This is a genomic window from Microcoleus sp. T3_B1, from assembly GCF_036700445.1.
Lineage (GTDB): Bacteria > Cyanobacteriota > Cyanobacteriia > Cyanobacteriales > Microcoleaceae > Microcoleus.
In genome coordinates this window covers 1-230686 of the sequence record NZ_JAUBOX010000001.1, presented here as the reverse complement: position 1 = coordinate 230686, position 230686 = coordinate 1, and the positions used below count along the sequence as shown (strand labels likewise).

Genomic DNA, 230686 nt, shown 5'->3' with positions numbered 1-230686 from the left:
CAGCCTCCACATCCTCCGTCCCACACTGACGACAACTACGATCGCCGATACTGGACACTGGCTGATGCTGGATGCGCCAGAAGCCTTTGCTAGGGAACTTGATATCTGTTTGGAAGGTGTTTAATATATAGCCTTTCTCAGTAGCATGAGGTGTTCTTGGGCATTGGGCATTGGGCATTGGGCATTGGGCATTGGGCATTAGGCATTGGGCATTGGGCATTGGAAGAGTACCTTACTTTCCTGAGAACCGCTATAGATTTCGACAAAATCTGTTAGTTTTACCACAATTCATCGAGAGTTAAGTTGTGGGGGTTTTTGAGGATGAAGGCGTTGTTGTCTTTGATTAAGTCACCGCTACAGAGAATCGGTAAGCGTTCTTGATAAGCTTTAATCGCCAGGATATAATCTTTGTCTGCAAGTGAAGTTTGAATTTTTTGCAATTTGGCAACTACAAGGCCGATGAGAGTAATTTCACCACTTAATTTTTGGGTATTTGGGGTGTGAATTTGCATAACAATTCCCTGAATTATCGTGTTGGGAATGCGGGTAAGCAGTTCGCTTAAAATTTCAATCTGAGGGCGATTTTCTGCGTTTTCTAGGGTTTGAATTGCTTGGCTGATACGCGCTCCATAATCTCGGAGATTTTGCCGATTAGGTAGCAATATTTCTAATTCTTCTCCGTCGGCTGTTGGTTTGTGCCAAAGTGTGGCATTATCTAAGAAAGGTTGGTCTTGATGCCAGCCGTGAGTTTGTAAGTAATTTCTCAGTTGATTTAGCTCGATGGTTTCGAGAGTTTGGCGATCTTTTACGGTGAATTTCATGGTTGGACTCCTTGGCTCATTCCCTCCATAATTGACTGAAGGGCGGCGACTGTGTGGTGAATTGAAATGTTGAGATGACTGGAAGCTACTTGTCAATAAAATATTATCGCGAACATTTTAATCAATCCCTCTTTAAAAATGTTTTTTTGTAAAAGGTGAGGGTTAGTAACTATAAGTTCATTCACAAGCATAATTTACTACTTCGTCCCTGTACGAATCATCTTGAAACCATACACATAAATATCAGGAAACCCGTAACGGTTTTCTTTATGGCGCCATTTAGCCAGACCAATTTCAGTTAAAAAACTGGCAAATTCATCAAAATCAGGATATCTTTCCTGTGCGCTTTTCTCCCATGCGTACTCAAGTAGTTGTCTGCTAGGTAAAGCGGGAATACCTTCTAAAGCTTCAAAAAATTGACATAAGTCAGGATATTCTTGTTTAATTGCATCACAACGTTCATCTGATGCCTTTTCTAAACCAATTTCCAGAGATGCTCCCCGAAGTAAACGATCACTAGGAGCCTTAACTGATGTTTGTCCCTTGTAAGTTAGCTCATGCTCTTTTGCTCCTTGAAGCAAGGCACTTAAGCTGCGGGGAAAGGCAGTACCATTTAAGTCTGATAAACGTTCGTAAACCCATCTATAAACATATTTAGCTTTTTTTCCTGTTCTTCGACGTATTCCCCACAATAAGTCTAGGGCGCGGTTTAAGGTTTCTTCATTAGCATTATCAATATTTTCAACAGGTGAAGAACGATCTACTAAATCTTTAAAATCTCGTGCTTGCGTGGCTTGGCGAAGGGCTAACCGCAAGAAATCTACCCTTGTCCACTTCAAAAAGAGATCGCGTCCATTGAAGTGACTTTTATTGTCAAAGTTCAAACGATTCCAAATGTCTTCTCGCAGAAATATTTTAAAGCGAATAGATGTTAAGCGACGGGCATCACAAGCTTGAATAAGTTGAAATAAACCACTTAAAGCTTGCTGTCTAACTCCCTCTCTTTCGGGGAAGTCTTCATCTAAATCGTCGTATAAAAGCCAAAGTGTTTGATTTTTCTCCCGTTGCTGTTCGTTCAGAATATCTAAGACATCCGGCAAAACAAGTATCAACTGTGAATCAGTTGATAATTCAATTAAGGCTTTAGTATGTTCAGCCTTCCAGTTTTCTTCCGGCAGTCCCTTCAATATGTTGCGTAGACTTTCAAATTTAGGTTTTTGACTCCCTTTCTCCGGCAGTTTTAAATAATTTTCTTGATCTACTCGAAATATCAGGTATGCTCGCCAAAATGCCTCCCAAGTTCCCTCATTATCTTTTAAATTTCGCTGGATAATTTGAAATTCGCTGCGTGTTGGGCGACTGGTCTGGGATGCACCATGACCGGAGAGGAAGATTACAGAATCTAATCGGCCACGAGCTAGCTGTCGAGCCTTATCCTCATGTTCTAATAAAAGTAAATAAAGAGCCGTTTTCCCAGTTCCTTTTCTACCTCGAATGAGGCAAGTTGTTTCGTCTAAAAATTTGTCAAAATTAGGAGTTTTCTGAAATAGACCCAGAAGATTTGAGCTGGGATCAGCAGCATTTAAGGCTGGGAATTGAAGGCTTTCAATAATTTTCCAGCGTTGTTCTGTATCTGTTGCTGCTAGAATTTCCTGTGAGCGAATTTGAATAGTTTCTTCATCTATTAAGTTAGCAATTCGATTGTAGTAATCCAACAAACCTGTTACAGGATGATTATCGGCTAGAGCAATTGATGGCAGGTAAGGAACAATTAATGGTTCTGCTATTTCAGATTGAGACTCATCTGAGTCATCACCATTTTCATTCAGTTCATCTTGATCTATTTCGCCCTCAATGACTTTGCGTAAAAGCTGCCAAACCTCTGTAACTTTAGCCGTTCCACTATTGCTGATATCAGGAACAGGTGAAAACACAAAGTTGATTGATAGCTTGCCAAAAGAATTGAGTGATTTTAGGAGAAGATCAATCCCTTGCCGATTTTGCTCGTTCGGAAACAAAAAAATAATTGCCTCATCAGCAGCTTGAAGTAGAGATAAAGCACCCCATTCATTAATTCCGGTACGCGAATCTACTAAAATAACGTCTGGTTTTAACTGCTCTTGAATTTCTCGACTAAAAATAGACCAGAGAGTTTCACCATTATCAAGAATAGTAGTTGCTCGAAGATCATCAACTTTAGAAATGTAATCAAGACTTAAAGAACCCGCAGGAACAATGAAGAGTCTTCCTGTAGCATCCGGTATTGTAACTTCGCCAAATATCTTGGTGATTAAAACATTTGGTTCTAACTCTTCCGGTAGATAGGATCGTTCATAAAAATAATCTACAATACCGAATTCAGGTAGTGGTTTTAAGCTAAAAGCTGTACTTAAACCTGGTGCTTCTAAATCTAAGTCAACAGCCACAACTTTTCGACCGCGCATAGCCAAAATCCAAGCCACATGGGTTAAGGCAGTGGTTCTACCGACTCCTCCCTTAAAAGAGTAGAATGTTATTGTTCGAGGAATGCGGGGTTCAGGTTGAGGGGATTGAGATTGATTTTGAGGATTTGCCGCCCACAAAGCTAAATCTTGCCAAGTTTGTACTGAACTTCCATTTGTAAGCTGGGGGGCTGACAAATCCAAAGATCTTGCTTCTTCTACTGTATATAAAGAAATAAAACCTGGGGATATTTTAAATTTATGAAGGATGCGATACACTTGCTCTTTTCGCTGTGGGAAAGATAATTCTTTAAAGCGATCACTTATAATCGTTAAATTCAGAAGTCCAGAAGTTGAAATATTTATGTCAGTCCATTCCTGCGGAGTCTGTACATAAATGTCCGTAAGCTCCCGTTTAAGTGATACTTGCCAAGTTTCCTGCATATCTGTGTCCTCAAAGTTTAGTAGCTTGCGTCTGTAACCAACCTATGAGACTATTATATGCTGATAGCCACTGCTTATAGTTTGGCTCATCCGATTGACTACTAGAGTAGCGCATATCTATAAAATGTTGATTGTTGGGATTTTCAACTGTGTTAAGCCATTTCATTACTTGTGGAAACTTTTGCACTCTATCATGAAGCTTATTATGCCGCTTCAAAGCATCTTGAAAACTATGTCCCGGATTAGTAATTGTGTGTTTAGGATTGTTAGAATCAGTTTTCCATTCTCGCTTTGCACTTTTGGGCAGGGAAGCTAAAATCATCGCTTTTAGTAAACATTCTATGGTAATGCCTCCGAAGTGCATGGCGGCTACTTTTCTGTCGGAGTGACAAAGTTTTTCAGTATCCATATGACGTTCTAAAAAAGCAGCTTGGTAATCTTCCATGTTTGCGAAAGGTTTGGTGAACTTGGTAGCTGTAACAAATAAATATCGCCTTTATTAGATGATTACCTAGATATTGAGCCAGCGACATAAAAAGTCAAGTTGGCTACTTCATTGGGTCAATTATATCATTTTTAGGATGACAAGTTGAGCGAATAAAAAAATAATTATTATTTAAACAAAGGTCAGATGGAGCTGGCAAAATATCGTTGATATGGCTTGATGTTTTCATTGTTTCGTCAGTAGGGACTTGCAGTATTTACAGTCAGGGAATTAGATAATACAGTATAACTAATTTCTGGATTAGTCTGATACTTTCCTCCGCAATGTCTGCGATCGCCCCAAAAACGTCCCAATCAGCTTTCGGCAGGACGATAGCAAGAGTACAGCAACCGGGTGCAGCAGACCCCTCCTTCGCCGTCAAATGCAGCATCTTCTCGTCCAAACCCTCCTCCTCCTCCTCCAATGCCTCCGCCTCCGCCCCCACATACCTCTCAGGAGTTAAAACATAACACTTACCGTTTTGCTTTTTTCTTGCCTTTTGACTCCGCACCAGTGTTACAACTCTTCTGGAAAGTACATTTGCAGCAAATCTGCCCCGCCCTAACCCAACCAACCTAACTTCTCCAGAAATTAGGTAAAAAGCACCTAAAGTATGATGCGAAACTCGGGCAATACTCTTATTCTATAAATTCATCGGGCATTAAACCGATATCCACAACCGCTAAGATTTATTGCCAAAAATTAAATCTTTCCGGCGAAAAGTTGCTATTTAATGAATAAGACTTTACAATCCAGCAAGGTAAATGAAACTCTCAATGAGCAGTGCTGCAAGCACTAACCCGAAATGGGTCGCAAGTGCCAAAAAGCAGCAAAAGCTACATTTTTTAACTCTTTCAACAGCAAAGCATTGGCAAAAAAACCAGGGATCGACGGTTGGCATCTTGGAACGAATGCTTTGCTCGCAATACTACAAATGTATCAAAACTTGTCTGCCAAATTTAGCCCTAACCGATGCCTAGCTGTAACTCTTGCTGCGTAAGGTTTCAGTTTCTAATTAGGCTGGTTTTATTGTCTTTAACTACTTGAGGATTCGATCGCATGATTTCGTCTACAACTCAATCCGATGTGCTGCCTTTGCCTTCGCCAACCGTAACGGCTGCAACCCAAACCAGTGTGGCTGCAGCAACTGGGGTGTGCGTGACGGTTCACGGTCACTTTTACCAGCCACCCCGGGAAAACCCTTACCTGGACGCGATCGAACGCCAAGCCAGCGCCTCTCCCGCCCACGACTGGAACGAACGCATTGACATCGAGTGCTACCGCCCGAACGCCTTTGCCCGCATACTTAACGATCGCGGCGAAGTCACGGGGATCGTCAACAACTACGAGTATATGAGCTTCAACATCGGGCCCACCCTGATGAGCTGGCTCGAACGCTACGACGCGGAAGTCTACCAGCGGATTCTGGAGGCCGATCGCAAAAGCTGTCAGCGTCTCAACGGTCACGGCAACGCGATCGCCCAAGTCTACAATCACATCATCATGCCGCTGGCTAACGAGCGAGACAAATACACCCAAATTCGCTGGGGGATCGCAGATTTTCGCTCCCGGTTCAATCGCGATCCCGAAGGAATGTGGCTCGCCGAAACCGCCGTAGACTACGCCACCCTCGAAGTTTTAGTCGCTGAAGGCATCCGCTTCATTGTCTTAGCCCCCTCCCAAGCCGAACGCTGCCGCCCGCTAATCGGGCAAAACCACGAAGGGGAACATGGGCAAAATTCCGAATGGCACGAAGTCGGCGGGGGTCAAATCGATCCGACACGCCCGTACCGCTGCTATTTGAAGCCGGAAATGCGATTGATGGCTGACCACCAACTCTCGCCACTGAGCACTCACCATTTTGGCCGCAGGCACTTCCAAAATTCCGAAGCCCCACCTGCCAACACTCCCTACATCGATATCTTTTTCTACGATGGCCCGATCTCGCGGGATATGGGCTTCAACGACGTTCTCAGCAGCAGCCACCACTTGGTGGGGCGCTTGGGTCAAGCAGTACGGGGAGACCACCGACCGGCTCAATTAATCTGCGTGGCGACGGACGGCGAAACTTTCGGCCACCACAAACACAGTACGGAAAAATGCCTCGCTTACGCCTTCACAGAAGAGTTTCCCCGTCGAGGCTGGACGGTGACGAATTTTGCTCATTATTTAAGTCAAAATCCGAGCGCTTGGGAAGTGGAACTCAAACCGGTGACGGCCTGGAGTTGTTCTCACGGGGTCGATCGCTGGCAAGATGATTGCGGCTGCGGTGGTGGTGGCGAGTGGAACCAAAAATGGCGCCGCCCTCTGCGGGATACTCTCAATTGGCTGCGCGATCGACTGATTCCGATTTACGAAGAAGCAGGGCGCAAGCTGTTGAGCGATCCCTGGAAAGCTAGAGATGAATATATTGAGGTCATCCGGGATCGATCGCCCGCTAACGTTGACAGTTTCCTCCAACGCCATCAAGTGCGCCCCCTCGATGCCGGAGAACAGGTGGATGCCCTGCGACTGCTGGAAATGCAGCGCCACACCCTGTTAATGTTCACTAGCTGCGGCTGGTTTTTTGAAGAAATCTCGCGGCCCGAAGGCGTGCAAATTCTGCGCTACGCGGCCCGGGCGCTGGAATTGGCGGGCGAAGTTACCGGCGTGCAGCTAGAAAAGGATTTTGTCGCTCAACTAGCCCTCGTACCCAGCAACGTTGACTATTTCCAAACAGGGGCCGAAGTTTACCGCAAACTTGTGGTGACAGCCCAAATTAGTCTCAGACAAGTGGCAGCCCACTACGCGATCAGTTCTCTGTTTGCCAAATATCCCCGCGAACAGCGAGTTTACTGCTATCAGGCCCTGCAGGAAGATTTCCAAATTCAGCGCATGGGCTCGATGACTCTGGCTGTGGGTCAATTGCAGTTAACCTCGGAAATTACGCGGGAAACAGAGGTTTATGTGTTTGCTGCGTTCCACCTCGGCGGCTGGGACTTCCACTGCTGCATTCAGCCTTTTGGCAGCCGCCGATCTTACACTATGCTGAAAGAGCGGTTGTTTGGGGTTATGCAAGAAGCTTCGGCGGCCCACGCCATTCTGGAAATGGTGCGGCTGTTTGGGGATCAGTCCTTTAGCTTGCGGGATTTATTCGCTGAGGAACGCCACCGGATCGTGCAGTTGCTGAGTCAGGAAAATTTGACTCGGTTGGATCAGCTTTACACTCAGGTTTACCGCGAAAATTACGGGGTGATGATGGCTTTCCACCGAGACGAGTTGCCGGTGCCGGTAGAGTTGCAGGTGGCTGCTGAGGTGGCTTTGGGACATCGCTGTTTGACGGCGGCTAAGGCCCTGGAAGTGGAAACGGAGGATGTGGAACCGTTGCTGGCCGAAATTGAGGCGATCGCCACTGAAAGCGGCCATCTCCGCTGTCGGTTGAACGTTCCCGAAGTCAAGGAAATTTTGGAAAAGATGGTTTGGCGATCGCTAGACAGGCTGCTGCAAGCAGGATCGGGCGCGGAGGATCGCTCGCCTGTCAAGTTAGAAGCTGATATCCGCACGATCGAGCGTTTGATTGCGGTGGGCGATCGGCTGAGTTTGGGTTTGTGTCTGGATCGATCGCAGGAACTGTATTTCGATTCTCTGTACAGTCAAATTGTGCCTCTGTGTTTGGGCTGGCTGCAACTGCAAGATGCCTCCGAGGGCGAGAGTGTTGTCGCTGCCGTTGCCTTGGGGATTGCAGGTTCCGGCGCCGGCTGGGACTTGTCTTCAATCCGGCAGTTGCTGGAGTTGGGTCAAACCTTGGCTGTTGATGTTGAGTGTTGGTTAAATCAGTTAAGTAAATAGTTTCTCGATTAGCCAAGGAAATCAATTCCCGCGCTTGAGAATCTGCCCGATCGGGGTTTAAATCCCGATCGGGCCTACGGGTTCAACCGAGAATCATCAACATTTCGGCTGACGTGGATCGTGGCTGGGGATCGAAGCAGCGACAGGGAACCGCCAACTTTGTTTAAGTTTTCGCTCTACTTGTGGGAAGATAAGAAGACTGGCGGCAAAGCGTACAAGTGTTAAGCACCAGTAGGCTTTGCAGAGTTTTGAAGAGAGAACACTAAATATAAGTCTGTCAGTAACTCAGGGCTAAAGCCACTGAGCTTGTAAGAGGAATCAAGCAAGCTGTATTGACCAGCCTAAGTCTTCACTGACTACGTTATTGGGGTCATAACACCGGAAAATGCGACGCTAGTTTTCCGCTCTGTTGTTTACAGTTAAACAGTCTTAAAGTCACTCTCGACAGTGCTGTAAGCGTGACAAGCCCCGATAACCTTGGCGAAGCGAACATTACCCCGAAAAGGAGATTGAGGCAACCATACCTCACCGGAGAGGCAACCATACCTCTCCAACCCCGCAAGGGGATTCAAGGCGGTTGAAACCGCCGAGTCGTTTCCCTCTCAGGGCTGAAGCCACTGAGTTTCCCATATACCGAATGTTTCTTATGAAAGTTGGCGATCGCGTTTGCATTAAAAACTCTGTTGTTGTCTACCACCACCCTGAAAATCGCAGTCAACCATTTGATATTAAGGGTATGGAAGGAGAAGTCGTGGCGATCGTTCACGAATGGCACGGCAGACCTGTCAGTGCCAATTGGCCGGTTCTAGTTCAGTTTGACAAAAAATTTCGAGCTCACTTCAAAGAGGATGAGGTCGAATTGATATCTTCGGAAGTCTAGCTGTCTCAAAAGTTGAAGCCGGAGCCCAAAGACAATATCAAATCCCGTCAGTCGATTTTAGATTTTAGATTTTAGATTTACTCCACAGATGAATCTGGAACCTTGAACTAGGATATAAAATTTTGGGCGGCTAACGACTCCTGTCGGAAAGCAATTATCCGTTTTTGGGCGAGGGTCATATAACTGTTGTAGAGTTTGTAGTGAGGAGTTCAGTTTTTTCTGTGGGTGTTAGTCGATCGGCGCGGCTAAAGTCCTTACTACAAACCATCTTTTTTATTTAACGCTTAATTTTTCGACCGTCCGCGGCTGAACCAACCTAAAATATTCCAATCTCCCTGCATTTTCTGCAATTCCTGCTGATGCTGCTTGGCTGTAGCGTAATACCACTGGCAGTGAAGTTCTAGTTCTTGACGGTACTTAATTTCGTCGTAAAACTCGCGGACAATTTGGTGTCTCTGAAAAATTTCGGCCGCGGGAGTCGGTTCTGGGGCAATGTTTTGCAACTCGTGGGGCAGCATGATTGTTTGGGGGCGACGGTGGCTAATATTTGCTGTAATGACTTTAAGCTAACACACTCAATCAATTTTGGATTTTAGATTTTAGATTTTAGATTTTAGATCGTATCCGTTTGATTGGGAATCTTATCTGATGAAGTTTTGTAGGGGCCGCTTCGCCCAGATATTTGATAAGTATAGACAAATTATACAGCATATTCCATGTATGTGCGGTACACACAATCTTGTAGTAAGCATCGGTGCGTCGCCACCAACAATCTGCAAGTTCCATTTAAAAGGTCGCAGCGACGCACCCTACATATTAAAATCACACAATATAAATTTAGCGGCTACTGTACTTCATCAACCTGGAATATGCTGTATAAACCCGCCCCGCCCCTATAATTGGGATGCAACCGGATTTGATATTAGCTTAAATTCTTCAATCTAAAATCCAAAATCCCAAATATAAAATTCTGTTAAAGCCATCCCCGCAGACGATAAACGATTAAGCCGATGTATTCTTTCAAGGCTTTAGTTGACTGGTTTAACTGATAGGTGTCCGGCAATAAATCCAAGGCGACTGATTGCCAATTGCTTTGGGATGCTGCGATATCCTGCTGCGTTATCTGAAAGTCTGTTGGTGCGGCAATTGCTTTTATTCCCTGACGCTGGAAAATTAACAGCGATCGAGTCATGTGCATCGCCGATGTCACTAGCAAAACCTGCCCTTTTATGCCTTTACCATCTAAAATTTTCCGCACGTTGACCGCATTTTGATAGGTGTTGTGTGAATCGGGGTCTTGCAGAATTGCTGATGCCGGTACACCCATTGTTTGGGCAATTTCTGCCATGTCTGCCGATTCGGGAGGCCCGCCACCTTTCCAATCTACTCTACCGCCGCTGAGAATTAGCAGGGAAGCTTTGCCTTGTTTGTAAAGTCGGGAACCATAGATTATGCGATCGCCCGCTTCCGCTAATTCTACCCAAGGACGGGGAGGTAAAGCTGCTTTGACACCGCCGCCCAAGACGATAATCGCTTCAGCTTGGGGGAGTTCGGCGGTTGGTAAGTTTTGCCATTCGAGCGATCGAACTAACGATTTTGAAACCCAACCGCTACTTCCGAGCAGTAAAATAATTAGAGCCGCAGCAATTGGCGCCGCCGCCCATTTCGGACGCTTCCAAAGTGTTATTAAAGCCGCCATCATTAACAGGCAACTCAACCCCAAAGGATAAATAAACAGTGGCAGGAGTTTCGATAGAAATACAAACATTCAATTGGGAATTTGGCATGGGGAAATTGTACGATCGTGTAGCCGAAGTATTGGGTATTGGGACGAAGGGCATTAGTGAATGTTAACTAATGACTAATGACTAATGACTGTTGACTGTTGACTGTTGACTGTTGACTGTTGACTAATGACTAATGACTAATGACTAATGACTAATGACTAATGACTAATGACTAATGACTAATGACTAAAGCTAGCGACGATCCTCTGGCCCGGACAACCAGTCTAACAATGTAGGAGCTTCACGCCTAGAGGTTTTGCTATATAGTTTGCTCTCCCTTTCCACTACTTCTTTATTGAGGATAGCATCCGAGGTTTTCTCCTTGGAACTTAAATTCGGGTTGAGTAGTAATTCGTTGTGCCACCAAGCGACAATTAAACCTGCTGCCACGCCACCAATGACACCAAGGCCAAGACTCAGGGGTAGCGTACATCCTACTAAGCGAAACCCAACGGTAAACAACACAAACCATATCAGCGCGGGGCTAAACCCCTTGGAGTCTCCGGTAAATTTTGGCATAAGCTGCAAGTTATGTTTGTAATAACAAAGAAAGATATTTACAATATTAGCAGACAATCAAATTGGCAAGGGCGATCGATCTGCAACTACTCCCCACAAATCAAGTTTAATTGTACCTCTAAGTCTTGCGCGGTATCTACAATGTTTACAGAAATTTGCTCTAATTCTGTACAAGGTTCAAAAGATGCTTCCTGCGAACTCAATAGTTCTGCTGTCGCGTCGGCAATATCGCCCCTGCGCTGTTGCAGTCGTTCTCGCAATACTTCAATTGGTGCGGTGCAGTAAATGATTTGCAGGGGTAAGCCGTGGGATTGAGCCTGATTAATCGCATCCGTTCTCCAGTTTTGGCGATCGAACTTTGCATCTAAAATCACATCCCAACCTCGCTCAGCCAAAATTATCCCCAACTCTAACAATCTACCATAAGTCTGTGCCGTCATTTCATCCGAGTACAAATCTTGCCCGCCACGTTCATTTAAAGGAATTCCGCCTAAATGTTTGCGAACCGCATCGGATCGAATGTGAATTGCCCCAGTGCGGCGAGCCAAATATCGAGCCGCTGTACTCTTGCCAGAACCAGACAAACCAGACATCAAAGTTAACTTTCCCCGGTGCGGTTTTGTGTATTGCCAAGCCAATTTATAGTAATGAGCCGCAGTCTGTGAAATCTCTGCTTTTTGGTCTGTTGAAATAGCGGAATCGTCCAACATTAACGAAGTTACTTTTGCTCTAACATAAGCTTGACGGCTCAAATACAAAGGCAACAGTTGCAGTCCTTCCCAATCCCCTGTTTGTTCGATGTAAGTATTGAGAAAAGCATTGCCTAAGTCTCTGCGCCCCCGCGATTCCAAATCCATTACTGTAAAAGCGACATCGTACATGACATCAACAAAGCGAAAAGGCTCGTTAAATTCAATGCAGTCGAACAGCAAGATTTTATCTGGCCAGAATGCTATATTCCGCAAGTGCAAATCTCCGTGGCACTCGCGAATTTTATTATTGCCAATCCGGCGATTAAATAATTCTTGATTTTTTTCAAAAAACGCATCTGTATAATCTTTAGTTTCCTGAAAATGTGCCTGAGTCTGCGGCCCGCCAATATATTTTTCCGAAATCCGGTAATTATTGTTTATTGCTGTACGAATCTGACTGACTTCGCCAAATGTGCGAATGTAGCTATTACTAATTGCCGTGCTGTGAAACTTGGCCACTTCCCGCCCTAAGTCTGCCATAATTTGCTCGGTCAACAGTCCGCGTTCCAACAAACTGAGCAACAGCGAATCTTGAGGAAATTCTCGCATTTTCAGCACGTATTCTACAGCAATTTTGGCGGAATTAATAGCAGGTAAGCTGCTGCCTAATTGAAACGAATTCCCAATTTTAACAATTGGCAAAACTTCTAGATAAATTTCCGGTGCAGTGCGTCGGTTCAGCAGCAATTCTTCGTTGCTGAAATGCTGCCGTTTCTCCAAAGTTGAATAGTCCAAAAAGCCAAAATTAACTGGTTTCTTGATTTTGTAAGTATAATCTCCTGTCAGCAAAACAAAGGAAGCGTGAGTCTGAATTAGCTGCACTGGTTCTGTCACCCCGTGCGGGTAAAACCCGGGCTGCAACATTTGCTGAATCAGAGGTGGGAGACAAGTCATAGCGATTTTAGATTTTGGATTTTAGATTTTAGATTGGGGATTTTGGATTGTGAATTTTAGATTTTAAGTTGGGGACTTTAGATTGGGAGTGGGGATGTTGACTTTAATCAGATTTATTATAGAGTTGATAGTTAGTGTAAAAAAAAGCAGCGATGACAGAAAATAATCAAGAATCTGGTTCGGTGGATGTGTTTGGCGTGGGAAATGCCCTTGTAGACATCCTAGCATTGGTGGAAGATGAATTTGTACTCGGCCACGGGCTGAATCGCGGCGGGATGACGCTGATGAATTCAGAAACGCAGGGGGGGATTTTGCACGATTTAGAGCACAATTCGCTGCAAATGCGATCGGGGGGTTCGGCGGCAAATACGATGATTGGTTTGGCTCAAAGCGGCGGTAAAGCGTATTATTCGGGGAAGGTTGCTAAGGATACTAACGGCGAATTTTATCGGCAAGATTTGCTGGCGGCGGGGATTGATTTTAACGTGCATCCTGCTGAGTCGTCGCAGGAGCCCACTGGTACTTGTGTTGTGCTGACTACGCCGGATGCGGAACGCACTATGTGTACTAATTTGGGGGTTTCTACTACTCTGGCTGCGACTGATATTGATGTCGATCGACTGGCTCACTGCAAGTACAGTTATGTTGAGGGCTATCTTTGGGATGCTCCCGATCCGAGAAAGGCTAGCATTGAGACGATGGAACAGTCTAAGCGTCTGGGTGTGAAGGTGGCTTTTACTTTTTCGGATGGCTTTTTAGTCGATCGATTTGCTGATGATTTTCACAAGGTGGTTTCGGAATATTGCGATGTAATTTTTTGCAATGCTGATGAAGTTCGGAGCTTTTTTAAGGAGGAATCTTTGGAAGAGTGCGCTCGGAAAATGAGCGAGATTTCGGATTTGGCTTTTATCACTAATGGGGATAAAGGCTGCATGGTGGTGGAGAACAAACAGATTGTTGATGTGGCTGGATTTCCGGTAAAGGCGATCGATACTGTGGGTGCTGGGGATGCTTTTGCGGGGGGTGTTTTGTTTGGAATTACTAACGGTTTAAGTTCTACACAAGCCGCTCGTTGGGGCAATTTCTTGGCTTCTAGGGTGGTGCAGATTCATGGGCCTCGGCTTGAGGGTTCTCAGGCTCATCTTTTGAGTGAGGTGATTTCTGCTTAGGAATTGAAAGGGGCGATCGCACTTTTTGTGTTAAGGGCGATCGCTCTTTTTTTAACCACAAATAGAGGTTGGCTGAGTGCGTGGATTGAGTGATTTTGAGATAATTTGTCTTCCACTTTTAGCCTGCTTTTTCTGCCAATCTGCAAACATAGCATCCAAGTCGTAATTGAATGACTTAGCGTGTTGTTCGCGAATTTGGTGAATTTTCTCCACGATCTCATCTTGCCACATAAATTCAACCTCCTAGTAGTTCGTAAGGCGTACAAATGATCGGTAATTGGTATCCCAAATCCAAACTAATTTCTGCAAGTTTTCTCTGAATTTGAGCGTTAGCGATATGCTTACAGTTCCATGTTAGCAGGTAATCTAAATCGTAAACGGTAGCTGCCGCAATATGAACCGCATCAGCAGCAGCTTTAGGCGGAAGATTGCTTCGTGTGAGAAATTGTCCTGCTAAGTCTCGTACAGCTTGATTGAGTTCCAGCAATGGAAAGTCGCGAAGTATCTCCAAACGTTGAGTCGCAATCTCTGAGTCACCTTCTGCTATTTCGTCCAAAACAACTTGTGAGATGTAGAGCCTGAAGTTGCTTCGCCGAAATTCCCACCAATCTCGTGTTACCTCAATGTTTGCAGCTATAATCAGGTTTTTGGTGGCTCTAGCGGTGAGGTAGCCCAAGATACTGGTTTCGATGTAGACTGTTTCACTCATACGTAATGGATGATCGCAAATTTCATGTTAACCATACCATGTTGTTTGTCTATTCCGATTTTAAGGGCGATTCCCTTCGGGATAGCTTCGCACGCGCGTACTTTTTGGATTAAGGGCGATCGCTCTTTTTGAACCCCAGATGAAAACTGACACGAAAAAGCCGATCGCTATTGCTTAAATAAAATTTAACGACAGTTTATTTCTCACCAGATTATGACTATCATTGAACAGATTTACGCGATCGTCAAAACCCTTCCCGAAAACCAAGCTAGCGAAATTCTCACTTTCGCTGAGTTTATTCGTGCCAAGTACCTGAATGAGAACCAATCCACCGACACAGTAGATTCTTTAACTCCTTGGACAGAATTGGTTTATTCCCTAGCTGGAACATGGGCAGAAGACTTTCCTACTCTGGAAGACATTCGTGCGGAGTCGGGGGAAGACATCTTGCGGGAGAGCTTTTAGATGTACATTTTGGATACGAATACATTAATTTACTATTTCAAAGGACAAGGAGAAGTTGCCCAAAACATTCTGCCATAGTAAAAACAGCTTTATGGTGGAAAGTAGCGATAAATATCTTTCCGGTGAAGCACCCTGGCAAAAGTAACAGTTTCGCCATCAAAATAAAAACCTATTCGATAGTCTCCAACCCGAAGCCGATACGCATTATCATCACCTTTCAATTTTTTTAAGTTAACAATTGTTTGTAAATCATTACTATTGGGAATTTCCGCAAAAGCAAAATCCTTGATTTGCTCAAACACAGGCGTACTTTTAAGAGCTTTTAAATCTTTCAAAAAACTGGGTAGATATTCGACTTTCATTCACTTTCCAGTTCTGCAAGTGCTTGCTCTAAATTTAACGGGTTTTCATTTTTTACTTCGCGCATAGCCTGGAGAAGTCCTTTATCTTCGATCGCTTCTAGGAAATACTGATAGTCGGTATAATCTAGAATAACTTGACTAATGTTGCCTTCGGCATCGAATATCAATTCTTTAGCCAGTGGATAGTCTTCTATTTTCATACACTTTTATGGTGAGATGAGTTATGAGGGAATGATGCTTCTATTTTAACAGCGATATCTCAGAACCCGATGAAGTGCGATCGGGTATGTTGGTTATTGGGTCTAATAAAATTTGTCCGGCTTCGTTGACGAGAACGCGATACTCTGTTGACTTGGGTTCGAGGTTTAAACTGATGCGTCCTTGTGAATCTGAGCTGATTAAGTTTTTCCGAATCCAAAACATATCTTTCAGCTATTATAAAGTTGGGTAAAACTCGGTTGGTTGAGTTTTACTTAATTATAACAAATTAGATGTTGTTTGTCTATTCGGATTTTAAGGGCGATCGCACTTTTTGTCGTAAGGGCGATTCCCTTCGGGATAGCTTCGCTTCACGCTCTTTTTTGAACCACAGACGAGCGCTGGTTTTTGTCAATTTTGCAGAATGTATTGACTGATAATATTTTTGAGTTCTTGAGGAGCTTCTTTGGCAATCGCCGCTCCTAAATCGGGACGCACAACCCACCACCAAACCAGTTGTTCTAAACGATCGGGAGGATTTTCATTAGGACACAATTCGATCGTACTTTCATTGACACCAATAATGTTAGCACAAAGGTCATTAGCAATGCTAACACGAGCGTCTAGATTTTCAAACTGTACGATGTCTTGCCAGCTAATTTCATTGGGAATAGAATTGAGGATTGATTGGATATCTAGAGTCAGCATTAAACTGTTCCTCCGAAAGCTATAATAACTCTAATGCCAAAGTCTTGTTGTTCTGCAAAAGATTGAGTGCTGAGCCACCCTCTCACGGTTAGAGTATTCGTACCTGTTAATTAAGGTTGGACGGAGTTGTAGAAATTGGTAATTTCCTGATGAATTGACCCAGTACCGTGTTCTAGCCGGACGAGATTGCCTGTATTGTGTATTGCTTCTGCCCCGAATCTCTGTAAATTTGATGTTGTTTGCCCAACTATATGATGCCACGCTAACCCCGCTCCTGCCACCCCGATCGTTCTTTTAAATTCACCCAAAGTTTGAAAGCCTTGTCCGGGTGTTATGGGTGAGATGACAGTCCTTGATTCTAGTTCTCTAGCTAGTCGTCTCGCTATTTCTCGTCGAGTTTCGTCGGTCATTTATGCGAGTTAGCTTTCACTGCTGTGATTTAATTTTACGATGGTTTATCACGCTTAAATCCCGATCGGCATATTCAGAAAAGTCACCCAAATCATGTACTTCACCTTTAGCTGCTTGCGCGAGGCCGCACTTAACGGCGGCTAATGCTTGGGGGTTTTGCCACAACCACTGTTCGCGATCGGGTATGTTGGTTATTGGGTCTAATAAAATTTGTCCGGCTTCGTTGACGAGAACGCGATACTCTGTTGACTTGGGTTCGAGGTTTAAACTGAGGTGTCCTTGTGGATCTGTGCTGATTAAGTTTTTCAGAATCCAAAACATATCTTTCAGCTATTATAAAGTTGGGTAAAACTCGGTTGGTTGAGTTTTACTCAATTATAACAAATTAGATGTTGTTTGTCTATTCTGATTTTAAGGGCGATTCCCTTCGGGATAGCTTCGCACGCGCGTACTTTTTGTGTTAAGGGCGATCGCTCTTTTTAGCAACCGCAGATGAACGGGAATGGATGGGGAAGGAAGAAAGGACGATCGCTATTATTAAAAATTCCAAGCGAGCGTGTAAAAATCTCTGTTTTGGCTATAATAGTATTATTTTTGAATCATACCTAATAAAAAATCATGACAACAACAGTAAGCGTAGAACACATTGAAAGAACACCGGGAGTACGAGGCGGGAAACCCCGGATTGCTGGGACGAGAATCGCCGTACAAGATGTGATGGTGATGCACCTAAAAATGGGTTATTCTCTTTTAGAAATTGCCACTAAGTACGATCTGCTGGTAGCAGCCGTTTATGACGCTATGGCTTATTATTACGATCATCGCCAAGCAATTGATAGAGAAATGGCAGAAGATGATGCTTTTGTGGATGAATTTATGCGTCAAAATCCAGGTAGGTTACAAACAAAAATCAAGGAATTAAAAGGTGAGTCTGCGAATTAGGTTTCATTTAGATGAGCATATCGATCGGGACATTGCTAGGGCGTTACGTCTCTATGGTATTGATGTGACGACAACGGTTGAAGCAGGATTAAGGACTAAGATAGATGAGCAGCAGTGGTTGTTTATTCAACAACAGCAGCGAGTGCTTGTCACTCAGGATCGAGATTTTCTAGTTATGGCTGGTATGAGCAAGGATCATCCTGGTGTGGCTTATTTTAAACAGGGGAGTCGTTCGATCGGACAAGTAATAGAAACTTTGATTTTGCTATATGAAATTTACACACCGGAAGATATGGTCGGAATGGTAGAGTATTTGTGAGGGCGAAGGGCGATCGCTCTTTTTTGAACCGAAGATGAAGGCGGATGGATGGGGAGGGATTAAGGGCGATCGCCGCCGCCCGTCGCCGACTTAGACCCCTGTAGAATGAGCCATAATAGACAAAGCCGCAACCCTTGTAGCCCGATCGATTAACCAGCAACCATTAGAGAGTTTGATTTATGCTAATTCAGAAAATCGTTCAAGAATTACAAGACATCCCCGAAGACAAACTCGCAGAAATCTATGATTTGATTCACTATTTTCGCCTCGGATTAGGACGGGAACAGCCACAGCCCCGCACCCCTGGTTTACTGACGGGAGAACTCGGTGATGCTTTTTTTGAACCCCTACCAGAAGAGGAACTGGAAAAATGGGAATAAGCTACCTTATCGACACCCATATCCTGCTGTGGTGGCTCTTTGATGACCCCAAACTCAATGCCCAATGCCGCGAGATCGTTCGCAACCCCGATTTTAATATCATTGTTAGCACTGTTTCCGCTTGGGAAATAGCCACCAAATATCGCATCGGTAAACTTCCCGAAGCCAAACAGATTGTGGAGGAATATTCGCAAATCCTCCACCGAGCCAAATTTATCGAACTAGCTATAACTTCAGCTCATGCCCTGCGCGCTGGCCGCCTGCCCATTGCCCACCGCGACCCCTTTAACCGGATGATTATGGCACAAGCTGAACTCGAAAATTTGCCGGTTATTACCTACGACACAGCCTTTCACACGGGGCTAATTCAAGTTATCCCCACCGTCGAATCAAGAGCATGAGTATGTGAAGGGCGATTCCCTACGGGATAGCTTCGCTTCACGCACTTTTTGGATTAAGGGCGATCGTACTTTTTAGCACCGCAGATGAACGGGGATGAACGGGGAGGGATAAAGGGCGATCGGCTCTTAAATTCACGGAGATGCTGGTGAAGCCGGAGATGCGGATTGTTCTTGGTTTAATTGCTCCTGTGTTACACAACACTCAGGAGAAACCTCAATGGAAAGATTTTCTCCACCCCGATTTATTTCAAGATTTATAGTAGAGAATAACAATGAATATCTAATTTTAGATTGAGCATCAGAAACATTGCTAACAGTTGTTCCATTTACACTACGAATAATATCCCCAGCTCGCAGGTCTGCTTTAGCTGCTGGTGAATCCTTATTAACTTCTTTGATTAGAACATCTGTTTTTTGGGAAGAGGAAGATTCCATTTTAATTCCTATAATCGGATAACCCTTAAAGTTAGCAAGTACGGGAGATTCAACTATCGAATTATCGGAATTTACTGAAATATTACGAAAGGTAGGGGGTTTATTTGCTTCTACAACACGAATCAAAATGTTATCAGTTACATAAGTATCGTTAGGTTTATTAGTATCCACATCAGTAGGATTTTCACCCACTATCACTAGCCCTTTAGATGATTGCCTAAGTCTCATTGTTTGCCAAATCTTGTAACTGCCACCTTGAGGATTATTAGGCGCATTAACTACCATAATTCCTGAATCCCCACTCATGGATAGAACAGCCTGATGCTGATTCACGCCAGCAGCAAACTCTAACTCCCAAACCCCATTTGTGCTAGGATATGTTCCTGATGAAGCTGGAGTGAGTTCTCCAAAAATGCTACTTACTGTAGAAGTTTCAGGAGTTGGCGTAACTTCAGGAGTTGAGGTAGGTGGTGGAGAATCTGTAGGTTTCACAGATTCTTGTACACTTCCAGTCGAGGTATCTGCAGACGTAGGTGCGCTGTTTTGGGGTTCAGGAACCAGTAAAAAAATTCCTTTAGATACTAAAACTGCAATTGCCATTACAACTATGGGTTTCCATGAAATTGAGCTGGACTGACCCCGACCATTCACAACGTAACATCTAGCTATAATGTCGTGAAGAGCTTGTTTTTCTTGTGTGTATGCAGCCATTGAGTAGCCAATAATAGCAACTAATAGCCCTATGATAAACAGGGCTAAAATTAAATATCCATAAAGAGATGTATCTTGGGCTGTACTGGGGATCATAGCCGCTACAAAAAAAGCCCCTATCCAAAATAAAAAACCAATTGACTTAGCGAAGTATCTGCCTGTGGCTTTGCCAAAGGAAATCTTATTTCCCTGAATATTGGTAACGATAATACCTACAACCCTTTTCCCAAAAGTTCCCTGCATTGAACAACTTTCGAGTACAGCATAGTACACCCAAGATATTATCGTTATCAATATCAAATACATACCTAGCTTGATATCTGGAGTTGTTAATTCTGCTGGCGATCGACCAACAATTATGAAGCCGACAATATTAAGAATAATCCCATCTATTAAGGACGCCACAAATCTTTTATCAATTCCTGCGTAGCCTGTTGTTCTAGTCATTTTATTGTTTCCTAACCACTAAACAGCCAGATATTCGATCGTGAAGAGTTCTTCTTTTGTGAGTAAATCCACCCATCAAAAAACCAATAAATACAAGCAGGTAAGACAGCAGTTTACTGCTATGCCTTTTTATTGCTTGTTCAAAAGTAATCTTATTTCCACTTAAATCTGTAACAATAATTTCCACTGCCATTTTGCCAAGGGTTGCTTGCATGGGAGAACTTTCCATGACTGGACAGTACAGAAAACCAAGTACGGCATACCAGAAAATCAAACCCCATAAAGTAGCAGTGCCACCAAACATTACTGCATTAATAGGAAGACTGCCCAAAGCCAAAATAGATATGTCAATTAAATAGGCTACCAGTCTGCGTCCAAAGTCGGCTGGTTGTAATAGGGGTGGCGGTGGCTGTTGGTATGGTGTTTGTTGATAAGGTGACTGTTGATATGATGGTTGTTGATATGGTGGTTGTTGTTGGTATGAAGGTGGTTGTTGGTATGGTGGTTGTGAGACAGGTATGGTTTGTAGTATATTATGAACAGCTTGCAGTGCTTCCGAAGCAGATTGATAACGTTGTTGATGCCGAAAACGTACCATTGTTTCTAATACATTAGCCAAATTATTGCTAACTTGTACTCTGTTTCGCCAGATAACTTCCGAAGTATTAATATCTGTAGCAAGTTGCAGTGGAGATACACCTGTGAGAGCTTCAATCGCAATCATTCCTACTGCGTAAATGTCGCTGCAAAATAAAGGTTGCCCACTTAACTGTTCCACAGGCATATAACCGGGCGTACCAACTACAGAATTTTGAACTACGTTTCCTTGGGTGTTAAATACTTTGCTAGTAACTTCTTTTACTGCTCCAAAGTCGATGAGTACAATCTTTTTATCAGACTGTCTGGCGATCAAGTTTTCAGGCTTAATATCACGGTGAATTACTTTTTTTTGATGCACAAACTCTAAAACTTCTAAAATGTCTCTCAACAAGTAAGTGACCGCGTGTTCACTCCATTGAATACCCGTATAGATGCTTTTACGAAGATCGTTGCCCTTTACAAATTCTTGGACTAGAAAAAATTCTTGATTTTCTAGGAAGTAAGCTAAAAGCCTGGGAATTTGGTCGTGTTGTCCTAATGTTTTCAGTATTCTAGCTTCTTGTTCAAATTTTTGCTGTGCCCACTGCAACACAGACTGCTTCTGGGGCTTGAGCCTCTTAACAACGCAGACTTCATTAAAATTGTTGGTATCCTCAGCTAAATATGTTTCGCCAAAACCACCCTCTTTTAGTTCGTTTGTGATGTGATAGCGTCCACTCTGAAGTTTTGTTCCAACTAGATTTTTTCCAAACATAAAAGTTTTAGGACTTTTGCTAGGAAGTGCTTGCACAAGCCCCTAGTGCTAGCTTTGACGGGAGCTTGGAGGTTTTTGAATTTGATTCTTACCGAAATCCAGACTCATCTTTTAAGGGTAATTCAAAATCCCCACTCTGCGCCAACTCAATGGCTCAGCATTTGGCTCAATGCCCAAGGCTCATTTGGCTCATTTGGCTCATCTTTCGGCTCTCCGATGTGAGCTATAATCGAATTGGGGTAAAGTTATGGTATAGGAGTAGCAATGGCAGGCTTGCTCAGAGCATCCGAAGAAGGGCTAAAAATCATTGACATGGTAAGACGCAATCTCGGATGGAATAAAGCAGATGAGCTCTGGTGTCAGGCTGCTCTCACTTCAAAAGCAACTTTAAAGCGATTTTGGACGCAGCAACCAATTAGACGAGAGACTTTTATACACATTTGCAAAGCTGTAGGTGTGAAAAACTGGCAAGACATTGTTGCGCGAGAAATTCAGGAACCAGAATTATTATCAGCCCCGATCGCAGATATCCCCCTAGACAACCAAAACGATCGCACTTTCCCCCTCCCAGAAAACTTACCCCCCGTCCGAAATTGGGTACAGCGCACCAAAGAAATCGACACCTTAAAAACCCTAATTGTTGAACCCCATCTTGTAGGGGCGGTGCCCCCGTGCCCGCCCTGGGGGGTTCCCATCGCCATCTCAATTGTCGGCTTACCGGGCATCGGAAAAACCACCCTCATCAGCCAACTAATTCGCCAACTCCACACCGAAAAAACCCCCTTCGCCTGCGCCGCTTGGCAATCCTTGCAATCGGCAACAGGCAAAGCACCCGCCTTCGATCGCACAATTGACTCCCTGCTATTCACCCTATCCAACGGCGACATTACCGCAGCCGTCAATCCTCAAAATGACTATTTCAAAAAAACCGAAAATCTGCTCAAAATCCTCAGAGAAAAACCTTGCTTACTCGTTTTCGATCGCGCCGACACACTTTTGAAAGCAGGAGAGGCAAAAGCGGCTGGTTATTTCGCAGACGATGGTGCAGAATATGCTTGGTTATTCAAACAACTATTAGAAACAGAACATCAAAGCAAAATCATTTTCACCAGTCGCGAAAGCTTAGCTGAATTGCCGTCAACAGTCACCCGCGAAATCCAGCTAAACGGATTGGATCGAGATGCCGCAGTTGCCCTATTGCAATCTTTTAATCTGACTGCGAATGCAGAGGAATTAGCCGAAATGTGCGATCGCTATTCAGGACATCCCAAAGCCTTACAACTCGTCGCAGCCTTGATTCGAGATGATACCGAGTTTCAGGGAAATGTCGGGATTTTTCTGCACCAGAGAGACTGGTTGCTGATTCGAGATATTGAAAGAGCGATCGATGAAATGATAGCGCGTCTGGGCGACGGCGAGCAAACTTGTCTCAGCCGAATTTCTGTCTATCAAACCTCAGAATATCCGCTATCTTTTGCAGGGATTAGCGCTCAAATGCCAGAAGTTAGCAAGTATGAACTTAAAGAAAATATTATTCAGGCACTCAAACGCCGACAATTGCTATATTACGATCGCCACCTCAAATCCTATCACTTGCATCCGCTACTCCGAGAAAAGGGCGAGTACCTGCTAAGTCAAAATCCTGAAAATCTCCGTACCGCCCACAGCCAAGCCTATAATTATTATATCAGCATTCCCCTCAAACCAAAATCGGAATGGCAAGATATCGAGGATATTAAGCCCCTAATCAGAGCGCACTATCATGCTTCTCAAGCACAAGATTTAGATGCAGCAAATGCGATTATTTCTGAAGTATATGAGTATTTGCGGCAGTGGAATTGTGCAGAGTTAGTATGTGCAAATCTACCGTTGCCATTGTTAACGGAAGTAAAAAACATAACTCTGTAGGGGCTGGTTCACCGACAATAATTGCCAAAAACCCACAATCTTATAAACCCGCCCCCGCGCCACCATCAATCCCAATCTACCTCTTTTAAGATAACTATAAAAACCTGGAGGGCGGGTTTATTTAACCTGTCTGCACCGTTAAATCTGTTGGTGAACCCGCCCCTACAGGATGTATGAAAATGGCGCAGAAGGTGAGATTAAACTGATATATTGCACCATTTTCAATAACTCTGTAGGGGCGGGTTCACCGACAATAATTGCCCAAAACCCACAATTTCATAAACCCGCCCCCACACCACCATCAATCCCAATCTACCTCTTTCAAAATAACTATAAAAACCTGGAGAGGGCGGGTTTATTTAACCTGTCTGCACCGTTAAATCTGTTGGTGAACCCGCCCCTACAGGAGCCATGACAATGGCGCAGAATGTGAGATTAAACTGATATCTTTCACTATTATTAATAACTTTGTAGGGGCGGGTTCACCGACAATAATTGCCCAAAACCCACAATCTCGTAAACCCGCCCCCGCGCCACCATCAATCCCAATCTACCTCTTTTAAGATACTTCAACCACTAGAATAAATCCCTCTTTCTTGCAGTTGCTGCATAAAAAAATCTTCCAAACTAGGCTTAGCCAAATTCATCCCAATTAGCTGCCCTCCCGTACCGCTCAGACTAGAAATAAACTCCTTCGGAGTGCCCTGCAAATGGCCGTACCACAAATCATCATCAACTTCCATATCCGGTATCCATTTTTTCAGGATATTCAAGTGTCCGCCCCTACCTTCAACCCGGTAAGTTTCAGTATTGCCGAGGAGTTCGTCGATCGCACCAATGCAAATTAACTCACCCTTCGCCAAAATTGCCACTCGATCGCAAATCTTCTCCACATCAGACAATATATGCGAATTAAAAAAAATCGTTTTTCCTTGATTTTTCAGCGATAAAATTATCTCCCGCATCTGATAGCGCCCCATCGGATCTAAACCCGACATCGGCTCATCTAAAAATACCACATCGGGATTGTTAATCAAAGCTTGAGCCATGCCGATCCGTTGCAGCATTCCCTTAGAATACTGGCGCAACTGTTTTTTAATTGCCGCCGATTGAGATAGCCCAACTAAATCTAGCAAATTCGGAATTCGCTGCCGCTGAATCGAGGGGGGAATTTGAAATAACCCCGCCGCAAATTGCAAGAATTCCCAGCCCGTGAGATAATCGTAAAAATAGGGATTTTCTGGCAAATAGCCGACTCGCTGCTTCACAGTGCGATCGCCCAAAGGCTTCCCCAACAGCAGCGCCCGGCCAGAAGTGGGGCGCACTATACCCAGCAAAGTTTTCAGCAGCGTAGTTTTCCCCGCTCCATTTTGCCCTAATAACCCAAAAGTTTCCCCCTCAGAGACAGTCAGAGTGCAATTTTTGAGCGATTCAATTTTTTCATTCATCCAGAAGCCGGTACGGTAGAACTTCCCCAGATTAAATGTTTCCACCACTGGGGTAGCTCTGGGCATCTCTATGGGATTTGGCGCATCTACAAGAGGTTCCATTTTTGTCACAGAAATAACTAGCACCTGATTATATTCTATTGCACAAGTTAAGTAATAATTGCTATTTTTAATGTTAAACTAATATTAGCTGTAGTTAAAATTTGCTAAATATGGATCGTTCAAAAATTATTGCTATTATCACTGGGGTGATTTCTATAGTTTTAGCAGTTGCCTACCTGCTGCTCGTCACCCTCCTTGACTTCCGAGGCGAAATGCTGCCCGCACCTCAAAGTCAGTTGCCAGTCTCCATGCCACTTCAGCAATTAGGCACTACTAACCCGACTTTGCGACTACATTAGTTATTGGTTATTGGTTATTGGTTATTAATCCTTGCAATAACAACCAACAACTAACAACCAACAACTGCCAACTAACTAATAGACATGAATTGCTTTCATCATGTGATATGCAACTAGCAACTGCGTCAAAGCTAGCGGGTAACTTTGCAAAACTTCGCCCGTTGTGCCGATAAGTTTGCCAATTTCCGGGTTGCCTTGGGCGGAGCAAAATCCCCGCAGGTGTGGCAACTCGCTACACAACATCATTTCCAGTTCGTTTACTTGCTCGCTGGTAGCGTGGGAGTCTACTTCCAAAACGTCAACAGGTTTGCCCATATCCCGATCGAGTCCCAAGCGAATTGCAGGTTTAAAACTCTCGCTGCCTCGACCTAAAATTTCAGTAAAATCAGGGTGAGGAATTGTAGGTCTGAGCACTAAACGGACGCTCAAATTCGATTCATTGTCCGCTTCGGGCGGGTAAAAACTAACTACAACATCGGCCGATTTGCGCTGAGGACGAATGAAGTCTTCAGAGTCCGGTTCCCGTTTTTTTATTTCTGCAAGCACCTGTTCTTCAGTATAACCGCGCTTCATGACATCGCGCTTAACTTTCCACTGACTTCGCAACTCTTCGGGAGGAGCAAGATACACTTTTACGTCGTAAGAATCGCGGATTGTTCGGGTTGCGTAACCCAGCAAACCTTCAACTATGACAAATTTGCTGGGCTTGATGTATTCCGGTGGGTCGAATGTACCTGTGGTGTGGTTGTAGATGGGTTTGAGAATTGCTTGTCCGGTACGCAGCAGGCTGAGATGCTGCTGCATGATGTCGAGGTAATTGCAGTCGGGATGCAATGCTGTGATTCCGATTTCTGCCCGCTGCTTTCTGTCGTAGCGATGATAGTCGTCAGTGCAAATCACAGTGACATTTTCTGGCCCCAATACTTGGGCAATTCCCCGCGTCAGGGTGGTTTTGCCCGCTGCGCTGTCTCCGACAATACCGAGAATAATTGGTCGATCGCTCATTGTTTTTACCCGGACGCACAATAGCAAATTTTGTTGTCAATCTTACATCTTATCAAAGTTGTGTTCGATCCGATCGCTCGGTTCGACCGAAAGCATCCAGGATACAAGCCCCCGGATTCATCTGTGGAGAAATAAAAAACCTGTATCCGATAAAGGAGCCCCCGAATTTATCCGTGGGGTCAATGCTTCAAATCTAAAATCTACAATCTAAAATCTAAAATCGATTGACTTGATCCCCCCCGGAGTCTCCCCAATCTGTAAAATTATTGTTATATTTCTTAATATAATGCGGCACCGGAGACTCAGGGAGCATCTGATTAAAAAATCACGCCCATTTCTCAACCGCCCAAGATGTCGATCGTACTTTTGAATCCAACTCTTGTCAGAATTTCGCGCAAATTATCCCTGCAAAGTGTCCGGGTAGTCTCTTTTGTCTTTTGTAGTGCAAATTGCAGCGGTGGGGCTTGTGGGATATTTTTGGTTTCAAAACCAGCCAGCAAGCAGTGCATCAATTCGCCAGTCCATCAATCGACGCCCAGGGCGATCGAATTTATCCGCAATATGAAGTTTTAGCCCCAGCTTTCGCTGTTTTGACAAATTAGTATAATAAATGTGAGTTCAGGAGGCAATCATGCCCTCAGAAACCTGTTTTTTTTCCTTTTGCTTGCCTTCGGCAATGCGTTTTTCTGTGAAAAAAAATAGGTTTGGACGCACCCGTGCGTAATTTATAAATTTAAACAAATCTTAATTTTATTAAGCTTAACTAAGCCCGGAGCAAGCCGATGAATCAACCATATTCAGAAAAATTAAAGGGCCGTGTTTTAATTGTGGATGACAGTCTTAACAACTTATTGTTACTGGAGCTGATCTTATCCAGGAAAGGCTATAAAGTAGAAGCTGCATCTAGCGGTCAACTGGCACTCGATGCTGTGGATTTGGCTCAGCCTGACTTGATTTTGCTGGATATTATGATGCCCGATATGGATGGCTATGAAGTTTGCAGTCGCTTGAAAGCGAGCGATCGCACTTCTGGCATTCCCATTATTTTTCTGAGTGCTGTGGTACAAGCTTCTGAGAAGGTGAAAGCCTTTAAGGCTGGCGGGGCGGACTACATTACTAAACCTTTTCAAACCGTAGAGGTGGTAGCTAGGGTAGAAAATCAATTGCGGCTGCGGGAACTAGAGTTGCAACTGAGGGATAAAAATCTGATGTTGCAGCAGGAAATCGCCTATCGGGAACAGGCAGAAATGGAAACGCGGCTGCTGTTGGAAACAACCAAGTCTCAGAAAGAAAAAATTGAAGAATTGCTATTAAATATTTTGCCGAAACCGATTGCAGAGCGCTTGCAGGATGGGCAAAGCATAATTGCTGACAGCTTTTCGGATGTCAGTGTTTTATTCGCCGATTTGGTGGGATTTACGAATTTTGCATCTCAAAGAAGTGCGGCCGAAACTGTGAAAGTTCTCAATCAAATTTTTAGTCAATTTGATGAGTTATCGTTACGGCACGGTTTGGAGAAAATCAAAACTATGGGTGACGCTTACATGGTAGTTGGCGGTTTGCCCGAACCGCAGGAAAATCACGCTTCTGCCATTGCCCAAATGGCACTAGATATGCAAGCTGCTGTCGCTAGCTTCAATGTCCAAAACAATCAAAACTTTAGTCTCCGCATTGGGATAAATATTGGTGGGGTAGTGGCGGGAGTCATTGGTTTAACTAAATTTAGTTACGATTTGTGGGGGGATACAGTAAATGTTGCTCAGCGGATGGAATCAAGCGGTATTCCGGGGGAAATTCAGGTGACTTCTGCAGTTTACGATCGTTTAAAAGATAAATTTTTGTTTAAAAAGCGCGGTGCTGTTGAGATTAAAGGTAAAGGAGAAATGATGGTTTATTTGTTGGTGGGGCGAAATTAGTCAGTTGACAGTTGACAGTTGGTAGGGGCGGTGCCCCTGTGCCCGCCCTCTTAGTTGACAGTTGACAGTTGACAATGCCCAATTCCCAATTCCCCATTCCCAATTCCCCATTCCCAATTACCACTCATCGTTGCGTTTGTTGCTGTAAGTTTCCCAATCGTCTTGTTGCGGCGGCTGATACAAGGATTCTGGTTCTATTTCTGGTTCCAATTCCGCTGACATTTCTAATTCGGGTTCCGATTCCTGCTGATAAATGTTCAGAGGTTCGACAACGCGGGCGATCGCATCTTTGACAAATGCTTTGACAAACTCGTCTTTCCGATTTAACTGAAACTGCCTTTGCACGACTTCGGCAATGCCACCATCGCCCCAATCTTGGTCATGGCGGAAATATTCAATAAAACTTTTACCGGCAATTCTGGTTAAATAAGCCGCACTGACTGCTTGAATTGCTTTGCCAAGTACAAACCCGGCTACGCTTAACTGCAGCGCCCTTGACACTACTTGAATTACGCCTTCAACTATTCCCAAACTTGCTAGGGTTTTTGCTAGAGACAAGGCCAGTTCTTTCGCGCGATCGATGTTTAATTCGCAGCCGTAAATCTTAGCAATTTCTACTACCATTTGAGCGTTAACTGCTGCTGTCGCTAACAAATCCACAACTGGCAAAGGCGTTACAGCAATTACTCCGGCTCCGATCCACTGAAAGCGCTCTACTGCTTTATCAGCTTGCCGCCTTCTTTGAGCATCAATTAACTTGCGCGCTTGGTCTCCCAAGTGCTGAGATTGCAGCAAAATATTGTCCGCAATTAAGTCTTCGCCTTCGGCTCGCAAAATCGCAGCGACGCGCCGAATTAATGGCATAATATCCGGGTCTGGCTGAAAAATTGTGCCGTCTTCTAGTACAACTTTTTGCGGATTGGCGCTAATTGCTACTACATCCATTGCTGATACAAAACCTTTGACTCGCTGCCGCAGTCGATCGAGAATTTCATCTCTGTCGGTGTCGGGATAAAGGTCAACTTTATTAAAAACCACGATCGACCTTTTGCCAATTTCCGCCAAAGTCCGCAGCGGTTCGTACTCGGATTTGCGTAAATCGCCGTCCAAAACAAATAAGATCAAATCTGCCCTCGCCGCCAACTGCCTCGCCAATTCCTCTCTGTAAGTTCCCGCAACTCCCGCTTCCAAGATGCCTGGGGTATCGGTAATTGCTAATTCTCGATCGATTCCTTTCAATTTCAGAGTGTAAGTTTCCCCAACTTCGGTAGTTCCCATCGGCGCGCCCACCTGTCCCGCCATCCGCCCCACCAGCGCATTCACAGCGGAAGTTTTGCCCGCAGAACCGGTGCCGAAAACCACTACTCGAACGCTGCCACGAGCCATGCTAGCTTCAATTTCGCGGGCTCTCAACAGCAAAGCTTGCCGCGCTACTTCATCTTGAATGCGATCGACTTGTTGCCTGATTGCTTTGAGATTTTCCGAAGCTGCTTCACTTTTCACAACAGGAATCTTCGGAGTAATCGGCCGTTTTCCCTTAACTTTCTGAGGGCGTTGCAGCAGCCTAAAATAGTAAACCAGCGCAAAAATTAGCGTTCCCAAAAGTACAATTATCAGGAAAATTAGCAAATTAGCCAGCAGCGGAGAAGCAGACCACGCAACTTGACTGTAAAGCCCTGTTAAGGAACTCACCAGCCCAATAATCAGCCCCAGGGTGAGGCAGAAAGCAGCAATTAAGGTTAACAGGCGCGGCAAAGGCATGAGGGGAGTGGCAAATAAAAGGGTTATGCTGTAAACTACCCGACACTCATGCTTTGCATAGAGTGCGGGCTTTCAGTAGCCCTCAAGACAACTTCCTGCAAAGAGCAGGACATTATCTCGGAACCTCCGGGCAGGTTTACGATCTGCCCCAATGTAGCAATATTTCTTGCTCCATTCACATCGGCATCGCCAATCCATCCGCATCGCTCATTCAGGCACTCAAACCGCTTACCTTGGCGATTGCCAATCACCTTGCAACAGTGACAAGTTTTGGAGGTATAGCGCGGATCAACCAGTCTTACATCAACGCCAAATTTCACGCCTTTATAGGTCAGGAATTGGCGCAACTGGTAGAACGCCCAACTATTGCTGCGTCTCCGTTCTGTTTTAGACCGTGGCAGTTCATTGGTACGCTCTCTGATTCCGGTCAAGTCTTCCAGGGTAATAGCCTGATTTGATGTCTTGGCTTGCTGGATCAGTCGATAGCTGATGGTATGGTTCAGCCATGTCTGGAATCTCCGTTCTCGTCCACTCAACCGTTGCAAAATCTGTCTCGCCCTTCTACGAGTAGACCTTGTGCCTTTGGACGCTTGACGCTGTAACGAAGCCCGTACACGGCTATATCTGTCTCTGGCTTGTGTTACCTGTTTGCCACTGAATTTCTCTCCAGCAGATGTACAAGCAATGTCTGTGCGTCCCAAATCAACACCCAAGACATCATCAGTCTTTTGTTTCTCTGGTGGCTCAGACTCAAGCTGAATGTTCAGATAAAAGCTACCATCGTTGCGCTTTACCAAAGTTGCCGTTTTGGGGTCTTGTCCTTGCAGCAAGTGTTTTTGGTAATTACCAATGTGCAGCTTAAACTTTTCTCTGCCCTTGAGCATGGTCAAGCTGACCAACCAATCCGATTCGCCTCTATGTGAAAGTTCTCGCGTCGTAAGTGGCAGAAGTGGGGGCAAACTTCTTAACGGGCTTACCCTTTTGCTTTGCCGTTTTGCGATTAGCGCAAACTCTACGAATTGCGTGAATCGTCATTTGAGCAGACAGCCCAGAATGCGATCGCGCTTCCTTGTAAATCAAGGACTGAACAGCAATCTGATTCGTCAGCTTTTCGGGTGTATGGGTGTTCACGTACTCACAGCATTTTGCAAAGGCAGTCAGTACCGCATTCAGCTTTTCAACCTGCTGCTGCGATACTTCCAATTTGCAAGAGAGTGTAAGAACTTGGGACATTTTCAATGTGTGAAGTTTTGCTGTTGTTATTGTAGCGTATTGGCAGCTTTCGGGGTTAAGAACTGCTCGATAATCTCTACCCATACCTGGACATTACTACCATTTTTGTTCAGATATCAGACATAACTGTAACCATCTTTGCGATGGATGGCTTTACAGTAATCGAGCCTTACTGAAAACCGTTTTTTGTTGATAATGAACTCACCTCTTCCATCCGACATAGGGCAGACTCTAGTTGTAAATGTTCCTTGATACTTACCTTTCGGCACATCGGCTCGAACAATATCGCCAGTACAAAAGCCAAAAATTGGACGCAGCGGGCGATGCTTGACTGGATAGCCATATTTATCCGTTTGGCAGCGCTGCCTTCCACCAAAACCAGTTGCAGTGACATTGAGAATGCGCTCTGTTAAGACTTGCAGCGTTTGGGTGATACCCACACAAGCTGCATCCAGCCAGTGAGTTTTTTGCAATCCCAACCGAGTCCTGTTGTATTTGGTTTGTCCTCCTGTACCTGTTGTGACTGGCAAACCTGTTTTTTTGAGTTGATTAAACAATGCCCATCGGGTAGCATTAACGGCTGCTGCATCCAAACAAGGTCGCTTGGCTTGACCTAAGATCCGCTTTAGTAAATCGGGCTTTTTTGAGAGAAACTGCTCAATTAATTTGGTTCCTTTCTTGATGTTGCATTTCTCACAAGCTAAGCACAGATTAGAGATACGGTTGCTACCTCCTTTCGCTCTAGGGTGAATATGCTCGATCTGTAAAGGAACATTTTCAATCCCGCAATAAGCACAGTTTCTTTGCCACTTTTCTAATAAATACTCGCGGCTCTCGTACCCAAACAAAGTGCCTTGTTGGTATTCGCACCCGCTAATCTCTGGATTTTCTAGCGCTTGCGTGTCAAACTTAACTAACTCCTGTCTGATTTCACCAATAGGAGCAAATTTACACAGACGCTTGACCCAAGTTTCTGTGGTTAAAACCCGATGCCTTAAACTTGGTGCTAGCCACCCTTGAGGGCGCGAACGGTTCAGAAAACGCGGCTGGCGGTAGCGTGTATTGCGGTTTCTCCGACCTCTCCGTAAAGACCTACGAGAGTCAAGAGCTAGTTTAATTTGTTGCCCGCGATGCTTCAATTCCATCCCCCAAATAACCTCATCCCGGTCGGTTACAAGAGCAAATCCCGTAACTTTTGAACCCGGATCGATTTTGAGAGTAAGAGGATGAACAACTGGAATATCGATAGCTCGTTTCAGAATTAGAGTAAAGGGATATCTGCGAAAAACAGCAGCTTTACCCTGCTCTAATAATTTCCTTGCCTGTACTGGATGAATTGGATTCATCGGTGTTTTTTGAGCGTCAATGAGAAAAACGTAGTTTGACATCTTCTGTCATCCAATTAAGTAATGTTTGCCTCGGTAATGTTGAGAGGGCTTGTTCGGAACTAGGCACGGGCTTATAAACCTTTCACCACGACTTTTTAACCTAGTTCGACAGGGCAGAAAACTGGCGTTTATTTTCTGGTGTCATGACCCTCCCAACGTAGGCTTCGGAAAGCCTTAACCTGCACGTTCGTTACTCGGGGTAGAAGTTTCTACTTCTGTCCAGATTTGGGTAGGTTTTTACGAACGGTTTTAGTGGTAGCGGGTGCAGATAAAGTGCGATCGCCCTCTTGCTGCAATTGTAGCTTGCACCAGAACTAAGTAAGTCGCTGGGAAAATTCGCCCGTATGTAACAAAAGATTAAGTAGGGTGATTCGAGTTAAATTTAATAGGTTGTGTAAGGTTGTGTACGGTTTTTTCTTTACCTTCCACCCCATGAATTACCGCAGAAGCAAGCTCTAATTCCGAGTCAAATATTTGTCCTGCTCGTTCATCTTTTTTGATGTGTTGCCATTCCCAGGCAAAGCAAATTTATTCCTTCTCATATCAATTCCGGCTGCGCCGGAATGATATCAAATCCGGTTGATCGACCGCGATTTTCGTAGGGGCGGGTTCACCAACAATACTTGCCAAGAATTGACAATCTCAAAAACCCGCCCCGACCGGGATATTATGGTTAATCAATCGGACATGATATGATATCAAATCCGCCCTTCATCGTCGGGCGTAAAGTCGAATCCCGATGCCAACAAATAATTCGCGCAATTTTCATTTTTTTGACTCACCGTCAACAGTCAACCGTCAACAGTCAACCGTCAACAGTCAACAGTCAACAATGATTCCGGTTGCACCGGAATCGATTGCTATTTGCCGACAATCGGCAGAGTGAGATGTACCGTTGTTTCCTTTTTATAGATGCTGGTAATTGAGAACTCTCCTCCTGCCAGTTCGACAATTTTCTGGACAATTTTTAAGCCGATACCGGTACCCTGCTGCTCATAGCTCTTGCGCTCAAACTGCATGAAGGCACCAATTTTAGCAATTTGCTCTTCTGTCATGCCCTGCCCGGAGTCATGTACAGATAAATGCAGCATCTCCCCTAGGACTTGACTACTAACTTTAATGGTTGTCTCTGGTGAGGAGAATTTCAGTGCATTATCAATTAATTCATGGAGAATCGTTGATAGATATCGCTCTGATAGAGCGATCTCCGCTTCCTCAAGAGTGAACAACATATCGTTGCTACGATTGACGCTCTGAGCCTGGTATTTCAACTCGGCTTCAATGGCGGAAGCTGAAAATAGAGTTTGGGCAGATTCGATCTTGTGCTGGCGACTTGCGGATAGTTCTAATTCTAAATAAATCAGGAATTTTTTCGTTAATTTTTCTAGGCGACGGCCAGATTCATCGGCCCACCCTAACATCTCACGGATTTCGGCGATATCCATGTCTTCGATATCGTCCTTGAGCAACCCGATCGTGGCTAAGATGCCATTGAGGGGCGTATTCAGTTCGTGGGATAGACTAGAAGCTAAGTTCCCACGCAGCTCATTGAGGGTGCTTTCCAAGGCATTGATGGTATTTTCTTGGATGTGGTATAAGTTCTGGATATTATCATACTGTTGCTTGATTCTGAGCATGGAATGCACGCGAGCACGCATTTCAATAGCATTTACAGGTTTACTGATGAAGTCGTCGGCTCCGGCAGTTAGACAGTTGGCAAGGTCTGACTTTCTGTTTAATGCTGTCACCATAATGATGGGAACGGCTTGCCATTTTGGCATGGCTTTGATTTGCCGGCAAATCTCGATGCCGTCTATTCCCGGCATCATCACATCCAGCAAAATAAGAGCCGGATCAAATATATCGAGGGATGCGATCGCTTCTTGCCCGCTGGCAGCATAATGCAATTGATAATCCTGCTCTGATAACAGGGTTTCAATCACATCAAAGTTATCCGGCTCATCATCAACAATTAAGATAGAGAATTGAGACATAATTTTAACGACTCCAATAATGTAGAAAGTTTTATGAGTTCAGGTGATACCCGTCAGCTAGGCTGCCAAAGTGATTTCAAAAATGGCACCTTTTGGTTGGTTGCTTCTCACACCAATTTCGCCCCCATGTGCCTCAACGACCATTTTGCAGAAAGCTAAACCCAACCCTATTTGAGAGACCTCCGACATCAGATTTCCAATCTCGTATTTCTCAAAAATCTTGTGTCGCAATGTATCAGGAACACCCGGTCCAGAGTCGATAACCTGGATTTTTGCATGGCCAGATGTGAGGAATTCTACATTCACTATGATTTGACTATTGCGTGGGGAAAACTTAATGGCATTCGAGAGGAGATTATCCAGCGCTCGATGTATCAGGGTGGCATCAACCGAGACTTTCCTACTGGTTTCTTCAGGTAACTGAGCGACCAGCAACTGATTTTTTTTAGCAGCGATTACTTCAAAGTTTGATATGGCAGACTCTATGATATCGCACAAATAAACCTCTGCGTAATTGAGACGATTTTCACCTGCTTCGAGTAAAGCCATTTGCAATAAATCATCAATTAATAGCTGTATAGCTTGTGCTGATGAGTAAAGTCGCTCCAGTTGGGTTTGTTGTTGTTCTCTAGGATACTCTATGCTTTTTAGGAGTTCCAAGCCAAGCAAGATACCAGCCAGGGGATTGCGTAAATCGTGGACTACCATTTTAACCATATCTTCCCGCAATTTTAGTAAGCTTTGCAGGTCGTCATACTGGTGCTTAATTCGCAGCATGGAGTGAACTCTGGCACGCAGTTCAAGAGCAGTTACAGGTTTACTAATGAAGTCGTCAGCGCCGGCAGTGAGACAACGGGCAAGGTCTGATTTTGAGTTTAATGCTGTCACCATAATGATGGGAACGGCTTGCCATTTTGACATGGCTTTGATTTGCCGACAAACTTCGATGCCATCTATTCCTGGCATCATCACATCCAGCAAAATAAGAGCGGGTTCAAAGATGTCGAGGGATGCGATCGCTTCTTGCCCGCTGGCAGCGTAATGCAATTGATAGTCTTGCTCACTCAAGAGGGTTTCAATTACATCAAAATTATTGGGTTCGTCGTCAATGATTAAAACGGATGGTCTATTCACGGGTTATCCTTACTTAGAAGCTAAAAGTTGTTGAATAGTGCTTGCCAATTGCTTCAGCTTGACGGGTTTGGTGAGGTAATCATTGGCTCCGGCGGCAAGGCAACGATCGCGATCGCCCGTCATGGCTAAGGCAGTTAGGGCAACGATCGGCAGATCAACTAAGTTTGGATCGCAGCGAATCTGCTGCATAGCTTCTAGACCATCCATACCAGGCATTTGAATGTCCATCAGAATTAGATTGGGGTTTTCCGACTTGGCCAGGGCGATCGCCTCCTCTCCATTCTTAGCCAAGAGAATGCGATAGCCTTTAGCTTTCAGGTAGCTCGAAATCGTAGTGATATTGGCTTCATTGTCTTCCGCCAGCAAGATTAAGGGAGAGCCTCCCTGCTGTTGGGGCCCGCTGGGTTCGATGCGGGGCTCTGTCTGGGATTCCAGGGCAACAGAGGAGGGCGCACCAGTAGGGGCAGTGCCCCCGTGCCTGCCCTCCAATTCGATGCCCCCGTGCCTGCCCTCCAATTCGATGCCCCCGTGCCTGCCCTCCAATTCGATGCCCCCGTGCCTGCCCTCGAGTTCGATCGTGAAGCAACTTCCTACACCCACCTCGCTGGTGAGCAACACCTGCCCGCCGTGGAGTTCGACAATGCGTTTCACCAGGGCAAGCCCCAAGCCTGTCCCCTGATATTGACGATTCAGGGCGCCATCGATTTGGATAAAGGGCTGAAACAGTTTGTTGATATGTTCTGGGGCAATACCAATACCTGTATCGATGACGGCAATTCGCAGAGTCTCTTTGACCAAAAAATGGGGTGGGGAATCGGCAGAATCTGGGTCGGCCCGGCGCTGTTGACGGCTGACTTCTAGGGTGATGCGTCCTCCGCTAGGAGTGAATTTTACCGCGTTGTTGAGCAGGTTGATCAAGACTTGGCGCATCCGCCGTTCATCCATCAATAAGTCGGGCAGATTGAGTGGCACTTTAATCTCTAGTTGGATGCGTTTTTGCAGGGCTTGTTGTTTAATAAATGGCAGACTGGATTGACAGAGATGATTGATTGAAACTGGGGTGCAATCGAGCTCCATTTGACCGGATTCAATTTTGGCGACATCCAAAATGTCGTTGATTAACTCTAGCAAGTGAGAGCTACTGCGCTCAATGGTTTGTAAAGCTTTGATTTGTTGTTGGTTGACGATGCCAAATACTTGCTCTTGTAGCCCCTCGCTCATGCCCAGAATGGCGTTAAGGGGCGTGCGGAGTTCGTGGCTCATGTTGGCAAGAAATTCGTCTTTGAGACGGGTAGCACGGGCCAGTTCTTCGTTAGAGGCTCCCAGTTGTTGGTTGCGCTCGGTGAGTTGCTGCTGGGCTTGTTGCCGTTCGGTGAGTTGTTGCTGCAACTGCTCAAATAGGCTAGCTTGTTGAACCGCGATCGCCAACTGGTTAGCAATTTGTTGCAGGAGTTGTGCTTCCGACTCTTGCCAGACTCGCTTTTCTCGGCAAGCATGGACAACTAAAACCCCCCAGAGCTTGTTGGTTTGCCCGGGGGCAACCCCTCTATGGCTTTCGCTGCTTCGGACTTCTTGCAGGATAGGTGCAACCATTTTGGACTTGACTTGACCAACGCTTGCGTATTCCACCAAGCAATTAGTCCCCATATCGGTGATTATATCGGGGACGATACGGGGATTGCCCTGGCAATAGTGGTTGAGGATTTCTTGAGACCACAGTTGGTCGTCCCAGTAAAGGTTTTTGAGCGCGGGAAACTCGGTCAACACAGATTCTTCAACTATTTGACTTCTGCCATTGTCAAATAGCCGGATTACGATGATTCGATCGCCTTGCAAGATTTCTTTGACTTGCTGTGTCACAGTCGCCAAAATTTCGTTAATATCCAACGATTCGCGAATTTGCTGGGCGATCGCTCCCAAAGTTCGCTGCCGTTGCAGTTGTAAAGCGATCGCCTTTTCTGTTTCCTTGCGGATAGCCAGCTCTGATTGTACCTGTTCGTAGAGGTAAGATTGCTGAATGGCGATCGCTAATTGATTAGCAATTTGTTTAAGTAAATTGATTTCCCACTCTTGCCATTGGCGCGGACGATCGCATTGATGAACAATCAGCAATCCCCAGAGGATTTGATTCTGAATAATTGGAACTACGAGTTTGGCTCTGACCTGGATTTCTGCGAGGAATTCAACCAAGCAGGGTAAGATTGACTCGTTTTCATCTTCCCTATCGTTGAGGGCATAAACTTTTCCTTGGATATAGCGATCGTAGTTCTCTTCGGGGAAAACCTCTTCAGGGAAGAGGATATCCAAGAGCTTAGACGTATTTGGCGAAACAGATTCAGCAATGGCAGCCCCCGTCCCTTCAGGATAAACCCGATAAACCAGGGTTCGGTCTGATTGCAATACCTGATGGATTTCCTCAACAGTGCTATTGAGAATCTCCTCCAGATGCAGAGACGATCGCATCCGTTTAGTAATCGCTCCCAGCAAACGCTCCTGTTTTGCTTGTTGTTGCAATCTCAGTTCGGATTCTTTGCGATGGGTGATATCCTGAAACGTGCCTACCAGACCAATAATATTACCTGAGCAGTCTCGCAGGGGAGCCTTGTGGGTTTCGAGAAATATTGGTTTACCATTGGGTAGGGTTAGCGTTTCTTCGATCCCTAATATAGCTTCACCCGTTTCGATTAACCGCCGATCCATCGCACAATAACCGTTCGCCTCGACTTCTGCGTGGCAAATATCTAAATCTGTTTTACCTATACTTTCAGTCGTAGATGGCAAGCCTAGAGTTTTGGCAAACTGCTGATTGCATCCTAAAAAAACAGACTCTCGATTCTTCCAAAACACCGAAAGCGGGATGGTATCGAGTACCGTTTGCAGAAACTGCTGAGATTCCTGCAAAGCCTTCTGGGCCTGTTTGCGATCGGTGATGTCTACTAATACACAAATAGTTTGATCGTCTGAGTCTGGGAGGAGTGCGGCTCCCATCAGGACAGAAATCCGGCTGCCATCCTTACGGTAGTATTCCTTTTCCCAGGGCTCGCTCGTGCCATCCTGCATCACGCGCTCCATCGCTACAACATCAGCGTGGACATATTCGGGGGGGGTCATGGCATCCCAATGAATTAGCCCCGCATTTAGTTCCTCCCTCGTGTAGCCAACCATCTGTAAGAAGCGATCGTTGGCATCGATAATGTTCCCCTGAAAATCGGCAAATATCATGCCGCTCACACTGGACTCAAACACCCGGCGGAAGCGGATTTCACTGCTTTCCCTGGCGAGTTCAGCTTGTTTGCGATCGCTGATATCCGATAAAATTCCCTGGATGCTAATCAATTCCCCTTCAGCATTTATAACGGGTGTGGGACTGCTTCTCACCCAGACATAATTGCCATCTCGGTGGCGAACTCGGAACTCATAATCACTTGACTTTTTACCACATTTGAGATTCTCCCGATAATATGTAACCAGCAAAGAGCGATCGTCTGGATGCACCAGATGTAGAAACGACTCACCAATCCATGCACGCTCATCCCAGCCAAACATGGTCGTGAATTGCGGTGACACATAAGTGAGTATGCCATCGGGTTCACATGACCAGATCAAATCATTAGCCCCTTCTACCAGCCGCCGGAATTTAGCTTCACTCTCTGCTAATTCGGCTTCGATCTGTTTGCGATCGCTGATATCCCGGCATACACAAATCAATAATCCATCGTCTGTGAGGGTGAGGGATAGCCCTTCGGCAAAGGTAGAGCCATCTTTGCGGGTGGCGATCGCCTCTCCCTCCCAAGCACGATCGCGCATCAGCACCGGAAAGACTTCCCGATCAAACCGTTCTAACTCCTGTTGGGAATACAAAAGTTTCCAGGTTTTGCCCAGCAGTTCTTGGGGATGTTCGTAGCCAAACAGTGTTAGATGGGCTTGATTCACATAGAGGTAGGTCTCTCCTTGGATAATCGCAATGCCGTCGATCGCCGCCTCAATTGCCGCCAGTTGTCTTTTTAGGGTTTCTTGGGTTTGTTTGAGATCGCTAATATCTGCAAAATAGCCAATAATCTCGGTTGGCTTGCCTTGTTCATCTCGCACCAGGCGCAGCTCATCCCGTAGCCAAACGTAGTGACCATCGCGATGCAAAAATCGATATTCATGCTGATGAGTGTTGTGTTCAAAGAGAGCGGATATATGTGCAAAAACCCTAGGGGCATCTTCTGGGTGAATATGGTTAGCCCAGAAGCCAGATTCCGATAAAAATTCTTCTGGTTTGTAGCCCAAAATGGCTTCGATATTTTTGCTCATGAAGGTTGCTCCATAGTCCCCATAGGGCTTACAGCTATAGATCATGGCGGGACTGGAGGCTAGAAGAAATTCGAGGCGTTCTTTCAACAGGCGATTTTCTCGCTCTGTCTGTTGACGCTCAGTAATGTCTTGGATCAGGCCAAGCACATAGAGATGTTTATCATCCATCGATAGGATAGAGGTGGAAATGGAGATAGTACGGCACTGTCCATCTTGGCGCCGGATTTCCCTTTCCAGAGCGATTAAGTTGCCCCTTTGTCGCATCTTTTTCAGGTCGGCAATCGTCTGTTTTTGAGATTCTTGATTATCCAGGTACAAGCTGTGATACCACCCCAGACGGTTAATTTCTTCTAAGGTGTAACCCGTAATCGCTTGCATTTGCTGATTCCAGACTGTGAAGCACAGAAAGGGAAACTCCTCAACTTCATAGAAAACGCACAGCCCTTCTGTCATGTTTTCTACAATTTGTTGACGGAAAGTATTTTCCTGCCGAAGCGTTGCTTCGGCCAACTTGCGATCGGTAATGTCGAAGCGAATGGCTAGATACTGAAAAGGTCGCCCGCCTTCGTCCAAAAAGGGGACAATGGTGCTGGCAACCCAGTACAGGCTACCGTTTTTTGCCTGGTTGCAAATTTCACCGCGCCAAACATGACCGCTAGCAATGGTCTGCCACAGGTCTTGGAAAAACGCAGGGGGATGATAGCCAGAGTTGACTAGGCGATGGGTTTTGCCCATGAGTTCATCGCGGGAGTAGCCAGAGACTACACAGAAGCGATCGTTGACGTAGGATATCACCCCTTCGCGATCGGTGATGACCACGATGGCAGACTGATCCAAGGCCTGTTTAAAGGCTGATAATTCTTGAATTAACTGCTGTCGTTCGAGTTCAGCTTGTTTGCGATCGCTAATATCAAAGTTGAGCCCAATCATGCTCTGGGGATTGCCTTGGGCATCTCGCACGACGACAGCATAGGCTTTAATAAAGTGGAGGCTGCCATCGGGATGCAACACTCGAAACTCGGTATCAAATTCTGCCTCTCCTAAGACGGCTTGCTGGAGCAATGTTTCGGTGGCGGTGCGGTCTTCGGGATGTAGCCGGCTTGCCCAAATGTCGTAAACCACAAGGGAATCAGATTGTTTTGTGACACCGTACAGTTCGTACATCCGCTCATCCCACAAGACGGTGTTGTGTACAAGATCGAAGTCCCAACAGCCGAGCGCCCCTGATTTGAGGGCCAAAGCGAGGCGATCCGATACTTTCTGTAGTTCTGCTTCTGCACGTTTGCGATCGCTAATATCTTTGGCGATACCTAAAAAGCCGATAATTTGCTGATTGACATCCTTGAGGGCGCTGATGGATAGCGACACAGGAAATCGAGAGCCATCTTTGCGGATATAGCTCCACTCTTCTTCGCTGAGAACACCTTGGCGTGCTTTGGCAACAAAAACTTCAAAGCCGGGGGGAATATTTTGCCCTAGTTCGGCAGAGAGTGATGCTGCCCGGTCAATTACCTCATTTGCATCGTGGATGAGTTCGGGCGTACCTTTGCCGACCACTTCTGCTGCACTGTAACCGAGCATCCTTTCGGCTCCAGCATTAAAGGTCTGGATGATGCCTGTTGGGTTAGTGGAGATGATGGAGTAATCAGCACCATCGAGGATGGCGCGTTGCAGGCTGTTGACTTGCCAAAGCTCTTGGGTGCGTTCTTCGACTTTGGCTTCTAGCTGTTGGTTTAGTTGGTACAGTTGTCGCTCGGCCTGTTTGCGATCCGTAACGTCTCGAATCATAAACAAGGCTTCATCTTCGCCGCTCTTGACAATTCTGACCTCTTCATATTGCAGGCGCGGGCCAATGTGCACCTGCTGTTCATAAACTTGCAGTTCTCCTGTGCGTAAGGCTTGCTCTAGGTGGTGTAGATGTCGGGTCGCAATTTCTCCTGAAATAAGATCCACCATCGCCACACCAGGCCTATCGAAATCTGTACCCAGGAAGTCGAGCGGACGATGGGCTGTCACCCTCCCCCGATAAATACCATCGGCACCCATGCGAAACATGAAGTCTGGAACTGCTGCTAATATGGCTCGGCTCTGGGCTTCGCTCTGGATCAGGGCGGTTTCGGCAAGTTTGCGATCGCTAATGTCTGTAATAGCGCCTACATAGCCAACTACTTGCCCGTCTGCATCCAGTTCGGCAACGGACTGCCCATATACCCAAGCCACAGCACCGTCGGGACGTTGAAAGCGATATTCGAGCCCGAAAGGGCGATTTTCTTGGACAGATTTTTGCCATTCGACCGCGATCGAGTCGCGATCTTCGGGGTGCAGCCCTTGTCGCCATCCTTCCCCGATGGCGGCCTTTGGGCTGAGTCCGGTGATCAGACACCAGCGATCGTTAACATAGATGCAGTTGCCCCCAGGATCGGTGCGGAAAATCCCCACTGGTGCGACTTCCACGAGGGTGGCGTAGCGTTCTTCGCTCTCTTGCAGGAAGGCTTCTGTTCGTTTGCGATCGCTAATGTCGGTAATGGTGCCTATAGAGCCGCTCCGATGTCCATTGGCATCGAGTTCGGCGACGCACTGCCCATAAACCCACCTTACTTCACCGTCGGGACGTTGAAAGCGATATTCGAGTTCAAAAGAGTCGTTACCTTGGATGAATTGCTCCCATTGGGCAATGATCCAATCGCGATCGTCGGGGTGCACTCCTCGTTGCCATCCCTGTCCGATAGTGGCTCCTGGTGTGAGTCCGCTGATCTGAAAGTAGCGATCGTTGACATAGGTGCATAGCCCCTCCGCATCGGTGCGAAAAATCCCCACCGGAGCGGCTGCGGCAAGGGCGGCGTAGCGTTCTTCGCTCTCGATCAGGGTGGCTTCGATCCGCTGTCGCTTTACCAGTTCCTTCTGCAATTTTTGGTGGATCGTGGCTTGCCCAATGGCGATCGCCAGATGCACTGATAAGGCTTGTACCAGTTCGACTTCTTCCGGTTGCCAGGCGCGGGCGTGCTGGCTTTCGCTGGCATTGAGCAAGCCCCATAACTCATCGCCACACAGTAGCGGCACCAAAAGTTTGGCTTTTGTCTGGAGGCGGCTCAGCATCTGCCGATGACAGTCTGATATGTTGGCTGTGGAGATATCTGGTACGACGCGAACATATCCCTGACGATAAATCTCAGGATTGTCTTGCTTATAGCAGGTCTCATTGACCCGTTCGCCCAACAGAGACAGGGACGAGTCGGTGGATTCTGCCACGACAATGATTTCCCTATTGGCTTCAAACCGCCAAATATTGACGCGAGCGCAGCCCAGCACTTGCCGCACCTGCTGCACAGTCGTATCCAAAATCGTTTGCAGGCTTAGGGACGAGCGAATTTGGGAGGCCAAGTCTGCGAGTAATTTCTCTCGTTGTACCTTGGTGTTGAGAGCGGCTGTCCGAGTTTCCACCTGTTGCTCGAGCTCAAGGTTGCGATTTGCCAGCAGCGCCACCTTTTCCGCCTCTAGGCGCACCACCTTCTCTTCCCACTTCTGGACCAGCTTGTATAGCTCCAGCGGGTTGAGGGCTTGCAGCAAACTGGTCTGGGTGACAATACCCAGTAACTCCCCTTGTTCCCCTGTCACCGCCAACCGACGGATCGATCGCTGCTCCATGATCTGCTGCACAGTCAAGAGCGACTCTTCTGGCTTGACCTTAAAAATCGGTGTACTCATCACCGCCTCAGCCCGACAGGTTTCCATGTTCAAGCCCAAGGCCTGAAATTGCACAATATCCCGCTCGGTGAGAATCCCCACTGGCATTTGTAGCGGTTCAGTAGAGATTCCGCCTGGGTGTACAATCATCACGGAACTGACGCGATGCTCTGCCATAAGTTGGGCGATCGCCAGTAGGGAACAATCTGGCGCAGCACAAATCACTTCGCGGGTCATCACTTCTGCTACCATACGCAACCGCAGCAGGTCGAGCGGTCGAGATATTTGGCGCAGACTTTCGTGAGTCACTAGGCCCACTAGGCGATCGAACTCGTCCAGGATGGGCAAATGGCGAATGTGGTGCTGCTGGAGCAGATTAATCGCCAAAAATAAATCGGTGAAGGCGGACTCGCGGAGGGTGACGACGCGGTGTGCCATCACCTCCCGGAGCGCCAAATTCTCCAAGGAACGCTGCTGGGCACTCAGCCGCACCACGTCTCGCTCGGTCAGTACGCCGATTAATTGCTCGTTTTCCACTACCAACACGCAGCTCGATCGCGCCTCTAAGTGGAGGTCTTCGAGTTGACCATCCGCCGTTCTAGCGGTGTTGCAGAGCGATCGCACGCCGCTCATTTGGGCGATCGCATCCATCACCGTCGTATCGGGCGAAACCACCAAGGGCTCCCGGATGATGGCAGTCCTGAGTTCTATTGGAGTGAGAGCCGTAGTACGACTGAACATGGGTTTATAGGGTTTTATTGCTGATTATTTTGTTAAACTCTTCGCCTTAAACACGTGAGCTGATAGCGTAGCGTGGGGCGAGCCCTAGTACGGAGAAGAGTTACTTAGCTGCACGACATTCTCTAAATATTATATTTACTTACAGTTCGCTTTTGCCGGAAATGACTTAGGGAAATTCTGTAACTCTCAGGTAACGCTCTTTCATCATTTTCATGAGATGATAAAAACAGGAAGTGCCCTCAACCCTTTACTGGACTAAGTGAAAGCTCGGAGAACGCGCCGTAACGATAAAATTTGTTGACAATTGACGATTACTGTGAATTATACAGAGCATACAGAACACTCTTCCCCGAAGTGAGAATTTATGAGGCGTTTAATTACTTTCCTGTGGGGATTTTCTGATATTAAGCGTAAAAAACTACCAGCAATATCTCGTGTGGTGGGATTAAGCAATGAACAAAAACTCTTGCATTTTGTAAGCGAATTACTTGACAAGTATAAGGATTGAGAGATGCTAGGTTAAACCTTATTCTACAAGAACTACCCGAACGATATCTTTTTATAATTATTGTTGAAAAACTAGCTGATTAAAATAAATGGAATACAAGCGATGAGCTCAAACCCTGTCACAAATCAAATAGAGTTCAAGTAAGTCGGCGTGAAGAAAACGAACTCTGTTAAAAAAACAAGTGAATACAGACAATGTTTCTACTGAAGCAACTCAATAGATGGGCGCTATATTAACAGAAACCCGGTTTTTCAACACCAGTGCCTCCTGGAATCTCCGAAAGTAGAAACGAGAAACCGGGTTTCTTAGGCAAGGTAAGAGCGTCCTAATTTACAAAAATTATTACATTAAATATCAATGCGGTACTCTCAAATCAGCAGCGAGTTAAGTTAGACTGAATTGTCAGTGCGTGAATTATTCACAGGTTAGCATCTATGCAGCTCAAACCTCTAAATCAGCCTTCACAAGAACTCTCTACCTCTTGCGAGCATAAAATCAAAGAGACTCAACCACCAAAGCCCAATTATTTCGCTCACATAGCCCGTTCCTTCCGCAACCTCAGTATTCACGACAAAATCTGCCGTGGGTACGCACTGGCTCTTTGTGTTGCGATTGGGGGAACGGCTGTCGGGATGTTGGTGGGCACTCATTACTATCGAATAACTAATAATCAAGTACACATCGATCGAGAAAGTCAGCTTTTAAATAAGTTGCAGGTGGCTTTACTGCGAACGCAAAATAGCCAAGAATGGCTGATTTACGGGCTAGATAATCCCCAAACATTTGACCGTAAATACCAACAGTTACAAAACAATATTTCCACTTTAAAAGTGTTGTTTTCAGAATTTAAAAAGCCTAACAATCTAGAACAGATTGAAGGAATAGAAAAAATTAGAAAAACTGGGGATTCGCTACTAGCCAATTATATTTCTCCACTAGAAATAGTTAATAATAAAATTAGTAAGTTGCCAAACAACCCCGCTCAACAAAGTATTAAACGTAAGTTGCTGTTGAATTTCGAGCGAGATAAAATTGGGTTGCAACTAGATAGGGCGGTTAATGATATAGCAGCAATTATCGATCGCGCCCAAGTGCAAGAAGATGCAGGGCGGAAGGATGTGCTGCGAGCGCAGGCGCTGCGGGTGCAAATAATTTTGGGTAGCATGGCACTGTCGATCGTCGTTGCAGCAGTGCTGGCGGGCTTCACCAGTCGGGCGATCGCCAAACCCCTCGCCGCTGTAACTAAAATCGCTCAGCAAGTGACTGAAGAATCTAATTTTCAGTTGCAAGTACCAGTTACCAGCACCGATGAAGTAGGAGTATTGGCAGCTTCGCTGAATCAACTGATTCAGAAAGTAAATCAGTTGCTAGAAGAATTGAAATCTGAACAACAAAGCAAGATACTTCAAAATGAGAAAATGGCAACTTTGGGGCGGATGTTAGCCGGCGTTGCTCACGAAGTTAACAACCCAATCAATTTTATCTATGCCAATATCGATCCTGCCAGAAATTATGTTGAAGATATTTTAGATTTGCTCAAAACTTACGAAACCGAAATTTCCAACCCCCCTGCCGCTGTGCTGGCGAAAGGCGAAGAAATAGACATCGATTTTCTCAAAGAAGATTTGATCAAAATATTGGACTCAATGCAAGTAGGCGCTGAAAGAGCCAAAGCTATTATCTTAAGTTTGAAAGATTTTTCTCGCCTCGATGAGGCAGCCCCTCATCCCGTCGATTTGCACGCCTGCATAGACAGCAGTTTGCTGATTCTCAACAGCCGCATCAAACAGGGCATTGAAGTGGTGCGACATTACGGCAATATTCCGACTGTGGAAGGCTATATGGGTTTGCTTTACCAGGTATTTGTGAATCTTCTCAACAATGCACTAGATGCTGTGGAAGAGAAAGCAAAAATTGAGAAATCCAGCTCTGAGAAGGCGAAAAAACGATCGGCTTCGGAGTCACTCCAGGAAGCACCGAGTTTTTCGCCGAGGATTGTGATTGCTACAGAATACTTGGACGACGACTCAGTGATAGTGCGAATTTCTGATAACGGTACGGGAATAGCACCAGAGAGCCAAGAAAAAATGTTTGAAACATTCTTTACTACTAAACCGAGAGGTGTAGGTACGGGTTTGGGATTGGCAATTGGTCGCGAAATTATCGTTAAGAAACACGGGGGGACAATTAACTTTTGGTCGGAGGTGGGAAGGGGGACGGAATTTGCGATCGCCCTGCCGATTAAGCATGAGGATTTAATGCAAAATACGCTCTTACAATCTCCAGTTGCTCGTGAATATAATTCCCAAGGCAACGAGAAAGTGCCAACCCAGCCCAAAAAAAGAGGAACTGTAAAAACTTAAAAATTATATCATTTCCGGTTACACTCCTTATGATGTTGACTGTTGACGCCGTGAACAGTGAACAGTCAACCGTCAACAGTGAACAGTGAACTCGAATTTACTATTCCGATGCTAACGGATTTGATATTATTCGTTTTTATCCCTGTTTCAAAAAAGAATGCAACTGCAAGCAAGCTCCGCAATCGGATGTCAGAATTCATTCCCCATCTAAAATCTAAAATCTAAAATGGTATGAGATTGCTTACTGACCGAAAGCATCCAGGATACAATCCCCCGGATTCATCCGTGGAGAAATAAAAAACCTGTATCCGATGAAACTTGCCCCCCGAATTTATTCGTGGGGTCAATGCTTCAATTCTTTAATCTAAAATCTAAAATCTAAAATCTAAAATCTAAAATCGATTGACTGGCTGTCGCTACCCCACTAAATGAGTGATAATACCAAAATAAAAACTATTTTCCATAATCTTGAAAAACAGGATTTGCTATAATTTAAAGTTGAGCAATCACTGTACGGAGCGAAAATTATGGGACTATTTGACCAAATTTTGAGCGCGATCGACAATCCCAACCAACAAGCAAACCCCAATCAGTTGGGCAACATTCTCGGTGCGGTAGAACAGTTGAGCAGCAACCAGGGCGTCAATACGGGCACCACTCAGCTAGCAATGTCGGTTTTGGGCGGATACGTGCGATCGGCATTGCAAAACGTGCGATCGCAGTCGGGAGACGCACAAGCTCAACAAGTTGTCAACCAATTTAGCGGCACAAATCCCAATCCGCAAGCGGTACAGAGTTTGTTCGGCGCAGGCCAACTGACGCAGATAGTGAACGATATCGCCCACAGAACCGGTTTGAATAACGCCACAGTGCAGGCGATGATACCTGTTTTGGTGCCCCTGGTGCTGAATTTGCTAAAAACCGGCAGCAATGCCCAAAACCCAGCCCAAGGCAGCAATCCCGTTTTGAATACGTTTTTAGATTCAGATGGAGACGGCGACGTAGATATTACTGACGCCATGTCGATGGCAGGCCGCTTTTTGAATCAGCGCAGTTAATTGTTGATGGTTGACAAAACATAACACCCAAATCCCCGACTTCTTGAAGAAATCGGGGATTTAAAGGAATAAGGAAGAAGCAATCAAATCAATGGTTTCAGCAATTAAAAACATCCTAATTACCAAGAAGGTTGCTATATACCAATTTTATAAATTGATTAAATCCGTTCCTTCTCGTCACCTTATGGTATTGTTAGTGTGAGGATACAGTTTGCGGGGATTTTCCAAGGTTGACATACCAGTTCGGTTTTGGCGGCGCATCATTGACTTTTTCTATGTGAGCGCGAACCGAAATATTTTCGTAGTCTCGAATACTACCCGCTCCCATGCCTAACAAGCTTTCATTCCCAAACAAATCCCACAGAAACAGATGTTGCTCGTCTGTAAGTGGAATATCTTCAAGTCGAGCCATATAAAATACTGCCAAAACATCAATCTCCTCCCGTTTGGCACTCCACTGGTACATCAAATCGAATGGGATATTGGCTTCAGTTATGCAACCAATCGCCTTATCTGGGGTCATTTCTCGTTTGTACACTAGGTTTAGGCACAGTGCCAGTATCCAGTGGTCTTTTGGCAGCGAACGTAGTCTGTATTGTTGTTTATTCATCAGTTTTATCCTCTTCACAAGTCCAGTAAATTCCGAGTGTACAATCACTGTGATGTTGTGCTCGGCGTTCGTATTTGTCGCAGCGCTCTTGAGCTTTATAAAACTGTTCTATAAAGGTTTTGCCAGGGACATAAAACGGTCTGTCTGGATTGGCTGCAAGTAATTTTTCGTAATCTTCCCAACTTAAATCTGGATCTTCTGGATCTCTGATCATTTATTTTTCATGTGAGTTACCAAAAACTAAATCATATCGTATTTTGTAGGAAACAACCACCTTTACGGTAAGCACAACCTAAAAACATAATACGCATATCCCCGACTTCTTTAAGAAGTCGGGGATATCACAAGAATTATCAACCCAAACCCAAATCAGTAACAGCACCGATACTGCTAGAAGAAACCAACTTAGCATATTTAGCCAAAACGCCCCTAGTATAGCGAGGTTTAGGAGGCTGCCAAAGAGCCCGCCGCTGCTCCAATTCTGCATCAGAAACATTGAGCTGCAACAAGCGATTTTGAGCATCAATCGTAATCGAATCGCCCTCTTTTACCAAAGCAATTGTCCCGCCAACTTGTGCTTCTGGTGCAACGTGACCGACAACCATGCCGTAAGTTCCGCCAGAGAAGCGGCCGTCAGTAATTAACCCGACAGAATCGCCTAAACCAGCGCCAATAATTGCCGAAGTTGGTGCTAACATTTCGCGCATTCCCGGCCCGCCTTTGGGCCCTTCGTAGCGGATGATAATCACATCTCCGGCTTGAATTTTGCCCGCTAGAATTGCATCCAAACAATCTTCTTCAGATTCAAATACGCGCGCTGGGCCGGTAATTTGTGGTTTTTTAACGCCGGTAATTTTAGCAACGGCTCCTTCTGTTGCCAGATTTCCCCTGAGAATTGCTAAATGTCCTTGGGCGTAAAGCGGGTTGTTCCAAGGGCGGATGACATCTTGGTCGGTGCGGGGTTCGGCTGGAATATCTGCTAACACTTCGGCAACAGTTTGACCGGTAATTGTCAGCGCGTCTCCGTGCAGCAAACCCTGTTCTAGCAGCATTTTCATTACTTGAGGAATGCCGCCGGCTTTGTGCAAATCGGTTGCTACGTATTTGCCGCTGGGTTTGAGGTCGCACAGCACTGGTACTTTTGCTCGAATAGTTTCAAAATCGTCGAGGGACAACTCAACGCCGATCGCATTGGAAATGGCTAATAAATGCAGCACAGCGTTGGTTGAACCGCCCACTGCCATGATGACCGCGATCGCATTTTCAAAGGCCGCTCGTGTCAAAATTTGGCTCGGTAACAACTGTTTGCGGACAGCTTCCACCAGCACTTTTGCTGATTCGGCAGCGCTGTCAGCTTTTTCGGCATCCTCAGCAGCCATTGTCGAAGAATAAGGCAAACTCATGCCCATCACTTCAAAAGCGCTAGACATCGTATTTGCTGTGAACATTCCGCCACAGGAACCCGCACCCGGACAAGCTTTTTGTTCGACTGCATTGAGTTCTGTTTCGTCAATTTTGCCCGCGCTGAATTGGCCGACGGCTTCAAAAGCGCTGACAACGGTTAAATCCTGTCCGTTGTGGTGTCCGGGTTTGATCGTGCCGCCGTAAACAAAAATAGCAGGAATGTTCATGCGGGCGATCGCAATCATCGCCCCCGGCATATTTTTATCGCAACCGCCGACAGCCAGCACCCCGTCCATACTTTGGCCGTTGCAAACTGTTTCTATCGAATCCGCAATCACATCTCTCGACACCAGAGAATATTTCATCCCTTGAGTTCCCATCGAGATCCCGTCGCTGATAGTAATCGTACCGAACATCTGCGGCATGGCGCCGGCTTCCCTTGCACCCGCAATAGCCCGCAAAGCGAGCTCGTTCAATCCCATATTGCAGGGCGTAATCGTGCTGTACCCGTTGGCAATCCCCACAATCGGCTTAGTGAAATCGCCGTCACCAAAACCGACTGCCCGCAGCATTGCTCGGTTGGGCGCGCGCTGCACGCCTCCAGTCACAGCTTGGCTTCTCAAATTTTCAGGCATTTTAAAATTTCCTTTGTCAGTTGTCTGTTGTCTGTTTTTCTTTGCTGCTGGCTGTTGACTGCCCAGTGCCGAGAGTTTTACGCTATTTTAATTTTCTCAGAAGCGTTGATATTTTTGACACTCCCCACGGCCGGGGCCGGGGGATTCTTCAAGACGAAGTTGAAAGGGACAGGCAAAAGTCCCCCTAGACGCTCAAAACAACTACCAGCACCAGCGGTGTTGCAATTGCGCTTACTTTCAAATTTTTTTCGCTTTCTGAGTCCACCACAAAAGCCAGATAGGTACGCTCCTCACTCTGCCATTATTTGCCCTTTAAGTATTCCGCATCAAAGGCGGATATCTCCGTTGCCGGGATTCCTCCGTACTAGAATGATTCCTCACGTAGATGGTTGTTCTTACTTGCTACTCAAATTATATCAAACACTGAAGGCGGTTGAAACCGCTACCGACTTATCCCCACGGCCCGGGCCGGGGGCTTGCGTCTCGTTCTTCGGTCAGGCCCTTTAAGAGGGAGTGGCACAGCAGTGCCCGGAAAGCAATGCAAAGATTCTACAGATACTACAGCGTGCAGAGTGAATACCGTGGTTATCTGGGATGATGTGGTAAAACCCATCACTCTAACGTTTAAAAAAAATTGCGAGGCGAATGACATGGAGGCCGATCGAATTCTGAGGCAATATGCGGCCGGAGAAAGAAATTTTCGAGAAATTAACCTCGCCGGGGCCGACTTAAAAGGGGTAAACCTCAGCGAGGCTAACTTTACCAGATCGAATTTCCAAGACGCAAACCTCAAAGGCGCTAACCTGACGGGAGCGAACTTGCGCGAGGTGAAATTGGCAGGGGTGGACTTGACGGAAGCCAACCTCAGCGAAGCAAATCTCATCGGTACCGATTTGAGCGGCGCCAATCTCAGCGGGGCTAACCTGATGGGAGCCAACCTGCGCGGCTCAATGGCGAGAGAAGTCAACATGACCAAGGCTAATTTGACGGAAGCTAACTTGACCGAAGCCAACTTTACCCAAGCGAATTTGTTTGCGGCCAACTTAACCGACGCTAGCATGATTCGTATTAATTTGATGAAGGCAAATTTGAGTTGGTCAACTCTCAAGGCGGTAAACCTGACAAATGCCATCCTCAGCGAGTCGCTTTTAGAAAGAGCTAATCTGACTCAGGCAATTCTCAGCGGGGCGATGGTGAGCGGGGCCAACTTGGCTGGTGCAGACTTGCGCCAAGTAACGATGGTTGGAGCTAATCTCACCGACGCTAATCTGAGCAATGCTAATTTGAGAGTTGCTAATGTGAGTTGGTCAACGCTGGCAAGAGCTAATTTGAGCGGTGCTAATTTGTACCGGGCAAAGCTGTGCTGGTCTAATTTCAGCGGGGCTGTTTTGGTGGAAGCGGTTTTGATTGATGCTAATCTCAATCGAACTAACTTCCGCGATGCAGATTTGAGGCGGGCAATTATGCCAGACGGCACGACTAATGATTCTTAAAATTTGATTGGTGATTGGTGATTGTTGACTGTTCACTGTTGACTGTTCACTGTTGACTGTTCACTGTTCACTAATGACTACTGACTACTGACTACTGACTACTGACTACTGACTACTGACTAATGACTACTGACTACTGACTACTGACTACTGACTAATGAGTATCACTGAATTATTGATGTTGGGTGCGGCGGGAATTTTTGCGGGAATTCTAGCTGGATTTTTGGGTATCGGCGGCGGTACGGTGCTCGTGCCTTTATTGGTGGCTCTCAATTACGCTCCGGTGCAAGCGGTTGCTACTAGCGGTTTGTCGATCGTCATTACAGCTATTTCTGGCAGCATCCAGAATTGGCGCATGGGCTACCTCAGCTTGAGCCAAGTCGCCGGCATCGGATTTCCTGCCGTCATTACAGCACAAATCGGTGTTTATTGGGCGACGATATTTCCGCCTTACTTGGTGCTAGTTACTTTTGGGCTGTTGCTGTGGCTGAATATTTATTTGATTGAAGTTCGCAAGCGCCTGACAGCTAAGAAGAAAGCGGAACTAGAACAAGGGGAACTGGGAGGACAAGCGGGACAAGGAGAAAATGCTCAATTACCAATTACCAATCACGAATTACCCAATAATTCAAATATTATATTCCATCCAACTTTTGCTAAAATTGCTACTGGCAGTGCGGCGGGTTTATTAGCGGGTTTGTTCGGCGTAGGTGGCGGCGTGATTATGGTTCCCCTGCAAATTTTGCTGTTAGGAGAAAGCATTAAAACCGCAATTCAAACCAGCTTGGGCGTCATCGTCATCACGGCAATTTCTGCGACGGCGGGACACGCGGCGCGCGGGAATGTTTTGTGGGTTGTGGGGTTAATTCTTGGCGGCGGCGGTTTGTTGGGCGCGCAGGTGAGTACGCGGTTTTTGCCGAGATTGCCCGATCGTATTGTTAGTTTAGCTTTTCGATCGCTCTTGGCAGTGTTATCGATTTATGTTTTCTGGCAAGCTTGGCAAAAATTTATTAACGGGTAATTGGTAATTGAGGCAGAGCCTCCGGGTATGTATTCCCAGGCAGAGCCTGGGAACAAGGTTAAGGCTACAATGACAGTTGACAGTTGAAGTTGACAGTTGACAGTTGACTACTAACTAATGACTACTGACTACTGACTACTGACTACTGACTACTGACTACTGACTCAGTTTCTTCACGGCACGAGTCAGACGCTGCAAATAAGGCTTGACAATTTCTTGATTTTGTCTCTGCAACTCGGACACTTGCTGCTGCAAATTCTGAATCTCGGTTTGCAGCATCCCTGTGTCTATTGTGGGTCGATCGAGCAAGTCCTGCAATTGCTTGAGAGAACCTTGGATTTGATCCAAGTCTACTTCGTTCGATCGCTCCTGTAACTGAGCCGTAATAGTTTTAACTTCAGTTAACTGTTCGCCCATCAATAAAAATCGGACGTTGACATTTTCCCAATCATGCTCTCTGAGGGCGCTATTTTCCAAAATGCGGAGTTTTTGCTGCAAATCTGACAGTTGCGTGTGGAAATCCTGAGAATCTGCAGGCAGCGCCTGGGCTTGGCGTTCGAGGGAGGCTACGGCAGCTTGTACCTCGGCGATGACGCCGGATTCCAAGCCCAGGAGTTTTTGCTGCAAGTCGGAGACGGCGGTGTAGAGTTCCGCAGGTTCTCCAGGTAGTATCTGAACTTGCTGCGAGCGAGGTTCTACGGAGGCCTGTACCTCCGCGATCGCAGAATTTGCCTTTTGTTGCATTTGTTGCTCGAAACGCTGGCGATTGGCGAGATTTATGGAGAGTGCTGCGGTTAAGGGGGCGGCAGCGTAGACAATTTGGCCCGACAATCCTGCAGCAATTGTGCCAATAGCTGAACCAGCAACAGAGGCGTATTCTACCAATTCTAGCCAGTCCGGCTGGTTCGGGGTACTTCTGGAAGCTGGGAATGATGCTTTTTCAATCTTCTGCATAGCCTTTTAATCGTAGTCGGATAGATGGCGATACCGACATGATAAAAGCGATCGGCAAATAAATCAGGGCTAGTGGTCAAAATTTCCTGATTGTGGTATTTTTATTGACCGAAAGCATCCAGGATACAAGCCCCCGACTTGATCCGTGGGGTCAATGCTTCAATTCTAAAATCTAAAATCTAAAATCGATTGACCGAAAGCATCGAGGATACCCGCCACGTGATTCATCCGTCCAGAAATAAAAAACCTGTATCCGATAAAGGAGCCCCCGAATTTCTCTCGCGCAAGTCAATGCTTCAATTCTTTAATCTAAAATCTAAAATCTAAAATCTAAAATCGATTGACCTTCTGCGTTTAAAACGGTCAGTCTCAGGTAAAATTCAGGATTAAGTCGATCGCTCAACAGTTAACCAATAAGCGTTCACCGCCGTCTGTCAGGAGTATACAGAAAATGGGTCTTAAGATTATTGAAAGCTACGATAGCAGTTTTGTCCTCGAACCCGATGCTAAAACTGCACTGTTCGGTTTATTAACCGGTGAAAGCTTTGTCAAACAAGTAGCGCTACAATTGCAATGCTCCCGCATTGAGTTTGCCGAGTTACTTTTCCAGCCAGTCCCTTACAGCAGCGAGACGCCCAAGGGAATGCCTGCGGAATTTGAAAAGTATCATCAATCGACCGATTTTGCGATCGTCAACGTCCCGCCTAATTTCATGTTCCAAGCCAAAATATTTAAACCCAGTCGCCTCTGTGCCGTTTATCGAGTTTTCAAGAGTTAGGTAAAGGCTGGTTAATCTGTGGTTTAATCTAAAATCTAAAATCTAAAATCTAAAATCTAAAATCGGATGACAGAAGACATTCAATCTCTCGCCAGCTTAGAATTCATTCCCTACATAGACTCCGAGGGGAAATTGCCCGATTTTGTACAGGGAAAAATCGGCGTTTACGCGATTTTTGACAGCGATAAAGTGCTGCAATTTGTCGGCTATTCTCGCGACATTTACCTCAGCCTTAAACAGCATTTGGTACGCCAAACCCAATATTGCTACTGGCTGAAAGTCCAAACTATTGACAAGCCCAGCCGCACTATCCTAGAAAGCATTAGAGAAAGTTGGATTGCCGAAAACGGTTCCCAACCCCAGGGTAACGGTGCCGATGCGGCCAAGTGGAACGATCCCATCGACACCAAAACAGTGATGACTGCCCAAGAAACGGCAAATTATGAAGGTATCTTCGCCGATGAAATTGCCAAAGATAAATTGTTGAAAAATGTCGCGCGGCGCGTGGAAAATGAAATTTTCGCGCTGCTGAAAGCTCGCGGCGTAACTGAAGAAATCCGGTTTAATCCCAAGCTGAAAACGAGCGGATTGTTGGATTTAAAGTAAATACGCTCTCTGGTCAATTCCCCACAATCAGCCCCGGTTTGTAATGAGGACTTCTATCAAATCCCGTAGCATGGTAATTAATATTACCCACAGCTTTCGAGACGGCGCCGCGCCCATTAGTCTCAACTTAAGATTTTAGTCCGCCAGTCCTCCCGCTCACCCGGCAGTCCGCCAGGGAATGAATTCCCTGTCTAATAGCAAAAGTCCTCTAAAAGAGGACTAATAAATTATTCAGTCCTCTTTTAGAGGACTTTCGCTTTGAGGCAGGGGTTTCAACCCCTGACGGACTGACGGATTATCGGTTTTACCTTAAACAGATGCTTGCGTACAATCTATCTGATATATCCTCTGGGTCTGTTAAATTTTAACATTTTAAAAGTTATTAAAATTTAACAGATATCGGAATCTGCACAATTAACTTGGTTCCTCGGCCCGGAGCTGAAATACAACTGATTTGACCTCGATGTTTTTCCACTACAATATCGTGACTGATTGCCAACCCTAATCCAATACCACGGCCTACAGGCTTCGTTGTAAAAAATGGGTCAAATATCTGGTGGCGCACTTCCTCACTCATCCCACAACCGTTATCGGCAATGTGAATAACAACGGATTTATAATTGTGAATGGCTAATTTTGAATCTTGATTGTGCAGGGCCGCTTCTGACTCACAACTTAGTGAAGTGCTGATGAGAATTTTTCGGGGAGACGGTTGAGTTTCCAGGGCATCAATAGCATTACTTAGCAGGTTCATGAACACCTGATTTAACTCACTGGCGTAACAGGTGACTCTTGGCAGTTGGCTGTAGTCTTTAATGACCTCTATCTCACCAGCTTTGTTTGTTCCCTTCAGCCGGTGCTGCAAAATAACTAAAGTATTGTCAATGCCTTCATGGATATCCACTGGCTTGTACTTTTGTTCGCCAAGGCGGGTGAATTTCCGCAAAGACATCACAATTTCGCTAATCCGAGAAGCACCCTCTGTCATCGAATTCAGCAGTTTTGGATAATCCTCTGCGATGAATTCGGGTTGAATCTCGTCCAATTCGCCGATAATTTCTGCAACGGGGTGGGGGTAGTAATGTCGGTACAATTCGACGAGGCGAAGCAAATCTCGTGTATAGTCCGCCGCGAGAGCAATATTACCGTAGATAAAGCTGACGGGATTGTTGATTTCGTGAGCAATTCCAGCAGCTAGCTGACCTAAAGAAGCCATTTTTTCCTTCTGTATTAACTGAGCTTGAGTTTTCTTTAGTTCAGTTACGGTTTGTTCGAGTTGGTTGGCGTAGGATTGTGTTTGCTGGAACAACTGCCGCTGCACGAGTTGGTTTGAGACGCGGGCGAGAACTTCTTGTTCGTGAAACGGTTTTGTGATATAATCTATACCACCAACTTCAAAGGCTTTGACTTTATCTAATACTTCATTCAAAGCACTGATAAAAATAATTGGAATGTCCTTGGTTTTGGGAGAATTTTTCAAGGCTTGGCAGACTTGGTAGCCGTCCATACCGGGCATCATGATGTCGAGCAAAATTAAGTCAGGAGGAGTTAACTCGATCGACCGTAGCGCTAGTTGGCCGTCGGGTGCGGTGCGTGTTTTGTACCCTTGCTGCGAGAGTATTTGAGCTAAAAGTTGCAAATTAGTCGGAATATCATCAACAATTAAAATATTCCCTTTTAAGACGGGAGTTGGTTCGTAATTCATATCTAGTTTGGTTAAATAACCTTTATAGGTTTGTAGTATCCCAGGTTTATGAAGTAGGGACACCGCACCGTGCCCATAGGTGTTAACTTAAGCTTTTTGTCCGCCAGTCCTTCCGCCTACCCGGCAGTCCTTAGCGGGAATGAATTCCACGGGGCTTATAGCGAAAGTCCTCTCAAAGACGACTAATGAGTTTAAAAATTCTTCTTCTAAGTCCTCATAGCGAAGACTTTCGCTTTGAGGCAGGAGTTTCAATCCCTGTGGGACTATTGGTTTTACCTTAAATGGACACCAATGGGCACGGTGCGGTGTCCCTACGGGGGGATAGATATATAAGATATATCTGGGGTGTACTTCATAAACCTGCTATCTGCTGTAATATCATTTCTCTTTCGTTTCGGGATGGATGAAAGCTAGTATTTGATTGAACTGAAACTCGTTAGCCAATGCGGCTAGGGCGCTAGCTAAAGCGTCATTGCGATCGCGAATTTGCTCAATTTGGATCAGAATTAACTCTAAATCGCACTCAATTGTGGCTTTCTCTAAAGCTGCCAGCCAATCTGCGGGTAAAGCTGCCAGAGTCTCTGGAGTCGGAGGCTCGATTTGAGTTGACTCGGGAACACTCTCCGGTTCATCGTAAATGTAACGCACTCCCAGATGTTTGTGGAGGGTGGCAAAAATTTCTGTATCTCGAAAGGGTTTGTGAATAAAGTCATCGCAATCATCTGAGACAGTAACGGTTTGCGCTTCCTCGGCGTTACCGGCACTCACGGCAATAATTGCCGTAGCTTGACCTTTAAGGGTGGCTTTAATGCGTTTGGTAGCTTCATGTCCATCCATCACGGGCATCCACATATCCATAAAAATTAAGTGTGGCTCAAAACTCGACCACATTTCAATAGCTTCCATGCCATTGGTGGCTTCTTCGAGTTCAAAGTTAAAGCCAGCGAGGAGTTTGATCAGCAGTTGGCGGTTGTCGGCTCGATCGTCCACAATCAAAATACGATAGCGTGGCTGATTGCGTTCGAGGGCTATCACCCGACGCGGTGGCTGTACGGGTTGAGTCGCCGGGGCATCAACGGCGCTGACGGGGATATCAAACGCGAAGGTGGTGCCGCGTCCAACTTCACTGCGTACAGTAATCACGCCGCCCATCAGCTTGACAAACTGTTGGCTGATAGCCAGCCCCAAGCCTGTTCCTTGCTGAGATTTTGTTCCTGTTTTGGTTTGCACAAAGGCTTGAAAAAGCTTATCTAACTCATCAGCAGCTATGCCGGCACCCGTGTCTTCTATTTCAAAATGTAATTGGTAATTACTGATTGGTAAATCCTGATTTCCACGGTCTATAAATGCACTTACTCTTAACCAAATTACTCCTTGTTTAGTAAACTTAATGGCGTTAGAAAGCAGATTAATTAAAACTTGGCGCAACTTCATTTGATCTGTTTGCACGTACTCAGGAGTTTCGCTAGAGCAGTCAAATATTAACTGCAATTGTCGCTCCTTTGCCTGGAGCTGAAACATCTCTGCTAGATCGTTCAACAGGCTGCTTAATTGAAATTTTGTTGGGTTGATTGTAATGCGTCCCGCCTCTATTTTGGCTAAATCTAATATTTGATTGATCAGAGCTAGCAAGTGTTCTCCGCTGCGGTTGATGATACGGATATTTTCCTGTTGTTCGCGAGTGAGGTTGGTAGAGCGCTGCATCAATTGGGAGAATCCCAGAATTGCGTTTAGCGGGGTGCGAAGTTCGTGGCTCATATTTGCCAGGAAAGTGCTTTTGGCAAGGTTGGCGGCTTCTGCAGCCCAGGCAGCTTGTTGAAGCTGTACTGCTTGCTGTTGAGTGGCTTCGAGCAATTGAGCTTGTTGTAAGGCGACTCCTAGTTGAGTGCTAATTTGCAGCCCAATATTGATTTCTGCTTCGCGCCAACTGCGGGGTGCAGAATTTTGATAGCTGGCGAGCAAACCCCAAAGTTTACTGCCGCAAAATATGGGAAAAATAACGTAGGCTCTAGCTTGAAATTGCTCTAACAGTTCTAGGTAACAAGGACTCAACCCAGCGGTGTATATGTCTTCAATTATGCGGTAAGGAACGCCTCTAGCATACATACCACCTTGATTTCTTTGTAGATAGGTATCCAGCACTGGTTCACCGGAGGCTTGCATAGTTTTCACGGTACAGCGAGAGTCTTCGACGAGATTGTTTGGCACATTAAAATCGTCGGGTTGTTGCATCAGAGATATCCAGCCCGCAGCCATTGACTCGGCAACAAATTCCCCACTCCAATCAGGATTAAAGCGATAGATACCGACTCGATCGCATTTTAGGGTTTGTCGCAGTTCAAATGTTGTGGTTTTGAATATTGTGTCAATATCTAAGGATTGACGGATGCGATCGATCGATCGGGCGATGGCTTGTTCTCCCTGGGCGCTTTCTCGCAAAGCTGACTCGGCTTGTTTGCGATCGCTAATATCCAAAACAGTGCCCAACAAACGGAGCAACTGCCCTTTTTCATCATAAACCGGTTTCCCTCGAACTTCAATGTAACCGATCGAGCCATCTCTTCGGATTAGCCGCAGATCAATTTCAAAGCTTTGCCCCGACATAGCTCGATCGCGCACCATTGTCAGATAGCGCGATCGATCTTCTGGATGAAAGCGCTCGATTAATTGTTCGTTTGGCAGCGGTTTTTGAGTCGGATCGAGCTCATAAATGCGATAGACTTCTTCACTCCAAGTGGTTGTGGCTGTGGCGATATCGTATTCCCAACTGCCAATACGGGCAATTTTTTGGGCTTCCAGCAATCGGGATTCCGCCAACTGGCGATCGCTAATGTCGCGCGCTACCCAAACCGCAGAGATATCCGACAGTGGCGAAATTTTAGCAGCAAACCAAACTTCTTGGTTATTAATCGGCAGACTGTAATCAAAACTAATAGTTTGTTGGGTTTCCAATGCCTGTCGAACTTGAGCAAAATAAATCTCCTCCCTTGGCTCATGAAAAAATTGTTCGATGATGGAGTCGATCTGATTCGTCTGATAGTTGTATTGAAAAATTCCCTTGGTGGGTATAATTTGGATAGTTTCTTCTTGAATATCAAAAATCAATACAATATCTGTAATTGACTCAAATATTTTCACAACTTGCTCAGTAGAAGTGGAAAGTTTTTGTTCGAGCAATTTGCGCTCGGCAATTTCAGATTGTAATAGTTCGTTGGCACGAGCTAAGGCGCAGGTACGTTCGACCACTTCGGCTTCTAAAGTGCGATTGTAGTCAGTTAAGATTTTTTCAGCTTGTTTGCGCTGTACGATGTTAGAAAAAGCAGTGATGGCATAAATAATGTTTCTGCCTTCGTCGAAAATTGGTGTGGCGCGCACCTCAAAAGGAATAAATTTCCCATCTCGATAAAGTTCTACATCTTCAAGGAATACCGTTTCCCCGCGCAGTGCTCGGAATGCGGGCAGTTCTTCAGTGGGATAAAGCTGGTTTTGGCGGTAGATTTGATAAACTTCTACTGCTTCTTCTAAAGTCGAATCGGGAATAGTTTCTACGCCCAGCCAATGCTTGGCAGTTTCGTTGAAGTACACGACTTTACCGGAGGCCTCGTGGATAGATACTCCCGCAGGTATGGCTTCGAGAAATTGCTTGAGTTGGCTCTCTCTTTGCGCTAAAGCTTCATTTAAAGATTTTTGGTCTGCAAAAGCCTGTTGCAGTTGCGCTGCCATAAAATTGAAGGAATTGGCGAGTTCTCCCACTTCATCGAAGCGTCTAATTTCTAAAGGTTGATCCCATTTTCCTGTGGCAACATTTTTGGCAGCGGTATTCAAACGCATAATTGGCTTTGTTACCCAACGGGAAGTCAAAAATCCGATCGCGATCGCCAGCGGCAGTGTACCCGTCAATAACCAGAATGTATTGCGCGTATTTGCTTGAATGCGAGCCATGAAATCAGACTCTGGCACCACCACCACAATCAACCAATCAAAGCCACGGAAATCTCGATAGGGAGTGACGCGGACAAACTGCCTATCGCCCTTGTTCGCCAAGGTAAATCGCTGCGTTGTTTGCAGCGTGCGGAAGTTGCCAAATCGGTTGGCGAGTTGTCGAGCAATATCTCGCGTTGGGGCATCCTTGCTGTTAGTGGCTAGCAATGGCGTCGGTTGCTTTTTTGTTGGCGTCACCAAGGGTTTTTCTAGTGTGGATGTGGCAATCAGATTGCCCGATCGATCCATAATAAAAGTTTGTCCTGAAGCCGAGAATTGCAGCCTAGCCAGAAAGGTATTGATTGCCGAGGGCCCATTATTATCGGTGAGGCGATCGCGGGTACGTTCTCCTACTTGTTCGATTAACTGATGCGCTACATCCTCGACTGATTCCTGACCACTTTTGAAAGAAAGATAGCCCACTAGCCCAACTACACTTACCGTTTGCAAAACAAACGGCACAATCAGAACCGTTCGCAGTGGCAGCTTGCTGAAAAATTTGGCGGTTAGGCGGTTGAAGGGATACATGGGCATGGGTGTGAACCAATTGTGCTGGCGATCGTATTTTAACTGCTATAGTCTGCCTTTACCCCCGGCAATTGGCGCGCCCTACAGGCTCTGAAATGTTCCTCCGGGTTCAATATAGCCAACTATCAGCGAAGATTGGGCCCTGCTGTCAAAATTTGCTTCTGTCAGTTCTGTTTCTAGCTGTTTGGCATTTGATTCATTTTTACTTACAAAAACTGTGATAACTTTTCTAATTTCTTTGTGTCTCTCGGCAATCATGTCGTTAATTAAAAGCTCTATAAATGGCTTATTGGTTGGCAGAGAACTGCCCATATTTTGAATTTTAACTTCTGTTTGATTTCCCTCTGAATCTGTCAAAGCCCAGCTAGAGTAGCTTTCGGGAAGTTTATTAATAGTTTGATTCGGGTGCTGGAAGTGCAACCATTTAACAACTGCTGCCTCTGTTACGGCTACAGATTCATGCAGCCGATCGACAAAAGCATAGAAAGCCTCATTATCTTCTCGGTGAGCAAGTACGTAAGCTCGCAATTCCTTTCTGCTCATAGTTTGAAAATTAGGTCGGTTCATCAGAGGATCTCCATTGCCCGTTAGGATAAATCTCTATTTCGATAGTTTCACCAGCCAAAATGTAGACGTTATTTGTGCGTTCATCGAGCCGCACTATGTAGATAGGCTGATACATATTTGTTAACTCGTAGCAAACTACAAAGCATTTGAGTAACTGCGCTGCTGTAGGAATAATCTTTGCTCCTTCACTCTCACACTCTTTGTTGTTTAGTATACAGCAGTCAGAGTTTGCAGTATCTCGCGGATCGCCCTAATGCAAATTTGTTAACTTGGCTAAAACGGTGGCGAAGAGAGCGGGTTCGATCGGCTGTGTTAAGTGTTCGTTGTAACTCACATCTTGCACCATTCTCAATTACTTGTCTAGGAACAGGCAAGATGCCTGTTCCACAAGAAAACTCATTCTTTGTGGAACGGGCATCTTGCCCGTTCTTGACAATGGTGCAAGATGTGAGTTGTAACTGACATCTTGCACCATTCTCAATTACTTGTTTAGGAACAGGCAAGATGCCTGTTCCACAAGAAAATCTACTCTTTGTGGAACGGGCATCTTGCCTGTTCTTGAGAATGGTGCAAGATGTGAGTTGTAACCAGCGGCGATCGCCCGATCGCGATCTTCTTCGCTAGCATAAGCTGTCAGCGCCACGGCCGGCAAGCGCTTGATTTTGTCGGATGCGGACGATCGCACTTTGCGGATCGGCGAGTAGCCGTCCTCAACGGCCATAGCGATATCACTAACTAAAATATCCGGCGGCGACTCATCTCAAGTGCCCCTTCTTACTCCGAGGCTGTTTGAATGGCAGTGTCACCGTAAATGTCGCACCCTGGTCTTTACCGGGACTTTCCGCAGTCACAGTGCCCCCGTGGAGTTGCACCAAGTGCTGGACGATCGCCAATCCCAGTCCCAAACCGCTCTCAGCCTTCGTTTTCGAGGCGTCTGCTTGTCGGAAGCGATCGAACACGTAGGGCAGAAAATCAGCAGAAATGCCCTTTCCGGTATCGCTGACAGTAATTTGCACGTAATTGGGTGATGAGGAATCGCTAACAGCTACCGCAGATAAGCGCAGTTGCACAGTTCCCCCCGAAGGCGTAAACTTGACGGCGTTAATCAGCAAATTCCACACTACCTGCTGCAACCTCTGGGCGTCGCCCCACATCAAGCCGACTGCGGGGTCAAGTTCTAACGAAATGGTGACAGACTTGGTTTCGGCTGCCAAACGAACTGAATTATGAGCCGCCTCGATCGTCCTTACCATGTAGAACCAGCCGGGTTTCAGGGCCAGCTTGCCTTGAATAATCCGGGAAACGTCGAGTAAATCTTCCACTAGCTGGATCTGCACCTTCGACTGACGCTCGATGGCTTCCAAACCGCAAGCTAATTTATCTTGGTTGTAAGGGTGGGCGCGCAGGATCTGTGCCCACCCCAGAATCACATTTAAAGGCGTTCGCAATTCGTGGGAAAGAGAGTCTAGAAACTCGTCTTTCCGGCGGCTGATAGCTTCTGCTTCCGCCCGCGCAGTCTGTTCGCGATCGAGCAACTGAGCGCGTTGGGCTTCGACTTGCTTGCGATCGCTGATGTCGGCGATGATCGACATACAGTTGATATTGCCGTTGCTGTCGCGGACTGGAGTTGCCCACAAACTGATGTCGATCGAGCTGCCGTCTTTCTTTTGGCGCTGGGTTTCCATGTCGGCGATCGCCTTTCCTTTGCGAATTTTTTTCAAATTAGCCGTGAATTCCTCCCGCTTGTCTGCGGGAACGCAGGGCACAAATTGACCTACCGCTTCTGATTCATGCCAGCCAAAAATCCTCTCGGCGGCTGGGTTCCACATTTTCACAGTCCCGTCGTCGCAGTCCAAAACGGTAATTGCTAGGGGACAAGCCTCAATCAAGGCTTCTAAAGTTTGATGGATGTGCGATCGCGCTGCTTCTGCTTCTTTGCGATCGCTGATATCGACGTTCACCCCGATCATCCGCAAAGGCAAACCCCGATCGTCCGGAAACATCTTAGCCCTGCAAGCAATCCAGCCCACGCTTTTGTCCGGGCGGCAGATGCGGAACTCTATGTTTAATTCCTCCCCGGAAGCCCCCGCAGCTTGCACCTGCTGTTCGGTAACAGCGCGATCGTCTGGATGCACCATTTGGGCCCAACTTTCATAGCTGTCGATACCGTCGGCCGGCAGCCCGTACAAAGCCTCTAATTCCGGTGTAGACGCGATCTCGTTGGTTTGGACGTTCCATTCAAAAGTTCCGATTTTGCCTGCTTGCTGAGCGATTTGCAGCCGTTCTTGATTGTGTTTGAGTTCTGCTTCCACCCGCGATATCTCGGTCAAGTCGATGTAGAATGCGACGATCGTCTCTGGTTCGCGATCGTCCGGGCACAGAGTGGTTCCGCCCATCAGAATCGGCACGCGGCTGCCATCTTTGCGGATGTACTCTTTCTTGAAAGGAGTTGCGACTCCCTTATCCCGCAGTTCTTGGGCTGCTAAGGCGTCGAGGTGCAGGTATTCGGGGGGGGTCATTCTGTCCCACCGCATTTGACCGGAGAGCCAGTCTGAGCGGGTGTAGCCGACCATGTTGAGCAGGGATTGGTTGGCGTAGGCGATGCGGCCGCTAAAATCGCCGATCGCGACTCCGAAAATATTTGACTCCAACAGCCGCCGGAATATGGCTTCGCTTTGCTGTATTACTCGTTTTGCTTGGTTGCGATCGGTGATTTCGGCTACCACGGTGCTGACTCCCAGCAGTGTTCCAGATTCATCGATCACTGGGTAAAAGCTGATTTGCCAATCCCGCAAAACTCCCGGCTGTTGCTTGGTTTCAGCCTTAACTTCCAAGTCGAGCACGGGGGTTTGCGTCGCCAGCACTTGGCGGTAAATCCGCTCTACCATATCGGCCATTTCGGGAATTACTTCTCTAGCGGTGCGCCCGATGTGATCTGCGATCGATCGGCCGTTGATCGCAGCGAGGCATTCGTTGAGGCGGATGTAGCGCAAATTGGTATCGACAAAGCACAGCCCGACTGGTGTGGTGTTGTAAACTAAGTCGAGTTCTGCTAGTTGGCGGCGAATGCGTATTTCGTTTTCTCGAAGTTGGTTTTGGGCTTGTTTGCGATCGGTGATATCGAGTACGAAGAATGCTCCTTTGTCTTGGCATCCTTGGAAGTTTCCGCCGCCGACTAAAACGGGGAAGCGCGTGCCGTCTTTGCGGAGATATTCTTTTTCAAAAGGCGCGCAACTTCCTGATGCTTCGACTTGCGCGAGGGCGACGCGATCGAGTTCTAGATATTCCGGCGCGGTGAGTTCGAGCCAGCGGATATTTCCCGAAACTAAGTCTTCCCTCGTATATCCGATCATTTCCAGCAAGGCGTCGTTAGCGTCAGTAACTTCGCCGTTGGCCTCCCAGAAACCGATGCCGATCATGTTAGATTCTACCACACTGCGGAAGCGCATTTCGCTTTCCCGCAAAGCTAATTCTGTTTGTTTTGCTGCGGTAATATCTGTGATAATTAGGCCGGCTCCGATTATTTCTCCCCTTTCATTTTTCACTGGGTAGTAGTTGGCTAGCCAGTAACCGAAATATCCCGGTTTCCCATCAGGTTCGCCGCTCATTTCTAAGTTTAAAACAGGCTGGCCCGTTTCTAAAACTTGCTGAATTATCGGCGCAAATTTGGCTGCATGTTCTGGCAACAATTGGCGGAAGTCTTGGCCGAGATGCTGTTCTATCGGCAAACCGTTGAGTTCTGCTAATACTTGATTGATACGGATGAAGCGCATTTCGCGATCCATAAAGCAAATCGCTAGGGGAGATGCTTCTAATAGCGAGTCAATTAAGGCGAAGGATTGCGATGTTTGAGATAGTGCTTGTTGCGCTTCAGTGTAAAGTCTGGCGTTGTCGAGGGCGATCGCCACGCGGTATGCTAAATCTTCTAGTATTGCCAAGTCTTCTGCACTGTACCGGCGGCCCAACTTTGAGGTAAAGCAAGTGATGGAACCCATTACCCGCCCGCGAGCTCTCAGCGGTACGCAAGCGTGAGATCCGATATTGAGCGAGCGCAATTTTTCCTTTTCTGCTGCATTTTCGGCGAGTGCTGCTAAAATTTCCTCATCCACTTCGGCAATTAATTCGGATTTTCCGCTGCGGATTACCACGGGATAGCCGTTAACAGCATTGTCGGCGATCGAACTTCGGATGCTGAAGTTATTAATAGTCTCAACCATAGAGGGTTCTGCGTGAGCCACAGCGACTAGACGCACTTTTGACCCCGTTTCGGTCAAATGAATGCAGCACCCGTCGGCGATCGAATTTACTGCTAATTCTGCTACCTTTTGCAGCACCGTTTCCCCGTCAAACGCATCAGCCAGCATTTTGCTGACTTCAGCTAAAAATGCCGAGCGCTGCTGTTCTCTTTCCGCTTTTTCCCTTGCTGTTTGCTCGATTGTTAACTGCAATCTTTGAGTTTCGGCAAGTTTTATTTCTGTGATATCGCGGGCGACAATTAAGGCTGATTCTGGTACGCCATTTTTGTCAAATTCTGGAACTACGCGGGATTGATAACTTCGGATGCCGTTGATTGATAAAGCCTGAAATTCGATAATTTCTTCTTGACCTGTTTCTAACACTTTGTGCAGGGTTTCATCCCACATCTGGCACTGTTCCGGCGGTATTCCTATTTCTTGACTGGTTTTACCGAGGAAGAATGAAATTGGTTTTCCTTGGCTTCTTTCAACTGCTTGATTGACATAAATATAACGCAGATTTTTGTCAGTGCGGATAATGATATCTGGCGTATTTTCTAGCAGCGTTCTCAGTTGCTGTTCGCTGTTTGCCAAAGCTGCTTGCGCTTGTTGTCTTTCCGTGACATCTCTCACCGTGCCCACATATCCGATGAGTTCGCCGGAGTCGGAAAACATCGGCGATGAACAAACGTTAATCCAGCGCACAATCCCTTCTGGTGTTTGCAGGCGATACTCGATCGCATATTCCCCACCTTGCCGAGTATAATCCAGCCATCGGCTCAATACGCGATCGCAGTCTTCCGGGTGAATGCACTTCTCCCAACCGTCTCCTAAAAGTTCTGTCAAACTCAAGCCGCAAATAGCCTGACAGCGTGGGTTTGCATAGGTGTAGCGCCCCTCAAAATCTGCCATAAAAATGCCAACCGGCGAACAGGAACTTAAACAGCGAAATCGTTCTTCTTGAGCTTGCAGCGCTTCTTTAGCTACTGTCAGTTCTGCTGTCCGCTGTTTGACGCGGCTTTCTAGTTTGGTGTAGGATAAAGCCAGGGCTATTTCTGCTTCTTGGCGATCGGTAATATCAATGCCTGTTCCTATCACATATTCTACCAAACCATCGCTATTGGTCGTCACAGTATTCGACCAAGAAATTAAGCGCTTAGAGCCGTTTTTAGTGCGCCAATAGTTTTGATATTCGCTGTTAAAATGTTCGACTTTTAGCTGGGTAAAAATTGTTTTAACTGGATCTATTTCTTCGGGAATTAAGAACAAATCCCAAACATATTTATTAATTACTTCTGCTGTCGAGTAGCCTGTAGTTTTTTCGCAAGCTTGGTTAAAGCGGACAATCCGTCCTTGGCTGTCGAGAACTACAATCAAGCAAGCTGTCGTGTCAATTACTTGGTAAATAATATTACGTTCTATTTCTAATTCTTGTTCGGCGGACTTTAAGCCAGCATACCAAGCGATAATCATTGCAGCAGCCAAAAGTAAGATTGCAGAACCTGCCTGGAAGGAAAACAGTAACAGAGTTGTCAGCAGTAAAGCCGTGCCGGCACTAAATGTAGCAATACTGTAAGATTTAATGGGTAAGGGCAAGACCTCAAACTGGCTCATTTTTGTTGACCTGTAGCGATGGCGCGATCGCACTATTGCTTATGTCGATGAAACAACCTTGTTAAAACTTAGTTAAAACTAAGTATTTATTTTTTCTATACAAAACCACATTTGTCTGCTCTGTGCCATCTTCCCAGAGGCAGATTGGGAGGGGGATTTCTGCTGAATCAACTGCTATCATAGAGCCAGGGACAAATTAGATTATCTAATTTCTGGGAGAAATAAGCGAGTGAATCACAAGCTGGCCAAAATTATCGGATTATTTTTCGCAGCCGCCACCCTCTTTGGATTCGTCGGTTACGCGCTTCAAAATCCCGACTTCGCCAGCAGCTCAGCGATATCGATCGGCTTCCCCAATCTTACCACCGCGGCCGCCGGGGCGATCGACAACAAACGATCCCAAATCTATCTTAACGGAACTTGGCAATTTGTCCCCGCAGTTGGCAACCCCCAAAACCCCCCCGTCTCTCCAAATTGGGGTTCCATCTGGGTGCCGGGAGACTGGCAAAAAGAAAACCACCAATCCGTACCCGGAATCATCACTCGCGGCAGCGGCAAAGATTGGGAAAACTTCAACAGTAAACAACTATCAAAAGCTTGGTATCAGAGAAATATAGACATTCCCGGCGACTGGACAAACCGCCGAATTTTTCTCGACTTAGCCAGAGTCAGCACCGATGCAGTCATCTTTGTCAACGGCATTAACTGCGGTCAAATACCCTGGCCCTACGGCACTATTGAAATTACCAAAGCAGCAAAACCCGGTCAAAACACCCTATCTATTTTAGTGGTCGCAGTATCTGATGAAAAGGAAAAAGCCGTCATCATGGGCCCCACAGAAATATACACAGAAAAATCCAAATTGGAATCGCGGGGAATCATCGGCGAGGTAAGGCTTCTGATCCTTCCCCCAGGCCCGTTAATTAGGGACGTATTCGTCCAAACTTCCACCCGAAAGAAGCAAGTTAAATTAGATGTAGAACTCAAAGACGTTGCCCAAAGCGGTCAAGTAGAAATAATCGCGCAAATGCTCGACGAAAAAGGCAAAGTAGAACAAAAATTTACAGGCACTGCCAAGGTTCAAGCTAAACCCATTCAAACCGTACAAGTTCAGTGGAATTGGTCAAATCCCCGTCTTTGGGATGTCGGGCAACCAAACCTTTACACCCTGAAATTAGAAGTAAAAGGCAGCGGCATTGACACGCAATACGACCAACCTTTTGGCTTCCGCGAATTTTGGATAGAAGGGCGCAAATTTTTCTTAAACGGAACCGAATTGCGGCTGCGACCAAACTTGCACTCCGAGTCTTGGCAAACCGGGACAGTTGAAGTTGCTGACAGGCTAATTGATGGCTACGTAAAAGCAGGTTTTAACATAACAGAAATGTGGCCTTGGAATCACGACGAACGGGGTAAGTGGCACTTCCGAGAGTTATTTTCGGAAAGAGCAGACCTCAAAGGTTTTCCAATTATGGCTCCCGCCTTAGACATTCGTCCTATCGCTTGGAACGGCAAGTGGAAGAACCCCCTGTGGAAAAATCGCTGGAAAGACCGAATGGTGACTGAAATGCGCCGCTACCGCAATCATCCATCAGTATTAATGTGGGCGACAAGTCCTAATTTTTTCGGCAACGGTGACGACCAAAATCCCCGTCGCATCGGCCAAACTAAAGTAGAAGGAACTCTCAGTCCGCCGGACAATGAGCGTTTGCGGGTCAACACTCCCCTAGGAAATGACGCTATAGCGACGATTAAATCCGCTGACCCCACCAGACCTGTAATGGTACACCAAGGCGCACAGTTCGGCGATGTTTATGCGCTGAATTCTTATTTAAATATGATTCCCTTGCAAGAACGGGAAGAGTGGATTTCTGAGTGGAGCAAAACCGGGGAAAAGCCCTACATGGCAGTCGAGTTTGGCACTCCTCTGCACGCAACGATGATGCGGGGCCGCAAAGGTTTTGGTCAGGCAATTCTCAGCGAACCTTGGATGACTGAGTTTGCGGCAATTTATTTTGGCAAGCAGGCTTACGAGTTGGAAACTGCCGCTTATAAAACTACAATTCGCCAGCAATTTGTCAAGGGTCAGGAATATCAAAGCTGGCATTTTAAAAACGAGTTAGATTTTGCACCAGCTTTTCAAAAGTTGCAGCAGTTATTCAGTACAAATACTTGGCGGAGTTGGCGGACTTTTGGAATGTCTGGGGGGATGATTCCTTGGAATGACGGACATGGTTGGGAAGTTTCCGAAGCTGGCAGAAAAAAGGTGGATATTGGGGCATTTCAACCGGGCCGCCGGGGAGTTTATTTGAAGCAAGTATCGAATAATCTTTTGAATTATTACCAGCCAGAAGCTTATACGGTTCATCCTGGGGGCGAGGCAATTATGAATAATAATAGCTCGACTTTGGCTTGGATTGCTGGTGCTAGCCCGGTTTTTACTGCGAAAGATCACAATTTATTTGTGGGCGGAAAACTGGCCAAGCAAGTAGTGTTAATTAACGATACGCGGACGGCGCAAGAATTTTCGTTTAATTGGCGGGTTTTGGTGGGGGGTAAAGAAGTAAAAAAAGGCGATAGAAAAGGCAGGATTGAGGCGGCAGGAACGCTGTTTTTCCCAATAGACGTAAAATTGCCAAATACCATTTCTAGCAAGGCTGACGGCGAAATTCGCTTGACTGCGCGAGTGGGCGAGCGATCGCATTCTGATACATTTGCTTTCCGCGTTTTTCCCAAACAATCCAACATCAAAGATTCGGTGACAATTTTCGATCCAGCGGGCAAAACATCGGCAATGTTAAAACAATTAGGTTATCAGCTTGTACCGTGGAATGGTTCGCAAGTCTCCTCGCTATTAATTATCGGTAGGGAAGCATTTTCTAGCGGGGAAAATTTGCCGGGAAGTGTAGAAAGTTTTGTCCGAAACGGCGGCAAAGCCATTGTGTTTCCTCAGCGCCGGGACTGGCTGGAAAATACGGGTTTCCGGGTTGCTGCCCACGTCAGCCGCCGCGCTTTTCCAGTTGACAGCAACCATCCCGCAATTAGCGGTTTAGACAGTGAAGATTTGCGGGATTGGGTGGGGGAAAGCACGCTGCTTGAAGCTTATCCAAATACGATCCAAACTGGCCCTAATTTGACTCAGGCAAATAAACATTGGTACGGCTGGCGTTGGGGAAATCGCGGCGGTGTCAGTAGCGCTTCTATTGAGAAGCCGCACCGCAGCGGTTGGCGCCCCATTTTGGAATCTGAGTTTGATTTAGCTTATTCGCCGCTGATGGAATTGGATTACGGAAAAGGGCGACTGATTTTAAACGAGTTGGATTTGGAAGACCATTATTCTGTAGATGCTGGGGCGGCGCTGTTAGTGCAAAAAATTGTGAGTTACGGGATAAATTCTCCGGTACTTGGAAAGCCGGAACAAGTGGTTTTAATTGGGGGAGATGAAGATGCCCAAAAGTTGGACAGTTTGGGGGTAATTTATCAGCGCGCTAGTTCGCTTTCTAATGATGTTGGTTTGGTGATTGTGGGGAGAGAATCGAATCTGAAAGATGCAGATTTGCGCGGTTATTTGAATGCTGGTGGGAAGGCGTTTTTCTTGCCGCGTCAAGTGCCTGCTGCGGGTTTGGGCGTGGGTTTGCAGCAAGCGCAGGATTTTGGGGGTTCGCTGGCGGTTCCGAGTTGGGATGAGGTGAAGGGGGTTAGTGCCTCAGATTTGCGATCGCGCTCTTTTTATGATACTTGGTTGATTAAGTCTGGGGGAGAAATCGGTGCTGACGGTTTGTTAAGTCGGGTCAAAGTTGGCAAGGGTGTGGCGATTTTTTCTCAGATTGAACCGGATAGTTTGAATGCTGATACTAAGACTTATTTGCGTTTTACTCGCTGGCGGCAAACCAGGGCAAATGCTCAGATTTTGGCTAATTTAGGGGCTAGTTTTAAGGCGGATGGATCTGTGTTTAGCGGTTCGAGTCGGGAGTTTTATCACTGGGATTACAGAACGGATTTTGAGAAGGGGGATGATCCTTATCGGTATTATAGATGGTAGGATTTTTTAACCGCAGAGGGCACAGAGGACGCAGAGGAAGAGAAGAGAGAGATGAATAATTTAGTCCGGGACGCATTTCGATCATCGAAGAAACCGGGTTTTTTACTAAATCTGTGGTTTGCAACGAAGTATTTTCGTAAAAAAACCCGGTTTCTGGAGTCCGGTGCGTAAGTCCTAATACTGTTAAAAATCAAAGGTCAAAGTGACGGCGGAAGCGCGGGTCTAGTTTGTCGGTTTTCTTTTGGTTGCAGGCGCTGCAGAGGGTTTGCAAGTTGCTGATGTCGTTGCTGCCGCCGCGCGCTAGGGGGATGATATGATCGATCGTCAGTTGGGTTTCTAGTTTGGTTTGACCGCAGCTTTGGCACTGGTATTTATTGCGAGTAAATACATATTTTCTGACTTCTGGAGGAATGGGGATTCTAGGGGTTTTGCTCATGAATTGTTCGGTTGATTTTCTTGATTGAGGAGTTGGCGGCGTAAATCGTCAAGTGGTGATTCTGGCGGGCTGATTTCTAATTGATTGCTTTCTGGTGTTTCTTCAACTTCTGGTTCGTCGGGGCAAAATTCTATAGTGACTCTGATTCTAACTTTACCTTTTTGCCAACCTTTACCCCCTATTTTTAAGGCTTCACAGTCTATCCCGTCACGAAACCATTGTTGTTGCCAGCTAGTTCTACTCTGCGGATTATATTTATGGGTATTTATTTGTAATCCTGGAGTCTTACATAACTCCTGAAGTGCAGATTCTAGCTGATTACTAACCGCTGAGCTCATTACTTCCCTCAGCCTACCTACTTTAAATATCTTAGATTCAAAGGAAAAAACATCATCATTTCCGTAATTTTTGAGAAAAATATGTTCTTGCATATTGATTGTTGATTTTTTCAAAATACTCTATTAATGATTATAGAGTATAGTCCCATTTCTGTGAATAACCGGGCGAATAGAATTCGCGTCTACACAAACAATGTCCGCCTGCGCGGACTGAGAATGTTTTCAACCCGCGAAGGCGGGTTTTGTCTGTGTAGCCGCGATTTCCAATCGCCGTAATTCCGATCGCCAAAATTGCAATCATTCACCATCCACCGAAACGCTATCATTTTGTCCAATTACAGGCAACAAATGCTCGTGCAACTTCATCGCCTGCAAACAACTATTAATCCCAGAAACCGCCCGATCGTACTCTTGAATCTTTTGCTCGTTTTCAGCTTGCCGCCGCAGATTCCCAGCAATCTTTTCCTCCGCTTCCTGTGCCAAAGTTTGCTCCAAATAATCGCGGGCTTGACTGTATTTCTGCAAAATATCATCAGCTTGCTTTTGGGCCAGCGGCAACAAATGCTCTTTCAGGGTTTGGTTGACAGTTTGGCGGAAAGTTTGCCGAATAGTTCTAGATACTTTTGGCTCAAAATCTAGCCGCAATAATTGCCGAATTGCCGGTTGGGCATCTACCATGTTTTCGCAGTCGAAACCTTGAGAAGTTTGCTGCAAAGTTTCCCGGAATTGATAAATCGAAAATGTGCCTTCGTCGTAAAAACGGGGACTTTCTCGCACGTAGCGATCGCACTCAACGCCCGCCGCATTTACCAAAGCATCAGAAACCCGCTTTGACAACTCCTCTAACTGCTGTTCAATTCCCCCGTCGTTCCCCAACAACCGATAGAGTAATCGATAGTATTCCGACTTGCGAACGCTATCTTTCAAATACTGGAAATAATTATCAACCAGTGACTTAGTAGCCTCTACTAAAATATCTTCCAACTGATTCGCTAAATAATAAAGTGCTTCAACTAAAACAGCAATTAAAGGTGCTGTGGCATTGCGGGGATGATTCCGCAAAGTGCGTCCGTAAGCCGCCTCAACAGAAAATCCGTCTAACAATTCATCCAAGCGCCGGATCATCCGAGATTGCAGTTGCCGAAAGTCTATATCGAAAATATCGCATCTGTTCATAATCATTTCATTGACTTCTTCGGCGATATGTTCCCGAAAATCCTGTCCGACTTGCTGCAACTCTTGATTTAGTCGCAAAAGTTCCTGTGCTTTCATTGCTTCAATTTCGCGGGGCTGGCTGTCCAAATTCCGCTGAATTGTTTGGTAATGTTTCCGCAGTTGAATGCACAAATCTTCTAAATCGTCAGCTAAATTTTTGAACAGTTGCGGGCGTTTTTCTTCTGTGAGGTAACGGGTGATGGATGTGCGAAAATCTTCGATGCCGCTATCTTGAATTAATTGAGCAATTAATGGTTGTCCTTGTTCTGCAAGAATCCGCACGTAGTTTTCATTGGGTGTTTCGTAGCTGTTCACTGAAATGCGAAATTTGCTCGGAGACAGTTTGCCGGAATTCGCACAGTAGCGATTAAATTCACTAACAAATTGCGGAGTTTCTTCACTATTACTAAAAAATTCTGAATCTAATTTATCATCTCCCGAAACTCGCCCTTGACTGCTGGCAAAGATTGTATTTAAACCAAAGCGATCGCGCCCTGTTGTCCCTCGAATCAAACTCCCGTAAAATCCCAACAATCCGCTAGTTTTGTAAACTCTGGCAGTATCGCGAAAGTCGGAATTAATCAGATTTTCTAAGCGCTGTCGCAGTTGCGTGTTGTACCAAGTTTCGTCAATGCGGTTAAAAATGTAAAACAGTCGATCGCGAATTCCCGGATTTCCCCGTGTCTTTTCCATCAACTCCGTCTCTTCCGTCGTCATTTCCCCAGACGAAGCCGCTTTCAAAACGCACACAACCGCCGAAGTATCCGGGCTTTCAATCTTATCATAAGTCAATTCTGCATCCCGCTGCACCGGCGCATCAATTCCCGGCGTATCGATAATAATATTGCCATCTTGCAGCAGCGGGTGATAACAGTAATATTCAACTCGCTTGAGTACAGCACTGTTACTACCGCGACGGGCATAACTAGCAGCTTCCTTGAGATTGGAAAAGTTAAACTGTTCCATCGAGTAGGTAGCATTTTCGAGAGTTTGGATGCGATCGCGATTTGCCTCAAAACCTTCTAACAGCAGCATCAAAGCCTTAGCTTTTTTGGCGAGTTCGGATTTATTTTCGCCGCCTTCCGTTTCAATAATTATGTTACATCCCTGAGACAACAGCGACACTACATCTGTTTGATTAATATTAAGTTCAGTAGTTAAACCTAACTGATGGCAAAGCACAGAAGCTTGCTGGCTAATCTCAAACTCGCTCAAAAAAGTGAGAACCACGCGCTCTTTTTCCGGCTCAGCAAAGGCGATATAACATTCAGTACCTGTCGCGTGCCCTTCTGCACTGTAGAGCAATTCCCGCTCCAGCAAAGCATTAATTAACATAGATTTTCCCGCACTGAAAGCGCCAGCAAACACAATTTCAAACTCAGGAGAAATTGCCTTTTTCAGAGAAGCTTGTACCGCCGTGATATCTTGTTGTCGCAAAGAGGATTCCTGACGCAGCAGTTGCAGTAAAGAGTCAACTTGCTCTTGCAGATTGTTGCATTGAGGGGGCATTTGAGTCATCGCGGCAGACTGCTCCTGATTGTGGGAAAATTACCTTAGCCTTAATTCTCTGCTAGTTCAGGAATAATCACAACAGTAATTTTACTTATGCGATCCGGGATTGCTGAAAGTGCGATCCTCTTCGAGGGCTCCGCTAACGGCTATTCTGCGGGTAAATCTTGTGTTTGCAGCCAAGCTGTTAAATCTGATATGTCGTTAAAATTTAACAAGGCTTCTCCTAAGTTTTCCAATTGGTCGATCGACAATTCCCCAATTAGACTTTGAACTTCGGGAGTGACAGCACCTACACGGCGTTCCAACAGACGAACAATCAGTGCTATTTGTCCTTCCTTAATTCCTTCTTGTCTGCCTTTTTCTGTTGCTAGGCTGACGGCTTTAGTGATTGCTCCCCGACGGTCTTGGATGTAAATTTCCTGTTTTTGCAACTCGCTTAATTCGTCATAGCTCAAATTAGCTTTAGTCGCTATTGCAAATGCTTGACTAATCTCTGGCACCTCTTCCATTGTTGCAGGTACTGCGTTTAAGTCCCTAGCAGTTTTGAGAAAATAAATCCACTTATCGGTTAATGTTTCTAACTCGTTCAAACTTTTTTGGAACTTGGGTAACTCAACAAAAACCAATTCAAAATCGAAAATAGGATAATCGCTCAAGAACTCTCTTTCTTTCAGGACAAACCGCGAAATTACTTTCCTAAAATCCTCAAACATCTCAAAATCAGTGATGGTCAAGGCAATCACTGGATTCAACATTACATATTGTTCTGCTGTTTCTAATTGCGTTGAATAAGCTTTGGCTGCATTGTACAAAATCCGCTTTTCAAAAGCCTCTACGTTCAAAACCTGCATCTCGATAATTACATTTGTGCCGTCATTTAACTGAGCTCTAATATCGACGTAAGTATCCTTAAGACCTCGAATTAGCGGTAGTGAATGAGGATCGAGGATTTGCAAACTTTCGATGGTGGGCTGACTGTCATACAGCAAGGCATTCAAAAAACTCTTGAGAATGTCTTTGCTATTTTCAGAACCGAATATTTTTTTGAAAGCAAAATCAGTTTTAGGATTGATGAATGTGAACATATTGGTAAGGGTAAATTTGTAATAGTTAAGTCTTCAGGTGCGGGAGGCGCACCCTACTAGATTATAGCAACCAAACTTCTGGTGTGCATTGCACGCTACAGAATTAAACCGACAAATTTTGACGCGGTTTAAAAAATTCTATCTGCCGCAATTTTTCGTACAATTCCCGTTCCTCCTCGCTAATTTCCTTGGGGATTAACACCTGAATTTCTACCAATTGATCGCCCCGATCGCCATTTCCTGTCGGATAGCCTTTGTTAGCCAGCCGCAACCGCTTTCCAGACGTTACTCCCGGCGGCAATTTCATCTTTACCAAGCCGTCTAGCGTCGGTACTTCAATATCTCCCCCCAACACCGCTTCGCTGGGAGTCAGTGGCAATTCGCAGCAAATATCCGACATTTCCAATCGAAAAAATGGATGGGGAGAAACTGTGATTTTCAAATATAAATCTCCGCCAGCAATACCTTGATTTCGCAAGCGAATCCGCTGGCCTGATACCATAGCAGGAGGCAGAGTCACCTCGATCGCTCGCCCATCTTCCAGACGAATTCGCTCGGTACCGCCCGAATAAGCCCTTTCCAAAGGCAGAGTTAGTCTGGCCTCAATGTCTCTTCTGGGTTCGCGATCGACTGTTTCCCGTCGCATTTCGCGATCGACTGTTTCCCGTCGCATTTCGCGATCGTCCACATCCCGTCGCATTTCGCGATCGACTGCTTCCCGTCGCATTTCGCGATCGTCTGTTTCTCGTCGCATTTCGCGATCGTCAAAATCCCTTCTAGGTGGGCGAGAATTAGCCACATAACTCGTTTTCTTAGAAGCCGTACTCCACGGTTCCGAGGAGGCTACTCCCTGTGTATCATTCGCTGTCGCCATCCTCACTTCTCGGCGCCTTCCGAGCACTTGATCGAGAAATTTATTAAAATCCGAGTAATCACTAAAATCGACATCTTCGGTCGGTTTTTTGCGAGTATTTTTAGTGTTTCCCCAAGTTTTGAAATTGGGAAGTCGCACCCCTTGCTTTCCTTGAAATCCCTTTTGTTTCCAGAATTTACTAAACTGATCGTATTGAGCGCGCTTCTCGATATCGGAAAGAATATCATAAGCTTCATTAATATCCTTAAACTTATCTTCAGCAGATTGATCCCCTGGATTTACGTCAGGGTGCAACTGTCTGGCTAGCCGTCGATAGGCTTTTTTTATCTCATCTGCCGTGGCATCTTTGGGCACTCCCAAAATTAGATAGTAATTGCGAAAATTCTGCATATTTAGTCATTAGTCATTAGTTATTAGTCATTAGTCATTAGTCATTAATTATTAGTCATTAGTCATTAGTCATGCTGCTTCCCTGCTTCAAACTAGGGACTAATGACTAGGGACTAATGACTAACCACTAATTAGAGCCAATCGTCGTCATCATCCCAATCGTCGCTTTGATTTTGATAAGGGCGAGTGGGGCGATTAGCACTGCTTCTACGATCGCCCATTCGATCGCCCATACGATCGCCCATTCGATCGCCGGTGCGATCGCCCATGCGATCGCCGGTGCGATCGTAGGGACGATCGGGAATTGGATCGACAGTCGATCGCCTGTACGGTTTAGCATTTTGATAATAGCTGTTGTCATCGCTGCGCCGCTTGGTACCGTCGCCCGTAAAAGTCCGCTTCACAGACTCAAAGAAATCATCATCATCGTCATCATCAGCAAAAGCTGAAACTTCCCGGCTCAAATCGTAAAGAGCATCTTGCAAATCCGAACCAACTTGGTCAACTCCCCGCTCATCATTGCGTTCCAAACTGTCTCGCAATTCCCGAATTAAAGTTTCAATTCGCTGGCGGCTTCTTTGAGCAAACTGCATTCCGCGATCGAGCGCAACTTCTCGCAACTGCCGCTCAGCTTGATAAGCTAAAGCTTCAGCGCGATTGCGTTTTTCTACCCTTTCCCGCTGCAACTTATCAGCTTGAGCAAACTGTTCCGCATCGCGAATCATTTGATTCACTTCCTGCTGACTCAGCGTCGAAGCACCTTGCACAGTAATGCTTTGTTCCCTGCCGGTAGTTTTGTCCAAAGCTGTCACCAACAGCATCCCGTTAGCATCAATATCAAAAGCTACTTGCACCTGCGGAATCCCTCGCGGTGCCGGCGGAATTCCAGTTAGTTTAAACCGTCCCAAAGACTTATTATCTCTGCCTAATTCCCGTTCCCCTTGGATGACGTGAATTTCTACCACAGTTTGGTTGTTTTCAGCAGTGGAAAAAATGTCCGATCGCCTGACTGGAATAGTAGTATTCCGAGGAATCAGTTTTTTCATCACCCCGCCGATAGTTTCCAAACCCAGCGACAGCGGCGTCACATCCAACAGCAGCACATCGCGGACATCCCCCCCCAAAATACCCGCTTGAATTGCCGCACCCACCGCCACAACTTCATCGGGATTGACATTTTGATTCGGCTCTCGATCGATCAAACTGCGAACAATGTCCTGAACTAAAGGAATGCGAGTCGAACCCCCGACTAGCACAACTTCATCAATGCGAGAAGGACTCAAACTTGCATCAGCCAAAGCTTGTTTGACTGGCCGCCGCAACCGCTGCACCAAATCTGTGCACAGCCCCTCAAATTGACCGCGAGTTAGTCGCGTTTCCAGATGCAAAGGCCCGTCTTCGTTCGCATCGATAAACGGCAAATTAATCTCGGTGACACCGACTCCCGACAGTTCAATCTTGGCTTTTTCGGCCGCTTCGATCAGGCGCTGCAAAGCTTGGCGGTTGCGTCGCAAATCAATTCCTTCTTTTTCTAAGAATTGTTCTGCCAACCAATCCACAATTTTGGAGTCAAAATCATTGCCGCCCAATTGAGTGTCGCCGCTAGTTGCTTTGACTTCAAATACTCCGTCTCCCACGTCTAAAATCGACACATCAAAAGTACCGCCGCCCAAATCAAACACTAAAATAGTTTGACTTTCTCGCCTCTCCAAACCGTAAGCTAAAGAAGCCGCCGTCGGCTCATTTAAAATCCGTTTGACATCAAGTCCGGCAATTCGTCCAGCATCCCGCGTCGCCTGTCGCTGCGAGTCGTTGAAATAAGCGGGAACAGTAATTACAGCCCCCGTCACCTCTTGTCCCAGATAGCGGCTGGCTTCATCGGCCAGTTTCCGCAAAACCATCGCCGAAATTTCCTCTGGGGCAAAATCTTTTTTCAGGCGGGGACACTTGATTTTGATGTTCCCGTTTTCGTCGCGGCGAGTTGTGTAAGGGACGCGCTTTGATTCTGGAGTCAGTTCGGTATATTTGCGTCCGATGTACCGCTTGACGGCGTAAAAGGTGTTTTGCGGATTGAGAACAGTCTGGCGTCTGGCCATCTGTCCCACAAGGCGTTCTCCTTCCTTTGTGAAAGCGACTACCGAGGGAGTTGTCCGCATCCCTTCTGCATTGGCAATCACAACCGGTTTGCCGCCTTCCATGACGGCTACTACTGAGTTTGTTGTTCCGAGGTCAATGCCAACTACTTTACCCATGCGTCAGTTGTCTCCTGTGGCGTTGTGTGTAACTTTTTCAATATAAGCGTTAAGTATGATTGCATTTATTGTACCGCGTCGAGAAGCGGGGGCTGCAGGGGGATTGCCTCACCTGCGGTTCAGGTTGCTGGGGTTGGCTGGGTACGATCGACCTTTTTTCGATACGGTTTGGCGCAGCAACCGAGGAGTAAATTGATTAGAACTCATATCTTGCACCATTCTCAAGAACAGGCAAGATGCCTGTTCCACAAAAATTCAATGTTCTTGTGGAACAGGCATCTTGCCTGTTCATAAAAGCCTAATTGAGAATGGTGCAAGATATCAGTTAGAATGGATAGCAAAAGTTATCCTATCATTAACATAGAGGTAGCCTGAGTGACCGGATTAGAAGTATTGTAGTCAGTTGAGTTTCTCAATCTAAAAGGCAAAGCAGTTAAAGATAAGTGGGATGAAGATTGAGGTTATTACAAGTAGGAATTACGCACGGGTGGTCAGAAACCGGGTTTTTTTACGAAAATCTTTCGCACTCACCCACAGATTCGGTAAAAAACCCGGTTTCTTGGGCATAGATGCGTAAGTCCTGACAAGATTAATTTTCACTACAAACTTAAGGAGGCAAGAGTTATGCAAAGCATTAAAGTACGATCGCACGTCGGATCAGACGGGATGTTGCATTTGCAAGTCCCGGTTGGGATAAAAGATACAGATTTAGAAGTTATTGTAGTTTTCCAGCGCATAACACCAGCAACTGAGGCTAAAAAACCGGAAGATTTAGGCTGGTCTCCCGGTTTTTTTGAAACGGTAATCGGAAGTTGGGAGGGAGAACCGCTTGTCCGTCCCGATCAGTTGGAATATGAAATGCGGGAAGAATTGCTGTGATTTATCTGTTAGACACCAATACTTGCATCCGTTTGTTAAATCCAGACCGCAACTCATCGGTATCTCGCCGACTAGCAATGATTCGGTCAGGTGATGTAGCAATATGCTCTGTAGTTAAAGCAGAACTTTACTGGGGTGCTTTTAAAAGTTCTCGTCAAGATAGCAATCTAGCTCGACTAGAACGTTTTTTCAATGAGTTTGTAAGTTTGCCTTTTGATGACCAGTCTGCCCTAATTTACGGTCAAATTCGCACTCAATTAGCTGCATCTGGGACACCTATCGGCCCTAATGACCTTTTGATTGCCTCTATTGCTCTCGCCAACAACCTAATTCTTGTAACTCACAATACCCGCGAGTTCAGCCGTGTTGAGGGTTTGCGTCTGGAAGATTGGGAGATAGAGGTCTGAGTTATACCAATTTCATAAAGTTATGCTACATAGAAAGTTTTACTCCCCCCCTTAATAAGGGGGGGTTGGGGGGGGTAGATATGTAGCGCTATTTTATGAATTTGGTATTAGATGTATCGAGTTCGCCTACAATCACAATCTCGCTCCAACAATGCCTGCAATCAAAAAAATAAAACTATGAAATTCACCCTAGATGTAGAAAACAATCCCGCAGGCTGGCCGGATCACACTCAATTACCAGAATCCGACGGCACTTTTGTGAAAAACTTTCAAGAACATCCCCAAAGCATTCTGTTAACCGATTCAATTACTCCCGTCTTCCAAAGCATTCATCTAGATGGTAACTATTGCATCGGTCAAGACTGCGGCATTTATTGGCGATTAACTGACCCGTTAGAAAAGGGTGCAGAAGCGCCAGACTGGTTTTATGTGCCCAATGTTCCGCCAACTATTGACGGTCAATTGCGCCGTTCTTATGTGATGTGGCAAGAATTTGTAGCACCGTTAATTGTGTTAGAGTTTGTATCGGGCAATGGTGCAGAAGAACGGGACAGAACGCCTTTGTTGCGATCGGGTCAACAGGAAACTAAGCCGGGGAAATTCTGGATTTATGAAAATGTCATCCATCCGGCCTTTTACGGAATTTATGAAGTAACTAAGGCTAGCGTTGAAGTCTATCACATGATCGAAGATAGGTATCAATTAGTTGCTGCAAACGATCGCGGTCATTATCCCATTGCACCGTTAGGGGTGGAATTGGGAATTTGGCAAGGAAGGTATCAAAATGTTGAGTTACCTTGGTTGCGCTGGTGGGATAGTCAAGGGAATCTGTTGTTATCTGGCTCTGAAAGAGCAGAACAAGAACGGCAAAGAGCAGATCGCGCCGAAGACCAATTAGAGCAATTGCGCGCTCAATTGCGATCGGCTGGAATTGAACCGCAATTGTAAGCAGGTTTGTAGTGATGACTTTAGTCCTTCCATGTGATTTTTTAAGGACTAAAGTCCTTACTACAAACTTTTTTATGTACAACTAATATAACAGAGGAAACCAAGTGCCGCGCATTTTTGACAACATCGAACAATCACTGCTACCAGCATTGCGAGACACCATTAAACTCTCCTATCGGGCAGATTTTTGCGTGGGCTATTTCAATCTTCGGGGATGGCGGAGAATTGGCGATTTAATCGAAGCTTATGTGGGAAATCCAGGAGCCTGCTGCCGCCTTTTGGTGGGAATGCAAAGTTTGCCATCAGATGAATTGAATGCTAGTTTTAGCCTGATTTCCCATCACGGGGGGATTGACAATAATGCCATTATTCGGCTCAAAAAACGGATGGCTGAGGAATTTCGCCACCAGTTGACGATCGGCGCTCCCAACGATCGCGACGAGCAGGGCTTACGCAGGTTAAGCTATCAGATTAAAAGCGGAAAAGTTATTGTTAAATTATTCTTAGCTTACCCACTGCACGCTAAACTTTATCTCGTTCATCGTCAAGACCCAAACAGCCCAATTGTAGGTTTTTTGGGCAGCAGCAATCTGACTTTATCGGGACTGTCAAAACAAGGGGAATTGAATATTGATATTTTAGATTTTGATGCTTGTAATAAGTTGCAAAAATGGTTTGACGATCGCTGGGAAGAATACGGCTGTGTTGATATTTCTAAAGAACTCGCAGAAATTATCGATCGCAGTTGGGCTAGAGCAGAACTAATTCCACCTTATCACATCTATCTCAACATTGTCTATCATTTGTCCCGCGAGGCGATCGCAGGTATTGCTGAGTTTCAGATTCCCCGCGCTTTTAAGGGTTTATTTAAATTTCAAGAAGAAGCCGTTAAGTTAGCCGCCCGTCACATTACCAGACGGGGAGGCGTAATTATTGGCGACGTTGTAGGGTTGGGTAAAACTTTAGTCGGAAGTGCGATCGCCAAAATTTTACAAGAAGACTGTTTCTTGGAAACCCTGATTATTTGTCCCAAAAACTTGGTCAAAATGTGGGAGGAGTATAATTGTAAGTATCTCCTGGGTGCCAAAGTCTTATCCATCAGTCTGGTACAGCAAGAATTGCCAGAATTGCGCCGCTATCGAGTTGTGTTAATTGATGAAAGTCACAACCTCAGAAACCGAGAAGGCAAGCGATATCGAGCAATTCAAGAATATATTGCCATCAACGAAAGTAAATGTATTTTGCTTTCAGCAACTCCCTACAACAAAACCTATTTAGATTTATCTTCTCAGTTGCGGCTGTTTATTCCTGAAGACCAAAATTTAGGACTGCGGCCCGAAGCTTTGCTGAACCAATTGGGCGGAGGCAGTCAAGGAGAGTTAGAATTTATTAAGCGGCATCAATGTTCCGTGCGCTCTTTGGCTGCTTTTGAAAAAAGCGAACATCCTGATGATTGGCGAGATTTGATGAAGCACTACATGGTGAGGCGCACTCGCTCTTTTATTAAAGAAAATTATGCGGAAACTGACGCAGAGAAGAAGCGCAAATATCTAGAATTTGCCGATCGCACTCGTTCCTATTTTCCCGATCGCCTTCCCAAAACCATTAAGTTTTCCTCGGAAACTTCCGCAACTAACTCCCAGCTTGACTTTGAGGAAATTGTCGAAGTCATCAATGCACTAAATCTGCCGCGTTACGGGCTGGGAAATTACATCGCCAAAAAACCCAAACAACAGCCGACTGAAGCAGAACAGCGGCAGTTAAATGCCCTATTTCGTGGGGGTCGGCGGTTAATGGGATTTTCGCGGACAAACCTGTTTAAACGGCTAGAAAGCAGCGGCAGTGCCTTTATCCAGTCGATCGAGCGCCACATCCTGCGGAATTTTATCTATTTATATGCGATCGACCAAAACTTCGATATTCCGATCGGCACCCAGGATGCCGACTTGTTGGATACCCGCAACAGCGATGAAGATGCTGATTCTGTGGTGGTTAGCAGTTTTGAAAGCGAAGAAATCGAAGATGATGCGGGCGAAACTTTAGATAGTGAAGCAGAATTGCTGTTAAGCGAAAAGAGTTTTAAACAGCGGGCAGAAGTTGTTTATCGAGAATATAAAACGCGCTACCCGCGCAGGTTTAAATGGCTCAAATCAGACTTTTTTGATACCAAGAAGTTAAAACGGGATTTGCTAGAAGATGCCCGCTGTCTGATAGAAGTCTTGCAAACTTGCGGTGAATGGCATTCTCAACCCGATGAAAAGTTAGCTGCTTTGGTGAAATTGCTCACAGAAACTCACCCCCATGAGAAAGTATTAATTTTTACTCAGTTTGCCGATACAGTCCGCTATATAACTGATAATTTAACTCAGCTAAATATTGCGGGCGCTGCATCGGTGACAGGTAAATCAAAAGACCCCACCGAACTCACATTTCGGTTTAGTCCGACTAGCAACGGTAAGCGTGACAAAATCTCCCCAGAACGAGAATTGCGAATCTTAATTGCCACCGACATTCTGAGTGAAGGTCACAACTTACAAGACAGTGCGATTATCGTTAATTATGACTTACCTTGGGCAATTATTCGGTTAATTCAGCGGGCGGGAAGAGTGGATAGAATCGGTCAAAAAGCCGATCGCATTTTGTGCTATTCGTTTTTGCCAGACGAAGGAGTCGATCGCATTATCAACCTGCGCGAAAGACTGCGCCGACGCTTGCAAGAAAATGCCGAAGTCGTCGGAACTGATGAGACATTTTTTGAGGATGACTCACCTCAAGTAATTCTCGATATTTACAATGAAAAATCAGGAATTTTAGATGGCGAAGAAGATGCCGAAGTTGACTTAACATCGGAAGCTTTTCAAATTTGGAAAAATGCCACGGACAACAACCCAATTTTGAAAAAAACCATTGAGTCAATGCCAAATGTAGTTTATTCAACTCGCAATCATACTCCCGCACCCTTGCAACCAGAAGGAGTTTTATTGTACATGAAAACCGCCGAGGGAAATGATTCGTTGATTTGGGTCGATCGCGATGGCAATAGCGTTAGTCAATCGCAACTCGGAATCCTCAGAATTGCAGCCTGCGAGGAAGCGACACCAGCAATTCCCAGAGACAAACAGCATCACGAATTAGTCACAAAAGGTGCAGAGTTGATAGCAGAAGAAGAGTTAACTGCGGGCGGACAATTGGGCAGGCCTTCCGGGGCCCGGTTCCGAACATACGAACGTTTGAAGAGTTACTTTAAGGAAATGAATGGTACAATATTTGCATCCGATGAATTGTCAAAAGCGATTGATGAAATTTACCGCTATCCCCTGCGCCAGTCGGCAATTGACACGTTAAATCGGCAGTTAAAAAGCGGAATTGGCGATCGACAATTAGCAGAATTAGTCGTGGGTTTGCGGATGGATGACCGTTTGTGTATAGTCAATGAAGACGAAGACAAACGGGAACCGATGATTATTTGTTCTTTAGGCTTGTTTCAGGAGAAAGCTGTCAGTCCGCCATTCCTCTCACCATCCAGCTAGTCCGCCAGGGAATGAATTCCCTGTCTAATAGCGAAAGTCGTCTAAAGACGACTCATGAATTGAAAATTTTTCTTCTCAGTCCTCTTAAGAGGACTTTCGCTTTGAGACAGGGGTTTCAACCCCTGTCGGACTGTCGGACTGTCGGACTATCTGACTCTCGGTTTAACGTTAATTTGACACGCCTTGGACACGGTGCCGTGTCCCTACTACAGTTCTCCCTTATTCCTTCATATATAACCATGCCACAAACACTTAAAGAATCCCGCGAACTTCTCCAAGACTTTGAATTCAACAAATTGTTCGTCCAAAAACTCGGTTGGGATAATCCATCATCCCACAAAACCGTATCTTTAGAAATAGAAGGCGAGACTTATTCCCGAAAAGCCATCGCCCAACTTAACGGAGTAGTTGTATATGAAATTATCGCCGATAGCGGAAACATCCCCAACAGCGCCGAAAGACTGACAATTTATCGCGAAATCGTCCAAATTTCCGCCGAAAATTTGTTGATTTTTATTGACAAAAATCGCACCAAATGTCTCTGGTATTGGGTAAAGCGCGAAGGTACAAAGCTTTATCCCCGCGATCATGTATACGTGAAACGGGAACCTTGCGATTTGCTGCTGAGTAAAGTGACAGCTTTAAAGGTTGATTTAGAAGAATTAGAAACGCTTTCGGTGATTGATGTCGCCCAAAGATTGCAGGCTGGCTTGGATGTCGAACGAGTAACTAAAAAGTTTTTTGAAGAGTTTAAACAGCAACACGTTGAATTTTTAAGTGTGATTCGCGGCATTGACAAGGAAACAGATAGGCGCTGGTATACTTCGGTTTTACTCAACCGCTTGATGTTTGTTTATTTTTTGCAGCGCAAAGGATTTATCGACAGCGGCAAAATGCTGTATTTGCAGGAAAAGTTAGCCGAAAGCAAACAGCGGGGAACGGATTTATTTTACTCGCAATTCTTGAAAACACTGTTTTTTGATGGATTTGCTAAACCTCTGGATTTGCGGGAGGAAGGGGTTAAAGAATTAATCGGCGATGTTAAATATTTGAATGGCGGACTGTTTCTCGAACATCCCATCGAACAAAATTATCCGAATATTGCCATACCCGATGCTGCTTTTGAGAAAATATTTAAGTTATTTGCCGCCTATTCTTGGAATCTTGACGATACAGTGGGCGGGAAGGAAAACGAAATTAATCCGGCGGTTTTGGGATACATCTTTGAGAAATACATTAACCAAAAAGCCTTTGGTGCTTATTATACCAGGCCGGAGATTACTGAATATTTGTGCGATCGCACAATCAACAAACTAATCCTCGATAAAATTAATGAGGGCGGGCACGGGGGCACCGCCCCTACAGAGGAAAACCCAGGTTTTGTAGGGGTAGTGCCCCCGTGCCTACCCCATGCCCAATTCCCCATGCCCGATGCCCAATTCCCAATTCCCCGTAAATTTGAAACTATCACCGAACTCCTCACCAATCTCGACGCCAATCTCTGCCGCCGCCTGCTAACAGAAATCCTCCCAAACCTAACATTATTAGACCCAGCCTGCGGTTCCGGCGCGTTTTTAGTCGCAGCCATGAAAACGCTGATTTACATCTATTCAACAGTCATCGGTACAAGCAAGTTTTTAAAGGATCGTTACCTCAATGACTACCTAAAAGACATCGAAAAAGAGCATAGTTCACTTAACTACTATATCAAAAAACGGATTATTAGCGATAACCTCTACGGCGTGGATATCATGCCGGAAGCCGTGGAAATTGCTAAATTGCGACTGTTTTTAGCCTTAGTTTCGGCCGCGCAGAATGTCAACGACTTGGAACCGTTGCCGAATATTGATTTTAACATCATGGCGGGCAATTCTTTAATAGGATTACTGCGGGTGGATGACGCAGAATATGAAGGAAGTGGAACTCAGTTAAATTTGTTTCACAAGACATATAGACAAGTATTAGAGGAGAAAAACCGTCTGATTTCTATTTACCGTCATGCGACTACCTATAGCCAAAACTTGCAGAGTTTACGAGATGAAATTGCGGAAAAGAAAGCGCCGGCTATCGAAAATATTAATAAGATTTTGTTGGAAGATTTCAAGCAGTTAAAAATTAAGTTTGAACAAGCACAGATTAGCGGTAAGCCGATTAAGCGTACCCTGACTCTCGCTGATATAGAAGCTTTGAAGCCTTTTCACTGGGGCTATGAGTTTGATGAGATTTTGCATCAACGGGGCGGTTTTGATGCGATTATTACTAATCCACCTTGGGAAATATTTAAGCCAAATGCTAGAGAGTTTTTTGTGCAGCATAACGAACTAGCCAAAAAAAGCAAGATGGATATCAAAACTTTTGAAAAAGAGCAAAATAAAATTTTGCAAAACCCTGAAATTGCTGAAACTTGGTTAAAATATTTGAGTGAATTTCCCCATGTTAGTGCTTACTACCGTTCAGCGGAACAGTACAAAAATCAGATTTCAATTGTCAACGGCAAAAAGTCTGGTACTGATATTAACTTCTACAAGCTTTTTCTAGAGCAATGTTTTAACCTCTTACGCCCAAATGGCGAGTGCGGTATCATCATTCCTTCAGGAGTTTATACTGATTTGGGAACTAAGCAACTGCGGGAAATGTTATTTGTTGAGACTGAGATTGATTCACTGTTTGGTTTGTCAAATGAAAGGTTTATTTTTGAAGGAGTGGATCACCGATTCAAGTTTTGCTTGCTCACTTTTGAGAAAGGGAAAAGTACAGAGTCATTTCAAGCTGCTTTCCGCATCAATCCGCGAGAAGCGATTCGGGTGGAAAAACTCGATACTTTTCTGAATAATCAAGATGAATGTATTGAGATTTCTGTTAACTTGATTCGTCGCTTATCTCCTGACTCTCTGTCGGTGATGGAGTTTAAAAATGAGGGAGATATTCGCATTGCTGAGAAAATGCTGCAATTCCCTTTGCTGGGCGAACAGATTGAGGGGAAATGGAATCTGCGGTTAACTGCGGAATTTCACATGACTAATGACAGTCATTTATTCAAGCAAGAACCAGGGAAAGGGAGACTGCCACTTTATGAAGGGAAAATGATTGAGCAGTTTACTCATACTCTTTGCGAACCGCGTTATTGGATAGAGGAATCACAAGGACGAGCTGCGATACTTGGAAAAGAACAGGATAGAGGTCAAACTCTAGATTATCAGACTTATAGAGCTGGATTTCGTAAGATTGCAAGCAGTACAAATACCAGAACAATGATAGCCACAGTCATTCCACCTAACTTTCAAGCAGAAAACTTTCAGTCAGTGTTGCGTTGTTCAGAAGGTAGTGAGCCTCCACCTAATAATCATCAGTGTTTATATTTAGTCAGTGTTTGGAATAGTTTTATTGTCGATTATGCACTTCGCTCTCGAATTTCAGCAAACATCAACTTTTTCTATGTTTATCAACTTCCCGTACCGCGATTAACATCAGGCGACAAATACTTCACTGACATCGTACAGCGCGCCGCCAAACTGATCTGCACCGCCCCAGAATTTGACGAATTAGCCCAAGAAGTCGGCTTAAACTCGCACCGAGAAGGTGTTACCGATGAAACTGAACGCGCTCAATTGCGAGCCGAATTAGACGGCATCATCGCCCACCTTTACGGCTTAACCGAAGCCGAATTTGCCTATATTTTGACTACTTTTCCGATCGTGCCAGAAACAGTGAAACAAGCAGCCTTGGAAGCATATCGCACCTTTGCGGCATAACCGGGGGAACCTGAAATCATCCATTTCAGGACTTATGCACTCCAACCAAAGAAACCGGGTTTTTTACCGAATCTGCGGGTGAAACCAAAGATTTTCGCAAAAACCCGGTTTCTGATTCCCCCACTAAACCAGATTACTAATATTCAACTCGCCGAGGCGCTTCAAAATACTCAGCACACTGTACAAATCATTCCCCGGATTGAACATAGAAAACCAGCGCGAAAAAGCGTACTGCGGTGTTTCCCCTTTAACTAATTTGACAAACAAAAAACTAGAGCCATTCATTAACAATCCGTAAGTAGGTCGATCGCCCTTAAGATTAGCTAACATATAAGCTAGTAATTGCGGAATCCCTACCTCCAAAGAAAACGCAGCCTTCTTGGACTCGATCACCACTACCCAAAACTCCTGAAACAAAGCCAAAACATCCAACTGTCCTCTCACAATCACTCCCTCGTCTTCGTCAAGGATTTCTAGAGACTTTTCGGAAGTAACGTGAAAAGGAGCAAGATAAAAGTCAGCTAAATCCCACAGCGGAGACAGCACTACCATTTTGACTGTATTTTCTAGCATTGGTGGACGAGCAAGCAAATTCCTGTAACTTGCTTTCACTCTGTCTAATCGCTGTTTTTCAGGATCGCTGATTTCTGGTAAATCATCTTGCCACTCGCGAAAGAATTGGTCATCCTCAATCAACTCTATTTTGAATTGGGTTTCCAAGTCGTTCAGCGCGACATTTCTAGATTGAATTGTTTGTACCATAAATTTAACTAATTTATTGAAATTTGCCTCATAATTGATGATAGCAATAATTGCTAAATTTCTGTTAATTGCGTTTACTAGGGCATAGGGCACTAGGGCACTTAAGGTCACACCCGCAGTCCGGCAGGGGTTGAAACCCCTGCCTCAAAGCTAAAGTCCTCTCAAAGAGGACTGAAGAACTCATTAGTCCTCTTTGAGAGGACTTGCGCTATGAGACAGGGAATTCATTCCCTGTCGGACTTTCGGGCTAAGCCGACACCTCCAAGCCCCGCCACATTCCTACAGATTGTTCCCAAAAAATGTAACGAGTTGTAAAGTATAATGAAAACGAAGCGAACACAGAGGCCAAGTAGTATCAAATGCGAGTTGCGATCGCCGGAGCAGGCTTAGCAGGACTTTCCTGCGCTAAATATCTTACCGACGCGGGCCACACCCCCATCCTCCTAGAAAGTCGGGACGTACTCGGCGGCAAAGTAGCCGCCTGGAAAGATGCAGACGGCGACTGGTACGAAACCGGCCTCCACATCTTCTTCGGTGCATACCCGAATATGCTCCAACTATTCAAAGAACTTGACATCGAAGACCGGCTGCAATGGAAAGAGCACTCGATGATTTTCAATCAGCCGGAAACCCCCGGAACCTATTCCCGCTTTGACTTTCCCGACCTTCCGGCTCCCTTCAACGGCGTCGCAGCCATCCTGAGCAACAACGATATGCTCACTTGGCCCGAAAAAATCCGCTTCGGTATAGGTTTGATTCCGGCGATGCTTCAGGGTCAAAACTATGTCGAAGCAATGGACAAATACTCGTTTTCCGACTGGCTGAAAAAGCAAAACGTCCCCCCCAGAGTCGAAAAAGAAGTATTCATCGCCATGTCCAAGGCGCTCAACTTCATCGACCCCCACGAAATATCCGCAACCATACTGCTGACAGCCCTCAACCGCTTCCTGCAAGAGAAAAACGGCTCGAAAATGGCTTTTTTAGACGGTTCCCCCACAGAAAGGTTGTGTCAGCCGATGGTAGACTACATAACTGAGCGCGGTGGTGAAGTCCGGCTGAATGCACCCATCGGGGAGTTTTTGCTCAACGATGACAACACGGTGCGGGGCTTCCACATTCGGGGAGTAAAAGGGGCAGAGTCAGAAATTCTGACCGCCGATATTTACGTTTCCGCGATGCCGGTTGACCCGCTGAAGTTGATGATGCCGAAACCTTGGGGCGAAATGGATTATTTCAAACAGCTCGAAGGTTTGGAGGGAGTACCCGTCATTAATGTACACTTGTGGTTCGATCGCAAGCTAACTGAAATCGACCATTTGCTGTTCTCGCGATCGCCCTTGCTGAGCGTCTACGCCGACATGAGCAACACCTGCCGCGAATATGCCAACCCAGACAAATCAATGCTGGAACTGGTTTTAGCACCGGCCAAAGACTGGATCGGCAAATCTGACGAAGATATCGTCGCAGCCACAATGGTCGAGTTAGAAAAACTCTTTCCCGATCAAATCCCAGAACCAGCCAAACTGCTCAAATATCACGTAGTCAAAACCCCACGTTCCGTCTACAAAGCCACTCCCGGACGCCAGCAGTGCCGTCCCACACAAACAACTCCCATTAGCAATTTCTATCTAACGGGGGATTATACAATGCAGCGTTATCTTGCGAGTATGGAAGGTGCCGTGCTTTCTGGTAAGCTGACAGCGCAGGCTATTTCAACGGCCAATAACCAATGAAAAATTAAGAATTTTTCATAAAGACGTAAAAAATCTCCCGTTTTCTAAACGGGGGAAAATCAGTTCTAATCTTTAAATTTCTTATTCTCGGATGCTGCAACTGTCAAAACTCCAGTGCATGAGAACTCTGGCCTCTGTGGATGACTCTTACGAACTGTGCCGCCAAGTCACGGCGAGTTATGCCAAAAATTTTTATTTAGGCACTCAACTCATGCCCGAAGCCAAGCGTCGGGCGATTTGGGCGATTTACGTCTGGTGCCGCCGCACCGACGAACTCGTAGACGGGCCGGGTTCTGATGCAACGACCCCTGAAACCCTCAATCTGTGGGAAAAACGCCTAGAATCTGTGTTTGCGGGCCATCCTCACGACGACTACGACGTAGCTTTAGTGGATACGCTGTCTCGTTTCCCGATCGACATTGGGCCGTTTCGAGAGATGATTGCGGGCCAGCAAATGGACTTGTACCGCAGCCGCTACGAAACTTTTGAAGAGCTCAATCTTTACTGTTATCGAGTAGCGGGTACTGTCGGGCTGATGTCGATGTCTGTCATGGGTGTAGGCGAATCGAACTCCGCTGCTAACTGGAATTGGCACTGGGGGAATAGAATTCCCAAAGAAGAAGCCATCTCCCTCGGTATTGCCAAGCAGTTGACTAATATTCTGCGCGATGTCGGAGAAGACGCCCGCCGCGGCCGCATTTACATTCCCTTAGAAGACTTAGCCTTGTTTAACTACACCGAAGAAGATTTATTCAACGGTGTGATTGACAACCGCTGGCGGGAATTGATGCGGTTTCAAATTCAGCGAGCTCGCAAATTATACGCCAGCGCCGAACCGGGAATTAAAGTGCTCAGTCCCGATATTCGCTGGACTGTTTGGGCTGCTACAATGCTCTACAGCAGAATCTTAAATGCGATCGAACGCAATCAATATGATGTGTTTCAGAAGCGGGCTTATGTTAGCAATTATCAGAAACTGCGGTGTCTCCCCGCTGCTTGGATGAAGTCAAAAGTGCTTTAGCCGCAGGCAATTTTGCTTTTATCTTAGTCCGCGTAGGCGGACTTTGTTTGTATAGCCCCGAATTATATTCGGCGGATTCAAATTTTGTTTTCAATTGTTTGTTTTCAATTGGGCGATCGAACTTTCCAACAATTGCTTTTCCTGCTGGAGTTTTGCTTCTAAGTTTTGAATTTGTTCCCGGCGGGCTTCAACTTCAATCAAGCGGCGAGACAATTCTTGACTCTGCAAAGTGAGAGATTGCCTCCAATCTTCTGCTTTCTGGGCTTCTTGCTGCAAAAAATCGGGAGTAAAACCTGTTGTTAAATATTTTTCTACTAATTGTAATACCCAGTTTGTAGCTGCTTGAATATGCAAAACCTGGCTATTTTCGTCAACATTTGCTAATACTAAAATCCCTTCATTTAAAACATTAGTTGCAGAGTTAATTGGATTTTGAGCCAAATCTTTCGGTAATGTCAAGAAACTTTCTTCACTAAGAATAGCCCAAGTATCATCAGAATTTTGGCAAGCCAGCAATTGCAGGGCGGGTTCGCCTAAAATTTCCTTCTTTTGTACTTGGGCTAAATATAACATGAGGGTAATTAGTAATTGGTAATTGGTGATTAATTGCCCGTGTTAGCACAATTGGTTCTATTATTGAAACCAAATTTGTAGGGGCGGGTTCGCCAACCATTTATGGTAAACATCAATAATACTATAAACCCGCCCCCGCCCACCAACAATAAAAATGTACGATGAATTTAGAGGTAAAATTGTGATGTAAATAATGGCTGAGGAGAGGGCGGGTTTACGAGATTGTTTGTGTATTTCATAGATGGCTGGTTAACCCGCCCCTACGGGATTTTGGGATGTTTTTATACAGCGATCGCCCAGCATAATAAAAATGATAATCTCCTCAGAAACCGGGTTTCTTTCAATATTTTTCGTTACTCAACCGAAAAATTCGTAGAAACCCGGTTTCTCACCCCACCCGCGACTAATGACTGCTGACTAATGACTAATGACTCCTTAAAACACCTTTAGCCGATCGCGCAAAATCTCCGCTTGTTTTTCGGCTTCCGCCAAAGCATCCCTCGCGCCCTGAACCACATCAGGAGTAGCCTTATCCACAAACTTCTGATTAGTCAAACGCGCCGCAGTATGCTTAATTTCAGCTTCCACCTTGCTCAACTTCTTCTCTAACTTAGCACGCAAAGCCGCCAAATCAACCACCCCAGCCAGAGGAATCAATACTTGCACAGTACCGACCACCCCAGCAATTGTCTGTCCCAAATCTGCATCCAAACTAGCAGTTACGGTCAGATTTTCGACTTTTGCCAAATCCTGAATGTAAACGCCTCCATCTGAGATTATTTGGCGTTCTTTCTCGCTTTCGCTTTGCAAAATCGCCGTCACCTTCACACTGGGTTTGATATCCGAATCTGCCCGCAAATTGCGAATAGTGCGAATAGTACCGAACAACAACTCAAACTGCTGTTCCAAATCAGCATCAATTAGCGAGATATCCGCTTCAGGATAAGCTTGCAAAGCCAAACATCGATCGTCACCTGTTTGAGTCAGAGTGTGCCAAATTTCCTCAGTAATGTGTGGCATGAAAGGATGCAGCAGTTTCAGAATCCCTTCCAACACAAAAGCAAAAGTTTGCTGGGCCACTTTCTTAGAATTTGGTTCAGCATCCTGTTGCAAGCGAGACTTGACTAACTCAATATACCAGTCACAGAAATCGCCCCAAATAAACTCATAAAGTCCCTTCGCCGCTTCCCCCAAACCGTAAGTTTCCAAACAATTGCGGCTTTGCTGCACAACTTGATGGTAGCGAGAAAGAATCCAGCGATCGCACAATTCCAACCCTTCTTCTTTCCCCCCCTTGGTAAGGGAATCTTCTTCTCTCCCCCCCTTAGTAAGGGGGGGTTGGGGGGGGTAAGGAATTCCCAACTGCTGCGGCGTCTGTCCCTCCAAATTCATCATCACAAACCGGGCCGCATTCCACAACTTATTCGTGAAGTTCCGCGAAGCTTCAACCGATTTCGATTCATCAGTTTTGCGATCGTACTCCATGCGAATATTTTGACCGGCCCCTACCACTTCCTTAACCAAAGTGTAGCGCAAAGCATCAGTACCGTACTTACCAATCAACAGCAGCGGATCGATACCGTTATTTTTACTCTTAGACATTTTCTGACCGTTTTCATCCAACACCAAACCGTGAATGTAAACAGTATCAAAAGGCATCTTTCCAGTAAAATGTCCGGCCATCATCGTCATTCTAGCAACCCAGAAAAAGATGATATCAAAACCAGTCACCAAAGTAGTTGTGGGATAGTAAAACTCCAAATCTTTAGTTTCGTCCGGCCATCCCAAAGTTGAGAAAGGCCACAACCCAGACGAAAACCAAGTATCCAATACGTCTGGATCTCTTGCTAGCTGCACGTCATTACCAAATTTAGTCGTAGCTTTTTCCCTAGCTTCAGCTTCAGTTTTTGCCACCACAAACGGCGTTGTATCAGTAATTTCGCCCTGAGTTTCGCTAACAGCATACCAAGCCGGGATTTGGTGTCCCCACCACAATTGTCGGGAGATACACCAATCCTTCAGCTTCACCAACCAATCCCGATAAACCTTTGTCCATCTGTCAGGAACAAAGACTGGTGAGTTACTTTGATCTAATGCTTCTAAAGCACGTTGAGAAAGAGGCTCGATCTTCACAAACCATTGCGTAGATAGCAAAGGTTCGACCGGAACTTTGCCGCGTTCGCTGTAGGGAACTGTATGCTTATAATCTTCTATTTTAACCAAAACCCCGTCATGTTCTAACCGCTGCACCACATTTTTCCGGGCAACAAAGCGGTCTTGTCCCTGGAACTCTCCGGCATTTTCATTTAAAGTGCCGTCCTTATTCATAATGTTAATAAACGGCAAATTGTGACGCTTACCCATCTCGAAGTCATTCGGATCGTGGGCGGGTGTCACCTTGACACAACCTGTTCCGAAAGTCGGATCGACAAACTCATCAGCAATGATTGGGATTTCGCGATTCACGATCGGCAAAGTCACAGTTTTACCGATAAGATGTTTGTAGCGATCGTCCTGTGGATTTACCGCCACCGCAGTATCGCCCAACATCGTTTCCGGCCGAGTCGTCGCCACCTCCAAATAACCAGAACCGTCCGTCAAAGGATAGCGGAAATGCCACAAATGCCCGTCAACTTCCTGCTGATCAACCTCCAAATCCGACACAGCAGACTGACTCGCCGGACACCAATTCACCAGGTAATTGCCGCGATAAATCAGCCCCTCATCGTACAGGCGGACAAATGCTTCTAAAACCGCAGCGGATAAGCCTTCATCCATCGTAAAGCGTTCACGCGACCAATCGACAGACACGCCCAAACTGCGTAATTGATTAGTAATAGTATTGCCCGATTCAGCTTTCCACTCCCAGGCCCGTTCCAAGAATTTTTCTCTGCCTAAATCGTGGCGAGTTTTGCCTTCTGCTTTGAGTTGCTTTTCGAGAATAGTTTGAACGGCGATGCTAGCATGATCCGTTCCCGGCAACCACAGGGTATTGCGTCCAGTCATGCGGTGATAGCGGACGAGGACATCAATCAGCGTCTCTTCAAAAGCGTGTCCCATGTGGAGACTGCCGGTGACGTTGGGCGGCGGGATGACGACGCAGTAAGGTTCGCCGCCTTTTTCGGGGTCAGCTTTGAAGGTTTGGTTGTCTTCCCAGTATTTTTGCCACTTGGCTTCGGTGGCTTGGGGGTCGTATTGGGGTGGTAGGTTTGCGGTCATGGTGGCTTCGGAGTTTGATCTTATTTATGATTGTGCCATAGAAGGGAGGAGAAGAGTTTTGAACCGCATCCGTGTCAGAGGCAGAGGGAAGAGCGATATTCAAGGCGGGGAGTGTCAAGTTAAAATGAAGGTAAAATTAAAAGGTTTGATGGCATTATGAATGTAGCAGCACTTCGACATCAAATCGATCGATGGCTCGATCGACTTTCTCCAGAACATCTGGCATTAGTTGCGAGTTTTATAGAGTTTCTAAGCCAAAAGCAACGTCAGGGGGTAATCATTTCGCAAAATAATCTGCCAGAGGTTTTCTCAGCAGAAATCCAAGAGATGCCTCCTGCTAATTCTTTTAGTATTCCAGAACCCTCAGAAATTGACGGAGAGGGCCAATCTAAAGCAGCGCTGCTACAAGATTTTCGGCAAGCTTGGCACGAAGCCATGACTGGGCAAACCATTTCGGTTGCTCAAATGTGGGAAGGAATTGAAAATGACTGACTTGCCCTTAATTCAAGTTATAGTTTCACCAACCTTCAATCGCAATTTACGCACTCTGGCAAAAAAATACCGCAGCATTCGCAATGATATTCAACCCATTATCGAACAACTCACACGGGGAGAACTGCCAGGAGATCGACTTGCTGGAGTGGGTTATGCAGTCTTCAAATTGAGAGTCCGAAATAGCGACACTCAAAAAGGTAAAAGTGGTGGATACCGTTTAATTTACTACGTTCAAACAGCAACGGGAATCATTTTGCTGACCCTTTACACCAAATCCGAACAAGTCGATATTGCAGCAGAGGATATTCAGAACATTATTACAGAATACGAGCAGCAGCAGAGCGAAGATCGAGAGGATATCTAAGAGTTGGGGAATCTTGCGCCGTCGAATATGAGGTTTCGACATTTTCAGTGGAAAAATCCTTTTAATATCTTATTTGACAGAAATCCCTAATCCCAAACCCGCATTCTATCGGAGAAAGCCACGATTTTGCAGAGAAATCGGTTTTCTTTTTGCCTTAGTCCTACTGGTAAAACAAATTGAAATAATTAAGAATCGCAATGAATAACATTTGTTAAACTCCAGGAATTGCGTTTTTTGTTCTCAAACTCAAACAAAAGTTTATAGTTTGTAGGCGGGTTTAACATCGTATAGCAACACAGGCGACTGCTATCTGTCGATTATTTCACCTCCTTATAATCCACCCCATAACTCGTATCTCTCCCCGACAAATACGTCGTTTTCCCAGTTAAAGTCTCCAGAGTTTTTTTCGTTTCAGCCGAAGTAATCGAATTCAGCGGCACGCCGAACTTGCTAGCCAAACCAGCGGCGACGCCCACACCTTGTCCTTGATAAATATTCACCGTCGCAATTCGCCCGACGGATACAGCCATACCGACATAACCGGACGATCGCCCGACAATGGCTAAATTCTTGACTTTGCTAGCCAAAGCGCTTTCTATCCCGAAATTATAGACTGGTAGCGGCGGAATTCTCGCAGATAAATTCTTGACTCCGCCCCGCATATCGAAATCGTAGGAAAAACTGCCGATCGACTTTTCGGGTACTGTTCCCCCTTTGATAATCTCCTGCCCCGTTAACGGATCTACCACATCGCGAACGTTCAAAGTTTGCCTGATATAAATCTCGTCCGGAAGAAATACTCTCACATCTTTACCAGACTTCTTTTGTAGCCAGTATTGGAGAAATGACATTTCTCTAATCATTTCAGGAGTCGGTTTTCTGCCGTTAGCTTCCATCTCCATTATTTTGTCAACTTGGTATTTAAACAGAAACCCGTTCCAGGACAGCACATTTTTGTTATAAACGCAGACATTGCCTTTATCAAAAAAGAATCCTTTATTTTGGCTAAAGGGCAGATTTCTGTCTATGTGATACGCTGCTCCTATAGCTACGCTTCTGATGTCGTAACCGTCTGTATATGGCTGATAAATCGTGCTCCAGAAATTCCTCATCCAGAATTTTGTACTAGCCGGATCTTTAGATTTTGTAATGCTTTCTTTAATCTTTTTTACCAAAGGCCGATCGTATAGAATTTCATCTTCTATACTGCGGAATTCGGACATCGTTATCCCTGTAATTCTCGGAACTACAGAGACAGCTAAAGTTTCATTTTTGGATTTTATATTTTGAGATTGATATCCTGTATAATAAGATAATCCTGCTTTTCTTGCCAATTCAGCGTCTTGAGTTACGTCAATAAAAGAGTGGGCTTTAATTGTTAAATTTCTGCCTGTTACTTCGGCATATTCGAGTTTTTTATCTACGACGTGGGGAGTAAGAGTTGAGTTGGAAATAACTTTGACTCCTGCAGCGGAAAGCATCTGTTTGAGAGCTCGATCTGCCTTTTTTGGATCTAAGCAAGATTCGGGCGCATCGGCTTTATCTAAGAATTCCTTAAAACATTGGGCGTAGGGTTGGCGATACCAACCGGGGATTTTATCTACATCGATGTAAGCTAAACCGCCGCGGGTGAGTAACCCGCCCAAAGGAGCACTTCCGTAGTTCGATCGCACGATCGCAACTTTGCCCTTTGCGCCTAAAGTTTTCTTAGCCCATATCGCCGCACATATCCCCGGTACTTCATCACCATATACTACTACATCAAACTTTTGCTCCGGTGATTTTTTGGGAGGTACCGGAGGGGGGCTGCTGGGTTTTTGCTGCTGAGTTCCAGCGTCTAAGGTGGCACTTGCTGGGTCTCTATTTGCGATAAAATTCTTTATTTCTCTGAAAGCCGGATAATTAAGTAAAAGTTCTAGGGCGGCAAAGATGATTGCAATTGAAGCTAATTTCTTGAAAGTAGAGAGCATTCAGTTGACTCGTTTATAAATTTGCATTACCTGAAAGCGCAGTTCAGGGTTTACGGAGTTGAATATAGCACGTTTAGATAGTTTCGACACAAGTTTAACTTTTCCGGGAACAGTTGTTAGCGGTTTTGCCAGTGTTACTGGTTTGGGAGGGCTATTGATGTGGGTAAGGATGGTGGGTGCGATCGTACTTTATGACTCCCGACTTTCCCAGCCGCTTGTAATGTGATACTAAGACGGAAGTAAGGGCGAGATAGCCACCCCAATCATTGACTCAGTGGTAAATTTAGATCAAACTGAGGTATTGCGGTAACTTGAGGAGGTAGAAAAAAGTGACAGAAGAAACACAGGTGACGATTGAAGAGATTGACGAAACATCCCCCCATTTAGAAACTGTTATAGCCCTAGGTGATGCCAATAAAAAAACTCTGGGTTTTTTTACAGAAGGTGCTTTTCGCAAAAGTGCAAGAGATCGGGTGATACTTATAGCACTCAATTCTCAAAAAAATTGCATTGGCTATCTGCTTTACCGACCAGTGCGTCGCAGCAACATTATTGTTATCGTTCATCTCTGCGTCGATCCTGCATATCGCGGTCGGGGTGTTACTAAACAGCTAGTCAATTCCCTCAGCCAAAAAAGTCAGAATTTTTATGGAATTCAACTCAAATGCCGTCGCGATTATGGAATAGACAGAATGTGGGAAACACTGGGTTTTATTCCTCTCAACGATCGACCTGGAAGAAGTAAGGAGGGTAAACTGCTTACTGTTTGGTGGTTGGATCACGGTCATCCAACTATATTTTCTCAAGCTGCTGCACAACAACTTGAGTCTAAAATTTGTGCTGTTATTGATACAAGTATTTTCTTAGAATTACACGGTAATGAAGATATTGAAAGCACGGAATCCGACTCTCTACTTGCTGACTGGTTACAAGATTATTTGGAATTGTGTATTACCGATGAGATTTTTAAGGCAATAAACGCGATCTCTGAGGTCGCTCTAAGAAAGCGTAAACGCCTGTTAGGGGAGAGTTTTACTAAAATCCACTGCGATCGGCAGACACTTGAAACAAAATTTAACTCTCTAAAACGTCTAATTCCCAGTATCAATCTCGATGAAATAAACGACTCCTTAGTTCGTCAATTAGCACAAGCTATTGCTGCTGATTACTTAATTTTCTTAACTCGCGAACCCAAAATATTAGCTTTAGCAGATGCCGTCTATGAAAACTTTAGTTTAGCAATTATGACTCCTACAGATTTAATTGTTAAACTGGATGATGTTCGCAGAGATACTCAATATCAACCGGTACGGTTTGTCGGCATACAGAATCTCACCATTCAACTAATTGATAGCAAATTTGATAAATTACTGTTAACCAACTGTTTTTATGCGGTTGATAGGGCAGAAAAAATAGCCGATTTTCAGAGAAATCTGCGCCAGATAATTGCCAACCCAGATAAATTTAAGTGTCATGTCGTTTTAGATGGTGAAAATCAACCCCTTGCTTTAATTGCCTATTGTCAATATAAAAATCACGAATTAGAAGTTACAATGCTCCGAGTTAAACGCGGTGCTCTAGCAGCGGCACTTTCACGGTACTTACTTTTCCACTCCATATCAGTTTCAGTAAAAGAAAACAGGCAATTTACGAGACTTACTGACCAGTATTTCGATGAAATTGTTATACAAGCTATTCAAGAAGATGCTTTTGTTCGAGTTAATGATGGGTATTTAAAGGCAAATCCGCCTGTAGCAGAAACAGCAGCAGATATGTCTCAAAAACTGGCAAGCCTAGCCCAAATAGGGCAAGAATATAATTTTTGCATGAAAATTGCAGAGACGCTTAACACTCCCGAATTAATTCAAGATATAGGAACGATGGCAGAGCTAGAACGTCGCCTTTGGCCTGCTAAGATTATTGATGCTGACCTGCCTACTTTCATGATTCCCATTCAACCCAGATGGGCCAAAGACTTATTCGATGAAGAGTTAGCTAAGCAGTACATTTTTGGCTCTCAAATTGAGCTAGCGCTAAAACGGGAACTTGTATATTATAGAAGCAAGTGGGCTAATGGTGGCCTCAGACCGGGTGTTATTGGTAGAATTTTATGGTACGTCAGCTCCAATTCCTCATTTACTCTGGGGACAAAAGAGGTTAAAGCTTGCTCTAGACTAGAGGAAGTTATCATAGACAAGCCGGAAAAACTCTATCGACAATTTCGCAGCTTAGGAGTATACGAATTAAAAGATTTAATGACAATAGCCAAAGACGAACCAAAGGCAGATATCATGGCGATAAGATTCAGCCACACTGAGCTTTTCCCTAACCCATTGACATTAAAGAGAATTCAGGGAATACTGGGTAATAAGATAACGGTTCAAAGCGTATTTAGGCTTCCAGAAACTAAATTCGGAATCATTTACAAAGAAGGAACCGCGACCTAGAAAGAGGATAATCACAAATGTCAAATATCTTATTATTATCTATTCGTCCCGAGTACGCAAATAAAATATTCGATCGTACAAAAACAGTTGAACTGCGTCGGGTTCGCCCTCGACTTTTGAATGAAGGAGATCGAGTGGTAGTCTATGTTTCATCTCCCGAAAAAGCTGTAGTTGGTTCTTTCAAGGTGGATAATATTGTTGAAAAACCCGTCACAGAGCTTTGGGAGGAAGTTGAAAAAATAGCAGGAATTAGCCATGAAGATTTTTATGATTATTACCAAGGTGTAAAACTAGGTATAGGTATCTTTTTAAAAGATATTCATAGGTTTAGTCAGCCAGTAGAGTTACATCGTTTAAGAAACAAGTTACCTAACCTTAAACCGCCACAGAGTTTTCGATACCTGACAGCTAATCAGTTTAACATTGTCACTTCATTAGGAGAACGTTAGACAGGAAGTGTTGCTGAAAAATATTAATTAATCGAGAGTTTTTGAGAATAGCATGGAAGCGGAAAAAAGGGCTGAGTTTGTCAAATTATTTCAAGAATTTGTCAATTCATATCCATACACTCCCGATGGATTGCGTCACATAGCCGCTTACAAGGAGCAGCGTCAGCAGGGGCGTCGAAATTTTGAAGAGATCGCTGCTGCTGCTGAGTCTGGAGAAGATGTGACTGAATCTATAATGTTGAAACTTCTACCTTACGAAGACTCTCCTACTAATCGACAAAGGGGAGCCTGGATTCATATTAATCCGTGCATAATAAAAGGGTTATTATGGAATTCCAAATCGTATAAAAAATTGTCATTAATAGCGCCAGTAAGAATGGCCGAATTAATTTTTTATTTAGTCTGCTGTTGTAACGACGATCCGAGTCAGCTATATTCGGCCTGTAGAGAGTTTTCAGAAGAAATGCGCGTTTCCTTGTTCGGCGAGATAGGGATGCTAACGCCTATCCTCAATGCTCTCCGTCCCGATGACTTTCTCGCGATTAATGACAAGTCAATACAGGTTATTAACTATTTCGCCAATACTTCGTACAGCAAACAGCTAATAGACTACTCCTATGCTAACTTAACCGGACACAAGCTGATCAAAGAATTAACTAAAGAAATGCAGCAGACTGGCGTTCCATCTATCCGAGAGGACGATGTATTTGATATGTTCTGCCACTGGCTGATAGAAATAAAAAAATATGACTTTCCTAGTAACGAAGTGCCATTATTAGATGAGGCAATTGTGTTTGAATACGCTGTAGAAGAAGTACAGTTGCAACCGGAATATCTTTTGAACCAATGTGCCGAAGAAACTGGCTTTGACGAAACAGAACTAAAGCGCTGCATACGCGCCATCCACCGCAAGAAACAAGCTATCCTGCAAGGCCCGCCCGGAACCGGAAAAACCTTCATAGCGGAAAAACTAGCCAAACATTTAATCGGTGGCGGTGACGGCTTTTCAGACACGATCCAATTTCATCCAGCTTATACTTATGAAGACTTTATTCAAGGCATCCGACCGCAGAGTCAAAATGGCCAATTAACCTATCCGATAGTTCCCGGTAGATTCCTAGAATTTTGCACAAAAGCTGAGTCTCGTCGAGGCACTTGCATTATCATTATTGATGAAATTAACCGTGCAAATTTATCTCAGGTATTTGGAGAGTTGATGTATTTGCTTGATGACCGCGATCGCACCGTTAAATTAGCCAGTGGCGAAGAATTGAGAATCCCTACCAATGTCCGTATCATCGGCACAATGAACACAGCAGACCGTTCTATAGCCTTAGTCGATAACGCACTCCGCCGCCGCTTCGCATTCATTCCCGTTTATCCCAATTATGAAGTCCTGCGACAGTATCACCACAGAGAGGAAACAGGTTTTCCAGTTGATAAATTAACTAGCATTCTAGAAGATGTCAATCGCGCAATTAACAACAAACACTATGAACTAGGCATCTCCTTCTTTTTGACAAAAACCTTAGCTGAAGATATCCAAGATATTTGGCAAATGGAAATTGAGCCATACCTCGAAGAATACTTCTTTGATAATCAGGCAAAAATGGATGAGTTTCTCTGGGTTAAAATCAAATCTCAATTCAGCAATTGATAATCTAACGCTACCATTATTACCACAAACACGGCGTTACAGCATCTATGAAACGAGAATCACCCCAAATCATCGAACTCACAGAATATCAATCAGCAACCTTTGATCGAAATTCAATCCCCGAATTAGTAGGAGAGAAAATATACCAGAATTATGCCAAGGAAATAGATATAGAATTTCCCAACCCTAAAACTAAATATAAATGGCAATTAAAATCTAAAGGCAGAGTTGGCAACATTCCCATCACTCCAGAATTTCACATTGCCATCCGCCCCAAGGTTCCCATAAACAACCTTTTCGGAATGATTGACTATGCCTACAACCTTAAGATAAAATTTCCCCAAGGCTCGATTCAGTGCCAATCTTTACAAGAAAGTTACGAGAGATTAGCTAACATTCTTGCCCAAAAAATTCTCGAACGCTGTCGCAAAGGATTATATCGCGATTACTTATCCAAAACCGAAAGACTCGCCTACATTCGCGGCCGCGTCGATTTGCGGTCAGCCCTGCAAAAACCTTGGGATGTTAAACTAAAATGCCACTATAACGAACAAACAGGCGACATCGAAGACAATCAAATACTCGCTTGGACACTTTTCATCATTGGCCGCAGCGGTTTGTGCCGTGAATCTGTTTCATCCACTGTGCGAAAAGCCTTTCACGCACTCCAAGGATTTGTTACATTAAAACCGTTTAAATCAGAAGCTTGTATTGATAGAAATTATCACCGTTTGAATCAAGATTATCAACTTTTACACGCCTTATGTCGATTCTTTTTAGATAACACAGGGCCCAGTCACGAAACAGGCGATCGCGAAATGCTCCCTTTTCTCATAGACATGGCCAATTTATATGAACAATTTGTCGCTGAATGGCTCAAAGCAAATACATCAAAAGGCTTTTTTGTCAAACAACAACACCGAGTCACCCACGACCAAAACTATTTCGATCGCATTGACTTACTCCTAGGCCATAGTGAAACAAAAAAAGTCCAATACGTCCTCGATACAAAATACAAAGCTGCCGAGAAAGTAGCCAATAATGACATTCATCAAATAGTTGCTTACGCAAATGCGTTAAAGTGCCAAAATGCAATTCTCGTCTACCCGCAAAACCTCAAACAACCACTAGATATAAAAAATGACGATATTCGAGTTCGCAGTCTAACTTTTTCCCTAGATAGCGACCTGAATGAAGCCGGAAAAACCTTCTTAAAATCTCTACTTTCAAACACCCTGCCCTAACTCCAATACGGTTCAGTTAAAAGTGTTTATTCCTCGGAGATCCCCCTAAATCCCCCTTAAGAAGGGGGACTTTGAGTAAGTTCTTGTCCCCCCCTTCTTAAGGGGGGCTAGGGGGGATCGGGCTTAACTGAACTGTATTGCCCCTAACTCTACTCTGCGCCCTCTGCGCCCTCTGCGGTTCATTTCTCCACAAAAAAAGAGGCGCAATTGCGCCTCCCAAATCTTTCATGTCTGCGTTCTAAACACTCATAGCCACTTTCGCTTCTTTTGCAGTCAACTTCTCGTAAGTCGCCCGCATCTTCAATCCGACTAACACTTGGAACAAACCAGTTCCATTGTTGGAACCAGGATATTCGCGGTGCTGGAGTAACAGGTGAGTTAACTCGCCTTCATACTTCGCAGAAGTCTTGCTCAAATGGCTTTCGATGTAAATAACTTCTTCGAGATTCTCGAATTGACCATCTACTTCCAAAATCGAGACTTCGTGACCGTAGAAAGCATCGGGCCCGTAGTACATCTTAATTCCGGGATAGGAACAAGTCAGCTTGCGGCCGCAAGGAACCCAGTTAATTGTTGAACCTTCGTCAAACAAATACGCAGGCTCAAAATTGGCGATGCCTTCGCGCTGGATCATCTGCACACGCAGAACTTTCCGCTCTTTGTCATCTTTGATCAAGTTGGTCGGCAACACTTGAATTACCACATCAGCATATTGCTTTTGCGGGTCGATGTAGGCGGTAAAATCCGGTTTGCGAGCATTGATCGCAAACAGCACGTCTTCGTAACGGTGGCCCCGTTCCGCCATGTCGCGCTGGATTTTCCAAGCAATTTTTACCTCGTCGCTGATGTCGAGGTAGACGCTGAAGTCGAGGAGCGATCGAACTCGCTCGTCGTACAGCGGATGCAGCCCCTCAATCACAATCACGTGATTCGGCTCTACCCGCTCAGGAGGATCGAGCAGACCGGTTTCGTGGTTGTAAATCGGCTTGTCGATCGCCCGACCTTCTTTGAGAGCCTTCATTTGCTCAGCCATCAGGTCAAAATTGTTCGCTCTGGGGTCAAGGGCTGTAATCCCTGTTTCCTTGCGCTGCTTGCGATCGAGACAATGATAGTCGTCGAGGCAGATTACAGTAACGAAATCTTCCCCGAACAAATCTGTCAATCGGCGTAAAAAAGTAGATTTTCCGCATCCGGAATCTCCGGCAACGCCAATTAAAACCACGCGATCCGGCTTACTTGTCATAGTTTCCCTCTAACAAAATCACTGTTTACTAACTAACTCAAGTCTAGATTCCACAAAATTTCAGCCCGCAGGTAGTGGCAAGCAGGCTTTGTGCTGCTGTGCTACCCCGAGACGATCGAGTTCTCACCAGCATACAGCAGTGAGTTGATTGCCTGCCCGGGAAGACCCAAGCAATCTTCAAGGCAAGTAATTAATAGCTTGTAAAAGTATAGTCATTTATGTATGACATGGGAGGCGTGAATCCCTCCCCTTTCTTTTTTACTTCGAGCGGATTGACCCGCCTGGGCTGAACTACGCAGCTCCCTATCCCATCGCACAAGGCATTTGGGATTGCTTGGGGCATAAGATCGTCATATCTATTAACACTAACTTTAGTAGTTGATCTTACCAGAATGCGATCGCCCACTACAAGCTCAACGTCGATAGATTTGAGATTTGAGATTTGAGATTTGAGATTGTAGAATTGACCCGTCAGTCAGCCTGGGAGTCATAAATCCAGGATCTTGTACCTGGCTGCTTTCGGTCAATAGGAGCTATTTGTTGCCCGATGCCACACTCCATCACCGGTCGGCAATCAAAACGACTTATCGGGGCAGATCCCCCGATCGGGTAAAATATTGGCAGTACGCAGACAACAATAGCTATAGGTCAACAGCCGAACGCAAAGCGGGCTCGGTGAGCGCGGCGTTCGGCTAGTAGGGATTGGATACGCGAGCGATCGCAACTTCAACACTCCCGCCGGCGTGGCGAGGCCCAAAAATTGGCGCGGCCAATTAGTCCCGAGGGCCTTAAGAAAAAAGTAAATTGAGTCTAACGTCACATTCTCTTTCTTTATAACTCTGTATCGTGAAGGAAAATCAACAAATGTACAGCCCAAGCTTATCTGGTGGAGCGGCAAACTCCGAATCAGGCAGCCGCATCTTTGTTTACGAAGTGGAGGGTATGCGTCAGAGCCAAGCAACTGACCAAATAAATAACCCGATTCGCCGTAGCGGCAGCGTATTTATCTCCGTGCCCTACGATCGCATGAATCAGGAAATGCGCCGGATTGCTCGCATGGGTGGAAGAATTGTCAGCATCCGCCCCTCAAACAGCGCTCCCGAAACAAATGGCAAAGTCGCACCAGAAGCAGGGCTACAGAGTCAGAAATCTGGAGAAGAAACTAAGCCCATGACTCAAGCCAAGGAAAAAGTTCAGGTTCCTGTTAACCTCTACAAACCGGCCAATCCCTATATTGGTAAGTGCATTTCTACAGAAGAATTAGTCAGAGAAGGCGGCGACGGCACAGTCCGCCACGTCACCTTCGACATTTCTGGAGGCAATTTGCACTATCTCGAAGGTCAAAGTATCGGGATTATTCCCGATGGCACGGATAAAAACGGCAAACCTCACAAAATTCGGCTTTACTCGATCGCCTCCACCCGTCACGGCGACCACCTCGACGACAAAACAGTCTCGCTGTGCGTGCGCCGCCTAGAGTACAAAAGCCCAGAAACCGGTGAACAAGTCTTTGGTGTTTGTTCGACTTTCCTCACCGGTTTGCAACCTGGGGATGATGTCAAAATCACCGGCCCCGTAGGCAAAGAAATGCTGTTGCCCGACGACGAGGAAGCCACCATTATTATGATGGGTACCGGTACGGGTATTGCTCCTTTCCGGGCTTACTTGTGGCGGATGTTTAAAGAAAACAATCCCGATTACAAATTCAGAGGTTTAGCTTGGTTGTTCTTTGGAGTTGCTTACACTCCCAACATTCTTTATAAGGAAGAGTTGGAACAATTGCAGCGCGAGTTCCCCGATAATTTCCGCTTGACTTATGCCATCAGCCGCGAGCAAAAGAATGTTGACGGCGGCAAGATGTACATTCAAAACCGGATTCAAGAGAACGCAGACCAATTGTGGGAATTGGTTCAAAAGCCGAATACTCACACTTATATCTGCGGTTTGAAGGGTATGGAAGGCGGAATTGATGAGGGAATGTCGGCCGCGGCTGGCAAGTACGGTGTTGACTGGGCTGCCTATCAGAAACAGTTGAAGAAAGACCACCGTTGGCACGTTGAAACTTATTAATGTGTTACCTGATTTAATCTGATTTGTAGGGTGGGCTTGGCTCGCCCTACAATTTTTGAAACAGTTTTGAGGCTGGAGGGGCTGGTTCACCCAATACAAGTGTAAAATATACAGTAAGCTCACCGAAAAAGGGAGATAACTGACATGGTTATAACTTCTACCCAAAAACTCACCTTTGAAGAATATCTGAACTATCAGGGAGAATCAGGTGTTTGTTATGAATTATATCGGGGCAATCTAATCGAAATGCCAACACCTACAGCAATACATATCAAAATTTGTGAATTTTTAGTTTATCAGTTCCGGCGCTTCTTTGCAGCACACAACCTACCGATAGTTGCAATTGTGACTACCGCAGTCCGAACTGAGGAAAACTCTTCTCGCATTCCTGATGTGGTGATTTGCACTCAGAGTCTGTGGGAACAAGTCTGCGCGCAACCTGGTTCCGCAGTGCTAGATTTTGAAGAAAAACCGCTGTTAGTTATCGAAGTTACCAGTCAAAATTGGCGGGACGACTACATTCGCAAACGGGCAGAATATGACTTAATTGATATCCCTGAATATTGGATTGTAGACGCCAATCAACCGAAAATACGAGTGTGTAGCCGTCCAGAAAATGAAGGCAGTTACTCTCACCAGGAATTTTTGCCTGGACAGCAAGTTCACTCTGTACAGTTCGCTGAATTTATTTTATCGGTTAATCAAGTGCTATGTCCGCCGCTAGTAGAAGATTTAATTCGAGAAGAAGAAGCACAGCGACAGCAGCTAGAACAGCAAAATCAGGAACTAGAACAGCAAAATCGGCAGCTAGAACAGCAAGTTAATGCAGAACGCCAGCGGGCCGAAAGATTGGCCCAGCGACTCCGAGAAATGGGAGTAGACATGGATTCAGAACTGTGAATTGTCATCTCAAATTAGATCCCCGACTTATTAAAGAAGTCGGGGATCTGGATATTGAGCTTACTTAAATGACAAATTGCTTGATTAGCATACAATGATTGTAGGTTAATTGAGTTTCTACGGGTCAAAGTCGTGGCTTTCAAAATTGGTTTGTTAGGTTTGGGTACAGTTGGCGCGGGAACAGCAGAGATTTTGCTCTCCCCAGATGGCCGCCATCCGCTGTTGCAGGAATTGGAAATCTATCGGGTGGGAGTGCGCGATATTTCTCGAACTCGGTCTTTACAATTGCCAGAAAATGTGCTGACAACTGACCTAGAAGCGATCGCAACTGACCCTGAAATTGATATTGTAGTAGAACTGATTGGCGGATTGGAACCGGCGCGATCGCTCATTCTGCAAGCTATTGCCAGCGGCAAGCACGTCGTCACTGCCAACAAAGCAGTTATCGCCCGCTACGGTAATGAAATCTTCGAGGCCGCCAACAATAAAGGCGTTTACGTAATGCTAGAAGCTGCTGTCGGCGGCGGCATTCCAGTCATTCAAACCCTCAAACAATCTTTAGGTGCAAACCGCATTCAAACTGTCACCGGCATTGTCAACGGCACAACTAATTACATCCTGACGCGGATGCAAACAGAAGGCGCAGACTTTGCTGAAGTGCTCGCCGACGCTCAGCAATTAGGTTATGCTGAAGCTGACCCCACAGCAGATGTAGATGGATTAGATGCGGCCGATAAAATTGCTATTTTAGCCTCGCTAGCTTTTGGCGGACGCATCAAATTAGCAGATGTTCATTGCGAAGGTATCAGAAAAGTTAGTGCGGCTGATATTGACTACGCCGACAAGCTGGGATTTGTGATTAAATTGTTGGCTATTGCTCAAGAAACCTCCCGCTACAATGGCAAGCAAGCTGAGGCAGAAAGCGAACTGCTGTCAATTCGAGTGCATCCTAGTTTTGTGCCGAAAACTCATCCGCTGGCTAGTGTCAACGGGGTTTACAATGCAATTTTAGTCGAAGGAGAGCCGATCGGGCAATTGATGCTGTACGGGCGCGGCGCCGGTGCGGGCCCAACAGCTAGCGCCGTAGTATCAGACATCATGAATGTCGCGGCTATCCTGAAAACCGAAACTGTTCCGATTCCCCATCCTTTGCTGAGTTGCAGTCACCAACACTACTGCAAAATTGCTCCGATGCAGGAACTTGTTACTCGCTTTTACGCCCGTTTTCTGACGCGCGATACTCCGGGGGTAATTGGCAAACTCGGCACTTGTTTCGGCAACCACAAAGTTAGTTTGGAATCAGTTGTGCAGACGGGAATTCACGGCGATTTAGCAGAAATAGTCGTTGTGACTCACGATGTTAGGGAAGGGAATTTTCAACAAGCACTCGATGAAATTCGCGCGATGGAAGCAGTCGATAGTGTTGCTAGCACGTTGCGAGTTTTGTAAAAGTGATTTGATAGGGGCGGGTTTTACCTACACTATTTGCCAATAATTGACAATCTATAAAACCCGCCCTCGCCCAACGATAAATCCGATGTACATTTGGCGGATTTGGTAGGGGCGGGTTTCACCGACAATATTTGCCAATAATTGACAATCCATAAAACCCGCCCGAACCGAACCATAAATCATCATGTACCGGGTGCTTGTAGGGGCGGGTTTTACAAACAATAATTGCCTGAAACAAACAATCTCGAAAACCCGCCCGAACCGAACCATAAATCATCATGTACATTTTCCGATGCGATGCAAATTTCGGGTTGACGTAGGTTATCGGTGGTGGGGGGCGGGTTTATCTAGATTGTCGGTAATCGTTAGATATGGTTGGTGAACCCGCCCCTACCAAATCTGGGTAAAGGTATTTTGCAAAAATACCGCGTTTTCCCCCCACAAGCAGTTAAAAATGAGATTTGGGATGAAAATAACAAAATCAGATTTTGTCGATCGCCAAACGGGAAGGCACTTGCTAGATTCCCTGTATGAAAAGTTTGCCAAACCCCAACTAAACGATACTTTTAAACCCAATAATCCTTCAATCTACATTCGGCACGAAGAAGGGCAAGTTATTGATGGAAATTATATCATAAAAAAAGTTTTTGAAGACTCTCGCACTGGTTTTTATGCTGAAAGTCGCGTTCCCATTTCTGGCAATAACCCGCCTGTTTTAGTGATTCGCGGCTACGGTTCTTGGTATCCTTTCGAGCGCGTTTTGGAAGATACGCCCGATGTATTTATGGCAAAACTAGAACGCCAGTTAAAATCGGCGCAAACTGTGGGTGCTATTGATTGGATAAAGCAGCAATTTCACAGCGGGAATCCGCCAGATGTTATCGGAGAAAGTTTGGGCGGCAAAGTTGGTCAGCAAATAGCCGCAAAATACCCGGATTATATTAGATCCACTGTAATTTTTAATTCTTTGGGCGTTTCGGAAAAGTTAGCTAAAACTTCCACCGCTAACAATGTTTTTCACTACTTTACTTTAGGCGAAAGGTATGCTTTCTGGGCAAATGAAGGCGATTACATACCGGGAACGATTTTTGTCATTTCCCAGAAGGGTAACAACTGTTGTTATAAAATCGAAGAGGCGATCGTCCGAATGGCGCGTTTTGAAGGCAAGTTTCTCAAAAGGCGCGCGATTGTGGCAATATTGGCTCAGTGGCTTTTGCTAAACAGACACAATGCGATCGTCCTCAACAAACGGCGGCCAGTAGTCGTTGAGATCGATCGCACTCAATTGCAAATTTTCCGAAAAAAGCGCTTTGTTTAAACTCAGACAGAATGGCTTCAGGCCGCAGATGGCTGATTTTCCCGTGCTGCGACGGCGAGAACCAGACAAAGTGCTGCGATCGCTTTTTCCCATTCTTCCTTTACAGCGGTGGGTTGAACCTCATCAAAGGCGCTAACTAAACGAGGAATCGCTCGTTCTAATGCCTGTCTGGGAATTGATTTGTGCAATTCAACTAAACGAGTTAAACTTTCTTGATTCTTCAAAAAACCGACTACCCATTTCGTAGTATGATCGGGACTCTCAGGGACGTTTTTAATTCCTAGTTCTGTTTGCAACCAGTCGTAAAAAGGTGGCAGCTTTTGAGCTAAAACAGTTCCAGCCGTTGGCAAAGTTTCTTTGAGTAAAGCAGTATCGAGACTTGCGAATAATTGATTAAATTCCGGTGAAGCGAGCAAGCTGGTTAATGGCAGTGAAAGCAGGGCTTCAGAAGCGTCAGGGGATACATTTAAAGTCCGCGAAAATGTTTGCAGCATTGGAAAGTCTCTGGTATTGATGACTTTTTCAGCCTAACAATCACGCGAATCAATGAATATGAGCTACCTCATACAATTCTAGGATTTACTGAACTTACCATGTGAATTAATCCTTTTTTATGTGTAATATTTCACAATTTGAGCGATTCGCTTCATAATTTTGAGTACATTGTACAATTCATTCCCTCGATCGCGCAAATCAAAGGAATTAGATAAACCGTACTGCGGTGTACCTTGATACGTCATTTTAATGAACTGAAAATTCCTGCCGTTGCTTAGCATTCCAAAGGACGCCATGCTAGGATTAGGATTAGCCAGCAGATAAGCTAATATTTGCGCTAATCCTGTTTCTATGGAAATTTGAGCGCTTTTTGACTCGATAACCATTACCCAAAACTGCTGTTTTAAAACCAGGACATCCATCCTACCTCTGATAATTGTCTCGTCTTCGTCTTCAAAGAAAATTTCTACTTCAGGTTCAGCTTTGATATGAAAGGGAGGTAAATAGAAACCTGCAAAATGTAGCAAGGGAGATAAGACCACCATTTTGACGGTAGTTTCTAGCATTGGAGGATACTCGACTAAGTTGAAATAGCTAGCTTTCACTTGATCGAGAAATTGTTTTTCAAATTCGCTGATTTCGGGTAATTCGTCAATCCATTCACGAAAAAATTGGTCGTCATCAACGAGTTGGATATTAAATTTTTCCCTTAAGTAGGAGAGAGTAACTTCTCTAGCTTGGATTGTTGCCGTCATAGTTTTTGATGATTATTCCTAATCTTAACTACATTATACAACATACAATTCATTTCCTCGATCGCCCAAATCTAATTTCAACCGGGCTGTACATATCTGCGTGCATCTGCGGTAAAAAAAAATCCCTTAAATATTTACACAAATTCTCCCTTAGCAACCATCACCACCTTACCACCCACCAAAACTGCTATTTCCCCTTCATTTTTGGCGGATTGTAACAACAGCAAAGAAGGTCGATCGATTTCATAACCCTGCTCTACTCTGACATCAATCTTTGTTTCCCCATAATAAGCGTATTCTACCAAATATCCCGCCAAACAGCCGTTAGCACTGCCAGTCGCCGGATCTTCTGGAATTCCTAATGAATGGGCAAAAACTCGCACGCTTAAATCATTAATGTCGCTGTAGGTTTCTGGGCAAAATATCAAAATTTCTTTTGCTGCCATTGTATCAACTAGCTCAAAATATTTATCTAAATTGACTTGAGCTTTTTTGAGCGATGCGAGGGTTTTTAATGGGACAATTATAAACGGTACTCCCGTAGAAACTTCTTGAATTGGGAAGTTTGGATCAATTTCATCTGGTTCTAAATTCAGGACATTTGCCAGACTTGCGGCTGATAAAACTTGACCAAAACTAGGCGGGTTTTGTCGCATCCACAAAATATCTGCCGCTTCATTGTGATAATTAAAAGTAACGGGAATTTGACCGACGGCTAAATTGAGAATTACTCGATCGACCTTTTCGCGAATAATCTCTTGCTGCAACACAAACGCAGTGCCCAAAGTCGGATGACCGGCAAAGGGCAATTCCTTCTTGGGCGTGAATATCCGCACGTCATAGCCGCCATCTCGCGGATCGGGCGATCGAATAAACGTAGTTTCTGAATAATTGATTTCCCTCGCTATCTGTAGCATTTGAGCCTCAGATAGTTCGGCAACTCCTGCACCGCAAAATACAGCTAGTTGATTGCCAGCATATTTTGACTCCGCAAACACGTCAACTATATAAAAATTCACATTTCCCTCGTTCAACAGTAGTTTGTGTTTCTTGTTACCAGGCTCTGCCTGGTAACAGAGATCCAGAGGCTCCGCCTCGCTACTTCAAACAGCGAATTGCCTCCAACATTCCCCTGGCTTTATTCAGCGTTTCTTCGTACTCCATATCCGGGTTAGAATCAGCTACCAAACCAGCACCTGCTTGCACAGAAACCGAATGTTTATCGCCTCCTTGAGAGCGAACAACCATAGTCCGAATTGCGATCGCACTATTCAACTGTCCCTCAAAATCATAATACCCGTAAACCCCAGAATAGGGCCCCCGGCGACAACCTTCCAACTCGTGCACAATCTCCATCGCCCGAATCTTCGGAGCACCGCTAACCGTACCCGCAGGAAAACCAGCTTTCAACAAATCCCAAGCTGTCTTATCCTGGGCCAACTCTCCCACCACATTGCTCACAATGTGCATGACGTGAGAATAACGCTCAATTTCCATTAATTCGTCAACTTTTACAGTACCGTTTCGGCAAACTCTTCCTAAATCGTTCCTACCCAAATCAACTAACATGACGTGTTCCGCAATTTCCTTCGGATCTTGCAGCAATTCAGCAGCCAAAGCATCATCTTCTTGAGGAGTTTTACCCCGGCGGCGAGTGCCGGCGATTGGTCGCAAAGTTGCTATCTTTTTGCCATCAGCAGTGTTTTCCGCCTTCACCATAATTTCGGGACTCGAACCGATAATCTGCCAATCTCTGAAATGAAAATAAGCCATGTACGGAGAAGGATTAATCAGACGCAAAGAACGGTAAAGTGCAAAAGAATCGCCACTGTATTCAGCCTCTAGTCGCTGCGAAATAACTACTTGAAAAATATCTCCTGCTTTGATATAATCCTTCGCCTTTAAAACATTGGCACAATACTTTTCACGGGTAATATTGCTAGTGTAAGCCAATTCTGTATTTCCGGTTGTGGAACGGGCATCTTGCCCGTCCTTATCTCTTGTGGAACGGGCATCTTGCCCGTCCTTATCTCTTGTGGAACGGGCATCTTGCCCGTTATTGGGAGGTGTCCATTCTATGAGAGTAGATTGCCGGGAAAGTGGCGATTGCAGCTTCTCAACTAACTTACCAACGCGATCGCACGCTTGCTGATAAGCCTGGGCCAAATCAACGCCAACCTCGCGCAAATCCGCATAGGCGACGACCCAAATTTTCCGCTTCACCTGGTCGAAAATCAGCAAATTATCAACCTGCATCCACAATCCATCCGGCAAATCATTCTCGCTGGCTGGATGCACGGGAACTCGCGGTTCTATCCACTTAATTAACTCGTAACCCCAAAAACCGAATAGCCCGCCAATTCCCGGCGGCAACTGCGGCAATTTCACCGGTTGATAAGACTCCAAACATTCAGTTAAAGCTACAAACGGATCGCCCGTAAATACTTTTTCGGAACCGTCACGGTAAACTTGAGTTGTGCGAGATCCCCTTGCCTCCAAAATCCACAACGGATCGCACCCTAAGAAACTATAACGCCCAAGTTTTTCCCCACCTTCGACAGACTCCAGCAGAAAACTGTAAGGTTGACCCGCACAAACCCGATACCACGCAGACACCGGCGTATCCAAATCAGCAACCCATTCTTGATACACGGGTACAAAATTGCCTTGTTTCGCCAGTTCCGAAAATTGTGAGAAATCGGGAAATATCATATACTAACTTCGCTATACAATCAATAAACAAAAGACGGAAACCAACATCCCTCCGGCGACCGATACTCGCCAACTGCCATCACCGCCATCGGCTTGAGGGCGCGCAGCCCCTCTTCCAAGCACCAGCGAAACAAACTTGGGTACCTCAGCGGCAAGTGAAAAGAAAGCAATTCTTCGGAATTGTACGCAGCAGCCCCCAAGAGCAAAGCCTGCATATCGGCTTCAGTTTCCGCGACGCTGTGGCTCAAAGCCGACACCGCACAAGTATAAGCCACAATCCGACCTTGTTTGCAAGCAACCCAAGGAGAAAAGAAAGTCAGGGCGTCTTCAATCTCCGAAGTTCGATCGCACCCGCACAGTTTTTCGCACAAAGCAGCACATTCACCAACATCCTCACTAGCCATCGGGCGCACCTCAAACCCATGCGGAGGCTGGCTGCGAAACTTCCCTGCCATTAACACGAAAGGTTCCTTCACCTCAAAACCCAAAGAAGCGTACAGCGACAGCGAGGCCATATTAAAAGATTCCTGAACCAAACGGATGCCCACAGCGTCCTGTCCCCGTTCCAGCAAAGCTTTCAGGATTTCCCGTCCCGTGCCGCGACCTTGAAAAGTTCGATCGACACTGACGGGCCCGATACCGCGAATCGGGTTGCGTTCGTCCATAAACCCGCAGCCGACAACCGCACCGGAACTCTCGGCTACTATGCCAAAAAACAACGGACTTTCGATCCGAAGACCAATAATTTCAGTTGAAAACTCCAGCGTCGGAAAATCTGTAGGGAATTGATGGCGATCGGAAATACATTTAAAAGCTTCATAATTAATGCGAGCGCAAACATCGATATCAGAAGGCTGCGCTCGCCTGATTGCGAGATTCATTTTTAATTTAACATTAACTTTTAATAAGATTAGAAGTTTGCAGTAGTATTTTGGCGCTGCGGGCTTAGCCTCCCGCGCCAGAATACTACTGCAAAAACAAGTTTACAAGCTGAGCCTTACAGGGAATATTACCTATGTTTTGCTCAGCCATGCACTCATCGTCTAAGGATCGAAAGTCTTCTTACCTGTGAACTTGAGCGTAGCCGGATTTGGATTGCTGCCAATATTGCGGTCAATCTTACCGTTGTAGGGACGACCTTCGTTCACCTTCTCAGGGAACACGCCATCCTTGGGATGCAGGTACTCAGTAGTACCGTCTGGAAACACGCGGTAAATTTTGTAGTTCGTGATTTTGAATTTAGCCCGCAGTTGCTGGCCGCCCAAAGCGATGCACTGCTCCTTCCGGGGCAGATGCAGCAAGTTGTCGCCTTGACGCATAATCGCAGCGCCACCCGTAGGCATTTCAAACACCTGCTCCTTGGGGCTAGTCCAAGTGATAGCGTACTTCTCTTCAACTAGCGCCTTGGTCAGCAAGCCGCCTGTGCTGCCGCCGAAGATTGGGGGTTGTCCAGTAAGTTGTTCGGCCATAGATATATCCAAAGGATTTTTACGGCATCGTATCATCGAGACTGCACGCTGTTCTCGAAATTGTAAGGAAAATTAACAGTTTTTTGGCGATCGATCTTTTCTGATAACTGATAATTAGTAATTAATAATTCATAATTGGTAATTTCCACCCAAGTTAGAAAACAAAATTAGGCAGCACGAATTCCGAAAAAATAATCAAAAAAAAACAGCAATTATTCTGGTGCTTGTGGGGCACCTGAATAATCGCACATTCCCCCAAATTACCCCCACACACGATCGCACAATTTACCGCGTCAACCCTAAGTCAAGAACGAATTAGGGTCATAGCCGCGCGGAATTTGGCTCAAAGCAGTCCAAGTTTCCTGATTGACAATCCCGTCAGCCTCAATCCCAAAGCTTTTTTGAAATGCGCGAACAGCTTTGTCCGTCAAAGTAGACAAGTCGCCGTCAACTTTACCGCCATAATGCTGGGAAATTTTGAGAACTTCCTGAACAGTAGCGACTGCTTGCCCAGAACTGCCCAATCTGAGTACCGGCATATTAACTGGAGCTCCAGTATAAAGCGCCTGCCAAGTCAGTGGCCCGACAATGCCGTCGGGCGACAAGAAAACCCGAAACTGAAACAGCTTCACAGAAAATTCAACGGCTTTGTTAAAAATTCCTTTAGCAGGCTGCCGGTAAAGGTGCAACTTGGTTAGCAGTTGTTCGAGTTCCAATACCGCTTTACCTTGAGAACCTAATTGTAGTTGTGGCTGTTTGGCCATAGGTTGAGTAGATTTCATCTGGGTTGTAGGTGACATAATCGATTTTGCTAACCTCTAGGTTTGAGTATTCTTCTGGAAAAAAACTTTTTCCGGGCCAAACATTTGCATTTTCAACTTTCCACGAATCAACACTGGCCTCGGCAGTGCCTCAACAGATTCGATCGACTTTTACCATGTCACGGCTTGTGCAGGGCAGACTTATACCAATTTAGATTTTAGATTTTAGATTTTAGATTCGGCAGGACTGATTACGATCGGGGTTTGCAGCTTACCTACAGTTGGATTCTTATTTTAAACTGCTATTAATTTTCGGCAGCGTCCCTAGGTATTCTGTCGCCAAACCGGGTTTAAGACGGTAAGCGCATCCTGAATCTGCTTTGATACTTTCTATTTTAAAGCTGAACACCGCTCCCGCCACATCACCTTTAAGGCCGATCTCACAGGGTGAGGATTGAGGGTGATATCCTTTCCGTTTACATCGGAATTATTCATCTCTCTCTTCTCTTTCTCTGCGAGCTCTGCGTTCTCTGTGGTTAAATCATTCCGATGCAATCGGCATTAATATTAGTCGTTAAGTCCGACAGGGGTTGAAACAAGATCCTCATAGCTCAAGTCGTCTCAAGACGACTGTAGATTAGTATTTGATATCAAGTCCGGCGTAAATAGCCCCTCATATCAAATTTGTTAGCAGCCGATTTGATATCATGCCAGCGCAGCCGGATTTGATATAACTCGATCGATACTTGCGCGCTCAGACGCCCACAAACCCGGTTTTTTACAGTAGATTCCCCAGGTAAATGTAGATCGCGATCGACCGGGTTTCGAGCAACAGAATCAGTAATGATGCGATAACTGTAAAGAAACCCGGTTAGGAGTGTGTACTTCATAAACCTGGAATACGCTGTATCAATTGAGTCTAAACAGTGGGAATAGTAAAGTGAAATTCACTTCCTCGGTCTTTTCCTGCGGAATCTACCCAAATTTTACCGCCCCAGCCGGCAACAATCTGTTTGCAAATTGCCAATCCCAAACCGGTACCGCCGGTGCTGCGGCGCAAAGCTCCTTCTTCTTGATAAAATCGATCGAACACTACTTTTAAACTGTTCGCCTCTATTCCCCTCCCCGTATCGGCTACCAGCACTTCCACCATCCGAGAACCGTTGCTTTTGGCTCTTATGGTCACGCTTCCTTGAGGTGTGGTGAATTTGCAAGCGTTGTCTAGCAGTTTGGAGAGCACCTCCACCAACCACTCTCCGTCAGCTTGCACTAAAGGCAATTCTGCGGACACTTCGGCGATAATTTCCGGTAACTGTCGATCGACCGTGCGCGAGCGCACGCTGCTGAGGGCTAAATCCACGCATTCTTGCAGCGTCAGCGATTCTACATTCCATTGGACTCGCCCGCTTTCTAAGTGAGAAAGAGTTAAGAAATCCTGCACGAGTTTCCGCATTCGATCGGCATCGCCGAGGGCAGTTTCTAACATGATTTGCCGCAATTCTGCAGGCATATCTGGTTCCGAGTTCAAACTTTCCAAACACACTTGAATCGTAGAAAGTGGAGTGCGAAGTTCGTGTCCGGTGATGGCAATTAGATTGCTGCGAGTGCGGTCTAATGCTTCTAATTGTTGGTTTAGTTCTTCTAAATGAGCGTAGGTTTCTGCTTGAATTAATGCTGCTCCGAGTTGGGTGGCGATCGCCTCTACTAAAGCAATTTCGTCTTCTTCCCAAGCCAAAGTCGATCGGCACTGGTGCATTTCCACCATTCCCAAAACCCGCCCATGATAAAGCACTGGCACCATTAACCAAGAGACAATTTGCCAATTTTTTACAATTTTTTCCAGGAATTTTGTATTGACAATTAGGGGGTGTTGTGATGTGTCTTGGATGTAAACTCGCTCTTGCCGCGCCACCGCCTCAATCCATATTTGATTTTCCTGCAACAGCCAAGTCTGATCCAGCATGGAACTAGCGCCGGGAGCCAAAAACTCGCGATCGATTTTGACCGCCACATCTGCGGTCTTGCACCGATAAATCAAACATCGGCTTGCTGACAGGACAGTTCCCAGTTCTTGAACTGCAACTTCGACGATTTCTTGTGGGTTGAGAGACTGCCGCATTGCCGTTGTAATTAAGTTTACCAGGCGTTCTTTGCGTTCCTGGGCGGCGATGGCGGCGTATGCTTTGAGCAGTTTGTGCTGGCCTGCTTGCAAGTAGGTGACTAAGCGTTCGGTAAAAGCATCGCTCAATTTTGGATGGGGAATTTTTGAGCTTTTTGCCGTACTTTTGTCGGGTTTGGCGGCTTTGGCAGTGGCGGATTTCCTCGTTTTTTTCGGTGTTTTGAGCTTGTAAGTAGTTCGCGCTCGATCGATCTTTTCCGCCAATTCCGGGCGATAATTGACAATTCTATCGAGCAACAATGCGGCCGCTTTGGAGCTGACCTCGCGATCGAACGTCCAAATTCCTTCAAATCTGCGAGCTTGATCCATCACCAGTGGCCCGCGATCGTCCTGGTTGTCGATCGGCACAATTTTTTCTTGACAAATCAGGCAAGTTGAGTAGTGTTCCCCCAGTACCACTAAGTGCCACTCTTTACTTAATCCGTCCTCCGGTGCAAACGCCACAGTTTCGTGACACTCCGAAGAATTTTTAAACTCAGTTTCCGGTGCTGCCAGCACATATACCTGAGAGGATCGTGAGGCAATTCGCCGGTAACGGTGAGCTTCCTGGCGGTAGAAGCGCTCTCGCTGAAAGCTTGCAATGACTAGGGGTTCGTCGTCGGAACCCGCCAAAACTAAGTCTTCCATAGCGTGAGACAGGGCTGTCATGGAAGATTTGAAATAAATTTGTGCCCGCAGTTGGGGCAAAGCTTGCAGAAGTTCTGCCAGTAGCGAAATAGGGACGATCATCTAGCTTTAAACGTGCATTTTTGCCGATGACAAAACAGGAGCGATAGGAGCTTTAGAGCGCTCCTTCTTCAGTATCTGATAGATTTACAGCACTTGTTGACACTCTCCGCCCTATAAGCGCGAAGATTCTTAACTCGTAGGGAGTCCAACGACTTTGCCCTCCGGGAAGCATCTTGACGGTATGTCCTACCGCTGCAAGTCCTCGTCGTAGAACTACTTGGGCGGAGGCAACATCTCTATCAGTTGTATACCCGCAGCTATTACATTTGTGGATACGTTCTGACAAATCTTTTTTACCTGTCTCCACTCCACAGTTAGGGCAAATTTGACTTGTTTTTCTAGAGTCAACTTCCCTGAAAAAGACTCCACGCTTAAAACAACACTGTTTCAGAATATTGAAGAATTGTCCCCAAGCCGCATCTAGGCAGTGCTTGGCTAACATTCCCGCAGCTAGAGCTTTGCAATTTAAGTCTTCAACAAATATCATTCCTGCCTCATTGCAAAGCAAGTGAGCAGTACGCCAATGAAAGTTCTTGCGGGTGTTGCTTATATGTTCATGGAGTTTTGCCACTTTCGTTTGAGCTTTACGCCAATTATTTGACCCAAGTTTCTTTCTGTTGACTCTTTGTTGCAGCAATTTAAGCTTGCGTTGAAGGTCTACAAAAAACCTCGGTCTTGGTAGTGTTAGCCCAGATGATGTAGCGAGAAAACTGATTAATCCTACGTCGATTCCTACTGCTTCTCCTGATGGTGTTGCTTGAGGTACAGATACACCCCATTGCAAACTAAGCATCACGTACCAACCGCTAGCTCGTTTAACAATTCGAGCTTGTTTCACCAAGGCATCACCAGGTATCTCCCTTGATTGTCGGAACTTAACCCAACCTATTTTAGGTAGGTTAATCATGCCGTTTTTCAAAGGCGATTTCCCCAGTTGTGGAAAAACAAAAGATTTACAGCGACCAGGCTTCTTGTACCGAGGAAAGCCAAAGTTTCTCTCCCACATTGAAACAAAAGCTTGTTCTAACCGTTTAAGTGTTTGTTGTAGAACTTGCGATTGAACTACCCTCAAAGCGGGGATTTTTTCTTTTGCTGCTGTTAAACTTTTGCACTGAGAAGCATAAGTAGGACGCTTAGCATCAGCAGGAATAATGTACTCGGAATGTAGGGAACAAGCATTAACCAGGCAACTACGAGACTTATACCAAGCCTTCCGTTCAGCAAGTGCGTAGTTATACACCCGCCGACACTGTTCTAGCCAGTCTTCAAACAGTGAAACTTGGCTGACGGTAGGTTTGAGCTTAAACTCGTAGGTTAGAGAAAACACTTGTAGTACCTCCTTGTCTCAGTATTGTACCATACTGTTACAAAGGGACAACACGATTGATAAGAAAAAAGCCGCCCTAGAAGGGCAGGGCTTTAAACCCATTTTCTCGGTAAGTAAAGTACAAAGAAATCGGTTTCGCTCTCCAGGAGTATCCCGGTGTTCGCCCCAATTCGCTCCGCCGTGCCCGCCAAGATTCCTAGTTTCCCTGTACTTGAGTGTCAAACTATCCTCGCTCTATTGGATATCAGTGCCATAATTATCGCTTTTTGGCGATCGATCTGGTTAATCGGTAATTAAACTTTAAAAAAGCGCAAATAATTAGCCATTCGTTAAAAACTAACGACCAATTATTTTGACGACTGATCCCAAGAAACCCGGTTTTTACCCACCATCTATGAATAAACCGGGCTTCGGACACCTAGCGTGTAAGTCCTATATTTTTTTGAGGCATCGCGCGGGAGCATCTCACCTTTGCGGCCAAGCTAGAAATTGGAGTTTTGAGGCAGGAGGCAGGAGGCAGGAGGCAGAAGGAAAGAGGAAGAAGGAAGGAGCCACAAGAAGGAAGGAGCCAGAAGAAGTATTTTTACAAATATGAGATGCTCCCCATCGCGCCTGAGTATAAATGCTGCGGCTGTGGTTGTATCAGGCTAGTTCGCCCCCTTCGTCGCTGCCGCCCGGAGATGATTTGTAGAGAGCATCTAATTGTTCGCGGGCGTCTTGGACAGTCAGCGAACGCATCACTAACAGCGGCTCATTGACAACATTTCCGTGTTCGTCTAAAAGTTCTGGATGTGGTACAGATTGAGAGCGAGGATAGGATGCGTAGGGATTATTTGCCCTGAACTGTTGAGGGCGCTGGGATTCCATACCAACGGTGACTAGACTGCGGATTAAGTTACCGACTGCCAGAAAGGCAAGAACGGTAAAAGCTAAAATATAAAGCAGGTGCAACATTATCTTCTCCTCCGGGCTAAACAGCCACACAGCAATTTACAAAAGTGTTTCAGCAAGTATTGACACTCCCGGCCGTAAACGCGGGGATTCTTGGTTCACTGACATACCTTTAAACTATTCATCCCTTCGGCAATATTTAAACCAAAAACCCGTCCAATTGAACGAAGCTTCGAGCCTAATTTGAATAGTCCCAGAGGGCTTGTCTCCCCAAGCGTTAAGGGCTCATTCCCTTTGTTCCCGTATGCCCTACGGTACATCTAACTACTAAGATTTTGAGTTTTCTGGTATGGGTGCGCGATGGCTACCCTAGCTATGTTTTTGTGGTTTTCGCCACCCACGAGACATTATTGTTTCCTAGCCAGTCATTTTGGGGTTGGTTATCCATTCGATGCTCGCGGTTATTCTACCTGTATCTCTTTGTAGTATAGGGTACTATTTGGGAAACTTTTAGAACTTTTTGGAAATAAAGCCTTCCTAAAAGGACGGGGTTTTAAACCCAATTTTCTGATAACTTATTAACTGGAAATCTGTTTGAGGTTGTCAAGTCAGCCGCCACATTTCCCAAGATTGCGGATTTGACTGCAAGTTGAACTTGAACTCGCTTCCTTATTTTCCAGGGGGAGCTGACTGCAATGAGCGAAAGCGCGCCGATACTTGCCAGCATTCGGCGAGCAGTCTGTGCCACGGCATCAGTGCTGCTGTTTCAATCCCAACTTGACCTCCGGTTGCTTGAAATAGAGCTTTAGCCGCGCCTACTTCTTGCTGAGCCTGTTTGACTCGCGCCAGCAAGTCCGATTGATCTTCGTCGCCCAGAAAGGGAATTTCCTCACTTTCTAAGAGTTTTGCCGATCGGTCGAACCAGTAAGTGAAATCCTCTAAGAGCGGTTCCAGTAACGCTTTGAGCAATTCTGGCTCTGGCAAGTTGGAATTAAGCATGGATCAAAATTGGGTTATTTATCTATTATAGTCTTAGACGGTCTTTACAAATTGTAACATAATTTTAACAAAAATTCAAGGGTTTCACAACAATTAGTAGGTGGGTGTGAATAAATTTAATGGTGTCAGCAGCGATTTTTGAGTCGAAATCCCCAAATTGTGCAATATCGGCTCAGACTCGCTAGCAATAGCTCATAGCAGAAGGAAGTTCGGCAAGGGATTCGCTTTCTTCGGATGTAACGGATGTAACTGAGATGTTGCACCATTCTCAATAAGCTTTTTAGGAACAGGCAAGATGCCTGTTCCACAAGAAAATTCACTCTTTGTGGAACAGGCCGGAAAGCCTGTTCTTGACAATGGTGCAAGATGTGAGATGTAACGGATGAAAGGAAGAAGAAAGAAAAAAACTATGCCCAATGCCCAATGCCCAATGCCCCATGCCCAGAATGACCTAATTTCCCAGGGTGTCCCCCAACCTGAAGTCGTCGCTTGCTGTCCCAATCTGAGTAATATAGAAGCAACTGCCACTAAATTAATTGCTAATTCAGCCGATGTCTAGCTCAGAATCCATGTCCCCTCCAGAAGAGTCCGTTAAGATTGAGTTGCCCCGCACGAGTGAGTCGGAGGCACTAAAAAAAATTCGCCACACCACCTCCCACGTTATGGCGATGGCGGTGCAGAAGTTATTTCCCAAGGCGCAAGTGACCATTGGCCCTTGGATTGAAAACGGTTTCTATTATGACTTTGACACTCCCGAACCTTTTACGGAACAGGATTTAAAAGCCATTAAAAAAGAGATGATCAAAATCATCAACCGTAAATTGCCTGTAATTCGGGAAGAAGTCAGCCGCGAGGAAGCCGAACGCAGAATTAAGGAGATTAACGAACCTTACAAATTAGAAATTTTAGAAGGTTTGATCGAACCAATTACTCTTTACCATGTGGGCGAGGAATGGTGGGATTTGTGCGCCGGGCCTCACTTAGAAAATACCAGTGAGTTGAATCCAAAGGCGATCGAGCTAGAAAGCCTAGCAGGCGCGTACTGGCGCGGCGATGAAACCAAAGCTCAGTTACAGCGCATTTACGGCACTGCTTGGGAAACTCCCGAACAATTAGCAGCATACAAACACCGCAAAGAAGAAGCATTAAGGCGCGATCACCGCAAATTAGGCAAAGAATTAGGCTTGTTTATCTTTGCCGATCCAGTTGGGCCGGGTTTGCCTTTGTGGACGCCGAAAGGCACTGTTTTGAGAAGTATTTTAGAAGATTACTTGAAACAAGAACAAATCAAGCGCGGCTATTTGCAAGTAGTGACTCCGCACATTGCCAGAGTCGATTTGTTCAAAATTTCTGGACACTGGCAGAAATACAAAGAAGATATGTTTCCGCTGATGGCGGAGGATGAGGAAGCGGCAGCAAACGAACAGGGTTTTGTGATGAAACCCATGAATTGCCCTTTTCACATTCAAATTTACAAAAGCGAATTGCGTTCCTATCGCGAATTGCCGATGCGGTTGGCGGAATTCGGCACAGTTTACCGCTACGAACAATCGGGAGAATTGGGCGGTTTAACGCGGGTGCGCGGCTTTACGGTGGATGACTCCCACTTATTTGTTACGCCGGAACAGTTGGATGCTGAATTCTTGAATGTGGTGGATTTGATTCTGTCAGTCTTCAAGAGTCTCCAACTGAAAAACTTTAAGGCGCGTTTGAGTTTCCGCGATCCAAACAATTTAGAGAAATACATCGGTTCCGATGAAGCTTGGGAAAAGGCTCAAGGTGCAATCCGCCGCGCGGTGGAAACTTTGGGAATGAATTATTTTGAGGGAATTGGGGAGGCGGCTTTTTACGGGCCGAAACTCGATTTTATTTTCCAAGATGTCTTGGATAGAGAATGGCAATTAGGAACTGTTCAGGTAGATTATAATTTGCCAGAACGTTTTGATTTGGAATATGTCGCTGAAGACGGCACTCGCAAGCGTCCGGTGATGATTCACCGCGCTCCTTTCGGTTCTTTGGAACGTTTGATCGGGATTTTGATCGAGCAGTATGCGGGCGATTTTCCGCTGTGGTTGGCGCCGATTCAGGTGCGGTTGTTGCCTGTCAGCGCAGAGTTTTTGCCGTTTGCGAAGGAAGTGGCGGCGAAGATGAAGGCGCTAAATATTCGCGCTGAAGCTGATGAGGATAGCGAGCGTTTGGGCAAGTTGATTCGCAATGCTGAGAAGGATAAAATTCCGGTGATGGGTGTTGTGGGTGCGAAGGAAGTTGAGGCGAATAGTTTGAATATTCGGACTCGTGCTTCTGGGGAGTTGGGGGCGATTTCGGTTGATGAAGTGATTGGGAGGTTGCAGGCGGCTATTAGTAGTTATGGCAATTTTTAGGTCATTTTAATCGCAGATGCACGCGGATTAACGCAGATGATATGTTGATATTGTCTGCGTTTTTTTAATTGAGCTGCTAAAATAGTAGTGGTAAAGGGGAAGTACGCTCATGCCTAATCCATTTCCGGGGATGAATCCTTATTTAGAACATCCTGATTTTTGGCCAGAAGTCCATCATTTACTGATTAGTGTGATTAAGGAGTCGTTAACTCCGCAATTGCGCCCGAAATACCGCGTCGCTATTGAAAAGCGAATTTACGAAATCAAAGGTCAAAATTCTCTATTAGTAGCGATTCCTGATGTCTCTATCCAACAGAAACGCCTTCCCGCAAGTGCGATCGCATCTAATGCTGTCGCCGTCGCTTCCCGAACTGTGCAGCCTTTAAAAGTGAGAATCCCAGTGTCGGAAGAATTTAGGGAAGGATATTTAGAAGTAATCGATATGACAACCAAGGAAGTTGTCACGGTTCTTGAAGTGCTTTCGCCTGCAAATAAACGCCGGGGGGAAGGTCGAGAAAAGTATGACAATAAGCGAAATAAAATATTTGATAGCAGTACCCATTTAGTCGAAATAGACTTGTTGCGGGGTGGGGAACCTTTGCCAGTTTTCGGACATTCCCATAAAAGCGACTGCCGCGTTTTAGTCAGCCGCAGCAATCAACGCCCGATCGCAGATTTATACTTATTTAACCTTCCCGATACAATTCCTGCATTTCCCTTGCCTTTGCGTCCCGAAGATGTAGAGCCGGTTCTGGATTTACAGGCGCTGATTAATCAAGTATACGATCGCGCCGGTTATGATTTTGAAATTGATTACACAGCCGATGCAGTGCACCCGCTGTCAGAAACGGATGCTGTTTGGGCCGATTCTCTGTTGCGGGACAGAGGGTTAAGGGGATAATAGAAGTAGGTAAATTAACAGGAGTTAAATCAATGACTAATCCATTTCCAGGGATGAATCCTTATTTAGAAAGTCCTGAATTATGGCCTCAAGTACATCACTTGCTAATTAGTAGCATTTTTGAATCATTAGTGCCGCAGTTGCTGCCCAAATATATCGTCGATATTGAAAAAAGAGTTTATGAGCTTAGCGGGGACAATTCCCTATTAGTGGGGATTCCTGATGTCACTGTGCAGCGTTCTCCTAGTCCAACCAACCCTACTTCTTCTAATGTTGCAGTTGCCGCACCGCCTGTGACAGCTTTGAAAGTAAGACTGCCAGTACCTGTGGAATTTAGGGAAGCATATTTAGAGGTACGAGATACAGCAACTAGGGAAGTTGTGACAGTGATTGAAGTGCTGTCACCCGCCAATAAGCGCCCTGGCAAAGGGCGAGAAATGTATGAAGCAAAGCGAGAAAAGGTGTTTGGTAGTCGCACTCATATGGTTGAAATTGACTTGCTGCGAAGTTACCAACCTCTACCAGTTTTTGGTAACGATATTGAGGCAAGTTATCGAATTTTAGTGAGTCGCGGAAATCAAAGGCCTTTGGCGGATTTGTACCTTTTCAATTTACCAGATATGATTCCTCCGTTTCCCCTGCCTTTGCGCGCGGGTGATGCGGAACCAATTGTAGATTTACAAGCGTTATTAAATGGGGTTTACGATCGCGCCGCCTATGACATTACCCTCGATTATACGGCTGAGTTAGTCCCTGCGCTGTCCGAAACTGATGCTGTTTGGGCCGATTCTCTGTTGGAGGAGAGAGGATTGAAAGGGCGATCGCAAATAACAACCGATAGTTAAGCGCTTAACCGCTTTTTCAAAGCATCCAAAAAATGAACAGACCAATATTCAAGAAAGCGCCTTTTCAGGGGTTTGATGAATTTATCCCAAGGATTGAGGTCAACAATATAGTAACCGATTTGGACGCCAATCGGCTCTAAATGTTTGCCTTCTATTTCCTGGCTCAATAAAGGCAATTTTCTATTACTTAGCTGTTGTATGAGCCAAAGTACATCGCTGTTTTTTTGTTGTTCTGGACTTTTTTTGATATCATTGGTAGAACCAGCAATATCATCTCGATCGAAAGAAATTATTGCTGTTAAATTAAACAGAGAACTATTAGCAATAAAGCATTGAGTTTGTTCTCTGGTTGGTAGCACTCCTAAGCGGAATTTGTCTAACAGTTTTGCTAGCGATCGCACTGGAATAGCGCTCTCTGTATTGCTGATATCAGGAGCAATTAATAAGGACGGCTGGCCTTTAATTGAAGGTCTGTCGATGCCCAGATTTTCGATTAACCTTTGAATCCGTTCGTAGTCAGGGCGATCGCAGAATTTCTCCACAATGTTTGGATACCGATCGTCGCTTAAAAATTCTAAAAGAGCAATGTACTTGCATCCCAGACTGTGACCCACCCAAAAATAACTTGATGGTTCTTGATAAATTTCGCTTTCATAGCCTAATCTTTGAGCAATCTCGGTCAGTTCTGTTCTCAGAATCTCCTGTTCTTTTAATAACCCAATAGCGATCGGCCAGTGACGAAAAGTAAATCTAAACGGCAAAGCAACTACGGTATAACCTTCTTCAAACAACTGTTGTAAAAAATATCGATAAAACAAAGTTGGCAAACTACCAAAAAAAGTTCCACCAATAAATTGAACAACACCTTTGGGCTGCGGATGAACAGCCACCCAACTAAAAGAAACAGGCTGAAATTTAAATGAGTTCGACATTTGAATAAAGCTCACTGAGTGTATAAGTGGGGGTAATTAAACGTATAGCCTTTCTCAGAAAGATGAGGTACTCATGGGCATAGGGCATAGGGCATAGGGCATAGGCCTCCGTGGGCATAGGCCTCCGTGGGCATACCTCACTTTTTTGAGAACCGCTGTAATTAAACGTAAGGTGGGCATTGCCCACCCTACAGTTAAGCTGAAGTGCATTTAAATTGTAGAGTCAAATTTAAGAAAAGTCTTGTGGGGTGGGCGTCTCGCCCGCCCAAAAAATACAATTTAGATGCCCAACAGCTTACTTACCATTTAACAGTTCTAGCCGCGAGACATTCTGACAGGAATATCGAATTTATCCATCACTGTATTTAGCTCTTTCAAATTGACATCATTGGCATCGAGTTGGGCCAGCAGTTGCACGAGCATTTGAGCTTTTTCTGAATTGTCTGCTTCCAAAGTAGCCAAGTCCAAATTACCGTTGCGTAACTCTTCCAAAATTGGGCCAACAATTGGTAAATCGATGATAATTGGTTTACCTGGTTCAGGCGTAATCTCGTTCAAGCCTTTTCCACTGGCGATCGCTAATGTGTAATTAATTTGATCGAAGTCGGGTAAAGTTGGATTTTCGGATGGGAAATCGTTTGGCAAGAAAGTACCGCGAATTTCGGGATTCAATAACACCTTGACTGGTTTCTTGCTTTGGGGTTGAGGCTTTGGAAAGATGGAGCGCGCTGGCACAAATAGCGAGACATAGCCGCGCACTTCCAACAAACCTGGAGTCAGAGTTTTTGGCAGAATGGGCAACAATTGAACAGATGCAGTTTTGTGAGCGGGTATTGTAAAAAATGCGCGATATACCTTCGGTTTTCCTGGCTGCTGAGTCAGAGGTACCTCTATGTTAGTGCCTTCAACGTCAACAACTAAGAAAGCGTTGTTGAGCAAGATTTTATTAGGATTTGCCGGCACGGGTAAGCTGATGGTAAACTCAATCCGATATCGCAAGTCGATCGCTTCGAGATTGGAGATGGTGAGAAAGTATCCCTGAACGATTCGACGAGCCACTGGGATGAGTTGTGGAGGGATGCCCATCACAGGTGCGATCGGTGCAGCGAGGATTTCAAAGGTGGAAACTTCCATGTTTGTGTCCGAGTAATTTAACTTTTAGCTTGGGTTATTTAGCCGGAAAATTTTGTTTCTGTTTTTCCGTGGCTATATCTATGAATAACTGCCCGTCGCGGTTGGTTAACAGTCGCTTTTTCTGGTGACACTCATTTGAGTTAACTCAAATGAGTGTCGCTTGATTGTGCGACTTGACAATTTAAAAATTTTTGTTAAAGCGCACAGGAACACGGATCGGGAATTAAATTTATCCTTGTGTCTCTGAAGATGAAAAGAAAATATCGAATTGATTATCAGGGCGATCGCACATTAATCTGTTGGTATAATCCCCCTTTAATGGGCCCGGGGCGATCGAAAAGCTAAAAAATCCTACACAAAACGTTACATATTTGTTAACATCGGGACGAGCCTGTCCTCAACAGTCCCTCTCTTAACCTTCTAAACTAACCGTTATGAGTCAACCTCCCTCAGCAATTCCCGCCTCAGAAGAGTCCGCCGAAACCCCGACAGCACCGACAAACACTGCACCTCCACCGAGTTATGTCAAGCTGGCGATGCGGAACATGGTTCGCAAGCGGGCGACTTCTCTGTTTCATTTTGCCTTGACAGCGATCGGACTTTTAGGCGTACTCGTCGGTTTGGCTTTTCTCGATCGATATTTCAATTCTTAATCGGGGATTCTAACAATCAGCCTCTAATTTCTGCTGATGTTTTTCATATTTCTTAATCGGGAGTTAAGCTGATTGTTCTGCCTGCCTGTTGCAATCTCTAACAGATTACTGTATGTTGCCAGCAACAGCAAAATCCCCTGCCGTTCGATCGCGCAATTGGAATTTGTAAAAAAATTTAATATATCCCTTGACAGGAGAGCAAAAAAATGTTAATCGAGGTGAACGTCGAAGACTGTTACGGGCTCGCCCAGCAGTCAGCCGACGCTTCCAACCTCCCTGAGAGTGCAGCCAGCGGGGAGATTTTGGCCGAAACCTGGGAAAATTGGTTTAGCGTTTGGCTGGAAAACCAGGCGGCGGATGTGCCAGTGGCCCCGGGCTACGAAGTCAGTCTGCGTTTAACCGCCGATAGGGAGATGCAAGCCCTCAACCTCCAGTACCGCCAGCAAGATCGACCGACCGATGTACTAGCTTTCGCAGCTTTAGAGGTAGACTGTCCTCAGCTAGAGGAAATGCAGTCATCTGAACCCCTATACTTGGGTGATATCGTCATCTCGATCGATACAGCTAACCGACAAGCCCAGCAGCAAGGACATCCCCTGAAAACCGAACTAGCTTGGCTGGCAGCCCACGGTTTTCTGCATCTTTTGGGCTGGGATCACCCGGATGAAGAAAGTCTGACTCAAATGCTCGATCGACAGGAAACATTGCTGCGGGCGATCGGTCTTACGATCCAAACAGCATAACTGAAGTGGATGGTGATTTAACAAATCATGTCAAGCCCAACATAACTTTCTGAAATTAAACCAAAACTTTAGTAAAAACTTAGAAAAGTTACCTAGACTTGATGTAGTTAATTTGAAAAGTTTAGCCTTCATTCATCTCTGTAAATTAAAGTTGGTTCTTTATGACACTAGATAGACCCTCACTTTCATCACAAATCGCACAGTTTCTGCCCATGCCTCAAGACTCTTCTAGCCAGACAGTCCACGAGTCTAAAAAAGCCTTGAAATACAACCGAGATCTGTCCTGGAAAATCGCATCTAGCTTAGCTACGAGTTTTAGATACGCTTGGGGTGGTCTGAGTTATGCTTTTGAAACTCAGCGCAATTTTCGGATTCACACTGTTATTGGCACTTTGGCGATCGGACTCGGCCTATTTTTGCAACTGAAACCTGTAGAAATATCTGTGATCGGCGTCACCATTGGCATAGTTTTAGCAATGGAACTGTTGAATACGGCGATCGAATCGGTGGTAGACTTGACAGTCGGGCAATCTTACCACGAACTAGCCAAAATTGCCAAAGACTGCGGTGCGGGAGCGGTTCTGGTATCGGCAATGGCTGCTACGATCGTCGGTAGTGCACTTCTGCTTCCTCCCTTGTGGGCAGTCGTTCAAATTGCGATCGCCCGTCAGTAAATTATTGGCCTCAGCAAATTTTAGGTTTTAGATGACCAATGGGAGGTTTTTAGTTTTATTCGTCTATATTGCAACTATTTTTATCTTGGGCATCTATCTAAAATCTTAAAACCCTTGCTTTCAGGCAGCGAGTCAATCTAAAATCTAAAATCTCAAACCTAAAATCCAACTTAACCCGTGATTATAGTAATCGATAACTACGACAGTTTTACATACAATTTGGTACAGTATCTAGGAGAACTCGGTGCCCAGTTGCCGGTAGCAAGCGAAGTGCAAGTCTACCGCAACGACCAAATTTCCTTAGCAGAAATTCGCCAATTACAGCCTGCGGCAGTGGTGATTTCTCCAGGGCCGGGGCGGCCGGAAGATGCGGGAATTTCTCTGGAATTAATCAAAGAATTGGGGCCGACTCTACCAATTTTAGGCGTGTGCCTCGGACATCAAAGTATCGGTCAAGTATTCGGCGGCAAAATTGTTTCTGCACCCGTGTTGATGCACGGCAAAACTTCTCAGGTAGAACACGCAGGAGTCGGAGTTTTTCAGGGCGTCGAATCGCCGATGATTGCAACTCGCTATCACAGTTTGGTAATTGAAAAGCAGAGTTGTCCAGAAGTTTTGGAAATTACGGCTTGGGTTGAAGACGGAACTATTATGGGGGTGCGGCACCGGGAATATCCGCATATTGAAGGTGTGCAGTTTCACCCGGAAAGTATTTTGACGACTTCGGGGAAGCAATTATTGCGAAATTTCTTAGAAAGACTTTAGTTGAATTTCTCTGAATTTGTAGGGTTCGCTCTTATAGCACCTTACGGTGAGAGTAGGGTACACATTTTCGCACCTGAACCGCCCCAAAAAGGATACAAGCCCCCCACTCCTGTCGTGGTGAACCCCAAATTTTACACTCCTGTTCGAGATTCCAGATTCAATGCTGCCAGTAAATCTAAAATCTAAAATCTAAAATCTAAAATCGACTGACGGTGTTTTGTGGTATAACAACAAACGACCAACACCCGACAACTGCAACCACAAGGTCAGGAACTCAGGGAATCAACGCCACTGAGCTTGTAAGAAATTGCAAGCTGTTCTGACCAGACCCCTCTTTACAGAGGAGACGTTATTTAGGTCATGACACCGGAGAATGCGACGCTAGTTTTCCGCTCTGTCATCTGCAATTAAACAGTTTTAAAGTCACTGAAACAGTGTTGCAGGTCTAACAAGCCTTTATAACCAGGTCGAAGCGAACATTACCCCGAAAGGGAGGCTCCATAAGAGCAAACATTATGCGTACAGAGTTGCAAGGTTTGAGGCAGTAACTGTCCTGCCGAAAGTGCATTACAAAAGTACACCAAGTCCAGCAACTCCAAGGCGGTAATGGATACAGAAAGATTCAAGGCGATTGAAATCGCCGTGTCCTTTCCCTCTCAGGTCTTTCATACCCTGAGTTTCCCACTTACCGAGTGTTTTTGATGAAACGGCGACAATTAATACGTTACGCACAGACGGGTTTGCTAGCAGCTTTGTCCACTGGTTTGCCATCTGGATGGGAAAGCTATCAAGCTCAAACTACTAATTCCTTGTCGATTCAGTGGTTGGGCCACACTTGCTTCTTGTTCACCGGTGGCGGTGCGAGGGTGCTGGTGAATCCTTTTCGCCCCCTGGGCTGTACGGCAGGCTATCGCTCTCCTAAAGTGCCAACAGATTTGATTCTGATTAGCAGTCGGTTGCTCGATGAAGGGGCGATCGACGGATTTGCGGGCAATCCCGGCCTTTTGTACGAACCGGGGGCTTACAGGTCTAACGGGCTGCGGATTCAAGGGATTCGGACCCAAAAAGACCGTGAGGGAGGACGGCGATTTGGGGTCAATGTGGCTTGGCTGTGGCAGCAAGCGGGCGTTAAGATTTTACACTTGGGCGGAGTTGCTGGCCCGATCGGCATTGAAGAACAAATCTTGATCGGGCGGCCCGATGTAGTGCTGATTCCCGTGGGCGGCGGGCCGAAAGCTTACACTCCGGCGGAAGCGAAGCAAACTTTGCAACTTCTCAAACCAAAGATGGTGATTCCGACACATTTCAAAACCCAAGCCGCCGATGCTGCTGCGTGCGATTTGGTGCCGCTAGATGAATTCTTGGCGCTGATGGATGGTACGCCGGTGCGCCGATTGAATAATGACACGATTTCGATCAAATCTGGTGACTTACCCCAAACTGGTTCGGTGATTGAGGTTTTGAGTTACAGATTTAGCGGTTGATGCCAGATTTTTTAGGTTGCGTTATATTAAGGAAGTTTTGTTCGATCGGGGATGCAAGAGAATTTTCTCTCTACCTTAGCCTCTAGCAACCTTGCTTTTTGTCGATATTTGGCTAACATAACAATTCATGTTCACGGTTTTATATCATCGGAAAATTTGGGTAGAAACCCCGTCCTTCTAGGACGGCTTTACAAATTTTTCACTATAATTAAAGTGGTCGTTGACCCACCCGCGACGATGGATCAGACAGCCTATACGAGCGAAGTCCAGCAAACAACTGGCGGCGCAGACAAATCGGTAGACCGGGAAAAGCACTATTGGGCAATGGTACAACATCCCTGAGTGACGCAAACAAACAGAAATCTTGAGATTTCTCGATACATAAGAACCGCTGGGCTAGCGGGGATAGTCTGTGGAGCGACCGTAAGACCATAAACTCCTTGAGGGTGGAGGCAGGTGCAATGAAGCAGAAACCCAAGTAGTGATGCTTGGGAATCACCGTGGCTTTAGCCCGGTGAGGATGTCAAAAGGAAATGCAAGCGCAGTCAGCAACCCAGCCCTAAAGGGACTGAGCTTGGTCGCGAGAAATCTCTCCCAAGCTGTGCTGACCAGACCCCTCGTAAGAGGAGCCGTTATTTGAGTCACGACACCGGGCGAATGCGTAGCTAGTTCCCCGCTCTGTCGCTCGTGATTAAACAGTTCCAAGGTCACTGGAACAGTGTTGCGAGCCCGCGCAAGCTCTTATAACAAGGTCGAAGCTAACATTACCCCGTAAGGGAGGCTCGAAAGAGCAAACATTATGGGTACAGGATCGTGAGGTTTGAAGTGGTAATTGTCGATCGTAAAAGTACATCACATTCATTACATCGAATCAAACGATCCCCCTGTAATGTTCAAGGCGGTTGAAACCGCTGATCGTTTTCCTCTCAGCGCTATGCAGCGACTGAGTTTCCCACTTACCGACAGGTTTTATGACAAATCAAAATTTACCTAGCTGGATCAAACAACTGACAGGTTTCGCAGGAGTAATCGGCGCTAGCGCGTTGATTGGTTTCCCGGCTTGGGCTCACATCACCTCCAATACCAATGTTGCTAATGCAACTCAAACTCAACAAGTTGCAGGAAATGTGAAAACCGCTGCTTCACCGGCACCAACTGGCACTTCACAGGCACCAACTGCTGCTGCTAAGGATATTGTTGCTATTGCATCGGGCGACCCTCAATTCAAGACGCTGACAAAGGCTTTGGGAGCAGCAGACTTGGTTGCAACTTTACAAAGAAAAGGCCCTTTCACTGTTTTTGCTCCGACTGACGCGGCATTTGCTGCTTTGCCAGAAGGAACTGTGGAGAATTTGCTCAAACCGGAAAACAAAGCCCAACTTACTAAGATTTTAGCTTACCACGTTGTTCCTGGTTCGGTTTTATCTACTAGCCTAAAATCCGGCGATGTTAAAAGTGTGGAAGGCAGCGCGCTGAAGGTGGGAGTTAACGCAGGCAAAGTTACTGTCAGCGGCGGTAATGTTGTGAAAGCTGATATCAAAGCTAGCAACGGCGTGATTCACGTAATTGACAAGGTTTTGATGCCCCCTGATGCCAAGTAGGACTAGCGTTTTTTGCATCAATTGATGTCAGATTCGGTTAAATGAAAGCGAAGTAAGGACACAACATTGTTGTGTCCTTATTTGTGTGGCAGGCCATTCAGAATTAATATATAGCATATTCCATGTAGATGTGGTACACACAATCTTCTAGCCCGTGTAAGGTGCGTCGCCACCCGTCAATCTGTAAGTTTTATCGACCAATATTTCGCAGATCCGCACCCTACAGATTAACACCACACAATATAGCTTTATAGTGTACTTCATGAACCACCGAAGAGGCTGTATATCAAGCTTTAGCTAACTGTGGGTACTTACAAAAATGGCTGCCAACCCTTACCCCGATGGCCAAAATTGAAGATTTCGGGATGGAGAATTTCTGCTAAAATTTCTAACGAATCAACCAATCTCGGCCCCGGTCGATTAAAGTAAGAATTGCCGTCAGTTATGTAAACTTTCCCCGTTTTTACTGCTTGCAAATTAGCCCATTCTGCGTATTTAGTTATCTGCAGTGCTTCGTTGCGAGTGCGGTTTAAATCAAAGCCACAAGGCATGAAAATAATTACATCGGGATTAGCTTCTACTAGCGATTCCCATTTTAACCAAGGGGAATGTTCGCCGACAATTCCAAATAGCGAATTGCCTCCCGCCATTGCCACTAATTCGGGAATCCAGTTACCCGCAGCCATCAAAGGTTCAATCCACTCGATGCAAGCTACTTTGGGTTTAACGGTTAATGTTTTGGTTTTTAAGATAATAGCATCGATGCGGGATTGCAAAAGGTCGATCGCGCTTTTGCCATCTACGCCCAAAGCATCAGCAACTCGCTGAATATCCGTCCAGATTTCTGATAGCAGATTCGGCTGCAAAGAAATAATTTCCGGCTTGCTATTTACCAGCGTGCTTACTGCTTGTTCAACCTCTGTTAGAGAACAAGCGCAGACTTCACATTGAGCTTGAGTAATAATGTGAGTCGGCTGCAATTTTTCCACAGTATCTATTTCTACTTTATACACGCTGAGGGCATTTTGCAACAATTCTGTCACGCGGTTGTGAATTTCGCTGCTAGTTCCTTCGGGATTGAATTTAGGCTGAGTGCAAACAGGTAAATTTTGGATTTCTGGGGGATAGTCGCATTCGTGGGAACGGCCCACAATTGCATCGGTTAATCCTAAAAGTGCTACAATTTCGGTGGCACTGGGAATTAGAGAGATTATTCTTGGTTGGTTCATTGGTTTTCTGTTTTTCACTGATTCGGAAGCACAGGCTTTACAGATTTAGAAGCACAGGCTTTACAGATTTAAAAGCACAGGCTTGACAGATTTAAAAGCACAGGCTTGACAGATTTAAAAGCACAGGCTTGACAGATTTAAAAGCACAGGCTTGACAGATTTAGAAGCACAGGCGGGACGCCCGTGCCACAATAAAAGAGATTGTTAAATTTTTAGTTTTTTTAAGTATTGCAAATCTTGCCATGCTTGAATGAGATTACCTTGCATCAGAGCCGCTACACCGTTTAAAACTCTAATCTCCGGTAGGTTGGAGTTGAGAGCGAGAGCAGGTTTTAAGGCTGTTTGAGCGGCTTTGGGATGCCAGCCGTACAGGTGTACGAAAGCGAGATATGCGTAAGCGTAAGGGTTTTTTGAGTCGAGTTGAGTGACTTTTTCTAAGGCAGCGATCGCACTTTGGACATTCTGCTGCAATACCCGAGAAAATGCCAAAGCATAAGCCAATTCTAGATTATTTGGTTCCTGTTTCAACCGATATTCTAACGCTTGTTCCGCTTGCACGGTATAATCTTGAATTGGATCGTACTGATTGATGCGCCCAATCTGCTCGAACACGGGTTCTAAACCGGGCAATCCTTTGGGTAAATTAACCGCCATCGCCCGCAATTGAGTCACCAAATCTAACTCAGGCTGATCTGTATTATCCTCGTTTCCCGGCTCTGCCTGGGAACGCATATCCAGAGGCTCTGCCTCGATTTTAACACTAACTGCCGGCACATTAATCGGATAAGTTTCCCCAGTTTTCCGATTTAGATAAGTAGCTTGCAGATTGTAAGTTCCCGGTGCAATATTAGCAGGAGGAAGCATCGCTGTGCGATCGACAACTCGAAACCCCACAGCAAATTTATCCGCTTCCAGCATCCCCGGATGCAAAGTTGCCTGGGCGATCGCGCGATCGTGTAAAATCCTGAAAGTCTGTCCCGGTGGAATATCGCCAGACTGCTGATTTTGCCACGTTACCAACACTAAACCAGACTGCAACTGCTGCCAAGGCCCAGACCAAGTATAAGTAACCGGTAGCGCGACTCCGGGAACTGCTTTTGCAGCGACAGTAACTCGATCTAATTGTACTTGCGATCGCGATTCATTCAACGGCTGTATTTCGACAGGCTGCACTCGCTTGCGATAAAGATTTAAATTAGTATAATCTGGCAAAATCCAAGTTTTATCTAAGTCAAATTTATCCCCTTTTTCAATCGCGGTTACGGCTGCATTTTGAGCTTGTTTAATTTTTTCGCGGATCGAACCTTGCGGGCCAGTTTTAGTTACGAACCAAGAGAGCGATCGCACATCTTGCGGCACTTCTTTTAAATTCGTTCCCACCTGCCGCCCGTAAACCTGAAAATTAGCCAAAGCACCGTAAAAATTCAAATTATGCTGGTTAATTTCCGGCGTAGAAGGCAACACGCCTAAAGTAGATTGCAAATAAGGTTCCCTATCAATAATTTCTGCAATTACCTCTCGGTGCGGCCACTCTTTCCCCAAGTAAGGATAGTTAGAATTGCCGGGACTAATAATTTGGACTAAGCTATTTCCCAGAGCACCTCCCAGCGGCAAGATATGGAACAGCATCGCCAAAATTGCCAAGCCAATTGTACCCCAGCGAATTTGTCGTCCCCACCGAGAAGGCCACAGCGTTAAACAGTAGGCTAAGAAAATAGATAAAACTGGCAAATAAGGTATCACATATCGGTCGTCTTTGTTGATATTTAGAGAATTAATTAAATAAGCTCCTCCCCAGAAAACAGCCAGCCAGCGACAGGAGTTGAGATGCAAAATTGACGAACTATTTGGCCTGCGACGCCAATAAAGTATCAATCCTACTAAGGGAATAAGTAACAGAGGCCAAGAAATGTGTTCGGGTAAGTGTTGGCCGTAGTAAATCCAAGCGTCGATCGTATTGAGGGCCGGATCTCCTTCGGCGATCGCAGAATCCAGCGTAGCCCGTTTTCCCCCGGTCAAAATTAACAGCCAATTGGTTTTCGCCCAGGGCCCAAACACCGCCACCGACAGCAACAAAGCACCAGTTAATTGACCTAATCTCCCCCAAGCTTTTTGGCGCACAGCACCCACAGCCAACCACACAATCGGGGTAAACAGAAATAATACAGTCGTGTGTTTAACTAATATTGATAAGCCGAGAGAAATTCCAAAGGCGATCGCCCAAAAGAAAGATGACGACGAGAGGGTATGTAGGGGCGGTGCCCCCGTGCCCGCCCCCGATGGCGAGAATTTATACTTTTTCTTGGTTCCTTCTTCCAACTTTGTTCTATCCGTTAAATCCGCTGCCGAACTTCCTGATTCCTGCTTCCACATTGTCAGACAATAGAAAGCCAAAGTAATCGCCGCTGTGAGGGGATAGTCGAGTAAAAATTGCAAGCGGAACCGATAAAGTCCGGGTAACAAAACGCAAATTGCAGCGGCCCACAAACCGACTTGCCGGTTAAATAATTGGACGCCCAGACTGTAGACTGAGGCGAGGAGAATTGCACTAAATAATAAATGAACGAGGGTTGCCCGATCGCCCCCAGTACCGAAAACCTGAAGAAACGGAACCGTTAAGATGTATGCCAAGGGCGGAATTTTCGTCGAAAGCAGCCAAAAGTTTGTCCACCACTCCCCGGAAAGCCACTGAGGATGCTGCAACGCCTGCAAGTATTTCAGGGTGCTAGTCAGGTAGTCTGCTTGATCCCACGCCGGGACAGATCGATCGAGGGCAAACCAGAGGCGATCGCTAATTGCCCCCAGCAGCCAAATTATGCCCAAGACAAGCAGACTCTTGCCCTCGCTGTCCCGATGTTGCTGTGCCATTGCGATTCTTGGATTTTAGGTTGCAGCTTTTAGCTTACAGGCGGGCGGTTCCGGGCGATCGAAAATTAATTTGAAAAAGTGCTTGCTAAATTCTGTATGTGTCTGCTAAGATAGTAAAGCGCGAAAAAACAAGCCGGGATAGCTCAGTTGGTAGAGCAGTGGACTGAAAATCCACGTGTCACGAGTTCAAGTCTCGTTCCTGGCATCGCAAAGCCCTCACAAAGTTGAGGGTTTTTTTTTATATAAACTTGAGCCAACAAAATAATCACCAATGGCATTCAAGTCTCGGCTTGCTGTGGGAGAGACAAAGCATCGGTTCATCCCTGAACCTCTCGTGCCTTGCGAAACTTTTCCTGCAATTGCTCGATGGCAGTCTCTAAGGGGATTCCCTCACCTCGCGATAGTTCCGCCTCCGCTTCCTCCACCGAAGAGCGCACCTCCTCCACCCACTCCCAATAATGCTGGCGTGTTTGAGTCAAAGTCTGGAGGGCTTTTGTAATCACCTCTTCCGGCGAGCTAAACTGGCCCAGTGCTAATTGCGCTTCGATCAATTTCACCTGCTCAGGACTCAAAGTAATATTCATAAAAATCTCCGGGAGTCTCGCTGACACAAATCCCTTTTCTAAGAATAGCGCTACTTTCTGGGGAGCGCGATCGTCTTAAGCGCCGATCGACGTGCGGTGACGTGTACTGTCTTATTTTTGAGTGAGGTACGACGCTAATTCTGGAATTTCACCGCCGCGCTGCCACTCGGCTTCCCCGCGCCGCACTTTGGTTCTGGCTGTGATTTCCTCAATCTCCCATAATTGCAATCTGGTATAGGGCCCTTTGGCTTCACCGCTGCGAAACACGTACCATTGAGGAACTTCAGGAGTTGGCTGGGTCGATCGTCTTAGGATCGCGAATTAAATAATTTACACTCTTGAAAGTGGGTTGGGCGTCCCGCCCGCCCTTTCTGGACGGGCGGGACGCCCATCCCACAAGAACCATCACGCATGGTAAGTTATTTAATTCTCATTCCTTACTGACAAGCGAATTTCAAAGGTGGCATCCGCCACGTGATTTATCCGTGGAATCAATCCAAAATCTAAAATCGAAAATCCTCAAGAAAGAGCATTTATCTCGCGCAAGTCAATCTAAAATCTAAAATCTAAAATCTAAAATCGATTGGCTTCATCCGATTCATTCCAGTTGTCGCTTTGAGCTGGTTGAGCTCTTGTTCTACCGGATTCGGAGCGGGTAAGTTGGAATTGGGCGATCGCTTTTTCTTAGCCTCCGGCTTACCTCTAGCAATTTCTACTTCGCGCGGCCACCCCCAGAAATGCCACACCGCCACCCACACTAGCGCCACAGCAGATCCTAAAATCTCTTCTTGTGTTGAGGATACACCATTGTATTTGGAGAACTTGTTAAAAAAAGCAATTCAAGAGTTAGAAACAATTCTTCAGCAGAGGAATCAGAGGAATGAATTACCGCTATAGTTTATTAATTCAATGGTCACAAGAGGATGGACTGTATTTGGTAACACTGCCAGAGTTTGCAACAATTGCAATGCAGCCCTGTACTTATGGGAAAACTTATGAAGAAGCGATCGCCAATGCTAAAGAAGCGAGCTCCAGCTACCTTGAGTATTGCCAAGAAGAAGATTTAGTGCCTCCGAGTCCGGCAATCGTGGCAGCTTAAATAAAAGTCGATCCCCCTTTTTGACTCAGAACAAAAGAGATATCGACTTTTCCATATCAAAAAGAGCGATCGCACTTTTTGACTTATTCCAAAAGGGCGATGCCTTTGGTTGAGAAAAAGGGGTAAAGGGCGATCGCACTTGTTGACAAATTCCAAAAGGGCGATCGCTCTTATTTGAGAAAGAGGAATGAAGGCCGATCGCTCTTTCTTGAGAAAGAGGAACTATAGCAATCCTAAATCATTTGCATAATTATTGTAGGGGCAATCCCCCCGTGGTTGCCCGATTGATAGGGGGTAGGCACGGGGGCACTACCCCTACAAATTTATCTGAATCATTTAGGATTGCTATAAGGCCGATCGCTAATCTGCGCTTACAAGCAAGGATCTCGCAAAATCTTCCCGTAGCCAAAAATGTTAAATAACAAAATTTGATAATTTTTGTTATTATGGGGTAATAGTTGACTCAAATAGGTGACTCAACATCATGAATATATCCTTAACTCCTGAACTAGAGCAGTTTGTTCAATCAACAGTCAAAAACGGTAGGTACTCATCTGCTTCTGAAGTGATTCTGGCTGGGTTACAATTGCTAAAAGAACGAGAAGTTTTAGTTGTTTTGAATCCGGTTTCATCAGAGGAGAAGCAGAAACCCAGCTATGATTTCTCTGATTTGGTGGGGCGATTAACTTGGCAGGGAGATGCAGTAACAATGCAGAGGAATCTACGCGATGAGTGGTAATCGCTATGTGTTGGATACGAATGCGATCGTTGCTTTGCTTCAAGGAAATATTCAACTCATTGAATTACTGAAAGATGCGGATTGGATTGGAGTTTCAGTTATTAGCCAAATTGAGTTTCTGGTATTTCCTGGGCTGACTCAAGACGATCGTCAGATCTTTGAGCAGTTTCTGCAACGAGTGGAGGTTCTTGGTTTAGTGGCGATGGATGCTGTCTTGCTCTCTGAAAATCATTGAAATTCGCCAGCAACATCGCTTGAAACTACCGGATGCGGTTATTGCAGCAATGGCAATCCAAAATTCAGCAACTTTGGTGACAGCCGATCGAGAGTTTGCAAAGGTAACAAGTTTAACGGTAATTAATTGGTAGCGATTGCCCTTGGTTGAGAAAAAGGAGTAAAGGGCGATCGCACGTTTTGACTTATTCCAAAAGGGCGAGATCCCTTTATTGAGAAAAAGGAGTAAAGGGCGATCGACCTTTTAACTGATGATCGAGGAGCGAGATCCCTTTTTTGAGAAAAATTAATAAAGGTCGATCGCCCGATCGCACTCAGGACAGCCCGTCGCACTCAAAAACCAACCGTCACTTATCTATCTGGAGGAAGGCGCTAGTTTTATGCGAAACGCGACCTAATCTTCAGAAAACTTGACAAATCGGAGATTTGGGTCTGGAAAAGTTGACTCAGGAAGGGATCTCGCTATCTATACCGCCTTGGTTTTTGTTAAAATAGGAGCTAATTCCGCATTGTGCAATAAAAAATTATGACTCAGATGCCTATGCCATCGGTAATCCAAGAACATATTGAAATTACTCCGGGTATTTGTGGCGGTAAACCACGTATAGCGGGACATCGGATTAGGGTTCAAGATGTTGTAATTTGGCACGAAAAGATGGGAATGTCTCCTGATGAAATTGTGTCGCGGTATCCCACAATTACTTTAGCAGATGTATACGCAGCCTTGACTTATTACCACGACCATCTTGAGGAAATTCGACAACAAATTCGAGATAGCGATGCTTTTGTGCGGGAATTGCAAGCAAAAACTCCTTCCAAGGTACAGCAGAAATTGACAGGGCAGAATCTGGGAAAAGATCCGATTTCATTGTGATGAACAAGTCGAACGGGCGATCGCAGAAGCTTTGAAAAGGCGCGGTATTGATGTCACGACTACACCAGAAGCACGGCTTTTAGGTGCTATGGATGAAGAACAGTTAGCTTTTGCAATTTCTCAAGGGCGAGTAATCTTTACCCAGGATGACGATTTTTTGGCAATTCATCAGCGGGGTTTAGAGCATTGCGGTATTGTTTACTGTCACCAAAACAGCCGTTCACTTGGTGAAATTGTGCGCGGTTTGATTCTGATTTGGGAGGTACTTGAACCGTCGGATATGCAGAACCATATAGAGTTTATTTGAAAAGGTCGATCGCCCTTTTTTGAGAAAAATTAATAAAGGTCGATCGCTCGATCGCACTCAGGACAGCCCGTCAGTTTTTGAGAAAAATTAATAAAGGTCGATCGCCCGATCGCACTCAGGACAGCCCGTCGCACTCAAAAACCAACCGTCACTTATCTATCTGGAAGAAGGCGCTAGTTTTATGCGAAACGCGGCCTAATCTTCAGAAAACTTGACAAATCGCAAATTTGAGTCGGGAAAAGTTGACTCAGGAAGGGCGATCGCCAAAACGTTCTCTAACAACTCAAAAATTGTTTGCTTCGCAGCTAACAAAAGGGCGCAGTTTTGCGGGTTGAGACTCAGGGAATCCAACCACGGAAGGCAGGTTTCGCTAATAGCTTCCAGGTGGCGGCAAACCAGATGGGGGGCAATTTCGGCGGCGCTTTGTTCGAGGATTTTGGGAACCGCTTGCAGAAGGTTGGCTAGGATGGCGGCATCGGGAGATTCCCAGACATAATCTGCTAATGACATGAGTTTAGCTGCGATTTCCGTAGGGGAAATTTCGCCGCCGCCCCCATTGGTTTCTAGCTGAATGATGCCTTGCTGCTGTGCTTGTTGCAGCAGGGTACAGCAACGAAGATAGGCAGATTGAACGCGATAGAGGCTATCTTGCGGGGTGGGTTTTCCTGCTGTGCTGATGTTAATCGGGGCAACTTCTGTGAGGGGAACTCGGAGGGAGTACCAGCGCAGTGCATCCATAGTCACGGCTTTGAGCAATTCTGCGGGGGCGATGTCAGGGATGCGATGGATTTGCTGGGTGGGTTTGTGGAAGGCGTAAAGTTTGATGGGTTGAACGATGATGAATTGAAATTGCTCTTTGGTGTAGCCCAAGCATTGCATGGCGGCGGTGAGTTGGATGTCGTAGCCGATGTAGGTGGTGGGACGAATGAGGATGATTTTGTCATAGCCTTGTTGGAATATTTCATGGTAGCGGGTGATGTCTTCTAGGAGTTGGGTGAATTCGCCGTCGCGGTGTTGGAGGACGCGATCGCAGTCGTCGCCAAAGTCTGCGGTTTTGATAAACCAGTCTTTGGGTTCGTCTTTGAGGGAAGTTTCTTCAACGTCGGGGGGTAAGTCGGCGGCGAGTTGACGAGAAAGGGAAGCTTTGTAAACTTGCTTGCTGGTTTGAATTGAGTTAAAAAAGAGTTCAATATCAGGTAAAGTTTCTTGATTATTTGCACCTTCTGTGCTAACCCAATTGTGGCATTTTTCTAGGATGTTTTTAACAGTCGTTGTCAGGGAGCAACGAATATAAGCTGAGGAAGGAATAGCTTCTAAAGGATATTCGGGAATGCTCAACCAAATTTTAGCCGATTTTTGGGATAATGTCATCATCATTTCACTCTTTAACTAGGGATGATATTTGATGCCTTAGTTTCTTAACTGATTACGAAATCAGTGCTAAGGATTGTTTGGCTAATTGTTCGATGACTATCGACTGACAAAGAGCTTCAATTTTGTTGTTGCCACCGATATCAAAAAATAGATGTAGCCATTGATCAGGGGAATTTGAGCCGCCTCTAGCTGGGGTAGATATCCAAGCTGAGGCGGTGAGTTCATTTTCTAAGGTGGTTTTGTCGATCCCACTAACGAGTAAATTGAGGACATCGGCGGCAGTTAGGATGTTACCTGATGGCATGCGTTAGGGAGGTTGGGTTTTTGGTGGGGATATGCTTGCGGTGCGCTTGCTTTCTTTATGTAGAGGCAATTCCGCTAGCTTAGAAGGATTAGGCAATCACATCACTATTACCTTCTTCTAGTTGCAGTACGCCAAGTGCAAACAAGATTGCAAATACTGAGGTTACAGTAGCCTTAGCAGCAGCAACAGTCCCAGCAGCAGCAGCAATAGCAGCAACAACAGTGGCAATACCAGCAAAAATCGTAGGAGCAGCAGCAATAGCAGCAACAACAGTGGCAATACCAGCAACCCCAAGGCCAACTTTGATCCAAAAGTCTGGGTTTGAAAAAGTTTCGGCGAGGGTGTCGATAACACTGTCACTCCATTCCCGAAAAGCACTGTTTGTCTCTTGAAGTTTTTTCAGAGCAACTCTAACTGCTGCCTCGGTCAAAAGAAAAACAGGTTCTAACCTGAACTTTGCTCCGACTTTTCCTGTCAACTTTAAACTTACCTCTCCAGACAAAGCAACTTTTGAATCATCGTTTTCAATGACTTTAATTTCGGGAATGCTAGTAGCAGCAGAAATCATAACTTCACCTTCTTGAATATTGAAGGAAGGCTTTAGCTTGAATTTCTCATTACCAAAACCAAATACAAAATTACCTTCTGAATCAATTTCAAATCCTTGAACACCCCCATTACTTAGTTTTTTCTCGGCTGCTATATTGATTGTTTCACCATTGACAAGCTCAAGTCCAAGATGTGGACCGATCTTCAGTAAGGCTTCATGAGTAAACTTTGTGGGCTGAATGAAGTACACTACTGATCCTGCATATATTGGAAATACAGGAGGAAGACCTACTAATGGAACTTCTTTTTTCCAAGAAAAAACAAAGTCACTCCGCATTTTTTCTTTGATTTGTTCGCGGACTTTAGAAAGTTCCTCTTTCACAAAGTTGTAAGCCTCATCAACCGTTTTGAAACCCCATTTCCAAAGAGCATCTAAAACACTCTTTCTTTCTTCTGGATCGTTAAGTAGGGCTTCAATTTGGCGTACCTTTTCCTGAGCTTCCAGACGTGCCTTTTCCTGAGCTTCCAGACGTGCCTTTTCTTTTTGCTGACGAATTTGCTCTTCAATTTCTTGTAGTTGCTCTTCAACTTTATGAATCTTGTTGAAAAACAGACCAGTTGGATCTGCCAGAAACGTTGAGGTGAAATTAGCTATATCTCTTTGCTGAGTCAGCTTTTCATAATTAATTTGTTCCTTGGAATCATTAGCATGAGATTGACCTAGCTGGCTAACTTGACCAGCAATTGTATTTGCTATGGGAGCCGCTACTTGATCGTATAAGTTAAAGTTGCCAAAGCCCAAATTGCGTAAAGAACCAAGAGATTGAAGAAATTTACCCTTAGTCTGTTGTAGATTTATATTGAAATTAGCCAACTCCCGATCCACTTGATTTTTCAGTTGTTGAGCTTTGGCTTCAATATTAGCATTGATTTCGCCACCTGTTTGGTAGTTTCTTTTTAAGTCCTCAGTAAACGACCAAACAAAATCTTTGATCTTCTTTTTAACTGACTCAAGTTGAGCTATTAACCAACTTTGAGTAGAGTTAATGGCAGTTTTTAGTAAATCAGTACCAAGTTTGATTAAAACTCCCGATCCTAAAGGTCCAGAGAGCAGTGATATGTTGCCGAGCATATCAAGCGATCTATTGATAGTGTTGGCAATATTTTTCACTGTTTCAGCATTTACTGATTCAATCGCGTTTAATACGATACTACGTCCACTATCAAGCAACGAATGAATTTTAGCTCGCTGTTCGCCATTCATCCTAGCTAAAATTGCATCGTACTCATTTTGATATTGCTGTTTCTCAGCTTCATACTGTTGTTTTAGATTTTCTAGCCGAGCAATTTCAGGATTAATCTTAGCTGGTTCAGTGCTAGAAAATTCATTGAATGCCACCTCATAAATCTGCTGAATTCGCGGGTCAGCGAACGCCACACCCGGAGACGTGTTCCCACCGCCACTACCACCGCTACCGCCACTATTGCCACTACCACTAGGCCGCCAACCCGGAGGTAAAGGTTGAGTTTGAGTGGCAGAAAGCTTGTGCTGGAACTTAACAATCAGCTCGTAGTCAGTCGTCACACCTTTAGGACTATTGACTCGCAGCATATAAGTACCGGGAATCAAATCAGCAATAATTTGCTCATCGGTAATTCCCTCCCGCATCGAATAGGCAATAGGTTCATTCCGCACATCGTACAGAACCAAATCTGCATCAGCCAAAAGCTTTCTCAATTCAGCCGTAATCCGACCACCGCGAGACAGAGTAAACCGATAATAATCATCTGGAACTAAATTTCCAACTGTTTCACCCGTTAGAGAAGTTTCAAACGGATCGACAGGCCCAAATTCAGGCATAGGCTTGGCAACATACCAATCCAATCCTCCCTTACCTTGTTGCCGCGCAATCTCCGCTTGTCGCCGCAGTTCCGCCAACCGCGCCTGTTCGCGCTCGTATTCTTCCCGTTCCCGACGGCGACGTTCTTGTTCCTCTGCTAGTCTTCGAGCTTGTTCCTCTAGCGCCCGTTGATTAGCCTCTGCCTCTTGCCGACGGCGTTCCTCATCTTGCCGTAGCCGTTCTTGTTCAGCTTGGTCGTTCCTGAGTCGGTCTTCTTGTTGCTGGCGATCCCTTGCTTCTTGTTCCTGCCTTTGCCGTAATTCTTGTTCGCGACGCTGCCGTTCGGCTTCTTGATCTTGCTCGTAATTAGGGCGGTGGACGGGAATGTCAATTGTGTCATACTCATAAATTTTGTCTGGATTCGGAATGCCATTATGGTTAGCAATCCACCAGTAATTCGTAGCAGAACCACTGCCCATTGTCGCTGCGGCAATACCGCTGAGAGTATCGCCCCACTTAAGTTTGTAAGGCTGCCAATCGTAATATTGACCATCTGGTGCCCGTTCCGCGTGCGCCCAAATCTCCGGCGCAACTTTACTTGGGTCAACCTCTTGCAAAATCGCAGGTTCAGAAGGCTCATCCCCATCGCCAAAAATCTCTGCCAGTTGCCGGAAAGCCTCAATCTGCTCAGGCGTTAAATCTGCTGCATTAAACCGCTGCCCGCCAAACAACCCAAAATCAGGAGTTGCCGCATTCAAATTCACCTCGTAACCCAAATCGGCCAGAGATGCGATAGTAACAGGGCTAATCGGCGCATTTCCAGTCTTACCGCTAAAGTTCAAATCAGCCGTCATCACCTCATCTTGGAACAGCGCCTCATTCCAATGCAAACCAGCCGAACCTTTACCCTCAGTTTCCAGAGAAATCGCATCAGTCAAACCGCCCAAATCTTTAAACGCATCAACCGCCTTTCCACCGTTATACTGAGCCAACGGCGTACCCGCATAATCCACCAAACCCTTAGCTTCCCAAAGATTCCCAAAGCCCAAAGCGTGTAAAAACTCATGCTGCACGACGCTGAACAACTTCCCAGAACGCTCCAACTCGGCAATATCCGCTGCATCAAACTGCACTAAAGATTGAGCGGGCAACATAGTTCCGTAGCGCATGAAATCAATTTTAGTTCGCGCTTGAGTACCGCCCGCACCGTCAATATTGGCAGTAGAAATCTTGATATTGATATCGTCGATAATCTTGCCGTCAACCACTGCACTCGGCAACCCTTTGCCAATCAATCCAGCGACGCTTTTTGCAGCGGCTTGCATAATAGCCTGTTGCGAATCACTCAGCGGCGTTTCATATTCCAGATCGATATTAAACGGCTCAGTCGCGGTACTCTCAAAACCAGAGAGAACGTAAGTTGCAGGATCGGCATCGCGTTGGTCGATCTTGACAATCACCTCTGCTGGTGCATTGGCTGGCAACTGCAATTTATGGCTGCCTTTGCTCAAAGATTGAGTCCCCAATATTTGTCCAGAAGTTGTCAGGTAGCTGACGGATAAGTCGCCTGAGAGTACGGAAAACTTAGCACCATTTAAGTAGCGACTGTCAACCCGATAAATATCCGACGGATCGACGCTGCTAACCTGATCGATAATATCTTCGGTAGCAGAAGGAATCAGCTGCGTTGCATTAGCAAGATCATTGCTGCCCCGATCGACATTTGTTTGAGGAATTCCAGGGACTGTAACCGCAGGAGGAGTCGGATCGCCGGGTAATTGCTTGGCACTCGGATGTTGAGAAATGAAGACATCAGTAATGGTTCGCAGTCCGGGTTTAATCGTGTAAAGTTCCGGTATAGTTACCTTTGCCAACTGCACCGCAGCAACAACATTCAACAAACCAGACCCAGTTTTAGCGTCCCAATTAGGTTGAGCGAGGTCTGTAGAAGTACGCTTGATCGCGTCAATTGCTTGAGTGTAATTCAGCTTAGGATTTGCTGCTAACACTTGAGCGAGTCCATTTGTGACTTCAACAGCAGCAACCTCTGTGCTGGATGTACTGCCGCTGCTACCGTTAGCGAGAATATCAAGAGTATTGCCACTGCCCGAATAATCTGCCAATTTAAAGGCATTGGATAGTGCAACCGAATTGTTAAATCGTTGAGCCGCACCCACAGTAACTACGTTGTCAACTTCCTTAGATAATAGACCCAGAGCTGACATTGTGCCAGGGTTATCTCCCGCCGGAACAACAACAATCACTTTGTTCTGATATGCGTAGGCGATTGCCGCTCGTTCCGCTGCCGTTAGTTCGCTGCGGGGAATCACAGTTCCATCAGGCTGAGTTTGAGTCAGGTTGATGTTAATATTAACAACGGCATGGGGTTGCTTGGATACTTTAGCAGCATCCACAAATTTAATCAGAGATTCTACCCACTGACTCGAATTATCTTGAGTGCGAAGGACTGGCTGCGACGAGTTATTTGTGCTATTTTCTGGTTTTTCCCCTGCAACAATCAGACTCTTTTCCTCAGCAGGATTATCGACAGTCAAGCCAGTATCGTTGATAAAACCGACCAAAGGGCGATCGGCTTGAGGAAACTCGAATTGTACTGGTGCGATCGCAGGTGGTGCAACTTTCACTACCATATCCTCCAGTCGCGAAATCAACGCTCCTGTCTGAGCCGAAATAGGAGTCGCCCCAGTTTGCTCCCTCAACTTCTCAGTCATGGTTTCCAAACGAGCAATCAAAGTGCGATCGATCGCATTTTCGGCAACAACATCAACACCACCCAAATTACTCAAACGCTGTTTAATGCTATCCAATCGCGCAACCCAATCAGCATTGACATCATTATTGTTTTGTGCTACTTCCTGCTTAACCGGTTCAGTCACCGCCGCAGTCGAATTATCCTCAGTTGGTTTTGCAACTGTTGGAGAAATTGGCAATGACTCTTTTGGTGCAGCATCATTAACACCCGCAGTCTCAGTCTGAGTAACTATCTCCTTGTTCCGCAAGTCTACAGCAGTATTCGTACCTACAACTGGCATAGTTTTCGCTGCTGTCGGCGGCACAATCGCTGGAGTTTCTTTCGGCTCAATAGCCACTGTTGGCTGACTTTCCTTCACCGACTCTACAGGATTTGCGGCTACAACAACTTGAGGAGTTTCAGTTTTCTCTACCTCAGTTACTAAAGCCGGCTTTGTTTCTACTTTCGCCTGAGTTTCCGCTGGCAAAACTTCGGGTTTTGTTTCTACCTTTGTCAGAGTTTCCGCTGGCAAAACTGACGGCTTTGTTTCTACTTTCGCCTGAGTTTCCGCTGGCAAAACTGACGGCTTTGTTTCTACTTTCTCAGTTGGTATCGTTGCAGCAACTTCCGTCTCAGTAGTAGATTTAGCTGGCAAAGTTGGCATCGCTGGTGCTTCAGTAACTTTGTCTTTTACCTCAGTTGTCGCTGCGGGAATAGGCGTTTTTTCAACTGGTAATTTTTCAGTCGAATCCGCCACAGTATCTTTGCCAGCAGTTGGTGTAGTTGTCGCACCTGTTGTCGGATTTCCATCTACCTTTTCGGTAGTTTCAACTTGAGTTGAATCACCAGAATTATTCGCAATATCTTTGACTTCTTCCTCAGTCGTCACCGCTGGAGTAGTAGGCTTTGCATCTACTTTGTCGGTTGTTTCAACCTGAGTCGAATCACCCGAATTATTCGCAGTATCTTTGACTTCTTCCTCAGTCGTCACCGCTGGAGCAGTAGGCTTTGCATCTACTTTGTCGGTTGTTTCAACTTGAGTCGAATCACCCGAATTATTCGCAGTATCTTTGACTTCTTCCTCAGTCGTCACCGCTGGAGTAGTAGGATTTGCATCTACCTTATCCGTTGGTACAACCTTGGTTGCATCAGTAGTATTGGTGTCGGTATTTGCGACAGGCGCTGGAGTTTTTGGAGTCTCTTTATCTGAAGTTGATGGATTCAGAATTTCCGTTTCTAAATCATCAAGTAAATCGGATAATTCAGCATCTACATTTGGTTTTGGTTCCGGGGTAATGTAAGGTTTCGCATAAGCAATAAGTGCCTTGCCCAAATCTGTTTTCCGCCACTCTTTATCGGGGTTAATCACACTATCCACCAAAGCAGTTGTTGCCGTCGCACCCCGCACTTGGAAAATGATATCGTTGTAATCCCTATCACTCCCGGCATCTAACCGCATATCCTCCATGATAAAGGTGTTACCTTCTCCGGTTATATCCGCAATTTGACCAAAGTGAAATCCCGCCACAGGATTCGCCATAGCCATAGAAAATAAAGGACGTTGAGCGCCCCCAACAGTCGGATTATCAAACACAGACTTGACACTACCATTGGGTACCAACATCACCCCATATTTACCCCCAGCAGTAACGGCAAAACTCTTGACTCCTAAGTAGGCTCCTTCATTGGCATTACTCTCTCCTAAGAAACCGGAAAACCGCGCACCTTCTGTAGCATCATTAATCACTACATGACCTTTCACCGAGTTACTTAAAGAACGCGCAGCTACTTCTTTAATGAATGCTTCGGAACCTGGTTCAAATTTGTCTAAATCGTCTAAGCTGAAAATAGCTAACTCACCTTGGAACCTCCCACCATCAAATGTGTAGTCTACACTGATCCGACCAGTTTCATCGGTAGTAAATACCCCCGATGTAAAGGGAGAAATTAACTTTTTGTCTGTAGTCGGTTCTGGTTCTTTTTTGGTTTCAGTTGTTGCTACTGTAGTAGTTGAATTCTCTTTCTCTGTTTCTTCCCCGTTGCTAGTGTCAGTAGTTGTTTCGTCTTCTGGCTTGCTGGCATCTGGGGAAATAGTAACTACAGTCTCGCCTATTTTTTGTTCTTGAGTGGCGACAGTTTCGCCTGCAACTGCATCTGTTTTGGTGGCGGTTGTGCTATTTAGATTGTTTGTGGCAACAGTTTCGCTGGGTTTTTCGGCGGTTGAAATTGCAGAATCGGTTGGTGGTTTGTCTGGTGGAGATGTAGTCTCTTCAATTGGCCGTTTTTCGGTAGCAGATTCAGTCGTTGCTACAGGTTTTTCCGGTTCAGATGGGAGAGTTATTTCGGAGACGGTAGTGACGGGTTTGTCGGTAGTTGTTGATGTTGTTTCTGCCGCCAATTCACTCGTTGCTACAGGTTTTTCTGGTTCCGATGTGAGAGTTATTTCGGAGACGGTAGTGACGGGTTTGTTGGTAGTTGTTGATGTTGTTTCTGCCGCCAATTCACTCGTTGCTACAGGTTTTTCTGGTTCAGATGTGAGAGTTGTTTCGGAGTCGCTAGTGACTGGTTTGTCGGTAGTTGTTGATGTTTCTGTGGCAGATTCAGTCGTTGCTACAGGTTTTTCTGGTTCAGATGTGAGAGTTGTTTCGGAGTCTGTAGTGACTGGTTTGTCGGTAGTTGTTGATGTTGTTTCTGCGGTGACAGTCTTGTCATCAACAGCACTTCCTGTAATTACATCTATGTTTGCAGTGGGTTTTTCCGAAGTTGCGGCGCTGTTTGAGGGAAGTGGAGAATCCGATTTGGCACCAGTGAGGGTGTCTGCGTCGGATGCTTTTTGAGTGCTAGTTGGTGCTAAATTCAGCGTGTATTTGATGTCGCCACTGATTTGCAAAACTTTGACTGAATAGTCTCCGGCTAGTAAGCTGTCAACACTAATTGTTTCTGCACTGGTTCCCGCGTTGGTGGAACTGTAAAGGGTTTCGCCACTAGAGTTTAACAAAAATACGTCGGCATTCCCGCTCAAACCGTCGATCGAAAATTGGAAACTTCCCGGACTGGTGATATTAAATTTGTAAAGGTCGTAGATATTTGTAGCGCCAACACTACCTGTGTAGGTTTTGCCGTCAGCCAATGCCCCGATGTTAAGTTCAGCCATTTGTACCCCTGAAAAATAGTTGGTTAAATCAGTTGTTGAGAAGCGCTCGCCTTATTATGTTTTTATGTTTTCTCCGGTGCGTTTTTGAGCATTTCGAGCCACCTGAAATTTTCCTCAAAATGTAAACTTTCAAGACTGCTTGTTTACTGTTTCAACGAAGCAGGGAAGTATTGCATTTATTTGTGAAGAAGCTTTAGTGATATTTGCCAGCGTGTCAGATTTTAATCCAAATTTTACCTCGTTTTTATATTATCAGAAAGCAAAAAAAAAGCAATACGTAGGAATACGGTTTTTTTACATTAAAGACTTTACAGGAACTTTACGATCGCCAATATAATTTTTGGTAGGATGACTGTGAAAGAGCCAAAAACCATAGAAATTAAGCACTAATAAAGTATTAGCGCTATTGCCCACCAGACTGTTAGCAAAGCACGGCAGATGTAAAGCATCCCCAATGCAGAAGATTTGTTAACTTTGTGTAAAGTATCAAAGAAACAGGACTTTATGACATTACTTAAAACTCCTTTAAACCGAATTTAATGACGATTACTTTAAAGCTCCTTAATCGTCGATCGACAGCTATACTACCAGTCCTAGACGCAAGAACCGCTAAAAACAAAGGGTTGCGATTACGTAGCACAGCGAATAATGATAGAAATACGTTGTTTCTGCGTCTTGGACTAACTACCATGAAAAAAATTTGCTTCAAAGTGGACTCAAATATATATCTGGCGGAACTTGAGGGTTTTATGCAAATTCGGGAAAATTGTTACATAAGTTTACATTAGCGTTGCCCGATCGCCCAAAGTTACAGCACTTTGCGAGCAAAGCGCTCTTAATTATCTATCTGGGGGAACTTGAGGTTTTTATGCGAATCGCAGGAAATCGTTACATTAGTTTACAGTTGGGTTGCCGATCGCCCAAAAATTCAAAGCCACCCCGCATTTAACTTACTGGTTCAGTTGACTGAAACTATTGTGGGGTGGGGAGGAGAGCCCGCCCAAAGCTGCAATTCAAATAAATACTCCTGAACGCACCGGTGGTCAGAAACCGTTTTTTGCGACAATATTTCGTTACAAACCGCAGAAACGGCAAAAAACCCGGTTTCTTTGGTTTTGATGCGTAAGTCGCGATCGAGAAAAGCTTAGTTGCGCTTGAGTGTTGAAGGCGCTACCTACATTGAATGTACCTGGTGATTTTGGTTCAAACTATTGTGGGGAGTAGGGGTTGGGCATCCTGCCCGCCAAAATCTACAATGTAAATGCAACAAATCTGGCGTTGCGCTTGGATGTTGAAGCGACTTTGTGCTCCGTGCGGGCCCTACAAGTGCGATCGCCCCAGACAATCCCTTATCCCCTACAATAAACAAGCAATTATTATATTTTGAGTTATCCTGTGAGTCCTACTGCCGAAGTCAGCAATACCCTAAATGCGGGCGCTCTACCAACCGTTACCGCTACCGCAGCCCGCCGCGCTGTTTTTCCCTTCACTGCAATTGTTGGCCAGGAGGAGATGAAACTGGCGCTGCTGTTGAATGTCATCGATCCCAAAATTGGCGGGGTGATGATTATGGGCGATCGAGGTACTGGTAAATCTACCACAATCCGCGCCCTCACTGATTTGCTGCCGGAAATTGAGGTGGTGGCTGACGATCCTTTTAACAGTCATCCCACTGATCCTGATTTGATGAGTGATGAGGTGCGCGATCGCACTTTATCTCAAACTGACATTAAAATCGCCCGCAAAAAAGTCCAAATGGTAGATTTACCTTTGGGCGCGACAGAAGACCGAGTTTGCGGTACGATCGACATCGAGAAAGCTTTGTCGGAAGGTGTTAAAGCTTTTGAACCCGGCCTTTTAGCTAAAGCTAACCGCGGCATTCTGTACGTTGATGAAGTCAATTTGCTCGACGATCATTTAGTCGATGTTTTGCTTGACTCCGCCGCTAGCGGTTGGAATACTGTTGAAAGAGAAGGCATTTCAATCCGCCACCCGGCTAAGTTTATTTTAATCGGTTCCGGGAATCCAGAAGAAGGAGAATTGCGGCCACAGTTGCTCGATAGATTCGGGATGCACGCAGAAATTCGGACTGTAAAAGACCCGAATTTAAGAGTGGAAATTGTCGAACAGCGATCGAGTTTTGACCAAAATCCGGCGGAGTTTCTCGCGAAATATCAGCAGGAACAAGATGATATGCAGCAGAAGTTGGTGGAAGCCCAGGAAAGGTTGAAATCGGTAACTATCGATCGAGAGTTGCGGGTAAAAATCTCCCAAGTTTGCGCGGAATTGGACGTAGACGGGCTGCGGGGCGATTTGGTGACGAATCGGGCTGCGAAAGCTTTCACGGCTTTGGAATGTCGCACGGAGGTGACTGTGGACGATATTCGCCGGGTGATGACTCTGTGTTTGCGGCACCGGTTGCGGAAAGACCCGCTAGAATCAATAGATTCGGGGTATAAAGTGACGAAAGTGTTCGATCGGGTATTCGGCCTAGAAACAACTGAGGGGTAATTGGTAATTGGTAATTGGAAATGGGTAATTGGTGGTGATGAAACCTTCCCAAATTTTCATACCTAATTCCCCATTTCCAATTACTAATTCTGGCAATGGAAAAACGAATTTTAGGACTAGATCCGGGCTTGGCCAATCTCGGCTACGGGGCAATTTCCTGTCAAATTGTACCGGGCAAACAAGATAAAAACAGCGTTTCCATGATTGATTGCGGCGTCATACAAACAACGCCAAAACAGGAAATGGGACAGCGGTTGAAAACAATTTACGACGATTTGCACGAGGTAATTGAACAGATTAAACCTGATATAGCAATTGCCGAAAAACTGTTCTTTTACAAGATGGGAAATACCATACTTGTAGCGCAAGCGCGGGGCGTTTTGACCCTAGTATTGGCGCAGTGTGGAGTGCCGCTGTTCGAGTTTACGCCGGCTCAAATTAAGCAAGCTTTGACAGGGCGCGGTAATGCGGATAAGTCTGAAGTGCAAGAGGCGGTGGCGCGGGAGTTGGAGTTGGGTTACATTCCGAAACCCGACGATGCGGCGGATGCTTTGGCGGTGGCTTTGACGGGTTGGTACGATGATGATATTTGTCCGAAAAAAATAGAGTTGGAAACAGGAAAAATTTAATCTAATCTTTAGTCTCGCGTTGCGCGGACTTGGTTTGTGTAGTAGCGATTTCAATCGCCGATTCCTAATTCCCGTTCAAATCATGGGCAAATTAAGAACAAATCCGGCCAAGACATCTTCTCCCGATAAACTCACAGGAAATTGTACAATCTCTACTTCGCGAGAAGGGCGATAAATTTCTACTTTTTCGTCTAGAGGATTAATTAACCAGCCCAAGCGTAAACCGCTGTTTAGATACTCCTGCATTTTATCCTGAAGCGGCCGCAGGGGGTCTGGGCGCGATCGCAATTCAATGGCAAAATCAGGACAAATGGGCGGAAATTTCTCTTGTTCTTCTGCTGTTAAAGCAGACCATCTTTCTAAGCTAACCCAAGCGGCGTCTGGAACTCGATAGCCATTATTAGGCAAGCGAAAAATTGTAGAATAACTAAACACTCTCCCTAGCTGCGTTTTACGGTTCCACAAGCCCAAATCTGTAATTAAATAGGCTTCTCGATTGCCACTGACTCCGCCTACGGGTGACATAATAATGATTTCTCCTTTAGGTGTCCGTTCAAATTGCCAATCTCGATTCATCTGGCATAAACGGTAAAATTGTTCGTCGGTTAATTCGACAGTATCTAAGTTTAAAATAATGGTTGTCATTTTTCCTAACTCCCTAGAAATATGAGCCCTGCAAACCTATTTTAGCGCCGCCTTTTGTCAATTTTAACATCACTCCTCATAGCCCGGACTTAAGCTTTAATACCAGGGCTTAAGCCCCAGACAGACTATTGCGAGGTGCAAAATATTAGTTGAAAATGTAATTAAGTTCGATCGCCCAATTCCCACCTTAATGAAAAAATGCTATAATAGCAACTTTAATTGCTAAACTTATCCCACCAGCAGAGAACACAGGAAAATAATATGGTGATTATTACCTCACAACAAATTGCCCAATTTCGCTCACAATTAGCCGAATATCCCGAAGCCCTAAAAGCCCTAGACGCCATCGAAGATTGCGAAGGTAACATCGAAGATGCAGCGATATCTCTAGCAATTCAAGCCGGACAAGAACCGAATATCTCGGAAAATTGGTTAGACGGATTGGCAAAAAGATGCCGCGTTGCTATCTGCAAATCAGAGGTTAAAGAAGAGTTGACAAACGGACAATTGAATGCAGCATTTAGAGATTTAGTTGCCGCAAAAATTTGCCCTGATATTTTGGTAACGTCGGTGATTATTTATGTATTTAAAACTGGGGTGGATGATTTTTGCGAGCCTCTAGAATATAAACTGTAAAGCCATCGCTGCATTTAAAAGGTAGGTGAAGCGAAGCTATCGCCAAGGGTAGGGAATCGCCCTCATTTCTCAAAACATGATACAACGAGGCGATCCTCTTCGAGGGCTTCGCTAACGCACTTTTTCTCTACCCCTGTGCACTACTGTACCCAGCCGCCATCAAATCCGGCGACAAACCCAAAGATTTCCCCAGCAAACGAGCAAGTTGCACTAAAAAATTAGCAGTATCTTCGTCACCTGCGCGGGCCATTGAAGCCGATATCTGGATTAGCATTTGCACAAATCCCGCATCAATTAAATCGGAACAGGAACTCAAAACCTCTGGTTCTTGGCCGTTGGGGCAAGTAAGCACTCGCTCGATTAAGTTCAAATAAGCCTCTTGGCGTTCTGGATTCATTTTGGGAGGATCTGTACAGTAAATAATTTATTATTACGCTTAACTGATTCCTGTCAATCAGGCGATCGAATATGCGATCCCCGTCTTTCCTCTAGAAACTCCATTCAGTCAGGAATAGACACAAGTTTAAAGAAAATCTTAAGTTTCTCCATGCTAGTTTAGTCGAGGTAAGGTGCGCCGAAGAGCACCCTACTATTCAAGGGAATTAGGAATATAAAAAATGAAAATAGGAATATTTTTAGGAAATCTAGGAAACCCCGCCATCTACTATCCCAAACTAGCCAAAATCACCGGCGGAGTCACAGCCAGTATTTTTCTGTGCCAATTATTGCAATGGCAAGCACAACATTCCTACTCCGGCGAATGGGTGAAAACTAACAGCGCAGAAATAGAAAAAGCCACCGGTTTAAATCAGGAAGAACAGGAATTAGCCAGACAGCAACTCAAAGTGCGATCGCTCCTGAAAGAAAAATTAACAAATCCCAACACCGACGCCCTAGAACTCTGGGCGGACATTGACGCTTTCGAGGAAAAACTCAATAACTTTTGGACATCCAATCCTGCCGGAATTATACCACAGACAAGCCGCGAAAGCAACAATCGCCCTGTAGAAATAATCCCCGAAACATCACCCCCAAATCATGTAGTTAAAACCGACAAATATTTCGGGCAACCTCGCCAGCAAATAGCCGTTGCTGTCACGCCTCATTACCGATTTAGCGGCCCTTGGAATTCCCAAGAAGAACTGCACAACTTTCAGCGAGCTTTAGAAGCATATGCTCAAGAGCACAACTTAGGATTTGGCAATCCTTCTGGATGGGCATTTAAAATTATTGACAGCATGACAAAAGGCTTAACCTCGACTTTTTGGGATGAATTTATCGCCGGAATTCCTTTAGGAGAAAGTCAGAAAGTTAAGCGAGATTGGGAAATCGAGCCGGAAGTGCCTTATCCTGCCTTTGAAGAGGAGCGAATTCAGTATTACGTGCACAAAGGCGAACCGCTGGAAGCAGCAGTATCTAAAGCCCGTGCTGACTTGAGAAACCCGGTTTTGGGCAAAGATTTGTGGGAGGGATTTCTGCGAAAGTGCGATCGCCTTGCCGACGATGCACTCAAAGCAAAACAGCAGGGGGTTGACACACCATATCTGCCCTCTTCCTTCAACGAAAAACCGCAAATCACCAAGGATAGCGTTATGCGGAAGTTAGGGGCGATCGCGCCTCAATCAGCCTTAAATCAATCCACATCTGAAACAATTGCTGAACCGCCAAAACTCGAACAAAAAGAGCCGCCAACCGCCGCCGAAATCCCCAGTATTTCCTCTTTGCAAAAAGCTTACCAAACTCCTCTCGGTCGAAGTATTGTTGAAAAACAAATCGCTGCAAACCCAGAATGGGGGTACGAAATAGTTGACGGTGAAATAGTCGAATCAATCCCTTTTTAATGAGGCGAATATGAAACGAGTTAGCGATATTAATCCGCTGGGAGAAGAGCGACCAAATCCTTCTGAGGAAGAGAGAGAAAAACTGCGGCGGTCAAGATTGCAGCGAGAAAGAGATGCAGGATATCAAAAGTTAGTTGAACTCTGCAATTTGGGCGAATGCGATATGGCCCAGCAGTTGGCAAATCGCAACTCTAATTGGGGTTATGAAATAGTTGATGGAATTGTGATGGAAAGGATAGATTAGGTTCGCAGTTATCCCCTTTGTCACTTTCATGGGCGGGCAAGATGCCCGCCCCACAAAAAATTTAATATGTCGTGGAACAGGCCGAAAAGCCTGTTCCTAAGAATATGGGCCGGCTCTCCGGCATACCCCACAAGAAACTTGATATGTTGTGGAACAGGCCGAAAAGCCTGTTCCTAAGAGTGGTGCAAGTGGACTCTCACAATCTCTATGTTATAATTATCACTAAAACTTAAATCCCTATCAAAATATGACAACAACTATTAACGCCAAAAATATAACTCTCGGTGAAGTAAGTCAATTTTTGAAATTCCAAGAGCAGCTTAATAATGACACGTACACAAATTTTTTATCCTTAGAATCCTTAACAGAGATAGAACAGTTAGAACTCGCCCAAATCCGCAACGATTTTCGCGAATACCTCTCAGTGGAAAGAGTCTCTGAAGGACTGGTACAGGCTTTAACTACGTTTCCCTTAATGCGATTGGCTGGCTTCTACCGCCGCCCAATCAAGATGAGTCTAGAACAAGACATTGCTAACATAACTATAGAAGATGAAGACACAACGATTACAGGCAGATTAGACATTTTAGCAATCAATAAAGAGAAACAAATTGCCGCTGATATACCATTTTGGATTTTAGTAGTAGAATCTAAAAATAGTCTAATTGCTCCCCGCGCAGGTTTGCCCCAACTCCTAACTTACGCCTCTAAAAGTTTAGAATATCAAGAGTCTGTTTGGGGATTGGCAACTAGCGGAGAGTTTTATCAGTTTGTCAATATCCGCAGAGGAAATCCCCCAACCTATCAGCTAATGCCCTTTCTGACTTTGATGGAGTCCGAACCTTCAATTTTGTTGCTGCAAGTTTTAAAAGCTATTTGCAAACTATAAAAAAAGAGGCAGAGAAAATTCCCCGCCTCCAATCTGCAATGACTGTTAACCTAAAAGTTAGATTAGCCAGCCAATACTTTTTAGTAGCCTCTGGTGTTAGGCTTGTGCACGATGAAGCTCAGCACTTGGCATTGCTTCACGTTGTCAAAACCCATGACGCGGATGTAGCAGCTAGGATTTTCTTGACGGCAACTTTGAACTTCAGCCATGATTTCTTGGACGCTGCGAGCACCAAACAAAGGCAACTTCCACAAAGTCCAGTAGCGCATTTCAGCAGCAGAGGTTTCGTTGAATTCTACGCCGGGAATGTAGCCTTGATCCAAGATGTACTGGAGTTGCTTGGCAATTTGCGCGTCTGTCAGCGGGGGCAAATAGGACAGAGTTTCGTAACGACGCTCTTTCGGTAAAGTCTTCATTTTTGTATCTCTAAGGTGTGTGTTCGATCGCACTTGTCGATCGATTAACTCGACAAATTATCCAGATTCGGTTCAGAATCTATTGATGTTTCAGGATTACTGCTAGGAACAGACCAATTAAGTTGCGTAGTTCGCTCTAAATGCTGGCGTCTGTGTTCCATATTCGCCTGTTGAATGCCAGTACAAACCATTTCTGGCAAATATTCTGTCACATCATGAGCCAGATACTCTCGCACAGTCATGATCCGAAAGCCTAAATCTTGATTTTCCAAAAGCAACTCTTGAATATAAGCTTCTCCATCTTGGATTTTGCCCTTAGTGGAAAAGTCATTCAACCAGATTGCCAGAGGAGGATTGGTTTCGCTCAACTGAGCGACCACCATCCGCACGGATTGATAGGTTAGGTAACTTGCCAGCACCTTAGCGGTGTCTTTCGCAACTTGTTTGAGATCCATTTTGACCCCAGCCCCCTCAAATTTTAGATTTTGGATTTTAGATTTTGGATGCAAACTTACTTGTAAATCTTCTTCAAAGATAAAGACTTCCCAGCAAGTTTGCGACCTAAAACCTAAAATCTCAAACCAAAAATCCTTAAAGGGTATCCATTGCCTCGAACTCAAACTTGATTTCTTTCCAGAGTTCGCAAGCAACAGCCAGTTCAGGAGACCATTTGCAAGCTTCGCGAATTACGTCGCCGCCTTCGCGCATCAAGTTGCGGCCTTCGTTACGAGCTTGGACGCAAGCTTCCAAAGCAACGCGGTTAGCAGTTGCACCAGGTGCGTTGCCCCAAGGGTGGCCCAAGGTGCCGCCGCCGAACTGCAAGCAGGAGTCGTCGCCGAAGATTTCCACCAAAGCCGGCATGTGCCAGATGTGGATACCACCAGAAGCAACCGGCATGACACCGGGCATGGAGGCCCAATCTTGGGTGAAGTAAATACCGCGGCTGCGGTCTTCTTCGATGTGGTCTTCGCGCATCAAGTCTACGAAGCCCATCGTGATGCCTTTTTCGCCTTCGAGTTTGCCCACAACTGTACCGGAGTGCAGGTGGTCGCCGCCGGACATCCGCAAGCACTTGGCAAGCACGCGGAAGTGGATACCGTGGTTTTTCTGACGGTCAATCACGGCGTGCATAGCGCGGTGAATGTGCAGCAAGATACCGTTGCGGCGGCACCATTTGGCCAAGGTGGTGTTAGCAGTGAAACCACCGGTCAGGTAGTCGTGCATGATGATGGGGGTTTTGATTTCCTTAGCGAACTCAGCCCGCTCCATCATTTCTTCGCAGGTGGGGGCGGTTACGTTGAGGTAGTGACCCTTGACTTCGCCGGTTTCTGCTTGAGCTTTTTCAATAGCTTCTTGAACGAACAAGAAACGATCGCGCCAGCGCATGAACGGTTGCGAGTTGATGTTTTCGTCGTCTTTGGTGAAGTCCAAACCGCCGCGCAGAACTTCGTAAACGGCACGACCGTAGTTCTTAGCAGACAGACCCAATTTGGGCTTAATTGTACAGCCCAGCAAAGGACGACCGTACTTGTTCAATTTGTCCCGCTCAACGGTAATACCGTGAGGAGGGCCTTGGAAGGTTTTCAGGTAAGCAATGGGAATCCGCAAGTCTTCCAAACGCAGAGCGCGCAGAGCTTTGAAACCGAACACGTTACCCACCAAAGAGGTCAGCAAGTTGGTGACGGAACCTTCTTCAAACAAATCCAAAGGATAAGCAATGAAGCAGATGTATTGGTTGTCTTCACCGGGAACTGGTTCGATGTCGTAGCAGCGACCTTTGTAGCGGTCGAGGTCGGTCAGGAGGTCAGTCCAAACAGTCGTCCATGTACCTGTAGAAGATTCAGCAGCCACAGCAGCGCCTGCTTCTTCTGGGGGAACTCCCGGCTGCGGTGTGACGCGGAAGGCAGCCAAAATATCTGTATCTTTCGGCGTGTAGTCCGGCGTGTAATACGTTAGTTTATAGTCTTGAACTCCGGCTTTATACCCAGCCTTTGATTGAGTTTGGGTTTGCGCGTAAGCCATATCTCGCTTCCTAGTATTCGCTTAATTTTTTTGCCCGATCGCAGGCTGTTAAAAATATATCAACAAAGTGTCACTCTCCAATTTTAATATTCTTTTAATCATCATAAGTATTGTTTATTTTGCTTTACATTCCGAAAATATTTGTAACATATCTTATGAAATTTCCGTGGCGAAGGATGCAGGAGGAAAGGCTGGGGATCGCAGAGTGGGGGGGAATTTTGAGCGATCGAAATATATTGTGCAGCGAGCCGAACAGCGGAGCAATACGGTTTATGTAAAGAATTTAATACTGAAAAATCAGAATTGGTAATGGGTAATGGGGCAGAGGGAAGTAGTTAGAAATACCTAAAGTTGTGGTTGGGAGTTAAGATCGATCTCAACTGCCATTCAGTATGTAGCAATCTAAAATCCAAAATCTAAAATCTAAAATCCCGTGAATCTGAGACCGCTAACTCAAAAATCCACAGGATACCACATAATATGGACAGGGCTTGTGCAGCAAGAGCAAGCTTGTTTCTCAAACCAAATCCGTCGTTACAGCAATTTAACCTCGCTGAAAACCTGGTTTCTGCCTTAGCTGCGCGTAAGTCTAGTATGGATATTTAGTCCCATTTTTACTCTGGTTGTGCCTCACCCCCCTTCAAAAGCCGTCCACTGCATCAATCCAGATTGCCCAAGGCCCTACCCTCAGACTTGGGGCAACAATTTTTGTCATAGTTGCGGGGCTCCGCTGCAGCTAAAAAATCGCTATGTGCCTCTAGAAAGCCTCGCTTCCGGGGGTTTTGCAGCGATTTTCACAGTTTGGGACAAAGAAACTCAAACCGAGCGCGTTCTGAAAGTGTTGCTCGAAACTGCCCCGAAAGCGCTGAAACTGTTCGAGCAAGAAGCTGAAGTTTTGGCAGGTTTGCAGCACCCAGGCGTCCCTAGAGTCGATCGTGAGGGTTATTTTCACGTCCAAACGCAAAATTTTGCAGGCGGGGAGGGAAATCCTGCGGCGAAGCGGCTGCCTTGTTTGGTAATGGAAAAGATTCACGGCAAAACTTTAGAAGAGGTTCTCGACGAGCACCCTCAAGGATGTCCGCAGGAATGGGTGTTTAGTTGGCTGAGTCAAGCTGTGGAAATTTTAGAGGAGTTGCACAGGTCTCAGATTATTCACCGCGACATTAAACCCTCAAATTTGATGCTGCGAGACCCGGAATCGCCCCAAGTTTTGCTTAGCAAGGGTTTGGGCGGACTGCAATTGGTGGCGATCGACTTTGGGGGAGTTAAACAAATGGGCGGTGTCGAACCGATGGGGAAAGATTCTCCGAGTTCGACGCGGTTGATTTCGCCTGGGTACAGTCCGCCGGAACAAATTGTGGGAGGCGGTGTGGTGCCGGCGACGGATTTTTATGCGCTGGGGCGGACTTGCATTCACTTGCTGACGGGGAAGTATCCGGCGGAAATTGAAGATCCGATGACGGGAGAGTTGCGATGGCGCCACATTGTATCTGTGAGTCCGCCTTTTGCGAATTTGTTGGACGATATGGTGCGATCGAACGTGCGGGAACGTCCGGCGACGGCTGGGGATGTTCGGGCGCGTTTGCAGGAGATTTATGCTAGGAGTAAGGGGAAAATCGCGATCGCCCCAATGGGTCAAGCTATTGTAGAATTCTGCCGGCAAGTAGTGGTGACGGGGGCGCAAAAAACGGGAAGTTTGATGGTTGTGCTGTTCGGCGCGATCGCCCAAATCGTGGTAGCTTCTCTGGATACGGGCTGGGAAATGGTACTCGGTGGCGTTGGTGGAACTGCGGGGGCGATCGGCGGTTTGGTTTTGGCCTATGCTTCGCCTATTGGCCCGGAAATTGCCAGTTTTCTAAATGAAGGTTTGCAGCAATTAATTCCTAATATGACTTTCGCCGTCGGGCCGGAAGTGCTGCTGTTTGGATTTGCGGGGTTCGGAACTGCGATCGGTTTGACGGATGCGGGGAGTTTTCGCCAGCAAAAACAGTATTGGCTGTCTGGATTGATGGGAGCTCAGGGCTATTTGTTGGCGGGTTTGTGCTGGATGGAAGCAACAGCTTCTAGTGGTGTGCAGGGGGTTATTTTGGGAGCTTTTGCGATCGCCTCTATGACTGTGGGAATGGGTTTGCGGAGTCATCAATTAGTTCACGCTTTGGTAGTGGCTGTTTTCTCTACGGGAATGTTTCTGTTGCTGAATGCGTGGAACATTTTTCCGGGGAGTTTCTTTGGGATTTTGTCACTGTCTAACGTTACCTTCGGCTGGCTGCAAGTTTGGGGCTCGATTATGTTTTTTGGTTTGTTGGGAAGTGCGATCGGGCTTTGTTTGGGAGTGAGTCATTATTTAATTGTGCCCGTGCTCAGGTGGTTGGGATGGCGGTAGGAATTAACACCAAATCACTATAGCAATCCTAAATGATTCAGATACATTTGTAGGGGTAGTGCTAAGAGTGCCTACCCCATATCTATCGGGCAACCACGGGGAGTAGGGGTCGGATTGCCCCTACAATAATTATGCAAATGATTTAGGATTGCTATATGCTAATCGAGTCGTTATCAATTAAGTCTGTCTCAAGATTTTCAATGGTTGGTGCTCTGGCGATCGCCCTTGTCCTCAGCAGCCAGAATCTAGCCAAAGCCGAATCGCGAGAACAAGCCGTCGATGGATTGACCGATTTCTTATTCTACAGGGTTAATCCTCAGTTAAACAATCGCAAACTGCAAGCGGGCGATCGCGAATATAGCAATCAATGGCGGAGATTGCGCGAAGCGATCGATCCACGAGTTAAGTCGGTACAAGAAGTCTGTTTTAGGCCAGCCCCAGAAGAGACAGGATGGGAATTCACGACAATTAACGGCGAAACCTACGAGCAAACCTACGATTTACTTGCAGATACAATTTTTTATAGCCGCCATCCTCAACGAACCGGACAGCCCATTCCCAAAAGCGATCGGATCGGCATTAGTGAATGGTCAGCAATTCGACGCGAAATGTATATTTCCAATTGTGGACTGTGAGACTCGATCGCCTTACAGCGCAGCATTTATCGAAGATAACTCCTAGAGTAGAGGTCATCTCTACACAACTCTGTAAAAAGAAAGGTTTTAAACCGATGAGTATGAAAAATTGGATATGCGATCGCACTCTTGTTACAACCAGAATTATTGCACCCTTGATGGGACTAATCGCCATTGGATATACAAGTTTGGCGGATGCTGCCACACAGCAACAACTTCCCAGCATAAATAGTGCAAACATCGATACAAAAAGTAAAAAAAATTACCTGAATAATCCACCCGAAAATTCAACTATCGAGGCTTTAAATAAAAAAGTTCAAGTCAGCCTTGAAATTTATGTAAATGCCCCCAAAAAAATACCTCTTCAACAAGGTATGCCATACAAAGAGGCGCGCCAAATCCTGATTCAACAACGGTGGCAGCCAAGCTTACAGGGTCAACCCAACCTCAGAGATCGTTCGGTTAAAGAGCTATTTGATTTGGGATATAAAGAGATTAAGGATTGTTCGGGTACAGGAGAGGGGCCTTGTCGTTTTGAGTTTATCAATCAACAAGGAGAACTGCTAGTTATAGTCGCTACGACAAGAGGTTCTGAAAATACAAAACGTTTTGTGAGGAATTGGTGGCTTGAGAAAAAGACAGATAGCCCTCAACAAAAATCGTCATCAAACATAATTCAAGAAGGTCGTTATTGGTTGGGAGGTACGGCTCAGGGTTTAGAGGTCAAGGGACAACAATATCGATATTATGACGAGTCTAATATCGAGCGACCGTGGCAACCTCTCTCTGATCTACAATATATCAAAAAAGGCGTTGTGTTTGATGGGAGAAATTATTGGTGTTTATCTACTCTAGCACCGAAAACGGGAGGTTTTTCTTGTTCTAAAGATGGATGGAAACAAAAGATATCTCACCAGCTATATCGGGGAAATGGATAATTATTATTGGGTTTCATCGTGGTAATTAAATCACTTTCAATTAAGTCAAAATCGAAGTTTTTAGGGGTGTGTGCGTTAGCTATAGCCCTTGTACTCGGTGGTTCCAATCTAGACAGTGCTACAGCGCGCGATTATGAATCACGAACTCAAGCTGTGGATAGGTTTACGGATTGGTTTTTTTATAGAGTGAATCCTCAATTAGGAGGTCGCAAATTGCGTTCTGACGATTCTTCTGCCTACATCCGCGAATGGAATGCTATTCGTAATACAGTCGATCGAGAAATGATTACTACACAAGGAGATTGCGTCGGTGATGCTTTCTGGGACTTCGATTATCGTTCTCATGGGCGATCGCTAGATCGGATTGCAGATACAATTTGGGATATCCGCGATCCATCGGGTGACAAAACTCGTGCAGATGTTTCTAAACAAGAATGGCAGAAGCTTCGTAATTCAATAATTAGAGAGCATTTTTGCTATTAAGTTGCCATATTTGTCAATCCCATTTCAACAATAAATAACAACAGCGCTTTTAGTTACAAATATTGTTAAAATGTAAAATAGGCAACCTCGATCGTAGATCATTTAGTCAAAAAGCAACGAAAACATTCTCTAGCAAAACAAAAGGATAAAAAAATGGATCGAGTCACCGCAACAATAACCGTCACCAATCACATCGATGAAATTCTGGGAGAAAGAGGGTTCATCCCCGCAGAGCAAATACGCTCTATCACCATCGATAACGTCTTAGTCGATACAGGCGCAACTCGACTCTGCTTACCAGCAGATATTATCAGTCAGTTGGGTTTGCCAATGCTAGGTGAAATCGACGGACATACGGCAATAGGAACCAGAAAATTTCGTCTGTTCAAAGATGTCACTCTTGCCGTAGCTGGACGAGAAGGCAGGTATGATTGTGTAGAAATTCCCGCAGGAGAAGAACCTTTACTCGGCTTAATTCCCCTCGAAGATTTGGGTTTAGAACCGGACTTAAAAAATCAGCGGTTGATTGTTTTGCCGGCGGAGGGAATGCAAAGCTATATTCGCGTGTAAAATCTCGATGATTAACGTTAAATGCTTGATTTACCTACATTAGAGCTTACTTGTCTCTGATTCCTTGTTTAAAATCCCGATCGCAAAATTTGATAGTTTTTTGTTATTATGGGAAATAGTAGTTGACTCAAATAGGTGACTCAACGTAATGAACATATCCTTAACTCCCGAACTAGAGCAGTTTGTTCAGTCAACAGTCAACAACGGTAGATACTCATCAGCTTCTGAAGTGGTATGGGCTGCGTTACGATTGCTAGAACAACGAGAAATGGAACGCTTGGTGCGTTTAGAGGAACTCCGCAAGGAAATAATGATTGGAATTGAAGCTTCCGATCGCGGAGAGGTTTTTGATGGTGAAGAAGTGTTAAGAGAACTGCGTGAGGAGATTCAGCAAGCCGATGAGGGTGAAAAATGAGTCGATACACTTTGAGTGCCCCCGCCAAGCAAGATTTAAGGGAACTCACGAACTATCTGTTGCTGTTTAGCGCCAATGCAGCCAACCATTTTCTTAATGTTTTTCAGGAAAAATTTCGTTTATTAGCAGATTTTCCAGAAAGGGGGCGCAGTCGTGAGGAATTAGCACCGTCTCTACGCAGTTTCCCTGTAGATAAATATGTAATTTTTTACCGCGTTATTAAAAATGGTATCCAAATTGAAAGGGTGTTGAGTGGTTATAGAGACTTTGAGGATGTTTTTGTAGAAGACAGATAATATTATATTTTTGCACTAAAATGTCAGTCACTACTCATCAATTAATTCAGTGGAAACAACAAGGGCGGTCAATTGTTGCCCTGACAGCTTATGATTATGCGATCGCCCAACTCATCGATCAAGCCGGCGTAGATATCATCCTAGTCGGCGATTCCTTCGCCATGACAGTCTTAGGCTACGACACAACCCTGCCGCTAACCCTCGATGAAATGCTGCACCACGCTAAAGCAGTGCGCCGTGGAGTTAAACAAGGATTAATTGTGGTCGATTTGCCGTTTTTGACTTACCAAGAAAGTCCCCAGCAAGCCATGCACTCTGCCGGGAGAGTTTTGAAAGAAACCGGCGCTCAAGCTGTAAAATTAGAAGGTGGATATCCAGCAATGGCCGCCACAGTTTCGCAGCTAACATCCGCCGGAATTCCGGTGATGGGGCACGTCGGTTTAACTCCGCAGTCGGTACACCAACTCGGCTACAAAAAACAAGGAAAAACGGCCCAAGCAGCCGATCGCATCATAGCAGAGTCGATCGCGCTTCAAGAAGCCGGTGCCTTTGCGATCGTCTTAGAACACATTCCCGCAGACTTAGCCGCTCAAATTACCCAAAAACTAACTATTCCCACCATTGGTATCGGCGCCGGGCCGCACTGCGACGGCCAAGTTTTAGTTACTTCCGATTTGTTGGGACTTTCCGAAAAACAGCCGCCTTTTGCAAAAGCTTATGTCAATTTGCGAGAGACAATTACTCAAGCTGTAACAGATTATTCTCTAGAAGTTAGAGAACGAAAATTTCCTAATTCGTAAAGATTTTATAGTTGGGATCTTTCGGGTTTAGGAGATTGCGGGTTTTCCCCAATTATTGGGGAGCATCTCAATGAAAGCAGCCCTCCGCTAGAAATTGGAGTTAGGAGTCAGGAGTCAGGAGCCAGGAGAAAAGAGTCAGAAGGAAGAATAAAGAAGTATTTTTGCAAATATGAGATGCTCCCAATTATTGTCGGTGAAACCCGCCCGGCAACTTTTTGGAAAGCCTGCTCTATCTCAGCCATAACAAAGTTTGACAAACTTTGACATTCCTGCTAAAATCAGCTTAAATACATCACAACTTCAACTCAGCTATGAATGTATCGCTGACACCTGAATTAGAAAAATTTGTTCGGCAAAAGGTCAACACTGGCAGGTATTTATCGGCTAGTGAAGTAATTCGGGAAGCATTGCGACTGCTTGAAGAGCGAGATATGCAGCGTCAAATGCGGATCGAAAAACTTCGCCGAGAAGTGGCTGTTGGTATTGAGCAATCGAATAGAGGAGAAACTTTTGATGGCGAAGAAGTAGTTGCAGAACTTCTGGAAGAAATAGAATTAGAAGAGCGGGCAATCAATGAGTAGGTATTTTCTTAGCACTCAAGCTAAGTATGATTTGAGGGAGATTAAAAATTATATTGCTCGCGATAATATTGCAGCAGCGAGGCGTTTTGTTGAAACCTTTAGAAACCAATGCAATTTAATTGCAAAATCTCCTAGAATGGGACGGAGTTATGAAGAACTAGCACCGGGATTGCGCGGTTTTGCTATTGGAAACTATATCATCTTCTACCGTCCCCTTGAAAATGGGATTGCAGTTGAACGCCTGCTGAGTGGCTACCGCGATCTAGAAGCTCTATTATGTGAGAATGGCGATAACTAATTGACATATAAAATTAGTGGATCGCCTTCTCTCCCCAGAATCTATCGCATTTTTAAAATCGAACGATCCCTAATTTATCTAATCCCCAGACTGGCTCTTTTCCTCCTTTGCCTTCTCCTTCTCAACAGCTTCATCCTCAGATTGACCAACCCCTTCCTTAAAACTCCGCAGCGTTTTGCCCAAAGCATTTCCTAACTCAGGAATCTTCTTGGGGCCGAAAATTAGTATGGCAACCACCGCAATAATGCCCATTTCGGGCAATCCCAGACCAAACATACAAAATCTCCTCTAAAACTTGATCGATCGTAAGTCAATCTTAAGTCAATCTACTGATATTGTTAAAGTATCTACCTTTTTTCCTGCATCCTGCAACAGTAGAATCAAGTTTAATTAAGCTATCGCACGATAAATAAGAATGTTAGAAACATCCCAGCCTTCTCTACGCGAGCAACAGCACCATCTCATCCGCGATTTAGCAGACCGGATGGAAGCAGTATGGCACCGCTATCTCGACCTCGAACCCTACCACCTGCCCGCTGAGTTGGGATACGTAGAAGGCCGCTTGGAAGGAGAAAAACTGATCATTGAAAACCGCTGCTATCAAACGCCCCAGTTCCGCAAAATCCACCTCGAACTCGCTAAAGTCGGGCCCTTGCTTGACATTCTGCACTGCGTGATGTTTCCCAGACCGAATTATGCTTTGCCGATGTTCGGTACGGATATCGTAGCAGGCAAAGGCCAAGTTAGCGCCGCGATCGCAGACCTTTCTCCCCTCAATCGAGATCGAACTTTGTCGGAACCCTACCGAACCCAACTGGGAATTTTGCCGCTAAAGCAATTTTCTTCTCCCCGCCCAATTCCCGAATGGGGGGATATTTTCTCAGAATTTTGTCTGTTTGTGCGGCCAGAGTCGATCGAAGAAAACAGTCGGTTTTTGGATATTGTTGAATCCTACGTGGAAATTCACTGCAAACAGGCAGTCGCTTCCGAACCAGTCTCTGCCGCCGAAGCCTCGGAAATTCTAGACGCTCAAATTTACTACTGCACCCAGCAGCAGCAAAACGACAAAACCCGCCGCGTACTAGAAAAAGCTTTCGGTCAAGATTGGGCTGAACATTACATGACCGAGGTGCTTTTTGATATCCCTAAATAGCTGAAATTGGTTTACAATACTTCACAGTAGGTGAAAAAAACTTAATCAGGAAATCACCTACTTTATAAGTAATGGTAAAGGAATCACGGCTCAAGGATAAATCATTTTTAAAACCCCCAGGGCGAGGAATTATCGGTTTAGCGATCGGTGCAACTCTCATTACCACAGGAGTCGGTTTTTGGCAAGTATCTCAACTTAAAAAAGCCGAAGAGTTAAAGGCGGCGGCTGCAACGGCGGCTGCAACTTCCGTCGCCACCCGCAACAGCGTTACCGCTTTGGGTAGGTTGACTCCGCAGGGGGAAGTTATCAAATTGTCCGCCCCTTCTGCGTCGGAGGGAGCAAGAATTGAACAGTTGCAGGTGGAAGAGGGCGATCGAGTCAGTCAAGGACAAATCATAGCAGTTCTCGATACGCGCGATCGGCTCCAAGCAATCCTCCAACAAGCCGACAAAGAAGTCAAAGTCAAACAAGCAGAATTAGCGAAAATTCAAGCAGGCGCAAAAACAGGCGTTGTCGGCGCCGGGAAAGCCGAAGTTGCCAAGTTTCAAGTTCAACGTCAAAGAGAAACCGAAGGCGAAGCAGCGAATGTCGCCCGCTTAGAAGCTCAACTGCGAAGAGAAACCGAAGCTGAACAAGCTAACGTCGCCAAGTTTGAAGCACAACTGCAAAGAGAAACCGAAGCCGAACAAGCTAATCTTGCCAAATTTGAGGCACAACTAGACAGAGAAACAGAGGTGCAGCAATCCAAATTGGCTAGGTTAGAAGCTCAATTGCGCGGCGAAATTGCCTCTCAAAATGCTACAGTCGATCGGCTAAAAGCCGAATTGACAAACGCCGAAGCCGAGGAAAAACGCAATAAAGAGCTCTCCGAAACAGGCGCAATTTCAGCTTCCGCCTACGACACCAAACGCTTAGCAGCAGAGACGGCTCGCCAGAGAGTCAAAGAAGCTGAAGCCATATTAGAAAAAACCGTGCAAACTTTGCGTGAGGAAATAGTCGAAACTAAAGCAACAATCAAACAAACAGTAGAAACAGGCCAGCAGGAAATCAATCAATCGCGAGCCAATCTCAGACGCAAGTTAGAAACAGGCAGGCAGGAAATTAACCAAGCTAGAGCCACCTTAAATCAAAAGATAGAAACTGGTAGAGAACAAATTAATCAAGCCGAAGCAATACTCAAACAAAAAGCAGAAACCGGCCAAGAAGAAATCAATCAAGCCAAAGCAAATCTCGACCAAATTGCCGAAGTACGTCCCGAAGACGTGCAAGCAGCCCAAGCAGCCGTAGAAAGTGCGATCGCCACCAAACAAAAAGCTCAAGTAGACTTAAACTTAAGTTACGTCAAAGCACCGGTATCCGGCTACATCCTCAAAGTTCACAGCCGACAAGGAGAAGGTGTCAACACTCAAGACGGCATCGTAGAACTAGGCGGCACCGACCAAATGTACGCCGTAGCAGAAGTTTACGAAACCGACATCGCCAAAGTGCGAAACGGCCAGCGCGCAACAGTCACCAGCCCCGTATTTGCAGGCGCTTTGGAAGGAACAGTCGCTCGCATCGGCAAACAAATCGGCAAAAAAGATGTCCTTAATACAGACCCCGCCGCCGACACCGACGCGAGAGTTATCGAAGTAAGAATTCGCCTCGATCCGGCATCGAGCAAGAAAGTTGCAACCCTAACAAACTTGCAAGTAGAAGTTAAAATAGACATCTAACATGAGTAATTGGTAATTGGTAATTGGTAATATCATGTCCGATCGAGTGACCGCGATTAAAAGGGCGGGTTTTTGAGATTGTCAATTATTGGCAGGTATTGTTGGTGAACCCGCCCCTACCGTATTAGGGGTAATCGACCGGACATAATATAATTGGTAATTGGTAATTGGTAATTGGTCAGAGGAGTTATTCCCTCTTCCTCCTTCCTTATTCCTTCTTCCTTCTATCCTTTACATCCGTTACATCCGTTACATCCGTTACATCCGTTACATAATCCGTTGCCGAACTTCCTTCATTATATGGCAAAAATACCGCTAGCTTGGGCACAATTAACCCGCGAAAAAATGCGCTTAGCCGTCGCACTAGCCGGCATTGGCTTCGCCGACTTGCTAATGTTTATGCAGTTCGGGTTTAGAGACGCGCTATTTGAAAGCTCCATCACCTTTCACTCACAGTTAAAAGGGGATATTTTTATCACCAGCACCCAGTCTACGGCTTTAATAGCCATGAAAAGTTTTCCCCAGCGTCGCTTGTATCAAGCTTTGAGTTTTGACGGCGTTACAGCAATTAGTCCCGTATATTTAGGCTTTGGATTGTGGAAAAACCCCGACCCCAACCAGCGAAATACTCGGCAATTGATGGTCATAGGTTTTGACCCCGCTAATCCCATCTTTGATCTGCCTGAAATCCAAAATAATTTGGACAAAATCAAAATTTCCGATGTGGTTTTATTTGACCAAGCTTCCCGGCCGGAGTTTGGGCCGGTAGCAGAATATTTCAAACAGGGAAAAGTTGTTGAAACTGAAGTTGACAATCGCCGCGTTAGGGTAGATGGTTTATTCACTATAGGGGCCTCTTTCGGTGCCGACGGAAATCTTGTCACCAGCGATTTGAACTTTATGCGGATTTTTTCGACGCGGAGAACAAGAGGTTTAATCGATATAGGTATTGTTCACTTGCAGCCGGGAACAGATGTTAAGGCTGTTGTTGAGAAAATGAGGGCAACTTTGCCGAATGATGTGAGAATTTCTTCTAAAGAAGAGTTTGTAAATATTGAGAAAAAGTATTGGGAAGAAAGTACGGCGATCGGATTTGTTTTCACTCTCGGCGCGGCAATGGGATTTATCGTGGGGATAGTGATTGTTTACCAAATTCTTTATACTGATGTTACCGATCATTTACCAGAATACGCTACGCTGAAGGCGATGGGATATAAGGACATTTACTTTTTGGGTGTGGTGTTTCAAGAGGCTTTGATTTTGGCAATTCTTGGTTATTTGCCGGGGTTTGGGGTTTCTGTGGTGCTGTACAATTTAGGGAGAAGTGCGACAAGTTTGCCACTGTACATGACTTTGATGAAAGCTGGGACTGTTTTTGCAATGACAGTTGTCATGTGTTGTGTATCCGGGGCGATCGCAGTTAGGAAATTGCAGGCGGCCGATCCGGCAGATATTTTTTAAGGAAGGAAGGCACGACACGGATTTTGACACGGATACACGGATTGAAGAAGGAGGAATTAGGAAAAAAAAACCACTAATAACTAATAACTAATAACTAATAACTGATAACCATGAATACTTTACCAGTTGTCTCAATTCAAAATCTCAATCATTCTTTCGGGGAAGGTCAACTTCGCAAACAGACATTATTTGATATCAACCTCGAAATTTATCCGGGCGAAATCGTGCTGATGACAGGGCCTTCGGGGTCTGGGAAAACAACATTGTTAACCTTAATTGGAGCTTTGCGATCGATCCAAGAAGGTAGTCTGAAAATTCTCGACCAAGAATTGCGGGGAACGGCGAAAAATAAATTAGTTAAAATCCGTCGCGACATCGGCTATATTTTCCAAGCTCATAATTTGCTCAAATGCTTGACAGCTAGGCAAAATGTGCAAATGTCCCTTGACCTGCACAACCATCTTTCTAACCAAGAAACTAATGATAAAATAGAAGGGATTCTGGAAGCTGTGGGGTTGGGAGACAGAATAGATTATTACCCAAGCAGTCTTTCTGGCGGACAAAAACAAAGAGTTGCGATCGCCCGCGCATTAGTCAGCCAGCCGAAATTAGTATTAGCAGACGAACCCACAGCAGCCCTAGACAGTAAATCAGGTCGAGATGTGGTAGAAATTATGCGAGGTTTGGCCAAAGAACAGCACTGCACTATTTTGCTTGTCACCCATGACAACCGCATTTTAGACATAGCCGATCGCATTATTCACATGGAAGACGGCTACCTCGCACAAGACAGAACCACAACGGCTGCCACAGGCGTTCTTTCGGGAAAATAATATTAATTCACCTCAACTTATTTCCGAGAACCGGGACGCTTTCCTCCTACCTTGGTAGGACTTTTTGTTGTACCTTTGGCTGGAGTTTTAGAACTACTTTTGCCGCTTTTTTGGCCTTTCGTTCCTGTCAACTGGCTCTCAAGGTCATTTGCAGGTCTACCAGCAGGCGTTCTCGTAGTCCTAAAGGTAACATTTACCCCTTCATTCGACTGTTCCAGCACCAACATCGGCGTCGGCTTGGCTTTTTGATCCCACTCAATATGAACGATGCGACCTTGAATTGTCGGCTGCCAACTGTCGTGGTCGTCTGAAGGACTCAGATAAGTTTCCAAACAGTCAATAATTTGATTAATTGTCGCTGATGTTGCCTGAGTCGGCAGTTTCATCAGCTTAATTTGAATCCGAAACAGCACTCGTTTTTCTATTTTTACTGCGGGATCGCCAGTTTCGTATTCGATATCAAACATCGAATCTACTTGCCTGCCGCTGCCGGCATTCCCGTTTTTATCTCCCACGGCAGCCTGAGTCGGACGCAGGGCAATACTAATTTTCTCTTTGACTTTTACCTTAATCTGGTTCACAATGGCAAAGTGAAATACTTCTTCCGCCATCCGCATTCTCAGGTAGTCTAAATTAAAGTCTCGCGAGTGGATAAGGTCGGGATTCTTTTCCATCTTTGACATGGTTTCCAGAGCCATTTTGTATTTTTTCTGGAGTTCTCGATTTCTAAACTCTTCAAATTTGAGCTTTTTACTCAAATCGTCGAGTTTTAGCTTGGTAAACACCGCTAAACCGATAAGCAATAACAACAGTAATCCCGCCCCTCCTATTAAGAGTTGGTCTGAGGACGGATCTCCGGGTTTAGCCTTTTTAGGTTTGGGAGAGGCTACTGCCAACCTTGGTTCTACAAGGATTATTTGGGTTGACATGGGCTTTTAAAGGGTAAAATTTGACGCTATATTTATACAGGACTCCAGAGTAGAGCTGGTAGTGCAACTGGATCAACCAACATTGACATTATTCCACCATCATCTTGGTACAACTGGATTTCTGCAACTGGAGCACGCACCCTCTAATTAATACTTTATCTTTAACTGCAAGCAGGTTTCCGAAATATCGGAGAATCCCGCGCTGGTACTGGCCAATAGAAATGGTGAATTGTCTGTAATATATTATACCAATACAGCTAAAAAAATGTTTGTTCGGCGGTCTCCGTTTCTAGCAAAATAAAAAGAAATACACATAAATTAATAGTAACTCTGGGAGCGAGCAGCGGAAAACATCACGGAGAACAGCCGATCGCCCGGACGATCGAGGGGCGGACGTTGGGAGAGTGATAATTCCTACTGTGCCCTCACTCCCGCCTTGCAAGCCCACCGGGCGGCTGGCTGTGAGAGTCGAACCCTCTTTGCGATCGAACAACGTCTCCTTAGCTAAGATTACAGCTAATACCACCAATATTCGATCGTGACCTACGAACCCCTGCACCACAAATATCGCCCTCAGACATTTGCCGAATTAGTCGGTCAAGAGGCGATCGCCCAAACCCTCACCAGCGCCATCCTACAAGAGCGCATAGCACCAGCATATCTATTCACCGGCCCCAGAGGCACCGGTAAAACCTCTAGTGCCAGAATTTTCGCCAAATCTCTCAACTGTATTTCTACGGTTGCCCCCACCCCGACCCCCTGTGGCAAATGCAACGTTTGCCAAGAAATTGCCCGAGGTTCCACACTAGATGTCATCGAAATTGACGCCGCCAGCAACACCGGAGTAGATAACATTCGGGATTTGATCGAACGAGCTCAATTTTCCCCCGTACAGTGCCGCTATAAAGTATATGTAATCGACGAAGTTCATATGCTCAGTACCCAGGCATTTAATGCCTTATTGAAAACCCTAGAAGAACCGCCCGATCGCGTTGTATTCGTTCTCGCAACAACCGACCCACAAAGAGTATTACCAACTATTATTTCTCGCTGCCAAAAGTTCGACTTTCGCCGCATACCCCTCGAAGCAATGATTGCTCATTTGCACAAAATTGCCCAATTAGAAAATATCAATATTGCCAGTGATGCAGTACAAATGGTTGCTCAAATCGCCCAAGGAGGTCTGCGAGATGCCGAAAGTTTGCTAGACCAACTGAGCTTATTTCCCGGTCAAGTAACAGTTGAAAAAGTTTGGGATTTAGTCGGCGCGGTTCCCGAAAATGATTTAATGGATTTGCTGCAAGCTATTGACAAAGATAACGCTACAGCACTAATAGACATGACTCGCCACCTCATGGATCGCGGTCGGGAACCGCTAATCGTGCTGCAAAGTCTCGCGAGCTTTTACCGAGATTTGCTAATAGCCAAAGCTGCACCAAAGCGGTCAGATTTAGTAGCTTTAACATCGGCAACTTGGGAAAAATTGGCGGATTTTGCCCGCCATTGGGATGCGGAGTTGATTTTGGCAGGTCAGAAACATTTGCAAACCCACGAAGTGCAAATTAAAAACACCACTCAGCCGCGTTTATGGCTGGAAGTAACGCTGTTGGGATTGTTGCCCTCAGCAATTAGAACTCAGCAGCAACCAACAGCCGAACCAGCTAAAAATGTTGCTCAACCACCACAAAATCACCCCCCCCAACCAAGGGCGGGCACGGGGGCACCGCCCCTACAATCGGGGGGAAGTCAGACATCTAATATTGAACAATCTTCAGTTCCCAATTCGCAAAATCATCCACCTCAGTCGCAGCCTATGGCTAATCGGATAGAAAGCACACCTCCTGCTGCAATTCCCGCACCTGTACCAACTGCTGAAACTAATCAAACAAATTATTCCCCGACTAATTGGGCCGATGAAATCGATTTAAATCGAGTGTGGGAACAGGTACTTGACCGCGTGCGGCCGCATGGCACTCAATCGCTGCTTCGCCAACATGGACAGCTAGTAATTTTTAGCAATGATACTGCTCATGTTAAGATTAGTTCGCAGCCGTTGCTCAATATGGTTAAAGACAAAGTAGCTAATATTGAAGAAGCTTTTTTGCAAATTTTTAACCGTCGAGTAACAGTAAAGGTGGGCTTGACAAATCCCGCTGAAACTAAAAGTTCCCGCGCCAAGGATTTGCCTACTTCTAACGGACTTGGTGGCGAAAATCCCAGGAATTCTCATCCTGCAGATGATGCCGGCCAACAGGTGCAGAACTCGGCGGGTTCTGAGATTACAGAGGATTTTTTGGGGAAGGGTAGAGAAGAACAAAAACACCCGCCAGCGCCTGAAAATACCGCCGTTAATGTGCCGGCAATTTCCGAATCGCGATCGCCCACAAACGGTTCTACAGACTCTCAAAATGACTTTAACGCTCAGGCTATAGCGGTGCGTGATGATGCGCGAAATGTCGCGAATTCGACTAGGAAGTTGGCTGATATGTTTGACGGGGAAGTAGTCGATTTGTCGGATGACTTGGAGATTTGGGAGTCGGAAACTTTTAGATTGGAATCTGAACCCGATTTTTCCGAGTTATCTTCTGAGTTAAATGAGGATGATTTTATAGATTGGTAAATGAGAATTGGGAATTGGGAATTGGGAACTGGGAATTGGGAATTGGCTTGACATATAATATTAAGTCCAGTTGATATTACATCTTGCACTATTATTAGGAACGGGCTCTCCGGCCTGTTCCACAATGCTCCGCACTCAAAATCCCGTTTATGCCATAACCGCCTTGGCGGTTGCTATTATACAACCGTTTTCAGGGTTTCCGGCGAGTATGTCGCTCTCCGCTATTTTGAGTTTGGTAGGTATTATCCTGTGGATATCTGTTGGTGTCTGGGATTTTCTGGCTTTGGAACTTACAGAAACCTTGTTTTGGGCTAGGCTGGCAGCACCAGTTATCTTTATTGCTATACTAATACTTGTCCTCCTGTTGAGGTAGAGAAAAAATGAGAAAACTTTTGAGCGAATACGATTTTCCTTTTTTATTAGGTATCGATTTTGAATCAGAATGGAAGAGAGTTTTGACCGTAGTTGAAAAACATCCTTGGTTAACTGTTGATGGGTATTTTCAGACTGAACAACAATACAGCCGTTACAAAATTAGAATGGGGACAGATGCGAGTGAATTTAAGCTGTGGCAAATCGAAGATTGGAATAATAAATATTATCTTGACCAAATTTATCGCTCTCGATATTGGCTGAGTCAAATAGAGTCCATCAAATCATTTAATTATCGACATACAAGTTATGGGTTAAAACACGCTTGTGAAAATTGGTGGGCTAGAAAAAAAAGTAAATTTGGTATTAAAGACACTGGGTCTTATGTTGCTAACGGTTGCTTGATTGTAGCCGCTTTAATTTTAGAATGGAAATTCACTGATACTTACCAAGGACATCAATCCCTCAATGTGTATTTCCCGATTAGTGAAAAAAGTCTAAAACGATTGAAACCCGACGATCTAGATGAAACCGAAAATGACTAAAAATCAACTTCTCTCGCTCCCTAGCTTTGGCCGACTTTTCCTCCTTTCCACAAATAGATTTCATACTGGATTCTTTAGTCTCTCGTTGCGCTGACTTCGTTCAATAATGCTTTAGAGCGGGCTATAAGAACCCACCCCACAAGAAAATTTAATTTTTGTGGAACAGGCATCCTGCCTGTTCCACGAGAATAGTAAAATATCTGAACTTAAGCTGACTCTGGCTTGGGTAGGGAAGAGGGAAGTACCAACAACTCGGCGGTCGATCGCTTCTCGACCATTTCCTTAGTAATCGTACACCGGGCAACATCCTTGCGCGACGGCAACTCGTACATCACATCCAACATCAATTCTTCGACAATTCCCCGCAGCGCCCGTGCTCCAGTTTTGCGGCGGTATGCTTCCTGGGCGATCGCCCGAATCGCCTCTGGCTTAAAGTCCAACTGCACATTATCCATCTTCAGCAGCTTTTGATACTGCTTAACCAAAGCATTGCGCGGCTCAGTCAAAATCGCCATCAACGTTTCCTCATCCAGCGGCTCTAACACCGCCGCCACCGGCACCCGCCCAATAAACTCAGGAATCATCCCAAACTTCACCAAATCATCCGGTTCCAGTTGCTTGAGTACATCAGCAGCCCGCTTTTCCTTCGGCTGAGCTTCTCCCGGCTGAATAAAACCCATTGACTTTTTACCCGTTCTCTGCTCTATCACTTTCTCAAGACCGACAAAAGCACCGCCGCAGATAAACATGATATTGCTAGTGTCAATTTGGATGCAGTCTTGGTAGGGATGCTTACGGCCACCTTGGGGAGGTACATTGGCGATCGTCCCCTCAAGCATTTTCAGCAGCGCCTGCTGTACGCCTTCCCCAGACACATCCCGCGTAATCGAAGGATTTTCGCTCTTGCGGGCTATTTTGTCAATTTCATCAATATAAATAATTCCGCGCTGCGCCTCTTCCACGTCCATATCTGCCACTTGCAGCAGCCGCAGCAAAATATTTTCCACATCTTCCCCGACATAGCCCGCTTCCGTCAGCGTCGTCGCGTCAGCCACCGCAAAGGGCACGTCTAGCATATCTGCCAAAGTCTGAGCCAGCAGAGTTTTGCCGCAACCAGTCGGCCCGATTAACAAAATATTCGATTTTTGCAGTTCTACTTCTTCCGGCGGGTGCTTGCCGCTATTTTTGGCATGGATAAAGCTGAGGCGCTTGTAGTGGTTGTAAACTGCCACCGAGAGCACCTTTTTCGCCTCATCTTGCCCGATCGCATTTTCGTCGAGATAATTTTTAATTTCCCTCGGCTTGGGAATTTGGCTCAGCGACATACTTTTGCCCGAAGTAGCGCGGCGCTTTTGCGTCGTTTCCTGCTTCGGAGGCACCGCCGCTGCGGGTACTGCACTCGAATCAAACAACTCCTCATCTAAAATTTCATTGCACAAGTCAACGCATTCGTCGCAGATATACACCCCAGGGCCTGCGATCAACTTGCGTACTTGCTCTTGAGACTTGCCACAAAACGAACATTTTAGATGGGAGTCGTACTTAGACATAACAGCCTCTTAATTCAGTGCAGTGACATTCTCTCCCGCCGTCGGAAGGTTTTCCTTTTCGATAACTCGATCGACCAAACCGTAATTTTTGGCTTCCTCGGCTGACATAAAAAAGTCGCGCTCTGTATCCGCCTCTAATTTGTCGATCGGTTGACCTGTGTGGTGCGCTAGCAGTTGATTCAGCTTACGCTTATGATAAAGGATTTCTTTGGCTTGAATCTCAATATCAACTGCTTGACCTTGAGCGCCTCCAAGCGGCTGGTGAATCATAATCCGGGAACTCGGAAGAGACATCCGCTTACCGTGGGCTCCTGCTGTCAGTAGAAATGCGCCCATACTCGCTGCCAAACCGTAACAAATCGTCACCACATCCGGGCGGATTTGCTGCATTGTGTCATAAATTGCCATGCCGGCCGTCACCGAGCCGCCGGGGGAATTAATGTACATTTGGACATCTTTTTCTGGGTCTTCGGCATCTAGATACAATAGCTGAGCCACTATCGAGTCAGCAACTTCGTCGGTTACGGGAGTCCCTAAAAACACAATTCGCTCCCGCAGCAAGCGCGAGTAAATGTCAAAGGCTCGCTCGCCCATCCCCGACTGTTCTAGCACCATCGGCACTACATTGCTGGGGCTGGAACTGACATCAAAATCGTTATAGCTTGTAATTAGGTAATTGGAAGATTGAGATACAACCATAAGACACCAGTCAAGGATTCTAGACAATTTGCTGCTGCTGATGAAAGCTTTAAATTAAGCCGCCAGCTTTTAACTATTATGCCTCTTCTGAACAGATATCGGGGGAATGGGGAATGGGGAATGGGGAATGGGGCATTGGGCATTGGGTATAGTCGAGCAAAAATCTTGTGACTATTTAACCCAAATTCAACAGTAGCTCGACATTTAACGTAAAATTCGATCGCACTTCAGATACCTCCGATCGATCCCCGCCGTAGGGACACTCCAATACCCCCTTAGTGTCCACTTAAGATTTCAGCCCGCCAAGTCCACCAGTGGGCCCGCTAGTCCGCCAGGGAATGAATTCCACGGGGCTTATAGCTAAAGTCCTCCCTATGAGGACTAATGAATTATTCAGTCCTCATAGCGAGGACTTTAGCTTTGAGGCAGGGGTTTAAACCCCTGCCGGACTGCGGGTTTAACGTGTTTGTTGACACGAAGAAGGGCTGGCGTGCGGTGTCGCTACTACTTTGATTCTGCGCCCTAATCTTCGCCTACAACTTCAACTTCGACGCTTGTGGCTGCTTCTGAAGTTTCTGCATCATCTGCATCATCTGCATCTGCATCAGATTCTTCTGCGGCAGGAGTCAGTGAGCCTTCTGGTACGAGTTCGATTGTTCCTTTTTCTTCCAACCATTTCAGGGTTTTTTGTTTGAGCAAGTCTTCTGCTACAAATTCCTGCAACCTTTGGGGGTCAAAATCTCCTTTGGGAAACTGCTTTCTGATTTTTGCTACTTCTGCTGCTACTTCTGCTGGTTCAACAGATAAGGATTCCAGCTTGGCTACTTCTGCCAGAGCTAGAGTCTGCTTGAGCCTATCGATTGCTTCCGGGCGCGAGCGTTCCCGCATCGGGCCCATATTTTCTTCGGTAAACAGTTGGTTGATATCTATGCCGTAATTTTTCAATTGGAGGGCTTGTTGATTCAACAAATAATCGATTTCGCGATCGAGCATTGTTTCGGGAATTTCCACTTCTATTAGCTGCGCGAGGGCTGCTGATATAGCTTTTTCCTTATTAGCTGATGTCTTGTTTTCTTGGTCTGCTTTAAACCGAGTTTCGAGCGATTCGCGCAGTTCTGCTAAAGTTTCAAACTCGCTGACTTCTTGGGCGAAGTCGTCGTCCAACTCCGGCAATTCTTTTTCCTTAAGTTCTTTGAGAGTAATCGTAAAGACGGCAGGTTTCCCCGCTAATTCTTCACTGCTATACTCATCTGGGAACTGCACAGAAACTTCTCTAGTTTCTCCTGGATTCATCCCGATCATGCCTTGGATAAAGCCCGGTACAAACTGATTTTCCGATAATTCTACTTGAAAGTCTTCTGCTTGAGCGCCAGGAATTTCTGCGGGAGTTTCGCCTTCGGGTGCTTCCGCAAATCTACCGGAGAAATCAACCAAAGCCGTGTCTCCCAACTGAGCCGGCCGGCCTTCTACAGGGATTAAAGTAGCTTTGTCCGATCGATATTTGGCCAGTACCTCATCTACCTGAGCCTCATCATACTTAGCTTCTTCTGCTTGAAGCTGCAAACCTGTGTACTGACCCATTTTCACTTCGGGTTGTACATCAACCTTCGCCGAAAAAATCAGAGGCTGTTCTGGATCGAACTTCTCTAGTAATTCTTCAAACTCGGTGCGAAGTTCAAAACTGCCAATTGCGGCAATTTTTTCTTGTTCGAGGGCTTTTTGCAGGGAATCATTAATCAAATTTTCCAAAGCCGTCGCCTTCAAACGAGTCTGGCCTAGGCGCTGTAGCAAAACTTGACGGGGAACTTTGCCTTTGCGGAACCCAGGAATATTAACCTCGCGAGCAAATTGTTTAATTACTTGCTCGTAAGCTTGTTTTGACTTTTCTGACGGTACTTCGATTTCCAGACCAATTTGGCTAGCTGGAAGTTTTTCCTGGGTTACTTTCATCGGCTTTTTTGATATTTAACAATAGTGTATTGACACTCCCTGACCTAAAGGACAGGGATTCTTAATTCAGCGACTGACCTTAAAATGTTGCGTCCTTTCGGCAATCCTCAAACTTTTTAACCGTAGAAATCCTACCAATTAACGAGCCTGATTCGCAGTCATCCCTTCTTGGTCTATCTCCAAAAGCGTACTAGGATATTTACCTAGAGTTCGGGTATGCCCTACCCTACTTAACAAGACTAAATAGTTTGTTTCTCTGGTTAAAGGAACTGTGTTAAGCCCCTAGCTGTTTATAGAGTTTTCGCCGCTCTTTGTCCCCCGGTTTACGCGCCAAAGTGTGTCGTTAACTGTTTTTATGCACTAGGGCGCAGGAGTTTAACCTTGACTACTCTAGAATACTAGAAATTTCCTGACTTTTAGGAAGGGATTTAAGAAATTAAAGCCGTCCTAGAAGGACAGGGTTTTAGACCCAATTTCCTTGATAAAATACATACAAATCTGACTTTGCCTGCATTTTAATTTGGTACGCTTTGACTCGTAACGGCACAACTACAACACCTTTACCGGATGAGACTGTAAGTCATTGCCGGCTACTTTTTTGGCTCTTGCCAAATAGTTTTGGTTTGAGGATACTAGCTTTTGCTGCTAGGAATGTGGAGGTTAAGTCCACTAATTGCCGATGCACCATAGCACATATCGCCCTGTGATGTCAATCTTGCCGGTCTCTGCGGCCAGTCAAAGTCAATGGATGCGCCTGCGAAAATGCAGATATATCGCAAAACTTAACCGGATGCGGATTGGGCGTGGGCGAGCGACAAAAGATGCTAAACTGGCATTGGGTACGATCGCACGTCGCATTCAGGAAGTTCGATCTGCCTTTTCGCTTAACTGCACCATTGCTATCCTCTCATGCTCCTGATGTCGCATAACATTAATTAAGTTTGATATTGAGAATTGCAGTTATTTAAATTTTTGATTTCGATCGTTTAGACTTTAATTTGTGGAGGAAACTAATTTGTCTCAATCCTATCGAGTTGCCATTTTAGGGGCTACCGGCGCAGTCGGAGCCGAGTTGCTAGAACTCTTGCACAGCAGGAGTTTTCCGATTTCTAACTTGAAGCTGCTGGCTTCGGAACGTTCAGCAGGCACAACTTTGCCTTTTGGCGGCGAGATGCTGTCGGTCGAAGCAGTTTCGGCGCGATCGTTTGATAACGTAGATCTGGTGCTCGCCTCTGCCGGCGGCTCTACTTCTAAATTATGGGCTCCGCAAGCAGTGGCAGCCGGAGCAGTGGTAATTGACAATTCTAGCGCTTTCCGCATGGATGCGAACGTACCGCTAGTGGTTCCAGAAGTCAATCCCCAAGCGGCGGCAGCTCACCGAGGTATAATTGCTAATCCCAACTGCACGACTATTTTGATGGCAGTTGCCGTTTGGCCGCTTCACAAAGTTAGGCCGATACAGCGCATAGTTGTAGCGACTTACCAGTCAGCCAGCGGCGCGGGGGCGAGGGCAATGGAGGAAATGAAAGCTCAAGCAAGAGCAATTTTGCAGGGGGAAACGCCCCAAACAGATATATTTCCCTACCCCTTAGCATTTAATTTGTTTCCGCACAACACCCCGATTAATGATTTGGGGTATTGTGAAGAAGAGATGAAAATGGTAAACGAAACTCGGAAGATATTTGGTACGGACGAGATTAAAATTACGGCAACTTGTGTGCGGGTTCCCGTACTGCGGGCTCATTCGGAAGCGATTAATCTAGAGTTTGCAGAGCCTTTTAGCGCGATCGAGGCCAGGGAAATCTTAAAGCAGGCAAGCGGGGTTAAGCTGGTAGAAGACTGGCAAGCTAATTATTTCCCGATGCCGGTCGAGGCCAGCGGTAAGGATGACGTGTTAGTCGGCAGGATTCGCCAAGATATTTCTCACCCCTGCGGGTTGGAAATGTGGCTGTCGGGCGATCAAATTCGCAAAGGGGCGGCTTTAAATGCGGTGCAGATAGCTGAGTTGCTGGCCCAAAAAGATTTGTTGCGAACCCAAGTGGCGGCGGCTTCTACTTAGGGGGAACCCTGGCAATTGGGAAATTGAAATTGGGGATTTTAGATCAACCTTTCATCTGAAATCAAAAATTTAAAATCAAACATCAACAGTCTAAAATCGGAGAAAGTGTGGTAAAGTTTGGACGGGTTCTGACTGCAATGATTACGCCGTTTAAGGAAGACGGCAGCGTTAACTATGCGGTAGCAGAAAAATTGGCAGTTCATTTAGCCGATCGCGGTACAGATAGCCTGGTAGTGTGCGGCACTACTGGCGAGTCTCCCACTATGACATGGGATGAAGAGTACGAATTATTTCAGGTGGTACAAAAGGCGGTGGCCGGTAAGGCGTTGGTAATCGCAGGAGCCGGATCGAATTCTACTTCAGAAGCAGTCGCAGCTACCCAAAAAGCAGCTAGACTAGGGTTAGATGGTTGTTTGCAGGTGGTTCCTTATTACAACAAGCCGCCGCAAGAAGGTTTATATAATCATTTTCGGGCGATCGCGCAATCTGCTCCAGAATTGCCTATAATGTTATATAACATCCCCGGTCGCACTGGTCAGAATATGTTGCCGGAGACGGTGGCTAGATTGGCAGAAATCCCCAACATTGTGGCCGTAAAAGAAGCCAGTGGCAACTTGGATCAAGCAAGTCAAATTCGGTGCTTGACATCCCCTGAATTTGCCATCTATTCTGGAGATGATTCCCTAACTTTGCCAATGTTGGCGGTAGGAGGATCTGGTGTAGTTAGCGTAGCCAGCCATCTGGTAGGAGAGCAACTGCAACAGATGATCAAAGCTTTCGAGGCCGGTCAAGTTCAAGTCGCTACCCAGATTCACTTGCAACTTTTTGACCTGTTTAAAGCTCTTTTTCTCACCACAAATCCCATTCCCGTCAAGACAGCTCTCAAACTTCAAGGCTGGGATGTAGGCTCCACCCGTCCGCCCCTGTGCGATCCGCCCGTTGAGGTAACTCAAAAGTTAAAGGACGTACTGAGTCAGCTAGCAGCAGTATCAGCTAGCTAGACGAGCGGGAACGAGTTTTCAGACAACTGAATATTGGTTGTGATAAGTCATTAGTTGTTAGTCATTAGTCATTAGTAATTAACTGTTAGTAATTAGCTAACAGTCAAAAAGTAAAGACTGAGGATTAAAGACTGAAGGCAAAAGACAACTGACTGTAGGGGATAGTAAAACCCCGTAGGGGAGTTTTCCACAAATATCTTGGAAAAAATCGCCCCCATCAACGAACAACAGATAAAAACCTCCCAAAAAGCTTGTCTTGAACAGGCAGGATGCCTGTTCCACAGGGATTATTGGAGAGGTATAGACAGTAGGCGACAGACGACAGACAACAGTCAACAGTCAACAGTCAACAGTCAACAGTTAACAGACCAATAACAAAAATAACTAACAAAGGATACGCATGATCAAAAATACAACTGCATCTGCTCTAAAAGTTATTCCCCTCGGCGGGCTGCACGAAATCGGTAAAAACACTTGTGTGTTCGAGTACGGCGACGAAATCATTCTTTTAGATGCCGGTTTAGCGTTCCCGACAGATGGAATGCACGGGGTAAATATTGTCCTCCCAGACATGACTTACCTGCGGGAAAACAGCCACAAAATTAAAGGTATGATCGTGACTCACGGTCACGAAGACCACATAGGTGGTATCCCTTATCACCTCAAACAATTTGAAATTCCGGTCATCTACGGCCCCCGTTTGGCGATGGCTTTGCTAGCCGGAAAACTCGAAGAAGCCGGAGTGTCTCACCGCACTGAATTGAGAACGGTTCGACCCAGGGATACTGTCAGAATTGGCAAGAATTTCTTAGTAGAATACATCCGCAACACTCACTCGATGGCCGACAGTTTTACTGTGGCAATTCACACTCCCGTGGGAATTGTGATCCACACCGGAGACTTTAAAATTGACCACACTCCTGTAGACGGCGAGCATTTTGATTTGCAAAAGCTAGCGGAGTACGGCGAAAGAGGCGTGTTGTGCTTGATTAGCGATTCTACTAACTCGGAAGTTCCCGGTTTTACCGCTTCGGAAGGTTCTGTGGCGCCGAATTTAGACAGAATTATCGCTCAAGCACCGGGAAGAGTGCTGCTGACGACTTTTGCTTCGTCGGTACACCGATTGCAAATTGTTTTGGACTTGGCTAAGAAAAACAATCGGTATGTGGGAGTGGTTGGCCGGTCGATGCTTAACGTCATCGCTCACTGCCGCAATCTCGGCTACATCAAATGCGAAGATAGTATTTTCAAACCGCTGAAAGAAATCCGCAATTTGGCTGAAGACAAGGTGCTGATTTTAACTACAGGTTCCCAAGGCGAACCAATGGCGGCGATGACTCGCATTGCTAACGGCGAACATCACGAACTGAAAATCAGAAAGGGCGATACAGTCATTTTCTCGGCTAATCCGATTCCCGGAAATACGATCGCAGTGGTAAACACGATCGATAAACTGATGATGCTGGGAGCACACGTGGTTTACGGCCGCGATAAAGGCATTCACGTTTCGGGTCACGGTTGTCAAGAAGACCAAAAGTTAATGATTAACATGACTCGTCCCAAGTTCTTCTTGCCAGTGCACGGGGAACACCGGATGCTGATCCAGCACTCCAAGACGGCTCAAAGCATGGGCATTCCCGCTAGCAATATGGTGGTTATTGATAACGGCGATGTCGTAGAATTGACCGAAAATTCGATGCGAGTCGCTGGTCAAGTGCCTTCAGGAATTGAATTGGTAGATGCTTCTCGATCGGGCGTGGTCAAAGCTAGCGTCCTCAAGGAACGTCAGCAGTTAGCCGGAGATGGCGTTGTAACGGTAGCGGCGGCTTTGAATTGGGAAGGCAAATTAGTTGCCAAACCAGAAGTTCACTTGAAAGGTGTAGTGACATCAGCCGATCGCGCGGAGGTGATCGGATTAATCACTCAAACCATTGAAACAGTTTTGAGCGATCGCTGGTCAGAATTTGTAAAACCCGCGACTGCTGACTCGCAAGTTGACATTGACTGGGTAGGAGTTCAAACGCAAATAGAAAAGGCAATTGGGCGAGTGATGCGCCGGGAACTGCAAAGCAATCCGCTGCTGGTATTCCTGATGCAAATTCCAGAAGAAGCAGTGCGATCGGAAAAAGCAGCAGTATCTCCAGGTGCCCTGGAAGCACCTAAGCTATTATCATCGCCATCATCGGCATCGCCATCCTTGCCATCCCCATCCTTGCCATCTCCTGCCAATCAGGTGACTGGCCGGCGCCGTCCCCGGACTGCTGCAAGGGCAGCTTCCTAGTGCGATAATTTTCTGACGCACTGCGGACAAAGAAATAAGTTTTAGGTTTGTAGTTGCGCTTGGGTACCCAAGCGCAGCTACCAACCTACATTTGATTTCCTAAAACGCAAATGAACGCAGATAGATTTAAATAACTATCTGCGTTCATTTGCGTTCGTCTGCCTCAATCTGCGGTTAAAAATTAATCAGCCACCAGCAACAGCAGGAACAATGCTGACTTCATCGCCATCTTGGAGGGCTGTTTTTGAGCCATCCAAAAAGCGGATGTCTTCGCTGTTGACGTAGAAGTTGAGAAATCTGCGGGGTTCTCCCTTTTCGTCGCACAGGCTTTTTTTGATGCCAGGACAATTGGTTTCCAGGGATTCAATTAGTTCGGAAATGTTATCGCCGGCGCATTCGATCGTGGCTTGATTGTTGGTAAATTTTTGCAGGGGAGTGGGAATTAAAACTTTGACGGTCATTTTTTTAGTCCTTAGTCAGTAGTCAGTAGTCAGTAGTCAGTAGTCAGTAGTCCTTAGTCAGTAGTCCTTAGTCAGTAGTCAGCAGCTTAATAACTAATAACTAATGACTAATGACTGATGACTATTAATCAGTAGTCCTTAGTCAGTAGTCAGCAGCTTAATAACTAATAACTAATGACTAATGACTGATGACTATTAATCAGTAGTCCTCAGTCATTAGTCAACAGCTTAATAACTAATAACTAATGACTAATGACTGATGACTAATGACTATTAAACCGAAACTTGTTGCCATTCCAAGCGTTCGAGCGTGCGGGCGCGTTCTAGGGCGCGCTCGAACGCTTCTAGTTTCGGTTCGAGGGTGATGGGTTCGCCGATGTAGCCTTGAACTGCTTCTTGCGTTTTCAAACCGTTGCCGGTGATGTAAGCGACGGTGGTTTCATCGGGATTGATTTTACCTGCTTCTACAAGTTTCTTCAAGACTGCGATGGTCGTGCCGCCTGCGGTTTCTGTGAATATGCCTTCAGTTTCTGCTAGCAGTTTCATGCCTTCGATGATTTCGGTGTCGCTGACGGATTCAATGTTGCCGTTGGTTTTGCGGGCGATTTCCAAGGCGTACATACCGTCGGCTGGATTGCCGATCGCGATCGACTTAGCAATTGTATTCGGTTTCACCGGTTTGACGAAATCACGGCCTTCGCGGAAGGCTTGGGCGATGGGGGAACAGCCGTCAGCTTGGGCGCCGCTGAATCGGACTTTCTTTTCATCAACTAAACCGACTTCGATGAATTCTTGAAAACCTTTGTAAATTTTTGTGAACAAAGAGCCGGAGGCGAGGGGAGCGACGATGTGATCGGGCAATTGCCAGCCTAGTTGTTCGGCAACTTCGTAACCGAGGGTTTTGGAGCCTTCGGAATAGTAGGGACGCAAGTTGATATTGACAAATCCCCAGCCATGTGTATTGGCGACTTCGCAACAGAGACGGTTAACTTGGTCGTAGTTGCCGTGAACTGCCATGACAGTTGGATTGTAAATCAGAGTGCCGAGGACTTTGCCTGCTTCTAAGTCGGAGGGGATGAAGACTACGCAGTCGAGTCCGGCGTGGGCGGCGATCGCAGCCGTAGAGTTAGCTAAATTGCCGGTGCTGGCACAGGATACCGTTGTGAAACCCAATTCTCTCGCTCTGCTGAGGGCGACTGACACCACTCTGTCTTTAAAGCTGAGAGTGGGCATATTGACGGCATCGTTTTTAATATAAAGATTTTTTAGACCGAGGCGACGCGCCAACCGGTGGGATTTTAATAGAGGAGTCATCCCAGTGCCGACATCGATGACGTTATCTGTAGCGACTGGTAAAAATGCGCGGTAGCGCCAGATCGAGTTGGGGCCGGCTGCGATGGTTTGGCGAGTGACGGTGCGGCGGATGGCGTCGTAGTCGTACTTGACTTCAAGCGGGCCAAAACAGCAATCGCAGACGTGCTTGGCTTGGAGTTCGTACTCTTCGCCGCATTCTTTACATTTGAGGGCTGTGAAGGTTGCTGCTGTGGATTGGGTTCTGGTCGCCTGGGTCATAGCTCAACTCTCTAGTTTTGCGATGTTTGTTAATTCTTTTCGCAGAATACCACGCTCAAATTAGTGCGTCAACCATACCCGATTTTTTTAGTCGGGATTGATTTTTCAATTAAAGAGTGGTGTATTTAACTTTGATATTTGCGCGGGCGGGACGCCCACACCACAAGGATTTGAGTTGTTTTCACGATCGGGTTCTTAATCCAGATTGTCAGCCCTGCACGCAAGCCCGATCGAGCTCAAGGATGATTTGCCGACGAAATTGTTACAAAACTTAATAAATCTTTTTTGGGCTAAGAATTGGGCAGTCGTGCGATCGAACACAACTACAAAACCTCGAATTTTTGATTAACTGAGATATTGCACCCTTCTCGCTTAACAGGCAAGATGCCTGTTCCACAACAAAATTCATTCTTTGTGGAACAGGCATCTTGCCTGTTCCTAAAAAGCTTATTGACAATGGTGCAACATTTCAGATGAACCAACTTAGCCTACCCGCCGCTGACGGGAGGGATGAGGACAACTTCGTCACCGTCTTGGAGGATGGTGTCGGGGGAGACGAATTCCAGGTTGAGGCCAAAGCGGGTGCGATCGCGCCATTGTTCTAATTGAGGATATTGGGCGATCGAGCTTTCGAGCACTTGAGACACTGGGGTTTCGGGAGGAAGTTCTAAGGTAAGTTCCGAAACGCCGTAGGCTTCACCGAAGGCGGCAAACAGTTTAACGGTAATGGTAATCGAAGAGTTAGACACGGCTGTTGAGTGCGATCGACGGTTGGGCAATTATCAACTACACCATACAATTAATTAGGAATTAGGCGCGCCGAGGCTTAGAATTGAAAGCGGCAACCTCTAGTTAAGTTTTACCCCATCGGGTAAAGATGATAGTTGATTGCAGCAAAAAGTCTTAACCGGATTGTATGCCGATCGCTCTCACCAACCAGGCGTTAGAAGCAGTTGGCATCCACTTAGATGCAGCTAGCTAACGTCTAGTTGGCTGCTGTTGAGGCTAATGCGAGAATAATTTTTGAGGATGGGGTATAGATACTTTACCGTAATTGTGGGAGAGTACAAAAAGATCCCACTAAATTTAGCAGGCAACAACGCAGACAAGGGCCTGTAAACCCGCTTCTCCTGACGAAAAATCAGGTTATCAAGTGCGGCTTGGAATAGTCAAACCTTTGCCCTGCTTAGCAAGCTAGCCGTTCTATCTAAGAAGAATACTGAAGTTAACGCGATAGAGATATATGGCAAATAACGAGTTTAAAGTGCTTCAAATTATTGAAGCTAAAGGCTGGTATGCCTTTGGGAGTACGAAGCAAAACCAGCACGTTGAGAGATGGGTAAGACCTGTTGTGTGTTGGGTTTTAATAGAAGATAAAAAAAAGCGACGGGTTGTGACAGCTACCGCTAGCTATCAGATCCAGATTGACGACAAAGAAGTCGAGTTTTTTGCCCACGAAAGCGAAATTCAGGATCTGGATAGTCTCCCGAAGTCTGTCTCGGTATCGGAATTTCTGAAAACAGAAGATTGAGAGAAGGGCAAAAGGAGCTGATTTAACAAGTTATTAATTATTCCTTAGTGATTCCTTAAACTTGCTGTCGGATTCTATTTCAATGAGAGGCAGAACTCTAGATTGGGGACAGGGGCAGATGGGAACAGGGGGAGAATTTATATTTTTGCCTTCCCTTCAGCATCTTGTACCCAATGCCGGAAGTAGCCCAAAAAATAAAGAGGCCGGAAGATTGCAGGCAATGCCAACGCGCTTCCGACCTTGCTGAATAACAGGGTATGCATATGTTTTTACAGTATGGCAGGGAGGCTTTTGAGATATCAAGAGGACTATTGCAATCACCCACTTTTGCTTTCAGGCTGTGTTTGCGAGGTTCATACTATTTTAGACTGAGAATTTGAAAATTGAGAGGGGGGAGGCTTACAGGTCAAGGATTCTAGCTATTTATCTGTAGCGGGGGCTACAAAAAATGGTGGCATTGGCGGACGATCGCACATTCTCGCTAAATTGTTTGCACTCAAAGCTGAAAGTTCGATCGCCACCTGCAACTGCTGCGACTTCAAACCCCACTAACAACAGGTTCAGGCTTCTGCTGCGACATCCGCCGCCCCAGCAGGGCCATCCGCACGCCGCCGGCCGGCCCTAAAGTCACCCCTCGGCGTTTGGCCTGTACGGGCTTTTTCTCGGCCAATACTAGGTCGAAATCCCGCAAAATGGTTGCCAACACGAGTTTCATCTCCAACTGCGCCAGCGCCAAGCCGATACAGCGGCGGCTGCCGCCTCCAAAGGGCAAATACTCGTAAGGCGAGAATTGTCTCTCCAAAAACCGTTCCGGTTTAAATTGCAGCGGTTCTGGATACAAATCCTCCCGTCTGTGAGTCAAATAAATCGAGCCGACGACAACTGTGCCCGGTTCGAGTTGATGTCCCATCAGTTCCACGGGCGTGAGAACTTCTCGCGGAAACGTCAGCATTGCCACGGGGTAAATTCGCAGCGTCTCCTGACAAACTGCACTCAGGTAAGGTAAGCGGAAAATCTCCATCGGGTCGGGATTTTCCCCCAAACTGTCCAATTCTTGCAGCAACTTCTGGCGCACCGAGGGCAGGTGGTGAATCCAGTAAAACGCCCAAGCTAGGGCCGTTGCTGTGGTTTCGTGGCCTGCCAGCAGCAGCGTCATCAACTCGTCGCGCAATTCTTCCTTCGTCATTGGTTGCCCGTTTTCGTCGCGCGCGGCCATCATTAAGCTGAGAATGTCGGTGCGGCTGGCGTCTGGTTGCTGTGTGCGTTCTTCAATTTCCGCGTCGATGAGTGCGTCAACTTTCCGCTGCCGCTGTTTCATGCGTCCCCAAGGACTCCAAGATCCCCAATCTTGCTGCATCCAGCCGAAAAACAGTATGCTCGATCGCAGGGGAGAGTTGGTCATATCGACGACTGAGGCAAGTAGTGGTCTGAGTGCTTGTAACCGCGGCCCGTCATCCATGCCGAAGACAGCTTGCAAGATTACCCGCATGGTGACTTCCTGCATGGCGCTGCGGGCCACAAAAGGTCGATCGGCCGACCATTTGCTGGCAACATCTTGAGCTATATCGCAAATTAGTTGACCGTAATTCCGCATCCGTTCCCCGTGAAAGGGTGGCATCAATAATTGGCGCTGGCGTTTGTGCCTTTCTCCTGAGAGGAGAAACATGGATTGTTCTCCCAGCAGGGGTTTGAGGAGGCTGTTCAGGCGGCCTGGAGCGTGAAACGCGTTGCTGTTGAGCATCTCCTGGATAGCTTGCGGGTGGCTGATCATCACCAATGGTTTCCCGTTGTTCACTTGAGCCGTGAAAATGTCGCCGTATTGTTTGGCACATTTATCCATGTATGTCAGCGGATCGCCGATCCATTGAATTAGCTGCACGAAGCGGGGGCTTTTGGGGCCGTCAGGTAGTGTCATAGGAATTACCGGGGTTTTGGTCACAGGACTTAGCAGCATCAAAAAACCTCAAAGGGTTTGAAGGTTTATTTAATCCCTCCCAACCCTTGTTTTTAAGGGGAGAATTGCGTAAGTCCCATCTCCAATAATTTTAACTATCAGCCGGGAAGTCCCTCGGTATATTTAGAGGGGATGAATCTGAGCGCTACGCGAAGTACCCCGAATAAATTACCGAGCGTGATGTCCAGAAGCGTCGGGTGTCGCGGACGGAAACCGACAATTAAACATTGCAAGTACCTTAAATTTTGATGTACTTTCTAAATATTAAATCAAAAGAAATGGTACATTAAGGTAGGTCGAAAAAGGAGTTTCCGATGCAACTCACATACAAATACCGCCTCAAACCCACCAAAGCCCAATTAGCAACAATTGTGGCTCATTTAGAACTCTGTCGTCGGCAGTACAACTACCGACTTGGCGAAAGATTTAGATGGTGGGAAGCCACGAGAACACCTATCAATGCCTGCCCCCTGATTGTTTCGATAGTTACTGTTGAGGAAATTTATCAAAATATTCCTTTAACTAGGGTGCAGACTAGGGATGGTAGAAAAAAGGATGAATCAGGCAATCCTTTAACTAAAAAAGGTGAGGTTTTCTCGAACATTGAAGGCGGATATGTACAGTGGCAAACCATACAGCTTGCCGACATGAAAAACACTAAAAAGCAATTTCCTGATTATAAAGTGTTGGATTCTCAGGTTTTACAGGATGTCGTCAACAGGGTTGAAACTTCCTTTTCAAATTTTACAACGCCCGACAAAAATGGCAATCGTAGAGGCAAGCCCAAGTTCAAAGGACTTCACTACTACAAATCTTTCACTTATCCTCAATTAGACAATCTTGACATTATTAAGGATGAGCAGAATAGGATTTGTATTGACCTCGCAAAAATAGGTCAAGTACCGATGGTTTTCCATCGTCCAATACCAACAGGATTTAAGGTTAAGACGGGAACGGTTATTCGAGAAGCGGATGGGTGGTATATTTCCTTAACGCTAGAAGATAAGACTGTTCCCGTAACGGTTGCAGAAATTCAACCAACTGATAAAAATACTCTTGGTATCGACTTGGGAATCACGAATTACATTTACCTTTCCAATGGTGAAAGAGTTGAAAATCCTAGATTTTTGAGAAAATCTGCCCAGAAATTAGCAAAACTTCAAGCGAAGCTGGCTAGTAGGGTTAAAGGTTCTAAGCCTTGGAAAATAATCAAGGATAAGATTTCTCAACTTCACCAGTTTATAGCTAGATATAGAGTAGATTTTCAATTCAAAACGGCACAGGAGCTATTCGGCAAATGTGATGTTTTAGTTGTTGAAGATTTGAGTGTCAAAAATCTGACTAGACGTGCCAAGCCGAAGACTGACATTGAGAATGGTAGCTTGGTTTATTTACCTAATGGTCAATCAGCTAAAAGTGGTTTGAATAAATCCATGCTTGATGCTGCTCACGGACAATTCGCCAGCGTCCTCAAATATGTTGCCTGGAAATTAGGTAAAAGCGTTTTATTTGTTGACCCCAAAGGCACATCTGGGCATTGCTGGAATTGCCTTAATAAAGTACCAAAAGAATTGTCGGAGCGATGGCATTATTGCCAGTGCGGAGAATCCTTAGATCGAGATGAAAATTCAGCCAAACTTATAAGAAGGATTGGTCTAACTTACGAAAGTGGCGGGGGAACTCCGTCACTCAAAAAAGCCTTTGAACAAAAGGAAAAAGAAGCCTGCGGTCTAACGGTACTCCGTTGACCGTCAGGTTAGTTCACTAGCTTATTCTTTAACCGTGTTCAAAATGTCCTCCCCAAGCTCTGTAAAACGCACAGTTTTGATTTGCCAAGGAGCATAACTGGTTAAAGTTTGGCGCAGCCCACCGAACAAACCTAACATCTGACAACTCGACAGATTTTGCAATTTCTGCCGCGAATTTCCCGATGCTCGCAGATCCACGGTAGCTATTCCGAGGTCGCGATCGATCTTGAGGCGATAACCAGCCAAACCAAGACTATCGAAAATCTGCTGCTTTAACACTTCATTAACCGCCGATGACATTAACTGATTCTCTGGGCCTGTAACTGTTTCCTGCTTCAGAGTTTGACACAAATTATCTACCTTATAAACCGTAACGGTGGCAGTATTTTCTGAGAGGGCAGCACTGCCTAAAACTGAGGCAACAGAGTTAGAAGGCTGCGTTAATTGACTCGATCGAGCCTCAATTTGATTTCCCGTTAGCTGTAGGTGTTGGAAATGAGGGGCGCTGGCTGAGAGTTGCCTCTGGTTTTCGGTTGAGGTAGCTGCATCTGAGCTAGAACAACTGCTACCGCCCATCAAAATTAACCAAACGCCTAAATATCCTAACTGTTTGCAGATAAGGTTCATAGTTTTTAATATTCCACTAAACGTCAGTGTATGGAGGGTGAATTTTGGTGGTAGAAAGCACTTAGACCCTGATTACACTCACTTAGAAGTATTTCCCGCAGTACGGAGATGAAAACAAGTTAAGAGTTCTTTTTAATACCTGGATTTTAGTGTTATCTCCAGCAAGATGGGTTTTACCCTTCAGTGCAGTAACCCAGGAGTCTACCTGTCTCAGCAGATCAAGCTCGCGACCGAGCACGTAAGTGATATCAAATATCGTGTCACTAGGTGTGATGTACCCTTGCAATTCGAGCCATTCCAATATCTGAGGCAAAGAGCCTCTTTCCGGTTTGCGACAGCCCGAGCTGGATTAGTAGTAATGAGGACAGAATTGCGACTTGCGCGGGCATTTTAAGCTCGGCTTCGGAGCGTTTTTTTTAACAGCGCCGAAATCGCCGTTAGAGGAAACGTGCAAGTCGCGAACAATATCAAAACTTACGCATCAAGAGCAAAAAAACCGGGTTTTTTAACCAGGCATAAGGGCTACAACGAAATGTTTTCGTAAAAAAAACAGGTTTCTGGTCAAGTCGCGAAGAACATAATTTCCAAGTCAGCGGAGTTGTAACGAACAAGCGTGTCAAGGGTGTTATCGCAGCATTCGGTGATTTTTGTGCCGAATCTCATAAAACACAGGGAAAAAATCATGAGACAGCAATTATTGACAAAAGTTTTGGTGGCAACAGCCATCGCCCTCAGCGGCCTGACGGTTGCTTCTGGATCGAGTTACGGTCGGCAAGTACCGGGGGAAAGTGGATTTTGGTGTAACACCTCGACCCGTGCGCCGGTGACAGTGTACCAAAACGCTCAAGGTGCCGTAGAGCCTTGGATTGAGTGGACTTCCGATTATTTCTCCGGTTCTGGCTACGATCCGGCCACTCGGTGTCAATTAGTGAGTCAACGCCTCGAAACCTATCGCCGCCAACGAATGCTTAAGTACATTACTGCGGGCCAAATGAACGGCCAGAACGTCATCTGCACGGCGAATCAAGTCAATGGGCGGTGTCAAAATTTGATTTATACCCTCAGACCTGGCCAAGACCCGATCGGCTCTTTGTATAATTTGTTGGCTTGGCGCCAAGGATATGTCGGGATGCCGTCTTTTGATGAAAGCAGTAAAATTCCTTACATTGATGTCAGGGAAAAGCTAGGGGAAAACACTGTTGATGGCGTGCAACTGCCCCCTTTTCCCCACCGTTCCGACAGCCTTAAAGATTGGCAAATTTTCCATCCGATCGCCAATTCCAAGGATTGAGGTGGAAAATTTGGTGCGTCAAACAGCGCTACGCATCCCGACGGGAATATCTCCTGGTTCTGGGACGATCGTCCGGCAGCATGGCCAAAGCTATACGGTGCTGACTAAATAGCACGTTGTGGCGATCGGACTTGTCACCGACGACTGCCTCCTCTACCCACTGCTAGCAGTTCTGAGCCGGCTGGGCAATACCGATCTGGCGATCGTTCTGTTTCGCAGCGCGATCGAGTATAAAATAGCACGCTTAAGCCTTGAGGCAGGAGCGGTGTCTGAGGCAATGCTGGTAGTCGGCTTTCCTGCGGGTGCTGAGGTTGGGAGTTTCGCTGACCACGAATTTCAAAGGTGGTACCCGCCACGTGATTTATCCGTCGAGTCAATCCAAAATCGAAAATCGAAAATCCTCAAGCCCCCGCATTTATCCGTGGGGTCGCCTCTAAAATCTAAAATCTAAAATCTAAAATCGATGGACGCGGGCTTCGTTTCGGTGCTGCTACCCAAATCTTTGCCTCACGGTTATAGCTTGGGTTATACCAATGAGGTTAAAATCGGTATGAGCCGCGACCCGATTTTTCATGCCAAAGGTTTCTTGGTGGGGATTAACTGTAGGGGCAAGTATCGAGATCCAAATTTTGGCGTTTATGCTTTTTAAGATGGAAGTGAACCAACAGCGGAATTATTGGAAAAAATGGTTAAATCCAGTTGGGGAATTCCGATTAGTACAGCAGTTCTCAATCTTGGTGAGGTATGCCGACGGAGGCCTATGCTCTATGCGCTATGCCCTATGCCCGCGAGAGCACCTCATGTTACTGAGAAAGGCTATATATATTGGCAGTTCGCCTCGTTTCATCTAGGGAGTTATCGATGAATGTGTGGAGTTTGCGGTTTGACGCGCTGACAATCATCTTGACAGGTGCATTAACAGTGACGGCGGTTGTTAGCCAACAATATGCTGCCTGTGCCAAAACAGCCGAAGAAATTGCCCAGCTAGCGACGTTGACAACTGTGGAAGTCAACAATACGCTGGGTTTTTTTGCTAGTGGATCGGGAGTAATTATTGCCAAACAGGGTAATATTTACACTGTTCTGACAGCTAATCATGTGGTGGCAAGCCTCGCTCAAAAATACAGCATTCGCACTCATTTGGAGAAGGACTATGCTGCGATTAGAATACAGCGCCTACCTAAAAATGACACGGATATAGACTTGGCTTTGATACAGTTTCAGAGCCGAGAACAGTATCCAGTAGCACCAATGGGCGAGTCAGAACGTGCTGTTGTTGGTTCTGCTATTTACGTTTCGGGCTATCCGCTGCCAATTTCGGGAGTTGAACGAAAACTTGAGTTTACTACTGGTATCATCTCTTCTCGCTTGGGCCGCGCCTCATCAGGGTATCGTCTGCGCTACCAAGCTGTAACCAGGCGCGGGATGAGCGGCGGGCCTGTATTTGATGCTGATGGCAGGGTAATAGGAATTCACGGCCAGGGGGATACTGTTGGCACAATTAGAAGTCAGTGGAACGGTCAGATTGAGGAGATAAAAACCGGGTTGAACGCGGCAATCCCGATCGATGCTTTTAGGGAGTTGCTATCACAAAATAAGCGTAACGGCTTGGATATTCTCAGCAATCTTTCTATCAGCAGCGCCTCTGGTCAAAACCAACCGAATCTGGGTTATGGAGGATTTGTGTGCGATACCTCCACGGGCGAGCCGGTGACTGTGTATCAAAATCCGCAAGGGTTCAGGGAGCCTTGGATTCGCTGGAATTCTAATTTCTTTTCTAGTTCTGGCTACGATCCTCTAACTCGCTGCCAACAAGTGACTCAGCGCCTTGAGAATTATAACAGAAATAAACAGCTAAATTATGTGACTGTGGGTATTGTAAATAACCAGAAAGCGATTTGCACGACTAGCCGCGTTAATGGGCCTTGCGAAGGTTTGATCTACACGCTGCGCCGCGATCAAGATCCGACTCCTGCACTAAGCAGTTTTTTTGTTTGGCTGCGGAATCAAAAGGCTGTGCCTTCTCTTTCTGAAAGCGGTACTGTGCTGTATATCGATGTCCGGGAACGGCTGGAACAATTTTAGATTGGCGATTTAAGATTTTAGAGGGATGAGTAATGGGTAAACACAGAACCCCGGCTTTTTTTTATAAGTCGGGGCTCTCAAACAACTACTTATTAGCTGAAAATTTGAGATATTTTACTTATTTATCACTGACATAATAGAACTCATGATTTTTTGGAACACGGAAGCTATAAAATTACTCTTACATTAATCTAACTCAAATTTTTCAGGTATCAAGCATGACAGCAACTACCCCGCAGGCAACGTCAACAACGCCCGCTTTTTGCGAAGGCATTCAATATTTTTCTGAAACAGTCCCTGGTTTTGATACTTATGGGAAAACACCTGCGATCGCCGAGGGGAGCAAGTCGATCGCCGATCCTGCCGATCCCGTCGCCGTCTTTCAAACGATGCTGGGAGCAGACGCCCTGCGGTACCTGACGCTGCAAGTCACCGCCAGCAAGGCATCGGGACATCCGGGGGGTTTTGCTAGCCAAGCTGAGGCCTATGCCGCTTTGGTGATGCTGGGACACAAGAACATTGTCACCGAAGTGGGCCATCACGCCCCCGGCTTTTACAGCGCCATGTTTCTCGATCGATCTTTAGAGGATATGGGAATTTTCAACGTGCAGCAAGTGCGCGATAAATTCCGAGAAAAAGACGGTTTATTAGGACATCTTTCCGGTTTCATTCCCGGCCTTTTAGCACCGGCCGGCCCCCTCGGACAAGGGCAGCATTTCGCAATGGCTGGAGCGCTTTTGCACCCCGACAAACTGTTTGCTTTCACAATGGGCGACGGCGGCATGGGCGAACCTTATCCGATGAGCAGCATGGCGCATTTCCACACTGCTTATCCCAAAGCTACTAACTTTTTGCCAGTGTTAGTTTGGAACGGATATTCTCAGGAACATCACAGCATGGTTTCAACTAAAACTAATGCTGAAATGATTGCTTATTGGCAAGGCAACGGTTTTGAAGAAGTTATCTTAGTTGATGCCAAAGAATTTGACGATAAAAATCAACCGGAAGATTATGTTGACAGCACTGCTTTTTCGCTCGAACAGCGCATGGCATTTACCAAAGCTGTTTTACAAGGAGTTGACAAAGCGGCAAAATCTGCTCTCGGCGGCAAATTAACTGCGTTTATTATCAAACAGTTAAAAGGTGCCGGCGTCCACGCGCGCGGAGCAAAATCTCACAACCTTTATCCGAAAGATACACTGGATGCTCCGCACATTATCAGTGCTTTAAAAGAGCGCGCTTTGACTGCTGCTGCTTGGGAGTTGGTGCGGACAAATTGCGAGCGTGCGGGCGGCGGGCCGGCGGCGAAAACAGTTGTTACTGAGTTTACATTGCCGCTGGCAGATTTAGGCGAATTGCCTTTAGAAGAATTTGCAGTTGGGGGAGAACCGAAGATTTCGACAACAGCAATGGGACGTTTGGTAGGGAAAGTCGGCGAGTGCGATCGGACTTTTCTTGTGACTAATGCTGACGGCAACGAAGCATCGGCAATTGCCAATATCAACCAAGCTCTTAAGATTATTCACCCGACGACAGATGACCTGTACAATCAATCGCCCAACGGTCAAGTTTACGAACCTTTGAGCGAAGATGCTTGCGCCGGTTTAGCCGTAGGTTTATCGCTATTTGGAGCGCGGAGTTTGTGGTGTTCCTACGAATCTTTTGCCATTAACGGTTTACCAATTTGGCAAACTGTAACCCAAGCAATGGCAGAATTGCGCCGTCCAACTCCGGCAACTGTCACCTTATTTACAGCGGGTGCATTGGAACAAGGCCGTAACGGTTGGACGCACCAGCGGCCGGAAATTGAGGCTTATTTTGCGGCGATGATGCGGAACGGAAATGTGTTTCCTTTGTTTCCACCGGATGCTAACAGCATTCAAGCTTGTTATGAGTGGGCTTTGACTGCTAAAAATAAGGGAGTTGTGATTACTGCAAGCAAGTCGCCGCTGCCAATTCGCACTACTCTTGAACAGACTCGCCAAGGTTTGCAAGACGGTGCAATAGTGCTGCACGAAGTCGATTCCCCGCAAGCCGCCCACAATCAAGGGGGAAGCAAGAAAGTTGTGTTTGCAGTTGTCGGCGACATGACTTTAATGCCAGTGTTTGAAGCAGCCGCATTTTTGGAAACAGAAGGCATTGGAGTGCGAATTGTTTCTGTTGTCAATCCTCGGCGTTTGTACCGTGCTAGCGATGTTGCTTGGGATACTTGTTCGGAAGCTGACGGCGGCTTTTTGAGCGATGAGAAATTTGCCGAATTGTTTGGCGGAGATGCCTTGATAGGCGTGACAGGCGGTGCTTCTGGGATGTTGGAACCTGTGATGCTCCGCAGCAATTGCAAGCGGGATACTTTCGCTTGGAAGCGGGGGGAAACTACTGCTAGTGCTGGTCAGTTGATGGCGTTTAATGGGTTGACTGCTGAGGCGTTGACTAAAAGGGCGATCGAGCTAGTTCATTAAGTTAGAATGTGAGTGAATGCCCCTGCCTGGTTTGTGCTGGGTAGGGGCTAGTAATATTCAAATAGGATGGTGATACCTATGACAGCAAAAATTTTAGAAGAAAGGCGAAGAACATGAAAGCTTTAAAAAAGCGATCGCTAATATGAAAATTTATAACTTTGATATTAAATCTGTTATACCAATTTTTTATGAGGTTGCATAGAATCCGATCCCCCCTAGCCAAGAGGGCGGGCACGGGGAGTAGGGGTCGCACCGCCCCTACTAAGGGGGGACAAGATTCTTCTCAAAGTCAACCCCTACTCCCCAACAATCAGGGGGATTTAGGGGGATCGAGATATGTGCAACTTCACATTAAATTGGTATTAGGACCGGAATTATTCTTATCTCTATTCTCTTCATCGGCGTGAATCAGCGTCAATCCTTTGTCATCTGCGGTTAATACATTCTCTTTTTTTTACCGCAGATGAGGGCAGATAAACACAGATTAACGCAGATGGATTATCTCAAGTCTGGTTACTCGCTCCTTGATTTTTTGCTGTTGAGTAGATTTGACGCCCGACGATGCTAGCGCATTTGATATGATACGATTCTAGAGCTATACCTGCAGCTTTAACCTAATAGCGAGGGCAGAATTTATTGTGTGAACTTTTTATTGTTTTACTGTTAGATAAGTTTGCTTTGTTAGCTGGTAATTTAGCGATAGTGCTAGAGGTTTTGCTGCGGCCGAACATCAATGTTTTGTGAAAAATGGGTCTTAAATTTATGGATTTTTTCCCCCGCAAGCCATCAACCAAAAACTCATCATCGATCGATCGCCCGCAGCTACAAACTCATCCCGCGAAACCAGATAGCTTTCTATTTCCGACTCTGAAATGAACCCTTGTTTGACCATTTGCAAAATGGGCCCGGAGTCCAGCAAAGGTTGAAACGCCTCAATTCCGATGATATCGCTGTGGCTGACAACCGCTTCTAAATCAACGCTAACAAACCCAGCTTCTTTGAGAATGCGGCACAGATTTCGCCCGACGCATAAATTGCCGCCCCGCGATGCCATCACCTGCTTGAATTTCTCCCTGACAATCTCGACTGACCAAGGCGGATTTGTCAGCCAAAACAGATCCGCATCGCTATCGATAATCACCAGTTTTCCCCCAGGCTTCAAGATGCGGAATATTTCTTTAGCTGCTGCGACGGGATCGGGAAGGTGAACGAACAGCAAACGGGCGATCGCAAAATCGAAAGTGTTAGCCGCCAAACCAGTATCCGCAACTGATGCTTGAATGCGATTTACTCGATCGCCCCCTTTGTCCTGCAAATATGCTACTGCTTTTTCGTGCAGTACCGGGTCAATTTCTACCGCTGTTACCGAACTGTTTGGCAGCAATTCTAACAATTTTTCTGTGAAAAATCCCGGCCCGCTACCCGCTTCCAAAACTTTCATCCCGTCGGCTAAACCGAACCACTTTAAAGTGCGCGCTTCCTTTTCCCAACTGAGGAGAACTTGAGCTTTTAACCGTTGGATTTCTCCCTCAAATTCCAGATTGTACGCGATCGCTTGATACGAACCTTCTGCTGGCATGAAATTATCCTTATTCTTACTAGGATACCAGGATTATAATAGAAATATAATCAAATCTCCGATCGAGTTATCTGTGCGTAAGATCGTTTCCGGTGGCATGGGAATGATTTAACCACAGAGGACGCAGAGAACGCAGAGTTCGAGAAGAGAGAGATGAATAATTCCGATGAAGTGCGGATTTTGCAACACAATCATCAGAACTGCGCTTTAGCGCAATTCTCGTTGCCGACCTCCACAACCACAGTTGGCGGACAGATGCAGGACGGAAACCCGGTAATTCCTCTATTGTAAGAAGATGACGGATTACCTAAACTAAAGACGCTGATTTTCCCGCATCCCTTACTATTTTTATTTTATGCACTATGCCCCAGACTTTACCTCAACCGGAGAAACGAACATTTTTAGTTGTGGATGACCATGCGATGGTGTTAGGTGGCACGCTTAACATTCTGAAGCAAGAATATCCAGAGGCAGACATTCTGACGGCTCCGACTGCTCAGGCAGCCCTTCAGCAAATAGCGCAGACTACCCCGGATTTGGTGATTGTGGATCTGGTGATGCCAGAGACGATCGGCGAAACGGCGCAAGCAAATTCAGGGCTTCAACTCCTCAAAACGTTGATGGAGCAGTATCCGACTCTGAATATTGTGGTGCAGAGTGCCCATGTTCGGACTTTAGTTTGGCTGAAACCGTCGATCGACAATCACATGGGTGGCTTCACAGTTGTCGATAAGAGCCAGCCGATGAAAGACTTGCTGGCAATGGTTGATTGGGCACTGCACGAGCGGATTTATACACCCAGAGAGATCCGCAATGGGCTCCAACTCAAACCCGCCTGGATGCAAGTGTTGCAATTTGCTTTTCACGAGAGCTTGCAGGATACTGCGATCGCCAAACGGATGAATGTTTCTGAACGCACTGTGCAGTATTACTGGACTAAGATTCGAGATGTGCTAGAGGTGTATCCTGAGGATGATAAGAATCTGCGGATTCAAACGGAAGTGCGAGCTAGGGAAGAAGGATTGATTGATTAGTGAAGCGCGATCGATGGCAAGCAGTGAAAGCGGGCGTCACGACTTGGGGACGAGGAGCGCTTCCAGGGGTGATGGTGATTGTCGCTGTGATGATGGCTAGATTGAGCGGTGCGCTTCAGTTTTGGGAGTTGGTTGCGTTCGATCGATTTCTGCGTTTGCGTCCTCCTGAGTCAATGGATGAACGGATTGTAATTGTCGGCATCACTGAGGAAGATATTCAACGCGCTAGAACTTATCCGATTCCCGATCGCGATATTGCCGATTTACTCAAACGGTTGCAAACGTATCGACCGATCGCGATCGGGCTAGATATTGTCCGCGATATTCCGGTGGAACCAGGTAATGCTGAACTAACATCGGTGTTTCGCAGCAGCAAGAATGCGATCGGAGTGGAGATTGCACTGCCCGATCGCAGTGGCTTTATCGTCAAACCTCCGCCCGCGCTACCACCCGAACAGGTTGGCTTTGCAGATTTCGTACTCGATGCGGATGGCTACCAGCGCCGCAGTTTATTGGGCACTAACAACGATCGACAGGAATACCGTTTTTCCTTCGCGATCCGGCTGGCAGAACTCTATTTAGCAACCCGAGGAATTAAGCTAGGTAATGGAATTCGCGATCCGGAGGCGATGCGCTTTGGCAGCATTGAATTTACCAGAGTGCAGTCAAACTCTGGCGGATATGTGGGGGCGGATGCAGGCGGGAACCAAATTTTACTGAATGTTCGCAGCGGGACAATGCCATTTCGCGTGCTTTCCCTGGCCCAAATCAAATCTGGACAGGTCAACCCGGATTGGATTCGAGGCAAAATTGTGCTGATTGGGATGATGTCTTTTAGCGCGAAGGATTTGGCAAGTTCGGGTGCGATCGCAGGCATCAATCCCGGACGGATTTACGGAGTCGAAATGCAAGCCCACGAAACCAGCCAGATGATTAGCGCGGTACTCGATCGGCGAGCGTTGCTTCAGGTTTGGGGGGAGGGCTGGGAAACGCTCTGGATTGCGGTCTGGGGACTCTTGGGGATGAGTTTGGGACGATTTCTGCGATCGCCCTGGAAAATTTTGATCGGGCTCTTAGTCGCCAGCATTAGCCCGATCGCGCTCTGTTACTGGCTGATTCTTTTGGGATGGTGGGTGCCGATCGTGCCTGTATTGCTCGTACTCGTGTTGAATGGGGCTGGGTTGACGGCAGCGTTATTTTATCGCCACGAACAGGAACTCCGACTGCGGTTGGAGGAACGTCAATTTGCGATCGAACAAACTTTTAATGCGATTCATAGCGGGCCTTTACAAACATTAGTGGTGATTTTGAGAACAGTTGGGGAGCAAGATCCACCGCCGCCGTTTCTACCAGAGTTGCAACGCCTGAATCAAGAATTACGGGCAGTTTACGGCTCAGTGCAACGAGAAGCGATCGCGGATGAACCGCATCTCCGCATGGGAAGTGCGATCGAATTGGCCCTGCAGGCTCCATTGCATGAATTGCTCTACAAGGTCTATTGCAACACGCTAGAACAAGAACTGCCTTACCTCAAAACGCTCAAATTCAAAATTGTGCAGTTCGATGCCTTGAACACCTCACATCTGCGGTTGGAACACAAGCGAGCACTCTGCCGCTTTCTGGAAGAAGCGCTCTGCAATGTCGGCAAACACGCGATCGAAGCCACTCGCTTGACCGTAATTTGCACTCAAGAAGGCGATCGGCAGGTGATTCGGGTGGCGGATAATGCCAAGGGGAACCCGTCTGACGCAGAAGCGCTGAGTTCCGGTGAAACGAACTGTGACAGGGAGACAACTCAATATCTAAACTCTAAACTCCAACCTTCAGGATTAGGAACGCAATTGGCAAACAATTTAGCCAAACAATTAGGGGGAACATTTCGGCGCTACCCAAATGTACCGAGGGGGACAGTGTGCGAGTTAACTTGGTCAGCCAAACGGCGCTGGTTCTGGTAATTGGTTGGGTTCACCCTTGTCAAATCGTTTATGAACGGGCAAGATGCCCGTTCCACAAGAAATTCACTCTTTGTGGAACGGGCATCTTGCCCGTTCTTGAGAATGGTTCAAGAGCTCAGATATAACGAACTCTGGATACGGCAATGCCCAAAGCGTGTCAACTTAAGCTGTCAGTCCGCCCAGTCCTCGCGCCCGCCCGGCAGTCCGCCAGGGAATGAATTCCCTGTCTCATAGCGAAAGTCCTCTCAAAGAGGACTGAAGAACTCATTAGTCGTCTTCAGACGACTTTCGCTTTGAGGCAGGGGTTTAAACCCCTGCCGGACTGCCGGACTGAGGGTTTGCCCTTAAGCTGACACCAATATCTTTGCACCTTCGGGCAAACGACCGTTGCGGGTAGTCCTCTATTGTGTTTCTGTATTGTTGATTACTGTAGAAATAGTTACAGAGGGGATTGCGATGATGACTCACGAGTTGAAACGTCGAACCATTTACTCTGCGGGCATTGCGAGTTTAATGCTGAGTGTTTCGTTCTGGATCGCTCCTGTAGCGCTGGCACAATACACTCCTCCTGAAAACCCTTCTAAACCGAAAGAAACGGGGACGAATACCACTCGCGGCGGCAGTTGCGAAGCTAATTCATCGGCGAGATTGACTGCCTTAGTGCCGTTTAGCCATGTAGGAGAGACGATTTCTGGGCATCCGACCTTTACCTGGTTTGTACCCGATCGCACTCCTCGTCCGCTGCAATTGAGGCTGTTTACTCGCACGGGACAACTTCTCTACAGAACCGAGATGCAGAGTCAGCCAGGAATCATGTCGGTTGCTTTGCCCTCAAATCTGCCCCAACTGTCGATCGGGCAATCCTATCAGTGGCAAGTGGTGTTGGTGTGCGATCCGAATGTTCCTTCGAGGAATGTGGTGGCGACGGCAGAAATCCAAGTCGTTGGGCCTGCGGCGTCGTTGCAGACTCAACTTGCAGCCGCCCAAACTCCCCAACAGCGGATCGACCTGTATGCGGAGTCTGGGCTGTGGTATGACGCGATCGCAGAAGCGCGGAAAGCTTCTGAGACTTCTCAAAGCCAAGCGGCTGTGCTGGAATTGCTAGATGCTCTTGCGAGTTCGGAAGCCGCACCTTTGAAAGACTGGAGCGATCAATTGAAGCAAATAAGAGCGATCGAACAACAGCGACAAGCTTCTCAGCCCAAACCCTAAATCCCATGAAGCCTTTCTCGCTAAAACTGCTCAAATCCAGTAATCGTAAAGTGCGATCGGGCTTCCTCTTTCCCCTCGCCTTTTGCCTTTTGTCTGTTGCCTTTTACATTCCTCCGCACTCCCCACTCCCGGCTGCTGCTCAGGCGATCGAGGCTAGTGAAGCAGAGGCCGATCGGCTGTGGCAGCAGGGCAACCAACAATTTCAGACTCGCCAATTCCCAGCAGCGCTGAATTCTTGGCAACAGGCACTGCAAATTTATCGCGCCCTCAAAAACCACGAAGGGGAAGGTGGGGTACTGAACAATTTGGGAGGTGCTTACCGCTATCTGGGCAACTATGCCAAAGCCATTGAGTATATGCAGCAGAGTTTAGTCATCGCCCGCGAAATTAAAGACCGCGACGGAGAATGGGCAGCACTAGGCAATTTGGGAATCGCTTACAAATCTCTGGGCAATTATGCCAAAGCGATAGAGTATGGACAGCAGAGTTTAACCATTGCCCGCGAAATTAAAAACCGCTTTGGGGAAGGCGCAGCACTAGGCAATTTGGGAATCGCTTACAAATCTCTGGGCAACTATGCCAAAGCCATTGAGTATGCACAGCAGAGTTTAGCCATCGCACGCGAAATTAAAGACCGGGACGGAGAAGGGACAGCACTGGGCAATTTGGGAGGCGCTTACCTCTATTTGGGCAACTATGCCAAAGCCATTGAGTATACACAGCAAAAGTTAGCCATCGCCCGCGAAATTAAAGACGGCCAAGGGGAAGGTGGGGCACTGAGAAATTTGGGAGTCATTTACCGTTCTTTGGGCAACTATGCCCAAGCCATTGAGTATGCACACCAGAGTTTAGCCGTCGCACGCGAAATTAAAGACCGCCAAGAGGAAGGTGGGGTACTGAGAAATTTGGGAGTCATTTACCATTCTCTGGGCAACTATGCCAAAGCCCTTGATTATGCACAGCAGAGTTTAGCCATCGCACGCGAAATTAAAGACCGCCTTGGGGAGAGTGTGGCATTGGAGACTTTCGGAGTTGCTTACCACTCTCTGGGCAACTATGCCAAAGCGATCGAGTATTCACAGCAACAGTTAGCGATCGCCCGCGAAATTAAAGACCGCGACGGGGAAGGTGGATCACTCGGCAATTTGGGACTCGCTTACCTCTATTTGGGCAACTATGCCAAAGCGATCGAGTATTCACAGCAACAGTTAGCGATCGCCCGCGAAATTAAAAACCCCCTTGAGGAGGGTGATGCACTCAGCAACCTCGGAGTGGCTTTCTTGAAAGCTGGTAACCCCACAGAAGCGGAAAAAATGCTCATCAATGGGATTCAAGTTTGGGAATCGATGCGGCAAATGGTCGGCTCCAACGACGCGAATAAAGTCTCCATCTTTGAAGGACAAGCTAACACTTATCGGACTTTACAAACAGTCCGAGTGGCTCAGAATAACCCGATCGCCGCTTTAGAAATTGCCGAACGGGGACGTGCTCGTGCCTTTGTCGATCTCCTGACAGAACGCTTATCGTCAGGTTCTACCAATCCCGTTATTAACACTTCTCCCAACCAGGATCAAATCCGACAAATCGCCAAAGCACAGAACGCCACTTTGGTGCAGTATTCCATCATCTACGACAACTTTCAGATTCAGGGCAAACAAGTAGGGCGAGAATCCGCGCTCTACATTTGGGTGATTCAACCCACGGGCGAAATCACCTTCCGCCAGGTAGACCTCAAACCTCTCTGGCAGCAGCACAAAGTCTCCCTAGCCGATCTAATTATTGGCAATCAAGAATTCCTTGCCGTCCGCAGTCGTGGCAGTTCCCCCGTTCTTCAAACCCAACCCGATTTACCGACGCTGCATCAACTGCTGATCGATCCAATTCAAACGCTTCTACCAAAAGATCCCAATGCCCATGTCATTTTCATTCCTCAAGCTTCGCTCTTCCAAGTGCCCTTCCCCGCTCTCCAAGATGCCAACGGCACTTACTTAATCGAGAAACACACCATCTTAACTGCACCTTCGATTCAAGTTCTGGCATTAACCCGACAACAACGACAGAAGTTAGCATCTCAGGCATCCCATAGCGGTAACGCTTTAGTCTTGGGCAATCCCACGATGCCGAGTGTGTCTCTCTCTCCGGGAGAACCCAAACGGCAATTGTCTCCTCTACCTGGAGCCGAAGCCGAAGCCAGAGCGATCGCCCCTCTGCTCAAAACCCAAGCCATCACAGGCGCTCAAGGTACAAAAGCTGCGATCGTCCCAAAAATGCCCCAAGCATCGATTATTCATCTGGCAACACATGGATTGCTGGATGATGTGCGCGGATTGGGAAGTGCGATCGCGCTGGCTCCCTCTGGCAGCGATGACGGCTTATTGACCGCAGAAGAGATTTTCGATATGAAACTGCAAGCAAATTTAGTCGTTTTGAGTGCTTGCAACACTGGAGAAGGCAGAATTACCGGGGATGGCGTGATTGGCTTGTCGCGCGCTTTGATTTCAGCAGGAGTGCCGAGTGTAATTGTTTCTTTATGGGCGGTTCCCGATGCGCCGACATCCGAATTGATGCGATCGTTTTACCAAAACTTGCAAAATAATCCCGACAAAGCACAGGCATTGCGGCAAGCGATGTTAACCACGATGAAAACTCATCCCCAGCCGCGAAATTGGGCGGCATTTACTCTTATTGGGGAATCAGAGTAAGTTTTTATGAATAGCGAATCAGCTCAATGTTTTTCTACTAAATTTTAATCGCAATCGTTTGTTTTTACAGCACTTTTGCAGGTTGATCTGAAGCTGTCATCTGCCCAGTCCTCCCGCCCACCCGGTAGTCCTTAGCGGGAATGAATTCCACGGGGCTTATAGCGAAAGTCCTCGCTATGAGGACTAATACCAAATCTAACTTAAATACCCTCTTTATTTCTTAGTCTGCGGAGGCAGACTTCGTGTGTGTAGTAGCGGTTTCAACCGCCGAATCATAAAGGGGGTGGAAAACCCGGACTTTTCTTCTGAGTCCTGATAGCGAGGACTTTCGCTTTGAGGCAGGGGTTAAAACCCCTGCCGGACTATAGGTTTAACTTTTTATAGGGCTGGAGATTCTTCGTTTTACTCAGAAGGACAGAACTACGTCCCAATGCGTAAGTCCTGATATTCGCATACGTTGCACTTTCCCGCAATCAAGTTTGCACCTGATACTTCATCAACTCTGTGGGTAGAACGAATGATTTTTTGATCGGAGCTGCTTAAGATTTAAGTAAAGAATGGATCTGATTAGAACAGAGTTTGAACCTACAATTCCTAACTTGGCACAATTAACTAACAAGAGAGTCGAACATTATGACAATATCTACTGGTCAAAATCACAAAATTCTGCTTGTAGAAGATGACGCCCCCGTCCGCACTCTCGTCTACCGCTTTTTGAACCAGACATATCAAGTACAAGTTGCCGCAGACGGCAAAACTGCTCTCGAAATTTTTGAGGAATTTAACCCAGTTCTGGTGATATTGGATTGGAATTTACCAGACACAACTGGGTATAAACTCTGCCAAGAAATGCAAAATCAAACTAATGTTTTAGTTGCAATTCTGAGCAGCCGCACCGGCCAAGAAGATCGGATTAAAATCATGAAAGCAGGTGCCGATGATTTTATTTGCAAACCGTTTAATCTTGAAGAATTGGCAGTGAGAGTTGAAGTCTTGTTGAGGCGGGCGAGATCCGTCGCTCCGCCCAACCTTATCTTCGGTCAATTAGCGATCGATTTAGTGGGTAGGCAGGTGAGATTGAAGGAGCAAATTCTAACGCTGACAGCCTTAGAATTTGAAATATTGTGTTTTTTGGCAACTCATTCGGGTAAAGCTTGCAGCCGCCAACAGCTAATCGAAAAAGTTTGGGGGTGGAAATCCAATTATGCAACCGAAGAGCGAGTGGTGGACGTGCATATCGGCCAAATTCGCAGGAAAATGGCTAAAGTTGATGCCGCTGTTCCCAATTTTATTCAAACTGTTCGGGGATACGGTTACAGTTTTGCTCCGAGCGCTCGGAGTAACAAGGTAGTTTGTAATTGAAACAGTCCTTCCTTAAGAAGGAGGACTTTGAAGCATCTTCCCCTCTTTATTAAGCGTGCAAGGGGATATCTAAGGGCTAATTAAAAGACTGTTAAGCTGTTTAGCATTTAAACTGCGTATTTTACAGACTGAAACCCAATACTTGCTTAGATAGCCTCTGAGTTTTACATGGTGAACAGCTTACTCGCTTTCTTGAACTTTGAAATAGTCGCAATAGAGTCAAAAATTATGACGATATCTACCGCTCGAAATTCCCAAATTCTGGTTGTAGAGGATGACGCCCCCGTCCGCAATCTTGTCTTCGGTGAACTAGCGATCGATTTAATCAGTAGAGAGGTGAGATTGAAAGAGAAAACTTTAGCTCTCACACCTTTAGAATTTCAGCTATTGCATTTTTTAGCCATTCATTCGGGTAAAGCCTGGAGTCGCCAACAGCTAATCGAAAAAGTTTGGGGATGGAAATGCAATGACGCACGAGACGAGCAAGTGGTGGACGTGTATATCCGTCTGATTCGCAGGAAAATGGCTAAAGTCGATGCCGCAGTGCCGAATTTCATTAAAACTACTCAAGGATACGGTTACATTTTCCATCCGATCGCTCGCAATCACAGGGTAGTTTCTAATTGAAGAATCATTATTATATCAGGTAAATTGAACACCGCTATAGTCTGGTCAATTTACCTGCTGTATTTTTATGCCGATCGATGAAAGCAAAGCCGCGATCGCGACAAGCAGATTATAGAGTACGATCGGGATACTAACCCTTATCGCGAAACTGGTGGCTGCAAAACTTTAGCATCCTTTGCTATTTCCGCTGACTCCAAAACCTCCTCTAAAACCGGAGAAGGAATTGGCACTTCTTCAACTACCTGATGCTTTTCCATAGTCAAACGAGACTGCGACGAACCCGACAATCTTTTCAACAATTTCGGTGTCGGATCGTACAGCAAATAAATAATTCGATCGCCTGCTTGCCAAATCTGAGTCGCCGACACTACTTGCAAGTACCCTTGCCTTTCCAGCAGCAGCGGCGCCAACTCCCCGGCTTTAACCAAAGCTTGCAAGTGAGCAATCTGAAACTGCAATCCCTCTGTTTTTAACTCAGTTTCCCCCAATTTCACTTCGCCGTCGCTTAAATATTCGTTCCAATCCTTCAGCGACAAATCGGAGACAAAAGCTTGATTGATTTTAGTCGGATTTGCAGGCGTATTTGCTTGCGGATCTTTGGGGAATATTGCCAAAACCCTCGGCGGTGCAAACTCTTCGGCCGCTCGCTGAGCTAACACTAAGTTTACCTCGCCGTTGTTAGTCATTGCCAGAAAAGTTCCCATCGATTCCAGTCCGGCTTCTTCTAACACGCTGTGATCCAGAGCACTGCTCAAAAACACCCGCAAACCCTCTCGTTCTGCTTGTTCGCAAGCTTCGGGATTTGTGTCGATAATTGCCACCGATTCTCCGCGTTCTTGAAACAAGCGAGCAATTAATCTGCTCAAAGGATTTGACCCGACAATTGCTGCACCTGTTGCGGATTTTGAGGTGATGCCCAAAATTTGAGCCATCCGTCCGGCGGTTAGTCCCTGGACGAAAACTGTCATAATAATTGTTAGGAAAACTAAGGCTTTAATCGAGTCGCCGCCGTTGATTCCCCGCTGGGTGAGCAAAATTGCAAATAAAGATGCGATCGACGCTGAGACAATTCCCCTCGGCGCTACCCAACAAACAAATAATTTCTGCCGCCAATTCAGTCCGCTGTTCCAAGTACACAGCCAAACGTTGATCGGCCGCACTACCCACATTAAAGCTAAAACTGTAAACAAACTTCCCCAACCGAGCGCGACCACACTAGCGAGGGATAAATCGGCCGCCAGCAGCACGAACAGCATGGAAATAGCCAGGACTGTGAGTTGACCTTTAAACCTCCTCAGCAGCCTTTCTTCCGGGACAGCAGCGGCTCTGAGGACGATGCCGGAGAGGACTGTTGCCATCAGTCCCGATTCGCTGCGGATTTCTTCTGCTAAGCCGAAAAATCCCCACAAACCAGCTAAAACTACTAAGTTTTTGAGGTCTTCGGAGAGAAATTGCGATCGCTTGAGAATGAATCCCAGCAGCCAACCTCCTGCAACTCCGATGACTGCGCCAACGAAGAGTCGCACGATTAAATCTCGGAACACAACCAGCAAATCAGCATTGCCGTTCAAAATAATATTCAGCACCAATACTGCCAGAATTGCCCCGACAGGATCGATTAAAACGCCTTCTGCTTCTAGCAAGGCGGCAACTTTTTTGTCAACGGATACTTGTTTGAGCAAAGGGCCGATTACCGTCGGGCCTGTGACGACTACTAGAGAAGCATACAGAAATGCGATCGGCCAGGGAAATTCCCCCAACCAGTGTGCGGCCATTCCGCCGCCTATTAGCGTAATTAAAGTGCCTACCGTAACTAAATTGCGGATGCTGCCGGAAACTTTGCCTAAGTCTCGCAATTCCAAATTCAAGCCGCCTTCAAACAGAATTAAAGCTACGCAAAGGGATACCATAACTTCCAAACCGCTGCCCAGCAGATTGGGGTGCAGCACTCCGAAGCAGTCTGGACCGGCTAAAATGCCAAACAACAGCAAAAAGACGATCGCCGGAACTTTCAGATAAGCGGCGAGAACTTGAGCGCTGATGCCACAGATGACGGTCATGACCATCAACTGGGTGATGTTAAAGGGGATTTCCATAGATATTATTGTTACAGGCTGCCCGCTTAGTTTTAAATGTGCGATCGCGGGTAATTGGAGTGCAGGCGCTATTTTCGGCGCAGCTTACAAACTCGGCACGGCCCTGCATTTTTCCCAATAAGATTAAAAAACCTTGATAGTCGCTATAACTTTATCAGATAATTCTCTTGGCGTCAAAGATGGCAGATCGCTGTAGCTAAGCGAGAGATTATCTGTTATGTTCGAGAGTCTGATGGGGTGCGGGCAGAGAGGGAGAGGGTTTGACTAATTTTGATGGGGAGTCAATCGATTGCGCGATTTTAGATTTTAGATTTTAGATTAAAGAATTGAAGCATTGACCCCACGGATAAATACGTTCGGCAAGTTTCATCGGATACAGGTTTTTTATTTCACCGGTCCTGAGTCTGCTTTCGGAATGAATCCGGGGGCTTGTATCCTAGATGCTTGATTGTCAATCTCCAATCAAAAAGCTCACATCTCAAATCGATCGCCGCCAGACTCATCTTTAGAGTAGTTTCCATCTAAAAAACTCTAAAATCCCATGATTCATCTGTAGAGTCAATCTCAAATCTAAAATCTAATCGATCGCCCTCAGACTCATCTTTAGAGTAGAGTTCCCATCTAATATTATGTCCGGTCGATTACCCCTAATACGGTAGGGGCCCGTGAGCCAACAATACCGGCCAATAATTGACCATCTCAAAAACCCGCCCTTTTAATCGCGGTCACTCGATCGGACATGATATAAAATCTAAAATCGCAAGATTCATCTGTAGAGTCAATCTCAAATCTATAATCTATAATCGATTGGCATTCTGCCACCTGCGAAGAAACTCCGATAGAATTGCCGGCGAAATTCGCCCTTCCAGCCAATCTAAAGCCTGGTTCTGGTTTGGTGCAGCCCGATAAAATTTGCACGCATCTATCAGCCGAATCGGAGAATTAGTGACAATAGATTGAGAGCGCCATTTTTGTGCAAACTCGTTAATAATAGCCGGAGAAAGTTGTTTTTGCAGCCAATCTAAAGCTTGGTCTTGTTGTGCTAAACCGCGATAAAATTTGCCGACATCTATCAATCGCAAATTAGTGTCTGGAGGTAAGGCAGTTGCCCGCCATTTTTGAGCAAAGTCCGCTAAAACAGAGGTAGGAACCTGACTTTGCAGCCAAATTAAGGCAGTATCTTGGCTAGCCTTAGCTTGATAAGACGAGAATACCTGAGTCAGCCGCACGTCTGATATGGGAGTGGGAGTCGGAGTGGGTGTCGGCCGCGGAGTGGGTGTCGGCGCTGGAGGGGGGACAACTACTTTGGGAGATTTTCGCATCAAAGCGGCCCAGGTTTTGAGGCTGGCAATGCCGTCTGGATTGAGACCTTGAGATTTCTGAAACGAGATTAGCGCCGCTGTGGTGTTGGCTCCAAATTTACCGTCCATCGCGCCTTGATAGAAACCTTTAATTCTTAATTCCCTCTGGATGTCTGCAACTTTATAACTTACGGCGCCTTCTCGGACGCTTTCATAAATATTGGTGTCTACATTGCCCGATACGCCGGAGACGCTGCCGCTGTCGCTGTACTGCCAAAAAGTCCAAGTTTTCCAGCCGCCGGGAACCCAAGGTTCCTCAGCAGTGGTATAGTGAGCAATCCACAGTGGGTAATCGGCAAACCGTGTTGTCCCCAGGTTGTCCCAGAAACCGGGGTAGGTGTAGATAATCGGTCGCATCAAGGTGGCTTTTTCGACGGCTTCTAGCCAAATTGCGGCTCGATCGCACAATTGATCCGCACTCAAACCGCCTGTAGTTTCGATATCCAAGACTGCGGGCAAATCCCCCGCTTCGAGTTTTACAGTTTTCAAGAACAAATCTATTTGTCCTTGAATGCTGCTTGCAGGTCGAAAAAAGTGGTAAGCACCGCGTTGAATCCCCGCCGCTTTCATCGCCGCCCAATTGCGAGCGAAAGTTTGGGCAACGAACGTTGCACCCTCGGTCGATTTGACAAAACTGAAGGTAATACCATCCCTGGCAACTGCTTGCCAATTGACATTGGGCTGGTAGTCGGAAACATCTATACCGCGAATACTCATATTACCAAGGGTTGAGAAAAGCTGGTTTGCTCTGAAGCAGCGACTCGATTAAGGGTACATTAAATTGTAATGCTAAGTCGCTAAGTGTTTTTTTTGCAGTGGAGATTGTGCACATGAACTTCGATCGAATAGAGCCCGGCCCTGGTGAAGAGTCTGTTTGGGATTACCCACGTCCCCCTCGGCTTGAGGAATCGACCAAACACGTACAGATAATTTTTAATGGAGTGACGATCGCCGACACGCGCCGTCCTCAGCGGGTATTGGAGACGAGTCACCCTCCTGCCTACTATATCTGCCCCGATGACATCAAAATGGAATATTTGCACAAAACTTTACGAGGCTCTTGGTGCGAGTGGAAGGGACAAGCCGGTTATTACACTGTGACGGTAGAGTCGAAAGAAGTAGTAAATGCTGCTTGGTTTTATCCCAATCCTAATCAGGTTTTTGCAGCTATTAAAGATTATGTGGCTTTTTATCCCAGCAAGATGGATGCCTGTTATGTAGACGGAGAATTAGTGCAATCTCAACCAGGGGATTTTTACGGCGGCTGGATTACCAAAGATATTGTCGGCCCGTTTAAGGGAGGGGAAGGAACTTGGGGGTGGTGAGGGAATGTTGAGTTTTGAATTTTGAGTGGAGGACAGGGGCAGACACCGCGTTTTTTACGCAAAACCTCGTTACAGCCTCGACCCCGGTTTAAAAACCAGGTTTCTTGAGTTTGTGTGTACCGTCAATCGATTTTAGATTTTAGATTTTAGATTTTAGATTTTAGAATTGAAGCATTGACCCAGGCCAAAAACGGATACAAGCCCCCGACAGGAGTCGTGGAAAAATAAAAATTTTAGACCCTAGTTCAAGCTCCTAGATTTATCTGTGGGGTAAATCGAAAATCGAAAATCGAAAATCGAAAATCGACTGACCCCAGGGATAAATTCGGGGGGCTGGTTTATCGGATACAGGTTTTTTATTTCTGGGTTCTGAGTCTGCGAAGGAATGAGTACGGGGGCTTGTATCCTGGATGCTTTCAGTCCATGAGTTGAGGAATGGCGCCGAAATCGGTTTTTTTACGCCGTAAAAAGCCCCTAGTAAAAAATCGAGGAAAAATCGAGAATAATTCAATAAATCTGTAATTTAGTGAGCATGAATCACTGCAATGCAGCTACGGCAAAAACTCACGCGGCCGCTTCTTCCCTTCGGAAAAAATAGTGTAGTAAATAATACAACCAATGGTAAGAAATAAATAATTATATAATTTAAGAGCTGACACTAGCTTTGTTGCTGGTTTATTGTTTATTCGGATCTGCGCTGTGTCTGTTGAATTTATTGAGCCGTCTAACTCGCCAGAAAACTCACCCCAAAATTTATCTTTAGAGTCTACCCTTAAGGATCTGGCTCTATTCAATTTTCAGGTTGACTCCTCATATCTAGCCAAAGAAGTAGCTCGGTTGTTTCAATCTCACCCGCTGCTTCCGGGAGTTATCTTGACCGTAAATGGGGAATTTTTAGGGATGATATCGCGTCGGCGATTTATGGAACGCATGAGCCGCCCTTACGGAGTAGATATATTTGCTTGCAGACCGATTATAGCCTTGTATCAAATAGCTCAAACCGATATTTTGATTTTACCAGGAGTAGCCTTAATTGTCATGGCAGCTCAGCGCTCCGTGCAGCGACCGCCGGAACTGCTTTACGAGCCGATTGTTGTGCAGTTAGAACCTCAAGTTTACCGACTTTTAGACGTGCATCAACTGTGGGTAGCTTTATCCCAAATTCACCAACAAGCTACTTGGTCTATGAGCGAACTTTATTACAATTTATCGCTCACGCAATCCGAGTTAGAAGCAGCTAATTCTCAATTAAAAGCAGCTAATTCCGAATTGTATCGCCTTGCAAACTTAGATGGCTTAACTCAGATTGCCAACCGCCACTGTTTTAACGAATACTTAGAGAAAAAATGGCAAGAATTGGGAGAAGCAGCAGCAGAACTATCTTTGATTTTATGCGATGTTGACTTTTTTAAGACATACAACGATACTTACGGACATCAGGCGGGAGATGCTTGCTTGCAGCAGGTAGCCAAAACTATTGTTGAGGCTGTACATTACTCAGCAGGCGCAGTTTCGGGGGAGACTCTGGTAGCTCGTTACGGAGGTGAAGAATTTGCGGTAATTTTACCCCGCACTTCGTCTGAAATAGCTGTTTGGATTGCAGAGCGAATTCGAGTTTGCGTCAAAGAACTAGAAATCGAACACCTTAATTCAGCGGTGTGTTCTTTCGTAACGCTGAGTTTGGGGGTAGCGAGTACGTTTCCTGTGTCCGAAACTTCCCCGGGAAAACTGCTTGCGGCGGCAGACCGTTCGCTTTATCAAGCTAAAGACTTAGGGCGCGATCGAGTGATTTTAGATGCTATAAAATTAGATAAGTAGAAGAGGTTGAGTTCAGGAACTTTTGGCTTATGGAATTGCAGGAATGGCAAAAATTGAGCGAAGAACAAAAAAATCGCTACTCACAGGAATTAGCAGCACATCTGCCACAGTCAGTAATTTTTAAAGGTTTGCGATTTTACCCTGATGGGGGCTCCGAACTCTCTATTGCCATTTTTGAGTATGGAGGAGCTTTATTTTCTCTGATGCCAGGAGGCGAAGTCCAAATTGGATGCGAAGCCGGCAACTTTCGCCCGACAGACGAGCAAATTGAATCATTTCAATATACTGCCGAGGTGTATGAGATCGATCGAGATATATACTCTTACGTCCAAAGCGTCACTACACCTCCTCGAAAGGTGACATTTTCGCCGATGCTTGTAGAAATTCAACCGACAAAAATCGGTCTTGAGGCAATTAGTTCGGAGTCACTTAAAATCCAGAATTTATTAAAAGAGTTTCCAGACAGGCAGAGGATGATATGTAACGAGAGATACGGATTCGATCGCGCTGAGGATGGTGCGGTTGCTGCTTGGGAAATTACGAGCAAAACGCCAGAAGACCTCGCGACTGAATTGGCGACTGAAGGACTCCGCTTGCTAACTTTCGACGAATGGGAGTATGCCTGCGGTGCCGGAAGTACCACTCTATTTCGCTGGGGAGACTTAAATCCTAGCGATTGCTACCCAACTGACAAGGCAGCCGACTGGAAACTCCACTTGCAGCCCAACCTTTTCGGACTCCACATCGCTCAAAATCCTTACGATGGCGAGGTAATTAGCGACAAACATACAGTCCGAGGCGGAGACGGCGGATGCTCCATTTGCGGTGGACTTGGCTCTTTTTTTGGTTGGTTGCCGCTAGCAACTGCCTACTGGGAACCCGATGCACTTGAGTGGTTGGATGAAGACATTAGCGGAAACCTCATGCGCCGCATAATTCCATTACCCTAACGCTGATTCTGGCTTTTTCTTCCTGATTCTTTCTTCGTATCCTACCTTTCGGGAACGGCTTCGCCGAACGCGTCTTCGCGGTTCAACCATACTATTTTTTCCGGTCTGAAAAAAGTAATTAAATAAGAAGCCGATCGCGCAACGGTACGGCTCATAGCTAAAAAGGCGCGATCGCTCCTTTCGAGAAATCTTTGTGATAAAATTTGGACAAGTATTTAGCTTTAACGCATTTTTAAGCTATGGATCTCACTGGTACTCTTGCAGAAATTATTAGTTTGAGCGTTAATGACAGAATTCGCTTAGTACAAGCGATATGGGACAGCATAAGCGCCGATCCCGAACATCTTGAATTAACTGAATCTCAAAGGATAGAGCTATCTCGTCGCCTGCTAGACCACGAAACAAACCCCAATGCGGTTATTTCTTGGCAACAAGTAAAAGCTAGAACAATGGCGAGGTTGCAACAGTGAGCCTTTCTATTGTCCTGCGTCCGGCTGCACAGGAAGAGTTTGATGAGGCTGTTGATTAGTACGAGCAACAAAGTGCAGGACTTGGAGTAGAGTTTCTCAATCGTGTAGAAGAAGCACTCGATCAAATTAGCGCGACGCCAGAAGCTTACTCAATTGTTTTCCAAGAAATGAGGCGGATTGTCGTGCGAAAGTTTCCCTACGTGAACAAACCAGGCGTTCAACGGAGTACCGTTAGTACGCAGGCTTCGTATTTCCTTTTTTGCAAAGGCTTTTTATAGTGAGGTAGTTCCACCCCCACTTACTAATACAGTACCAGAGTATTTCCAGATTATCAATGGGTATACAGAAATAATTGTCGGTTTCCGTACCTACACCCGACGCTTCTTTCCATCACGCGGGCGTAATTCCCAACGGGGTACTTCGCGCAGCGCTCAGATTAATCCCCTCTAAATATACGCCCGGGACTTCCCGGCTGGTAGTTAATTTACTACCGTGTTGAACCGGAACAAATTGTAGTTCTCGCGATATTTCACAGCAAGCGAGAACCGAAAACTTGGCAGTCACGAGTCTAAGAATTTTATGAATAGGAGATATATGGGACGATCGCCCCGTGCCTACAAAGACTCGCACCAAGCACGTTCTGCCGTCCAGTGTCTGTCTGAAGATTCATAAATCCTCAACCCATCCAACCCGGCATTTTGGATCATCTCCTCAACTTCATCCAGCGTAAATGCTGCTTGCAACGAATCGCTGAATAACTGTTTCTGATGCGCGTTGCAATCTCCCGCATACAGATTGACTAAATTATCCCTGATTTCCGCTTTTTCCGGCCGCAGCAAATCCCGCAAAAAAATTGCTCCCTGCGGCTTCAACACCCGCTGCACTTCCTGCAAAAACGGCAGTGGATCGGGCAAATGGTGGATAATGCTGTTGGAAATCACCATGTCAAAATAATTGTCAGGGTAAGGCATTGCCTTAGCATCGATTAATTCGAGACTAATTTGCGATCGCACGCCAGCCTTTTCCACATTTTGGGCCCCGACTTTCAGCATATTTGCCGACAAATCAATGCAAGTCAATTTCCATGCTGGCCGCAGTTGAGAAATTGCGATCGGAATTCTCGCCGTACCCGTCCCCGCATCCAAAACGTTTCCAAAAACCGGCCCCAACGCCGCAGCACTCTGAGCAAAAGCAGCATTAACCTCAGCAAAATCCATCGAATCGTATTCGATCGCCTCTTCCAAGGAATCCATCACTTCCGGTTCCAAAACTCGCTGCATAAAATTTATCTGGTTCTCTGGAATTTCCATATAGGGATTCAGTTTCGCCTGCAAAAGCTCGACTAATTCCGGTTCCATATATTCGTAATTGTCCGGGATTTGCAGGCAAATAACTTTCTTGCCTTCGAGACTTTCGGGAAATTTGCTGCGAAGTCGATCGCCATGCTTCTTCTCCATCACAAATATCAAATCTGCCCACCCCAGCAAACCCTCAGTTACTCTAATTCTTGCACCTTTTTCGGTTCCAGCCGATCGCACGCTGTAGCCACTAACCTTCTCGCATATTTTCTCGGCAGTCAAACTCCTCCACTTATTCCGGCTGCATACAAACAATATCTTGATTTTATCCATCTAGACACAATTACAAAATTCTATGTTTATCGTGGCACGGGCGTCCCGCCTGTGCTTCCAAAGCGGTTAAAAATTTCCTTCTAATTTTCCCCCGATCGCACCTTGCATACCACAAATACTGTATTTTGTCAAATCCGGCAAAATCTCCGTTACAATTCTTAAACCATAAAATGCGGATTTTGCATAAATAATTGTACTTATTACATTTGCGAATTCGTTAATTTTACGATTTTAAAAGCTTTCAGCGTCAAAAACTTAAATTAGTCATAATGCCCCTGGATTGTGAAAATCGTACCACAAGCCTCAAAACAAGTAAATAGGTAAAATAATTGAGAATGAAGTCAATAAGTTTGGTCGTCTTTAGATTTTCTTAAGATTTCAGCCCTTAAAATAGATCGAACATTTAAAACTAAATCGACTTTTAGATTGTTTTTGCTTATGAAAGTAGCTGGAATTGCCCCGAAGACCGATCGACCCTCAACAATAGATACAGATGCTCGATCGCCCAATGGCATCCAACCAAACTCGATCGAACTCTGCTAGAATTAGTAAAACGAAGTCGTTATGAGTTTAATTAAATAGCTATGACCAACGAAACCGTAGAAAACCTAGTAATTATCGGCTCAGGCCCAGCAGGCTACACAGCAGCAATCTACGCAGGTCGGGCAAACCTGAAACCCGTAGTCTTTGAAGGCTACCAAACGGGAGGCGTCCCCGGCGGTCAACTGATGACCACCACAGAAGTCGAAAACTTCCCCGGCTTTCCCGAAGGCATCACCGGGCCGCAACTCATGGATCGGATGAAAGCTCAAGCAGCGCGCTGGGGTGCCGAATTATACACAGAAGATGTAATTTCGGTGGATTTGACCAAGCGTCCGTTTACAGTGCGATCGGAAGACAGAGAAATCAAAACCCACACGATAGTAATCGCTACAGGCGCGACGGCGAAAAGGCTGGGGCTGCCTAGCGAACACGTATTTTGGAGTCACGGCATTTCGGCCTGTGCGATTTGCGACGGCGCTACCCCAATTTTTAAAGGAGTAGACTTAGCTGTCATCGGCGCGGGCGACACAGCAGCGGAAGAATCTATTTATTTGACAAAATACGGCTCTCACGTACATATGCTGGTGCGGCGCGATCAAATGCGCGCGAGCAAAGCCATGCAAGACCGAGTGCTGAGCAATCCCAAAATTACCGTGCACTGGAACACCGAAGCACTGGATATTTTGGGCGAAGCGGGCGGCAAAATGGACGGGGTGAGACTTAGAAATATCGTGACGGGCGCTGAGAGCGATTTGCTGGTGAAGGGATTGTTTTATGCGATCGGTCACACTCCCAACACTCAACTGTTCCAAGGTCAGTTAGAACTCGACGAAGTAGGTTATATCGTTACCAAACACGGTTCGGTAGAAACCAGCGTCGAGGGAGTTTACGCCGTCGGCGACGTGCAAGACCACGAGTTTCGCCAAGCAATTACCGCAGCAGGCAGTGGCTGCATGGGGGCGATGCTGGCAGAACGTTGGCTGTCAGTTAACGGTTTAACGCAGGAATTCCATCAAACCGAGGCATCCGAGCAACCCACAGCAGCGCCGGAAGCTCCAAAAGTACGCAAAACCAGCGAGAACTTTGATATCCAAGACACGCGCCACGAAGGAGGTTATGCTTTGCGGAAGTTGTTCCACGATAGCGATCGACTGATTGTGGTCAAATATGCCTCTCCAAGTTGCGGGCCTTGCCACAGCCTCAAGCCGATTTTGAGCAAAGTAGTAGATGAGTTCGAGGGCAAAATCCACTACGTGGAAATTGACATCGAAGAAGATCCAGAAATTGCTGAAAATGCTGGCGTGATTGGTACACCGACGATTCAGTATTTCAAAGACAAAGATTTGGTAGCTGAGCTCAAAGGAGTTAAGCCGAAAAGCCAGTACCGCGAGTTAATTGCCAGTAATTTGTAGGAATTCGATCGATTTTAGATTTGAGGTTTGCCAAGAGAGATTTAACCTAAACTCGACTTGCGTCCCACCTGCCAAAAACCCGGTTTGTCCCCTGCGCGCCAGTCCCGTGCAGGGGGGAAACCTGGTTTTTTTTAGCCCCATCGCGCGAAAAAACCCGGTTTGTCGCGAGTGTTTGGCGAATGAGAAAGAGGATTTTTGACCAGGAATTTCAAAGGTGGTACCCGCCACCTGATTTATCCGTGGAATCAATCCAAAATCGAAAATCGAAAATCCTCAAGAAAGAGCATTTATCCGTGGGGTCGCCTCGAAAATCTAAAATCTAAAATCTAAAATCGATTGACTGTTCCGGGTTTTTGCGCCTGAGTGCTACTAAAATCGAAAAGTCTTATATAGGTCGATCGTCATTATGGCTCAAAGCCGCCTCCGACTCCCGCGATTTCTCAACAGTGCCTCACCGTCAAGCCTGTCAATGAAAATGATGTGGGCAGGTTTGACAATAACTGCCGTGTTTATATTGGTAGCAACCTTGTCTCCAGCTATGCAAGCTTGGGGATGGCTGCAAAATCCTACCGAGGCTTTGAGTAACCCCATCCACGAACCGCCGTCGGCGAATTATTGGTTTGGTACTAGCCGCAGCGGCTACGATGTGTTTTCCCGCACGCTGTTTGCTTCTCGCGCGGCTTGGCAAGTGGTGATTTTAGCCACTGCTTTGAGTTTGTTTATCGGTGTGCCACTGGGTTTGGTTAGCGGTTATTTGGGCGGCAAGCTCGATCGAGTGCTGTTATTTTTAATGGATACAATTTATACTTTGCCGGGGCTGCTACTTTCTTTGACGCTAGCGTTTGTAGTGGGAAAAGGAGTTTTGAATGCTGCGATCGCCCTGAGCATTTCCTACATCCCTCAATACTACCGCGTCGTCAGGAATCACACCGTCAGCGTCAAAACCGAATTATTTGTCGAAGCCGCGCGAGCAATGGGTGCTGACACTTGGACAGTGCTTTCGCGCTACCTGTTTCTGAATGTGATTCAGAGCGTACCGGTGCTGTTTGCGCTCAACGCTGCAGATGCAATTTTAACATTAGGAGGTTTGGGATTTCTCGGATTAGGACTTCCCGAAGCAACTCCCGAATGGGGACACGACTTGCGTTTAGCTTTAGATGCGCTACCTACTGGCATTTGGTGGACAGCTTTGTTTCCCGGTTTAGCGATGACTTTAATGGTGGTGGGACTGTCTTTGGTGGGGGAAGGATTAAACGAGTTTGTTAACCCTCGCCTGCGGAATCAGCAGTAATCTGTCTCGCGGTTAAATTAAGTTCTCCGTCAGGACTTGAGTTTTTTCTTCTTCTCTTTTCTTCCTACCCTTCGGGAACGGCTTCGCCGAACGCGCACTTCGCGTCTTCGCGGTTCGTTAAAGGAGAAATTAGGATAAAAAAAACCGAGATTATAATTGAGGAGGTGAAATCATGAAATCTATTCCCCGTATAGAATATCTCAAAGTACAAAATTACCGTGCTTTGCACAATCTCCAACTCAAAAATCTCACCCCCTTAACTGTATTCTTAGGCCCCAACGGTAGCGGCAAGTCAACTATTTTCGATGTTTTCGCTTTCCTATCCGAATGTTTTACCGAAAGCCTCAGAAAAGCCTGGGATAGACGGGGCCGATTTCGAGAATTACGCACCAGAGACAGCGAAGGCTGCATTATCATTGAATTAAAATATCGAGAGACATCCGACTCGCCTTTAATTACCTATCATCTCGCTATAGATGAAGAAAATAATCGTCCCTTCATTGCTGAAGAATGGTTGCATTGGCGACGCGGACAATCGGGAAAAGGAAAACCCTTTCGTTTTTTAGACTTCAAAAAAGGGGAAGGACAAGTCATTAGTGGCGAAAGTCCTGATGAAGAAGGTGAAAGGATAACCGAAAAACTAGAATCATCTGAATTTTTAGCCGTAAATACATTAGGACAATTTGCCAAACATCCCCGCGTTAGTGCATTAAGACGTTTTATTACAGGCTGGTATTTATCATATTTAACCGCAGAGCACACCCGCAGCCTTCCCGAAGCAGGTGCACAGGAAAGATTATCTCCCACTGGTGACAATTTACCCAATGTTATCCAATACCTAAAAGAGCAACATCCCCAACGGTTAAAAGAAATACTAAAAACCCTTTCTGTTCGTATTCCACGCCTCGAAAAAGTCGAAGCCTCAATCATGCAGGATGGCAGACTTTTGTTGGAAATTAAAGATGCTCCTTTTACTCATCCTATTCTGGCAAAATATGCCTCCGATGGTACGTTAAAACTCTTAGCTTATTTGACTGTTTTTTTCGATTCCAATCCCCCGCAATTAGTGGGAATAGAAGAACCAGAAAATCATTTGCATCCGCAATTATTACCTCAGCTTGCAGAAGAATGTCGTTCGGCTTCTGCGAATACTCAATTAATGGTGACAACGCATTCTCCCTTTTTTGTGGATAGTTTGAAGCCAGAGGAATTATGGGTATTATATCGAGATGAAAAAGGTTTTACTCAAGCAAAAAGAACCGCAGATATGCAGGGAGTCAAACAATTTATGGAACACGGTGCCTTACTGGGTTCGCTGTGGATGGAAGATTTCTTTGAGGTGGGAAATCCGCTGAAAAATGGGGGTAAGCTGTTGTACCTTTAAATAGGGTATAATAAAAAAGGAGTTTAGTCAATCTCTACAAAAATGCCAGCTAAAAACC

193 protein-coding genes and 1 tRNA gene (1 of these 194 cut by a window edge) are annotated in these 230686 nt (G+C 45.8%); 104 read left to right on the top strand and 90 right to left on the bottom strand.

The genetic code is table 11. From position 1 onward, the window contains the following. Positions 1-124 carry the final stretch of an alpha/beta hydrolase gene (locus QT990_RS00965; protein WP_333138206.1) on the top strand. It extends 689 nt beyond the left edge of the window, so 124 of the gene's 813 nt are visible here — the last part of the coding sequence; the start codon falls outside the window, past its left edge; its stop codon occupies positions 122-124. 154 nt (positions 125-278) lie between these two features. Here the strand turns inward: QT990_RS00965 and QT990_RS00960 are convergent, their stop codons facing one another. The 4 genes from QT990_RS00960 to QT990_RS00945 all read right to left on the bottom strand — a co-directional run bounded on the left by QT990_RS00960 (position 279) and on the right by QT990_RS00945 (position 4701). After that, positions 279-821 carry a hypothetical protein gene (locus QT990_RS00960; RefSeq protein WP_333138208.1) on the bottom strand — a complete coding sequence of 181 codons (543 nt, stop codon included), beginning with the start codon at positions 819-821 and terminating at the stop codon, positions 279-281. Positions 822-1018: 197 nt separating this feature from the next. Continuing rightward, positions 1019-3706 carry a ParA family protein gene (locus tag QT990_RS00955; RefSeq protein WP_333138209.1) on the bottom strand — a complete coding sequence of 896 codons (2688 nt, stop codon included), beginning with the start codon at positions 3704-3706 and terminating at the stop codon, positions 1019-1021. Positions 3707-3716: 10 nt separating this feature from the next. Next, positions 3717-4151: a hypothetical protein gene (locus tag QT990_RS00950; RefSeq protein ID WP_333138210.1), complete on the bottom strand. Its 435-nt coding sequence runs from the start codon at positions 4149-4151 to the stop codon at positions 3717-3719. A 262-nt stretch (positions 4152-4413) separates the two neighbouring features. Continuing rightward, entirely contained in the window at positions 4414-4701 is a 288-nt protein-coding gene (locus tag QT990_RS00945) for a hypothetical protein (RefSeq protein WP_333138212.1), read from the bottom strand. Positions 4702-5249: 548 nt separating this feature from the next. On the opposite strand from QT990_RS00945, the gene QT990_RS00940 reads away from it, so the two are divergent. Together QT990_RS00940 and QT990_RS00935 are read left to right on the top strand one after the other, a co-directional pair. Beyond that, positions 5250-8018, top strand: a complete 2769-nt coding sequence (locus QT990_RS00940; RefSeq protein WP_333138214.1) for a DUF3536 domain-containing protein — start codon at positions 5250-5252, stop codon at positions 8016-8018. A gap of 646 nt (positions 8019-8664) precedes the next feature. After that, complete coding sequence (locus QT990_RS00935) at positions 8665-8898, top strand: ferredoxin-thioredoxin reductase variable chain (protein ID WP_333057518.1); 234 nt, start codon at positions 8665-8667, stop codon at positions 8896-8898. Between the two features lie 284 nt (positions 8899-9182). Here QT990_RS00935 and QT990_RS00930 read toward each other — a convergent pair whose 3' ends face one another. From QT990_RS00930 to QT990_RS00915, 4 genes are all read right to left on the bottom strand, one after another. Further along, the gene (locus tag QT990_RS00930; protein ID WP_242722513.1) at positions 9183-9416 is read right to left on the bottom strand and encodes a hypothetical protein; all 234 of its coding nucleotides are present in this window, start codon (positions 9414-9416) and stop codon (positions 9183-9185) included. A gap of 455 nt (positions 9417-9871) precedes the next feature. Then, positions 9872-10666, bottom strand: coding sequence for a YdcF family protein (locus QT990_RS00925; RefSeq protein ID WP_333305864.1), 795 nt, complete (start codon positions 10664-10666; stop codon positions 9872-9874). A gap of 211 nt (positions 10667-10877) precedes the next feature. After that, complete coding sequence (locus tag QT990_RS00920) at positions 10878-11204, bottom strand: hypothetical protein (protein WP_333305861.1); 327 nt, start codon at positions 11202-11204, stop codon at positions 10878-10880. Positions 11205-11290: 86 nt separating this feature from the next. Beyond that, entirely contained in the window at positions 11291-12850 is a 1560-nt protein-coding gene (locus tag QT990_RS00915) for an AAA family ATPase (protein WP_333464806.1), read from the bottom strand. Between the two features lie 152 nt (positions 12851-13002). Here QT990_RS00915 and QT990_RS00910 point away from each other — a divergent pair, with 152 nt between their 5' ends. Continuing rightward, a complete protein-coding gene (locus tag QT990_RS00910) occupies positions 13003-14019 on the top strand; it encodes an adenosine kinase (RefSeq protein WP_333464805.1) in 1017 nt (338 codons plus the stop codon). Positions 14020-14070: 51 nt separating this feature from the next. On the opposite strand, the gene QT990_RS00905 is transcribed toward QT990_RS00910, so the two are convergent. Both QT990_RS00905 and QT990_RS00900 read right to left on the bottom strand, forming a co-directional pair. Beyond that, positions 14071-14250, bottom strand: coding sequence for a hypothetical protein (locus tag QT990_RS00905; RefSeq protein WP_333108531.1), 180 nt, complete (start codon positions 14248-14250; stop codon positions 14071-14073). 4 nt (positions 14251-14254) lie between these two features. After that, a complete protein-coding gene (locus QT990_RS00900; RefSeq protein ID WP_333439232.1) occupies positions 14255-14728 on the bottom strand; it encodes a type II toxin-antitoxin system VapC family toxin in 474 nt (157 codons plus the stop codon). A 213-nt stretch (positions 14729-14941) separates the two neighbouring features. Between QT990_RS00900 and QT990_RS00895 the strand changes: the two genes are divergently transcribed. Continuing rightward, the gene (locus QT990_RS00895; protein ID WP_333464804.1) at positions 14942-15193 is read left to right on the top strand and encodes a DUF2281 domain-containing protein; all 252 of its coding nucleotides are present in this window, start codon (positions 14942-14944) and stop codon (positions 15191-15193) included. An 89-nt stretch (positions 15194-15282) separates the two neighbouring features. On the opposite strand, the gene QT990_RS00890 is transcribed toward QT990_RS00895, so the two are convergent. The 6 genes from QT990_RS00890 to QT990_RS00865 all read right to left on the bottom strand — a co-directional run bounded on the left by QT990_RS00890 (position 15283) and on the right by QT990_RS00865 (position 17193). Further along, positions 15283-15555: a type II toxin-antitoxin system RelE family toxin gene (locus QT990_RS00890; RefSeq protein WP_106150286.1), complete on the bottom strand. Its 273-nt coding sequence runs from the start codon at positions 15553-15555 to the stop codon at positions 15283-15285. Then, entirely contained in the window at positions 15552-15755 is a 204-nt protein-coding gene (locus tag QT990_RS00885; protein ID WP_333305849.1) for a hypothetical protein, read from the bottom strand. The genes QT990_RS00890 and QT990_RS00885 overlap by 4 nt, the downstream gene beginning before the upstream one ends. Positions 15756-15795: 40 nt before the next feature. Next, positions 15796-15978: a hypothetical protein gene (locus tag QT990_RS00880; protein WP_333305847.1), complete on the bottom strand. Its 183-nt coding sequence runs from the start codon at positions 15976-15978 to the stop codon at positions 15796-15798. A 186-nt stretch (positions 15979-16164) separates the two neighbouring features. Then, the gene (locus QT990_RS00875) at positions 16165-16461 is read right to left on the bottom strand and encodes a hypothetical protein (protein ID WP_333138225.1); all 297 of its coding nucleotides are present in this window, start codon (positions 16459-16461) and stop codon (positions 16165-16167) included. Between the two features lie 110 nt (positions 16462-16571). Next, positions 16572-16871, bottom strand: a complete 300-nt coding sequence (locus tag QT990_RS00870) for a hypothetical protein (RefSeq protein ID WP_333138227.1) — start codon at positions 16869-16871, stop codon at positions 16572-16574. Between the two features lie 16 nt (positions 16872-16887). Then, on the bottom strand, positions 16888-17193 hold the full coding sequence (locus QT990_RS00865; protein WP_333138229.1) for a hypothetical protein: 306 nt from the start codon (positions 17191-17193) through the stop codon (positions 16888-16890). A gap of 297 nt (positions 17194-17490) precedes the next feature. On the opposite strand from QT990_RS00865, the gene QT990_RS00860 reads away from it, so the two are divergent. The 4 genes from QT990_RS00860 to QT990_RS00845 all read left to right on the top strand — a co-directional run bounded on the left by QT990_RS00860 (position 17491) and on the right by QT990_RS00845 (position 18914). Further along, positions 17491-17814, top strand: a complete 324-nt coding sequence (locus QT990_RS00860) for a DUF433 domain-containing protein (RefSeq protein ID WP_333338968.1) — start codon at positions 17491-17493, stop codon at positions 17812-17814. After that, positions 17798-18133, top strand: a complete 336-nt coding sequence (locus tag QT990_RS00855) for a DUF5615 family PIN-like protein (RefSeq protein ID WP_333464803.1) — start codon at positions 17798-17800, stop codon at positions 18131-18133. The genes QT990_RS00860 and QT990_RS00855 overlap by 17 nt, the downstream gene beginning before the upstream one ends. A gap of 179 nt (positions 18134-18312) precedes the next feature. Further along, positions 18313-18513 (top strand): hypothetical protein, encoded by a 201-nt coding sequence (locus QT990_RS00850; protein ID WP_333138235.1) that lies wholly within the window; start codon positions 18313-18315, stop codon positions 18511-18513. After that, the gene (locus tag QT990_RS00845; protein WP_333464802.1) at positions 18504-18914 is read left to right on the top strand and encodes a type II toxin-antitoxin system VapC family toxin; all 411 of its coding nucleotides are present in this window, start codon (positions 18504-18506) and stop codon (positions 18912-18914) included. Before QT990_RS00850 ends, QT990_RS00845 begins: the two co-directional genes overlap by 10 nt. A 132-nt stretch (positions 18915-19046) precedes the next feature. On the opposite strand, the gene QT990_RS00840 is transcribed toward QT990_RS00845, so the two are convergent. Continuing rightward, positions 19047-20507, bottom strand: coding sequence for an RDD family protein (locus QT990_RS00840; RefSeq protein ID WP_333464801.1), 1461 nt, complete (start codon positions 20505-20507; stop codon positions 19047-19049). Between the two features lies 1 nt (position 20508). After that, positions 20509-21897 carry a protein kinase domain-containing protein gene (locus QT990_RS00835; RefSeq protein ID WP_333464800.1) on the bottom strand — a complete coding sequence of 463 codons (1389 nt, stop codon included), beginning with the start codon at positions 21895-21897 and terminating at the stop codon, positions 20509-20511. 228 nt (positions 21898-22125) lie between these two features. On the opposite strand from QT990_RS00835, the gene QT990_RS00830 reads away from it, so the two are divergent. After that, the gene (locus tag QT990_RS00830; protein WP_333464799.1) at positions 22126-23769 is read left to right on the top strand and encodes an NB-ARC domain-containing protein; all 1644 of its coding nucleotides are present in this window, start codon (positions 22126-22128) and stop codon (positions 23767-23769) included. A gap of 569 nt (positions 23770-24338) precedes the next feature. Here QT990_RS00830 and QT990_RS00825 read toward each other — a convergent pair. Next, positions 24339-25319, bottom strand: coding sequence for an ABC transporter ATP-binding protein (locus QT990_RS00825; protein ID WP_333138247.1), 981 nt, complete (start codon positions 25317-25319; stop codon positions 24339-24341). 110 nt (positions 25320-25429) lie between these two features. Between QT990_RS00825 and QT990_RS00820 the strand changes: the two genes are divergently transcribed. Beyond that, complete coding sequence (locus tag QT990_RS00820) at positions 25430-25618, top strand: hypothetical protein (RefSeq protein WP_333138249.1); 189 nt, start codon at positions 25430-25432, stop codon at positions 25616-25618. Positions 25619-25693: 75 nt separating this feature from the next. Here the strand turns inward: QT990_RS00820 and QT990_RS00815 are convergent, their stop codons facing one another. Continuing rightward, the gene (locus QT990_RS00815) at positions 25694-26623 is read right to left on the bottom strand and encodes a phosphoribulokinase (protein WP_333138251.1); all 930 of its coding nucleotides are present in this window, start codon (positions 26621-26623) and stop codon (positions 25694-25696) included. 449 nt (positions 26624-27072) lie between these two features. Here QT990_RS00815 and QT990_RS00810 point away from each other — a divergent pair, with 449 nt between their 5' ends. Together QT990_RS00810 and QT990_RS00805 are read left to right on the top strand one after the other, a co-directional pair. After that, positions 27073-27225, top strand: a complete 153-nt coding sequence (locus QT990_RS00810) for a hypothetical protein (protein ID WP_333138253.1) — start codon at positions 27073-27075, stop codon at positions 27223-27225. 180 nt (positions 27226-27405) lie between these two features. Next, entirely contained in the window at positions 27406-28539 is a 1134-nt protein-coding gene (locus QT990_RS00805) for an adenylate/guanylate cyclase domain-containing protein (RefSeq protein ID WP_333464798.1), read from the top strand. Between the two features lie 117 nt (positions 28540-28656). Here the strand turns inward: QT990_RS00805 and QT990_RS00800 are convergent, their stop codons facing one another. The 7 genes from QT990_RS00800 to QT990_RS00770 all read right to left on the bottom strand — a co-directional run bounded on the left by QT990_RS00800 (position 28657) and on the right by QT990_RS00770 (position 44773). Beyond that, the gene (locus tag QT990_RS00800; protein WP_333305830.1) at positions 28657-30300 is read right to left on the bottom strand and encodes a GTP-binding protein; all 1644 of its coding nucleotides are present in this window, start codon (positions 30298-30300) and stop codon (positions 28657-28659) included. A 35-nt stretch (positions 30301-30335) separates the two neighbouring features. Continuing rightward, entirely contained in the window at positions 30336-31259 is a 924-nt protein-coding gene (locus QT990_RS00795) for a transposase (protein ID WP_333138259.1), read from the bottom strand. Then, positions 31216-31617, bottom strand: coding sequence for a hypothetical protein (locus QT990_RS00790; protein WP_333464797.1), 402 nt, complete (start codon positions 31615-31617; stop codon positions 31216-31218). Before QT990_RS00790 ends, QT990_RS00795 begins: the two co-directional genes overlap by 44 nt. Positions 31618-31649: 32 nt before the next feature. Next, positions 31650-32921, bottom strand: a complete 1272-nt coding sequence (iscB, locus tag QT990_RS00785; RefSeq protein WP_333138263.1) for an RNA-guided endonuclease IscB — start codon at positions 32919-32921, stop codon at positions 31650-31652. A gap of 860 nt (positions 32922-33781) precedes the next feature. Then, entirely contained in the window at positions 33782-34915 is a 1134-nt protein-coding gene (locus QT990_RS00780; protein ID WP_333138265.1) for a hybrid sensor histidine kinase/response regulator, read from the bottom strand. 57 nt (positions 34916-34972) lie between these two features. Continuing rightward, entirely contained in the window at positions 34973-36049 is a 1077-nt protein-coding gene (locus QT990_RS00775) for a hybrid sensor histidine kinase/response regulator (RefSeq protein WP_333464796.1), read from the bottom strand. Between the two features lie 9 nt (positions 36050-36058). After that, the gene (locus QT990_RS00770; protein ID WP_333464795.1) at positions 36059-44773 is read right to left on the bottom strand and encodes a PAS domain S-box protein; all 8715 of its coding nucleotides are present in this window, start codon (positions 44771-44773) and stop codon (positions 36059-36061) included. A 942-nt stretch (positions 44774-45715) separates the two neighbouring features. On the opposite strand from QT990_RS00770, the gene QT990_RS00765 reads away from it, so the two are divergent. Together QT990_RS00765 and QT990_RS00760 are read left to right on the top strand one after the other, a co-directional pair. After that, positions 45716-47644, top strand: coding sequence for an ATP-binding protein (locus QT990_RS00765; protein ID WP_333138271.1), 1929 nt, complete (start codon positions 45716-45718; stop codon positions 47642-47644). Positions 47645-48171: 527 nt separating this feature from the next. Beyond that, positions 48172-48702: a hypothetical protein gene (locus QT990_RS00760; protein WP_333138273.1), complete on the top strand. Its 531-nt coding sequence runs from the start codon at positions 48172-48174 to the stop codon at positions 48700-48702. Positions 48703-48895: 193 nt separating this feature from the next. Here the strand turns inward: QT990_RS00760 and QT990_RS00755 are convergent, their stop codons facing one another. The 3 genes from QT990_RS00755 to ilvD form a co-directional block, all read right to left on the bottom strand. After that, positions 48896-49312: a hypothetical protein gene (locus QT990_RS00755; RefSeq protein WP_333138275.1), complete on the bottom strand. Its 417-nt coding sequence runs from the start codon at positions 49310-49312 to the stop codon at positions 48896-48898. Beyond that, positions 49305-49526, bottom strand: a complete 222-nt coding sequence (locus QT990_RS00750; RefSeq protein WP_106332686.1) for a hypothetical protein — start codon at positions 49524-49526, stop codon at positions 49305-49307. Before QT990_RS00750 ends, QT990_RS00755 begins: the two co-directional genes overlap by 8 nt. A 139-nt stretch (positions 49527-49665) precedes the next feature. Continuing rightward, positions 49666-51351 carry a dihydroxy-acid dehydratase gene (gene ilvD / locus QT990_RS00745; RefSeq protein WP_333305826.1) on the bottom strand — a complete coding sequence of 562 codons (1686 nt, stop codon included), beginning with the start codon at positions 51349-51351 and terminating at the stop codon, positions 49666-49668. Positions 51352-52001: 650 nt separating this feature from the next. Here ilvD and QT990_RS00740 point away from each other — a divergent pair. Continuing rightward, entirely contained in the window at positions 52002-52844 is an 843-nt protein-coding gene (locus tag QT990_RS00740; protein WP_333305907.1) for a pentapeptide repeat-containing protein, read from the top strand. A 157-nt stretch (positions 52845-53001) separates the two neighbouring features. Then, a complete protein-coding gene (locus tag QT990_RS00735; protein ID WP_333305823.1) occupies positions 53002-53865 on the top strand; it encodes a sulfite exporter TauE/SafE family protein in 864 nt (287 codons plus the stop codon). 156 nt (positions 53866-54021) lie between these two features. Here the strand turns inward: QT990_RS00735 and QT990_RS00730 are convergent, their stop codons facing one another. Beyond that, positions 54022-54819, bottom strand: coding sequence for a hypothetical protein (locus tag QT990_RS00730; protein WP_333138281.1), 798 nt, complete (start codon positions 54817-54819; stop codon positions 54022-54024). 451 nt (positions 54820-55270) lie between these two features. On the opposite strand from QT990_RS00730, the gene QT990_RS00725 reads away from it, so the two are divergent. Together QT990_RS00725 and QT990_RS00720 are read left to right on the top strand one after the other, a co-directional pair. Further along, positions 55271-55597, top strand: coding sequence for a hypothetical protein (locus tag QT990_RS00725; protein WP_333305821.1), 327 nt, complete (start codon positions 55271-55273; stop codon positions 55595-55597). Positions 55598-55663: 66 nt separating this feature from the next. After that, a complete protein-coding gene (locus QT990_RS00720) occupies positions 55664-56203 on the top strand; it encodes a GIY-YIG nuclease family protein (protein WP_333305819.1) in 540 nt (179 codons plus the stop codon). Between the two features lie 382 nt (positions 56204-56585). On the opposite strand, the gene QT990_RS00715 is transcribed toward QT990_RS00720, so the two are convergent. The 6 genes from QT990_RS00715 to QT990_RS00695 all read right to left on the bottom strand — a co-directional run bounded on the left by QT990_RS00715 (position 56586) and on the right by QT990_RS00695 (position 68833). Further along, positions 56586-57908 carry a response regulator gene (locus QT990_RS00715; RefSeq protein ID WP_333138287.1) on the bottom strand — a complete coding sequence of 441 codons (1323 nt, stop codon included), beginning with the start codon at positions 57906-57908 and terminating at the stop codon, positions 56586-56588. A gap of 378 nt (positions 57909-58286) precedes the next feature. Beyond that, positions 58287-62423 (bottom strand): ATP-binding protein, encoded by a 4137-nt coding sequence (locus QT990_RS00710; RefSeq protein ID WP_333305817.1) that lies wholly within the window; start codon positions 62421-62423, stop codon positions 58287-58289. 75 nt (positions 62424-62498) lie between these two features. Next, a complete protein-coding gene (locus tag QT990_RS00705; RefSeq protein ID WP_333305815.1) occupies positions 62499-62984 on the bottom strand; it encodes a DUF6887 family protein in 486 nt (161 codons plus the stop codon). Then, on the bottom strand, positions 62971-63156 hold the full coding sequence (locus QT990_RS35745) for a DUF6888 family protein (protein WP_445252001.1): 186 nt from the start codon (positions 63154-63156) through the stop codon (positions 62971-62973). Before QT990_RS35745 ends, QT990_RS00705 begins: the two co-directional genes overlap by 14 nt. A gap of 309 nt (positions 63157-63465) precedes the next feature. Next, a complete protein-coding gene (locus QT990_RS00700; RefSeq protein ID WP_333464794.1) occupies positions 63466-63705 on the bottom strand; it encodes a hypothetical protein in 240 nt (79 codons plus the stop codon). Positions 63706-63739: 34 nt separating this feature from the next. Further along, the gene (locus QT990_RS00695) at positions 63740-68833 is read right to left on the bottom strand and encodes a PAS domain S-box protein (protein ID WP_333464793.1); all 5094 of its coding nucleotides are present in this window, start codon (positions 68831-68833) and stop codon (positions 63740-63742) included. A 229-nt stretch (positions 68834-69062) separates the two neighbouring features. On the opposite strand from QT990_RS00695, the gene QT990_RS00690 reads away from it, so the two are divergent. Then, positions 69063-72875 carry a glycoside hydrolase family 2 TIM barrel-domain containing protein gene (locus QT990_RS00690; RefSeq protein WP_333464792.1) on the top strand — a complete coding sequence of 1271 codons (3813 nt, stop codon included), beginning with the start codon at positions 69063-69065 and terminating at the stop codon, positions 72873-72875. Positions 72876-73065: 190 nt separating this feature from the next. Here QT990_RS00690 and QT990_RS00685 read toward each other — a convergent pair whose 3' ends face one another. The 6 genes from QT990_RS00685 to dnaK form a co-directional block, all read right to left on the bottom strand. Then, entirely contained in the window at positions 73066-73311 is a 246-nt protein-coding gene (locus QT990_RS00685; RefSeq protein ID WP_333103949.1) for an HNH endonuclease, read from the bottom strand. Beyond that, entirely contained in the window at positions 73308-73763 is a 456-nt protein-coding gene (locus QT990_RS00680; RefSeq protein WP_333464791.1) for a KGK domain-containing protein, read from the bottom strand. Before QT990_RS00680 ends, QT990_RS00685 begins: the two co-directional genes overlap by 4 nt. Before the next feature lie 183 nt (positions 73764-73946). Beyond that, a complete protein-coding gene (locus QT990_RS00675; RefSeq protein WP_333464790.1) occupies positions 73947-76382 on the bottom strand; it encodes a dynamin-like GTPase family protein in 2436 nt (811 codons plus the stop codon). Between the two features lie 140 nt (positions 76383-76522). Then, positions 76523-77461: an Rpn family recombination-promoting nuclease/putative transposase gene (locus QT990_RS00670; RefSeq protein ID WP_333464789.1), complete on the bottom strand. Its 939-nt coding sequence runs from the start codon at positions 77459-77461 to the stop codon at positions 76523-76525. A 103-nt stretch (positions 77462-77564) separates the two neighbouring features. Continuing rightward, positions 77565-78725, bottom strand: coding sequence for a J domain-containing protein (locus QT990_RS00665; protein WP_333464788.1), 1161 nt, complete (start codon positions 78723-78725; stop codon positions 77565-77567). Between the two features lie 131 nt (positions 78726-78856). Then, on the bottom strand, positions 78857-80977 hold the full coding sequence (dnaK, locus tag QT990_RS00660; protein ID WP_333464787.1) for a molecular chaperone DnaK: 2121 nt from the start codon (positions 80975-80977) through the stop codon (positions 78857-78859). 55 nt (positions 80978-81032) lie between these two features. Here dnaK and QT990_RS00655 point away from each other — a divergent pair, with 55 nt between their 5' ends. The 6 genes from QT990_RS00655 to QT990_RS00630 all read left to right on the top strand — a co-directional run bounded on the left by QT990_RS00655 (position 81033) and on the right by QT990_RS00630 (position 90493). Next, positions 81033-81173, top strand: a complete 141-nt coding sequence (locus QT990_RS00655) for a hypothetical protein (RefSeq protein ID WP_333305805.1) — start codon at positions 81033-81035, stop codon at positions 81171-81173. A 428-nt stretch (positions 81174-81601) separates the two neighbouring features. Then, on the top strand, positions 81602-81856 hold the full coding sequence (locus QT990_RS00650; RefSeq protein ID WP_333305803.1) for a hypothetical protein: 255 nt from the start codon (positions 81602-81604) through the stop codon (positions 81854-81856). Continuing rightward, positions 81853-82263: a type II toxin-antitoxin system tRNA(fMet)-specific endonuclease VapC gene (gene vapC, locus QT990_RS00645; RefSeq protein WP_333056661.1), complete on the top strand. Its 411-nt coding sequence runs from the start codon at positions 81853-81855 to the stop codon at positions 82261-82263. Before QT990_RS00650 ends, vapC begins: the two co-directional genes overlap by 4 nt. A gap of 177 nt (positions 82264-82440) precedes the next feature. Further along, positions 82441-83211, top strand: a complete 771-nt coding sequence (locus QT990_RS00640; protein WP_333305801.1) for a Uma2 family endonuclease — start codon at positions 82441-82443, stop codon at positions 83209-83211. Between the two features lie 104 nt (positions 83212-83315). Next, entirely contained in the window at positions 83316-86741 is a 3426-nt protein-coding gene (locus QT990_RS00635) for a helicase-related protein (RefSeq protein WP_333464786.1), read from the top strand. A 239-nt stretch (positions 86742-86980) separates the two neighbouring features. After that, a complete protein-coding gene (locus QT990_RS00630; RefSeq protein WP_333464785.1) occupies positions 86981-90493 on the top strand; it encodes an Eco57I restriction-modification methylase domain-containing protein in 3513 nt (1170 codons plus the stop codon). Positions 90494-90616: 123 nt separating this feature from the next. Here the strand turns inward: QT990_RS00630 and QT990_RS00625 are convergent, their stop codons facing one another. Further along, positions 90617-91366: a restriction endonuclease subunit R gene (locus QT990_RS00625; RefSeq protein WP_333300169.1), complete on the bottom strand. Its 750-nt coding sequence runs from the start codon at positions 91364-91366 to the stop codon at positions 90617-90619. Positions 91367-91614: 248 nt separating this feature from the next. Here QT990_RS00625 and pds point away from each other — a divergent pair, with 248 nt between their 5' ends. Both pds and crtB read left to right on the top strand, forming a co-directional pair. Beyond that, positions 91615-92988 carry a 15-cis-phytoene desaturase gene (gene pds / locus QT990_RS00620; protein WP_333464784.1) on the top strand — a complete coding sequence of 458 codons (1374 nt, stop codon included), beginning with the start codon at positions 91615-91617 and terminating at the stop codon, positions 92986-92988. 91 nt (positions 92989-93079) lie between these two features. Further along, entirely contained in the window at positions 93080-94009 is a 930-nt protein-coding gene (crtB, locus tag QT990_RS00615; protein WP_333464783.1) for a 15-cis-phytoene synthase CrtB, read from the top strand. Positions 94010-94099: 90 nt separating this feature from the next. On the opposite strand, the gene QT990_RS00610 is transcribed toward crtB, so the two are convergent. Together QT990_RS00610 and QT990_RS00605 are read right to left on the bottom strand one after the other, a co-directional pair. After that, positions 94100-94582, bottom strand: coding sequence for a hypothetical protein (locus QT990_RS00610; protein WP_333464782.1), 483 nt, complete (start codon positions 94580-94582; stop codon positions 94100-94102). 435 nt (positions 94583-95017) lie between these two features. Next, positions 95018-97801 carry a valine--tRNA ligase gene (locus QT990_RS00605; protein ID WP_333464781.1) on the bottom strand — a complete coding sequence of 928 codons (2784 nt, stop codon included), beginning with the start codon at positions 97799-97801 and terminating at the stop codon, positions 95018-95020. Positions 97802-97957: 156 nt separating this feature from the next. On the opposite strand from QT990_RS00605, the gene QT990_RS00600 reads away from it, so the two are divergent. Continuing rightward, entirely contained in the window at positions 97958-98293 is a 336-nt protein-coding gene (locus tag QT990_RS00600) for a hypothetical protein (RefSeq protein ID WP_333025783.1), read from the top strand. Beyond that, positions 98286-98660 carry a type II toxin-antitoxin system RelE/ParE family toxin gene (locus QT990_RS00595; protein WP_333464780.1) on the top strand — a complete coding sequence of 125 codons (375 nt, stop codon included), beginning with the start codon at positions 98286-98288 and terminating at the stop codon, positions 98658-98660. Before QT990_RS00600 ends, QT990_RS00595 begins: the two co-directional genes overlap by 8 nt. Before the next feature lie 317 nt (positions 98661-98977). Here the strand turns inward: QT990_RS00595 and QT990_RS00590 are convergent, their stop codons facing one another. After that, a complete protein-coding gene (locus QT990_RS00590) occupies positions 98978-100630 on the bottom strand; it encodes an FAD-dependent oxidoreductase (RefSeq protein ID WP_333138333.1) in 1653 nt (550 codons plus the stop codon). A 58-nt stretch (positions 100631-100688) separates the two neighbouring features. Between QT990_RS00590 and QT990_RS00585 the strand changes: the two genes are divergently transcribed. The 5 genes from QT990_RS00585 (at position 100689) to QT990_RS00565 (ending at position 106427) form a co-directional block, all read left to right on the top strand. Continuing rightward, complete coding sequence (locus tag QT990_RS00585; RefSeq protein ID WP_333138335.1) at positions 100689-100856, top strand: hypothetical protein; 168 nt, start codon at positions 100689-100691, stop codon at positions 100854-100856. A gap of 103 nt (positions 100857-100959) precedes the next feature. After that, positions 100960-103077 (top strand): GNAT family N-acetyltransferase, encoded by a 2118-nt coding sequence (locus tag QT990_RS00580; RefSeq protein WP_333138337.1) that lies wholly within the window; start codon positions 100960-100962, stop codon positions 103075-103077. 17 nt (positions 103078-103094) lie between these two features. Continuing rightward, entirely contained in the window at positions 103095-103526 is a 432-nt protein-coding gene (locus QT990_RS00575) for an ASCH domain-containing protein (RefSeq protein ID WP_333138339.1), read from the top strand. Positions 103527-103578: 52 nt separating this feature from the next. Then, positions 103579-105183: an AAA family ATPase gene (locus QT990_RS00570; RefSeq protein ID WP_333410124.1), complete on the top strand. Its 1605-nt coding sequence runs from the start codon at positions 103579-103581 to the stop codon at positions 105181-105183. A 47-nt stretch (positions 105184-105230) separates the two neighbouring features. Further along, on the top strand, positions 105231-106427 hold the full coding sequence (locus tag QT990_RS00565) for a 5-methylcytosine restriction system specificity protein McrC (protein WP_333410123.1): 1197 nt from the start codon (positions 105231-105233) through the stop codon (positions 106425-106427). Between the two features lie 238 nt (positions 106428-106665). Here QT990_RS00565 and QT990_RS00560 read toward each other — a convergent pair whose 3' ends face one another. Then, on the bottom strand, positions 106666-107670 hold the full coding sequence (locus QT990_RS00560) for a phosphoribulokinase (protein ID WP_333241886.1): 1005 nt from the start codon (positions 107668-107670) through the stop codon (positions 106666-106668). Positions 107671-108534: 864 nt separating this feature from the next. On the opposite strand from QT990_RS00560, the gene petH reads away from it, so the two are divergent. The 4 genes from petH (at position 108535) to QT990_RS00540 (ending at position 113410) form a co-directional block, all read left to right on the top strand. After that, a complete protein-coding gene (gene petH / locus QT990_RS00555; RefSeq protein ID WP_333138347.1) occupies positions 108535-109740 on the top strand; it encodes a ferredoxin--NADP reductase in 1206 nt (401 codons plus the stop codon). 144 nt (positions 109741-109884) lie between these two features. Beyond that, positions 109885-110640, top strand: coding sequence for a Uma2 family endonuclease (locus tag QT990_RS00550; RefSeq protein ID WP_333138349.1), 756 nt, complete (start codon positions 109885-109887; stop codon positions 110638-110640). Between the two features lie 132 nt (positions 110641-110772). Next, positions 110773-112089 (top strand): homoserine dehydrogenase, encoded by a 1317-nt coding sequence (locus QT990_RS00545; RefSeq protein WP_333464779.1) that lies wholly within the window; start codon positions 110773-110775, stop codon positions 112087-112089. A 469-nt stretch (positions 112090-112558) separates the two neighbouring features. Next, entirely contained in the window at positions 112559-113410 is an 852-nt protein-coding gene (locus QT990_RS00540) for a hypothetical protein (RefSeq protein ID WP_333464778.1), read from the top strand. A gap of 17 nt (positions 113411-113427) precedes the next feature. Here QT990_RS00540 and QT990_RS00535 read toward each other — a convergent pair whose 3' ends face one another. The 11 genes from QT990_RS00535 to QT990_RS00485 form a co-directional block, all read right to left on the bottom strand. After that, a complete protein-coding gene (locus QT990_RS00535) occupies positions 113428-113904 on the bottom strand; it encodes a hypothetical protein (RefSeq protein WP_333138356.1) in 477 nt (158 codons plus the stop codon). A gap of 117 nt (positions 113905-114021) precedes the next feature. Beyond that, positions 114022-114660 carry a restriction endonuclease subunit R gene (locus QT990_RS00530; RefSeq protein WP_333106603.1) on the bottom strand — a complete coding sequence of 213 codons (639 nt, stop codon included), beginning with the start codon at positions 114658-114660 and terminating at the stop codon, positions 114022-114024. A gap of 134 nt (positions 114661-114794) precedes the next feature. Continuing rightward, a complete protein-coding gene (locus QT990_RS00525) occupies positions 114795-115679 on the bottom strand; it encodes a PhzF family phenazine biosynthesis protein (RefSeq protein WP_333308613.1) in 885 nt (294 codons plus the stop codon). A 79-nt stretch (positions 115680-115758) separates the two neighbouring features. Beyond that, positions 115759-117372: an anthranilate synthase component I family protein gene (locus QT990_RS00520; RefSeq protein WP_333464777.1), complete on the bottom strand. Its 1614-nt coding sequence runs from the start codon at positions 117370-117372 to the stop codon at positions 115759-115761. Between the two features lie 20 nt (positions 117373-117392). After that, complete coding sequence (locus QT990_RS00515) at positions 117393-118253, bottom strand: GNAT family N-acetyltransferase (protein ID WP_333138363.1); 861 nt, start codon at positions 118251-118253, stop codon at positions 117393-117395. Between the two features lie 162 nt (positions 118254-118415). Beyond that, on the bottom strand, positions 118416-118841 hold the full coding sequence (locus tag QT990_RS00510) for a photosystem I reaction center subunit II PsaD (protein WP_333106609.1): 426 nt from the start codon (positions 118839-118841) through the stop codon (positions 118416-118418). Between the two features lie 299 nt (positions 118842-119140). Next, positions 119141-119641, bottom strand: coding sequence for a peptidoglycan-binding protein (locus tag QT990_RS00505; RefSeq protein WP_333138365.1), 501 nt, complete (start codon positions 119639-119641; stop codon positions 119141-119143). An 880-nt stretch (positions 119642-120521) separates the two neighbouring features. Next, complete coding sequence (locus QT990_RS00500; protein WP_333138370.1) at positions 120522-122510, bottom strand: DICT sensory domain-containing protein; 1989 nt, start codon at positions 122508-122510, stop codon at positions 120522-120524. Between the two features lie 52 nt (positions 122511-122562). After that, a complete protein-coding gene (locus QT990_RS00495) occupies positions 122563-123837 on the bottom strand; it encodes a transposase (RefSeq protein WP_333464776.1) in 1275 nt (424 codons plus the stop codon). Between the two features lie 642 nt (positions 123838-124479). Then, positions 124480-124791, bottom strand: coding sequence for a DUF2973 domain-containing protein (locus QT990_RS00490; protein WP_333106625.1), 312 nt, complete (start codon positions 124789-124791; stop codon positions 124480-124482). 606 nt (positions 124792-125397) lie between these two features. Continuing rightward, entirely contained in the window at positions 125398-125727 is a 330-nt protein-coding gene (locus QT990_RS00485; RefSeq protein ID WP_333138376.1) for a DUF2605 domain-containing protein, read from the bottom strand. Between the two features lie 409 nt (positions 125728-126136). Between QT990_RS00485 and QT990_RS00480 the strand changes: the two genes are divergently transcribed. From QT990_RS00480 to QT990_RS00465, 4 genes are all read left to right on the top strand, one after another. Beyond that, positions 126137-126286: a hypothetical protein gene (locus tag QT990_RS00480; RefSeq protein WP_333464775.1), complete on the top strand. Its 150-nt coding sequence runs from the start codon at positions 126137-126139 to the stop codon at positions 126284-126286. Beyond that, positions 126279-128108 (top strand): threonine--tRNA ligase, encoded by a 1830-nt coding sequence (gene thrS / locus QT990_RS00475; protein ID WP_333464774.1) that lies wholly within the window; start codon positions 126279-126281, stop codon positions 128106-128108. Before QT990_RS00480 ends, thrS begins: the two co-directional genes overlap by 8 nt. 109 nt (positions 128109-128217) lie before the next feature. After that, on the top strand, positions 128218-129009 hold the full coding sequence (locus QT990_RS00470; RefSeq protein ID WP_333464773.1) for a DUF4058 family protein: 792 nt from the start codon (positions 128218-128220) through the stop codon (positions 129007-129009). Between the two features lie 32 nt (positions 129010-129041). Beyond that, on the top strand, positions 129042-129854 hold the full coding sequence (locus QT990_RS00465) for a DUF4058 family protein (protein WP_333464772.1): 813 nt from the start codon (positions 129042-129044) through the stop codon (positions 129852-129854). Here QT990_RS00465 and QT990_RS00460 read toward each other — a convergent pair. Together QT990_RS00460 and QT990_RS00455 are read right to left on the bottom strand one after the other, a co-directional pair. Then, positions 129851-130786, bottom strand: a complete 936-nt coding sequence (locus tag QT990_RS00460) for a DUF1350 family protein (RefSeq protein ID WP_333138387.1) — start codon at positions 130784-130786, stop codon at positions 129851-129853. The genes QT990_RS00465 and QT990_RS00460 overlap by 4 nt on opposite strands. A 315-nt stretch (positions 130787-131101) precedes the next feature. Further along, positions 131102-131920 (bottom strand): hypothetical protein, encoded by an 819-nt coding sequence (locus tag QT990_RS00455; RefSeq protein ID WP_333138388.1) that lies wholly within the window; start codon positions 131918-131920, stop codon positions 131102-131104. Positions 131921-132354: 434 nt separating this feature from the next. On the opposite strand from QT990_RS00455, the gene QT990_RS00450 reads away from it, so the two are divergent. From QT990_RS00450 to QT990_RS00425, 6 genes are all read left to right on the top strand, one after another. After that, the gene (locus QT990_RS00450; RefSeq protein ID WP_333106650.1) at positions 132355-132573 is read left to right on the top strand and encodes a DUF3285 domain-containing protein; all 219 of its coding nucleotides are present in this window, start codon (positions 132355-132357) and stop codon (positions 132571-132573) included. A gap of 206 nt (positions 132574-132779) precedes the next feature. Further along, positions 132780-133316 (top strand): rRNA maturation RNase YbeY, encoded by a 537-nt coding sequence (gene ybeY, locus QT990_RS00445; protein ID WP_333138390.1) that lies wholly within the window; start codon positions 132780-132782, stop codon positions 133314-133316. Positions 133317-133477: 161 nt separating this feature from the next. Further along, a complete protein-coding gene (locus QT990_RS00440; protein WP_333138392.1) occupies positions 133478-133990 on the top strand; it encodes a diacylglycerol kinase family protein in 513 nt (170 codons plus the stop codon). A gap of 177 nt (positions 133991-134167) precedes the next feature. Further along, positions 134168-134755 (top strand): aminodeoxychorismate/anthranilate synthase component II, encoded by a 588-nt coding sequence (locus QT990_RS00435; protein WP_333054712.1) that lies wholly within the window; start codon positions 134168-134170, stop codon positions 134753-134755. A 701-nt stretch (positions 134756-135456) separates the two neighbouring features. Next, positions 135457-136239: an MBL fold metallo-hydrolase gene (locus tag QT990_RS00430; protein WP_333138395.1), complete on the top strand. Its 783-nt coding sequence runs from the start codon at positions 135457-135459 to the stop codon at positions 136237-136239. 971 nt (positions 136240-137210) lie between these two features. Then, complete coding sequence (locus QT990_RS00425) at positions 137211-137840, top strand: fasciclin domain-containing protein (protein WP_333138399.1); 630 nt, start codon at positions 137211-137213, stop codon at positions 137838-137840. 311 nt (positions 137841-138151) lie between these two features. Here QT990_RS00425 and QT990_RS00420 read toward each other — a convergent pair whose 3' ends face one another. Both QT990_RS00420 and QT990_RS00415 read right to left on the bottom strand, forming a co-directional pair. Then, positions 138152-139069 (bottom strand): cobalamin-binding protein, encoded by a 918-nt coding sequence (locus QT990_RS00420; RefSeq protein ID WP_333138401.1) that lies wholly within the window; start codon positions 139067-139069, stop codon positions 138152-138154. A gap of 204 nt (positions 139070-139273) precedes the next feature. Then, positions 139274-141937 (bottom strand): glycosyltransferase family 39 protein, encoded by a 2664-nt coding sequence (locus QT990_RS00415; RefSeq protein ID WP_333138403.1) that lies wholly within the window; start codon positions 141935-141937, stop codon positions 139274-139276. Between the two features lie 132 nt (positions 141938-142069). On the opposite strand from QT990_RS00415, the gene QT990_RS00410 reads away from it, so the two are divergent. Then, positions 142070-142142, top strand: a tRNA-Phe gene (locus tag QT990_RS00410). A 112-nt stretch (positions 142143-142254) separates the two neighbouring features. Here QT990_RS00410 and QT990_RS00405 read toward each other — a convergent pair. From QT990_RS00405 to QT990_RS00395, 3 genes are all read right to left on the bottom strand, one after another. Beyond that, positions 142255-142521 carry a hypothetical protein gene (locus QT990_RS00405; protein ID WP_333138405.1) on the bottom strand — a complete coding sequence of 89 codons (267 nt, stop codon included), beginning with the start codon at positions 142519-142521 and terminating at the stop codon, positions 142255-142257. Between the two features lie 111 nt (positions 142522-142632). After that, entirely contained in the window at positions 142633-142788 is a 156-nt protein-coding gene (locus tag QT990_RS00400) for a GYF domain-containing protein (protein ID WP_333054718.1), read from the bottom strand. Between the two features lie 299 nt (positions 142789-143087). After that, positions 143088-143288: a hypothetical protein gene (locus QT990_RS00395; RefSeq protein ID WP_333138407.1), complete on the bottom strand. Its 201-nt coding sequence runs from the start codon at positions 143286-143288 to the stop codon at positions 143088-143090. Positions 143289-143401: 113 nt separating this feature from the next. On the opposite strand from QT990_RS00395, the gene QT990_RS00390 reads away from it, so the two are divergent. The 6 genes from QT990_RS00390 (at position 143402) to QT990_RS00365 (ending at position 145774) form a co-directional block, all read left to right on the top strand. After that, positions 143402-143620 carry a type II toxin-antitoxin system HicB family antitoxin gene (locus QT990_RS00390; RefSeq protein ID WP_333138409.1) on the top strand — a complete coding sequence of 73 codons (219 nt, stop codon included), beginning with the start codon at positions 143402-143404 and terminating at the stop codon, positions 143618-143620. Positions 143621-144104: 484 nt separating this feature from the next. After that, positions 144105-144359 (top strand): type II toxin-antitoxin system ParD family antitoxin, encoded by a 255-nt coding sequence (locus QT990_RS00385; protein ID WP_333138411.1) that lies wholly within the window; start codon positions 144105-144107, stop codon positions 144357-144359. Next, positions 144349-144594, top strand: coding sequence for a twitching motility protein PilT (locus QT990_RS00380; protein ID WP_333138413.1), 246 nt, complete (start codon positions 144349-144351; stop codon positions 144592-144594). The genes QT990_RS00385 and QT990_RS00380 overlap by 11 nt, the downstream gene beginning before the upstream one ends. Further along, a complete protein-coding gene (locus tag QT990_RS00375; protein WP_333138415.1) occupies positions 144566-144727 on the top strand; it encodes a PIN domain-containing protein in 162 nt (53 codons plus the stop codon). Before QT990_RS00380 ends, QT990_RS00375 begins: the two co-directional genes overlap by 29 nt. 392 nt (positions 144728-145119) lie before the next feature. Then, positions 145120-145467, top strand: a complete 348-nt coding sequence (locus QT990_RS00370) for a DUF433 domain-containing protein (protein ID WP_333138417.1) — start codon at positions 145120-145122, stop codon at positions 145465-145467. 31 nt (positions 145468-145498) lie between these two features. After that, positions 145499-145774, top strand: coding sequence for a DUF5615 family PIN-like protein (locus tag QT990_RS00365; RefSeq protein ID WP_333138419.1), 276 nt, complete (start codon positions 145499-145501; stop codon positions 145772-145774). Positions 145775-145969: 195 nt separating this feature from the next. On the opposite strand, the gene QT990_RS00360 is transcribed toward QT990_RS00365, so the two are convergent. The 3 genes from QT990_RS00360 to QT990_RS00350 all read right to left on the bottom strand — a co-directional run bounded on the left by QT990_RS00360 (position 145970) and on the right by QT990_RS00350 (position 155748). Further along, a complete protein-coding gene (locus QT990_RS00360; RefSeq protein WP_333300164.1) occupies positions 145970-147151 on the bottom strand; it encodes a DALR anticodon-binding domain-containing protein in 1182 nt (393 codons plus the stop codon). A gap of 49 nt (positions 147152-147200) precedes the next feature. Continuing rightward, positions 147201-147452 carry a hypothetical protein gene (locus tag QT990_RS00355; RefSeq protein WP_333138424.1) on the bottom strand — a complete coding sequence of 84 codons (252 nt, stop codon included), beginning with the start codon at positions 147450-147452 and terminating at the stop codon, positions 147201-147203. 88 nt (positions 147453-147540) lie between these two features. Beyond that, positions 147541-155748, bottom strand: coding sequence for a DUF4114 domain-containing protein (locus tag QT990_RS00350; protein ID WP_333464771.1), 8208 nt, complete (start codon positions 155746-155748; stop codon positions 147541-147543). 1395 nt (positions 155749-157143) lie between these two features. Here QT990_RS00350 and bchI point away from each other — a divergent pair. Beyond that, positions 157144-158259 carry a magnesium chelatase ATPase subunit I gene (bchI, locus tag QT990_RS00345; RefSeq protein WP_333138428.1) on the top strand — a complete coding sequence of 372 codons (1116 nt, stop codon included), beginning with the start codon at positions 157144-157146 and terminating at the stop codon, positions 158257-158259. Positions 158260-158354: 95 nt separating this feature from the next. Then, positions 158355-158888 (top strand): crossover junction endodeoxyribonuclease RuvC, encoded by a 534-nt coding sequence (gene ruvC / locus QT990_RS00340; RefSeq protein ID WP_333246280.1) that lies wholly within the window; start codon positions 158355-158357, stop codon positions 158886-158888. 75 nt (positions 158889-158963) lie between these two features. On the opposite strand, the gene QT990_RS00335 is transcribed toward ruvC, so the two are convergent. Beyond that, the gene (locus tag QT990_RS00335) at positions 158964-159533 is read right to left on the bottom strand and encodes a Uma2 family endonuclease (RefSeq protein WP_333138431.1); all 570 of its coding nucleotides are present in this window, start codon (positions 159531-159533) and stop codon (positions 158964-158966) included. A 261-nt stretch (positions 159534-159794) separates the two neighbouring features. Here QT990_RS00335 and QT990_RS00330 point away from each other — a divergent pair, with 261 nt between their 5' ends. Continuing rightward, positions 159795-160169, top strand: coding sequence for a hypothetical protein (locus tag QT990_RS00330; RefSeq protein ID WP_333138433.1), 375 nt, complete (start codon positions 159795-159797; stop codon positions 160167-160169). A gap of 127 nt (positions 160170-160296) precedes the next feature. Here the strand turns inward: QT990_RS00330 and QT990_RS00325 are convergent, their stop codons facing one another. Continuing rightward, entirely contained in the window at positions 160297-160566 is a 270-nt protein-coding gene (locus tag QT990_RS00325; protein WP_333289604.1) for a hypothetical protein, read from the bottom strand. A 220-nt stretch (positions 160567-160786) separates the two neighbouring features. Between QT990_RS00325 and QT990_RS00320 the strand changes: the two genes are divergently transcribed. From QT990_RS00320 to QT990_RS00310, 3 genes are all read left to right on the top strand, one after another. Further along, a complete protein-coding gene (locus QT990_RS00320; protein WP_333464770.1) occupies positions 160787-162010 on the top strand; it encodes a hypothetical protein in 1224 nt (407 codons plus the stop codon). A 10-nt stretch (positions 162011-162020) separates the two neighbouring features. Continuing rightward, positions 162021-162254 (top strand): hypothetical protein, encoded by a 234-nt coding sequence (locus QT990_RS00315; RefSeq protein ID WP_333464769.1) that lies wholly within the window; start codon positions 162021-162023, stop codon positions 162252-162254. 247 nt (positions 162255-162501) lie between these two features. Next, positions 162502-163143, top strand: a complete 642-nt coding sequence (locus tag QT990_RS00310; RefSeq protein WP_333138442.1) for a restriction endonuclease subunit R — start codon at positions 162502-162504, stop codon at positions 163141-163143. Positions 163144-163223: 80 nt separating this feature from the next. Here the strand turns inward: QT990_RS00310 and QT990_RS00305 are convergent, their stop codons facing one another. From QT990_RS00305 to QT990_RS00295, 3 genes are all read right to left on the bottom strand, one after another. Then, positions 163224-163559, bottom strand: coding sequence for a ribulose bisphosphate carboxylase small subunit (locus QT990_RS00305; RefSeq protein ID WP_332954823.1), 336 nt, complete (start codon positions 163557-163559; stop codon positions 163224-163226). A gap of 44 nt (positions 163560-163603) precedes the next feature. After that, a complete protein-coding gene (gene rcbX / locus QT990_RS00300; RefSeq protein WP_333138541.1) occupies positions 163604-164014 on the bottom strand; it encodes a RuBisCO chaperone RbcX in 411 nt (136 codons plus the stop codon). A 136-nt stretch (positions 164015-164150) separates the two neighbouring features. Further along, entirely contained in the window at positions 164151-165581 is a 1431-nt protein-coding gene (locus QT990_RS00295) for a form I ribulose bisphosphate carboxylase large subunit (protein WP_333045238.1), read from the bottom strand. A gap of 625 nt (positions 165582-166206) precedes the next feature. Between QT990_RS00295 and QT990_RS00290 the strand changes: the two genes are divergently transcribed. The 10 genes from QT990_RS00290 to QT990_RS00245 all read left to right on the top strand — a co-directional run bounded on the left by QT990_RS00290 (position 166207) and on the right by QT990_RS00245 (position 172980). Then, positions 166207-167964: a serine/threonine-protein kinase gene (locus QT990_RS00290; protein WP_333138445.1), complete on the top strand. Its 1758-nt coding sequence runs from the start codon at positions 166207-166209 to the stop codon at positions 167962-167964. A gap of 200 nt (positions 167965-168164) precedes the next feature. Beyond that, entirely contained in the window at positions 168165-168599 is a 435-nt protein-coding gene (locus QT990_RS00285) for a hypothetical protein (RefSeq protein WP_333138447.1), read from the top strand. A gap of 101 nt (positions 168600-168700) precedes the next feature. Next, the gene (locus QT990_RS00280; protein ID WP_333300158.1) at positions 168701-169537 is read left to right on the top strand and encodes a hypothetical protein; all 837 of its coding nucleotides are present in this window, start codon (positions 168701-168703) and stop codon (positions 169535-169537) included. Positions 169538-169555: 18 nt separating this feature from the next. Beyond that, entirely contained in the window at positions 169556-170020 is a 465-nt protein-coding gene (locus QT990_RS00275; protein ID WP_333300156.1) for a hypothetical protein, read from the top strand. A 153-nt stretch (positions 170021-170173) separates the two neighbouring features. Next, the gene (locus QT990_RS00270; RefSeq protein WP_333138453.1) at positions 170174-170590 is read left to right on the top strand and encodes an aspartyl protease family protein; all 417 of its coding nucleotides are present in this window, start codon (positions 170174-170176) and stop codon (positions 170588-170590) included. Between the two features lie 148 nt (positions 170591-170738). After that, entirely contained in the window at positions 170739-171005 is a 267-nt protein-coding gene (locus QT990_RS00265) for a type II toxin-antitoxin system ParD family antitoxin (RefSeq protein ID WP_333054747.1), read from the top strand. Continuing rightward, on the top strand, positions 171002-171301 hold the full coding sequence (locus QT990_RS00260) for a type II toxin-antitoxin system RelE/ParE family toxin (protein WP_333138455.1): 300 nt from the start codon (positions 171002-171004) through the stop codon (positions 171299-171301). The genes QT990_RS00265 and QT990_RS00260 overlap by 4 nt, the downstream gene beginning before the upstream one ends. Positions 171302-171321: 20 nt before the next feature. Further along, positions 171322-172101 (top strand): 3-methyl-2-oxobutanoate hydroxymethyltransferase, encoded by a 780-nt coding sequence (gene panB, locus QT990_RS00255; protein WP_333464768.1) that lies wholly within the window; start codon positions 171322-171324, stop codon positions 172099-172101. 311 nt (positions 172102-172412) lie between these two features. After that, positions 172413-172682 carry a type II toxin-antitoxin system ParD family antitoxin gene (locus QT990_RS00250; protein ID WP_333138460.1) on the top strand — a complete coding sequence of 90 codons (270 nt, stop codon included), beginning with the start codon at positions 172413-172415 and terminating at the stop codon, positions 172680-172682. Then, complete coding sequence (locus tag QT990_RS00245; RefSeq protein WP_333464767.1) at positions 172675-172980, top strand: type II toxin-antitoxin system RelE/ParE family toxin; 306 nt, start codon at positions 172675-172677, stop codon at positions 172978-172980. Before QT990_RS00250 ends, QT990_RS00245 begins: the two co-directional genes overlap by 8 nt. A 78-nt stretch (positions 172981-173058) precedes the next feature. Here the strand turns inward: QT990_RS00245 and tatA are convergent, their stop codons facing one another. Next, positions 173059-173256, bottom strand: a complete 198-nt coding sequence (tatA, locus tag QT990_RS00240; protein ID WP_333464766.1) for a twin-arginine translocase TatA/TatE family subunit — start codon at positions 173254-173256, stop codon at positions 173059-173061. Between the two features lie 139 nt (positions 173257-173395). Between tatA and QT990_RS00235 the strand changes: the two genes are divergently transcribed. The 4 genes from QT990_RS00235 to QT990_RS00220 all read left to right on the top strand — a co-directional run bounded on the left by QT990_RS00235 (position 173396) and on the right by QT990_RS00220 (position 178142). After that, positions 173396-174133, top strand: a complete 738-nt coding sequence (locus tag QT990_RS00235) for a phycocyanobilin:ferredoxin oxidoreductase (protein ID WP_333464765.1) — start codon at positions 173396-173398, stop codon at positions 174131-174133. A 71-nt stretch (positions 174134-174204) separates the two neighbouring features. Further along, a complete protein-coding gene (locus tag QT990_RS00230) occupies positions 174205-175848 on the top strand; it encodes an HlyD family efflux transporter periplasmic adaptor subunit (RefSeq protein ID WP_333464764.1) in 1644 nt (547 codons plus the stop codon). 300 nt (positions 175849-176148) lie between these two features. Further along, positions 176149-177309 carry an ABC transporter permease DevC gene (gene devC / locus QT990_RS00225; protein WP_333203037.1) on the top strand — a complete coding sequence of 387 codons (1161 nt, stop codon included), beginning with the start codon at positions 176149-176151 and terminating at the stop codon, positions 177307-177309. A gap of 110 nt (positions 177310-177419) precedes the next feature. Further along, a complete protein-coding gene (locus tag QT990_RS00220; protein WP_333411684.1) occupies positions 177420-178142 on the top strand; it encodes a DevA family ABC transporter ATP-binding protein in 723 nt (240 codons plus the stop codon). 17 nt (positions 178143-178159) lie between these two features. Here QT990_RS00220 and QT990_RS00215 read toward each other — a convergent pair whose 3' ends face one another. Both QT990_RS00215 and QT990_RS00210 read right to left on the bottom strand, forming a co-directional pair. Next, complete coding sequence (locus QT990_RS00215) at positions 178160-179071, bottom strand: hypothetical protein (protein WP_333464763.1); 912 nt, start codon at positions 179069-179071, stop codon at positions 178160-178162. 289 nt (positions 179072-179360) lie between these two features. Continuing rightward, entirely contained in the window at positions 179361-179633 is a 273-nt protein-coding gene (locus QT990_RS00210) for a hypothetical protein (protein ID WP_333138483.1), read from the bottom strand. On the opposite strand from QT990_RS00210, the gene QT990_RS00205 reads away from it, so the two are divergent. The 3 genes from QT990_RS00205 to QT990_RS00195 all read left to right on the top strand — a co-directional run bounded on the left by QT990_RS00205 (position 179610) and on the right by QT990_RS00195 (position 182608). Continuing rightward, entirely contained in the window at positions 179610-181691 is a 2082-nt protein-coding gene (locus tag QT990_RS00205; protein WP_333464762.1) for a DNA polymerase III subunit gamma/tau, read from the top strand. The two genes, QT990_RS00210 and QT990_RS00205, sit on opposite strands and share 24 nt — an antisense overlap. A gap of 124 nt (positions 181692-181815) precedes the next feature. After that, positions 181816-182064 carry a hypothetical protein gene (locus tag QT990_RS00200; RefSeq protein WP_333138487.1) on the top strand — a complete coding sequence of 83 codons (249 nt, stop codon included), beginning with the start codon at positions 181816-181818 and terminating at the stop codon, positions 182062-182064. Positions 182065-182083: 19 nt separating this feature from the next. Next, entirely contained in the window at positions 182084-182608 is a 525-nt protein-coding gene (locus tag QT990_RS00195) for a hypothetical protein (RefSeq protein WP_333138489.1), read from the top strand. Between the two features lie 206 nt (positions 182609-182814). Here the strand turns inward: QT990_RS00195 and clpX are convergent, their stop codons facing one another. The 3 genes from clpX to tig form a co-directional block, all read right to left on the bottom strand. Continuing rightward, positions 182815-184158, bottom strand: coding sequence for an ATP-dependent protease ATP-binding subunit ClpX (gene clpX, locus QT990_RS00190; protein WP_333138491.1), 1344 nt, complete (start codon positions 184156-184158; stop codon positions 182815-182817). A gap of 9 nt (positions 184159-184167) precedes the next feature. Continuing rightward, on the bottom strand, positions 184168-184857 hold the full coding sequence (gene clpP / locus QT990_RS00185; protein WP_333045253.1) for an ATP-dependent Clp endopeptidase proteolytic subunit ClpP: 690 nt from the start codon (positions 184855-184857) through the stop codon (positions 184168-184170). A gap of 522 nt (positions 184858-185379) precedes the next feature. Beyond that, positions 185380-186807, bottom strand: a complete 1428-nt coding sequence (gene tig, locus QT990_RS00180) for a trigger factor (protein WP_333138494.1) — start codon at positions 186805-186807, stop codon at positions 185380-185382. 1015 nt (positions 186808-187822) lie between these two features. Between tig and QT990_RS00175 the strand changes: the two genes are divergently transcribed. The 3 genes from QT990_RS00175 to QT990_RS00165 all read left to right on the top strand — a co-directional run bounded on the left by QT990_RS00175 (position 187823) and on the right by QT990_RS00165 (position 192148). Further along, a complete protein-coding gene (locus tag QT990_RS00175; RefSeq protein ID WP_333411689.1) occupies positions 187823-188866 on the top strand; it encodes an aspartate-semialdehyde dehydrogenase in 1044 nt (347 codons plus the stop codon). A gap of 107 nt (positions 188867-188973) precedes the next feature. Further along, complete coding sequence (gene dapA / locus QT990_RS00170) at positions 188974-189867, top strand: 4-hydroxy-tetrahydrodipicolinate synthase (RefSeq protein WP_333464761.1); 894 nt, start codon at positions 188974-188976, stop codon at positions 189865-189867. 400 nt (positions 189868-190267) lie between these two features. After that, complete coding sequence (locus QT990_RS00165; RefSeq protein ID WP_333138500.1) at positions 190268-192148, top strand: ribonuclease J; 1881 nt, start codon at positions 190268-190270, stop codon at positions 192146-192148. Positions 192149-192333: 185 nt separating this feature from the next. Here the strand turns inward: QT990_RS00165 and QT990_RS00160 are convergent, their stop codons facing one another. From QT990_RS00160 to QT990_RS00150, 3 genes are all read right to left on the bottom strand, one after another. Beyond that, complete coding sequence (locus tag QT990_RS00160) at positions 192334-192609, bottom strand: MoaD/ThiS family protein (protein WP_006632924.1); 276 nt, start codon at positions 192607-192609, stop codon at positions 192334-192336. A 273-nt stretch (positions 192610-192882) separates the two neighbouring features. Then, the gene (gene thrC / locus QT990_RS00155; RefSeq protein ID WP_333464760.1) at positions 192883-194181 is read right to left on the bottom strand and encodes a threonine synthase; all 1299 of its coding nucleotides are present in this window, start codon (positions 194179-194181) and stop codon (positions 192883-192885) included. Between the two features lie 488 nt (positions 194182-194669). Beyond that, complete coding sequence (locus tag QT990_RS00150; protein ID WP_015179186.1) at positions 194670-194930, bottom strand: MoaD/ThiS family protein; 261 nt, start codon at positions 194928-194930, stop codon at positions 194670-194672. Positions 194931-195424: 494 nt separating this feature from the next. Here QT990_RS00150 and QT990_RS00145 point away from each other — a divergent pair, with 494 nt between their 5' ends. Next, on the top strand, positions 195425-195712 hold the full coding sequence (locus tag QT990_RS00145) for a hypothetical protein (RefSeq protein WP_333138507.1): 288 nt from the start codon (positions 195425-195427) through the stop codon (positions 195710-195712). 419 nt (positions 195713-196131) lie between these two features. Here the strand turns inward: QT990_RS00145 and QT990_RS00140 are convergent, their stop codons facing one another. Next, positions 196132-196254, bottom strand: a complete 123-nt coding sequence (locus tag QT990_RS00140; RefSeq protein WP_333138509.1) for a hypothetical protein — start codon at positions 196252-196254, stop codon at positions 196132-196134. Next, the gene (locus QT990_RS00135; RefSeq protein ID WP_333464759.1) at positions 196251-197627 is read right to left on the bottom strand and encodes a cytochrome P450; all 1377 of its coding nucleotides are present in this window, start codon (positions 197625-197627) and stop codon (positions 196251-196253) included. The genes QT990_RS00140 and QT990_RS00135 overlap by 4 nt, the downstream gene beginning before the upstream one ends. A gap of 353 nt (positions 197628-197980) precedes the next feature. Between QT990_RS00135 and QT990_RS00130 the strand changes: the two genes are divergently transcribed. Further along, positions 197981-199414, top strand: coding sequence for a transposase (locus QT990_RS00130; RefSeq protein ID WP_333464758.1), 1434 nt, complete (start codon positions 197981-197983; stop codon positions 199412-199414). A gap of 21 nt (positions 199415-199435) precedes the next feature. Here QT990_RS00130 and QT990_RS00125 read toward each other — a convergent pair whose 3' ends face one another. Beyond that, positions 199436-200041: a hypothetical protein gene (locus tag QT990_RS00125; RefSeq protein WP_333464757.1), complete on the bottom strand. Its 606-nt coding sequence runs from the start codon at positions 200039-200041 to the stop codon at positions 199436-199438. A 682-nt stretch (positions 200042-200723) separates the two neighbouring features. On the opposite strand from QT990_RS00125, the gene QT990_RS00120 reads away from it, so the two are divergent. From QT990_RS00120 to QT990_RS00100, 5 genes are all read left to right on the top strand, one after another. Next, the gene (locus tag QT990_RS00120) at positions 200724-201332 is read left to right on the top strand and encodes a COP23 domain-containing protein (RefSeq protein ID WP_333412811.1); all 609 of its coding nucleotides are present in this window, start codon (positions 200724-200726) and stop codon (positions 201330-201332) included. A gap of 118 nt (positions 201333-201450) precedes the next feature. Next, positions 201451-201783 carry a hypothetical protein gene (locus QT990_RS00115; RefSeq protein ID WP_333300151.1) on the top strand — a complete coding sequence of 111 codons (333 nt, stop codon included), beginning with the start codon at positions 201451-201453 and terminating at the stop codon, positions 201781-201783. 12 nt (positions 201784-201795) lie between these two features. Further along, complete coding sequence (locus QT990_RS00110) at positions 201796-201981, top strand: hypothetical protein (protein ID WP_333138521.1); 186 nt, start codon at positions 201796-201798, stop codon at positions 201979-201981. Between the two features lie 212 nt (positions 201982-202193). Next, positions 202194-203417 carry a COP23 domain-containing protein gene (locus QT990_RS00105; RefSeq protein WP_333412810.1) on the top strand — a complete coding sequence of 408 codons (1224 nt, stop codon included), beginning with the start codon at positions 202194-202196 and terminating at the stop codon, positions 203415-203417. Positions 203418-203635: 218 nt separating this feature from the next. Continuing rightward, positions 203636-205876, top strand: coding sequence for a phosphoketolase (locus QT990_RS00100; RefSeq protein ID WP_333464756.1), 2241 nt, complete (start codon positions 203636-203638; stop codon positions 205874-205876). A gap of 760 nt (positions 205877-206636) precedes the next feature. On the opposite strand, the gene QT990_RS00095 is transcribed toward QT990_RS00100, so the two are convergent. Then, entirely contained in the window at positions 206637-207455 is an 819-nt protein-coding gene (locus tag QT990_RS00095; protein ID WP_333138527.1) for a class I SAM-dependent methyltransferase, read from the bottom strand. Between the two features lie 153 nt (positions 207456-207608). On the opposite strand from QT990_RS00095, the gene QT990_RS00090 reads away from it, so the two are divergent. From QT990_RS00090 to QT990_RS00060, 7 genes are all read left to right on the top strand, one after another. Beyond that, on the top strand, positions 207609-207746 hold the full coding sequence (locus QT990_RS00090; protein WP_333138529.1) for a hypothetical protein: 138 nt from the start codon (positions 207609-207611) through the stop codon (positions 207744-207746). A 71-nt stretch (positions 207747-207817) separates the two neighbouring features. After that, positions 207818-208489, top strand: a complete 672-nt coding sequence (locus QT990_RS00085; RefSeq protein WP_333138531.1) for a response regulator transcription factor — start codon at positions 207818-207820, stop codon at positions 208487-208489. Beyond that, on the top strand, positions 208489-210444 hold the full coding sequence (locus QT990_RS00080; RefSeq protein WP_333138533.1) for a CHASE2 domain-containing protein: 1956 nt from the start codon (positions 208489-208491) through the stop codon (positions 210442-210444). Before QT990_RS00085 ends, QT990_RS00080 begins: the two co-directional genes overlap by 1 nt. Positions 210445-210900: 456 nt before the next feature. Beyond that, on the top strand, positions 210901-211656 hold the full coding sequence (locus QT990_RS00075; protein WP_333300149.1) for a DUF928 domain-containing protein: 756 nt from the start codon (positions 210901-210903) through the stop codon (positions 211654-211656). A 5-nt stretch (positions 211657-211661) separates the two neighbouring features. Next, positions 211662-214358 (top strand): CHAT domain-containing tetratricopeptide repeat protein, encoded by a 2697-nt coding sequence (locus QT990_RS00070; protein WP_333464755.1) that lies wholly within the window; start codon positions 211662-211664, stop codon positions 214356-214358. Between the two features lie 633 nt (positions 214359-214991). Then, entirely contained in the window at positions 214992-215720 is a 729-nt protein-coding gene (locus QT990_RS00065) for a response regulator transcription factor (protein WP_333464754.1), read from the top strand. A 228-nt stretch (positions 215721-215948) separates the two neighbouring features. Further along, a complete protein-coding gene (locus tag QT990_RS00060) occupies positions 215949-216347 on the top strand; it encodes a winged helix-turn-helix domain-containing protein (protein ID WP_333142335.1) in 399 nt (132 codons plus the stop codon). Positions 216348-216484: 137 nt separating this feature from the next. Here QT990_RS00060 and QT990_RS00055 read toward each other — a convergent pair whose 3' ends face one another. Beyond that, positions 216485-218443, bottom strand: a complete 1959-nt coding sequence (locus tag QT990_RS00055; RefSeq protein WP_333305282.1) for a cation:proton antiporter domain-containing protein — start codon at positions 218441-218443, stop codon at positions 216485-216487. Here QT990_RS00055 and QT990_RS00050 point away from each other — a divergent pair. Continuing rightward, positions 218406-218564 carry a hypothetical protein gene (locus QT990_RS00050; RefSeq protein WP_333305344.1) on the top strand — a complete coding sequence of 53 codons (159 nt, stop codon included), beginning with the start codon at positions 218406-218408 and terminating at the stop codon, positions 218562-218564. The genes QT990_RS00055 and QT990_RS00050 overlap by 38 nt on opposite strands. Positions 218565-219240: 676 nt before the next feature. Here QT990_RS00050 and QT990_RS00045 read toward each other — a convergent pair. Then, complete coding sequence (locus QT990_RS00045; RefSeq protein ID WP_333464753.1) at positions 219241-220521, bottom strand: GH25 family lysozyme; 1281 nt, start codon at positions 220519-220521, stop codon at positions 219241-219243. Positions 220522-220634: 113 nt separating this feature from the next. Here QT990_RS00045 and QT990_RS00040 point away from each other — a divergent pair, with 113 nt between their 5' ends. From QT990_RS00040 to QT990_RS00025, 4 genes are all read left to right on the top strand, one after another. Further along, positions 220635-221129, top strand: a complete 495-nt coding sequence (locus QT990_RS00040) for a DUF427 domain-containing protein (RefSeq protein ID WP_333464752.1) — start codon at positions 220635-220637, stop codon at positions 221127-221129. A 699-nt stretch (positions 221130-221828) separates the two neighbouring features. Next, positions 221829-222947, top strand: coding sequence for a diguanylate cyclase domain-containing protein (locus QT990_RS00035; RefSeq protein WP_333464751.1), 1119 nt, complete (start codon positions 221829-221831; stop codon positions 222945-222947). A 29-nt stretch (positions 222948-222976) separates the two neighbouring features. Continuing rightward, positions 222977-223897 carry a hypothetical protein gene (locus QT990_RS00030; RefSeq protein ID WP_333104996.1) on the top strand — a complete coding sequence of 307 codons (921 nt, stop codon included), beginning with the start codon at positions 222977-222979 and terminating at the stop codon, positions 223895-223897. 239 nt (positions 223898-224136) lie between these two features. Next, a complete protein-coding gene (locus tag QT990_RS00025; RefSeq protein WP_333464750.1) occupies positions 224137-224367 on the top strand; it encodes an addiction module protein in 231 nt (76 codons plus the stop codon). Positions 224368-224981: 614 nt separating this feature from the next. On the opposite strand, the gene QT990_RS00020 is transcribed toward QT990_RS00025, so the two are convergent. Further along, entirely contained in the window at positions 224982-225998 is a 1017-nt protein-coding gene (locus QT990_RS00020) for a methyltransferase domain-containing protein (protein ID WP_333464749.1), read from the bottom strand. Between the two features lie 584 nt (positions 225999-226582). On the opposite strand from QT990_RS00020, the gene trxB reads away from it, so the two are divergent. The 3 genes from trxB to QT990_RS00005 all read left to right on the top strand — a co-directional run bounded on the left by trxB (position 226583) and on the right by QT990_RS00005 (position 230628). Next, positions 226583-227953: a thioredoxin-disulfide reductase gene (trxB, locus tag QT990_RS00015; RefSeq protein ID WP_333464748.1), complete on the top strand. Its 1371-nt coding sequence runs from the start codon at positions 226583-226585 to the stop codon at positions 227951-227953. A 406-nt stretch (positions 227954-228359) separates the two neighbouring features. Further along, complete coding sequence (locus QT990_RS00010; protein WP_333054802.1) at positions 228360-229244, top strand: ABC transporter permease; 885 nt, start codon at positions 228360-228362, stop codon at positions 229242-229244. A 172-nt stretch (positions 229245-229416) separates the two neighbouring features. Next, positions 229417-230628: an AAA family ATPase gene (locus QT990_RS00005; RefSeq protein WP_333464747.1), complete on the top strand. Its 1212-nt coding sequence runs from the start codon at positions 229417-229419 to the stop codon at positions 230626-230628. Positions 230629-230686: the final 58 nt, after the last annotated feature.

Coding starts and splice junctions, on each gene's coding strand:
- QT990_RS00755 (WP_333138275.1), bottom strand. CDS start 49,312: ATGAATAAACAACAATACAGACTACGTTCGCTGCCAAAAGACCACTGG.
- QT990_RS00120 (WP_333412811.1), top strand. CDS start 200,724: ATGAGACAGCAATTATTGACAAAAGTTTTGGTGGCAACAGCCATCGCC.
- QT990_RS00850 (WP_333138235.1), top strand. CDS start 18,313: ATGCTAATTCAGAAAATCGTTCAAGAATTACAAGACATCCCCGAAGAC.
- QT990_RS00380 (WP_333138413.1), top strand. CDS start 144,349: ATGAGTGGTAATCGCTATGTGTTGGATACGAATGCGATCGTTGCTTTG.
- QT990_RS00935 (WP_333057518.1), top strand. CDS start 8,665: ATGAAAGTTGGCGATCGCGTTTGCATTAAAAACTCTGTTGTTGTCTAC.
- QT990_RS00800 (WP_333305830.1), bottom strand. CDS start 30,300: ATGCCTTTGCCGCGCCTGTTAACCTTAATTGCTGCTTTCTGCCTCACC.
- QT990_RS00930 (WP_242722513.1), bottom strand. CDS start 9,416: ATGCTGCCCCACGAGTTGCAAAACATTGCCCCAGAACCGACTCCCGCG.
- QT990_RS00720 (WP_333305819.1), top strand. CDS start 55,664: ATGACAGAAGACATTCAATCTCTCGCCAGCTTAGAATTCATTCCCTAC.
- QT990_RS00160 (WP_006632924.1), bottom strand. CDS start 192,609: ATGACCGTCAAAGTTTTAATTCCCACTCCCCTGCAAAAATTTACCAAC.
- QT990_RS00200 (WP_333138487.1), top strand. CDS start 181,816: ATGCTCCGCACTCAAAATCCCGTTTATGCCATAACCGCCTTGGCGGTT.
- clpX (WP_333138491.1), bottom strand. CDS start 184,158: ATGTCTAAGTACGACTCCCATCTAAAATGTTCGTTTTGTGGCAAGTCT.
- QT990_RS00220 (WP_333411684.1), top strand. CDS start 177,420: ATGAATACTTTACCAGTTGTCTCAATTCAAAATCTCAATCATTCTTTC.
- QT990_RS00070 (WP_333464755.1), top strand. CDS start 211,662: ATGAAGCCTTTCTCGCTAAAACTGCTCAAATCCAGTAATCGTAAAGTG.
- QT990_RS00315 (WP_333464769.1), top strand. CDS start 162,021: ATGAAACGAGTTAGCGATATTAATCCGCTGGGAGAAGAGCGACCAAAT.
- QT990_RS00875 (WP_333138225.1), bottom strand. CDS start 16,461: ATGCTGACTCTAGATATCCAATCAATCCTCAATTCTATTCCCAATGAA.
- ruvC (WP_333246280.1), top strand. CDS start 158,355: ATGGAAAAACGAATTTTAGGACTAGATCCGGGCTTGGCCAATCTCGGC.
- trxB (WP_333464748.1), top strand. CDS start 226,583: ATGACCAACGAAACCGTAGAAAACCTAGTAATTATCGGCTCAGGCCCA.
- QT990_RS00700 (WP_333464794.1), bottom strand. CDS start 63,705: ATGGCCGTTGAGGACGGCTACTCGCCGATCCGCAAAGTGCGATCGTCC.
- QT990_RS00430 (WP_333138395.1), top strand. CDS start 135,457: ATGAAACGGCGACAATTAATACGTTACGCACAGACGGGTTTGCTAGCA.
- QT990_RS00505 (WP_333138365.1), bottom strand. CDS start 119,641: ATGTCACCTACAACCCAGATGAAATCTACTCAACCTATGGCCAAACAG.
- QT990_RS00860 (WP_333338968.1), top strand. CDS start 17,491: ATGACAACAACAGTAAGCGTAGAACACATTGAAAGAACACCGGGAGTA.
- QT990_RS00230 (WP_333464764.1), top strand. CDS start 174,205: ATGGTAAAGGAATCACGGCTCAAGGATAAATCATTTTTAAAACCCCCA.
- QT990_RS00050 (WP_333305344.1), top strand. CDS start 218,406: ATGACCATCAACTGGGTGATGTTAAAGGGGATTTCCATAGATATTATT.
- QT990_RS00895 (WP_333464804.1), top strand. CDS start 14,942: ATGACTATCATTGAACAGATTTACGCGATCGTCAAAACCCTTCCCGAA.
- QT990_RS00790 (WP_333464797.1), bottom strand. CDS start 31,617: ATGGGTAGAGATTATCGAGCAGTTCTTAACCCCGAAAGCTGCCAATAC.
- thrC (WP_333464760.1), bottom strand. CDS start 194,181: ATGACCCAGGCGACCAGAACCCAATCCACAGCAGCAACCTTCACAGCC.
- QT990_RS00355 (WP_333138424.1), bottom strand. CDS start 147,452: ATGCCATCAGGTAACATCCTAACTGCCGCCGATGTCCTCAATTTACTC.
- QT990_RS00780 (WP_333138265.1), bottom strand. CDS start 34,915: ATGTCTCAATTCTCTATCTTAATTGTTGATGATGAGCCGGATAACTTT.
- QT990_RS00040 (WP_333464752.1), top strand. CDS start 220,635: ATGAACTTCGATCGAATAGAGCCCGGCCCTGGTGAAGAGTCTGTTTGG.
- QT990_RS00880 (WP_333305847.1), bottom strand. CDS start 15,978: ATGTTTTGGATTCGGAAAAACTTAATCAGCTCAGATTCACAAGGACGC.
- QT990_RS00260 (WP_333138455.1), top strand. CDS start 171,002: ATGAGTCGATACACTTTGAGTGCCCCCGCCAAGCAAGATTTAAGGGAA.
- QT990_RS00025 (WP_333464750.1), top strand. CDS start 224,137: ATGGATCTCACTGGTACTCTTGCAGAAATTATTAGTTTGAGCGTTAAT.
- QT990_RS00285 (WP_333138447.1), top strand. CDS start 168,165: ATGGTTGGTGCTCTGGCGATCGCCCTTGTCCTCAGCAGCCAGAATCTA.
- QT990_RS00885 (WP_333305849.1), bottom strand. CDS start 15,755: ATGAAAATAGAAGACTATCCACTGGCTAAAGAATTGATATTCGATGCC.
- QT990_RS00710 (WP_333305817.1), bottom strand. CDS start 62,423: ATGCCCATGTATCCCTTCAACCGCCTAACCGCCAAATTTTTCAGCAAG.
- QT990_RS00030 (WP_333104996.1), top strand. CDS start 222,977: ATGGAATTGCAGGAATGGCAAAAATTGAGCGAAGAACAAAAAAATCGC.
- QT990_RS00960 (WP_333138208.1), bottom strand. CDS start 821: ATGAAATTCACCGTAAAAGATCGCCAAACTCTCGAAACCATCGAGCTA.
- QT990_RS00405 (WP_333138405.1), bottom strand. CDS start 142,521: ATGAATATTACTTTGAGTCCTGAGCAGGTGAAATTGATCGAAGCGCAA.
- QT990_RS00915 (WP_333464806.1), bottom strand. CDS start 12,850: ATGACTTGTCTCCCACCTCTGATTCAGCAAATGTTGCAGCCCGGGTTT.
- QT990_RS00730 (WP_333138281.1), bottom strand. CDS start 54,819: ATGCAGAAGATTGAAAAAGCATCATTCCCAGCTTCCAGAAGTACCCCG.
- QT990_RS00530 (WP_333106603.1), bottom strand. CDS start 114,660: ATGACGGCAACAATCCAAGCTAGAGAAGTTACTCTCTCCTACTTAAGG.
- QT990_RS00110 (WP_333138521.1), top strand. CDS start 201,796: ATGGACGCGGGCTTCGTTTCGGTGCTGCTACCCAAATCTTTGCCTCAC.
- crtB (WP_333464783.1), top strand. CDS start 93,080: ATGCTGCAACTGTCAAAACTCCAGTGCATGAGAACTCTGGCCTCTGTG.
- QT990_RS00920 (WP_333305861.1), bottom strand. CDS start 11,204: ATGCCAAAATTTACCGGAGACTCCAAGGGGTTTAGCCCCGCGCTGATA.
- QT990_RS00465 (WP_333464772.1), top strand. CDS start 129,042: ATGACTAATCCATTTCCAGGGATGAATCCTTATTTAGAAAGTCCTGAA.
- QT990_RS00095 (WP_333138527.1), bottom strand. CDS start 207,455: ATGCCAGCAGAAGGTTCGTATCAAGCGATCGCGTACAATCTGGAATTT.
- QT990_RS00105 (WP_333412810.1), top strand. CDS start 202,194: ATGAATGTGTGGAGTTTGCGGTTTGACGCGCTGACAATCATCTTGACA.
- QT990_RS00650 (WP_333305803.1), top strand. CDS start 81,602: ATGCAAAGCATTAAAGTACGATCGCACGTCGGATCAGACGGGATGTTG.
- QT990_RS00740 (WP_333305907.1), top strand. CDS start 52,002: ATGGAGGCCGATCGAATTCTGAGGCAATATGCGGCCGGAGAAAGAAAT.
- QT990_RS00695 (WP_333464793.1), bottom strand. CDS start 68,833: ATGAGCCAGTTTGAGGTCTTGCCCTTACCCATTAAATCTTACAGTATT.
- petH (WP_333138347.1), top strand. CDS start 108,535: ATGTACAGCCCAAGCTTATCTGGTGGAGCGGCAAACTCCGAATCAGGC.
- QT990_RS00130 (WP_333464758.1), top strand. CDS start 197,981: ATGCAACTCACATACAAATACCGCCTCAAACCCACCAAAGCCCAATTA.
- iscB (WP_333138263.1), bottom strand. CDS start 32,921: ATGTCAAACTACGTTTTTCTCATTGACGCTCAAAAAACACCGATGAAT.
- QT990_RS00135 (WP_333464759.1), bottom strand. CDS start 197,627: ATGACACTACCTGACGGCCCCAAAAGCCCCCGCTTCGTGCAGCTAATT.
- QT990_RS00750 (WP_106332686.1), bottom strand. CDS start 49,526: ATGATCAGAGATCCAGAAGATCCAGATTTAAGTTGGGAAGATTACGAA.
- QT990_RS00575 (WP_333138339.1), top strand. CDS start 103,095: ATGTCAAATATCTTATTATTATCTATTCGTCCCGAGTACGCAAATAAA.
- QT990_RS00550 (WP_333138349.1), top strand. CDS start 109,885: ATGGTTATAACTTCTACCCAAAAACTCACCTTTGAAGAATATCTGAAC.
- QT990_RS00250 (WP_333138460.1), top strand. CDS start 172,413: ATGAATGTATCGCTGACACCTGAATTAGAAAAATTTGTTCGGCAAAAG.
- QT990_RS00540 (WP_333464778.1), top strand. CDS start 112,559: ATGAAAATAACAAAATCAGATTTTGTCGATCGCCAAACGGGAAGGCAC.
- QT990_RS00215 (WP_333464763.1), bottom strand. CDS start 179,071: ATGTCAACCCAAATAATCCTTGTAGAACCAAGGTTGGCAGTAGCCTCT.
- QT990_RS00655 (WP_333305805.1), top strand. CDS start 81,033: ATGATTGCATTTATTGTACCGCGTCGAGAAGCGGGGGCTGCAGGGGGA.
- QT990_RS00520 (WP_333464777.1), bottom strand. CDS start 117,372: ATGATATTTCCCGATTTCTCACAATTTTCGGAACTGGCGAAACAAGGC.
- QT990_RS00865 (WP_333138229.1), bottom strand. CDS start 17,193: ATGTTTTGGATTCTGAAAAACTTAATCAGCACAGATCCACAAGGACAC.
- QT990_RS00715 (WP_333138287.1), bottom strand. CDS start 57,908: ATGAATTACGAACCAACTCCCGTCTTAAAAGGGAATATTTTAATTGTT.
- QT990_RS00485 (WP_333138376.1), bottom strand. CDS start 125,727: ATGCTTAATTCCAACTTGCCAGAGCCAGAATTGCTCAAAGCGTTACTG.
- QT990_RS00235 (WP_333464765.1), top strand. CDS start 173,396: ATGTTAGAAACATCCCAGCCTTCTCTACGCGAGCAACAGCACCATCTC.
- QT990_RS00295 (WP_333045238.1), bottom strand. CDS start 165,581: ATGGCTTACGCGCAAACCCAAACTCAATCAAAGGCTGGGTATAAAGCC.
- QT990_RS00675 (WP_333464790.1), bottom strand. CDS start 76,382: ATGACTCAAATGCCCCCTCAATGCAACAATCTGCAAGAGCAAGTTGAC.
- QT990_RS00375 (WP_333138415.1), top strand. CDS start 144,566: ATGCTGTCTTGCTCTCTGAAAATCATTGAAATTCGCCAGCAACATCGC.
- QT990_RS00665 (WP_333464788.1), bottom strand. CDS start 78,725: ATGCAGAATTTTCGCAATTACTATCTAATTTTGGGAGTGCCCAAAGAT.
- QT990_RS00910 (WP_333464805.1), top strand. CDS start 13,003: ATGACAGAAAATAATCAAGAATCTGGTTCGGTGGATGTGTTTGGCGTG.
- QT990_RS00510 (WP_333106609.1), bottom strand. CDS start 118,841: ATGGCCGAACAACTTACTGGACAACCCCCAATCTTCGGCGGCAGCACA.
- QT990_RS00560 (WP_333241886.1), bottom strand. CDS start 107,670: ATGACAAGTAAGCCGGATCGCGTGGTTTTAATTGGCGTTGCCGGAGAT.
- QT990_RS00325 (WP_333289604.1), bottom strand. CDS start 160,566: ATGAATCCAGAACGCCAAGAGGCTTATTTGAACTTAATCGAGCGAGTG.
- QT990_RS00165 (WP_333138500.1), top strand. CDS start 190,268: ATGATCAAAAATACAACTGCATCTGCTCTAAAAGTTATTCCCCTCGGC.
- QT990_RS00280 (WP_333300158.1), top strand. CDS start 168,701: ATGAAAAATTGGATATGCGATCGCACTCTTGTTACAACCAGAATTATT.
- thrS (WP_333464774.1), top strand. CDS start 126,279: ATGTCTAGCTCAGAATCCATGTCCCCTCCAGAAGAGTCCGTTAAGATT.
- QT990_RS00685 (WP_333103949.1), bottom strand. CDS start 73,311: ATGAGCAAAACCCCTAGAATCCCCATTCCTCCAGAAGTCAGAAAATAT.
- QT990_RS00390 (WP_333138409.1), top strand. CDS start 143,402: ATGAATTACCGCTATAGTTTATTAATTCAATGGTCACAAGAGGATGGA.
- QT990_RS00265 (WP_333054747.1), top strand. CDS start 170,739: ATGAACATATCCTTAACTCCCGAACTAGAGCAGTTTGTTCAGTCAACA.
- tig (WP_333138494.1), bottom strand. CDS start 186,807: ATGAAAGTAACCCAGGAAAAACTTCCAGCTAGCCAAATTGGTCTGGAA.
- QT990_RS00770 (WP_333464795.1), bottom strand. CDS start 44,773: ATGTTCAGTCGTACTACGGCTCTCACTCCAATAGAACTCAGGACTGCC.
- QT990_RS00955 (WP_333138209.1), bottom strand. CDS start 3,706: ATGCAGGAAACTTGGCAAGTATCACTTAAACGGGAGCTTACGGACATT.
- QT990_RS00905 (WP_333108531.1), bottom strand. CDS start 14,250: ATGTGGCAAGATGAGATCGTGGAGAAAATTCACCAAATTCGCGAACAA.
- QT990_RS00270 (WP_333138453.1), top strand. CDS start 170,174: ATGGATCGAGTCACCGCAACAATAACCGTCACCAATCACATCGATGAA.
- clpP (WP_333045253.1), bottom strand. CDS start 184,857: ATGGTTGTATCTCAATCTTCCAATTACCTAATTACAAGCTATAACGAT.
- QT990_RS00075 (WP_333300149.1), top strand. CDS start 210,901: ATGATGACTCACGAGTTGAAACGTCGAACCATTTACTCTGCGGGCATT.
- QT990_RS00085 (WP_333138531.1), top strand. CDS start 207,818: ATGCCCCAGACTTTACCTCAACCGGAGAAACGAACATTTTTAGTTGTG.
- QT990_RS00845 (WP_333464802.1), top strand. CDS start 18,504: ATGGGAATAAGCTACCTTATCGACACCCATATCCTGCTGTGGTGGCTC.
- QT990_RS00420 (WP_333138401.1), bottom strand. CDS start 139,069: ATGAACCAACCAAGAATAATCTCTCTAATTCCCAGTGCCACCGAAATT.
- QT990_RS00820 (WP_333138249.1), top strand. CDS start 25,430: ATGGATCGTTCAAAAATTATTGCTATTATCACTGGGGTGATTTCTATA.
- QT990_RS00670 (WP_333464789.1), bottom strand. CDS start 77,461: ATGTTCACATTCATCAATCCTAAAACTGATTTTGCTTTCAAAAAAATA.
- QT990_RS00320 (WP_333464770.1), top strand. CDS start 160,787: ATGAAAATAGGAATATTTTTAGGAAATCTAGGAAACCCCGCCATCTAC.
- QT990_RS00330 (WP_333138433.1), top strand. CDS start 159,795: ATGGTGATTATTACCTCACAACAAATTGCCCAATTTCGCTCACAATTA.
- QT990_RS00020 (WP_333464749.1), bottom strand. CDS start 225,998: ATGGATAAAATCAAGATATTGTTTGTATGCAGCCGGAATAAGTGGAGG.
- QT990_RS00825 (WP_333138247.1), bottom strand. CDS start 25,319: ATGGAACCTCTTGTAGATGCGCCAAATCCCATAGAGATGCCCAGAGCT.
- QT990_RS00460 (WP_333138387.1), bottom strand. CDS start 130,786: ATGTCGAACTCATTTAAATTTCAGCCTGTTTCTTTTAGTTGGGTGGCT.
- QT990_RS00385 (WP_333138411.1), top strand. CDS start 144,105: ATGAATATATCCTTAACTCCTGAACTAGAGCAGTTTGTTCAATCAACA.
- QT990_RS00480 (WP_333464775.1), top strand. CDS start 126,137: ATGCCCAATGCCCAATGCCCAATGCCCCATGCCCAGAATGACCTAATT.
- QT990_RS00890 (WP_106150286.1), bottom strand. CDS start 15,555: ATGAAAGTCGAATATCTACCCAGTTTTTTGAAAGATTTAAAAGCTCTT.
- QT990_RS00425 (WP_333138399.1), top strand. CDS start 137,211: ATGACAAATCAAAATTTACCTAGCTGGATCAAACAACTGACAGGTTTC.
- QT990_RS00630 (WP_333464785.1), top strand. CDS start 86,981: ATGCCACAAACACTTAAAGAATCCCGCGAACTTCTCCAAGACTTTGAA.
- QT990_RS00830 (WP_333464799.1), top strand. CDS start 22,126: ATGGCAGGCTTGCTCAGAGCATCCGAAGAAGGGCTAAAAATCATTGAC.
- QT990_RS00490 (WP_333106625.1), bottom strand. CDS start 124,791: ATGTTGCACCTGCTTTATATTTTAGCTTTTACCGTTCTTGCCTTTCTG.
- QT990_RS00100 (WP_333464756.1), top strand. CDS start 203,636: ATGACAGCAACTACCCCGCAGGCAACGTCAACAACGCCCGCTTTTTGC.
- QT990_RS00045 (WP_333464753.1), bottom strand. CDS start 220,521: ATGAGTATTCGCGGTATAGATGTTTCCGACTACCAGCCCAATGTCAAT.
- QT990_RS00440 (WP_333138392.1), top strand. CDS start 133,478: ATGACACTAGATAGACCCTCACTTTCATCACAAATCGCACAGTTTCTG.
- QT990_RS00565 (WP_333410123.1), top strand. CDS start 105,231: ATGAAACGAGAATCACCCCAAATCATCGAACTCACAGAATATCAATCA.
- rcbX (WP_333138541.1), bottom strand. CDS start 164,014: ATGGATCTCAAACAAGTTGCGAAAGACACCGCTAAGGTGCTGGCAAGT.
- QT990_RS00010 (WP_333054802.1), top strand. CDS start 228,360: ATGGCTCAAAGCCGCCTCCGACTCCCGCGATTTCTCAACAGTGCCTCA.
- QT990_RS00805 (WP_333464798.1), top strand. CDS start 27,406: ATGAATCAACCATATTCAGAAAAATTAAAGGGCCGTGTTTTAATTGTG.
- QT990_RS00595 (WP_333464780.1), top strand. CDS start 98,286: ATGACTGACTTGCCCTTAATTCAAGTTATAGTTTCACCAACCTTCAAT.
- QT990_RS00455 (WP_333138388.1), bottom strand. CDS start 131,920: ATGGAAGTTTCCACCTTTGAAATCCTCGCTGCACCGATCGCACCTGTG.
- QT990_RS00590 (WP_333138333.1), bottom strand. CDS start 100,630: ATGCTCTCTACTTTCAAGAAATTAGCTTCAATTGCAATCATCTTTGCC.
- QT990_RS00005 (WP_333464747.1), top strand. CDS start 229,417: ATGAAATCTATTCCCCGTATAGAATATCTCAAAGTACAAAATTACCGT.
- QT990_RS00760 (WP_333138273.1), top strand. CDS start 48,172: ATGGGACTATTTGACCAAATTTTGAGCGCGATCGACAATCCCAACCAA.
- QT990_RS00900 (WP_333439232.1), bottom strand. CDS start 14,728: ATGAGTGAAACAGTCTACATCGAAACCAGTATCTTGGGCTACCTCACC.
- QT990_RS00370 (WP_333138417.1), top strand. CDS start 145,120: ATGACTCAGATGCCTATGCCATCGGTAATCCAAGAACATATTGAAATT.
- QT990_RS00145 (WP_333138507.1), top strand. CDS start 195,425: ATGGCAAATAACGAGTTTAAAGTGCTTCAAATTATTGAAGCTAAAGGC.
- QT990_RS00500 (WP_333138370.1), bottom strand. CDS start 122,510: ATGATCGTCCCTATTTCGCTACTGGCAGAACTTCTGCAAGCTTTGCCC.
- QT990_RS00415 (WP_333138403.1), bottom strand. CDS start 141,937: ATGGCACAGCAACATCGGGACAGCGAGGGCAAGAGTCTGCTTGTCTTG.
- QT990_RS00350 (WP_333464771.1), bottom strand. CDS start 155,748: ATGGCTGAACTTAACATCGGGGCATTGGCTGACGGCAAAACCTACACA.
- QT990_RS00725 (WP_333305821.1), top strand. CDS start 55,271: ATGGGTCTTAAGATTATTGAAAGCTACGATAGCAGTTTTGTCCTCGAA.
- QT990_RS00815 (WP_333138251.1), bottom strand. CDS start 26,623: ATGAGCGATCGACCAATTATTCTCGGTATTGTCGGAGACAGCGCAGCG.
- devC (WP_333203037.1), top strand. CDS start 176,149: ATGGCAAAAATACCGCTAGCTTGGGCACAATTAACCCGCGAAAAAATG.
- QT990_RS00245 (WP_333464767.1), top strand. CDS start 172,675: ATGAGTAGGTATTTTCTTAGCACTCAAGCTAAGTATGATTTGAGGGAG.
- QT990_RS00600 (WP_333025783.1), top strand. CDS start 97,958: ATGAATGTAGCAGCACTTCGACATCAAATCGATCGATGGCTCGATCGA.
- QT990_RS00450 (WP_333106650.1), top strand. CDS start 132,355: ATGAGTCAACCTCCCTCAGCAATTCCCGCCTCAGAAGAGTCCGCCGAA.
- QT990_RS00925 (WP_333305864.1), bottom strand. CDS start 10,666: ATGTTTGTATTTCTATCGAAACTCCTGCCACTGTTTATTTATCCTTTG.
- ilvD (WP_333305826.1), bottom strand. CDS start 51,351: ATGCCTGAAAATTTGAGAAGCCAAGCTGTGACTGGAGGCGTGCAGCGC.
- tatA (WP_333464766.1), bottom strand. CDS start 173,256: ATGTTTGGTCTGGGATTGCCCGAAATGGGCATTATTGCGGTGGTTGCC.
- QT990_RS00840 (WP_333464801.1), bottom strand. CDS start 20,507: ATGACTAGAACAACAGGCTACGCAGGAATTGATAAAAGATTTGTGGCG.
- QT990_RS00310 (WP_333138442.1), top strand. CDS start 162,502: ATGACAACAACTATTAACGCCAAAAATATAACTCTCGGTGAAGTAAGT.
- QT990_RS00940 (WP_333138214.1), top strand. CDS start 5,250: ATGATTTCGTCTACAACTCAATCCGATGTGCTGCCTTTGCCTTCGCCA.
- pds (WP_333464784.1), top strand. CDS start 91,615: ATGCGAGTTGCGATCGCCGGAGCAGGCTTAGCAGGACTTTCCTGCGCT.
- dnaK (WP_333464787.1), bottom strand. CDS start 80,977: ATGGGTAAAGTAGTTGGCATTGACCTCGGAACAACAAACTCAGTAGTA.
- QT990_RS00060 (WP_333142335.1), top strand. CDS start 215,949: ATGACGATATCTACCGCTCGAAATTCCCAAATTCTGGTTGTAGAGGAT.
- QT990_RS00090 (WP_333138529.1), top strand. CDS start 207,609: ATGAATAATTCCGATGAAGTGCGGATTTTGCAACACAATCATCAGAAC.
- QT990_RS00125 (WP_333464757.1), bottom strand. CDS start 200,041: ATGAACCTTATCTGCAAACAGTTAGGATATTTAGGCGTTTGGTTAATT.
- QT990_RS00870 (WP_333138227.1), bottom strand. CDS start 16,871: ATGACCGACGAAACTCGACGAGAAATAGCGAGACGACTAGCTAGAGAA.
- QT990_RS00360 (WP_333300164.1), bottom strand. CDS start 147,151: ATGATGATGACATTATCCCAAAAATCGGCTAAAATTTGGTTGAGCATT.
- QT990_RS00570 (WP_333410124.1), top strand. CDS start 103,579: ATGGAAGCGGAAAAAAGGGCTGAGTTTGTCAAATTATTTCAAGAATTT.
- QT990_RS00055 (WP_333305282.1), bottom strand. CDS start 218,443: ATGGAAATCCCCTTTAACATCACCCAGTTGATGGTCATGACCGTCATC.
- QT990_RS00610 (WP_333464782.1), bottom strand. CDS start 94,582: ATGTTATATTTAGCCCAAGTACAAAAGAAGGAAATTTTAGGCGAACCC.
- QT990_RS00065 (WP_333464754.1), top strand. CDS start 214,992: ATGACAATATCTACTGGTCAAAATCACAAAATTCTGCTTGTAGAAGAT.
- QT990_RS00470 (WP_333464773.1), top strand. CDS start 128,218: ATGCCTAATCCATTTCCGGGGATGAATCCTTATTTAGAACATCCTGAT.
- QT990_RS00335 (WP_333138431.1), bottom strand. CDS start 159,533: ATGACAACCATTATTTTAAACTTAGATACTGTCGAATTAACCGACGAA.
- ybeY (WP_333138390.1), top strand. CDS start 132,780: ATGTTAATCGAGGTGAACGTCGAAGACTGTTACGGGCTCGCCCAGCAG.
- QT990_RS00305 (WP_332954823.1), bottom strand. CDS start 163,559: ATGAAGACTTTACCGAAAGAGCGTCGTTACGAAACTCTGTCCTATTTG.
- QT990_RS00735 (WP_333305823.1), top strand. CDS start 53,002: ATGAGTATCACTGAATTATTGATGTTGGGTGCGGCGGGAATTTTTGCG.
- QT990_RS00605 (WP_333464781.1), bottom strand. CDS start 97,801: ATGACCGCAAACCTACCACCCCAATACGACCCCCAAGCCACCGAAGCC.
- QT990_RS00950 (WP_333138210.1), bottom strand. CDS start 4,151: ATGGAAGATTACCAAGCTGCTTTTTTAGAACGTCATATGGATACTGAA.
- QT990_RS00535 (WP_333138356.1), bottom strand. CDS start 113,904: ATGCTGCAAACATTTTCGCGGACTTTAAATGTATCCCCTGACGCTTCT.
- QT990_RS00515 (WP_333138363.1), bottom strand. CDS start 118,253: ATGAATCTCGCAATCAGGCGAGCGCAGCCTTCTGATATCGATGTTTGC.
- QT990_RS00705 (WP_333305815.1), bottom strand. CDS start 62,984: ATGAACCGACCTAATTTTCAAACTATGAGCAGAAAGGAATTGCGAGCT.
- QT990_RS00640 (WP_333305801.1), top strand. CDS start 82,441: ATGAAATTCACCCTAGATGTAGAAAACAATCCCGCAGGCTGGCCGGAT.
- QT990_RS00765 (WP_333138271.1), top strand. CDS start 45,716: ATGCAGCTCAAACCTCTAAATCAGCCTTCACAAGAACTCTCTACCTCT.
- panB (WP_333464768.1), top strand. CDS start 171,322: ATGTCAGTCACTACTCATCAATTAATTCAGTGGAAACAACAAGGGCGG.